The 230,686-nt window shown below is 29.4% G+C and carries 175 protein-coding genes, 10 tRNA genes, 15 rRNA genes, 1 other RNA gene, 3 pseudogenes and 2 riboswitches (2 of these 206 only partly in view); of the genes and pseudogenes, 39 read left to right on the top strand and 165 right to left on the bottom strand.

Features of this window, described 5'->3' with window-relative positions; all coding sequences use genetic code 11:
• The 3 genes from HH195_RS01275 to HH195_RS01265 form a co-directional block, all read right to left on the bottom strand.
• Positions 1 to 291: the beginning of a 2-keto-3-deoxygluconate permease gene (locus HH195_RS01275; RefSeq protein WP_112365215.1), read on the bottom strand. Its footprint begins 666 nt before the window's first position; 291 of the gene's 957 nt are visible here — the first part of the coding sequence; its start codon is at positions 289 to 291; its stop codon lies beyond the left edge, outside the window.
• 255 nt (positions 292 to 546) lie between these two features.
• The gene (locus HH195_RS01270; RefSeq protein WP_196371290.1) at positions 547 to 1,788 is read right to left on the bottom strand and encodes an NAD(P)-dependent malic enzyme; all 1,242 of its coding nucleotides are present in this window, start codon (positions 1,786 to 1,788) and stop codon (positions 547 to 549) included.
• Positions 1,789 to 1,979: 191 nt separating this feature from the next.
• Entirely contained in the window at positions 1,980 to 2,846 is an 867-nt protein-coding gene (locus HH195_RS01265) for a LysR family transcriptional regulator (RefSeq protein ID WP_196371289.1), read from the bottom strand.
• 386 nt (positions 2,847 to 3,232) lie between these two features.
• Here HH195_RS01265 and HH195_RS01260 point away from each other — a divergent pair, with 386 nt between their 5' ends.
• Positions 3,233 to 4,456, top strand: a complete 1,224-nt coding sequence (locus HH195_RS01260; protein ID WP_196371288.1) for a multidrug effflux MFS transporter — start codon at positions 3,233 to 3,235, stop codon at positions 4,454 to 4,456.
• 243 nt (positions 4,457 to 4,699) lie between these two features.
• Here the strand turns inward: HH195_RS01260 and trxA are convergent, their stop codons facing one another.
• The 6 genes from trxA to larA form a co-directional block, all read right to left on the bottom strand.
• Positions 4,700 to 5,011, bottom strand: a complete 312-nt coding sequence (gene trxA, locus HH195_RS01255) for a thioredoxin (protein WP_055259734.1) — start codon at positions 5,009 to 5,011, stop codon at positions 4,700 to 4,702.
• A gap of 195 nt (positions 5,012 to 5,206) precedes the next feature.
• Positions 5,207 to 5,563 carry a winged helix-turn-helix transcriptional regulator gene (locus HH195_RS01250; protein ID WP_058992335.1) on the bottom strand — a complete coding sequence of 119 codons (357 nt, stop codon included), beginning with the start codon at positions 5,561 to 5,563 and terminating at the stop codon, positions 5,207 to 5,209.
• Positions 5,564 to 5,685: 122 nt separating this feature from the next.
• Complete coding sequence (locus HH195_RS01245) at positions 5,686 to 6,924, bottom strand: NAD(P)-dependent oxidoreductase (protein WP_196371287.1); 1,239 nt, start codon at positions 6,922 to 6,924, stop codon at positions 5,686 to 5,688.
• 163 nt (positions 6,925 to 7,087) lie between these two features.
• The gene (locus tag HH195_RS01240) at positions 7,088 to 7,513 is read right to left on the bottom strand and encodes a GtrA family protein (protein ID WP_055259740.1); all 426 of its coding nucleotides are present in this window, start codon (positions 7,511 to 7,513) and stop codon (positions 7,088 to 7,090) included.
• 9 nt (positions 7,514 to 7,522) lie between these two features.
• The gene (locus HH195_RS01235; protein ID WP_196371286.1) at positions 7,523 to 7,954 is read right to left on the bottom strand and encodes a GtrA family protein; all 432 of its coding nucleotides are present in this window, start codon (positions 7,952 to 7,954) and stop codon (positions 7,523 to 7,525) included.
• Between the two features lie 258 nt (positions 7,955 to 8,212).
• Positions 8,213 to 9,487: a nickel-dependent lactate racemase gene (gene larA / locus HH195_RS01230; RefSeq protein ID WP_196371285.1), complete on the bottom strand. Its 1,275-nt coding sequence runs from the start codon at positions 9,485 to 9,487 to the stop codon at positions 8,213 to 8,215.
• A gap of 712 nt (positions 9,488 to 10,199) precedes the next feature.
• Here larA and HH195_RS01225 point away from each other — a divergent pair.
• The 3 genes from HH195_RS01225 to HH195_RS01215 are packed head-to-tail and all read left to right on the top strand — an operon-like array spanning position 10,200 to position 13,594.
• Positions 10,200 to 10,988 (top strand): electron transfer flavoprotein subunit beta/FixA family protein, encoded by a 789-nt coding sequence (locus tag HH195_RS01225; protein ID WP_055259746.1) that lies wholly within the window; start codon positions 10,200 to 10,202, stop codon positions 10,986 to 10,988.
• A gap of 14 nt (positions 10,989 to 11,002) precedes the next feature.
• Positions 11,003 to 12,190 (top strand): electron transfer flavoprotein subunit alpha/FixB family protein, encoded by a 1,188-nt coding sequence (locus tag HH195_RS01220; RefSeq protein ID WP_196371284.1) that lies wholly within the window; start codon positions 11,003 to 11,005, stop codon positions 12,188 to 12,190.
• A gap of 3 nt (positions 12,191 to 12,193) precedes the next feature.
• The gene (locus HH195_RS01215; RefSeq protein ID WP_196371283.1) at positions 12,194 to 13,594 is read left to right on the top strand and encodes an FAD-binding oxidoreductase; all 1,401 of its coding nucleotides are present in this window, start codon (positions 12,194 to 12,196) and stop codon (positions 13,592 to 13,594) included.
• 131 nt (positions 13,595 to 13,725) lie between these two features.
• Here HH195_RS01215 and HH195_RS01210 read toward each other — a convergent pair whose 3' ends face one another.
• Both HH195_RS01210 and HH195_RS01205 read right to left on the bottom strand, forming a co-directional pair.
• Positions 13,726 to 14,670: a PH domain-containing protein gene (locus tag HH195_RS01210; RefSeq protein ID WP_196371282.1), complete on the bottom strand. Its 945-nt coding sequence runs from the start codon at positions 14,668 to 14,670 to the stop codon at positions 13,726 to 13,728.
• Between the two features lie 103 nt (positions 14,671 to 14,773).
• Positions 14,774 to 16,759: a sigma-54-dependent transcriptional regulator gene (locus HH195_RS01205; protein WP_196371281.1), complete on the bottom strand. Its 1,986-nt coding sequence runs from the start codon at positions 16,757 to 16,759 to the stop codon at positions 14,774 to 14,776.
• A gap of 388 nt (positions 16,760 to 17,147) precedes the next feature.
• On the opposite strand from HH195_RS01205, the gene HH195_RS01200 reads away from it, so the two are divergent.
• Together HH195_RS01200 and HH195_RS01195 are read left to right on the top strand one after the other, a co-directional pair.
• Positions 17,148 to 19,517: a glycogen/starch/alpha-glucan phosphorylase gene (locus tag HH195_RS01200; protein WP_196371869.1), complete on the top strand. Its 2,370-nt coding sequence runs from the start codon at positions 17,148 to 17,150 to the stop codon at positions 19,515 to 19,517.
• Between the two features lie 428 nt (positions 19,518 to 19,945).
• A complete protein-coding gene (locus HH195_RS01195; protein ID WP_196371280.1) occupies positions 19,946 to 20,419 on the top strand; it encodes a hypothetical protein in 474 nt (157 codons plus the stop codon).
• A gap of 162 nt (positions 20,420 to 20,581) precedes the next feature.
• Here HH195_RS01195 and HH195_RS01190 read toward each other — a convergent pair whose 3' ends face one another.
• Together HH195_RS01190 and cooS are read right to left on the bottom strand one after the other, a co-directional pair.
• The gene (locus HH195_RS01190; protein WP_196371279.1) at positions 20,582 to 21,766 is read right to left on the bottom strand and encodes a hypothetical protein; all 1,185 of its coding nucleotides are present in this window, start codon (positions 21,764 to 21,766) and stop codon (positions 20,582 to 20,584) included.
• 225 nt (positions 21,767 to 21,991) lie between these two features.
• Positions 21,992 to 24,019, bottom strand: coding sequence for an anaerobic carbon-monoxide dehydrogenase catalytic subunit (gene cooS, locus HH195_RS01185; RefSeq protein WP_196371278.1), 2,028 nt, complete (start codon positions 24,017 to 24,019; stop codon positions 21,992 to 21,994).
• 605 nt (positions 24,020 to 24,624) lie between these two features.
• On the opposite strand from cooS, the gene mgtA reads away from it, so the two are divergent.
• Entirely contained in the window at positions 24,625 to 27,270 is a 2,646-nt protein-coding gene (mgtA, locus tag HH195_RS01180; protein ID WP_196371277.1) for a magnesium-translocating P-type ATPase, read from the top strand.
• Positions 27,271 to 27,568: 298 nt separating this feature from the next.
• Here mgtA and HH195_RS01175 read toward each other — a convergent pair whose 3' ends face one another.
• Positions 27,569 to 27,985, bottom strand: a complete 417-nt coding sequence (locus tag HH195_RS01175; RefSeq protein WP_196371276.1) for a hypothetical protein — start codon at positions 27,983 to 27,985, stop codon at positions 27,569 to 27,571.
• Positions 27,986 to 28,034: 49 nt separating this feature from the next.
• A complete protein-coding gene (locus tag HH195_RS01170; RefSeq protein WP_196371275.1) occupies positions 28,035 to 28,727 on the bottom strand; it encodes a hypothetical protein in 693 nt (230 codons plus the stop codon).
• Between the two features lie 274 nt (positions 28,728 to 29,001).
• Between HH195_RS01170 and HH195_RS01165 the strand changes: the two genes are divergently transcribed.
• The gene (locus tag HH195_RS01165) at positions 29,002 to 30,369 is read left to right on the top strand and encodes an APC family permease (protein WP_055259766.1); all 1,368 of its coding nucleotides are present in this window, start codon (positions 29,002 to 29,004) and stop codon (positions 30,367 to 30,369) included.
• A gap of 64 nt (positions 30,370 to 30,433) precedes the next feature.
• Here HH195_RS01165 and HH195_RS01160 read toward each other — a convergent pair whose 3' ends face one another.
• From HH195_RS01160 to HH195_RS01100, 13 genes are all read right to left on the bottom strand, one after another.
• The gene (locus tag HH195_RS01160; RefSeq protein ID WP_196371274.1) at positions 30,434 to 31,018 is read right to left on the bottom strand and encodes a DsbA family oxidoreductase; all 585 of its coding nucleotides are present in this window, start codon (positions 31,016 to 31,018) and stop codon (positions 30,434 to 30,436) included.
• 241 nt (positions 31,019 to 31,259) lie between these two features.
• Complete coding sequence (locus HH195_RS01155; RefSeq protein ID WP_196371273.1) at positions 31,260 to 31,970, bottom strand: LrgB family protein; 711 nt, start codon at positions 31,968 to 31,970, stop codon at positions 31,260 to 31,262.
• 77 nt (positions 31,971 to 32,047) lie between these two features.
• Positions 32,048 to 32,434: a CidA/LrgA family protein gene (locus tag HH195_RS01150; protein WP_055259772.1), complete on the bottom strand. Its 387-nt coding sequence runs from the start codon at positions 32,432 to 32,434 to the stop codon at positions 32,048 to 32,050.
• Between the two features lie 212 nt (positions 32,435 to 32,646).
• Positions 32,647 to 33,324: a FadR/GntR family transcriptional regulator gene (locus HH195_RS01145; protein ID WP_055259774.1), complete on the bottom strand. Its 678-nt coding sequence runs from the start codon at positions 33,322 to 33,324 to the stop codon at positions 32,647 to 32,649.
• 218 nt (positions 33,325 to 33,542) lie between these two features.
• The gene (locus HH195_RS01140; RefSeq protein WP_196371272.1) at positions 33,543 to 34,700 is read right to left on the bottom strand and encodes an iron-containing alcohol dehydrogenase; all 1,158 of its coding nucleotides are present in this window, start codon (positions 34,698 to 34,700) and stop codon (positions 33,543 to 33,545) included.
• 192 nt (positions 34,701 to 34,892) lie between these two features.
• On the bottom strand, positions 34,893 to 36,101 hold the full coding sequence (locus tag HH195_RS01135) for an ammonium transporter (protein WP_196371271.1): 1,209 nt from the start codon (positions 36,099 to 36,101) through the stop codon (positions 34,893 to 34,895).
• 264 nt (positions 36,102 to 36,365) lie between these two features.
• Positions 36,366 to 37,211, bottom strand: coding sequence for an urease accessory protein UreD (locus HH195_RS01130; RefSeq protein ID WP_196371270.1), 846 nt, complete (start codon positions 37,209 to 37,211; stop codon positions 36,366 to 36,368).
• A gap of 3 nt (positions 37,212 to 37,214) precedes the next feature.
• Positions 37,215 to 37,826, bottom strand: coding sequence for an urease accessory protein UreG (gene ureG / locus HH195_RS01125; RefSeq protein WP_196371269.1), 612 nt, complete (start codon positions 37,824 to 37,826; stop codon positions 37,215 to 37,217).
• A gap of 30 nt (positions 37,827 to 37,856) precedes the next feature.
• A complete protein-coding gene (locus tag HH195_RS01120; protein WP_196371268.1) occupies positions 37,857 to 38,576 on the bottom strand; it encodes an urease accessory protein UreF in 720 nt (239 codons plus the stop codon).
• Positions 38,551 to 39,003: an urease accessory protein UreE gene (locus HH195_RS01115; RefSeq protein ID WP_196371267.1), complete on the bottom strand. Its 453-nt coding sequence runs from the start codon at positions 39,001 to 39,003 to the stop codon at positions 38,551 to 38,553. Before HH195_RS01115 ends, HH195_RS01120 begins: the two co-directional genes overlap by 26 nt.
• Positions 39,004 to 39,073: 70 nt before the next feature.
• On the bottom strand, positions 39,074 to 40,807 hold the full coding sequence (ureC, locus tag HH195_RS01110) for an urease subunit alpha (RefSeq protein WP_196371266.1): 1,734 nt from the start codon (positions 40,805 to 40,807) through the stop codon (positions 39,074 to 39,076).
• A complete protein-coding gene (locus tag HH195_RS01105) occupies positions 40,807 to 41,130 on the bottom strand; it encodes an urease subunit beta (protein WP_196371265.1) in 324 nt (107 codons plus the stop codon). The genes ureC and HH195_RS01105 overlap by 1 nt, the downstream gene beginning before the upstream one ends.
• Positions 41,131 to 41,147: 17 nt before the next feature.
• Complete coding sequence (locus HH195_RS01100; RefSeq protein WP_055259792.1) at positions 41,148 to 41,450, bottom strand: urease subunit gamma; 303 nt, start codon at positions 41,448 to 41,450, stop codon at positions 41,148 to 41,150.
• A gap of 219 nt (positions 41,451 to 41,669) precedes the next feature.
• On the opposite strand from HH195_RS01100, the gene HH195_RS01095 reads away from it, so the two are divergent.
• Complete coding sequence (locus HH195_RS01095) at positions 41,670 to 42,185, top strand: AmiS/UreI family transporter (protein WP_055259794.1); 516 nt, start codon at positions 41,670 to 41,672, stop codon at positions 42,183 to 42,185.
• Between the two features lie 33 nt (positions 42,186 to 42,218).
• On the opposite strand, the gene HH195_RS01090 is transcribed toward HH195_RS01095, so the two are convergent.
• From HH195_RS01090 to ribD, 5 genes are all read right to left on the bottom strand, one after another.
• The gene (locus tag HH195_RS01090; RefSeq protein ID WP_055259796.1) at positions 42,219 to 43,634 is read right to left on the bottom strand and encodes a radical SAM/SPASM domain-containing protein; all 1,416 of its coding nucleotides are present in this window, start codon (positions 43,632 to 43,634) and stop codon (positions 42,219 to 42,221) included.
• Between the two features lie 1,035 nt (positions 43,635 to 44,669).
• A complete protein-coding gene (gene ribH, locus HH195_RS01085) occupies positions 44,670 to 45,134 on the bottom strand; it encodes a 6,7-dimethyl-8-ribityllumazine synthase (RefSeq protein WP_055259798.1) in 465 nt (154 codons plus the stop codon).
• Between the two features lie 67 nt (positions 45,135 to 45,201).
• Positions 45,202 to 46,401 carry a bifunctional 3,4-dihydroxy-2-butanone-4-phosphate synthase/GTP cyclohydrolase II gene (locus HH195_RS01080; protein ID WP_196371264.1) on the bottom strand — a complete coding sequence of 400 codons (1,200 nt, stop codon included), beginning with the start codon at positions 46,399 to 46,401 and terminating at the stop codon, positions 45,202 to 45,204.
• A 59-nt stretch (positions 46,402 to 46,460) separates the two neighbouring features.
• Positions 46,461 to 47,108, bottom strand: a complete 648-nt coding sequence (locus HH195_RS01075) for a riboflavin synthase (protein ID WP_196371263.1) — start codon at positions 47,106 to 47,108, stop codon at positions 46,461 to 46,463.
• 88 nt (positions 47,109 to 47,196) lie between these two features.
• Positions 47,197 to 48,282 (bottom strand): bifunctional diaminohydroxyphosphoribosylaminopyrimidine deaminase/5-amino-6-(5-phosphoribosylamino)uracil reductase RibD, encoded by a 1,086-nt coding sequence (gene ribD, locus HH195_RS01070; RefSeq protein ID WP_196371262.1) that lies wholly within the window; start codon positions 48,280 to 48,282, stop codon positions 47,197 to 47,199.
• Positions 48,283 to 48,555: 273 nt separating this feature from the next.
• Positions 48,556 to 48,672, bottom strand: a riboswitch (FMN riboswitch).
• A 225-nt stretch (positions 48,673 to 48,897) separates the two neighbouring features.
• Here ribD and HH195_RS01065 point away from each other — a divergent pair.
• A complete protein-coding gene (locus HH195_RS01065) occupies positions 48,898 to 49,332 on the top strand; it encodes a zinc ribbon domain-containing protein (protein ID WP_196371261.1) in 435 nt (144 codons plus the stop codon).
• Positions 49,333 to 49,420: 88 nt separating this feature from the next.
• Here the strand turns inward: HH195_RS01065 and HH195_RS01060 are convergent, their stop codons facing one another.
• Positions 49,421 to 57,613: a glycoside hydrolase family 94 protein gene (locus tag HH195_RS01060; RefSeq protein WP_196371260.1), complete on the bottom strand. Its 8,193-nt coding sequence runs from the start codon at positions 57,611 to 57,613 to the stop codon at positions 49,421 to 49,423.
• 251 nt (positions 57,614 to 57,864) lie between these two features.
• Here HH195_RS01060 and HH195_RS01055 point away from each other — a divergent pair, with 251 nt between their 5' ends.
• From HH195_RS01055 to HH195_RS01040, 4 genes are all read left to right on the top strand, one after another.
• Entirely contained in the window at positions 57,865 to 58,407 is a 543-nt protein-coding gene (locus HH195_RS01055) for a chromate transporter (RefSeq protein WP_196371259.1), read from the top strand.
• 172 nt (positions 58,408 to 58,579) lie between these two features.
• Complete coding sequence (locus tag HH195_RS01050; RefSeq protein WP_196371258.1) at positions 58,580 to 59,806, top strand: ROK family transcriptional regulator; 1,227 nt, start codon at positions 58,580 to 58,582, stop codon at positions 59,804 to 59,806.
• Between the two features lie 82 nt (positions 59,807 to 59,888).
• Positions 59,889 to 60,443, top strand: a complete 555-nt coding sequence (locus HH195_RS01045) for a chromate transporter (RefSeq protein ID WP_196371257.1) — start codon at positions 59,889 to 59,891, stop codon at positions 60,441 to 60,443.
• On the top strand, positions 60,443 to 60,997 hold the full coding sequence (locus HH195_RS01040) for a chromate transporter (protein WP_055259816.1): 555 nt from the start codon (positions 60,443 to 60,445) through the stop codon (positions 60,995 to 60,997). The genes HH195_RS01045 and HH195_RS01040 overlap by 1 nt, the downstream gene beginning before the upstream one ends.
• 98 nt (positions 60,998 to 61,095) lie before the next feature.
• Here the strand turns inward: HH195_RS01040 and HH195_RS01035 are convergent, their stop codons facing one another.
• From HH195_RS01035 to HH195_RS01025, 3 genes are all read right to left on the bottom strand, one after another.
• The gene (locus HH195_RS01035) at positions 61,096 to 61,782 is read right to left on the bottom strand and encodes an MgtC/SapB family protein (RefSeq protein ID WP_196371256.1); all 687 of its coding nucleotides are present in this window, start codon (positions 61,780 to 61,782) and stop codon (positions 61,096 to 61,098) included.
• 417 nt (positions 61,783 to 62,199) lie between these two features.
• Positions 62,200 to 64,080 carry a molecular chaperone HtpG gene (gene htpG, locus HH195_RS01030; RefSeq protein ID WP_058992300.1) on the bottom strand — a complete coding sequence of 627 codons (1,881 nt, stop codon included), beginning with the start codon at positions 64,078 to 64,080 and terminating at the stop codon, positions 62,200 to 62,202.
• 140 nt (positions 64,081 to 64,220) lie between these two features.
• Entirely contained in the window at positions 64,221 to 65,081 is an 861-nt protein-coding gene (locus tag HH195_RS01025; protein ID WP_196371255.1) for an AraC family transcriptional regulator, read from the bottom strand.
• A gap of 338 nt (positions 65,082 to 65,419) precedes the next feature.
• Here HH195_RS01025 and HH195_RS01020 point away from each other — a divergent pair, with 338 nt between their 5' ends.
• The 3 genes from HH195_RS01020 to feoB all read left to right on the top strand — a co-directional run bounded on the left by HH195_RS01020 (position 65,420) and on the right by feoB (position 70,184).
• The gene (locus HH195_RS01020; RefSeq protein WP_196371254.1) at positions 65,420 to 67,609 is read left to right on the top strand and encodes an alpha-galactosidase; all 2,190 of its coding nucleotides are present in this window, start codon (positions 65,420 to 65,422) and stop codon (positions 67,607 to 67,609) included.
• Between the two features lie 358 nt (positions 67,610 to 67,967).
• Positions 67,968 to 68,186, top strand: a complete 219-nt coding sequence (locus tag HH195_RS01015) for a FeoA family protein (protein WP_055259826.1) — start codon at positions 67,968 to 67,970, stop codon at positions 68,184 to 68,186.
• Positions 68,187 to 68,249: 63 nt separating this feature from the next.
• Positions 68,250 to 70,184, top strand: a complete 1,935-nt coding sequence (gene feoB / locus HH195_RS01010; protein WP_082663307.1) for a ferrous iron transport protein B — start codon at positions 68,250 to 68,252, stop codon at positions 70,182 to 70,184.
• A 163-nt stretch (positions 70,185 to 70,347) separates the two neighbouring features.
• Here the strand turns inward: feoB and HH195_RS01005 are convergent, their stop codons facing one another.
• The 14 genes from HH195_RS01005 to HH195_RS00940 form a co-directional block, all read right to left on the bottom strand.
• Positions 70,348 to 70,890, bottom strand: a complete 543-nt coding sequence (locus HH195_RS01005) for a DNA-3-methyladenine glycosylase (RefSeq protein WP_055259828.1) — start codon at positions 70,888 to 70,890, stop codon at positions 70,348 to 70,350.
• A gap of 188 nt (positions 70,891 to 71,078) precedes the next feature.
• Positions 71,079 to 72,701, bottom strand: a complete 1,623-nt coding sequence (locus HH195_RS01000; RefSeq protein WP_196371253.1) for an alpha/beta hydrolase — start codon at positions 72,699 to 72,701, stop codon at positions 71,079 to 71,081.
• Positions 72,702 to 72,742: 41 nt separating this feature from the next.
• A complete protein-coding gene (locus HH195_RS00995; RefSeq protein WP_058992295.1) occupies positions 72,743 to 73,129 on the bottom strand; it encodes a DUF1284 domain-containing protein in 387 nt (128 codons plus the stop codon).
• An 18-nt stretch (positions 73,130 to 73,147) separates the two neighbouring features.
• Positions 73,148 to 73,936: a pseudouridine synthase gene (locus HH195_RS00990; protein ID WP_196371252.1), complete on the bottom strand. Its 789-nt coding sequence runs from the start codon at positions 73,934 to 73,936 to the stop codon at positions 73,148 to 73,150.
• Between the two features lie 125 nt (positions 73,937 to 74,061).
• Positions 74,062 to 74,751 (bottom strand): hypothetical protein, encoded by a 690-nt coding sequence (locus tag HH195_RS00985; RefSeq protein WP_196371251.1) that lies wholly within the window; start codon positions 74,749 to 74,751, stop codon positions 74,062 to 74,064.
• Positions 74,752 to 74,754: 3 nt separating this feature from the next.
• Positions 74,755 to 76,278, bottom strand: a complete 1,524-nt coding sequence (locus HH195_RS00980) for a DUF1538 domain-containing protein (RefSeq protein WP_196371250.1) — start codon at positions 76,276 to 76,278, stop codon at positions 74,755 to 74,757.
• Positions 76,279 to 76,545: 267 nt separating this feature from the next.
• Positions 76,546 to 77,946, bottom strand: a complete 1,401-nt coding sequence (locus HH195_RS00975) for an NAD(P)/FAD-dependent oxidoreductase (protein ID WP_196371249.1) — start codon at positions 77,944 to 77,946, stop codon at positions 76,546 to 76,548.
• Positions 77,947 to 78,037: 91 nt separating this feature from the next.
• Positions 78,038 to 78,137: riboswitch (purine riboswitch) on the bottom strand.
• A 373-nt stretch (positions 78,138 to 78,510) separates the two neighbouring features.
• Positions 78,511 to 78,792 carry an alpha-helical endospore appendage domain-containing protein gene (locus HH195_RS00970; protein ID WP_196371248.1) on the bottom strand — a complete coding sequence of 94 codons (282 nt, stop codon included), beginning with the start codon at positions 78,790 to 78,792 and terminating at the stop codon, positions 78,511 to 78,513.
• A gap of 15 nt (positions 78,793 to 78,807) precedes the next feature.
• Entirely contained in the window at positions 78,808 to 79,125 is a 318-nt protein-coding gene (locus tag HH195_RS00965) for an alpha-helical endospore appendage domain-containing protein (protein ID WP_196371247.1), read from the bottom strand.
• 167 nt (positions 79,126 to 79,292) lie between these two features.
• Positions 79,293 to 80,747 (bottom strand): MFS transporter, encoded by a 1,455-nt coding sequence (locus HH195_RS00960; RefSeq protein ID WP_196371246.1) that lies wholly within the window; start codon positions 80,745 to 80,747, stop codon positions 79,293 to 79,295.
• A gap of 307 nt (positions 80,748 to 81,054) precedes the next feature.
• Positions 81,055 to 82,101: a mannonate dehydratase gene (gene uxuA / locus HH195_RS00955; protein WP_196371245.1), complete on the bottom strand. Its 1,047-nt coding sequence runs from the start codon at positions 82,099 to 82,101 to the stop codon at positions 81,055 to 81,057.
• A gap of 40 nt (positions 82,102 to 82,141) precedes the next feature.
• Entirely contained in the window at positions 82,142 to 82,993 is an 852-nt protein-coding gene (locus HH195_RS00950; protein WP_196371244.1) for an SDR family oxidoreductase, read from the bottom strand.
• 59 nt (positions 82,994 to 83,052) lie between these two features.
• Positions 83,053 to 84,777 carry a glycoside hydrolase family 3 protein gene (locus HH195_RS00945; RefSeq protein WP_196371243.1) on the bottom strand — a complete coding sequence of 575 codons (1,725 nt, stop codon included), beginning with the start codon at positions 84,775 to 84,777 and terminating at the stop codon, positions 83,053 to 83,055.
• Between the two features lie 23 nt (positions 84,778 to 84,800).
• Entirely contained in the window at positions 84,801 to 85,658 is an 858-nt protein-coding gene (locus HH195_RS00940; RefSeq protein ID WP_196371242.1) for an HAD family hydrolase, read from the bottom strand.
• A 252-nt stretch (positions 85,659 to 85,910) separates the two neighbouring features.
• Here HH195_RS00940 and HH195_RS00935 point away from each other — a divergent pair, with 252 nt between their 5' ends.
• Positions 85,911 to 88,208 carry a glycoside hydrolase family 2 protein gene (locus HH195_RS00935; RefSeq protein ID WP_196371241.1) on the top strand — a complete coding sequence of 766 codons (2,298 nt, stop codon included), beginning with the start codon at positions 85,911 to 85,913 and terminating at the stop codon, positions 88,206 to 88,208.
• 166 nt (positions 88,209 to 88,374) lie between these two features.
• On the opposite strand, the gene HH195_RS00930 is transcribed toward HH195_RS00935, so the two are convergent.
• From HH195_RS00930 to HH195_RS00840, 19 genes and pseudogenes are all read right to left on the bottom strand, one after another.
• Entirely contained in the window at positions 88,375 to 89,367 is a 993-nt protein-coding gene (locus HH195_RS00930) for a helix-turn-helix domain-containing protein (RefSeq protein WP_196371240.1), read from the bottom strand.
• Positions 89,368 to 89,381: 14 nt separating this feature from the next.
• A complete protein-coding gene (locus tag HH195_RS00925; protein WP_196371239.1) occupies positions 89,382 to 90,197 on the bottom strand; it encodes an oxidoreductase in 816 nt (271 codons plus the stop codon).
• A 236-nt stretch (positions 90,198 to 90,433) separates the two neighbouring features.
• Entirely contained in the window at positions 90,434 to 91,804 is a 1,371-nt protein-coding gene (gene rlmD, locus HH195_RS00920) for a 23S rRNA (uracil(1939)-C(5))-methyltransferase RlmD (protein WP_196371238.1), read from the bottom strand.
• Between the two features lie 29 nt (positions 91,805 to 91,833).
• A complete protein-coding gene (locus tag HH195_RS00915; RefSeq protein WP_196371237.1) occupies positions 91,834 to 92,721 on the bottom strand; it encodes a GGDEF domain-containing protein in 888 nt (295 codons plus the stop codon).
• Positions 92,722 to 93,307: 586 nt separating this feature from the next.
• Complete coding sequence (pyk, locus tag HH195_RS00910; RefSeq protein ID WP_196371236.1) at positions 93,308 to 94,726, bottom strand: pyruvate kinase; 1,419 nt, start codon at positions 94,724 to 94,726, stop codon at positions 93,308 to 93,310.
• Between the two features lie 91 nt (positions 94,727 to 94,817).
• Positions 94,818 to 95,777 (bottom strand): 6-phosphofructokinase, encoded by a 960-nt coding sequence (gene pfkA, locus HH195_RS00905; RefSeq protein ID WP_055259866.1) that lies wholly within the window; start codon positions 95,775 to 95,777, stop codon positions 94,818 to 94,820.
• A 468-nt stretch (positions 95,778 to 96,245) separates the two neighbouring features.
• Positions 96,246 to 98,591 (bottom strand): annotated as a pseudogene (gene dnaE, locus HH195_RS00900) (DNA polymerase III subunit alpha); the annotation flags it as partial.
• 286 nt (positions 98,592 to 98,877) lie between these two features.
• Positions 98,878 to 100,104, bottom strand: a pseudogene (dnaE, locus tag HH195_RS00895) (DNA polymerase III subunit alpha); the annotation flags it as partial.
• A 177-nt stretch (positions 100,105 to 100,281) separates the two neighbouring features.
• Complete coding sequence (gene whiA, locus HH195_RS00890) at positions 100,282 to 101,232, bottom strand: DNA-binding protein WhiA (protein ID WP_196371234.1); 951 nt, start codon at positions 101,230 to 101,232, stop codon at positions 100,282 to 100,284.
• 13 nt (positions 101,233 to 101,245) lie between these two features.
• Positions 101,246 to 102,574, bottom strand: coding sequence for a gluconeogenesis factor YvcK family protein (locus HH195_RS00885; protein ID WP_196371233.1), 1,329 nt, complete (start codon positions 102,572 to 102,574; stop codon positions 101,246 to 101,248).
• Entirely contained in the window at positions 102,571 to 103,455 is an 885-nt protein-coding gene (gene rapZ / locus HH195_RS00880) for an RNase adapter RapZ (RefSeq protein WP_196371232.1), read from the bottom strand. The genes HH195_RS00885 and rapZ overlap by 4 nt, the downstream gene beginning before the upstream one ends.
• A 367-nt stretch (positions 103,456 to 103,822) precedes the next feature.
• Positions 103,823 to 104,737, bottom strand: a complete 915-nt coding sequence (gene murB, locus HH195_RS00875; protein ID WP_196371231.1) for a UDP-N-acetylmuramate dehydrogenase — start codon at positions 104,735 to 104,737, stop codon at positions 103,823 to 103,825.
• A gap of 230 nt (positions 104,738 to 104,967) precedes the next feature.
• On the bottom strand, positions 104,968 to 106,872 hold the full coding sequence (gene uvrC, locus HH195_RS00870; RefSeq protein WP_196371230.1) for an excinuclease ABC subunit UvrC: 1,905 nt from the start codon (positions 106,870 to 106,872) through the stop codon (positions 104,968 to 104,970).
• Positions 106,873 to 106,888: 16 nt separating this feature from the next.
• Positions 106,889 to 108,322: a peptidoglycan D,D-transpeptidase FtsI family protein gene (locus HH195_RS00865; protein WP_243278521.1), complete on the bottom strand. Its 1,434-nt coding sequence runs from the start codon at positions 108,320 to 108,322 to the stop codon at positions 106,889 to 106,891.
• A 220-nt stretch (positions 108,323 to 108,542) separates the two neighbouring features.
• Positions 108,543 to 108,740, bottom strand: coding sequence for a hypothetical protein (locus HH195_RS00860; RefSeq protein WP_196371229.1), 198 nt, complete (start codon positions 108,738 to 108,740; stop codon positions 108,543 to 108,545).
• A 418-nt stretch (positions 108,741 to 109,158) separates the two neighbouring features.
• Positions 109,159 to 110,874 carry a penicillin-binding transpeptidase domain-containing protein gene (locus HH195_RS00855; RefSeq protein ID WP_196371228.1) on the bottom strand — a complete coding sequence of 572 codons (1,716 nt, stop codon included), beginning with the start codon at positions 110,872 to 110,874 and terminating at the stop codon, positions 109,159 to 109,161.
• A complete protein-coding gene (locus tag HH195_RS00850) occupies positions 110,874 to 112,103 on the bottom strand; it encodes an FtsW/RodA/SpoVE family cell cycle protein (protein ID WP_196371227.1) in 1,230 nt (409 codons plus the stop codon). The genes HH195_RS00855 and HH195_RS00850 overlap by 1 nt, the downstream gene beginning before the upstream one ends.
• Positions 112,104 to 112,116: 13 nt before the next feature.
• The gene (locus HH195_RS00845) at positions 112,117 to 112,638 is read right to left on the bottom strand and encodes an FHA domain-containing protein (RefSeq protein WP_196371226.1); all 522 of its coding nucleotides are present in this window, start codon (positions 112,636 to 112,638) and stop codon (positions 112,117 to 112,119) included.
• Between the two features lie 661 nt (positions 112,639 to 113,299).
• Positions 113,300 to 114,049, bottom strand: coding sequence for a hypothetical protein (locus HH195_RS00840; RefSeq protein ID WP_196371225.1), 750 nt, complete (start codon positions 114,047 to 114,049; stop codon positions 113,300 to 113,302).
• Between the two features lie 251 nt (positions 114,050 to 114,300).
• Between HH195_RS00840 and HH195_RS00835 the strand changes: the two genes are divergently transcribed.
• Positions 114,301 to 115,236, top strand: a complete 936-nt coding sequence (locus HH195_RS00835; protein ID WP_196371224.1) for a DUF368 domain-containing protein — start codon at positions 114,301 to 114,303, stop codon at positions 115,234 to 115,236.
• Positions 115,237 to 115,364: 128 nt separating this feature from the next.
• Positions 115,365 to 115,544 carry a hypothetical protein gene (locus HH195_RS00830; RefSeq protein ID WP_055259891.1) on the top strand — a complete coding sequence of 60 codons (180 nt, stop codon included), beginning with the start codon at positions 115,365 to 115,367 and terminating at the stop codon, positions 115,542 to 115,544.
• A 53-nt stretch (positions 115,545 to 115,597) separates the two neighbouring features.
• Here HH195_RS00830 and HH195_RS00825 read toward each other — a convergent pair whose 3' ends face one another.
• The gene (locus tag HH195_RS00825; RefSeq protein WP_196371223.1) at positions 115,598 to 117,142 is read right to left on the bottom strand and encodes a PAS domain-containing sensor histidine kinase; all 1,545 of its coding nucleotides are present in this window, start codon (positions 117,140 to 117,142) and stop codon (positions 115,598 to 115,600) included.
• A 172-nt stretch (positions 117,143 to 117,314) separates the two neighbouring features.
• On the opposite strand from HH195_RS00825, the gene HH195_RS00820 reads away from it, so the two are divergent.
• The gene (locus HH195_RS00820; protein ID WP_196371222.1) at positions 117,315 to 118,130 is read left to right on the top strand and encodes a ZIP family metal transporter; all 816 of its coding nucleotides are present in this window, start codon (positions 117,315 to 117,317) and stop codon (positions 118,128 to 118,130) included.
• Positions 118,131 to 118,249: 119 nt separating this feature from the next.
• On the opposite strand, the gene uvrA is transcribed toward HH195_RS00820, so the two are convergent.
• The gene (gene uvrA / locus HH195_RS00815) at positions 118,250 to 121,078 is read right to left on the bottom strand and encodes an excinuclease ABC subunit UvrA (RefSeq protein ID WP_196371221.1); all 2,829 of its coding nucleotides are present in this window, start codon (positions 121,076 to 121,078) and stop codon (positions 118,250 to 118,252) included.
• 218 nt (positions 121,079 to 121,296) lie between these two features.
• Here uvrA and HH195_RS00810 point away from each other — a divergent pair, with 218 nt between their 5' ends.
• Both HH195_RS00810 and HH195_RS00805 read left to right on the top strand, forming a co-directional pair.
• Positions 121,297 to 121,812, top strand: coding sequence for a transcription repressor NadR (locus tag HH195_RS00810; protein WP_196371220.1), 516 nt, complete (start codon positions 121,297 to 121,299; stop codon positions 121,810 to 121,812).
• A 134-nt stretch (positions 121,813 to 121,946) separates the two neighbouring features.
• Complete coding sequence (locus HH195_RS00805) at positions 121,947 to 122,519, top strand: hypothetical protein (RefSeq protein ID WP_243278520.1); 573 nt, start codon at positions 121,947 to 121,949, stop codon at positions 122,517 to 122,519.
• A gap of 55 nt (positions 122,520 to 122,574) precedes the next feature.
• Here HH195_RS00805 and uvrB read toward each other — a convergent pair whose 3' ends face one another.
• The 12 genes from uvrB to HH195_RS00745 all read right to left on the bottom strand — a co-directional run bounded on the left by uvrB (position 122,575) and on the right by HH195_RS00745 (position 133,581).
• The gene (gene uvrB, locus HH195_RS00800) at positions 122,575 to 124,539 is read right to left on the bottom strand and encodes an excinuclease ABC subunit UvrB (protein ID WP_055259901.1); all 1,965 of its coding nucleotides are present in this window, start codon (positions 124,537 to 124,539) and stop codon (positions 122,575 to 122,577) included.
• Between the two features lie 224 nt (positions 124,540 to 124,763).
• On the bottom strand, positions 124,764 to 126,014 hold the full coding sequence (locus HH195_RS00795; protein ID WP_196371219.1) for a PDZ domain-containing protein: 1,251 nt from the start codon (positions 126,012 to 126,014) through the stop codon (positions 124,764 to 124,766).
• Positions 126,015 to 126,037: 23 nt separating this feature from the next.
• Positions 126,038 to 127,252 (bottom strand): S41 family peptidase, encoded by a 1,215-nt coding sequence (locus HH195_RS00790; RefSeq protein ID WP_243278519.1) that lies wholly within the window; start codon positions 127,250 to 127,252, stop codon positions 126,038 to 126,040.
• A gap of 201 nt (positions 127,253 to 127,453) precedes the next feature.
• Positions 127,454 to 128,395 (bottom strand): permease-like cell division protein FtsX, encoded by a 942-nt coding sequence (gene ftsX / locus HH195_RS00785; RefSeq protein WP_196371218.1) that lies wholly within the window; start codon positions 128,393 to 128,395, stop codon positions 127,454 to 127,456.
• Positions 128,385 to 129,071: a cell division ATP-binding protein FtsE gene (gene ftsE, locus HH195_RS00780; protein ID WP_196371217.1), complete on the bottom strand. Its 687-nt coding sequence runs from the start codon at positions 129,069 to 129,071 to the stop codon at positions 128,385 to 128,387. The genes ftsX and ftsE overlap by 11 nt, the downstream gene beginning before the upstream one ends.
• Positions 129,072 to 129,257: 186 nt before the next feature.
• Entirely contained in the window at positions 129,258 to 130,199 is a 942-nt protein-coding gene (locus tag HH195_RS00775; RefSeq protein ID WP_196371216.1) for a transketolase family protein, read from the bottom strand.
• Positions 130,199 to 131,020: a transketolase gene (locus HH195_RS00770; protein ID WP_196371215.1), complete on the bottom strand. Its 822-nt coding sequence runs from the start codon at positions 131,018 to 131,020 to the stop codon at positions 130,199 to 130,201. The genes HH195_RS00775 and HH195_RS00770 overlap by 1 nt, the downstream gene beginning before the upstream one ends.
• Positions 131,021 to 131,336: 316 nt before the next feature.
• Positions 131,337 to 131,693, bottom strand: coding sequence for a type II toxin-antitoxin system PemK/MazF family toxin (locus HH195_RS00765; protein WP_055260228.1), 357 nt, complete (start codon positions 131,691 to 131,693; stop codon positions 131,337 to 131,339).
• A 6-nt stretch (positions 131,694 to 131,699) separates the two neighbouring features.
• A complete protein-coding gene (locus HH195_RS00760) occupies positions 131,700 to 131,930 on the bottom strand; it encodes a hypothetical protein (protein WP_055260227.1) in 231 nt (76 codons plus the stop codon).
• 167 nt (positions 131,931 to 132,097) lie between these two features.
• Positions 132,098 to 132,691: a germination lipoprotein GerS-related protein gene (locus tag HH195_RS00755; protein WP_055260226.1), complete on the bottom strand. Its 594-nt coding sequence runs from the start codon at positions 132,689 to 132,691 to the stop codon at positions 132,098 to 132,100.
• Positions 132,692 to 132,828: 137 nt separating this feature from the next.
• Positions 132,829 to 133,218, bottom strand: coding sequence for a holo-ACP synthase (acpS, locus tag HH195_RS00750; RefSeq protein WP_196371214.1), 390 nt, complete (start codon positions 133,216 to 133,218; stop codon positions 132,829 to 132,831).
• Positions 133,219 to 133,278: 60 nt separating this feature from the next.
• Positions 133,279 to 133,581, bottom strand: coding sequence for a DUF6514 family protein (locus tag HH195_RS00745; RefSeq protein ID WP_055260224.1), 303 nt, complete (start codon positions 133,579 to 133,581; stop codon positions 133,279 to 133,281).
• 685 nt (positions 133,582 to 134,266) lie between these two features.
• Here HH195_RS00745 and galE point away from each other — a divergent pair.
• Positions 134,267 to 135,253: a UDP-glucose 4-epimerase GalE gene (gene galE, locus HH195_RS00740; protein ID WP_196371213.1), complete on the top strand. Its 987-nt coding sequence runs from the start codon at positions 134,267 to 134,269 to the stop codon at positions 135,251 to 135,253.
• Positions 135,254 to 135,372: 119 nt separating this feature from the next.
• Here the strand turns inward: galE and HH195_RS00735 are convergent, their stop codons facing one another.
• Together HH195_RS00735 and HH195_RS00730 are read right to left on the bottom strand one after the other, a co-directional pair.
• Positions 135,373 to 136,212: a YihY/virulence factor BrkB family protein gene (locus HH195_RS00735; protein WP_196371212.1), complete on the bottom strand. Its 840-nt coding sequence runs from the start codon at positions 136,210 to 136,212 to the stop codon at positions 135,373 to 135,375.
• A gap of 187 nt (positions 136,213 to 136,399) precedes the next feature.
• Positions 136,400 to 136,972 carry a DUF1836 domain-containing protein gene (locus HH195_RS00730; protein ID WP_196371865.1) on the bottom strand — a complete coding sequence of 191 codons (573 nt, stop codon included), beginning with the start codon at positions 136,970 to 136,972 and terminating at the stop codon, positions 136,400 to 136,402.
• 580 nt (positions 136,973 to 137,552) lie between these two features.
• On the opposite strand from HH195_RS00730, the gene HH195_RS00725 reads away from it, so the two are divergent.
• On the top strand, positions 137,553 to 137,792 hold the full coding sequence (locus HH195_RS00725) for an AbrB/MazE/SpoVT family DNA-binding domain-containing protein (RefSeq protein WP_055260221.1): 240 nt from the start codon (positions 137,553 to 137,555) through the stop codon (positions 137,790 to 137,792).
• 89 nt (positions 137,793 to 137,881) lie between these two features.
• Here the strand turns inward: HH195_RS00725 and rsmI are convergent, their stop codons facing one another.
• The 3 genes from rsmI to HH195_RS00710 form a co-directional block, all read right to left on the bottom strand.
• On the bottom strand, positions 137,882 to 138,724 hold the full coding sequence (gene rsmI, locus HH195_RS00720; protein WP_055260220.1) for a 16S rRNA (cytidine(1402)-2'-O)-methyltransferase: 843 nt from the start codon (positions 138,722 to 138,724) through the stop codon (positions 137,882 to 137,884).
• A gap of 9 nt (positions 138,725 to 138,733) precedes the next feature.
• Positions 138,734 to 139,486, bottom strand: coding sequence for a tRNA1(Val) (adenine(37)-N6)-methyltransferase (locus HH195_RS00715; RefSeq protein WP_196371211.1), 753 nt, complete (start codon positions 139,484 to 139,486; stop codon positions 138,734 to 138,736).
• A gap of 159 nt (positions 139,487 to 139,645) precedes the next feature.
• Positions 139,646 to 140,974, bottom strand: coding sequence for a C40 family peptidase (locus HH195_RS00710; RefSeq protein WP_196371210.1), 1,329 nt, complete (start codon positions 140,972 to 140,974; stop codon positions 139,646 to 139,648).
• Between the two features lie 171 nt (positions 140,975 to 141,145).
• Between HH195_RS00710 and HH195_RS00705 the strand changes: the two genes are divergently transcribed.
• Positions 141,146 to 141,221, top strand: a tRNA-Pro gene (locus HH195_RS00705).
• A 34-nt stretch (positions 141,222 to 141,255) separates the two neighbouring features.
• Here the strand turns inward: HH195_RS00705 and HH195_RS00700 are convergent.
• Positions 141,256 to 141,981, bottom strand: a complete 726-nt coding sequence (locus tag HH195_RS00700; RefSeq protein ID WP_196371209.1) for a glucosaminidase domain-containing protein — start codon at positions 141,979 to 141,981, stop codon at positions 141,256 to 141,258.
• 110 nt (positions 141,982 to 142,091) lie between these two features.
• On the opposite strand from HH195_RS00700, the gene HH195_RS00695 reads away from it, so the two are divergent.
• On the top strand, positions 142,092 to 142,763 hold the full coding sequence (locus HH195_RS00695; RefSeq protein ID WP_196371208.1) for an HAD family hydrolase: 672 nt from the start codon (positions 142,092 to 142,094) through the stop codon (positions 142,761 to 142,763).
• Positions 142,764 to 142,864: 101 nt separating this feature from the next.
• Here HH195_RS00695 and HH195_RS00690 read toward each other — a convergent pair whose 3' ends face one another.
• The 14 genes from HH195_RS00690 to HH195_RS00640 all read right to left on the bottom strand — a co-directional run bounded on the left by HH195_RS00690 (position 142,865) and on the right by HH195_RS00640 (position 155,516).
• Positions 142,865 to 144,298 carry a glycosyltransferase gene (locus tag HH195_RS00690; RefSeq protein WP_243278518.1) on the bottom strand — a complete coding sequence of 478 codons (1,434 nt, stop codon included), beginning with the start codon at positions 144,296 to 144,298 and terminating at the stop codon, positions 142,865 to 142,867.
• 1 nt (position 144,299) lies between these two features.
• Positions 144,300 to 144,701 carry a Wzt carbohydrate-binding domain-containing protein gene (locus HH195_RS12500; protein WP_243278517.1) on the bottom strand — a complete coding sequence of 134 codons (402 nt, stop codon included), beginning with the start codon at positions 144,699 to 144,701 and terminating at the stop codon, positions 144,300 to 144,302.
• Between the two features lie 139 nt (positions 144,702 to 144,840).
• Entirely contained in the window at positions 144,841 to 145,251 is a 411-nt protein-coding gene (locus HH195_RS12495) for an ABC transporter ATP-binding protein (protein ID WP_243278516.1), read from the bottom strand.
• A 13-nt stretch (positions 145,252 to 145,264) separates the two neighbouring features.
• Positions 145,265 to 145,486: a hypothetical protein gene (locus tag HH195_RS12490; RefSeq protein ID WP_243278515.1), complete on the bottom strand. Its 222-nt coding sequence runs from the start codon at positions 145,484 to 145,486 to the stop codon at positions 145,265 to 145,267.
• A gap of 70 nt (positions 145,487 to 145,556) precedes the next feature.
• The gene (locus HH195_RS12485) at positions 145,557 to 146,318 is read right to left on the bottom strand and encodes a glycosyltransferase family protein (protein ID WP_243278514.1); all 762 of its coding nucleotides are present in this window, start codon (positions 146,316 to 146,318) and stop codon (positions 145,557 to 145,559) included.
• A gap of 193 nt (positions 146,319 to 146,511) precedes the next feature.
• Positions 146,512 to 147,636 (bottom strand): glycosyltransferase, encoded by a 1,125-nt coding sequence (locus HH195_RS00675; protein ID WP_196371207.1) that lies wholly within the window; start codon positions 147,634 to 147,636, stop codon positions 146,512 to 146,514.
• 172 nt (positions 147,637 to 147,808) lie between these two features.
• Positions 147,809 to 148,699 (bottom strand): ABC transporter ATP-binding protein, encoded by an 891-nt coding sequence (locus tag HH195_RS00670; protein ID WP_196371206.1) that lies wholly within the window; start codon positions 148,697 to 148,699, stop codon positions 147,809 to 147,811.
• A gap of 28 nt (positions 148,700 to 148,727) precedes the next feature.
• Positions 148,728 to 149,135 (bottom strand): ABC transporter permease, encoded by a 408-nt coding sequence (locus tag HH195_RS12480; protein WP_371811662.1) that lies wholly within the window; start codon positions 149,133 to 149,135, stop codon positions 148,728 to 148,730.
• Positions 149,136 to 149,224: 89 nt separating this feature from the next.
• Positions 149,225 to 149,377 carry a hypothetical protein gene (locus HH195_RS12475; RefSeq protein WP_243278512.1) on the bottom strand — a complete coding sequence of 51 codons (153 nt, stop codon included), beginning with the start codon at positions 149,375 to 149,377 and terminating at the stop codon, positions 149,225 to 149,227.
• Between the two features lie 344 nt (positions 149,378 to 149,721).
• Complete coding sequence (locus HH195_RS00660; RefSeq protein ID WP_196371205.1) at positions 149,722 to 150,468, bottom strand: peptidylprolyl isomerase; 747 nt, start codon at positions 150,466 to 150,468, stop codon at positions 149,722 to 149,724.
• Between the two features lie 169 nt (positions 150,469 to 150,637).
• Positions 150,638 to 150,713: transfer RNA gene (locus HH195_RS00655), tRNA-Phe, on the bottom strand.
• A gap of 6 nt (positions 150,714 to 150,719) precedes the next feature.
• A 5S ribosomal RNA gene (gene rrf / locus HH195_RS00650) occupies positions 150,720 to 150,837 on the bottom strand.
• A 67-nt stretch (positions 150,838 to 150,904) separates the two neighbouring features.
• Positions 150,905 to 153,808, bottom strand: a 23S ribosomal RNA gene (locus HH195_RS00645).
• Between the two features lie 198 nt (positions 153,809 to 154,006).
• Positions 154,007 to 155,516 (bottom strand): 16S ribosomal RNA (locus HH195_RS00640).
• Together the 16S, 23S and 5S rRNA genes with 1 tRNA gene alongside form the textbook arrangement of a ribosomal RNA operon.
• 445 nt (positions 155,517 to 155,961) lie before the next feature.
• Here HH195_RS00640 and HH195_RS00635 point away from each other — a divergent pair.
• Positions 155,962 to 156,645, top strand: coding sequence for a uracil-DNA glycosylase (locus HH195_RS00635; protein WP_196371204.1), 684 nt, complete (start codon positions 155,962 to 155,964; stop codon positions 156,643 to 156,645).
• 50 nt (positions 156,646 to 156,695) lie between these two features.
• On the opposite strand, the gene HH195_RS00630 is transcribed toward HH195_RS00635, so the two are convergent.
• A complete protein-coding gene (locus tag HH195_RS00630; protein WP_196371203.1) occupies positions 156,696 to 157,823 on the bottom strand; it encodes a mechanosensitive ion channel family protein in 1,128 nt (375 codons plus the stop codon).
• Between the two features lie 173 nt (positions 157,824 to 157,996).
• Between HH195_RS00630 and HH195_RS00625 the strand changes: the two genes are divergently transcribed.
• The 3 genes from HH195_RS00625 to HH195_RS00615 all read left to right on the top strand — a co-directional run bounded on the left by HH195_RS00625 (position 157,997) and on the right by HH195_RS00615 (position 162,137).
• Positions 157,997 to 158,446 (top strand): hypothetical protein, encoded by a 450-nt coding sequence (locus tag HH195_RS00625; protein ID WP_055260263.1) that lies wholly within the window; start codon positions 157,997 to 157,999, stop codon positions 158,444 to 158,446.
• A gap of 195 nt (positions 158,447 to 158,641) precedes the next feature.
• Entirely contained in the window at positions 158,642 to 160,270 is a 1,629-nt protein-coding gene (locus HH195_RS00620) for an N-acetylmuramoyl-L-alanine amidase (RefSeq protein WP_196371202.1), read from the top strand.
• Between the two features lie 187 nt (positions 160,271 to 160,457).
• On the top strand, positions 160,458 to 162,137 hold the full coding sequence (locus HH195_RS00615) for an AIPR family protein (protein WP_196371201.1): 1,680 nt from the start codon (positions 160,458 to 160,460) through the stop codon (positions 162,135 to 162,137).
• 146 nt (positions 162,138 to 162,283) lie between these two features.
• Here the strand turns inward: HH195_RS00615 and abc-f are convergent, their stop codons facing one another.
• From abc-f to HH195_RS00510, 21 genes and pseudogenes are all read right to left on the bottom strand, one after another.
• On the bottom strand, positions 162,284 to 163,840 hold the full coding sequence (gene abc-f, locus HH195_RS00610) for a ribosomal protection-like ABC-F family protein (RefSeq protein ID WP_196371200.1): 1,557 nt from the start codon (positions 163,838 to 163,840) through the stop codon (positions 162,284 to 162,286).
• Between the two features lie 450 nt (positions 163,841 to 164,290).
• Positions 164,291 to 164,761, bottom strand: a pseudogene (locus tag HH195_RS00605) (CinA family protein); the annotation flags it as partial.
• 114 nt (positions 164,762 to 164,875) lie between these two features.
• Positions 164,876 to 165,826, bottom strand: coding sequence for an ROK family protein (locus HH195_RS00600; RefSeq protein WP_196371198.1), 951 nt, complete (start codon positions 165,824 to 165,826; stop codon positions 164,876 to 164,878).
• A gap of 80 nt (positions 165,827 to 165,906) precedes the next feature.
• Positions 165,907 to 166,143 carry a hypothetical protein gene (locus HH195_RS00595; protein ID WP_196371197.1) on the bottom strand — a complete coding sequence of 79 codons (237 nt, stop codon included), beginning with the start codon at positions 166,141 to 166,143 and terminating at the stop codon, positions 165,907 to 165,909.
• A 159-nt stretch (positions 166,144 to 166,302) separates the two neighbouring features.
• Positions 166,303 to 168,321: an elongation factor G gene (gene fusA / locus HH195_RS00590; protein WP_196371196.1), complete on the bottom strand. Its 2,019-nt coding sequence runs from the start codon at positions 168,319 to 168,321 to the stop codon at positions 166,303 to 166,305.
• Positions 168,322 to 168,513: 192 nt separating this feature from the next.
• Positions 168,514 to 168,588: transfer RNA gene (locus HH195_RS00585), tRNA-Asn, on the bottom strand.
• Between the two features lie 6 nt (positions 168,589 to 168,594).
• A 5S ribosomal RNA gene (rrf, locus tag HH195_RS00580) occupies positions 168,595 to 168,712 on the bottom strand.
• Between the two features lie 102 nt (positions 168,713 to 168,814).
• Positions 168,815 to 171,718, bottom strand: a 23S ribosomal RNA gene (locus tag HH195_RS00575).
• Positions 171,719 to 171,916: 198 nt separating this feature from the next.
• Positions 171,917 to 173,426: ribosomal RNA gene (locus tag HH195_RS00570) — 16S ribosomal RNA — on the bottom strand.
• A 312-nt stretch (positions 173,427 to 173,738) separates the two neighbouring features.
• Positions 173,739 to 175,283 (bottom strand): AbgT family transporter, encoded by a 1,545-nt coding sequence (locus tag HH195_RS00565; RefSeq protein ID WP_196371195.1) that lies wholly within the window; start codon positions 175,281 to 175,283, stop codon positions 173,739 to 173,741.
• A gap of 388 nt (positions 175,284 to 175,671) precedes the next feature.
• Positions 175,672 to 176,778 (bottom strand): glucose-1-phosphate adenylyltransferase subunit GlgD, encoded by a 1,107-nt coding sequence (gene glgD / locus HH195_RS00560; RefSeq protein ID WP_196371194.1) that lies wholly within the window; start codon positions 176,776 to 176,778, stop codon positions 175,672 to 175,674.
• A gap of 27 nt (positions 176,779 to 176,805) precedes the next feature.
• Positions 176,806 to 177,945 (bottom strand): glucose-1-phosphate adenylyltransferase, encoded by a 1,140-nt coding sequence (locus HH195_RS00555; RefSeq protein WP_055260272.1) that lies wholly within the window; start codon positions 177,943 to 177,945, stop codon positions 176,806 to 176,808.
• 270 nt (positions 177,946 to 178,215) lie between these two features.
• Positions 178,216 to 178,656 carry a hypothetical protein gene (locus tag HH195_RS00550; RefSeq protein WP_243278511.1) on the bottom strand — a complete coding sequence of 147 codons (441 nt, stop codon included), beginning with the start codon at positions 178,654 to 178,656 and terminating at the stop codon, positions 178,216 to 178,218.
• A 120-nt stretch (positions 178,657 to 178,776) separates the two neighbouring features.
• Complete coding sequence (glgA, locus tag HH195_RS00545) at positions 178,777 to 180,213, bottom strand: glycogen synthase GlgA (RefSeq protein WP_196371193.1); 1,437 nt, start codon at positions 180,211 to 180,213, stop codon at positions 178,777 to 178,779.
• A gap of 21 nt (positions 180,214 to 180,234) precedes the next feature.
• Positions 180,235 to 182,337 carry a 1,4-alpha-glucan branching protein GlgB gene (glgB, locus tag HH195_RS00540; RefSeq protein WP_196371863.1) on the bottom strand — a complete coding sequence of 701 codons (2,103 nt, stop codon included), beginning with the start codon at positions 182,335 to 182,337 and terminating at the stop codon, positions 180,235 to 180,237.
• Between the two features lie 281 nt (positions 182,338 to 182,618).
• The gene (locus tag HH195_RS00535; protein ID WP_196371192.1) at positions 182,619 to 182,774 is read right to left on the bottom strand and encodes a hypothetical protein; all 156 of its coding nucleotides are present in this window, start codon (positions 182,772 to 182,774) and stop codon (positions 182,619 to 182,621) included.
• 161 nt (positions 182,775 to 182,935) lie between these two features.
• Positions 182,936 to 183,011 (bottom strand) — tRNA-Ala (locus HH195_RS00530).
• Positions 183,012 to 183,016: 5 nt separating this feature from the next.
• Positions 183,017 to 183,093: transfer RNA gene (locus HH195_RS00525), tRNA-Ile, on the bottom strand.
• 4 nt (positions 183,094 to 183,097) lie between these two features.
• Positions 183,098 to 183,215 (bottom strand): 5S ribosomal RNA (rrf, locus tag HH195_RS00520).
• A gap of 102 nt (positions 183,216 to 183,317) precedes the next feature.
• Positions 183,318 to 186,221: ribosomal RNA gene (locus HH195_RS00515) — 23S ribosomal RNA — on the bottom strand.
• A 198-nt stretch (positions 186,222 to 186,419) separates the two neighbouring features.
• A 16S ribosomal RNA gene (locus HH195_RS00510) occupies positions 186,420 to 187,929 on the bottom strand.
• A gap of 387 nt (positions 187,930 to 188,316) precedes the next feature.
• On the opposite strand from HH195_RS00510, the gene HH195_RS00505 reads away from it, so the two are divergent.
• Positions 188,317 to 189,054 (top strand): signal peptidase II, encoded by a 738-nt coding sequence (locus tag HH195_RS00505; protein ID WP_196371191.1) that lies wholly within the window; start codon positions 188,317 to 188,319, stop codon positions 189,052 to 189,054.
• 58 nt (positions 189,055 to 189,112) lie between these two features.
• Here the strand turns inward: HH195_RS00505 and HH195_RS00500 are convergent.
• The 4 genes from HH195_RS00500 to HH195_RS00485 form a co-directional block, all read right to left on the bottom strand.
• A tRNA-Lys gene (locus HH195_RS00500) sits at positions 189,113 to 189,188 on the bottom strand.
• Positions 189,189 to 189,194: 6 nt separating this feature from the next.
• Positions 189,195 to 189,312 (bottom strand): 5S ribosomal RNA (gene rrf, locus HH195_RS00495).
• A 67-nt stretch (positions 189,313 to 189,379) separates the two neighbouring features.
• A 23S ribosomal RNA gene (locus tag HH195_RS00490) occupies positions 189,380 to 192,283 on the bottom strand.
• Between the two features lie 198 nt (positions 192,284 to 192,481).
• A 16S ribosomal RNA gene (locus HH195_RS00485) occupies positions 192,482 to 193,991 on the bottom strand.
• Positions 193,992 to 194,420: 429 nt separating this feature from the next.
• Between HH195_RS00485 and HH195_RS00480 the strand changes: the two genes are divergently transcribed.
• Positions 194,421 to 194,903, top strand: coding sequence for a PTS sugar transporter subunit IIA (locus HH195_RS00480; RefSeq protein ID WP_196371190.1), 483 nt, complete (start codon positions 194,421 to 194,423; stop codon positions 194,901 to 194,903).
• Between the two features lie 102 nt (positions 194,904 to 195,005).
• On the opposite strand, the gene HH195_RS00475 is transcribed toward HH195_RS00480, so the two are convergent.
• The 7 genes from HH195_RS00475 to HH195_RS00445 all read right to left on the bottom strand — a co-directional run bounded on the left by HH195_RS00475 (position 195,006) and on the right by HH195_RS00445 (position 202,985).
• Positions 195,006 to 195,081, bottom strand: a tRNA-Lys gene (locus HH195_RS00475).
• Between the two features lie 6 nt (positions 195,082 to 195,087).
• Positions 195,088 to 195,205 (bottom strand): 5S ribosomal RNA (gene rrf, locus HH195_RS00470).
• 67 nt (positions 195,206 to 195,272) lie between these two features.
• Positions 195,273 to 198,176, bottom strand: a 23S ribosomal RNA gene (locus HH195_RS00465).
• 198 nt (positions 198,177 to 198,374) lie between these two features.
• Positions 198,375 to 199,884 (bottom strand): 16S ribosomal RNA (locus HH195_RS00460).
• Between the two features lie 624 nt (positions 199,885 to 200,508).
• Positions 200,509 to 201,459 carry a biotin synthase BioB gene (gene bioB, locus HH195_RS00455; RefSeq protein ID WP_196371189.1) on the bottom strand — a complete coding sequence of 317 codons (951 nt, stop codon included), beginning with the start codon at positions 201,457 to 201,459 and terminating at the stop codon, positions 200,509 to 200,511.
• Positions 201,460 to 201,476: 17 nt separating this feature from the next.
• Positions 201,477 to 202,046: a biotin transporter BioY gene (locus HH195_RS00450; protein WP_196371188.1), complete on the bottom strand. Its 570-nt coding sequence runs from the start codon at positions 202,044 to 202,046 to the stop codon at positions 201,477 to 201,479.
• 177 nt (positions 202,047 to 202,223) lie between these two features.
• Positions 202,224 to 202,985, bottom strand: coding sequence for a tRNA threonylcarbamoyladenosine dehydratase (locus HH195_RS00445; RefSeq protein WP_196371187.1), 762 nt, complete (start codon positions 202,983 to 202,985; stop codon positions 202,224 to 202,226).
• A gap of 163 nt (positions 202,986 to 203,148) precedes the next feature.
• On the opposite strand from HH195_RS00445, the gene HH195_RS00440 reads away from it, so the two are divergent.
• Together HH195_RS00440 and HH195_RS00435 are read left to right on the top strand one after the other, a co-directional pair.
• Positions 203,149 to 203,985, top strand: coding sequence for a CPBP family intramembrane glutamic endopeptidase (locus tag HH195_RS00440; protein WP_196371186.1), 837 nt, complete (start codon positions 203,149 to 203,151; stop codon positions 203,983 to 203,985).
• A 110-nt stretch (positions 203,986 to 204,095) separates the two neighbouring features.
• Entirely contained in the window at positions 204,096 to 204,791 is a 696-nt protein-coding gene (locus HH195_RS00435; RefSeq protein WP_055260082.1) for a 5'-methylthioadenosine/adenosylhomocysteine nucleosidase, read from the top strand.
• 80 nt (positions 204,792 to 204,871) lie between these two features.
• On the opposite strand, the gene HH195_RS00430 is transcribed toward HH195_RS00435, so the two are convergent.
• The 10 genes from HH195_RS00430 to dnaX all read right to left on the bottom strand — a co-directional run bounded on the left by HH195_RS00430 (position 204,872) and on the right by dnaX (position 213,582).
• Positions 204,872 to 206,113 (bottom strand): DUF1015 domain-containing protein, encoded by a 1,242-nt coding sequence (locus HH195_RS00430; RefSeq protein WP_196371185.1) that lies wholly within the window; start codon positions 206,111 to 206,113, stop codon positions 204,872 to 204,874.
• Between the two features lie 26 nt (positions 206,114 to 206,139).
• The gene (locus HH195_RS00425; RefSeq protein ID WP_196371184.1) at positions 206,140 to 207,042 is read right to left on the bottom strand and encodes an NAD(P)-dependent oxidoreductase; all 903 of its coding nucleotides are present in this window, start codon (positions 207,040 to 207,042) and stop codon (positions 206,140 to 206,142) included.
• Between the two features lie 42 nt (positions 207,043 to 207,084).
• Entirely contained in the window at positions 207,085 to 208,161 is a 1,077-nt protein-coding gene (locus HH195_RS00420) for a pyridoxal-phosphate-dependent aminotransferase family protein (RefSeq protein WP_196371183.1), read from the bottom strand.
• Between the two features lie 114 nt (positions 208,162 to 208,275).
• Positions 208,276 to 208,455, bottom strand: a complete 180-nt coding sequence (locus HH195_RS00415; protein ID WP_055260086.1) for a hypothetical protein — start codon at positions 208,453 to 208,455, stop codon at positions 208,276 to 208,278.
• Between the two features lie 72 nt (positions 208,456 to 208,527).
• Complete coding sequence (locus HH195_RS00410; protein ID WP_196371182.1) at positions 208,528 to 208,710, bottom strand: hypothetical protein; 183 nt, start codon at positions 208,708 to 208,710, stop codon at positions 208,528 to 208,530.
• A 153-nt stretch (positions 208,711 to 208,863) separates the two neighbouring features.
• Positions 208,864 to 210,216: a hypothetical protein gene (locus HH195_RS00405; protein WP_196371181.1), complete on the bottom strand. Its 1,353-nt coding sequence runs from the start codon at positions 210,214 to 210,216 to the stop codon at positions 208,864 to 208,866.
• A gap of 188 nt (positions 210,217 to 210,404) precedes the next feature.
• Complete coding sequence (locus HH195_RS00400; protein ID WP_196371180.1) at positions 210,405 to 210,683, bottom strand: pro-sigmaK processing inhibitor BofA family protein; 279 nt, start codon at positions 210,681 to 210,683, stop codon at positions 210,405 to 210,407.
• A gap of 115 nt (positions 210,684 to 210,798) precedes the next feature.
• Complete coding sequence (gene recR / locus HH195_RS00395) at positions 210,799 to 211,395, bottom strand: recombination mediator RecR (protein ID WP_055260090.1); 597 nt, start codon at positions 211,393 to 211,395, stop codon at positions 210,799 to 210,801.
• Between the two features lie 77 nt (positions 211,396 to 211,472).
• Entirely contained in the window at positions 211,473 to 211,808 is a 336-nt protein-coding gene (locus HH195_RS00390; RefSeq protein ID WP_055260091.1) for a YbaB/EbfC family nucleoid-associated protein, read from the bottom strand.
• 124 nt (positions 211,809 to 211,932) lie between these two features.
• The gene (gene dnaX / locus HH195_RS00385; protein ID WP_196371179.1) at positions 211,933 to 213,582 is read right to left on the bottom strand and encodes a DNA polymerase III subunit gamma/tau; all 1,650 of its coding nucleotides are present in this window, start codon (positions 213,580 to 213,582) and stop codon (positions 211,933 to 211,935) included.
• 111 nt (positions 213,583 to 213,693) lie between these two features.
• Here dnaX and HH195_RS00380 point away from each other — a divergent pair, with 111 nt between their 5' ends.
• The gene (locus tag HH195_RS00380) at positions 213,694 to 214,179 is read left to right on the top strand and encodes a dihydrofolate reductase (protein WP_055260093.1); all 486 of its coding nucleotides are present in this window, start codon (positions 213,694 to 213,696) and stop codon (positions 214,177 to 214,179) included.
• A gap of 21 nt (positions 214,180 to 214,200) precedes the next feature.
• On the opposite strand, the gene wsfD is transcribed toward HH195_RS00380, so the two are convergent.
• The 4 genes from wsfD to HH195_RS00360 form a co-directional block, all read right to left on the bottom strand.
• Entirely contained in the window at positions 214,201 to 215,724 is a 1,524-nt protein-coding gene (wsfD, locus tag HH195_RS00375; RefSeq protein ID WP_196371178.1) for a glycan biosynthesis hexose transferase WsfD, read from the bottom strand.
• Positions 215,725 to 215,746: 22 nt separating this feature from the next.
• Positions 215,747 to 216,688: a glycosyltransferase family 2 protein gene (locus HH195_RS00370; RefSeq protein ID WP_235804593.1), complete on the bottom strand. Its 942-nt coding sequence runs from the start codon at positions 216,686 to 216,688 to the stop codon at positions 215,747 to 215,749.
• A gap of 216 nt (positions 216,689 to 216,904) precedes the next feature.
• An RNA gene (gene ffs, locus HH195_RS00365) (signal recognition particle sRNA large type) lies at positions 216,905 to 217,168 on the bottom strand.
• A gap of 3 nt (positions 217,169 to 217,171) precedes the next feature.
• Positions 217,172 to 217,261, bottom strand: a tRNA-Ser gene (locus HH195_RS00360).
• A gap of 283 nt (positions 217,262 to 217,544) precedes the next feature.
• Between HH195_RS00360 and HH195_RS00355 the strand changes: the two genes are divergently transcribed.
• The gene (locus HH195_RS00355; RefSeq protein ID WP_156304291.1) at positions 217,545 to 217,706 is read left to right on the top strand and encodes a hypothetical protein; all 162 of its coding nucleotides are present in this window, start codon (positions 217,545 to 217,547) and stop codon (positions 217,704 to 217,706) included.
• 90 nt (positions 217,707 to 217,796) lie between these two features.
• Here the strand turns inward: HH195_RS00355 and HH195_RS00350 are convergent, their stop codons facing one another.
• From HH195_RS00350 to HH195_RS00320, 7 genes are all read right to left on the bottom strand, one after another.
• Positions 217,797 to 218,390, bottom strand: a complete 594-nt coding sequence (locus tag HH195_RS00350; protein ID WP_058993965.1) for a GTP-binding protein — start codon at positions 218,388 to 218,390, stop codon at positions 217,797 to 217,799.
• A 264-nt stretch (positions 218,391 to 218,654) separates the two neighbouring features.
• Positions 218,655 to 219,116 carry a hypothetical protein gene (locus HH195_RS00345; protein WP_195926362.1) on the bottom strand — a complete coding sequence of 154 codons (462 nt, stop codon included), beginning with the start codon at positions 219,114 to 219,116 and terminating at the stop codon, positions 218,655 to 218,657.
• A 48-nt stretch (positions 219,117 to 219,164) separates the two neighbouring features.
• Positions 219,165 to 219,599, bottom strand: coding sequence for a nucleoside deaminase (locus tag HH195_RS00340; RefSeq protein ID WP_082412358.1), 435 nt, complete (start codon positions 219,597 to 219,599; stop codon positions 219,165 to 219,167).
• A 20-nt stretch (positions 219,600 to 219,619) separates the two neighbouring features.
• Positions 219,620 to 220,864, bottom strand: coding sequence for a hemolysin family protein (locus HH195_RS00335; RefSeq protein ID WP_256437744.1), 1,245 nt, complete (start codon positions 220,862 to 220,864; stop codon positions 219,620 to 219,622).
• 139 nt (positions 220,865 to 221,003) lie between these two features.
• Positions 221,004 to 221,078: transfer RNA gene (locus tag HH195_RS00330), tRNA-Arg, on the bottom strand.
• Between the two features lie 95 nt (positions 221,079 to 221,173).
• A complete protein-coding gene (locus HH195_RS00325) occupies positions 221,174 to 221,740 on the bottom strand; it encodes a TetR/AcrR family transcriptional regulator (protein WP_055260098.1) in 567 nt (188 codons plus the stop codon).
• Between the two features lie 72 nt (positions 221,741 to 221,812).
• The gene (locus HH195_RS00320; RefSeq protein WP_196371177.1) at positions 221,813 to 222,949 is read right to left on the bottom strand and encodes a Card1-like endonuclease domain-containing protein; all 1,137 of its coding nucleotides are present in this window, start codon (positions 222,947 to 222,949) and stop codon (positions 221,813 to 221,815) included.
• Between the two features lie 108 nt (positions 222,950 to 223,057).
• Here HH195_RS00320 and HH195_RS00315 point away from each other — a divergent pair, with 108 nt between their 5' ends.
• Complete coding sequence (locus HH195_RS00315) at positions 223,058 to 223,567, top strand: hypothetical protein (RefSeq protein WP_196371176.1); 510 nt, start codon at positions 223,058 to 223,060, stop codon at positions 223,565 to 223,567.
• A 29-nt stretch (positions 223,568 to 223,596) separates the two neighbouring features.
• Here the strand turns inward: HH195_RS00315 and rsiV are convergent, their stop codons facing one another.
• The 4 genes from rsiV to pepT all read right to left on the bottom strand — a co-directional run bounded on the left by rsiV (position 223,597) and on the right by pepT (position 226,856).
• Entirely contained in the window at positions 223,597 to 224,430 is an 834-nt protein-coding gene (rsiV, locus tag HH195_RS00310) for an anti-sigma-V factor RsiV (protein WP_196371175.1), read from the bottom strand.
• Between the two features lie 10 nt (positions 224,431 to 224,440).
• Complete coding sequence (gene sigV, locus HH195_RS00305) at positions 224,441 to 224,944, bottom strand: RNA polymerase sigma factor SigV (RefSeq protein WP_058993957.1); 504 nt, start codon at positions 224,942 to 224,944, stop codon at positions 224,441 to 224,443.
• 345 nt (positions 224,945 to 225,289) lie between these two features.
• Positions 225,290 to 225,366, bottom strand: a tRNA-Arg gene (locus HH195_RS00300).
• 269 nt (positions 225,367 to 225,635) lie between these two features.
• Positions 225,636 to 226,856: a peptidase T gene (gene pepT / locus HH195_RS00295; protein WP_196371174.1), complete on the bottom strand. Its 1,221-nt coding sequence runs from the start codon at positions 226,854 to 226,856 to the stop codon at positions 225,636 to 225,638.
• Positions 226,857 to 227,013: 157 nt separating this feature from the next.
• Here pepT and HH195_RS00290 point away from each other — a divergent pair, with 157 nt between their 5' ends.
• Positions 227,014 to 228,174: a L,D-transpeptidase gene (locus HH195_RS00290; RefSeq protein WP_055260104.1), complete on the top strand. Its 1,161-nt coding sequence runs from the start codon at positions 227,014 to 227,016 to the stop codon at positions 228,172 to 228,174.
• Positions 228,175 to 228,256: 82 nt separating this feature from the next.
• Here HH195_RS00290 and HH195_RS00285 read toward each other — a convergent pair whose 3' ends face one another.
• The 3 genes in view from HH195_RS00285 to HH195_RS00275 are tightly spaced (at most 19 nt apart) and all read right to left on the bottom strand, a layout consistent with a single transcriptional unit that may run on beyond the window.
• Complete coding sequence (locus HH195_RS00285) at positions 228,257 to 229,264, bottom strand: electron transfer flavoprotein subunit alpha/FixB family protein (protein ID WP_195926376.1); 1,008 nt, start codon at positions 229,262 to 229,264, stop codon at positions 228,257 to 228,259.
• A 19-nt stretch (positions 229,265 to 229,283) separates the two neighbouring features.
• Positions 229,284 to 230,063: an electron transfer flavoprotein subunit beta/FixA family protein gene (locus HH195_RS00280; protein WP_196371173.1), complete on the bottom strand. Its 780-nt coding sequence runs from the start codon at positions 230,061 to 230,063 to the stop codon at positions 229,284 to 229,286.
• 19 nt (positions 230,064 to 230,082) lie between these two features.
• Positions 230,083 to 230,686 carry the 3' portion of an acyl-CoA dehydrogenase gene (locus HH195_RS00275; protein ID WP_055260107.1) on the bottom strand. 536 nt of this gene lie beyond the right edge of the window, so the window shows 604 of its 1,140 coding nt (coding positions 537-1,140); its start codon lies off the right edge, out of view — the gene reads right to left on this strand; the stop codon is at positions 230,083 to 230,085.

The following is a 230,686-nucleotide window of genomic DNA, read 5'->3' as shown; positions in this document are numbered from 1 at the left end:
GAAATATCCAACTACTAAAGTTATTATAAGACCTACAAAAAATTTACTTAATAAAGATACAGCTCCTTTAGCTAACGGACGTCTAGCTTGATTATAACGTATTTGAGAACCCATTATAAATAAGAATAAAGCAATTAAAGGCATTGCACTATCTTTAAATAAAGAAGTTGTAAATCCTCCAATATTTAATGATTGAGGAATAAAAGTATTTACTATAGCACCTAAAATCAAAGGAACAACCATCATTCCTCCTGGTACCTTTTTCATTGTTCTTAATATAGGAACATTCATTTTTTTCCTCCTTGTTATTATGTATAGTATTTTTATAAGCTCATATTTAAATTTACAAGTCTATATTACATTGGTCTAACCACTTTGTAAAATATAAATATACTATGTATTTATAGTTATTTTATATAAAAAAAAGCCATATCATACGGCTATAAAGTAATAATTTTAACTTATTTTTTACTTTATAACCTAAGATATAGCTTTAGTAGTTGAATATTAATTTTTTAATAATTTATAATGAAATATTCTATTATATTATTTTGTACCTAAAAGTTCTCTTGTATGTTCTGCAACCATTTCTGGAGTCATATCACTTCTTCTTGCAACTCCTGTATCTATTGCAGCTTTTGCTACAAATGATGCAACTATTGGTGATATTCTACGATCTGTTGCAGCTGGAATTACATAATCTGGAGTTAATTCTGATTCTGGAATTAATTCAGCTATTCCATAAGCTGCAGCTATTTTCATTTCTTCATTTATATCAGTTGCTCTAACATCTAAAGCTCCTCTAAATATTCCTGGGAAAGCTAAAAGATTGTTAACTTGGTTTGGATAATCTGAACGACCTGTTCCTGCAACTAATGCACCACCAGCTTTAGCTTCATCTGGGAATATTTCTGGTACTGGGTTTGCCATAGCAAATACTATAGAATCTTTAGCCATAGTTGATACCATTTCTTTTGTTAATACTCCAGGTGCTGATACTCCTATAAATGCATCTGCTCCTTTTACTGCATCTGCTAATGTACCTGTTAAATGTTCTCTATTTGTTACTTTAGCAATTTCTTTTTGAGCATCATTCATCCATTCTTGGCTTTCTTCTATTATTCCCATACGATCTACCATTGTTACATGCTTAGCTCCTGCTCTCATAAGTAATTTAGCTATTGATATTCCAGCAGATCCTGCTCCATTTATAACAAATTTAGCATCTGCTATATTTCTCTTAGTTACTTTTAAAGAGTTTATTATTGCTGCTAAAACAACTATAGCAGTACCATGTTGGTCATCATGGAATACTGGTATATTCATTTCTTCTTTTAATCTTCTTTCTATTTCAAAGCATTCAGGTGCTTTTATATCTTCTAAATTTATTCCACCAAAACTTGGTTCCATTAATTTTACTGTGTTTATTATTTCATCAACATTTTTACTGTTTAAGCATATTGGGAAAGCATCAACTCCTGCAAAAGTTTTGAATAAAACTGCTTTACCCTCCATAACAGGAAGTCCAGCACCTGCTCCTATATCTCCAAGTCCAAGTACTGCAGTTCCATTTGTTACAACTGCTACTATATTTCCTTTTGATGTATATTCATATATATCATCATAATTTTCTTTTATCTTTAAACAAGGTTCCGCAACTCCTGGTGTATAAGCTAAAGATAAATCTTCTTTAGTATTTACTGGCACTTTAGATATTACTTCTAATTTACCTTGATTATCCCTATGTAATTTTAATGCCTTTTCTTTTACTGATAAATTTTCACTCATTTTTAAAGCCTCCTATATTTTAAAAATTTTAATTTATCTTTTTATCTATTACTGTTCCTTAAAACCATCTTATCACTCTTTGGAATAGTATGTAAAATATAAAAAAATTATATACTAATAGATTTTATATATCAATAAATATCCTTCCCATAAATACAGTAAATATATTTAATATTTAAAATATTTCAATTCTATAGGCTTTTTACAAAATCTATAAACTGTCTTTGACTTTTAGTTACATATTTATTTTTATTCCATGCTATTGCAATACTTACTTTGATAGGATTTTTCAGAGAACGACAAGTTATATCTTTATTTCTTGTAGCTATAGTATCTAACAAAAAGCTTACTCCTATTCCATTTGAGATAAGAGTACAGATACTTTCTATCTGAGTAGATTGATATATTATATTAGGCTCAAAATTATGATGTTTACATTCATTTAAGATTCTTTTTCTTATATAATTTCCCTCTTTTAACAAAAGAAATCTCTCATCTTTAAGGATTTCAAAAGGTATTGTTTTTTGTTTAGCTAACGAATGTTCTTTAGGTAGGCATAAAAGAATTTCCCGTGCATTAATTGGAGTTGTTTCAATGCAATCATTTTTATGAGATTGTATTATAAGTGCTAAATCTATTTCTCCAGCTTCTAAAAGTTCAACAGTTTGCAACGAGCCAACTTCAACTATTTCGAGTTCTACATTAGAATTTTCATTGTAATATTGAGAAAATATTTTAGGAAGCATATGAAAACCTATAAGAGGAGGTATAGAAACTTTTATAATCTCCTTTTTTGATTTTTTAAAATCGTACATTTCTTTTTCAACATTAGTAACCCTATTTATTATTTCATTGGCTCTTTTATAAAATACTTCACCCTCTTTTGTTAAGTTTATATTTTTTTGCTTTCTTTCTAGAAGAATAACACCTAAACTATCCTCTAATTTTTTTATCGCTATAGTTATCGATGGCTGAGCTACATGAAGCTTATCAGCTGCCTTAGTAAAACTTTTTAAGTTAGTCACAGCAATAAAATATTCTAACTGTCTTAATTCCATTGTTGTTTCCCCCTTTAATATTATTTTCATTTATATTCTAAGATTTAATAAAAACTCATCCATTTCAACATAAAACCTAAATTATTTTATCATAAAATTTCTTTATAAATTTTATATTTTAATCTTTTTTCTATATTATAATATTATAAATTTGTATAGTAAAAGATAATACTATAAAAATTTTTAATAATTCAACTTATTTTTTATAAATAATTAATTATTAAATATTGTTATAATATTCTATTGCAAAATTTAAATATTTAATTAATAATATATATGTTCACTTATAAACACTATATTATTTTTTAGTCATGCAATTAATATTAATTTTACATTTATAATCATATATTGTAATTTTAAAATAAAATAAATGAAAGGATAAATTTATGGAATTAAATGAAAACAACAAACCAAATCAAAAATATTTGGGAACCTTAGGATTTGTAATTTTTATAGGCTTTTTAAGCGCTTTCGTTCCACTATCTACTGATTTATATTTGCCAGCTTTGCCCAAAATGGTAAATACATTTCATACTAGCGAAGCAATTTTAAATTTAACAATAACATTTTTCTTTATATTTTATGCACTGGGTATGCTTTTTTGGGGGCCTTTAAGTGATAAATTTGGAAGAAAAAAAATATTAACAATAGGAATGATTATTTATTGTGTGGGTAGTCTTTTATGTGCCAACGCTAACAATATACCTCTTCTTATTTGCTTTAGAGTAATACAGGCAATAGGTAGTGGTTCTGCTGTATCTGTTGCAACAGCTATGATGAAAGATGTTTATACTGGTAAAAAACTAGTTTCAATGCTTGCAATTGTTCAATCAATAGCTATGACATCTCCTGTTGTTTCTCCAGTAATAGGTGCTTTCATACTTGCCTTTACATCATGGAAAGGTATATTTTGGATACTTACAATAGTAAGTTTTATATCTATAATAGGCTCCTTACTTTTACAAGAAACATTAAAAAATTATAATACAGGAAGTCTATTAAAAGTTTTAGATAATATTAGAGTTGTAGCTAAAAATCCTGGCTTTGCAGTTTTACTATTCACTTTTGCAATAACTACACTACCTTTAATGGCATACATAACAACTTCATCTTACATATATATTGATGGATTTAAGTTATCTGACCAAGTATATAGCTATTTCTATGCTTGTACAGCAATATTTCTAATTATAGGTCCAATGGCTTACGTTCGTCTTGCTAAACATTTCACTAGCAAAAAAATTATACTATTTGATTTTGTTGTCATTATTTTAAGTGGTATTGCACTAATTCTAATAGGCCCAAGTTCTCCTATTGCATTTGCTTTATGCCTTATACCTGCAATGGCTTGCGGAAATATGCTAAGACCACCTAGCACTCATCTTATATTAGCTCAACAAGATACTAATATAGGTTCTGCTTCATCATTAATAAGTTTTGGCAACACTATTATGGGATGTATTGGTATGATAATTATAACCTTTAATGTAGGAAATAAAATCGTAGCTATTGGTTTCTTATATACACTAATCGCACTAATAGCTCTAGTATTTTGGATTATATTTAATAAAAAACCATTTATCGTGCAAGTCCAAGAACATAATCATTAATAATAAAAAATAGATTCTATCTCAATTTAGCTAGAATCTATTTTTTATATTATTAATTTTAAAATTTATTATAATGAACCTTTATAAAATCCATATCTTTCTCCTCATAAGCTGCTCTTTCCTGTCCTTTATATCCAATTGAGTTAATATAATCAATATTTATTTTAGTAAATGTTACATAAAAAATGGTCGTCTAAAGGAGTTTCCACTTTAAACAACCATTTTTCTTTAGTATACTATCAGTTATATTAAATCTGAAAGTTCACTTAATAAAGCTTCTTTTGGTCTAAATCCTACTAAAGTTTTAACGACCTTCCCATCCTTGAACACCTTAAGAGTTGGAACATTTACAACTTGGAATCTTGAAGCTATTTCAGAACTCTCATCTATATCAACCTTTACAAATTTAGCTTTTCCATTTAATTCAACTGATAACTCCTCAAATACTGGAGTTAACATTTTACAAGGGCCACACCATGTTGCAAAAAAGTCTACAACAACTACTCCTTCTGCTACCTCTTTATCAAAATCGTTACTATTTAATATTTTTGCCATTTTAAATCCTCCTAAAATTTAATAAAATTATTTAAAATAAAACTTCGCTTTATTAGTTTATGATTAAATTTAATTTATATCCTAAATAATTAATTTATTTAATTTGCTTTTTACGTAATTACTATACTATTTTTATTGATTTTAAACAATTAGTAACTTCTTAGTAACCTCTCACACTTTACTTAAAAATAAAATCTATTTATTACATTTCATAATATCTTTTCCCCATTCTATCATCATTGCAATTATAGGAACAAGTTCTTTACCTTTTTCACTTAAATAATAAAAAGATTCCACAGAATTTCCACTTTTACATCTTTCATTTATAACTATCTCATAACTTATAAGCATTTCTAATTGTTGTGATAAAACTTTTTTACTACATCCTTTTAATAGTCTTTGAAGTTCTCCAAATCTTTTTTTATCATTTTTAATATTCCATATTATTTTTCCAACCCACTTTTTCCCCAATACAGTTCCTAAAACTTGTATCGGGCAATCTATATCATAATACAAATTATCATTAAATTTTCTATCATCTACTTCATTCATTATTATTAAAAGTGAGATAATTTATAATAACTCACCAATATTTCACCCCATTCATTAAAATTAATAAAAAAGTCATGAGTTAAATAAAATTTATCCTCACGACCTCTCTTAAAATATAAATACTATATTAAATCTTCACAAAATTTATCCATAGTTTCAGCAACTACTTTTGCATGTGCAACAGCAGCAACTACTGTTTTTGCACCTGTAACAACATCCCCTGACGCAAAAACTCCTTTTTTGGTAGTATGACCTAATTCATCTACAACAATAAGTCCATACCTATCAATATTTAATCCTTTAGTACTTGATACTATATTATCCTTAGGTGATTGACTTACAGCTATTATAACTGAATCACATTCAAATATACTCTCAGTTCCTTCTAAATTTCTAGTGCTTACTCTTCCACTTTCAGTTACTATTCTTTCAGTTTCTATATATTTAACACCTTCATCTAATATTTCAAGCGGTGCTTTAAATAGTTCAAATCTTACTCCGTCTTCTTTAGCTTCATTTATTTCAAGCCTTGTAGCTGGCATATCTTCAAAGCCTTTTCTATAAAGAACCGTTACTTCTTTTGCACCATTTCTTTTAGCTGTTCTTGCAGCATCCATAGCAACATTTCCAGCACCTATTATACAAACTTTGTCTCCAAGCCTATAAACACTAGGGTCTTTTAAGTAATTTATTGCATAATTAACATGACCTAAACTTTCACCCTTTACCCCTAAAGCTTTTGGATTCCAAACTCCTGTACCGACAAATATTGCTTTATATCCATCTTCTCTAAGTTTATCTAAAGTTAAAACTGGCCCTATTAAAGTATTAGGTCTTATTTTAACATTTAAACTTATAAGTTCTTTTTCTAATCTATCCAATACGCCCTTAGAAAGCCTAAATTCCGGAATTCCATATCTTAAAACTCCACCCATTTTACTATGCGACTCAAATATAGTAACCTTATATCCCTTTCTAGCTAAAATAAGAGCTATAGTTATTCCAGCTGGTCCAGAACCTATAATTGCTACCCTAGTATCTAATCTAGCCTGTTGATTTAAGCTAACTTCTTCTAAAAATTTATTTGAAATATACTCTTCTATTTTATTAAATTCGACTGAATTTCCCTTTATTCCTCTTACACAATCCTTTTGACATTGATTTTCTACTGGACAAACAATTGAACATATAGCACTTAAAGGATTATTATTGAATAAAATTTCTCCAGCCTCTTTTATTTTATCTTCTTTAAATAATTTTATAATTTCAGGTATTGGTGTATTTATAGGACAACCTTTTTGACATCTTGCATTTTTACATTGTAGACATCTGTTAGCCTCATCATTTAAAAATTCATTCATTTCTAGTCCCCTCCACTAAATCATATCATATAAACGTCATAATTAATGATATTATAAGTTAATTTTTAAATTATATCAACTACGCTATTAATTATTTAAATACATTAATAATATTCACTAATTAAATACATTAAACTCTATATTTACATTATTTTCTTAGAGGTTATTTAGCTTGAGGCTTTTTATTTCTAAACACAATAAATTTATAAAAAGCAAAATTAAATAATTGAACAGAAGTGCCTAATAGAAATTTTACTATGTATACATTTATTCCTATAATATTATTAAGAAGATATACACCTCCCATAGATACTAATGTACAAATAGCATCACTTATAAGAAAATGTATAAATTCTATTACTAATTCTTGTCTTGATGATTTAGTTTTTTTAAATGTCCATACTTTATTTACAATAAAATTATTAAAACCTCCTGCCGTAATAGATGCCCCTTGAGCAATTATAGTATTTACATGAAACACATTAATTAAAATAATAAATATTATAAAATCAACTATAAAGTTAGCAATTCCAACCATATTGAATTTTATAAACTCTATATATTTGTGTATCTCTTTCTTTAAATCCATATTAATCTCCTATTTGACAGTACCATATTCTGATTTATCATATTTAAAAACAATAAATTTATAAACTATATAATTAAATATTTGCAAAAATAATGTTACCATAACTTTAGATATGTAAACATTTATGCCTATAATAGAGTTTAACAAATTTAATCCAATTAATGATACAGTTAAAGATATTCCATTAGTTAAAATAAATTTTCCAAATTGATTTATAAAACTTTCTGTTGTCTTATGCTCTTTAAAAGTCCAAAACTTATTCATAAAAAAGCTATTTAACACACCACAACCATATGATATTGTTTGAGCAACCAAATCATTTAAACAAAAAACATTAATAAAAATAATAAATACAAAAAAATCAACTAAAGTATTAGCAACCCCCACTATAGCAAATTTTATAATTGATTTATTTTCTCTTATTCTTTTTAATAACCCCATATTTTTCTCCCATATTATAGATTTTTATAAAATATTTTTAAAATTAAATATATATACCCATTTATATACCTAAATATATTAATTATTTTTACACACTTAAATCTTTAATCTTTACAAAATAAAACACTCTATATATAAAAATAACATAGAGTGTCTAATTATAATATCTATTTTATATTTATTACAAATGTTAATAGTTACATTTTTATAACAAATTAAAAATTTTTTAATATTTAATATTTTATTCACAATTTATATTTATCTAACTATAACTGATACTCCATCTGGAATAACAACTACTTTTGAATTTTTTCCTTTTATTTCATAAGCTTTTTCTAAAGCTTCATTAAATGTGTAAGCATGATTCATATGCATATTCTTTATCATTTCTGGATCACACATATCACTTACAATAAATACTGTATATTTATCTAAAATTCTTGATAGTATTTGGAATTCCCATTGATCTGGAACAGTTTCATTTCTTGGTACTTTTGCTATTCTTTCTAAAAGTTCTCTAGGAGTTTTTACTCCAGCTACATTGTCATAAAAAGATTGACCACCATGCCCATCATTACAAGCTGCAATCATTATTATAACTCCACCTTCTTTACAAGTAGCTTCTGCTGCTGTCATTCCTTTTACCGCTTGATATATATTTTGGTCTAAAGGATAACCTCCATTTGTTACAACTGCTATATCAGATAATTTTTTATCAACCTTTGCAATATCTAAAACAAATTCACAACCTGTTAAATGAGCTTCAGCACTATCACCTGCAAAAGCATTTATAATATTTTTTTCACCATCTATTACAACATTTAATATAAAAGCTAATTTTGCTTTCTGTGCAGCATATAACATATCTTTATGTACTGGATTATTTTTAAGAATTCCTGTTCTTGCATTTGGACTTGCAATAAATTCACTACAATGGTTTGCCATTATAGTTTTTGCTGATGCAATTCCAGGAAGCACACTTTTTCTACCACCTGAAAATCCTGCAAAGAAATGAGATTCAATAAATCCTTCTGCTATTAAAAGTTCAGCCTCTATTGCAAGTTTATTTAATATAAGGTCACCACCAGATGGAAGTGTTCCCACATGAACTAAACTAGAATCATCTGTTGATACATGATTTATTATTGTTTCACTCTCTACTATTTCACGACCAAATTTATTTATCATTTCTTCTCTTGTTGTTGGTCTATGAAATCCTGTAGCTATAAGAATTTTTATATCTATATTAGGATTTGCTTTTCTTATTCTTCTTAAAATTATAGGAAGCGTTATCTTACTAGGTACAGGTCTTGTATGGTCACTTGTTATTATTACCATATTATTCTTATCTTTAACTAATTCTTCTAAAGATTTACTACCTATAGGATTATCTAAAGCTCTTTCAACTATTTCCTCTTGGCTCATGTCTACTTTATATGTATCTGCTTTAGATCTTAAAACACCTACTAAATTTTTATCATTAATTTCAATATCTATCATACTTTTGTGATAAGGAACTTTTATTTTACTCATATCTAGCTACCCTCTCTCTTAATAAATTTAATGATTATTTTAAAAACCATTAATATATCTTATTATTGGTATGACCAAAATTGGTAAGACCTTTATTAGTATACTATTATTTCTATGCTTATTCAATATAAATTAATAATATATAGTAATAAAAATTAAATATATTTTGTTATTTTTTTAACTATTAAATTGCAATTATTAAATATTTTCCCCTAATAAAAAAAATTAATATTTTTTTATATAAAATTTTTTAATGTATTTTTATTTATAAATAAAAATTTTTAATGTATTTTTATGCTAGAAATAAATTCTATTTTATGGCTTTTTATCCCTAAAAATATAGATTTTTTTAACATCAACAAGTTATTTTTTTATTCTGAATTTTTAATTAATAAGCAATTCAAATGGCATTTTTCCTATTAGTTATTTTTTTAACTATTGTTGAAATTAATAAAAAATAGTCTTAAAATTAAGTCAGTTATTGGTCATACCAATATCGAATGTGCCCGTTTTAATACTTTTATTGATGTATATTTAAAAGTATATTGACTTTAAAAACTGTCGCTACATCTAAAAAAACACAAATAAGATATTTGTACATTTTGTTTAATTAATATCTTTTATTATATAGCAATATCTGTTTAAAACAAAAAAATTGTTATAGCTGTATATAAAGTTTAGCTAAAAAATATATCACGAAAGGAAGATAAATATGAATATTTTAGTTTGTATTAAACAAGTTCCAGGAACATCAAAAGTTGAAGTTGATCCTGTTACAGGAGTTTTAAAAAGAGATAGTGCAGATACTAAAATGAATCCTTACGATTTATTTGCTCTTGAAACTGCTCTTAGAATCAGAGAAGAAGTTGGAGGTACAATAAAGGTTATAAGCATGGGACCTCCACAAGCCATGGATGTTATAAAAGAAGCATTTTCCATGGGAGCTGATGATGGTGCTCTAGTTTCAGACAGAAAATTTGGTGGTGCTGATGTTTTAGCAACTAGCTATACTATATCACAAGGTGTTAGAAAGATGGGTGATTTTGATTTAATTCTTTGTGGTAAACAAACAACAGATGGAGATACTGCACAAGTTGGTCCAGAAATGGCTGAATATTTAGGTATACCACATATAGCAAATGTTATTGATATAATAAATGTTAAAGAAAATAGCATGCAATTAAAAATGGATATGCCAAATACTGTTGAAATTGCAGAAGTTAAATTCCCTTGTCTTTTAACAGTAGAAAAAGATATATTTGTTCCAAGATTACCATCTTACAAGAAAAAAGTCGCTAGTAAAGATAAAGAAATAAGAATTATTTCTTTCAACGACCTTGAAGATAAAAATGAAAAAAAATATGGATTAAATGGTTCTCCAACTCAAGTTGAAAGAATTTTCCCTCCTGAAGTAAATAATGATAGACAAATGTGGACAGGCAATACTAATGATTTAGCTGATAAAATATCATCTAAATTAAAGGAATTAAAATTTATTTAAGGGGTGAATAAGATATGGGTAAGCTTAAAGTAAATCAAGATAAAATCACAAACATAGATGAAGTTATAAAAATATGTCCTTTTGGAGCAATGGAAAATAATAACGGAAAATTAGAAATAAATGCAGCATGTAAAATGTGTAAAATGTGCGTTAGAAAAGGAAACGGTGCTGTTGAATTTATTGAAGAAGAAGTTGTAAAAATAGATAAATCATTATGGAACGGTATATCAGTATATGTTGACCATGTTGATGGAAATATACATCCCGTAACTTTTGAACTTATAGGTAAAGCTAGAGAACTTGCTAAAAAAGTTAACCAAAAAGTTTATGCTGTTTTTGTAGGATACAATATAAGTGATAAAGCTAAAGAACTTTTACATTACGGAGTTGATGAAGTATTTATCTATGATTACAAACAATTAGAAAGTTTTAGAATAGAACCTTATACAGCAGCTTGTGAAGATTTCATAAATAAAAATAAACCAGCTGTTTTACTTGTTGGCGCTACAACAATTGGTAGATCTTTAGCTCCTAGAATTGCTGCTAGATTTAGAACTGGTTTAACTGCTGATTGTACAATTTTAGATATTAAAGAAAATACTGATTTAGTACAAATAAGACCTGCCTTTGGTGGAAATATTATGGCTCAAATAGTAACTCCAAATTCAAGACCTCAACTTGCAACTGTAAGATATAAAGTTATGAACGCTCCTGAAAGAACTGAAGAAGAAACAGGTAAGTTAAACTTTGCTCAAATAGATGAATCTAAATTATCTTCAAAAATTGATGTTCTAAAAATTCAAAAGAAAATAAAAGAAAAAAATATAGAAGATGCTGATGTAATAGTTGTTGCTGGTCGTGGTGTAAAAAATGAAAAAGATATGGCAATGATAGAATCTTTAGCAAATCTTTTAGGTGGAGAAGTTGCTGTAACTAGACCACTTATTGAAAATGGATGGGCTGATGCTAAAAGACAAGTTGGATTAAGTGGTAGAACAGTAAAACCAAAACTTATAATAACTTGTGGTGTTTCAGGTGCAGTTCAATTTACAGCAGGAATGAATAATTCAGATTATATATTCTCAATAGACATGGATGAAAAAGCACCTATATTTAAAGTTGCAAATTACGGCATAGTTGGTGATTTATATGATATAATTCCTCAATTAATAGAAAATATAAAAGCAACTAAGGAGGCATAAGAAATGAACTACAAAACTATTGATAATAAAGATATTGAATGTTTAAAAAGTATTGTTTCAAATGATGAAGAGAGATTTTTAATAAATGAAAATATAAGTGAAGAATATAGCCATGATGAACTTGCTGGAATTAAAAAGATGCCAGATGTAGTTTTAAAAGTTAAAAGCGCAGAAGAAGTTTCACAAATAATGAAATATGCTTATGAAAACTCAATTCCTGTTACTCCAAGAGGTTCTGGTACTGGTCTTGTTGGTGCTGCTGTTCCTGTTTTAGGTGGTATAGTAATTGATATGACTCTTATGAATAATATTTTAGAATTAGATGAAGAAAACCTTACTTTAACAGTAGAACCTGGTGTTTTACTTATGGAAATTGCTAAATATGTTGAAGATAATGGGTTATTCTACCCACCAGATCCAGGTGAAAAAACAGCTACAATAGGTGGTAATATTAGCACAAACGCAGGTGGTATGAGAGCTGTTAAATATGGAGTTACAAGAGATTATGTTCGTGGTTTAGAAGTTGTTCTTCCTAATGGAGAAATTGTAAACTTCGGTGGTAAAGTTGTTAAAAATAGTTCTGGATATTCTTTAAAGGACTTAATTGTTGGTTCTGAAGGTACTTTAGGAATAGTAACAAAAGCTACATTAAAACTTTTACCTCTTCCAGATAAATCTTTAAGCTTACTTGTACCATTTCCAAATCTTCATATGGCAATAGAAACTGTACCTCAAATAATAAAGGCTAAAGTTATACCTACTGCTGTTGAATTTATGGAAAAGGAAGTAATATTAGCTTCTGAACAATACTTAGGAAAGAAATTCCCAGACCACGCTTCTGGTTCTTACCTTTTGTTAACATTTGATGGTAGAAGTAAAAAAGAAATCGAACTTACATATGACCATGTTGCAAAAATTTGTTTAGAATGTGGTGCTTTAGATGTTTTAATATCTGATACTGAAGAAAGACAAACATCTATATGGCAAGCTAGAGGTTCATTCCTAGAAGCTATAAAAGGTTCTACTACTGATATGGATGAAGTTGATGTAGTTGTTCCTAGAAATAAAATTGCTGAATTCGTTGAATTCACTAATGAACTTGAAAAAACAATTGGAATCAGAATAAGAAGTTTTGGACATGCAGGTGACGGTAACTTACATGTATATATTCTAAAAGATGAATTAGATGATGCTGCATGGAAACAAAAATTAAACGCAGCTATGGATGAAATGTATAAAAAATCCAATGAATTATCAGGAAAAGTATCTGGTGAACATGGTATAGGTTATGCTAAAATGGGTTACCTTGAAAAATCTATATCTAAAGAAACTTTAGATTTAATGAAAGGTATAAAACTAGCATTTGACCCTAAAGATATTTTAAACCCTAAAAAATTATTTTAATGCTTATTAAACAAACTAAAACTGTATACTAAAATCAATAAATAGCCTAATGATATATTTAATCACATAAAATAAGAGTTATAACATTTAATGTTATAACTCTTATATTTTTTCTAAACATACGCTCATTTTTAGGTCTTATAAATATTATTACGCCTTGAGCCCACGCTATTATATAACCATTGTGTAGAACTTAACTTTTGATAATTTATATAAACAGGTAAATAACCGTTAGTTAATATTTTAACTACTGGTTCATTTATATCCTCAACATAAAGCTTAGCTCTTCCAACTCCTTCAATATAATAAATCCCAAAATAGCTATTTCCTGATTTTACACCATCTAAATTCATTTCTACTTTAGGTATCTTATCTAAATATTCAACAGTCGTCATTTCTTTATAAGGCAACAATTCACCATAAGTTCCATTTATAACTACATTTTCATTTTCTAGCACAAGATTAAGTGTTGTAGTATTATTTAAAGAAATAGATATATACGCTACTGAGCTTACACAAGCAATAATAGCTACGATTATAGCTATACCTATGCATTTTCCAATTATATTTCCCCAGTTTATATTGATTCCCTTTCCATTTCTCTTTGCAACTAAGAAAGATGAATCTTTAGGTTTAAAGTAAAATATTCCAAAAATATAATCAGAATCATCTACTGTTAGACTTTCTCCACTTTTCCTGTCTACAAAAGTAGGGTTGTTATAGATTAATTTTTCCCAACCTTCTCTATGTTTTAAAGCTTTTAATTTAGTATTTATTATGTAATGGACAAATATTATAATAATCCCATCTATAATAATTGTTAATATTATCATAAGAGGAATATATCCTTCTCTAACTGATATATTTACAACCATAATAATTGAATTTATGATTGCCCAAAAAATAACAAGGTAAGCCCTAAACAGTTTTTTATATTCCCTTAATGCAATTGGGACTTCTTGAATTTTAGGAAATTTTACTCCTAATAATACATTATTATCATCTAAGTTGCATATTTCAAAACCTATAAACAACATAACAAACGGTATGATAAATGAAACTACTCTTAATAACATTTTATATCCCCCCTTTCTTAAACTGTTAATTCTTTTTATTTAAATTATTATACAACAATTTTTAAATCAAATAAATAACAGTATATAGAGAGCATATAATATCTTATCCTATATAATAATTAACTCTTTTTACACTTGAGTAAACATCCTCTAAAGAATAACCAAGCATAGCTTTCCTTGTAGCCTCTAAAACGTGTAATGTTGATACTAAAGATATAATTTTAACCTGTGTGTGAAATTCATTCTCTATTATTTCTCCAAATGTCACTAACGAACCCATATCAACCAATATTAAGTAACCTTGTTTAGATGGGTTTTCTTTTATAATATTTTTTAGCTCATTTAAAATATATGATGGCTTAATGTCAATTGGTGAATCCAGAGCTATGGTATAATTTTGTCCTAAAAGTCTATTAGTAACATCAACAATTGATGATGCTGTGCTATCACCATGTGCTATAACAATTACCTTAACTTTATCATTTTGTTTATATTTTAATTGCCCATCTTCTATAATAAATATACATAAATATCCAACCTCACCTAAAGGAATTTCTTTTTTTAAATATTTCTCTATACGAGCTTTAATTTCGACAGCTATATCATATTCTTTTTTATACTTTGTTTCTAAATTTAAAACATTAGTATTTACCATAATTTTATCATTTTTGACTCTATGGATTAAATTGTTTATATGCAAAGCCATAGCTATACACATATTAGGTTTTAACTTCTCTTCTAATTTGCTATTTATATAATGGATTAAATGCTTTATAAACTCCAATACATCCTCATCTATAAAGTTCTCTAACATTTTACTATTATCATATTCTGAAACACCTTCTATATCTTTTCTAAAATGAGTTATAACTTCTTTGTCTACTAAATAATCCATATTTATATCTACAACATCTTCAGCCTTTAGTCTATCAACTTTATATTTTATATTTTCATATATATGATTATCTTTATATTTTTCTATTATCACTTCTTCTAAACTAGAAATTTTTATATAATCTATATCTTCCCCTATTAATCTATTCCACAAAACTCTATGATTTTTTTCCTTATAAAGTCCCTCTTTTATGTAAGTTGGAGTATTTTTTATTTCTACTCTTATATCCTTTTGTGAATGTGTTAAATACTCTGAATAAGCCCTAGCACAAATAAGCTGTATATCACTTTTAAGTTGACCGATATTGTTAGGGCAATCATAAGATAACAAAGCTCTCATAGCATTTACTGATATAAATATATCTTTCTTTATTTTAATACTTTCTGCTTTAAAAAAAGATTTAATCAGATAAAACCTCTCCTCTAAGGTTCTTTGTTTCAAAGCTGGTATTGTAATGGTCATTGGTATCCTTCTGGTAAATGTTTTCAACAGAGTTGAATCTGGATTTTCTGTGGTAGCTGATATAATAAGTGCATTAGACTGTCTATTTTCATGATCTCCAACTCGCCTAAAAAGCCCTGTATCTAAAAATGTAAATAACGCCTCTTGTCCCTCTGGTGGAAGCCTATGTATTTCATCTAAAAACAATATGCCATTATTAGCTTTCTCTATAAGACCTATCTTATCTATTTCAGCACCTGTATACGCTCCTTTTTTAACTCCAAATAGTTGTGACGTTAACAATTGAGGATTATTGCTATAATCAGCGCAATTAAATGTTATAAAAGGAGAATCTATATTTTTAACTTGCATTTCAATTGCATACTCATGCATTAAATAAGCAAACATTGACTTTCCAACACCTGTCTCTCCAAGTATTAAACAATTCATTCCATTTGGCGGATATAAAATTGAAGCCTTCGCATGTTCTATTGCATCTTTTAAACTTATATTATTATTAGCTAACTTATCTAAGTTAGTTTTATTCTTTAAAGAACTTAATGATTCGTTAATATAAAATAAAACTGGTCTACCATTTGATTTAGATACTTTACCTTCCTTACAAAGAGTATTTAAAACATGGCTTACATTAGCTCTACTTATATTTAACATAGATGCTAATGTATTTGCATCTATCCCCTTATTTATGGGCAAATCCAACAAAGTTTTATAAATTAAGTCTACCCTCTTCATCTAAACTCTCCTATTAAAAATTATTTAATCTAATATTTTAAACATAAAATATTATTAATAGTTTTATTTTCTAAATTACTATTATTTTTTATAAAACTATCATTTAAAATCTTTAAATATTTAACAGTAAATCTTTATTTCAATGATAGCACATTTTTATCTTTTTTTCTATAAACTAGTTCATTGCTATATAACCCAATAATAAAAAGTAATTATTTTTAAATTATTTAATAATTAATTTAATTTAAATAATTTTTATATAATCAAATAAATAATAATTGTAAATTAAAGGAAATTGATATAAAATATATTAAGAGATATTTACCTTTAACTATTAATAAATATAACTCCTTAAAATTACATGAAAGGTGTGAATATTATGAACACATTGAATAAAGAAAATATAAAATCTGGTATAATAAAATATTTAAAAATCAAGTATCGTAGAACATTAGATACAGCTAAAGATTTTGAACTTTTTAATGCCTTATCATTAACTTTATTAGAACACATTATTGATGAGTGGGATAACACAGATGAAACATACAAAAATACTAAAAACGCCTATTACTTTTCAGCTGAATTTTTAATGGGCAGAGCTCTTGGAAATAATCTTATAAATCTTGGAATCTATAATGATATCAAAGAAATTTTTGATGAACTAGGATTAAATCTAAATGCAGTAGAAGAAATCGAGGAAGATGCAGGGCTTGGAAATGGTGGTTTAGGAAGGCTTGCTGCATGTTTTATGGATTCTGGCGCAACTCTTGAAATCCCATTAACTGGATATGGAATAAGATATAGTAATGGTCTTTTCAAGCAAGAATTTAAAGACGGTTACCAAAATGAAAAGGCAGATAGTTGGCTAAAATACGGTGATCCTTGGAGTATAAGACGAGATGATGAATCCACCATAGTAGAGTTTGCTGATATGACAGTTAAAGCTGTTCCTTATGACACTCCTATAATAGGATATAAAAGCAAAAATATAAACACACTAAGATTGTGGAAATGTGAGCCATTAGAGGAATTTAATTTTGATCTTTATAATTCACAACAATATTCAGAAGCTTTAGATTTAAAAAATCGAGCAGATAATATCTCAAGAGTACTATATCCAAATGATACAGGAAGGTCTGGTAAAATATTAAGACTTAGACAACAATACTTATTAGTTAGTGCTTCTTTAAAAGATATAATTAGAAAATATAAAGAACAACACAGTGCTATTACTGAAGAATTTTCAAACTTTAATGTAATACAATTAAACGACACCCATCCTGTGCTTGGAATTCCAGAACTTATAAGAATTCTAGTAGATGAAGAGAAATTAGAATTTGATGTAGCATTAAATATTTGCAAAAAAACATTTGCTTATACAAATCATACTATTTTAGCAGAAGCTCTTGAGAAATGGGATGCTGAACTATTTAGATGTCTTTTCCCTAGAATACTTGAAATAATAAATATAATTAACTCCATATTTATAAGCGAGTTAAAATCTAAAGGATATAACGATCACCAAATAAATGAATTTTCAATAGTAAATAATTTTAATGGGCAAGTTAGAATGGCAAATTTAGCTATTAGTGTTGGATTTGCAGTAAATGGTGTTGCTAAGCTTCACACAGACATCTTAAAAAATTCAGAATTAAATAACTGGTACAAATTATATCCTGAAAAATTTCAAAATAAAACAAATGGTATTACTCCAAGACGTTGGCTTAGATTGTGCAATAAAGAATTATCTAATTTTATAACAGAACTTTTAGGAAACGAGGACTGGGTTAAAGATTTAAATAAACTAAGTGAATTAAAAAAATTTGCTGATAATAATGAGGTTTTAGAAAAATTCTTACAAATCAAACTTACAAAAAAGAAACAACTAGCACAGTTTATAAAAGAAAATGAAGGGATAGAGATAGACCCTAATTCTTTATTCGATATTCAAGTAAAAAGACTTCATGAATATAAACGACAATTTTTAAACTCACTTTACATTTTAGACCTTTATTTTAGATTAAAAGAAAATCCTAATCTTGATATTCCAAAATGTACGTTTATATTTGGAGCTAAAGCATTCCCTGGATATAGAAGAGCTAAATCAATAGTTAAATTTACAAATGATATTGCTAATTTAATAAATAATGACCAAAGTATAAATGGAAAAATTAAAGTTGTATTTGTTAAAAATTATAGCGTATCTTATGCTGAAAAATTATGCCCAGCAGCTGATATTTCAAAACAAATTTCAACTGCTGGAAAAGAAGCATCAGGAACTGGTAATATGAAATTTATGCTAAACGGAGCTCCAACCTTTGGAACTTTAGATGGTGCTAATATTGAAATAGTTAATGAAAGTGGAGAAGAAAATAACTTTATTTTTGGTTTAAAAGTAAATGATATCGAAAATTTAAGACATTGCTATAATCCATGGGATTACTTTAATAATAATCCAGATTTAAGACGAGTAATTAACACATTAGTTGATGGGACATTTAAAGATAATTTAAATAATGATTATAGAGATTTATTTAATTCTCTTATGAATGAAGGAGATCAATATTTTGTATTAGCTGATTTTAGAAGCCTTAAAGATACGGAGGATAAAGTATTTGAAGCTTATAAAGACAGGCTTGCATGGGCTAAAAAATGTTTCTTAAATGTTTGTAATGCTGGAAATTTTTCAAGTGATAGAACAATCCAACAATATTGTAATGAAATATGGCACATTAACAAATGTAAAAATACAAAATAAATTTAAAAATATTAATATAATTTGATAAAATGCCTAAGGTTTTTCTTTAGGCGTTTTTCACTTGATTATTACATAATATTGCATAAAACACAACTTAGTGATATAATTAACAAGTGATAAATATAATTATTTTATGAAACATAAATATAATGTTAAAGCTTACAAATATAAAATAATTGATATTTTTGAATCAAATTTTTTTTGATAAAAAGAGTTACAATTTTTAAAAGATTGTAGCTCTTTTTAATTTTTACTTTTATTTAATATTTTTAAATGTTAAATTTTATTTAACATTTAAAAATATTAACATTTAACCTTTGACAATTAGTTTTTTTTTTATATAATGGTATTAACAAACATTTTTTAGATAAATTTGTTTTAAAAATATTTTTTTCTAAAATATACTTTTTAAGATGGGGGTAATTTACATGAAAGAAAAAATGGTAAGGCTATCACAATTAAATTTAAGTGGTTTATTAGAAAGTTCTATAAAATCAGTAGAAAATGATTTCAAGGAAAAATATTTAAATGAAAATGAAAGTCTTAGTGATTATGGTTTTAATAGAAATGATATAATCAACTCATATATAGAATTATTTACTAATGAAAATAAAGATATATTTATCCCATTTGCTTATAAAAAAATTGGTTTTGGCGACGATATTTATTTATTAGACGGAAATAAAATATTTAATAATAATAACTCTGCTGATATTGGCGATTTAAAATTAAGCTACACATCAGATATTGGATTTTTATTAAGTTATACTGATGATGATTGTGTAATTATTAAAGTTGGCTATGCCATAGATAATCAAACTTCTGGGTTTAAAGCAAAAGAAAATACAGGTGTATTAAAGCCAAAAATGCAATGTTATTTAAATAGATTTCTTTGTGCATAAACTTTAATTTTACTTAACTTTGAATTCCAATAAATTTAAATTAATTGATATATTATAAAATATTACACTTTACTAATGATTAAATATTAGTTTAAGATTGCTAGTTAGTGAAGATAAATTATACTAAAAATGGTTAGAAAGATTTTTCTAACCATTTTGTTTTTAACAAATCTCTTTACTTCCTTCTGTAATTATATTTTTCACTAAATCTATCGCTAATTTAATAATAATCAAAAGAAATACAATAGCCATTATTACTTTAGGAAACATCAAATAATCAAATAAATAATTTATGTAACAAAAAAATGATATTGAAATTATCCCAAGAGGTATATACCATTTTCTCCTATCTATAAAGAAATAAATTATTCCTAAAATTCCTGCTATATATATATATCTTTCATGCATAGAAGGTAAAAAGTAATTGCAAATTAATATTGAAAGTATCGATATTTGTAAAATTATTTTATTATTTATTGCAAACTTATAACTTAAAATAAACATTGTAAGCATTGCAAAAATAAATATAGTAAATATTATTCCAGCTGTTGAAAACACTTTATAATAGTTAGGAACAAAAGTATATATATTGGTAAGGTTCATAGTCAATTCTTTGTATTGCCCAACCTGTGTCATATATTGTGTTATTAATGTTTCAATAGGTCTTCCTAGCAAAAGAGCTGGTATATTTACAACAAGCACCGTTATAGGTATAATAAAAAAGTTTAATATAGACATATCTTCACCTTTTAAATATAAAATTATATATAAAGGTAAAATAAATATTGTTTGAAGCTTAAATGAAAAAGCAATGCCTAAAAATATAAATGTCTTAGTATACTTTTTATCAAATAAGAATAATAATGAAGCCAATACAAAGGTCGCATAAATCATATCGCATTGTCCCCAAGCTGAACTATTTAATATAACTGTAGGACTAAATAATATTGTTGCATATGTACAAAGACTTAAAAGTTTTTTATATTTTTCATTTTTGCAAAATTTATATACTATACGAGCTCCTACAAACGCGCCAATAAAATCAAATATTATTGAAACAATTTTTATAGTGTATAAACTGTTAATTGGAATGTAAGTTAAAATCCCTAATATTAGCATATATGGTGCTGTATAATTTCCTATATGATCTTTTATGGCAAATATCCCACCATTCGCCTTTAATGTATTAAACCACCCTTCTAAAAAATATTTATAATCTCCACTTACAACATTAAAAAACATACATCTAATAAAAATAGCTAAAATAGAAATTATTATTATAAACAATTCATATTTATACTTTTGTATATATTTTTTTATATAAAAATCTACTTTATTACTTCTCATGACTGTTAAAAGATAGCTTTATCTTTTAATTCCCTCCTCTTTATAATGCTAAAAACTATTATACAGCACTTTTGTATAATTATTAAGACATACAATTACATTTTAAATTTTACTTTTTATTTATCTGCTAATTTTAGATGAAAGTAAAAAAACAGGAAGATCTTATTAAAAATTCTTCCTGTCTATCTATTTAACAATTATAAGGAATATCCTATTTATTCAATATTATTTATCCCAACCTAACGCTTTTCTCTTGTTCTTCATATTTTCTATTATTTTATCAGCTAATTTAAGTGGGTCTACCTCAACATTCATAGTTGAACCTAAAGTTTTACTTGAATCTAAAATATAATTCATTACATTTTGTGAACCATGAGCTGGTGGATATACACAATGGTATGTGTTAATTCCCATAAGTCTAAAGCAATATGAAGCTCCCAATCCTTTTTCATTTGCCCATTCTGGACTTGACATTGCATAAGGCATATCTTTCATTTCTAATCCAAGTTCACCAGCAACTCCTGCAAATATTTCAGTTGATCTTGTGTTATCAACACATTCTCCAACATGCCATATTGGTGGAAGGTCATCTCCTAAAATACTTCTTAATCCTTCTCCTGCTAATTCTTGAGCTTTAACAGCACACATTCCTGTTTTTAATAATGGGAATGATGCACAACCATTTGTTAATATAAGGATATTATTTTCAAGCAATTTTGTAGCAACATCAACAACTGCTCTTTCATAAACAACTCTTGGATTACAGCATCCAACTAGGTTAACTATACCTAACACTTTACCACTTTTAACTGCATCAGCAAGTGGTTTCATGCTTCCGCCATATCTCTCTTTTACATATTCAGAAGTAAATCCGACCTCTGCCTCAACTTCATATTGTGGTATATGAACTGGTACATCACGTCTTTCTGCATAACTTTCAATAGCTCTTGTCATTATTTTCTTAGCTAAGTTTTCTGTTTCACCTATATTTGAATGATAATGGTCATAAGCATAATGCTCTGCCCCTGGAAGTCTTGCAGAATCACTTGTTGTAATTACTGTAGTTTTAAAACATCTAGCAACATCCATAATTCCTGGGAATACATCTTGTACATCAGCAATCCAACAATCTAATGCTCCAGTACCAAGTACAAGTTCAGCTCCAACTGAATTAGATAGTGGAACTACATCACCATATCTATACATTGATGAAAGGCCTGTACAACAAATTCCATAGAATTTAATTCCTTTAGCTCCTTTTGATTTAGCTAAATTTATAAATTCTTCGCTTCTACCTTGTTTTATGATTTCGCTAACAAGAACTGGTAAATGTCCATGAACAGCTATATTTACATAGCCCTCTTCTAATGCACCAATATTAGTTCTTGAAGTTTGTCTTTTTGGTAATCCAAATAAAGCATCAGTTGCAATAGCTGGAGCTACAACTCCTGAATATAAGAATGTAAGACCACATCTTGCAAATTGTTGCATAATGTTTTTCCAATCTCCATCTGTTGCTTCAGTTGATCTATGTAATGCTTCAAAAACTTCATGATAAGCCGAAATAGGTAGTATGTCCATTTCTTTCCACTTTTCTTGTCTTTCTAATGGAGCAAAACCTTTTATTGTTTGATATTCATCTGGAAGAGATCTTGACATATCAGCAAGTAAAACATCAGAAACAGCCATAGCTAATTCCTTAACTGACATTTTTTCATAATCTTTTATTCCTAATTTAGGAGCACTTTCTCTTAATATATTTTCTCCTAATATAGGTAAATCTAACTTTCCTTCTGCTGCAAATCTTAACGCAAGTATAACTTCTCTACCGTGAGAACCATGAGCCCCTACACCACCTGCCATAGTCCTTAATATATTTCTAGCAACGATAAGGTCAGCATCAGCACCACAAACTCCCTTTGGACTTTTAGCAGTTATTTTACAAGGCCCCATTGTGCATATACGACAACATACTCCTGCTATACCAAAACTACATTGTGGTTTTTGTTGATCAAATCTATCAAAAGGAGTATCTATTCCTAATTTCTCCATATGTAATAACATTTCTCTTACTGCTGGATCAGCTGCCTTTTCTATTACATCTTTCTTTGATGCGAATGTTTTTTTATACTCAGCAACAGCTTTCATATAATCATATCCATCTGCTCCATGTTCATGACCATGGGCATTAACAGTTTTAAGTTCTTTTGCTTCTTGATTATGTAATTTGTTTATTACTTCTCTTGTATCCATATTAAAAATCCTCCTTTGTTTGTCAAATATTTGTCAAACTATTTAGCAGTTAATTATTAACTTTACTATAATTATACTACTATTCGACTTTTTTTCAAACATTTTTTTAATTTTTTCTCTATTTTTTTTTAGTTTTTTTATATTATTTAATTATTATTATTATTCCGTTTTAAATATTACTTATTATTGATTTTATGTTTTTTTTATACTTTTTTATTGTTATTTTTATAATAATTGCTAAAATAAATTAATCTTATATATATATCATAATATTTTTTTCTCTTTTTTATATGATATTTCTTCTTTTTACTAGTTTTTTTGTTAATAATTTAATTAAATAATAAAGAAATCTATGTAAAAGGTTTAAATTTTTATTGAATTGAGAATATTTATATAGTATAATCCTAATTGATAATTTATTTTCAACAGATAATCAATTATCATTTCTTGTATAAGTTATTCATTACTTTATTATATAAAAGGAGGTTATATACTAATAAAATGCATCGCTATTTGTTAGCGTTATCAAAATAATCAAACAAATAAAGTAAAATCTAATTTGATTTTTAAAATTATTTGTACCGTAATTATTAAGGAGATTAAAAATGAGCGATAAAAAAAGAAAAAAAGCTCAAAAATTAGATCAAGAGAATTTCAAACGTATTAGTTCAAAAATACATGAAAATAGTACACTTTCCAATGAAGAATTATTTAAAAAATTCAATACATCTCTTGATGGTTTGAGTGAGGCACAAATTAAGAAAAACATATCCACTTACGGAGATAATAGCACTGATCCAAATAAAGAAAAACCAATAATAGTTCAATTTTGCAAAGCTTTCATAAATCCATTTGTATTTGTATTAGTTATAATTGCTATTATAAGTTATCTTACAAATGTTGTGTTTGTAGCTCCAGGAACTCAAAGTTGGTCTCAAATCAACATTATACTTGTATTAATAGTAGTAGGTGGAGTAATTCAATTTTCTCAAGAGTATAGATCGGGAAAATCTGCAAAAGCTTTGGCAAGTTACATAAAAAATACATGTCTAGTAAAAAGAAATGATAAAAATTTCGAACAAATTGATACCAGAAAATTAGCAGTTGGAGATATAGTTAAGCTAAGAACTGGGGATATCGTTCCTGCTGATTTAAAAATTTTAGAGTGCAAGGATCTTATGATTAGTCAATCAGCTTTGACTGGAGAATCCGAACCTGTGCAAAAATTTACTATAAACAATTCTGATAGCTCAGAAATTGGAGATTATACAAACGTTTGCCTTCTAGGAACTAGTGTTGTAAGTGGAACAGCTATTGCTGTTGTTATCGGCACAGGTCAAAATACATATTTTGGTGCTATGCAATCTTCATTACAAGAGGCAGACCCTGAAACAGAATTTGATAAAAGTGTTAGAAAAGTTTCTAAAATGCTTTTAATATTTATGGCTGTAATGGTTCCTCTAGTTCTTGTTATAGACTGGTATCAAACAGGTAGTTTCTTTGATGCATTAACTTTTGCTGCATCACTGGCTGTTGGTTTAACCCCTGAAATGTTACCTGCTATTGTATCTGAAAACCTTACTAAAGGTGCTTTAAAAATGGCTAAACGTAAAACAGTTGTAAAAAAAATTGGTGCAATTCAAAACTTTGGATCTATCGAAATACTTTGTACAGATAAAACTGGAACATTAACAGATGATCATATAAGAGTTGAAGAATGTATTGATATAACTGGTAGCACTTCTAATGAAGTCCTTAAATATGCTTACTTAAATAGTGCAAAACAAAATGGATTACAAAACGTAATTGACTTTGCCATAATAGAACGTGCTAAAGAATTAAACCTTGCTAAAGAATTAGATAACAATTTTAAGAAACATGATGATTTAGCTTTTGATTTTAATAGACGTAGAATGTCTGTTTTAATTGAAGAAAATAACGAGCCTTTATTAATAACAAAAGGTGCTTTTGAAGAAATGTTACATATTTCTAAATACATAGAGATGAATGGTGAATTATTAGAAATAGATTCTAAAATTATTTCTAATTTAAAGAAAAAAGTAAATAAATTAAACCTTGAAGGTATGAGAGTTATAGCTCTTGCTAAAAAACAACTTTCTAAAACTTCTGCAGCCTTAGAAGATGAATCTGAAATGACTTTAATAGGATTTTTAGGATTTTTAGATCCACCAAAAGAAACAACTAAAGCCGCATTAGATGCACTTGAATACTATGGTGTTGATGTAAAAATTCTAACTGGAGACAATGAACTAGTTACTAAAAAAGTTTGTGAACAAGTAGGATTTAAGATAACTGGAATTTTACTTGGTTCTGAAGTTTCTAAGATGTCTGATAATGAATTAAGAGCTGAAGCATTAAAGGCTAATGTTTTTGCTAAATTAAATCCTCTTCAAAAAGCAAGAATTGTTAGAGTATTGAAAGGTGCTAACAAAGTTGTTGGTTTTATGGGAGATGGTATAAACGATTCTATTGCATTAAAAGAATCTGATGTTGGTATTTCAGTTGATACTGCTGTTGAAATTGCTAAAGAAAGTGCTGATGTTATTCTTTTAGAAAAAGATCTTATGGTACTTCAAGAAGGTATTATTGAGGGTAGAAAAGTTTTTGCTAATACTACAAAATATTTAAAAATTACCGCAAGTAACAACTATGGTAACTCTATAAGTGTTCTTATGGCAGGTATATTCTTACCATTTGTTCCAATGCTACCTATTGAATTATTAGTACAAAACTTAGTTTACGATATTACTCAAGTATTTATCGCTTGGGATAATGTTGATCCAGAACTTATTGCTAAACCAAGAAAATGGAATGCTAAAGAAATGTCAAAAATGCTTATAGTATTTGGACCTTCTAACTCAATATTTGATATTATCTGTTTTATTACCATGTGGTTTTACTTTGGTTGTACAACAGATGCTCAATCTGCTTTATTCCAAACTGGTTGGTTTATTGAAGGGGTATCAAACTCTGTGTTCGTTCTATTTGCATTAAGAACAGAAAAAATACCTTTCTTACAAAGCAATCCGTCAAAATTATTTAGTGTGTCAATACTAGCCTCTTTGGCGGTTGGTTGGATACTACCATATACCCCCATCGGTCAAGCTATGGGTATGGTGTATATAACACCTTGGTACTTATTATATATCTTTGGATTAATGATAGTATTATGTTTATTAGTTCAAGCGTTAAAGAAACTTTATATAAAAAGATTTGGCGCTCTCCTATAATGAATGGGGGTGAATTAGATGAGTACACTAAGCATTATTGGATTCATTGCTGGATTTATAGCTTATTTAGTTCTTCCAGCTATTGTTCTAATCAAAAAAGATCTTTAAAATTTAATAACTACAAAACATATTTATTATGTATTAAAGTATTTAAATTAATGAAAATAATCTACGAGAAAATTTTACTCGTAGATTATTTTTATATTTACAATCAATATTAATTTTTTCAATTAACACAAAAAGTTATCCACAATATCTTGTGGATATTGTGGATAACTTATACTATATATAGATTGATTTATTCAACAGTTGCTTCTTTTTCTTCCACAACTTCATCAGATTCAACCTCTTCGCTTAAATCAGCCGCCTCTTCAAGTTGTGCACCTTTTGCTTCTTCTATTGATTGTCTCAATTTTTCTTCTTCTAATATAACTTCTTCTTTTAATTTTAATATTTCATCCCTTTTAGCTTCAAGTTCAGCCTCAAGTTCTAATTGTTTTTGATTTAATTCTTCTATTTTATTATTAATTATATTTATTTTTTCTTTACTTTCTTCACTGTATTCTTCTATTGATATTTCTGAATCATTTTTTAAAGAATCATCTTCACAACAGCTTTTTAAATTTTTTGCAGATCTTATCCCTGCTATAGTTGCTACAACACCTGCTGCAGCTGCTGTTCCTGCTATCATTGCCATTAACTTTTTATCTTTCATAATAACTTCCCCTTTACTTCTCAAAATTTCATTATTAATTTAAACTCTACTATTCTTTAAATATTATGCTCTTTGATTCTCCGCTTGAATCGACAAAAATCAATTCAACTTTAACAACATCTAGAACATTTATAGTTGTATCCTTATTATTAATCTTTATAAAATATTTTCCAGACTGTAATATTGGTTTAGACAAGCCATAAGCATGTCTACCCACAGCATCTATCAAATACTCATCATAATACTTAAATTTAGAAATAAGTACCCTATCATCTTTATCATAACATTTTATTATTATGTTACTTCTTTCAGACAAACTGATATTCAATACCTTATTTAAATTAAATTCTGCTAAAATCTCCTCAGCCCCTATACCTTGAACATTTACATTACTAACAAAATCAGCACAATCCCCATTATCTGACTTCCTTCTACTTTTCTCCTTAGTAATTTTACAATTATCTGTATCATTATTAAATGATTTAATTTTAAATTCATTAGAACTCAACTTGATATTTCTTCCATTTGAAGTACCAACAGCTTCAGTCATTACTGGAGTTGTAAATGTACATGTTCTTACAGTTAACGCTATCGCATTTGTTATTATTGACCATATTTTCTTTCCCACATGACTCATCTCCCTTTTAGTTGGCAATACAAATGGTCGTCCCACTTCAAGCATTTTTTGTTTATTTCTAACTATAAATACAGTATAACAATACTTTTGAAAAATTTCTATCATTTTCGTAAGACATATTTTTTAATTTATACATTTAATTACATATTTTTAAATGAAAATTAGACTTTCATTTAAAAAAAATTTAACTATATTAAAATTATTTATAAAAAAAGCAAAATCAAATCGTATTTAGGCGTAAATTGTAATAAATTATTTAATTTTAGAAATAAATTTAGTAAATCGTTAGGATAATTTCATTTTAATTATTAATTTAATTGAATAAAACATATTTTAGTGCTAATATTGTTTTGAATAATAAAAAAGGGGGTTTTGTCTTTTGAATCTTTTTAGAAAGCAAAATACAAATGATATTTTAAATGAAAACAAAGCTCATAAAGAACGTACTCTTGGAGTTTTTGATTTGACTCTTATGAGCATAGGTGCTGTTATAGGAACTGGCGTTATGGTTTTAACTGGCGTTGTTGCTGCAACAGAAGCTGGTCCTGGAGTATCTCTTTCCTTTATAATTTCAGGTATCGCTTGTATTTTCATTGTACTTTGTTATGCTGAGTTTTCATCGACTTTGCCAAGTTCGGGTGGATCTTATACTTATGTTTACGCCTCTATGGGCGAATTTTTAGCTTATATAGTAGGTTTATGTATAGTCTTAGGTTATACATTGTCAGTAGCAACCGTTGGGGCTGGTTGGTCTGCTTATTTCACTAACATATTATCGGCACTTGGTATAAATTTACCTACATATTTAACTACTATTCCTGCAAACGGTGGTATTGTAAACTTACCAGGAATACTGGTAATATTATTTATAATGTTCATATTATCTATTGGAACTAAAGAAAGTAAAAAATTTAATAATTTAATGGTATTAATAAAACTTGGAGTTATATTTCTTTTTATAATTGTAGGTGTTTTTTATATTAATACTGATAATTGGAACACTTTCCTTCCTTTTGGATTCACTGGTGTTTTTTCTGGTGCTTCATCAGTATTCTTTGCTTATACTGGTTTTGATACTACTGCCTCTGCTGCTGAAGAAACTAAAAATCCTCAAAAAACTATACCAATAGCATTAATATTATCTTTAGTTATTTCTACTATAATATATATCATAGTAGCCTTAATTTTAACTGGTATGTCTTCTTACTCAAAACTTGATACTGGCGATGCTTTAGCTTATGCCCTAAATAGTGTTGGAAGAACTAAAATAGCAGCTATTTTATCAGTAGGTGCTGTCATCGGAACTATGGCAGTTATATTTGGTCAAACTTATGGTTCATCACGTGTCTTGCTGTCAGTTGGAAGAGATGGTTTACTTCCTTCTAAATTTGCTAAAACAAATTCTAAAAACATTCCTCTAGTATCAATATGGTCTATTGGAATCGTGGCCGCTATCTTAGCTGGTTTTATTAATTTAGGATCTTTAGCTAATTTTTCAAACATGGCTTTACTAATTGCTTATTTCATAGTATCTATATCAGTTATAGTATTTAGAAAGGTTAGACCTGATTTAAAAAGAGGATTTAGAACACCATTAGTTCCTTTAATCCCTATACTTGCAGCTCTTAGTTGTGGATTTTTAATCTTTAATTTACCTTATAAGATTTGGATATATTTCGCAATATTCATCGTATTTGCTGCAATTCTTTATTTTACATATTCATATAAACACTCTAAAATAAAGTAAAAAGCCATATTATTAACCACAAAATATTATAAAATATTTTGTGGTTTTAATCTTAATTATATAGCTATTTAAGTCGTTCAATTTCTTCTTCTATTATACTATCAAAAAATTCTCTTCTCTTATATCCTACAACTTTAGTATGCCCTATTATTATTGTTGGTACAGCATTTATTCCTTCTTCTTTGCCTCTTTTTATAGCTTTTTCATGTTGTTCCTTATATTTTCTAGCTTCTAATACTGATTTTATATCATCTGAATCTATTCCTATCTCACTTCCCACCTCAGATAATACATCAATACGGTTAATATCTTTACCCTTTTCAAAAAATGCTTCGTAAACTTTACTATTAAATTCCTTTCCCTTGCCGTTTTCATCTGCAAAATAATAAGCTTCTGAAGCAAACTTACTCTTTGGTCTATGTATATCCGGTATTTTTGCTTTATGCCCAAAATTTTTAGCTGTATTTTCTAATATATTGCTCCAAAAATTTTTTCTAAATAAATCATTTTCTAATTTTACTTCAGGAATCTCAAATGGTATATATTCAACACTTACATCTTTATTTTTTATAGCAGCATTAAAAGAAAATGTTGTTAAAAAACAAAAAGGGCAAATATAATCCAAATAAACCTTAATGTTAAGCCCCATCTCAACTCTCCTTTAACAAAATAAAAATATATGAACATTATATGAACATCTGTATAATTATATATTACTACAAAATTCGACATTTTGATACCTTTAAATAAACTATATTTCTCAATCATCACGAATTCTATTCAAATATCTTAATATTTCAGTAAAATAATAGAAAAAACTAAGAATTCTATGTTATTCTTAGTTTTTTATCATCTATTTTATTAAATTTTACCCATTGTCACTAAAATTACTAACTTAACTTAAATATTTTTAATACTAACATGTAGATTGGAGTTGATAAAATAACTGTTATGATTCCCGCAAGTCCTATTGATAATGAACTCATAGCACCTTGAATTTCTCCCATTTCAAAAGCTGTTGCTGTTCCTAATGAATGTGATGCTGTTCCAAAAGCTATTCCCATAGCTACTGGATGTTTTATCTTAAACAATTTAAATATAGTAGGACCAACTATTGCTCCTGTAATTCCTGTTATTATTACACATACTACTGTAATTGAAGTTATTCCTCCTAAATTACTTGAGATAGCATAACTTATAGGTGTTGTAACTGATTTTGGAATCAATGATGCAATAAGTTTTGCATTAAATCCGAAAAGATAACATAAAACTGAAACAAAGCTCATAGATACTAAACATCCACACAATAAGCCAAGTATAACAGACCATAAATACTTTTTCAAAAGTTTTATTTGTTTATAAAGTGGTACTGCAAGAACTACTGTTGCTGGTTCTAACATATCATTTATGAATTTTGCACTTGAATTATATGTATTATAACTTATATGACCAAAAACTAAAACTAGTATAACAAAAATGATTCCTATAAGAAGAGGATTAAATGCAACTATTTTAGTTTTCTTAAATATAAATATTCCTATTTCATAACCTAATATACTTATTAATATTCCAAACAATCCGTTATTAATTAAAGCTTGCATATGTATCGACCTCCTTATTTCCTTATTTTTTTATAACTTTTTTCATATACTAAAATCTATTACTCCATAATGATTAATTATTTGTTGCTTACATTTACATTATTTTCATTTTTATCTTTGCTCATTTTCTTTATGAAGAATTGAACTAATATAGCTGTTACACTCATTACCACTAAAGTAGATACTATAGCAATAATCACTAATTGAATACCATCTAATTTTAATATTCCAAGAGCAGTTATAAGTGCTACCCCAGCTGGTAAGAAAAAGAATGCTAAATGATCTAATAAGAAATTTGATACTGTTTCTATTTGTTCTACCTTAACGACATTTGTCATAAGAAGCGCTAAAAGAAGTAGCATTCCGATAATATTTCCTGGTATTGATAACTTAAATGTACTAGATATAAATTCCCCTACAAAATAAATAACTAAAATTATTAAACATTCTCTAAGTAATTTCATAAACCCACTTCCTATTGATATATTTAATTATTCCAAATTGGTATGACCAATAACATAACATATTGTACAACATTTATTTGTATTTGGCTAGTGTTTTATTTAAATTTCTTTTATATAAATGATAAATTTACTTAAAATTCATTATTTTTAATAATAAAAAAACTATAAAGTCTTTATTAAGTTAAGACTTTATAGTTTTTTTAGTGATATATTTATATTTCTATAATTTCTCTATGCCTTTGCATAGCTTCATATGCTCTTTTTTTACTTTTATTTTTCATTGCATCAACTAACTCTTTGTGTATCTCCAAAAGCTTTTTGCTATTTTGTGCATCCTTTCTAGCTAACTCACTTCTAGTTCCCTTTATACTTTCATCAATAAGCTCTGATATTACCGCTAATATACTAGATATTACTCTATTTTTAGATGCATTATCAATTATATAATGGAGTTGTCTATCTATTTCAACATTTTTTTCTTCATCTGATGTTTTACTCATCTCATCTATTAATTCTTCTAACTTTTTTATATCTTTTTCATCTATTCTCTCAGCTGCTAAAACAGCTGCCTGACTTTCTAATATAAACCTAAACTCATTTATCTCCGTAAAATCATTTTGCTCTAATAAAAACATTACTGATAATGGTTGTATCAAAGATTCCTCAAATGTTTCTTTTATATAATTTCCAGCACCTTGCCTACTTTCAATAAGCCCAATAACATCTAAAGCTCTTATAGCTTCTCTAACAGATGCTCTACTAACCCCCAAATCTTCTGCAATCTCTCTCTCTGGTCTTAATTTTTCACCCTTTTTAATTTCACCATTTTTTATTTTTTTCTTTATAGCCTCTATTACTACCTCGTAGGCCCTATTTGTTTTGTTTTCCATACATATAAATCTAAAATTTAGATTTTTCCTCCTTTCTTCCTAAAACATAATTAATACTTTTCTACATCTATGATTATATTTTATCAAACTTTTATTGCAATTTTAATATTTTACCACTATACTACAACAAAATCAAAATAAAAAACTGTATTAAAACTAAATTATGTTTTAATACAGTTTATTTAAATTATTATTATTTCTATATTAAATTTAGATATTTATATAGCACCTTCTAATATTTTTCTGCTTACATCTAAAGTTATTTTTCCAGTTTCTGATAATGCTATTCTGCCATGATCTTTTAAGGCTTTAACTAAATGTTCAATTTCATCAAATTGTATACCATAATCAGATAGATGAGTTTTTATTCCTAATCCCTCAAAAAACTCTCTAGTTTTTTCAATAGCTAAATCTATTTTTTCATCATCACTACTGCTTGATATATTCCAAATTCTCTCTGCATATTGAACTAATTTATCATGTTTATCTTTTCTTGTTACATTCCAAAGAGATGGCAATACAATTGCAAGTGTTTTAGCATGATCTACTTCAAACATAGCTGTTATTTCATGACCAATCCTATGAGTACTCCAGTCAACAGGAACTCCAGCTCCTATAAGACCATTTAATCCCATAGTCGCACACCAAACAAGATTCGCTCTCGCATTATAATCTGTAGGATTTTCAACTGTAATTTTTCCAATTTCTATTAACGTTTTCAATATTCCTTCTGATGTTCTGTCTTGAAATCTTCCATCTACAGGATATGTCATATATTGTTCGCACACATGTACAAATGTATCAACAATCCCATTTGCAACTTGGGATTTTGGAAGAGAAAAAGTAAGTGTTGGATCTAATATTGAAAATTTAGGAAAAACTAAATCATTATAAAATGACCATTTTCCATAATTAAATGTAATAACTCCACCCCTATTCATTTCTGAACCTGTTGCTGGCAAAGTTACAACCATTCCTATAGATATAGCTTTTTTTATCGCTGAAGTTTCTTTTCCAAATAATATATCTGAAGCTTCAATTCCTTCATAACATGCAGCAAGAGCTATAAATTTAGTTCCATCCATTACAGAGCCCCCACCAACTGCCAAAAGAAAGTCTATCTTTTCTCTTTTAACTATTTCTACAGCTTTCATCAATGTTTCATACTTAGGATTTGGCTCTATCCCACCAAATTCAAAAATTTTTCTATTCCTTAAACCATTCATAACTTTTTCTAATGTTCCAAATTTCTTTACACTACCACCACCGTAAAGAATCAACACTTTAGCATCTTTTTTTATAAGATTATCTAATTCATTTAATCTATCTCTTCCAAAAACTATCTTAGTTGGATTATAAAAATCAAAATTTAACATTTTATTTCACCTCTATCGTACAAAAATATTATGTAATTCATTTTAACATTATCTATAATTAAATATTTCACTTAATTATATCAATTTATTCGCTAATGAACAACTTTCACTATCAAACGATATATTTACTTTACAACCTGTCCCAATCATTTAATAAAAATTAGTATAGGCCGTAAGCCTATACTAATCTCTTTATTCTTCTACTGAAAATTTTTCATGTAAAAGATTCTTATCTAAACCTTCTTTTTGAACTTCTGGACTCACCCTTATAGTTCCAGTCATATCGCATATTTTTAATATTACAAATGTCAGTATAAATGAATATGCTGCTACAATAACAACTCCATAAAGTTGAACTATGAATTGATTAAAACTTGCACTAATTCCATTAACCGCACTAACTGCAAATAATCCTATTAAAAGAGTGCCTATAAATCCACCCATGCCATGCACTCCCCAAACATCTAAAGCATCATCTAATTTTAATGATTTTGCTAAATGAACAAATATAAAACAGGCCACAGCTGCTATAATACCAATAAATACTGATCCTTGTGGTGTTACATAACCTGAACATGGTGTTATTGTTGCAAGACCAGCAACAGCTCCTGTTATAAATTCTACTATCGAGAAATGCTTTTCTTTAATATAACTTATTATAACCCAAACTATAGATGCAAATCCCGCAGCTATTCCAGTATTTGTGAAAGCTAAAGCAGCAGTTTCCCCTCCTGCTAAAGCTCCTCCTGAATTAAATCCAAACCATCCAAATAACAAAATGGCTCCACCAATTAGTACAAGCGCTATATTTCCAGGACCTTTGTGAGGTCTAACAGCTCTTTTTCCTAAGAATAATATTGCTGCTAAAGCTCCAAAACCTGCTGTCGTATGTATTACGGTTCCTCCAGCATAATCTACAAATCCCCATTTTGCTAAAAAACCGCCTCCCCATACCCAATGTGCTACTGGGAAGTAAATAACTATCATCCAAAGAACTAAAAATTTTATCCATCCAACTATATTCATTCTATTAGCAAAAGCCCCTGTCATAAGAGGCGCTGTTATAATAGCAAACATCAATTGATACATAAAATACATTAAAAATGGTATTCTAGAACCATAAATAGGATTTACTGTAAAATCCACTCCTTTTAACATAAAATATTGCGATATATCACCTATAAATCCTCCAATATCTCTTCCAAAAACTAATGAAAATCCACCTAAGGTCCACATAACAGTTACTACTCCTATAGCAATGAATGAGTACATCATCATTGTTAATGAATTTCTTTTTTCTACGAGACCTCCATAAAAAAAGGCTAAACCTGGTGTCATCAAAAATACAAGAACTGTAGTCACTACCATAAAAGCTACGTCTCCATTGTTTATTGTAGGCATTTTAATCTCTCCTTTTCTACAACTAATTATTAAAATTTTATTTTATTATAATTATCATTAGTAAGAGTCAAAAAAATTGTTCACATAATTAAACATTAAAATACTATGCAATATATAGTATTTCCTAAAATATAAAATAAATGTATTTATTTATAGAAAGCACTTGTATCTCCTAAAAATAATAATATCCTCTATGCCTTACTAAAATTATCTAAAAAATAAAGACGTAAAATTTACGTCCTTATTTTTTAACTCTTATAAAGATTAAAGCTTTCTAATTATAAAATCCTCAGATTTTAATACATTATTTCTTATATAATTATGACAAAACAGTATTATCTTTTCTATTTCTTGAGTTAAATTACCCATTATTCTAACTATGAATCCATTAACTTCTATTGAAGATATTCCTACATTTACATCTAAATTAAATCCATTAATTTTATCCCTTAATTTTTCAATAATTTTTTCATCTATATTGTTATTTATAATAATTAACGTTGCAAAATTTTTATACCCTTCCATAAAACCTAAAGCCTCTACATTATCTTCTTTAGGATTTATTATCATATTATCAGATAAAACAAGATTATCATCTACATATATATCAGTTTTCAACCTAGCCCTTCTATATTGAAATCTTTTTTTATCTGGCGACCATCCAGAAGTTATTCCATCTGTATATATTAAAGTCGAACTTTTAGTCATATATATTTTATTTTCCTGTTTATATTTTGCATCTTTATAAAGAATTACAGGATCGTTTATATACTCTAATATACTGTTTTCATGAAGCCTTATTATTGTTTCCTGTAAAGATTCAATATCATTTTCACATTTATAAACTTTATTAGCAGCTTGAGTTGTTAGCACCGCTCTCGTATCTTTTTTTAGCTCTACTAATATATTATAGTATTCACCTTCAACAACTCCTCCTCCTAACTGCATTAAAAAATATGTAGGAATTTGTTCTGAACCTATATTAATCTTGGGAGACAATTTAAAAACTCCTGTAAAATATTTTTTAGAAGCTGTTGTTTTATCATTTAATCTTTCTAAGACTAAATCTATAACTCCCGCTTTCCTTTTTGTATTTATTGCGTTTTTCATAACCTAAGAAATCCCCTCTAAAAGGCAATTTTTCTTAATCCAACTTAATACTTCTAAAACTCCAGAATCATTTTTAAGATTCGTAAATATAAAATCTTTCTGCCCTCTAAATGCTAAAGTATCTTCTCTCATAACATCTAAATTTGCTCCAACATAAGGGGCTAAATCAATTTTATTTATAATAAATAAATCACTTTTTATCATTCCTTGACCTGCTTTTCTTGGAATTTTTTCACCTTGAGCGACATCTATTATATATATTGAAAAGTCAACTAAATCTGGACTAAATGTAGCAGCTAAATTATCTCCTCCGCTTTCTAAAAACAATATATCTAAATCTTTAAACCTAGATTTCATCTCGTCTATTGCTGCAAAATTCATCGATGCATCTTCTCTAATTGCCGTATGAGGACATCCTCCTGTTTCAACTCCCATGATTCTATCTTCTGACAAAACGGAATTTTTAACCATAAACTTTGCATCTTCCTTAGTATAAATATCATTTGTTATAACCGCACAACTATAATCATTATTTATCATTCTTGTCAATCTTTCTATAAGAAGGGTTTTTCCACTCCCAACTGGACCACCAACCCCTATTATTACTGGTTTCATCCCTAAACCTCCCTTAAATATTTATGAATTTTAAGACATAAAAAGTCTAAAGGTTAACGTTTCATGATTTATTTGTGATAATTCGATTCCAGGTATACTTACTCCAAAATAATCATATTCTGTCCTATTTATAATTTCATATAATTCCTCTAAAATTTCTATAAATTTCATTAAAAGAATTTGCCCATCTTTTTGACCAAGTGGAATAGTTCTCACTGCATTTTGAATAAGAGTTGATATTGTACTGTATATATAATATATAATTGCCTCTTTCACAGTAAAATTTAAACTATACATAAGCATTCCAAAAACTATTGATGGATGACCAAAAGCTTTTTTATTTTTTATATCATGTTCATAGACTCTTATTTCTTCACAATTATAAAGTTCTAAAAACATTTTTATCATTCTACTTGCAACAAGTTTATTTCCATTTCTGCTCTCTTTTGCTATGGTTTGAACAGTTATTTTTCTATCTAAATCTAAAATACCTTTAAAATCTTTTTTATCTAACAACTCATATAGCATTTTTATACACATTCCATCTGAATATATAAATTGTTTTGTTAAATAAGTAGTTAGCCATTTTGCAAAAGTATCTGTATTATGTACTCTATCATCTCTTAAATAAGTTTCCATTCCATAAGAATGATTAAAAGAACCTATGGGAAAATTTGAATCGCACAATTGTATTATCCTTAAAACTTCCAATATATGTGTATCTTTAGTGTCTATGTTCAAACTCAACATGTCTAAACGCCTTTTCTAATACTCTATTTTCTCTAGAGTAATTTATGTTATCGTGTTTTAATTTATCTTCAACTAAATTATCATACTCTACAATCATAGTATCATTTTCAAACTGTGCTGGTAGATGTCTATTCCCAAGGGCGTGAGCTATTTTTCCCATTTCATTTATAGATGTTGGTTTTATTACTAAAATATCATTACTTTCATATTGAACTATAACCAAATTATGACCATCATTTAATAAAATATCCCCATTATTCAAAGTTTTCCCTTTATCTAAAGATATTCCATATTCGTGACCATGATCCGACTTAACCCTTATTATTCTTTTTAATAAATCATCGCTTTTTAGAATAATTTTTTCTACATGATAATTATTTATATTTTCTATATCTTTTATATTTCCTAATACCCTTTCAAAAACCATTTTATTCTCCAATCTTAATTATTTTAATTATGCTTATCACACATAATGTGATAAGCATAAAATATTTATATTAGAATAAGAAATATCTTTGAGTGAGTGGTAAACATTTTGCTGGCTCACAAGTTATAAGTTCTCCATCAACTTTAACATCATAAGTTTGAGGATCTACTTCTAATGACTTTGGTATTACATCATTCAATTTCATATCTCTCTTAGTTAAGTTTCTTATATTTTTAACAGGCAATACCATATTATCTAAATTTAATTTCTCTTTTATGCCATTTTCAATAGATGCTTGAGAAACAAATGTTGCACAAGTAGTAGTTTTAGCTTTTCCATAAGCTCCAAACATATATCTTAAAAGCACTGGTTCACAAGTTGGAATTGATGCATTAGCTTCTCCCATAACAGCTAAGCTAACCATTCCTCCTTTAATTATCATCTTTGGTTTAGCACCAAAAAATGCTGGTTCCCAAAGAACTAAATCAGCCATTTTACCTTTTTCAACTGAACCTACATATTCATTTATTCCATGTGCTATAGCTGGATTTATTGTATACTTTGCAACATATCTTTTAACTCTGTTATTATCATTTTGTTCCGTATCATTACATCCACAAGAACATTTCAATGGTCCTCTTTGAACTTTCATTTTTGAAGCTGTTTGCCATGTTCTAGTTATAACCTCACCAATTCTCCCCATAGCCATTGTATCTGAACTCATAATACTAAATATCCCCAAATCATGTAATATATCTTCCGCTGCTATTGTTTGCTTTCTAATTCTTGAATCAGCAAAAGCTACATCCTCTGGAACCTTAGCATCTAAATGATGACAAACCATAAGCATATCTAAATGTTCTGCTATAGTATTTACTGTATATGGTTTTGTTGGGTTTGTTGATGCTGGTAATACATTTACTTGACCAGACATTTTTAATATATCAGGCGCATGACCACCACCTGCACCCTCTGTATGATATGTATGAATTGTTCTTCCGCTAATTGCTTCTATTGTATGTTCAACGAAGCCACCTTCATTTAATGTATCTGTATGAATTGCAACTTGAACATCATATTTATCAGCTGCTTGAAGCGAATACTCTATTGCAGATTTAGTTGCACCCCAGTCTTCATGAATTTTAAGACCACAAGCACCAGCTTCTATTTGCTCAGCATTAACCTCTATATTAGCTCCACTTCCCTTTCCTAAAAAGCCCATGTTTATTGGAAGCCCTTCAGCTGATTCTATCATTTTCTCAATATTCCATGCACCAGGTGATGCAGTTGTAGCATTAGTTCCATCATTAGGACCAGTTCCTCCACCTATAATTGTAGTTATTCCACCATGAAGGGCTGTTTCAACTAAATCCGGACTTATATAATGAACATGAGTGTCTATTCCACCAGCTGTTAAAATAAGCCCCTCACCAGCTAATGCCTCTGTACTAACACCAACTATAAAATCAACATTATCCATTCCATGAGGATTTCCACCTTTACCAATAGCAGCTATTTTACCATCTTTTATACCAATATCTGCTTTATATATTCCTGTATAATCAACAACGGTAACACCTGTTATTATAAGATCGACAACTAATGGATTCTTTCTAGTCTCAATAGAGTTTTGACCCATTCCATCTCTTAAAGATTTACCTCCTCCAAATTTGCATTCATCTCCATAGCTAGTTAAATCTTTTTCTATTTCTATAAAAAGATCTGTGTCTCCAAGTCTTATCTTATCACCTACAGTAGGACCGAATAATTGTGAATAACGTTTTCTATCTATTTCAAAACTCATTAATTTCTTCCTCCCTTATCTAAGAATCCATCAACTTTATTATTTAAACCATAAACTCTTCTAGTTCCACCAATATCTATAAGCTTAACTATTTTATCATCCCCTGGCTCAAATCTAACAGCAGTTCCTGCAGGTATATCTAATCTTTTTCCGTATGCTTTTTGTCTATCAAAATCTAATTGATCATTAACTTCATAAAAATGAAAATGCGAACCAACTTGAATTGGTCTATCACCATCATTAACAACTCTAAGTTCTATTGCTTCTTTCCCTTCATTATATTTAATTGACTCTTTTGCTAATATGTATTCTCCTGGTATCATTGTACTCTAACCTCCTTTTATTGAATCGGATCATGAACTGTCACAAGTTTTGTTCCATCTGGAAATGTACATTCAACTTGAACAGTGTGAACCATCTCTGGTACCCCTTCCATAACTTGATCTCTCTTTAATATATTTCTACATTCATCCATTAATTGTTCTACCATTTTTCCCTCTCTAGCACCTTCCATTATTTCATCTGTAATGATAGCAACAGACTCTGGATAATTAAGTTTTAATCCTTTTTCAAGCCTTTTTCTTGCAACCTGTGCAGCAACAAAAACCATAAGTTTTTCTTGCTCTCTCATTGTTAATCTCATTTTTACTCCTCCTTCTTATACTATTATTTTATAGATTATATGACATAATTTTATTTTCCTAAATAAAAGTTAACTCTATAAACTATCCCCTATTAATATTTCCATTTTATTGATTATATATGTATTTATTCTTAAAAATTTTTAATTTTGAGTATTATTATTCTTCTTTAAACACAAAATAACTAAAATAATTTTTTTATTTAAAAGGAGGATTTTAAAATGTTAGGAGTAGTTCTTTTATATGTTGGTATTGTACTTATAAGTAATGGTATCGCTAGACTTAGTAAAATTGACCCCCGCTCTCAATCAATCATGAATTTATTTACAGGAGGTTTATCAGTAATAGCAAATATAATAACTATTGTATTTGGAGAATTTTTAACATCTAGAAGTGATTTTTACGCCGCTGCTACTGGACTATTGTTTGGTTTTACCTATCTTTATATAGCACTTAACGGTATCTTTAAGTTAGATCAAAGATTATATGGTTGGTATTCTCTATTTGTTGCAATTAACTCAATTCCAGCTGGACTTATTAGCTTTTTCTCTGGCGGATTTTTTAATATAAGCATGGCTATAATTTGGTGGTTGTGGGGTCTTTTATGGCTTACTGGTTGGATAGAAACAGTCTTAAAGATAAATTTAGGGAAATCAGTTGGCTATTTATCAGTCTTTGAAGGGATTGTAACGGCTTGGATACCAGGATTTTTAATGTTAGCAGGATTATGGGGTTAATAAAAAAGAGATGCATACTGCATCTCTTTTTTATTATTTATCTAATTTTCCGTTTAATTTCTTACTATGACCTGTTGAGAATTGCATATTTCCTTTTTCATGGAATACTTCTTTCCATTCTTTATCAGCATATGGTGTGAATTCTTTAGCTATTTGATTTAAAGTAGCTTTAAATTCTGGATCATTTATCATTGCATCTGCACCTTCATCATCAGGTTTAGCTCCTGCTTCTTTTACTATTTGTCTAATGAATCCTGGGTTATCTATCATTGAACAAGGTTTTAACATGTTCTTGTTGTATGGTTGTTTTTCTCTCATTATTCTGAAGAATGGATCTCTTAAAACATCTATTAATGGCTTACCAATAGCATTTTGTGTTGAGAAATGTGAGAATATACATGGTTCAACATTTCCTTTTGAGTTTATATGGAAGTAATATTTACCTGCTATACAACCTCCAACATATGGTGCGTCATTAAAGAAGTCTAATGTAAAGTAAGGTTTAGTTTTTCTGATTTCTCTAACTCTCTTACCTAAGTATAATCTTTGTTCTGGGCTAAGCATTAAACTAAAGTCTGGTTTTGCGTCTCCAACTGGCATGAATATAAAGTACCAGCACATTTTTGAACCTTTGCTTATCATTAAGTCAGTAAATTCATCACTTGTTACTGATTCTATGTTTTGACTTGTAGCAGCTGTAGAAACTCCGAATAATACTCCTCTTTCGTTAAGTAAATCCATAGCATGCATTACTTTTTGGTAAACTCCTTTACCTCTTCTTCCGTCTGTAGCTTCTTCACTACCTTCAACAGAAAGCATTGGTATTACGTTACCTGCTTTTGCTAATCTATCAGCAGTTTCTTCATCTATTAATGTTCCATTTGTAAATGGTGTAAACATTACATCGTTATATTTTTCATATAAATCTAACATATATTTGTTAAAGAATGGTTCTCCACCTAAAACAACTATCCAGTGAATTCCTAAATCTCTAGCTTCACCAATTAATCTATCAACTTCTTCTGGTGACATATCGTCTTTTTTGCTGAAACTTGCAGCATAACATCCAGTACAATGTATGTTACATCTCATTGATGGACTTATAAGCATTATAAATGGAATTTTAACATTTTCTTCTTCCATATATTTTTCTCTTTTGCTTGCTGAAAGCCAAACACCATTAACAAAGAAGTTAGTAAAGAATTTCTTTAACGCTTTCTTGTTTGTAGTTTTAAGAATTCCTTGTATAAATTCTTTTACTGCTGGGTTTTCATTATAGTATTGACATACGTTGTCAATTTGTTTCTTTTGATCTTCATCTTTTACAAATTTCTTTATTGCTGCGAATATTTTATCAACATTCTTTTCAGGGTCTTTATCAATTATTTGCAAAACAGTATTTATTACAGCTGTTGCAGCTAATTTTTCTGCTTTTTCTTTAATGTTCATAGCTTTCCCTTCCTTACTTATATAATTTATTTTTATTTGCTACAATTAAATTTAAAACATAAACATAATTTAAATCCGTCAACAAACCACAATCAAATAATTATAAATCATGTTTATGAATTAAGAGCGGTATAACTATTTATAATTTCTATTTTTTATGTACTTTATAATTATTATTATAGTTATGACTATTAATATATAATTATTCCATATAATTATATATTTTCATAATGCCTAAATTATTATTCATATTTTTAAATAAAAACATTTTTTCTTTTATTATCCATATATAAAACCTAATTATTTATTATTAATTCCAATTTAATAACAAAATCTGTTTTTAATAATTGTAAGCAACTGTTAACATATGTACTTAATATTTTTTAAACTTATTATTTACGCTAACTTATTTATAATAATACTTTATTATCATAAACACAAGACGCAAATAATACATTTAAATTTGTCTTTGTTTATAATTATATATTATTTTTTTTATCATATCAACTTGTTTTTACATAATTCGACTTATTTTTTTGAATTTTTTAATATAAACTTTTATTTAATAAACTTTTTTACATATATATCATTTATTTTTACCACTTATATCCTCATGTCTATTATAACAATTGTTTAAATCAAACACCTTTATTCATCTAAATTATAAAAAACATTTAATAAGATATATATATTCTATTAAAAATTCTTTTTTTTTTCAATAAACTTATATACTACTAAACAAATAGTATTTATAAAAAAATCTATTATTATTTAATAGATTAAGCTTAAAATTTCTATTTATTTATTAATGTTTATCTAAATTACACCAAAAAAATATTTATTTATGAAAAATTTTCTTGAATTTTGTTCCAATAACAGTTTCTAATTATATAATAATATAAAAAAATATTCAATAATTACTTAATTAGCTAAAAATGTTGTTTTATAATTTTTAATATCTAGATTTTTTATAAATATACATATGTTAAGGTTATTTTAATATTATTAAAACAACCTTAATCATTATATATTTTATTATTTAAAATTTTTTATTAAATTAGCCATTTCTATTGCTGATACTGCTGCATCATACCCCTTATTTCCACTTTTTGTTCCCGCTCTTTCTATTGCTTGTTCTATACTATTAGTTGTAAGCACACCAAATATTACAGGCATTTGAGTATCAAGTGAAATATTGGCAATTCCTTTTGATACTTCTGCACAAACATAATCAAAATGTGGTGTTGAACCTTTTATAACAGCTCCTAAGCAAATAACTGCATCATATTTATTACTCATTACCATCTTCTTTGCAATTAGAGGTATTTCAAAAGCTCCCGGTACATAAGCACAATCTATATTTTCATCCAAAACCCCATGTCTTTTTAATCCATCCAAAGCACCATCTACAAGTTTAGATACTATAAACTCATTAAACCTAGACGCCACAATACCTATTTTAAAACCATCTGCAATTAAATTTCCTTCTATTAAATTCATTTTTATTCCTCCTCAAAACTATGCTATATATTTTTTTAATGCTATAAACAATTCATTTCTATATAAATTAATAGTGTAATATATGTCCCATTTTTTCTTTTTTTGTTTTCAAATAAAATTCATTAATTTCGTTATAATTCATTTCAATGGGAACTCTTTCAACTATTTTTATGTCATATTTTGATAATCCTGAAATCTTTTCAGGATTATTAGTCATAAGCCTCACCTTATTAACTCCTAAATCCTTAAGTATTTCTGCTGCTATATCATAATTTCTCATATCAGGTGGAAAACCTAATGCTATATTCGCTTCCACTGTGTCCATTCCTTTATCTTGAAGTTCATAAGCCCTTAACTTATTTATTAACCCAATTCCTCTTCCTTCTTGCCTCATATATAGAAGAACTCCTCTTCCTTCTTTTGCTATTTGTTTCATAGCAGCAGCATATTGTTCCCCACAATCACATCTTTTAGAACCTAAAGCATCTCCAGTTAAACACTCTGAATGCACTCTTGTTAAAACTGCTTCATCTCCCTTAATATCACCTTTTACTAAAGCTACATGATGTTCTCCATTTAACTTATTTACAAATCCAAATATCCTAAAATCTCCATACTTTGTTGGCATTTTAGTTTCTACAACTCTCTCAATAAAAGCTTCCTTTTTTCTCCTATATTCAACTAAATCTGCTATCGTAATTACTTTTAAGTTATGCTTTTCTCCAAATTTTAAAAGCTCATCAGTTCTTGCCATTGTTCCATCATCACTCATTATTTCACATATAACTCCAACTCCCTTAAATCCAGCTAATTTAGCTAAATCAGTTGCAGCCTCTGTATGACCACTTCTATTTAAAACACCACCCTCTCTAGCTATTAATGGAAATACATGTCCTGGTCTTCTAAAATCATCATTCTTTGACTTTTCATCTAAAACTTTTTTTATTGTATAAGCTCTTTCAAATGCAGATATTCCAGTCTGTGTATCAACATGATCAATAGATACTGTAAATGCAGTTTCATGGTTATCTGTATTATTTAAAACCATTGCATTAAATTCTAATTTTTTTGCTATACCCTCTTCAATAGGCATACATATAAGTCCTCTTCCGAATTTAGCCATAAAATTTATAGAATCTGAAGTTACTTTTTCAGCAGCCATTAACAAATCTCCCTCATTCTCCCTATCTTCATCATCTATTACAATAATCATTTTGCCTTCTTTTATATCTAAAATTGCTTCATCAATACTGCTAAATCTATTCATAATATTTCCTCCTAAATAATCTAACTAATTTTAATAATTTATAACTTAACTTTGCATATTTATAAAAATCCATTTTCTAATAAAAAATTTTTATCAATATCCTTTATTTCAGTTTTTTTATTAATATCAAGTAATTTTTCTACATATTTTGCTATTAAATCACACTCTAAGTTCACAAAAGATCCAATACCTTTTTTTAGAAGTATTGTTTCTTCTTCTGTATGTGGAATTATTGATACTTTAAAAATTTCATTATCTATATATGCAACTGTAAGACTAACTCCATCTACTGTTATTGATCCTTTAAAAATTATATATTTTAACAAATTAAAATCAGCACTTATGCTAATCCATACAGCATTGCCCTCCCTCTCAAAAGAAATTATTTTTCCAACTCCATCAATATGCCCGCTTACTATATGACCTCCCAATCTGCTATTAAAAGTTAACGCTCTTTCTAAATTAACCTCACTATCTATACTTAAATTTCCTAAATTACTCCTTTTTAAAGTTTCTGGCATCACATCTGCTTTAAAGCCATTCTCCAAAATTTTCACTACTGTTAAGCACACTCCATTTACCGCTATACTATCCCCTATTTTCGTTTTTTCCAACACTTTAGAACATTCTATATATAAACTTGATGATATATTTCCACTGTCTATACTTTGAACTTTCCCTATTTCCTCAACTATCCCAGTAAACATAAAATACCTCCTTATTAAATCTGCCATAAAACTAATTTTTAAATTTAGTTACTCAACTTTTCTTTCAGCTAAACAATTAAATCTCTCTTTATTTGAAATACCCTTCAATAAATATATCTTCATCTAAAACATCAACCCTTAAATTTTTAAGATTAAATGCTTCATTCAATTTATCAATTCCAACGCCTTCAACTGGAGTTTTAGCTAATTTTCCCCCGATTATTTTAGGTGCTATATATACCTGAACTTTATCAATAATTTTTTCATTAAGTGCTGAAAAATTTAATGTTCCTCCACCCTCTAATAAAATACTATCTATATTCATAGCACCTAATTTATTCATTAAATCATTAAGATTCACTCTTCTCTCTTTTTTATCAACAATTAAAACTTTAGCTCCCAAACTCTGAATATATTCTACCTTTTCCTTATTTGCAGAACATGTAGTTGCTATTATTGTTTTATCTCTATACTCATCAACTAAAACATTAGATTTTAGAGGGATTCTAAGTGTACTATCTACAATAATTCTTATAGGATTTTTACCATTTTCCATTCTACAAGTTAATTTTGGATTATCTTTTATCACAGTATCCACCCCAACCATTATTGCCGAAACCATATTCCTAGTTTTATGAACATGACTTCTTGACTCCTTCCCAGTTATCCATTTTGATTCACCATATTTCGTGCATATTTTTCCATCCAATGACATTGCACATTTCATAATGACAAAAGGCTTTTTACTTGTTATATACTTCATAAAAATTTCATTTACTCTTTTACACTCCTCTTCCAAAACTCCTACACTAACCTCGATGCCTGCATCTATTAGCTTTCTTACTCCATTTCCCGAAACCAAGGGATTAGGATCTAAAGTGCCTATTACAACCCTCTTTATTTTTTTTTCTATAATTTTTTCTACACAAGGTGGTGTTTTACCATAATGAGAGCAAGGTTCTAAAGTTACATACATAGTAGCTCCCTCCACATCTTCCATAGCATTTTTAAATGCATCTATTTCAGCATGATCTCCTCCATAACATTTATGAAAACCACTCGCCACTATTCTTTCATTTTTTACAATAATAGATCCTACCATTGGATTTGGATTAACTTTTCCTATTCCTTTTTTAGCATTTTCTAATGCTAAACTCATATAAAAGTTGTCCACATTAAGCACCTCCTAACTAAAAAAATAAAAGCCCTAAAGAAAAATCTTTAGGGCTCAAAATTATCATTTCTATAAATTTGATTGCATTTAAAAATATATAAATAAAATCCAAATTTCATGTTATATAAACATTCTATTCAAAAGATTTTAAAGCATAAATATGAATTTTAATACACTATAATTTATATTTAAAAATTAAAAAGCTCTGAAATAATATTATTTCAGAGCATAAATACAAATCAAACACACGCATCATCTAAACTAATGCTTTTTCATTTTCTTCTTTCATCCAGACTTTACTGTCGGCTTTGGAATCTCACCAAATCTGCCTTAATTAGGCTCGCGGGCTTTACCGCCGGTAGGGAATTTCACCCTGCCCTGAAGACTTTTTATTAATTTTTATGTTTTTATTTTAACATATTCACATTTAAAAATAAATAACATTCATTAAAATTTAATATAAATATTTTTAATTTACTAATATTTATATATGTATGAGTTCATAAAAATATTAATAAACTTTAATATTTATTTAAAAATTCTTTTTTTATTCTCCTGTGAAATATTTTCCTAATATAATATAATATATATTAAATGAGATTAGGAGGAATTTTAATGAAAATTTTTTACGGTTCATATGGTTTTGATATACTATCTATCTTTTTGATGATATTAAGTTGTATATTAAGTCTTTTTAACATCACCTCTATTATAGGTTTAGCTATTTTTATTTTTGCCATATATAGAGCTTTTTCAAAAAAAACATATAAAAGAATAACTGAACTTAATAGATTCACTTTTATTGTTAACAATATATTATCTAAGTTTAATAAAAAACTCCCAGATACTCTTCCTAGATTAACTTTTAATAATATTCCTTCATTTTTTAATCAAATAAAATATGAAGTACAATATAAAATAACTAATTTCAAAAAATACAAAATTGTTAAATGCCCAAAATGCAAACAAAAATTAAGACTTCCTCGTGGAAAAGGTGCTATAATTGTTACTTGCAAATCTTGTTCACATAAATTTAACCTAAGAACTTAATGTCATTTTAATATTTTTTAATGATTGTTGATTTTAGATAAGCTAAACTATTTTTTTACTTTACTAAAATCAACATATTTTTTTATTCTTAAACTTTTCTATAAACCTCTATATTTGCTACACCTAAATTTCTTGGTATTAAATCACCTTTTATTTCTTCTCCATTTATAAGTATTTTATTTTCATCAAATTTCACCACTTTTATTTTATAATTTTCTTTTTCATTATTTATTTCTAATTCAAAATCTCCCAATGAATCTAACACTAGAGGATTTATTTTATATCCTTCATTTTTATAAGTCTTAAATCCTAAAAGCCATTCAAGTCCAACTTTATACATCCAACCTGCTGTTCCAGTATACCAACTCCATCCCCCACGTCCTCCATGAGGTTCTCTCATATAAACGTCAGCTGCCATAACATATGGCTCTAGTTTATATTTCTCACAGTCATCTTTGTTCTTTGTATGATTTATTGGATTTATCATATTAAAATATTTTAATGCTTTCTCACCCATCCCAAGTTTTGCAAAAGCTAAAACGACCCAAGTTGCAGCATGTGTATATTGCCCTCCATTTTCTCTAACTCCAGCTACATATCCTTTAATATAACCTGGCTCCTCTTTTTTAGACTTTTCAAATGGTGGAGATAGCAATTTTATTATATTTAAATTATCATCAATTAAATATTTTTCAACAAAACTCATAGCCTTTTTAGCCCTTTCTAAATCTCCAGCATGAGATATTACTGACCAACTTTGTGCTAATGAATCTATTTTACAATCAATATTTTCCTTTGAACCAAGTGGAGTTCCATCATCAAAGTAAGCCCTTCTATACCAACTACCGTCCCAAGCATTTTTCTCTAAATGTTCCCTTATAAACTCTTTCATTTTTAAATATTTTTCTTTATGCTCAACATCATTCATATAAGTACAAATATCATCAAATCTTGAAAGTATATCATATATAAACCAACCAAGCCAAACACTTTCACCTTTTCCTTCATTGCCAACAGTACTCATACCATCGTTCCAATCTCCACTCCCCATAAGAGGAATATTGTGAATTCCAAATTTTAATGATTTTTCTATAGCTTTTATACAATGTTCATATATGCTTCCCATTTTTGATGATTGATTAACTATTGTATATCTTTCATCTTCACCAGATTTTAAAGGTTCATCTTCTAAATAAGGAGATACTTCATTTAAAATCGTATAATCTCCAGTAAAGTTTATATATTCGGCAGTAACATATGGAAGCCACAAAAGGTCATCTGAAAATCTAGTTCTTATACCACTATTTATTATAGGATGCCACCAATGCTGAACATCCCCTTCTATATACTGTCTTGACGCACTTTTTAAAATTTGCTCTTTAGTTATATTAGGCTTTATAAGACCGATAGACATAGAATCTTGAAGTTGATCTCTAAATCCATAGGCTCCTCCTGATTGATAAAAAGCTGTTCTCGCCATATATCTACAACTATAATTTTGATATAAAAGCCACCCATTTAATAAATAATCCATAGATTTATTTGATGTTTTAACCTGTATAGCACCTAAAAATTTTTTCCAATAAGCTTTAATATCCTCTAAAGCTTCATCCACATTGTTCATGTTAGAATATTTATTTATTTTATTTTCTATATCCTCTAAAACCTCTTCTTCACCTAAAAGTACTACAAGCTCTTTTCTCTCTCCTGCATTAAGTTTTATTTTACTTTGGATCACTAAACAAGAATCTAAAACACTTCCGAAAACTCCCTTTAAATTTTTTTCTCTTAATGCTTTAGGGGCTTTTAATCCTTTGTCAAATCCTAAGAAATCACTCCTATCACAAGTAAAGTTCAAACTATCTCCACCTAATATAGTTGCATAAGCTTTTAACTTTCCAAAGTATTCAGAATATCTATTTTCTCCAAATATATAATTGTCTTTTTTATAAGTTGTAATATATTTTTTAGTATTAAAGTTTAACACGCCTAAAACAAGCTGTGCATAGAAAAATACCGATATTTCTCTGTCTCTATTTGATGTATTTTCTAAAACTATCTTTTCAATTTTAACTTTTTCATCTTTTGGACAAAACAAAGTCATCTCAGATTTTATTTCCAAAGCTTTATGATTAAATATTGAATATCCAAACCCATGTCTTATTAAATATTCACCATTATCTCGAACTGGTTCTGGTGATATTGAGAAATATTTTCCGGATTCATCATCTCTAATATATAATGCCTCTCCTAAAGTATCTTTTATATAATCATTACTCCAAGGCGTTATTTTATTTTCTCTGCTATTTTCACACCATGTATGACTAGAACCACTTTCTGAAACATTAAATCCAAAATTATTGTTTGCTATTACATTTATCCATGGAGCAGGAGTATTTTTGTTATTATCTAAATATATAACATAACTTGAATCCTTCTTATCAAATCCGCCATATCCATTAAAAAAATCTAGTTCTGATGTTATATCATATATTTTTTCTTCTGTCATATTTTCATTTAAATCATTTATGTTTTCAGGGAAATCATACTTCATATCCTCTACAATATCATCTGATGTTATTTGTGTTAATATAGTTTCTCTTTCTTTATTTATATAAAAAGACGCTATTCCTAATAAAAAGTCGTGAATATCTTCTCCCATAGTTGATTTATTATAAAGAAATACTCCACCTTGTTTATTTATTACATCTTCTAAATATAGATTATTTATACTATTTAGTATTTCTTTTTGAAGAGGTTGATCATAACTTATTTTTTCATTATTATAAATTATTAAATCTGTTTTTAATCCTTTGCTTCTCCAATACTTATGCATTTTAATCATAGCTATTGCAAGATTCATCTCCTCATTATTTTGAATATCTACCATAGCTATTTTTAAATCTCCAGATATTCCATAAGCCCATAAATCTTTTTGAAATTTATTTATATTTTTTATATATTTCTCATAACTTTTCATATTATAATTTAAAAACAACATATATGATGCTAGTACTTGATATATATTAGCCTGTTCTGAACTTATATTAAAAGACTTTAATTCAATCTGCATAGATTTATTGTACATATTAAACGAACTCTCTAGCCTCGAAACCTCACTATATTCCTTAACAAGTTTTATTACATCTTCCTTCGACGAAGCTACACCAGTTATAAAATAAATCTGCTTTTTAACATCTTTAAGTAAGCTAATATTTGTTCGTATACTTAATATAGGATCTAATACTGTTCCCAATGTGTTAGACAATGATTTATTACTTTCAAAAACACTAGGACAATCCAAATCTTTATTTCTTCCTATAAAATTTAATCTAGCAGTTTCATAACTTACATCGAATAAATCACTTCCTATTAATTTATGAAATATATAAGAAACTTTATCATTTTTAGTCCTTGGTTTTCTTTTTCCAATTAAAACTTTATGTTCTTTATCATATTCTGTTTCTATAAAAAGATTTGAAAATCCAGGGTGAGCAGTATCTGCATCAAAAGTCGTTAAAACAACTTCCATATAACTTGTTATTTCTAAAGTTTTATCAATCTCTCCAATATTTTTTAACGTTACTTTTCTTATATCTAAATCATCCTCTGGAGCTACTACAACCTCCATTGAAGTTTCAACATCTTTATATTTACTGTTAAATAAAGCCTTATCAACAGAAAAACTAACATCATAGTTTTCTTTATTTTTCCTACAAGGTTCATAAGTTGTGCTCCAATAACTATTATCTTTTAAATCCCTTATATAAATAAAAAATCCACTATTATCTAAAGTGTTATCACCTTTCCATCTATATAAAAGTTCTTCATTTTTTTTAGAATAACCACTTCCAGTCAAAGTTAACATAGTTGAAAATGTTCCATTTGAAAGCAATAAAACCTCTGGATTTTTTCTTAAAATATTTTTATATACTCTTGGTACTAGTTCCTTGATATTGATATTTTTCTTATCTTCAATTTGTTCTAAATTTCTTTCAAAAGTTATAAAACTAGGGATTTTTTCCTTTAAAATAACTTCAGTTGCTTTAATTGAAGGAATACTATGAAATATTTTTTGTATGTTATTATCATTTAAAACATTGTCTAAAGCTAATAAAGACATTCCCAAGTGATGAACCATATAACATCTAACATTCCTGCCTTTTCTCTTTATATTAGTTATCCTATCTTTATTACTTTTAGAAATTATATTATCATCTAATATTTTATTTATCCTGTTTGGTGTAAAATCTATGGCTTCTATAAATCCATACTTACCTAGTGCACCATATTTTTCTAATAATCTTAAATTTTTAATTGACTCTGTTGGGGTCATTGTGAGTGTCATTATGCTTGAATAAGGGGATACTACAAGTTCATTTTCTAACCCTCTTTTCAATCCAATCCCTGGGACACCAAAAGCTCTATATTGATAATTCTCTGATGCATCAAACTCATAAAAAGCTGATTCTGATATTCCCCAAGGTACCCTTTTCTTTTTACCAAATGCAATTTGAGCCTTTATAACAGATTTATAAGTCAAATCTAAAAGAGTTCCTGAATAATTTTTCATTATTAAATTTGGCATAAAATATTCAAACATAGTTCCACTCCATGAAACTAAACTCTTTCCCCTAAATGCATTTGTCATAGCTCTTCCAAGCTTAAACCAATGGCTATAATCAACTTCATTTCTTGATATTGCTAAAAATGATGCTATTCTAGATTCCGAAGCTAAAAGATCATAATGAGATTCTCCTAATGAATTATTTTCCAAATTATAACCTATTGAAAAAAGCTCTCTATCTTTATCATATAATATTTTAAAATTCATTTTATTGCATATTTCATCTATATCATTTATTAATTTCTTTACCCGAACTTCTATATCTTTTATATCTATTGGATTTTCTAAACAGTTCAATTTATAGGTAATCTCATTCTCTAATTTTTCTATCCAATAAACATTTTCTTCTCCTTTACAATACTCTCTTTTATTTTTAATATTTTGCAATTCTTCATTTAATACATTTATAAAGTCAGTTTCATTTAAAAGAACTTTATTTATGTTTAGTTCTTCTCCCAAAATAGAATAAGTATCTTTAATAGCAAAGATTTGTTTTTTTGTGAATATAGTATTTTTTTTATAATCATTAAGCACCTCTTTTACAATTAAAAGACAAGCCAATAAATTTCCACTATCAACTGTTGAGATATATCTAGGATATAGTGGTTTTCTTGTTTTTGTATCATACCAATTTAAAAAATGCCCATTATATGTTTCTAATAACAACATACTACTTATTATTTTTTCTATTCTAGATAACGCATCTTCAAAAACTATATATCCTAAATCTAATGCTACTACATTTGATATAAGCCCCATTCCAATATTAGTTGGTGACGTTCTATAAGCTATTCCTTTAAAAGGCAATTCTTGATAATTATCTGGAGCTAAATAATTGTTTTCTTCATTTATAAAATCATCATAATATGCCCAAATTCTTCTACTTAATTGTCTTAAATATTTTTTGTCATTCTCTTCTAAATCAACTTTATCACAAACTATTTTTTTACTAATATTCCATGCTATAAGTGGAGCTAAAATCCAAAGAATTGATAGAGCATAAGTTATTAAAAATATTGCTAATCCTCCTTTAAAAGCAATAATCATAAAAATTATTCCACATACAGTTGAAAACCACATCTTTGAATAATAATAATTTAATGTACCTTTTACAGCTTTATCTGCTTCATCAGATGTTTCCCATTCTAACATATGCTTTTTAGATATAAAGACTCTATATAAAGTTTTTATTATTGCACAAACCATAGTATATGCTTGATACGGAATAAAACTTATAATTAAAAGCACTTGCTTAAAACTTTTAATTGTTCCTATTAACTTATTTTTAGGGGTTACAACAAAGTCAGTTATATTAAATAGTAAAGGAATCATAACTGCTAAGAATAGTATAAAAATTAATTCAATTTTAAAATCTAAAAAATATAAAATAACCCCATATCCAAACAAAATCCACGGTGCAATTATACTTCTCCTTAAATTATCAAATATTTTCCATTTTGATAAATGAGAAATATCGATGTTAAAAAGCCAAGGTATAAGCTGCCAATCTCCTCTTACCCATCTTTTTAATCTTTTTATACTACCTATATACGTTGTTGGATAATCATCTATAAATTCACTATTAGTTACAAGAGCACATTTAGCATAACATCCCTCTAACAAATCATGACTTAAAACCTTATTATTAGGTATATTTTTCTCTACAACCTCATAAAAAACATCAATATCTATAATACCTTTTCCTGTAAATATTCCTTCCGCAAAAAGGTCTTCGTAGGTATCAGAATAAGCTATGGAATACCCATCAACTCCTCCTTCTCCACCAAAAATCTTTGCAAATTTACTAGCATTAGCACTTTCTAGAGATATTGACACTTTAGGCTGCATAATTCCATATCCTCTCTCAACCCTACCATTTTTAATAATAGCTTTATTTAACGGATGAACCATTGCACCTATTAATTTTTTTATATTATTTCTAGGAACAAAAGTATCTGTATCTAAGGTTATTATATATCTTGCATCTCTTAAGTTTTCAATTGAAGTGCTTATAAGATTGAATGTATGATTTTTATCTTTCTTTAAAAGATTAATAAACTCTACTATTTTTCCTCTCTTTCTTTCTCTTCCCATAAATATATTTTCTTTAGGGTTGTAAGTTCTTTTTCTATTTAAAAAGAAAAACTTACATTCTTCTTCAAAATTATATTTCTTATTCAAATTCTCTATATTTTTTAGAGCAAAAATGTTTAATATGCTATCCTCATCTCTATTTTCCGTAACAGAATCCTTAAAATCTGCAAGTATAGCAAAATAAACATTACTAACTTTATTAGCTAAATATATAATCTCTAATTTTTCTACTAAATTTAAAATATCATTTTTAGAAGATATAATAGTAGGGATTATAACTATAGTTTTATTATTATTTTCTAAATCATTTATATACATCTTAGGCACGTGTCTTATATCCACATGTTTACACACATATCTATTTATTATTGATACTATTATTTCACTGCAAGGTATTAAAAGAATTATTGCCGCTACTAAATATTTATATATCTCAAAAGATTCTCCTAAAAGATAAATTATAAATAAAACTATAAAATCTATTAAAAGTGTTCCAAAAATATTTATACTTAAAAATTTTGAATATGAATAAATATTTTTAAGATTAAGTTTTAATTCTTCCCCCAATTCTTCAATACCATTATCTACCAAATAATACCCCACATGCTTTTTATATTCACAATTGATAACATTATTTCTCCTTGATAAATCAATTGCTTTTGTTGCAATATCAATTTCATTTATCCCATATTTCTTAGATATTTTCTCTATTTTATGACGGTAATAATCTTTAGATTTAAAATCCATTTTTTCATATGCCAAAGCTGGGTCTTGCATAAGTATTTTCTCAACCATTGAAGTATTTTGAAAAAAATTTCTCCAATTTATACTGTCTATTTGTCGAAATGATATTATAGATGCTCCAATTTCCTCTTCTAATGATGCCTCTAAAAAATTAATATTTTCTCCGTTTTCTTTATGTTTAAATTCTTCTCTTATTATTTCATTTATTTCATTATTTTGAGTTAAATTATATTTTATAGCATTATTTAATGACTGCAAAAATATAAATGATTTATTTTTTATTTGTTCTTTTAAATCATTTAATTTGTTATAATTTTCATCTAATAATTCTAAAGTACGAGCTAAATCTTCCCCTTCTTTTTTATCTTTTTGCATATCTTTTAAACTATCAGTAAACTTTGATAAATTTATTATTAAGCTTGCTCTAAGCATTAAAGGAAATGCCCATAGTTCACCCATTGTTAACATTTCATTCTCATTTTTTATAAAATTTATACAATCTATTTCTGTAATTTTTCCTCTATGACTTTTAACCATTTTCATAGCTAAATTAAATATTCTAGGAGAAACTTTTTTATCAATATCTTCTAAAATCAAATTATTAAAATATTGAATAGGCATATTGAGTTTAACAACTTTATACTCTTTTTCAATAAGATAAATATTATCAAGAAGCCATTGCCCACCCCCTATAATTTCTTCTTTTTCATTAGATAATTTTTTTATGTAGCTATGAGTATCTTTTATTTTAATTAAACTATCTTTTAATTCTTTTAAAATATTTTTTCTACTAGACACTAAATTACTTTTACTCACTACTGTTCTCCTTTACAAAATTCTTCCTTAAAATAGTTTTTACCAAAAAACAAAAAATAATACTAATATTCATTAATTTTTAAAAATTTAAACATATTTATGTACATTTTTTGAAATAATAAAATTTATTTAATGTAAACAAATCCATATCTTGACCAATTTAATTATTAATTTTATAATCAACTTAAATCCAAATTGGATTTAAGTTTGTTTAAATAAATAAAAAATAATTTTGAAAGGGTGACTATATATTGAAAAAATTATTTCATCTATTTTGGGTATATTTAAAGATATCTTCCACAACTCATGGAGGTGGCTATGCTATGATTGGAATAACAGAAAGGGAATTAGTTGAAAATGAAAAATTAATTTCTGATGAAGAATTCATGGAAATTATAAGTATGTGCCAAGCATTTCCTGGACCTATTGCAATTACATCCACTGCCTTTGTAGGATATAAATTATATGGTCTAACAGGTGCCATTGCAGCTCTTTTGGGTATTTTATTGCCATCTGCCATAGTAATTTTTATAATATCATCTTTACTTGTCGAATATCATACAAACCCCTATGTAGAAGCTGCCATAAGTGGTATAGATGCCGTTGTACCAATGCTTATACTACTTGCTATTGTAAAATTTGGTACAAAGTTCAAAAAAAATGCTCATAATATAATACTTGCTATTATAGCTATCATAGCTTTAGAATTTTTCAATCTAAATCCAGCTATATTAATTGTTATCTATGCAGTTTATGGTTTAATTGTTTTTAAATTTTTATATAAAGAAAAATAAACCTTATTAAAGTTTTTTACAATTTATTTTAATAACCTTAATATTAATATTTTACATAGTTAATCTTTAAATATAAACATTTACAAAACTTGACTTAACAATTTGTTAATAATATAATTTTCTTGAGTCCAAATTGGATTTAAGTTTTTAATGTTTTAAGGAGATGCATATTTTGTTTAGCTTAGATAACTTAAACCAAAAAGAAAAGCAAATTTATAAAGCAATAATCACATCTAATAACAAATTAAAGAAAGATATAATGACTGAACTTAATTTGCCTAAAACCACAGCAAATAGATTATTGCAATCTTTAATAAATAAAAATCTTATAAAAGAAATTGGTACTGATAAATCAACAGGTGGCAGACCACCTATTATTTATGGTAGTAAAGAAGATAGTTTTTATATAATAGGCATGGATTTAGCTAGAAGTTATTCAGAAGTAATTATACTAAATAGTTCTCTAAAAATAATTTTTAATCATAAAATTACAATGACAGAAACTTCGACTCCTGAATCTGTAATTAATTATCTATCATCTAAAATTAAAGATGCTTTAAATCAATTACATATCAATGGAGATAAAATACTAGGAATGGGTATTGGAACTGTTGGACCTGTAAATATTAAAACTGGTATTTTAGGAAATGTGACTAACTTTAAAAACAATTCTTGGAGTGGAGCCGATATAAAATCATTAGTATCTAAACACTTTTCATTTCCTCTATTTATAGGAAATGGGGCTAACATGGCAGCATTAGGAGAATTTCACTTTAACTATAATCCATTAGTTCAAAAAGTTGCTTATGTAAACTTAGGGCTTGGAATTAGATATGGCTTAGTCGTTAGTGGAAAAATAATAAAAAATCCTAATAGCAAAGAAGATGCATTCGGTCATATGACAATTAAATATGACGGTGATTCTTGTCCTTGTGGAAACAATGGTTGTCTTGAGCTTTACGCAACTATTGGCGGCATACAAAAAATATATAAAAAATATTCAAACAAAGATATTTCTTTAGATTTAATAGTTCAAAATATAAAAGATGAATTTAAGTATACAAAAGCTGACTTAAGCAATACTAAATTTATTGAACACATGATTAACTATTCAGAAAAAACAAATAATTTTTCTTTTAAGGCATTAAATGAAGGAATTAGAATATTATCCTTAGGACTAAATAATTTTTCTAATCTAATAAATGCAGATAGGATAGTTATAAATGGTCCCTTAATTCAATTAGATTGTTTAATTTACAATTTGCTTTGTTATCATTTAAAAAATATACATAATAATGGCTCAGTAGATTCGATATATACCACTGAAGGATATTTTAAAGAAAATATAATTTCAACTGGTGCGGCTTTTACTATGCTACTTAACAAACTGCAATTATAATTCATTTTACAATAAATTATTCTTATTCCTTAAAATAATTTAAAACAAATTATTATAAATTTAAAAGAAAGAGTGATTACATATGAAAAAATATTTACACCTCTTTTGGACATATTTAAAAATCTCTGCTACAACACACGGTGGAGGATATGCCATGGTTGGGATAATGGAAAGAGAACTTGTTGAAACACAAAAAATGATGTCTGGTGAAGATTATATGGAAACTGTAGGTATTTGCCAAACATTTCCTGGGCCATTAGCTATAACATCTTCAGGTTTTATTGGTTATAGATTAGCAGGAATTGGCGGAGCTATTTCTTGCCTTCTAGGAGTTTTATTACCCTCTTTTGTTATAATTTTTATAATTTCTACTATATTACTAACATTTGACCAAAACCCATATGTTAAGGCTGCCATAACTGGTATAGATGGAGTAGTTCCTATGCTTATCTTACTAGCAGTTGTTAAATTTGCTGCAAAACTTAAAAAAAATGTGCATAACATTATAGTTGCAATTATTGTACTTATTGCTTTAGAAGTATTTAATGTGAATCCAGCAGTTGTAATAATAGCAGCAGCAATTTACGGTTTATTTGTATTTAGATTCTTATTCAGAGATAAAGGAGGAGCTAAATAATGATATTAATTCAATTATATGTAGTATTTTTAGCGGTTGGAACATTAGCTTTTGGTGGAGGATACGCAATGCTTCCATTTATAAAAAGTCTTTTGGTAAACAATATGCATTGGATAACAGCAGCTCAATTTACAAGCTATATAGGTATATGCCAAATAGCTCCTGGCCCTGTTTCAGTTAACCTTACATATTTTGTTGGATTTAAATTAGCAGGAGTTCCAGGTGGAATATTAGCCATGATTGGACTATGTACTACACCATTTATTTTAGTATCAATTGCCTTTAAAGCCTTCTCTAAATTTAAAGATTCTGTTGTTTGGAATGCTTGTTTAAAAGGAATGAAACCAGCGTTAATCGCATTACTTTTAAGTGCTTTAGTTATGGTTTGTAAAACAGCTTACATAGGAAAAACATTCAATGGAGAATGGCATGAAATTGTAATTACAGTGATTTCAGGTATTCTTCTATTCTCTAAAAAGGTTCATCCAATCTTTATAATTATTTTAGCGGCAGTCCTTGGAATAGTATTTCAATTTGTACCTTTATTTAATTAAACTTGAAAATACAAAAAGGTTTGTATTCTTTAAAACTACACATAGTTTTATTTAATACAAACCTTTTTTATTATTTCAAATATAAATTAAAATATTTTTTAATAATTTTCAACATTTACACATACAACGCCACTTAAATCTTTAATTTCATTTACTAACTCCATGATTTTTACATTATTCTTACATCTAAACTTAGAACTTATATGATATATATTTATCTCATCTAAAGCCTCTTTTTCAATTTTATAACTTAAAATATAATTAGAATTCTTCCCAAGTATATCCATTATTTCATTTTTAGGCTTAGATTGAACCTTAATATTCATCTCAATAACTTTATGAGAACTTAATTTAAATATTCTTTGAAAAAACTCAAGTCCTACCAAAACTGCAATTGTTCCTAAAATAGCTATCATGTAAAGACCAGAACCTGATGCAAGACCTATTGCTGCTACAACCCATATACCGGCTGCTGTTGTCAAACCTCTTACTATTTTTCTTTCAATTATTATAGTTCCTGCACCTAAAAAACCTATTCCACTTACAACTTGTGCTGCAATTCTACTTGGGTCTAAAGAAATATTATTATACCTTAAAACATCTGCAAATCCATATTGAGATACTATCATTATAAGAGCGCTACCAACTCCAACTAAAAAATGAGTTCTAAGCCCAGCCTCTTTTGAACGAAGCTCTCTTTCAAGACCAATAGCTCCCGCTAAAATTCCAGCTAGAACAATTCTAAGTACTATATCATGAATATTATAAGTAGGTACTGCATTCATATATCTTCCCCCTTTGTAATAATAATTAAATATGTATACGATTGTAAAATTATATGATTACAATATAAAAGCTAAAGCCTTTACAAATTAGGCCTTATTTTATCACATTATTCAATTTAAATAAACAATAAACCTAAAATTAATTAAATAAATTTTTATATCATTTATTTAATTTAATAATATAAAAACATTAGTACAATATATAAAAAAATATAGAAATAATTTATAAAATTAAAACCATTTTACTAGGTATTTTTTATAATAACTTAAATTAAAACCCAATCTAAATTTTTAGAATTATAAATTGTATTTCTCTAATATTATATTAATCTTTATTAAAAACATATTCCTCCTATGATAAAATAACTAAAAACCTCCTCATAAAATAAACATTTATGAAGAGGTTTTTTATTAAAATTATTTCATAAGCTTACTAATATTATTTGTAAATTCAACTGGATCTTCTATTGCTAATCCTTCTATAAGAAGTGCCTCATTATATAAAAGATTTGTATATAAATTAAACTTTTCTTTATCATTTTCATAAGCATTCTTTAATGCCTTAAACACATCATGATTTGTGTTAATTTCCAAGACTTTTTCAGCCTTCACACCTTCATTATTAGGCATAGCACTCAAAATCTTTTCCATCTCAATTGTTACTTCTCCCTCTGCTGATAAGCAAACTGGATGATTTTTTAATATCTTTGATGCTTTAACTGCTTTAACTCTATTTGATAAAGTTTCTCTCATAGCATCTAAAATATTTCCTGTTTCTTTAGTTTCCTCTTCTGATAATTCTTTTTTATCCTCAGGTTCAATTCCTAAATCTCCACTAGACACTGACTTAAACTCTTTCTCTTTATAAGAGTTCAACATTTTTATAGCAAATTCATCAACATCTTCTTTAAAATATAAAATTTCATATCCTTTATCTAATAAAAGCTCTGTTTGAGGAAGTTTTTCTATTCTATCTATCGAACTTCCAACTGCATAATAGATATATTTTTGATTTTCTTGCATTCTTTCTAAATATTCATCTAAAGTTACTAGTTTCTTTTCTTTTGAAGAATAGAACATTAATAAATCTTCTAAAACATCTCTATTAGCTCCAAATTCACTATATACGCCATATTTTAATTGTCTTCCAAAAGAATTATAGAATTTTTCATATTTTTCTCTATTATTCTTTAACATACTTTTTAATTCATTTTTTATCTTAGTTTTAATATTTTTAGCAATAAGTCTTAATTGTCTATCATGTTGAAGAATCTCTCTTGATATATTAAGAGATAAATCCTCTGAATCCACAACCCCTTTTACAAATCCAAAATAGTCTGGAAGAAGGTCTGCACATCTGTTCATTATTAAAACACCATTTGAATACAACTCTAAACCTTTTTCATATTCTTTAGAATAAAAATCATACGGTGCTCTCTCTGGAATAAATAAAATTGAATTATAACTTACTGCCCCATCAACACTTATATGAAGATGACTAAGTGGTGTGTCGAAACCGTAATGTTTTTCTAAATAGAAATTATTATAATCCTCATCCTTAAGTTGAGTTTTATTTTTCTTCCATAGAGGAACCATACTATTTATAGTTTCTATTTCCTTATATTCTTCATATTCATTTTCACTACCTTCTTTAGGCTTGCTCTTAGTTAATTCCATTTTAATTGGATATCTTATAAAATCTGAATACTTTTTAATAAGAGATTGTATATTATATTCATCTAAATATTTATCAAAATTCTCATCATCATTATTTTCTTTTACTTTTAGTATTATTTCAGTTCCAACTGTTTCCTTATTAGTTTTTTCAATAGTGTATCCATCAGCACCTTCTGATTCCCATTTATAAGCTTCACCACTATTTAATGCCCTACTTATAACAGTAACCTTATCAGCGACTAAAAATGCTGAATAAAAACCGACACCAAATTGCCCAATTATTCCATGCTCATCATCTAATTCATTTTCCTTTTTAAATTTTAATGAACCACTTTGAGCAATAACCCCTAAATTATTCTCAAGGTCATCTTCAGTCATTCCAATACCTGTGTCTTCTATTTTTAAAATTCTATTTTCTTTATCTATGTGTATGTTTATAAAGTAGTTATCTTTATTAAAACTTATTGATTTATCAGTTAATGCTTTATAATAAATCTTATCTATAGCATCACTCGAGTTTGAAATAAGCTCTCTTAAAAATATATCTCTATTTGTATAGATAGAATGAATCATAAGGTCTAACATTCTTTTAGATTCTGATTTAAACTGTTTCTTTTCCAAAATAATCTCTCCTTTATAACATATTACATATGTTTTATTTATTAGCACTTAATCAATTCGAGTGCTAATCATAATTTTTATATAACACATTTCATTATTTATGTCAATACTAGAATTTATTACCTAGCTTTATAAAATGCCTATAATTCCATATTTATTTTTTCTCTGTATGCTTTAGGACTTACACCATTTATTTTTTTAAACATTTTAGAAAAATTTAATGGATCCCTATATCCTACTGATCTCGCTATATCACTTATAGATAATTTATCATTATTAAGTAAAACATATGCCTTTTCCATTCTATAGTTTAATAAAAATTCCTGAGGCGATATATTTAAACTTTTCTTAAAAACAGTAAAAAGATAACTTCTATTTACTCCAATAAAATTAGCTATATCGGTAATTTTAATGTCCTCTATATAATTATGCTCTATATATTCTATGGCTTTTTTTATATAAATATCAGTTTGCTTTTCCACTTTCTCTTTTTGATACTCTGTATTTCCAACCAATTCAGCCAAAAATAAATACAATAATCCCTCTCTTTTAAGTTCATCTTCAAAATTTATATTTTTTAATTTTAATATTTCATCAATATATAATTTTAAAGCATTAGGTTTTTTTACATAATTAAATATCAAATTTTCTCTATTTAAATCTGCATTTTCTAAATAACTTTTAGCCTTAAGCCCATTAAAACCAATCCATATATACGTCCAAGGATTAGTTTTATCTGCTTCATAATATGTTAATGTATCTGGGCATATTAAAAACCCTTGGTTTTGTGTCAAATTATATTTTTTATTTTCTACTATATAACATCCTTTTCCCTTTAATATAAAATGTATTAAATAATGATTTCTAACTGCAGGTCCAAAACTATGCTCTGGTAAACATTCCTCAATGCCACATTGACATAAAAACAAATCTGATTGTTCTTCATTTTTATATTCTAAATACTTAAAATAATTATCTTCAGAATATTTAACAGGTGCCATAATAAATTCCTCCATGCAATACACTATATGTTATATTATTTTATATCAATTTACATTTCAATTCTAGTATAAATTAATATTTAATGTAATTTTTACCTAATTGGATTTAAATATTAAAATATTATTTGTAAAACTTAATTACTATTCCCAATACTCTATATTCTAAAACCTATATATAACATTTTTACATATAACATCTAACATATGTATATTTAAATCTACCTAGTATATATGTATAATTAATACTATAAAAACAAATTTATCAAATATATAATCTAATATTAAATTACGGGTTTGTGTAAACAAATACAAAAAATTATTTTTAAGGAGACATCACTATGGGAATAAGTTTTAATCAAAATAAAAAAATGTTTCATATATCATCAAACAAAACAAGTTATATCATAAAAATTTTAGATACTAATCATTTAATTAGCCTTTATTGGGGTAAAAAACTAAATTCTGATAATGTTGAATACGTTTTTAGAACTAGAGATTTTGGAAGTTTTTTAACTAATACAGACAATATCAATGGATTTATGATAGAATCTACAAGCTTAGAATATCCAAGCTTTGGTGCAACTGATCTTAGATCGCCAGCTATTGAATTTCAATTCAAAGATGGTACAAGCGCAACTGACCTAAGATACAAATGCCATAATATATATAAAGGAAAAAACAAGCTTGATAACCTACCTGCCACGTATATTGAAAATGATACAGAAGCTGAAACCCTTGAAATAACACTTATCGATTCTTTAAAAAATGTGGAAGTTATTCTATCTTATAGTGTTTTTGAAGAATTTAATGCAATAACAAGAAGCGTTAAAGTTAAAAATTTAAGCAAAGAACCTGTTAATATTGAAAGAATTTTAAGTACAAATTTTGATTTTAAAGATGCTAAATTTGATTTCATTCAACTATCAGGAGCTTGGGCAAGAGAAAGAGATTTTGTACGCACACCTTTAAGACGAGGCAGTCAAAGTATTGAAAGTAGACGTGGTGCTAGTAGTCACGCTCAAAATCCTTTTATAGCATTAGCAAGACCAGACACTAATGAACATACTGGAGATATTTTTGGTTTTAGCCTTGTTTATAGTGGAAACTTCTTGGCTAATATCGAAGTTGATATGTATGAAAATTCAAGAGTTCAAATAGGTATTAATCCTTTTGATTTTAAATGGCTTTTAGAAAGTGGAGAAGAATTTCAAGCACCCGAAGTTGTAATGGCTTATTCTCACGAAGGAATTACAGGAATGTCCCACATCTATCATAATCTTTATGGCAAAAGACTTTGCAGGGGAAAATATAGAGATAAAACAAGACCTATTCTTATAAACAACTGGGAAGCTACTTATTTTGATTTTGATGATAAAAAAATTGAAGCAATAGCAAAAGAGGCTTCATCATTAGGAATTGAATTGTTTGTTTTAGACGACGGTTGGTTTGGAAAAAGAAATGATGATAAAAGTTCCTTAGGCGACTGGTTTGTTAATGAAGAAAAATTAAACGGTGGGCTTAATAACTTAGCTAATAAAATAAATAATATGGGAATGAAATTTGGTTTATGGTTTGAACCTGAAATGGTCTCCCCTATAAGTAAATTATATGAAAAACATCCTAACTGGTGCATTCATATAGATGGTAGAACAAAATCTACTGCTAGAAATCAACTTATTTTAGACCTTGGAAGAAATGATGTTAAGGAATATATAATAGAAACAGTTAGTAATGTTTTAAAAAGCGCCAATATAGAGTATGTAAAATGGGATATGAATAGAAACATGAGTGAAGTAGCTTCATCAGTTTTAGACCCTGCAAGACAAAGGGAAACTTCTCACAGATATATTTTAGGTCTTTATGAAATTTTAGAAGAAATAACTAATAGATTTCCTAACATTTTATTTGAAAGTTGCTCAGGCGGTGGTGGAAGATTTGATGCTGGAATGCTTTATTATATGCCACAAGTTTGGACAAGCGATGATACTGATGCTATAGAAAGACTTAAAATTCAATATGGAACATCTATTGTCTATCCAAATGTTACAATGGGTTGCCATGTTTCTGCTGTTCCAAATCATCAAGCTCACAGAATAACCCCTTTAAAAACAAGAGGAGCTGTAGCTATGTCAGGAAATTTTGGATACGAATTAGATATAACTAAATTATCTAATGAGGAAAAAGAAATCATGAAAGAACAAATAAATTTTTATAAAGAAGTTAGAGATACTATTCAATTTGGTAAACTTTATAGACTTTCTAATCCTTTTGAAGATAATGATGTAGCTTGGATGTATGTATCTGATGACAAAAAAGAGATTATTGTAACTTTAGTTAGACAATATGCTACGGTAAATAGAGGCTTCACTAATTTAAAACTAAAAGGATTAGACAAAAATTCTTCCTATGAAGTTGTCGGAGAAAATTTAACATTAGGAGGAGATATATTGATGAATTTAGGACTTAATATTCCTATGTTTGAGGGAGATTTTGCTTCAAAAGTATGGAGGTTAATTAAAAAAGACTAATTCACATATATGTTAATATAAATAATACGTCTATCAAAAGTAAAAAATTTAAAGATTGTTAATAAAATTTTATGATATTAGATAAAGAAGATTTTTTATGATGCAAAATCAACTCTTTGTCTAATATCATTTTTATTTTCAAATGTTAGAATTGTATTAAATAATAAAAACAATAACTTATAATATAAATTTTGTTCACAAAATATTAATTAAATGTTAATTAAATATTAATACTTTTATTACATATTATGGCATTTAATTATTGTAATACGCTACCAATAGTGCTAAACTTATTATATACTTATTGATAATGATTTTCATTTATTTAAAGAGAAGAACTTATATAGGGGGAAAAAGAATGTTTTTAGACGAATTAAAATGTGGTGACTCTGCTGAAATAGTAGAATTAAACGGTGATGAAAAATTATGCAAAAGATTAACTGCATTAGGTTTCATCAAGGGATCTACCTTAAAATTAAAAAGAAAAGTATTATTCGGTGAAACTTTAATAATAAATATAAGAGGCTTTGATATAGCTTTAAGAAAAAGTGATATTAAAGGAATAGTATTAAAATAAATATTAAATCAATGATAATTTTAAATAAAACTAAAAAGAAAATTACCTAGGGAGGATTTATTAATGAAAACAATCGCTTTGATTGGTAATCCTAATGTAGGTAAAACCACTTTATTTAATGCTCTTACCGGTTCTAAACAAAAGGTTGGTAACTGGGCAGGTGTTACTGTTGACAAGAAAGAGGCTTTTTTGGAAAATACAAAAATAGTGGACTTACCTGGGATTTATGCTATGGATACATTCTCTAACGAAGAAAAAGTATCTAAACATTTTTTACAAAATGAACAAGTTGACCTTATTTTAAATATAGTTGATGCTTCTAACATTGAAAGAAACCTATATTTAACAATGCAACTTAAACAATTTAACAAACCAATAGTTCTTTTAGTAAATATGATAGATGTTGCTGAAAAGAAAAATATATTTTTAAATTTCAATGCTCTTGAAAAACAATTTAAAGTAAAAGTTATACCAATATCAGCTTCTAAACGCAAAGGTTTGGACGTTGTACAAGATTTTATCAAAAATACAAATGATTTTTCTAAATATCTAGACAACTCGGTTTATGAATTTAAAAATGAGAATGAAGTATATAAATTCATAGATACTAACCTTAAGTCTAGCTATAAAAAGAATGGTAGTAACCTTTCTTTAACAGATAAAATTGATAATATAGCTTTAAACCCATGGCTATCTTATCCAATATTTTTTGCTATAATAGTTCTAATATTCTTGTTTACCTTTGCTTGGGTTGGACAACCATTGGCAGACAAGTTAACAGATTTTCTAACAGGTTCTATTCCTGACTATCTAACTAGCACCATACTTGCTAATGCATCTCCATGGTTTAGTTCATTAGTAGTAGATGGAATAATTGGTGGTGTTGGTTCTATTATAGGATTCTTACCACTTATAGTATCTTTATATTTCTGTATCTTCTTATTAGAAGAAAGTGGATACATGGCAAGAGTTGCCTTTTTAATGGACGGAATAATGAAAAAAATGGGGCTTTCAGGTAAAGCATTTATTACAATGATGCTTGGATTTGGTTGTTCAGTTCCTGCTATAGGTTCTGCAAGAACATTAGAAAGTGAAAAAGATAGAAAACTTGCTGGTCTTTTAGCACCTTTAATGTCTTGTAACGCTAAGTTACCTATTTACGCATTATTTGTATCTGTATTCTTTAGAGGTCATGAAGCCTTAGCTATATCCTCAATATATATACTTGGTGTAGTTATTGCATTTATAGTTGGAACTTTATTCTCTAAAACAGTATTTAAAAAAGATACTGAACCTTTTGTGGTTGAACTTCCAGAATACAAAATTCCAACAGTTACATCTATGGTAAAACAAATTTGGAGCAAAACTAAAGGATTTTTAGTAAAAGCCGGAACTATAATTTTTGCTATGAGTGTTCTAATATGGTTCTTACAAAGCTTTAATGCTCATGGATTTACCACTAATATAGATACTAGCTTTTTAAAATCTATTGGAGATATATTCATTCCATTCTTTGCACCATTAGGTTTTGGAAACTGGCAAGCTTCTGTATCATTACTAACAGGATTAATGGCAAAAGAAACAGTTCTATCAACAATGCAAGTAATTTATCCTGGAGAACTTCATTTAGTACTTCCAGCATACTTTACTACTATATCAGCTTATGCCTTCTTAATATTTGTTTTATTATATACACCTTGTATAAGCGCATTAGGTATGTTAAAGAAAGAATTTGGAGGCAAATTCACTATTATGGCAGCATGCTTCCAAATAGGCCTAGCTTGGATTGTTTCATTATTATTTTATAATGTTGCTATGCTTACAACAAATGGAGGGGTTAAAATGGAATATATAATAACAGCTATAATAATTTTATTTGTTGCTTTTATAATATTTAAAAATTTAAGAAAATCAGCTAAAGGGGAATGTCATTGCTCTGGTTGTACTTCACAATGCGGAAAAAGACAATCTCCATCAAAAGTAAAAACCTTAAAATAATATATAAAAAAGAAGTTATAATATTTTATAACTTCTTTTTTTATGCATCTTTTTATCAAATTTTTAAACAAAAACATAAAAAATTAAATAAAAGTATTGGGAGTCATACTAAAATAAGATTGGTGACTCCCTTTAAAATTATTTACTATATATGTACTAAACTTTATACATATTGATGTTTATTTTGAGAATTATTCACAATAAATCTCCATTGGATATTTTTATATTCTTCCGTTGCATAGTTTATTCCAACTCTTGGTGTCGCATCATAATTTGGAATATATCCATCATCCTCAATCCATAATAATTCCGACGACACTAAATCTTCACCATTTAATGTTTTGTCTATTTTTAGAGCTTTTGTGAGTCTACCTGGTCCTATTAAACCTTCCACTCCTCTTATTAAAACTGCTTCAGGAAACCCTTCAACTCCTGTTACTATATTTAACATATAATGTATTCCATAACACAAATATATATATGCTACTCCACCATTTCTATACATTATCTTAGTTCTCTCAGTCTTTCCTTTATGGGCATGACATGCAGTATCTTGCTCGCCATAATAAGCCTCTGTTTCTGTTATACGTATTTTTTTTATTTCGCCATCAACTCTTCTGCAAAGCAGTTTTCCTAAAAGTTTTGGAGCCAAATTTACAGCTGAATCATTATAAAAATCTTCATTTAACTTTTTGGGTTTACTCATATCTTTTATCACCATCCACAAAATTACTTTAAACCACGCTACTTATATATTATAACATTTTCTTAACTTGATGATAAAAGTTTATTTTTTCTAATTACAATTTATTTATTTATTAAAAAATATTAACTTTTAATACCACTTTATTAAAATTTATCTATTTTAAAAAAATTCTCATTTTCATTTATATTTTAAGATAATCTTATATTATTTATCATAACTGAACCACTATCCTTTTGATTAAATATTAAAGTTACCTTAGCTATATTCTTTAAATTAACCCCACTAAATACCTCTAAAGGAATTCTAATATCACTTAAAACTGTATAACTTGACCAAGAATACACTATCTTATCTTCAAATTTACCATATACATTATCACCCTCTACATAATTTAAACTTTGACTTTCATCGCCCAAAACAATTTGAGATTTATTACCAAATTTATCTTCTAATCTAATTATAAAAGATTGACTTTGGTTTTTTAAATTTAAATTATCTGATGGATCTATTGCTAGATTTAAAATTAAACTATCATACTTTTTAAAATTAATATTATTTATAGGAATTTCAAATACCCCTAATCTATCTTCCCACTTTATATTTATTAATTTCTTGCAATCAAAGCCTTCAATATTTTGAAGAGGAAGATTAAATCCATCTATCTCATTTTCTCTACTTTGCAAAGCTTGTTTTAAAACATTAACTTCTACTTTTTCATAAACCATATCATGAATATTTTCATAATCTAAAATTACTTGCTGTTTTTTTCTCCAAAATTGAATTTTCACCTCTAAACCATACATATATGCAGGCTCAAAACTACTATAATCATTAAAAGATACAATCTTATTTTTATAAAAAACACTATCTAAAAAATCTCTTGAAAAATTTTTTAAAAAAGTTTCTTGATCTACCCTACCTATCTGATTTTTTATCTTCTCTTTATCATTTAAATAGTTAGAATCATTTTTTATAAGCATAGAATTAAACCAATTATGATTAGAATTTTTAAGGAAAAGTAAATTAACATCACTTGTCCTATTTTTATTTAAAGTTATAGAATCGAACAATGAAAAACCATCTAAAGTATCAACATCACCATCAAGTTCTGGAACTATTATTGATATTGGTATATCTGGATATTCCCTATCTAATTCATCTGGAAGAGTTGGTGCTACACTTATTACTCCCTTTACATTATCATTTTCTAAAGCTATATCAATCGCAGTTTTTCCCCCTCTTGAATGTCCTATAAGAAATATATTATCTAAATCAAGCATTCTTGTTAAATCAACACTAAACCCGTCTAATATTCCGTTATTAGCATCCTCAAAAGCTTTAATAAAACTAGGAAACATATTTCTAACCTTTTTATTATCATCTTCATTTCCAAAATTTGAATTATAAGCTCCCTGTATATCTAAAGTAAAAGTAGCATATCCACAACTCGCTAAATAATCCACTAAATACTTAAAACCTTTATCAAATCTAGTATCATTACTGGTATTATTGTATCTTCCATGAATTATTAAAACTACTGGATATCTCCCCTCTTTACTAGGTATAGATACAAGCCCCCTAACATTATAGTAAACAGTATTTCCCAACTCTGTAATAAAACTTTTTTCCCCTAAATCAAAATCAGCTTCTATTATATCCATAGTAGCCGATTTTTTAATTTCTATACTATTTATTTCTTTTTCGGTAGTATAAACTGTGCTAGTTTCTGCAACTTTCTTTTCCTCTTCAGCACATCCAAATAAGTTAATAGAAAAAATTGCTATTACAAAATAATAAAAAAATTTCCCCATCACTAAAACACTCTCTTTCACCTTTAAAACACTAAATAATATTAATGCTTTTTTAATATTATTTTTTTACACATTCCATACTCATACCATTCACACTCCTTACAAATATCTGCTAATATATCACTTGTTATTTTTCTTTGCACAAGATTTATAACATCTTTATACACATAAAATTCTTCCTTTAAGTTAAAATACTTTAATACTTTTTCATCCATAGTTTTAACCTTAACTTCGCTACTACAAACTTGTCCTTTGTTATGTGGACAAGCTACGCACAAATCATCCAATACACATTCTATCTTAATCTTAAAACCTTGTTTATTTTTTAAAATTTCTATATTTTTATCCATATTTTTTATAAATTCTGCACTATACCCTCTACCCTCATACGATTGAGTGCATAACAAATGATGCGGTCTTAATATCATATTTTACTCTCCCTCTTACTAATAATTATGATTATCTAATAACATATTTATTTCATCCACAGTCAAATTCCTATATTCACCACTCTTTAAAGATTGGTCTAATTTTAAATCACCAATTGCTACCCTTTTAAGATAAACTACATAACAGCCTACTGCTTTAAGCATTCTCTTTACTTGATGTTTTTTCCCCTCCGAAATTGTAAGATATCCAGAAACTATTTTGGGATTATAATTTTTACAATCTACATCAATTAAACTTTTAATATAAATTTCTTCTTTAAAATCTAAATATCTTCCCTCTTTATATATCTCTATTTTAGCTGGTTTAGTTAATATTTCATTTTGTTGTAAAAAAACTCCTTCTTCTAAAGATTTTTTATCACTTTCATTTAAAGAACCTAAAGCCCAAAAAAAATAAGTTTTATTAATATGCTTACTTGGATGCATTAAAAGATGCTCAAACTCCCCATCATTAGTAAATAAAAGCAATCCTTCCGTATCCTTATCAAGCCTTCCTACATGAAAAATCCCACTTGCCTCATCATTAAAATAATCAAAAACAGTTTTATTTTTCTTGTCCCTAGTTGCAGTTATACATCCACTTGGTTTATTAAACATGTAATAAACTTTTTCTTTATATTTAACCTCCGTATTATCATAAAGTATTATATCAATGCCTTCTTTAATTTCTAACGCTGGCTGTATCGAAATTTCTCCATTTACCATAACTAATCCCTGTTTTATATATTCTCTAACATTTTTTCTTCTTCCAATGCCAGCCTCAGCTAAATATTTATCTAATCTCATATCCATCTCCTCACTACAATTCATATATATTTTAAAAATTATTAATTTTATTATACAAAAATCTGTTAAAATTAATATAAAAAAATCCATTCACAATAATTTAGAATGGATTTTTTATCTAAAATTTAAATAACTCCTACCACATCATCTACTGGTAATGATAAGCAAATTCCTCTAGCCTCTGTCTTTAATCCAACTTTTTCGTTTATCATTTTCATTATTTCATATCTATTTTTATTTTCTGCTAAAATTAATACAAATTCCTTTTCAGGTTCTATAGTTATTCCAAGAAATTTTGATACTTCGTTTGTATCTAAACTACGACAATGAATTACTGTCCCTCCCGTAGCACCTGCTTTTTTAGCAAACTCCATTGTTTGCTCTGAAAAACCATAATTAACTATTGCCACTATTACACCAAATTCTTTAGTTGTAGACATATTATCACTATCCTTTTTATTTTCTTTATTCCAACAATCATTAGTTGGCAGAAACACTTCTTTTGATATTATTACACCTGCGCTTGATATAGGAACACTAAACGCAATACCATTTCCACGATTAATTAAATTAATACTATTATTTAAACTTTCTAATATTAATTTACTCTTACAACTTGGTATTATGCTTAAAATTATATCTTTCTCGTTCTTATTTAATCCTAGATAATCTAAAATTTCTGAGCTTGCTGTTCCCTTTCCTAAACAAATAAGGTTAATTACCACATTATGCTTTCTATAAATACCAACTACTTTTTCACCCATACCACGCTCGACAATACTAACTAATAATTTAATCTTTCTTATATCACCCACAGATTATTTCTCCTCATCATAATTAATAATTTCATACTCCTCTTTAGACACATTCCTATCAATAATTTTCTTAGATTTCTTTATTTTGATATTATAAATTAAACCTAAGATTTGTATGGATATTAAAGGAGTCATAGCTACCATTGCTATTATGCCAAACGCATCTGTTAATATATTTCCCCCTATGGCATCACAAGCTCCCATAGCAATTGGTAATAAAAATGTCGCAGTCATAGGCCCAGATGCTACTCCTCCTGAATCAAAAGCTATTGCAGTAAACATCTCTGGAACAAAAAATGATAATATTATAGCAATACTATATCCTGGTACTATTAAGTACCATATAGAAATTCCAGTTAATACTCTAAACATAGCTAATCCTAAAGAAATGGCTACCCCAATTGACAAACTTCTTTGCATCATTTTTCTTGAAATAGCACCTTCTGAAATATCTTCAACTTGTTTATTTAATAAATATACTGCAGGTTCTGCCATAACAATAAAATATCCAATAATCATTCCCAAAGGTACCAATATCCAATTATATGATAACAATGCAATATTTTTTCCTACATATATACCAACAGGCATAAACCCTACATTAACCCCAGTAATAAAAAGAACTAATCCTAAATAAGTGTATAATATACCTATAGTAATTTTAATTAGACCTTTCTTACTAATTTTAAAAGCAAAAATTTGAAATATTAAAAACAATAATAAAATAGGTAATAAAGCACCAGCAACTTCTAAAGAGTAACTAGGCAAACTACCCTTTAACAAATTATATATATCAAATAAATTATCCACATTTTGAATTGTATTTATAGAATAAGCTTCTTGAGAGAAATCATAAAAATTACCTGTAAATAAAACTGCAATAATTGGCCCTATTGAACAAAGAGCTACTAAACCAAAACTATTTTCCTCAACAGATTTATCACCACATACAGAAGCTATTCCTATTCCTAAGGCTATAATAAAAGGCACAGTAATTGGTCCAGTTGTTACCCCTCCTGAATCAAAAGCCACAGGTAAAAAATCTTTTTCTATAAAAAACATCAAAATAAATATAGCAATATAAAAAAAAGTTAATATATAATTTAACTTAACTTTAAAAAGTATTCTCAATACTGCTATAACAAGAAATATTCCTACACCCAAAGCTACTGCTAATATTATTATCATATTAGGTATATTGGGTACCTGTTGCGCTAATACTTGCAAGTCAGGCTCTGCTAATGTAATTATTACTCCAATAAAAAAACACGAAACAATAACTAATATTAAATTTTTAGATTTAGTTAAATATGCACCTATCTTTTCTCCCATAAGCATCATAGACATATCAGCACCTAAAGTAAATAATCCCATTCCTAATATAAGCATAAAAGTTCCTGTCAAAAATAACTTAATAGTACCTGAAGACATTGGTATTATAGTAAAATTTAATAATAAAACTATTAATGTTATTGGAAGTACAGAAAAAACAGCTTCTCTAACCTTACATAATAATTCTCTATTCAACAAATCACCCCCTATTTTTATCTTTACTCTATAATTACTATATAAAATATCTTTTTATTACATTTATAATTAATACGCTTAAATTTCAATTTATATACGCTATAAAAATAGCAATAGCTCTATTTAAATTACTTAAAACTCAATATATCTATATATAGAAAAAATTCATAAAAAAGACGTTGATTTTCTCAACGTCTTTTTTATGAATTTTATGTGAAATTAATTACAGCTAAAAATATAAACCATTTTTTAACTACAAACTAATATTTAAACTAACTTTCTACCCATCAAAACCCCCATAACGGAAGCCATCATAAGTCCTCTAGTCCATCCACTAGAATCACCCAAACAATATAAACCATCTATGTTTGTTATAAAATCTTTTGTCATCTTTACTCTATTACTATAAAATTTAAGTTCCGGTGAATAAAGCAATGTTTCATCTCCTGCAAACCCAGGAACTACATGGTCTACAGCTTGAATAAAGTTTATTATATTAATCATAGCCCTATATGGCATAGCTGCTGTAATGTCACCAGCTATTGCATCTGGTAATGACGGTTTTACATTTGACCTTGTAAGTTCTTTTTGCCATGTTCTCTTTCCACTTAAAATATCTCCATATCTTTGCACTAAAATATGTCCATTTCCAAGCATATTTGTAAGCTCCCCAACTTTTTTAGCATATTCAATCGGTTGATTGAAAGGTTCTGTAAAATTGTGAGAACACAAAATTGCAAGATTAGTATTATTTGATTTTAACTCTTTATATGAGTGTCCATTTACAACCGCTAAATCATTATCATAATTTTCTTGACTAACAAATCCACCTGGATTTTGACAAAAAGTTCTTACTTTATTTTTAAAAGGTTGTGGATATCCAATTAATTTTGATTCATATAAAACATTATTTACATCTTCCATTATCTCATTTCTAACCTCTACGCGAACCCCTATATCAACAGTTCCAGGTTGATGCACTATATTATGCTCCTCACATAGTTTTTCAAGCCAATCAGCACCTTTTCTTCCAGTCGCAACAACTATATGTTTTCCAACTAAAGTTTTTAAATCATCATGTTTTGCAGCGCTTTCAATAATTGCACCTATACATTTCCCACTTTCTATAACAACATCTTTACAAGCATATCCAAAATATATATCTACACCATTTTGAATAAGATATTTCTCTATACTATAATAAATTTCCTGAGCTTTTTCAGTCCCTAAATGACGAATAGGACAATCTACTAACTTTAATCCAGCCTGTATTGCTCTTTTCCTAATATCTTTTACCTTTTCCTCCTGACCAATACCTTCAACTTTAGAATCTGCACCAAATTCTAAGTATATAGAATCAGTATACTCTATAATTTCTTGAGCAAAATCCTCACCAATTAACTCTGGTAAATCTCCACCAACTTCATAACTTAAAGATAATTTACCATCTGAAAAAGCCCCAGCTCCTGAAAAACCAGTAGTTATATGACAATATGGTTTACAATTCATACAGACTTTTGTTTTAGTTTTAGGACAACTTCTTTTTTCAACAGGTCTTCCTTTCTCAACAATAGCAATCTTTTTTTTACTTCCATTTCTTATCATCTCTAAAGCTGTAAATATTCCAGCTGGTCCTGCACCTATAATAACAACATCATAATTATTCATACCTATCCCTCCAAATCTTTAACCAATTTATTTATTAATTCTTATAAATTTATAAATAAAAAACTACCATAAATATTAGATTTATAGACCATAGAACTTAATGGTTACTTATAAATCAACTATTTACGGTAGTGGGTAGAAACGCTCAACCTAAATTATGAGCTTATATAAGCGATATAACTTTTATTTTATTTAATCATCATCTAAATTTAATTGAAAATAGACAATAATACGAACAATATATAAATTTTTTTAATTATGCAAATTCATATTAATAGCTATTATTAATCATTTACAATATTAATATTATATTATTTTTTAATTTTTTGCAACTATTTTATTAATTAAAATAACGAACAATATTTATTAAATTTTATTTTTAATTAATATTTTTATCTATATTTTTTTATTTTATACCTTTTTTCTCTTCATGAAATTATAAAAGAACTAGAAGTATATAACTTTCTAGTTCTCTTAATTATCGTTACTTTAATTTTTCACATACTTTATTAAATGTTTAATGTATCATTATAAAACCTAATTTAAATCTGTTTTTGAGAGTTATTAGCAATGTCGCTCTTGTATTTTACTAGCTTCCTCTAGCTTAAATTGTAATAGCATTTGCATTTTTATAATGTTTACCAATGTATCTTTTACAGATTCATTAACACTAATTAAATCATCTGCACAATCTGCAAGCTCTAATGCTTTTTGGATTTTTTCACCTTCTGCATTTATTATATGTGCAAGTCCTGTTTCCTCTAAAGCTATTGATTCAATTATATCTGATATAGCTTGATTCTTATCTACAGAATTTTGTGGTTTTTCAATTTTAGGTGCTGACATATAAAATTCCTCCTACTATTCTTTATCTGTTTGATTTTGAACTACTTGTCTTTTTGAATCATTTCCATCTATTTTACTTGCTTGTTCTAACTTAAATTGTAATAACATCTGCATTTTTATAATATTCACGATAGTATCTTTTACAGATTTATTGACATTAATTAAATCATCTGTACTATCTGCAATTTCTAATGCTCTTTGAATCTTTTCACCCTCTGCATTTATTATATGCGCAAGTCCTGTTTCTTCTAAAGCTATTGATTCGATTATATCTGCTACAGCTTGTTCCTTATCTATGGCATTTTTAGGTTTTTCAATTTTAGGTGCTGACATATAAAACACTCCTTACTTTTACCTGTACTATAACAAGTTTTTTATTTTCATTTCATTAGTTATAATATTAAGATTTCAAATTTTTGTTACTGAAATAATTAAAAACATTTATTTTTTAATTAATATAAAAGAGAGTTATATAAAATTTTATATAACTCTCACTAAATTTAGTTTATATCCACCGCTGCCTCTAATTTTGTCCTAATTATTTCTTCTTGAACTTCTTTCATTTTCCTATCATCTAATGGATAAAATTTCATTGCTATTAAACCAATTATCCATCCAAGCATTGGCATTCCTATAAATAATGCTGCAGTTACTGCAAACATCCCTTTTATATTAGGATCTGTAGCTTGTGGCATTGCAGATGTATATCCTAAATATGCAACTGTAAATCCTATTATAGTTGTAGCAAAAGATGATACCAACTTATCTATAAAGGAAAATAAAGTTGCCATCATACCTGGCACATACTTTCCTGTTAAATAAGTTTCATAATCTGCACAGTCAGCTATCATAGGAACTACTATTCCACTTGCTAAAGATGAAGCCCCATATCCTAAACTATATACAACTATCCAAAGTATAGTCATTAATCCAATGCTATCTAAAGATATTTTTGTAGGGTCTCCAATAAATAATATTAAAAATAATCCTGTATACATTGCCATAGCCGCCTTAGTAAATTTTATTAAAGCTTTTTTAGAACCAAATTTACTCGCATATTTTGTTCCCAACATTATTATTATAAATGTTGGAAGAGCAGTTATCATTGACATTTTTCCATATAAAGCATAGTTACCCATTACTATTCCATATAGCATTACCATAACAGTTGTATTTCCTGATGTTTGACTTGCTAGTTTATTTGTAGCAGCAGCTACTGTAAGCATTTGTAGCCCTCTATTACCTTTTAAAATTGTCAAATAATCCTTAAATTTAACTTTAGGTGCTTTTTTATTACCAAAAAACTCCTCCCTATCCTTGCTCCATATACCAATTATAGCTAATAATGTGAAACAACCAGCTATTATGACATAAGTTAATGAAAACTCTTGCATAGCTTCCAATGTAAATCCACCATATTTAGGTGATAAATATGCTGAAGCGTATTGAGCAGATAAAGAAAATAAGAATAAATTATAAATTCCATCAAATCTTGCAAACAAAGGTCTTTGAGCAGGATCATTAGTTAGACATGATTGCCCAGCCTTTGTGCATGCTGTTTGAAATGTATATCCAATTATATATAAAGCATATAACCCTATAAATCCTATAAGCCTCATACTTTCAGGCATTAAATATAAACAATTATACAAAATTAGTATACTTACAGCCATTATTGTATATCCAATAATAATCATAGGTCTAAACTTACCAAACTTAGTATTAGTCTTATCTATTACAAAACCTATAATTGGATCTGTGATAGCATCAAACATACGCATTGATGTTAATAATGATGATACAAGAACAACTGCAAGCCCAACAACCCCTGTCGCATAATACGATACATAAGTCATTAAAAACATTATCACATTGGTAGCAGTATTATTAAGTGCATAAAAACCTATTTGCCATGTTTTAGCGTTATTATACTTAATATTTTTATCTAAATTCATATTTTCACCCCATATTTTTAAATTCTTTGTGTCAGTATTAATAATTCTTAATCATGTTATATTTATTAATAAATCAAGCAACGAATCTTTAAATTCCATTTATGTGCTTTATTAAACACCTTCTGAACCTATATGATTAAAAACGTTTTCAAGATTGGCACATTTATCAAATATGTTGTGTATTTTAATTTATATTTAACTGCATATATTAATTCATTTATTTATTAATCACACAATTCAATCTTTTATAATGGATATAATTGCATATAAACATAATTATTTATATACAATTATATTCCTAAATTTCTTATTTTCCCTTATTTATGGCTTCTTTTAAGCCATTTAAATATACAGCACCTAACGCTCTATCATATAAACCATATCCAGGTCTTCCTGTTTCACCCCAAATCATTCTTCCATGGTCTGGTCTATATGGTCCATCAAAGCCATAATCACAATATGCCTTCATTATTTCATAAAAATCTAATGAACCTACATCTGACAGATGGGCAACTTCATTAAAACTACTATCCCCAGTAATTAATACATTTCTAAGATGAGCAAAATGTATTCTATTTCTTTCGCCACCAAAATATTTTATCATTTTTACTATATCATTAGTTTTTGTACATCCCAATGAACCTGTACAAAGTGTCAATCCATTATATTTACTATCATATAAATTTAAAAATCTCTCTAAATTTTCAAAATTAGTTATTATTCTTGGAAGACCAAATATTCCCCAAGGTGGATCATCTGGATGTATTGCCATATTTACTTCCTCTTCCTCTGCAACAGGCATTATTCCCTTTATGAAGTACTCTAAATTTTCCCAAAGCTTTTCTTCATCTATATTTTTATATTTGTCAAGTAATGCACCAAGTCCACCTTCACCATATGAAGTATCCCATCCTGGAAGTTCTAATTCTCCTAGTTTAGGATCCATTTTAGCAATATCTTTTTCATCATATATTAAACATGTTGAACCATCTGCTAATCTGTATTCCAAATCTGAACGAGTCCAATCAAATACTGGCATAAAATTATAGCAAATTGTTTTTATTCCCGCCTTACTTAAATTTCTTATTGTTTCATTATAATTTGCTATATATCTATCCCTTGTAGGAAGTCCAAGCTTTATATCTTCATGAACTGGAACACTCTCTATAACTGAAAGCTCTAAACCAGCATCTTCAACCTCCTTCTTAAGTTCTAGTATTCTATCAAGTGGCCATACTTCCCCTACTGGTATATCGTATATGGCACTCACTATGCCCTTCATTCCTGGTATTTGGCGAATATAATCTATTTTAACTGGATCATCTTTGCCATACCATCTAAAAGTCATATACATAATCTCACCCCTTATTTTAAACTTATTTATATTACATCACTTAAACACCAGAATATGCAGAAAATGCTCCATCCACAGGAATAACTACACCATTTACAAAACCTGAAGCTTCCTCACTTATTAAATATAATAATGTACCTAATAATTCTTCAGGTTTACCAAACCTATCCATTGGTGTGCTTCTTAATATTTTTTCTGTTCTTTCAGTTGGCGTTCCGTCTTCATTAAATAACAATTTTTCATTTTGAGCTGTTACAAAAAATCCTGGAGCTATTGCATTAACTCTTATCCCTACCTTAGACATATGAACTGCAAGCCATTTAGTAAAATTACTTACCGCAGCTTTAGCCCCTGAATATGCAGGTATTTTCGTAAGAGGAGTAAATGCATTCATAGAGGAAATATTAATAATTGATGCACCTTTTTTATTTATCATATCCTTTGCAAATTCTTGGCTTGGAAGAAGTGTTCCTAAATAATTTAAATTAAATACAAACTCAACTCCCTTTTCATCTAAATCAAAAAATGTTGTTAATTCATCATTTTCCAAATCCTCTAGCCTCAAATATTCATTACTTGTTGTTCCTTTCGGATGATTTCCACCAGCACCATTTATTAATATATCACAGCTACCAAATTCCTTTAATATTATTTCATGAGCATGTCTTAAACTTTCTTTATCTAAAACATTGGCGTCTATTCCAATGGCAATACCTCCATTTTTTCGAACCTCCTCAGCTTTTTTATCACAACATTCCTGTCCTAAAGAAAGTATTGCTACTTTTGCACCACACTCTGCTAATGCATCTACCATAGTGCCACAAAGCACCCCTGCTCCACCTGTTACTACACAAACTTTATCTTTTAAATCGATATTAAATGGTAATTTCATAAAAATCTCTCCTAAACTTAATTAAATATGCTCTACGTTCAATACTTTTATAACCTATATTAAAATCTTGTATCCCACGCACCACAAAATGCATCAACAGGACTTACACCTTTAAACTCTGATTTTCCCATTATTTTTTCTATTACTAAATCTAAACTAACATCATTGCCATTATAAGCATTTATATAAGTTGGTACCATTGGTACATCTATTAAATGGAATGGATTGTTCACAGATACACAAACGGTTGGCAATTCTGTTACATACCAAGGAATATCAGGTCCCATTGGCATACTCCAAGTTATACGCCTTACATTACTTTGGGAAAATCCCGCAACATTTACAAACAACATTACTGCATCATATTTATTAACAAATTCCTTTATAGGAGTCATAGCTAATAATTGTTTACCATTTAGCCCACCTTGTGGATTAAATGTATCTACTTCAAAGCCTACACCTTCTAATTTGCCTTTTACTCTTGATTCTAAAGAGCCTTCATTTGCCATAGATACTGCTGCTGCACTACCTGTTTGGTCTATTGTATAAAGCATTATCCTTTTATGAGTTTTTGGTGTTATTGGCAATTGATTTTTAGTATTTTTAACTAATGTTATAGCCTTGTCTGCTATATCCCTAGCAACTTCTAAATGTTCATTACAGCCAATTGCTGATAATCCATCTTTATTTGGAACTAAATTTGCTTCTTCTTTCTTTTTGTGTAATTTTAACATTGCTTTAAATGCTAAAACACGAGTAACAGCCTCATCTAAACGTTCATAAGTTAAAGTTCCATTTTCTAATCCTTTTTTAAGGGCATTTATATCCTCATCTTTATCTCTATAATAAAGTATCATATCACATCCAGCTGCTAATGCAGTTGGTATCATCTCTTCTCTTCTAATTGCTGAAGTTAATCCAACCATATGAGTAGCATCAGTTATTATAAGACCATTAAACCCTAATTCTTGACGAAGTAAATCCTGTAATAATTCTGGAGCTATAGTAGCTGGCATTATTTCATTATCTTTTATTCCAGGTCTTAACTTTCTAGAATATTCAGGAAGTCTTATATGACCTATCATAACAGCCTCAACTCCTGCATCTATCATTCCTTTATATACCTTTCCAAAATTTTTATCCCATTCTTTACAACTCATTGTATTATTAGTTGTAACTATATGTTGGTCTCTTTCATCTAAACCATCACCTGGGAAATGCTTCATACAACTTGCAAGTCCAGCATCTTTTGCCCCTTGCAAATATTCCTTTGACATTTCAAGAACTGCATCTGCTTCACTTGAGAAACAACGGTTAGATACAACACAGTTTCTCCAATTTTTATTTATATCAACTATTGGTGCAAAAGTCCAATTACAACCGATTGCAGCTGCCTCTTTACATCCATAATATCCTAATTTATAAGCATTTTCTTTATTTTGAGTAGCACCTATTGTTACATGATATCCAAAATGCGTTCCACCTTTAACTCCACCATCTCCACCAGCTTCTATATTAGCTGCTATTAATGCTGGTATTTTACTAGTTTCTTGTATAATTTTATTTTGTTCATATAATTGCTCTGGCGACATATTATTATATCTAAATCCACCAATTCCATATTTGTTTATACGTTCCTTTATTTCATCATTAGTATTATTCCAAAGCATATCAACAAATACTTGTCCTATTTTTTCATCTAATGACAAATTGCCTAACGTATCTTTCACCCATTTTATATCTTCATCAGTTAAATTAAATGGTTTTGCCTTTAAATCTATCATTTTTCTATTTCCCCCTCAAAATTTTACTTATCTCCAGATAAGTTTTCTTTAAACTCCTTTATCACCTTTTCTTCATATTTCCCCTTATAAGCATTACTAATAAATAATTCTAAAGTTTCATTAATAAATCTATTCCAAGATTGATTTTCCTTTTTAACCAATATTGGATAATATAAAATATTATTTAACTTTGCAGAATCTAAATCACCAACTGCATCCCCCACCATTAACACATTATTTCTATCATAACCTTTTTCAACAAGTTTACTTATACAATATGCCTTTGAACCTATATTTTGAGTTAAGACTATATCAACATTATCTAAAAGTCCATGCTTTTTCCATTCTTCTAAAACAGCTTGTTCATTTGCTGATGACACTATTGCTACATCTGCAAATTTTTTAGCCTCTTTTATCCCAGTATATACACCATCAAATGGAAGTTTTTCCTCATCTTTCAATTCATTAATTGAAGCATTAACAGCTCTTGACCAATCTAAGGCTTTTTTTAAACAAGTAATATTTTGTTTTTGTATCTTTATTTGCCTTTCTAAAGACTCATTTGAAAGTTCTTTAGTGGTATGAGTCCAATCAATAAATTCATTTAATCCTTCAACAGGTATATATCTCTCATTTATTTCCTCAAGAGCCAAAGCTAAACCTTTGAATCTATTTATCCCCCTAGTTAACGTATAAAGATTTACCTCATTCCATCTCTTTAATATAGAACTTTTCCATTTTTCTAAATTCCACTGATTTATCATACACGGACCAAAACATTTGATATGCTTAATATCCATAGTATCCATAGCACATCCATCTGAATCTATACAGATAAGAAAATCCTTTTTCTTTTTAAATTTTTCTAAGCTATTCATCATTCTTTTACTCCTTTTAATAATTAAATTAATTTAGAGCTTTTTTGTAAACCTTTTACCTTATACTTGTATACTAACATATTAATATTAGTATTTCAATGCTTTTTCAAATTTTTTGTAATTTTATTTTTTATAATATTAATTTTTTATTATATAAAATAAATTAAATAATTTAAATTAATTATTTTGTTGTAATTTTCTAAAAAGTGGTATATTATATTTATAATACTAGAATACAAGTTAAGGGGGAATATTATGAGAAAAATTTTAAATATAAATGATAATTGGAATTTTCTTAAAAATAATACTAATGAATTATTTTTAAGAAAATTTAATAATAGCTTTGGAGAAAACGTAAACATACCTCATACATGGAATGATATTGATGGTGCTTCTGGTAATGAATACTTTAGAGGTGTTTGTTGGTATACAAAAAATATTTATATAAACAAAAAATTTCAAAATAAAAAGATATTTTTAGAATTTAACGGAGTTAATAGTATTTGTAATGTTTATGTTAATGAAAAGCATCTAGGTGAGCATAAAGGTGGTTATTCAACCTTTAGATATGATATAACCGATTTAATAGAATTCGATTCAACAAATTTTATTGCAGTTAAAGTTGATAATTCTCATGTAGAAGAAGTGTATCCTTTAATGGCTGATTTTACTTTCTATGGTGGTATTTATAGAGATGTAAATTTATTAATCGTTGACCCAATTCATTTTGATTTAATGGATAATGGCTCTAAAGGTGTCTTTGTATATCAAGATAAAATTACTAATGATATTGCAAACCTAACCATAAAAACCAACATAATTTCTGAAGTAACTGAAAAACAACCTATAAGAATTGTTGCCAATCTTTTAGACACTAATGGACAAGTTGTTAAATATACTGCTAAAGATATTTTAATAGAAAAAAGTAGTGAAATTAAAATGCCATTGAGCATTGAAAATCCTATTCTTTGGAACGGTACTCAAAACCCTTATCTATATACTATGAAAATAACTATAGAAAAGCATAATGATATTTTAGATGAACTTAATATTCCTATTGGACTTAGATATTTTGAATTTAATCCTAACAAAGGCTTCTTTTTAAATGGAAATCATATAAAGCTTAAAGGGGTATCTAGACATCAAGACAAAAAAGATTTGGGTTGGGCTTTATCTAAGGAAGATCATGCACTTGATATGGCTTTAATAAAGGAAGTTGGAGCCAATTCTATAAGACTTGCTCACTATCAACATGACCAATATTTTTATGACCTTTGTGACAAAAAAGGTATGATTGTTTGGGCTGAAATACCATTTATATCTGTAGCATCTAGTACAGATCATACCGGTGAAAATGCAAAATCTCAAATGATTGAATTAATACGACAAAACTTTAATCATCCATCAATTATTATGTGGGGAGTTGAAAACGAAATACAAATAGGTGAAGATTTGCCTTATGTACGAGATATTGTAAAAAATTTAAATAAGATTACTCACAAAGAAGATCCAACACGTTTAACAACCCAAGCACTTGTTTCTATGGTTCCTGATACTGATGAATATAACGGATATACAGATATAGTTGCATACAATAAATATTTTGGATGGTATAATGGAAAAACTGAGGATTTTGCAACATGGCTAGATAACTATCACGAACTTAATCCAAACAGATGTATTGGACTTTCTGAATATGGTTTTGAGGGCATCATTACTTATCATAGTGATAATCCAAAAATTAGAGATTATACTGAAGAATATCATTCTTTATCCCATGAAACACTAATAAAAATATTTAATGAAAGAGAGTTTTTATGGGGTTCTTATGTTTGGAATTTCTTTGATTTTGGCTCTGCAATAAGAGATGAAGGTGGCATTAAAGGACGAAATAATAAAGGTCTTGTGACTTTTGATAGAAAAATAAAAAAAGATGCTTTCTTTGCTTACAAAGCAGCTTGGTCTGACGAGCCTTTTGTGCATATAACAAGTAAGAGATTTATAGATAGAGCTACTGATTCTATTAATATTAAGGTTTATTCTAACTGTGATGCTGTAACTTTATTTGTAGATAATGAAAAATTTGCTACTCTTAATTCTAAACATAATTTTATATTTGAAAATATAAAATTATCACACACACAAACAAATATAAGAGCCATAGGCACTAAAAACGATAAAGAATTTACAGATTATGCTTTCTTTAATAAAGTAAATGAGGCAAATGTAATGTATGAATGTCCAAACAAAAATGGTGGGTTTGCTGCTAATTGGTTTGATGAAGATTTAGCTAATCAATTTACAGACATAGAAATAACTGCATTAGACATACCTGATGATGTATTTTCTAGTGCCACTAGAATTTGTGATATATTAGAAAATGAAAAAGCTAGTATTATTTTAAATAAATATTTTTCTAAATTATTGGCTAGTCCAATGATTGGAATGATAAAAACATCAAGTATTGATGATTTATTTAAAATGCTTGATGAAAGTATTGATAAAAAACTTATGTTTATGTTAAATAAAGAACTATCCAAAATAAAAAAATAATATAATTTTTTATTTATATACAATCAATAAATTTTTAAATATTTACAAATCCCAATTTTCATATAATACACCACAAAAATTTAAGTATATATTATTAAAAATAAAGAGTATATTATTAGTTAATATACTCTTTATTAATAAACTTTTTTAATTTTAATTAATTATGTTATTTTCTTTGTAATAAAAATTCATTTTTATATTGCGTAACACTTTTTCCTGTCCAAACTGAAAATGCTCTAAAAAAAGAATTTAAATCCTGATATCCTAACAAATATGCAATATCTTCAGATGAAAATTGTGTATTTTTAATATAATTTTTAGCAAGTAATTCTCTTGTATGATTTAACTGTTTCTGAAAAGTTGTATCCTCTTGCTTAAGTTTTCTCTGTAATGTACGCTTACTTACAGCAAGTGCATTAGCTACGTCATCAATTGTAGATTTTCCAGCTGGAAGAAGTTCCACCAAAATACTTCTTACTCTTGTAGAAAAGCTATCATCTATATCCATTTCATTTAATCTTTTTCTTAATTCTGGCTCAAAAAAATTCCACATAGATTCATTCCTTGTAATGAAAGGAATTTCTGCATCATGCTTAGAAAAAGCAATTGAATTTACTTCACTTTTCTCCGCTTTAATTCCTAAAAATTTTTCATACTCTGGATTAGAAAAAAACTGTTTGACCATAACTTTTTGTGGTATAATTTTTCTTTTTGTTGCTTTCCTAATTAAATTTACTAATAGAACCATTTCAATTCCCACAATAATTTCAGGTAATTCTATGTTTTCTTCTCCATAAATATTTACTTTTATGTAATTAGCATCTTCTATAATCTCAAAAACAATTGCTCCTACTAAAGCTTTATATTTTGCGATTCTCTTAACACATTCCTTAGCATTAGCACTACAATAAGCAGCAAAAATAGATGGTGTTATACTCTCTATATTTTCAGCTGTTGCAAGGTATATTGGTAATTTTCTATTAGAAACAAGATCATCAATAGCTTTCATAAATCTATAATATTCTTCACACGTTATAGAAGGATTCACTCTTGCAAATAAATCCAATGGAAGATTTGACCTTTTTAATACTTCATTCATAGGAATTCTATATTTATCTAGTAAAATAGCATAGTTTTTATCTAAAGGAAAATGTTTCATAAAATCAATATCTCCTAACTTAAATTTGTAATTACCCAATCAAACACTCTATCTCCAAAGATTTTTTGAATCAATACCATAGGCTTAGCCATAAAACCAATTAAATAACGTGTACGCGGTCTTCTTTTTACAATAGCCTTTTTAACAGTTCTCGCAACTACTTCTGGTTCTGTTAACATATTCCCAGAATAATTTTTAATCATACTGTTAGCCACATTATTTGCATTTGTTTCATATACACTACCTTTAGCTGCATCTTTCAAATTATTCGCTGCAATAACTCCCCAATCAGTCTTAATTCCACCTGGTTCCACTACTACAACATCAATCCCAAATGGAGCAACTTCCATTCTAAGACAGTCTGAAAAACCTTCAACTGCAAATTTAGTTGCATGGTACCATCCTCCAAATCTTGTCCATATTTTTCCTCCCATTGAAGAAATATTAATAATTCTTCCACAATGATTTTCCCTCATTCCTGGTAGCACAAGCTGAATCAATCTAGCCATACCAAATAAGTTAACATCAAATTGCCTCTTAGCCTCTTCCATAGAAACATTTTCTATAGGACCATAAGAACCATATCCTGCATTATTAATCAATACATCTATACGTCCAGATTCTTGCAAAATTGTCTGCACACAATCTACCATGGATTTTTCGTTAGTTAAATCCAAAAAAACTGGTATAATTCCCATTTCTCTCAAATCATCCATTTTATCTATACGCCTAGCAGCTGCATATACAGTAAATCCTGTTTTCTTAAGTTCCTGTGCTATCTTTGTTCCAATACCGCTAGATGCTCCTGTTACTAAAACTACTTTCTTCATAACGCCACCCCCAAGATTTCTTTATGACGTTATTATACATTTCTTAAACTTTTATTTTAACATCTTATCACGCCGTTTTTAATGCAATTCATTCCATAGCTTATCTATATACAATTACACACTTAGTTATTTAATACTAGATAATTCTAAAATTTAAATATACTCTATAATAAATAAAAAAATTCGAGAAATAAAATGGCTAATTAAAATTTCATTTCTCGTATATTATATATTTATTATTTTATCTTTGATATTAATGCAACATTTTCAATATGTGCTGTTTGAGGGAACATATCAACTGGTTGAACTTCTATTGCCTTATATCCATTTTCATCTAATATCTTTAAATCTCTAGCTAATGTACTTGGATCACAACTTACATAAACTATTCTTTTCGGTGCTACTTTACTTATAGCATTTAAAAGACTTATATCGCAGCCTTTTCTTGGTGGATCAACAACTATAACATCAGCTTTAATCCCCTTATTTATAAGATCTGGAATTATTTCTTCTGATTTTCCAACAAAGAACTTAGCATTAGAAATATTATTCTCTTTAGCATTTACATTAGCATTATCTATTGCTTGGGGAATTATTTCCACACCATAAACCTTTTTAGCTTTTTTAGATAAAAAGAGAGTTATTGTTCCAGTACCACAATACGCATCAAAAACAGTTTCATTTCCTGTAAGATTAGCATATTCTAAGGCCTTTGAATATAATACCTCTGTTTGCATAGGATTTACCTGAAAAAATGATAATGGTGAAATATTAAATTTAAATTCCCCTATATAATCAGATATAGTGTCATTTCCCCAAAGTGTTATAAGCTTATCTCCCAATATAACATTTGTATTCTTAGAATTTACATTTTGTATTATACTTTTTACTTCAGGTATACTGTTAGTAATAACTTTAATAAACTCATTTTTATAAGGTAATTCTTGCTTATTAGTTACTAAAACTACCATAACCTCACCAGTTTTAAAACCACGCCTTATCATTAAATGTCTTATCACGCCAGAACTTTTATACTCACCATCTACATTACATGGAGATATATTAAATTTCTTTATCCATTCCCTAGTTAATTTAACTATTTTATTTGCAATATCATCTTGAATGAAACACTCTTCCATATCTATTATTTCATGACTTCTGGACACAAAAAAACCTATCCTTAACTGACCATTAAACATTCCTATTGGTAGTTGAACTTTATTTCTATACATTAAAGGTTTTGTCATACCCAATGGATATTTAACTATTTCCTTATCCAATTTAGCGATTCTTTCTATACACTCTCTAACTCTTCCCCATTTAAAATCTAATTGCCCTTTGTAGGATATATGTTGAATTTTACATCCTCCACATCTTTTATATATAGAACAAATTGGTTCAACCCTATTTATTGAAGGTTCTATAATCTCCATTAATTTTCCATAAGCAAAATTTTTATTAACCTTAATTATTTTAACTCTAACTACTTCACCACTTAACGCACCTTCTATAAATATTGGATAACTTTCATTTATTTTAGCAATACCTTCACCCTCATATCCTTGTGAAATTACTTGCACAACATATTCTTTATTTTTTTCCACCATATTTTATATCACCTTTGTTAATTTATATTTTATTTATAAGAAAAAGATTTTTCATCTAAAATACACATATTTCTTCCCATGCTTTTAGCTTTATATAAATTCTTATCTACTTTTTCTAATAATTGCTGTTTATTATTTATTTTATCAGACATGGATGTAACACCTATGCTTACAGTAACATTTATAGTAACATCTTTATACCTAAAATGAGTATTTTCTATAGCTAACCTTATTCTTTCCGCCAATAAAAATGCACTAGCATTATTTGTATCATTCAAAACTATAATAAATTCTTCTCCACCATATCTAGCTATCCAATCAGTAGAAGATCTTATATTTTTTTTAATTATGTTAACAACTCTTTTTAAAACATAATCACCTGCCAAATGACCATATTTATCATTTATATCTTTAAAAAAATCTATATCCATCATCATTATTGATAAATCTTTTTTATTTTTTTTTGCTTTAGTCATTTCTATAGGCAATTTTTCAGTTATATATCTTCTATTAAAACATTCAGTTAAACCATCTAAGGCAACTAACATGTTCATTCTATCCACTTCTTCTTTCATTTGCTCATTTGTCATTTTAGTTATTTCTTCTAAAACATCAGATTTTGTAATATCCTTTACAGTTTCCAAAATATATTTTCGATTTTTATATTTAATAACTTTAGCCATAACCAAATAAATATTTTCATCACTACACTCAATTTTTACAAATGACTTATCATCATAATTATAGGCTCTTGCACCAATACAATTTTTACATAAACCTTTATTATTCCACATTTTATAACATTTAATACCGTTATTATTTTTGCATTCTTGATCTACTATATTATTACTTATAGGGTCTACAATTCTAACAAAATCAAATAATGATTTTATATGTGAATCTATATTTTCAACCATTATACCCACTCTCCCCTATACTATAACTCATTTAATATGATTAAATCTATGTATTTTAACAATGTATTCTCATCTTGAATTTGAATACTAATTAATCTTATATTAGATTTACATCTTAATCAATGATATAAATTTTTATTTTTAAAAAACATTACTATATATAAATTATATTTAAATTTATATATATTTTAAATATAATTCATATAAATTTCTTATGAAATTTTTACAAAAAAAAAGCACCTAATGGTTAGAAACATTAAATGCTTTATATAGAATCAGTTGCCAAATATATCTTATTTATTATTGTTACATAAGTATAATATATTATTCATTATATTTCACTAAAAAACACAAATTAATTTGTAAATTTTTTGTGAACATATAATTTTTATCATATTTTTTACCTTTTTTTATAAATAAAAAAATATTTTATTTATTTATATTAAATTTTTATCCAAAATAAATTAAAAGCCTTTTAAAATATTTTATTATATAAAATTAAAAATCTTATTTAAACTATACTAAATATAAAAAAGTACGTTGAAATTTTCAACGTACTTTTATGCTTAAAATAATTTAATAATAATTATTTTACTTCTGAAACTTTTAAAACATTTGTGCTTCCTGCTTTATCAGCTGGTATACCTGCTGCTATAACTACAGTTTCTCCTGCATTAACAAATCCAGCTTCTTTAGCATAGTTAACTGAATCTTCCATTATTTCTTTATGAGAGTTCATGCTCTTAACTACTACTGGATATACTCCAAAGCTTAATGTTAGTTTTCTAGCAACTTTTTCACATGGAGTTACAGCAACTACTGGGCATTGTGGTCTACTTTGAGATATTCTTCTAGCAGTTGCTCCTGTTTGAGTCACTGATATTATTGCAGAAGCATTTAATTCATTAGCAGCATTACATGCAGCTCTTGAAATTACTCCTGAAATAGCTGGTATATGATTTTTAGCTTTTGATTCAGCTAATTCATAGTTTAATAATTTTTCAGATTCTGTAGCTATTGTAGCCATAGCTTGAACTGCTTCTACTGGCCAGCTTCCGTTTGCTGATTCACCACTTAACATAATTGCATCTGTTCCATCTAATATAGCATTAGTTACGTCTGAAACCTCTGCTCTTGTTGGTCTTGGGTTTCTCATCATAGAATCTAACATTTGAGTAGCTGTTATAACTGGCTTACCTGCTTCATTACATTTTCTGATCATTAATTTTTGAGCAGCTGGAACTTCTTGCATTGGTATTTCAACACCTAAATCTCCTCTAGCTACCATTATTCCATCAGATGCTTCTAATATTTCATCTAAATTATCTAAACCTTCTTGGTTTTCTATTTTAGAGAATATTTGAATATGTTCTCCACCATTTTCTACCAAAACTTTTCTGATATGTTCAACATCAGAAGCTTTTCTTATAAATGAAGCTGCAACTAAATCAACTTCTTCTTGACAACCAAATATTAAATCAGCTTCATCTTTTGCAGTTAATGCTGGTAATTGTATAGAAACGCCTGGTACGTTAACTCCTTTATGAGTTCCAACTAATCCAGTATTTTTAACAACACATTTAATAGCATTTCCTTCTACTGATTTAACTTCTAATCCAACTAAACCATCATCTATTAATATAGTATTTCCAGGTTTAACATCATTAGATAATCCTGCATAAGTTACTGAACATTTAGTTGTATCTCCAACTACGTCTCCACCAGCAAATATAGTAAAATCGCTTCCTGCTGTTAATTCAACCTTGTTTGGTTCAAATTTTCCAGTTCTTATTTCTGGTCCTTTTGTATCTAACATTATAGCTATTTGTTTATTATATTTTTCTCTTAATTTTTTAACTAATGCTATTCTTCCACCGTGTTCTTCATGATCACCGTGAGAGAAGTTATGTCTTGAAACATTTAATCCTGCTTCTATTAATTTTGATAATACTTCTTCATTTTCACTTGCTGGTCCAAGAGTACAAACTATTTTTGTTTTTCTCATCTAACAACACTCCCTCGTTTTAAATTAACCCTAAATTTTTTTATATATTATAAATCACAAACTTAAAAAGTTTATAACCTTAATAACTTAATTATTTATTTATAGAATTAGCTGTATTATATAACTTTTCATCAAAGCTTCTTGGAATTGCTAAAGCTTCATCTATATCCATATCAAATATTTCATTTGCTTTTATTCCTATAACTCTAGAAGTTTTTCCTTCTAATAAAACTTCTACAGCCTTAGCTCCCATTCTTGATGCTAAAACAGTATCCATAGCTGATGGTGAACCACCTCTTTGAATATGTCCTAAAATAGTAGCTCTTGTTTCTATTCCTGTTGTAGCTTCTATTTCTTTAGCTAAATCTTCAGCTCCTCCAACTCCTTCTGCAAGGATTATTATATTGTGAAGCTTACCATTAACTTTTCCTTCTAATATTGTTTTTATTAATTCTTCTTTATCAAAAGGTAATTCTGGAACAATTATTGCTTCTGCTCCACCTGCTATTCCAGCAAATAAAGCTAAATCTCCACAATTTCTTCCCATAACCTCTATAACAGATACCCTTTCATGAGAAGAAGAAGTATCTCTTAATTTACCTATATCTTCTACAATGGTATTTAATGCTGTATCAAATCCTATTGTATAATCTGTGTATGGTAAATCATTGTCAATAGTTCCTGGTAGTCCAACTGTCTTAACTCCTAATTTTGATAGAAGCTTAGCTCCCATAAAAGAACCATCTCCTCCACAAACAACTAAAGCATCAACTCCATAAGCCTTTAATATTCCTGCAGCTTTTTCTCTTACTTCTTCTTGTTTGAATTCTACGCATCTTGCAGTTCTTAAAATTGTACCACCTTTATTTATTATATCTGAAACGGATTTTCTATCCATTTTAAATAACTCACCGTTTACAAGTCCTGCATAACCTCTTTGCACACCCATAACTTCTATTCCATGGTGTAAAGCAGTTCTAACTACTGCTCTTACAGCAGCATTCATTCCTGGTGCATCTCCACCGCTTGTCAATACAGCTATTTTCTTCATAGTATACCTCCTAAACTAGACCGGGTCTTTAAAAGTCCCTCTGGTATTAAAATTGCCCATATTTATTTAAATAACAATACAATTGCTATTTTTTTAAATTTTCTCACATTTAAATCACTACAATAATAATTTTACTTAAAATATAAGTTATTTTCAACCTTTTTATGTAGAATAGCATAAAAAAACATCGAGTATTTTTATGTATACCTTACCATCAATCTATATTTTTTTAATATACTAGTGAAAAAATAATTTCATCTTAAAAACATATTTTAATCTTACATAAATATTTAAAATTTTTTATTAATATAAAAAGCTATATATTTTCCTTTTTACAGGAAAATATATGCTATAAATTTCATTACATCTTTTTATATTAATAAACTTCAAATACAAATAAGCATTTCATTGTTTATTATTTACACTTTACAAATATTTAAACATACTTTTATATAATAAATTAATTTTTTATTCTTCTAAAACTTTTATATTTTCTTCTCCAAATTTTTCTCTCAAAACACTTAAAACATCATTATTTAAATCTACCCAAACATCCCTATTGGTTAAAAATTTTCTTTTTTCTCTATCTGCGTATAAGTATATTGGCGTTTTCCCAGTATAATCTTTTACTATAAATTTTAATAATTTATTTATTTCTTTTGCCTTTTGAATATCTTGAACTCTAATATAAACCTTAGAGCTATCTATTTTTTCTAAAATATTTATACTTTCACAAATAATTTTAACATCTTCATCTGGTTTTAATGAAACTCTTCCCTTAACCAATACCATTTCGTCTTCATTAACTAAAGCTGTATATTTTTCTAAAGTTTTTGGAAATACTATTACCTCTATCGTACCTGATAGATCTTCCACTTTCATAAATGCCATTAAAGTATTGTTCCTTGTGACTTTTCTAGATGCAAAAGACACAATTCCACCAATTATTACTCTATCTCCATCCTTTATATTTTCCCCACTATCCAAATTTGAATCAATGGAGTTTTCTTCTTTTAACTTTTTTTCTTCATCTAATATTTTTCTTATCGTTATAGATGTCTGCATTTTTAAAGTTTTTTCATATTCATCTAAAGGATGACCACTTATGTAAAGCCCTGTCATTTCTTTTTCCATAGCTAATAAGTGATTTTTGTCAAACTCATTTATATCTGGATAAGAAACTTTAAGTTGTAAAAAATTACTCTCTACATCATCTCCAAATAATGATATTTGACCATCAATATTTTTCTTTTTTTCATTTGCTGCACTATCAGCTATCTTTTCATAAACAGCTAAAAGTCTAGATCTATAAATTTTAAAACAATCAAAAGCTCCCGATTTTATTAAACTTTCTATACCCCTTTTATTTATTGCACCTACATCTAACTTATTACAAAAATCTGTTAATGATTTAAACTCTCCTTTATTTTTCCTTGCTTTAACTATACTATCTACAACATTTACTCCAACATTTTTTATTGCAGCTAATCCAAACCTTATAGTATCGCCTTTAACTGTAAACTTTGAATAACTTTCGTTTATATCTGGTGGTAATATTTGAATTCCTAAATTCTCAGCACTTCTTATATATTCAGATACTTTTTCACTATTATTCATAAATGAGTTAAGCATTGCTGCTAAATACTCTGTTGGATAGTATCTCATTAAATATGCTGTTTGAAATCCTATTACTGCATAGGCTGCCGCATGTGATTTATTAAACGCATAACTAGCAAAATCTATCATATTGTCGAATATTTTATTCGCAACTTTTTCACTTATTCCATTTCTCACACAACCTGGAACCTCTATTTCACCTTTTTCATTTTGAATTCCATAAATAAAATTTTTTCTTTCTTCTTCCATTACCTTGTGTTTCTTCTTCGACATAGCTCTTCTAACTAAATCACTTCTACCCATGGAATATCCAGCTAATTTTCTAACTATTTCCATAACTTGTTCTTGATATACCATTACTCCATAAGTAACATTTAATATTTCTTCCATTTCTGGAGTTTCATATTTTACACTATCTATATTTCTTTTACCCTTTATATATCTTGGAATTTCAGCCATCGGTCCTGGTCTGTAAAGAGAGATTCCCGCAATTATATCTTCAAAACAATCGGGCTGAAGTTCTTTCATAAAAGAAATCATACCAGCTGATTCTAATTGAAATACTCCAGCTGTTTGCCCTTTACTTATCATCTCATAAATTTCCTTATCATTAAAATCCAGATTATTTAAATCTATATCTACTCCCCTATTTTCTTTTATCATCTTAACAGCATCACTCATAACTGTTAATGTCCTAAGACCTAAAAAGTCCATTTTTAAAAGTCCAAGTTCTTCTAAAGTAGTCATATCAAATTGAGTTACAATTGATTCATCATTCCTTTGAAGTGGTACATACTCAACTAAAGGTCTAGATGCTATAACAACGCCTGCTGCATGAGTTGCAGAATGTCTTGGAAGTCCTTCTAATCTTCTACTTATATCAACAAGTTCCTTAACTCTATTATCTGAATTATAAATATCTTTAAACTCTGGATTTGACTCTAAAGCTTTATCTATTGTCATACCAAGAGCCGTCGGAATCATTTTTGCAACTCTATCTACTTCTGCATAAGAATAATCCATAGCCCTTCCAACATCTCTTATGCACATCTTAGCTGCCATTGTCCCAAAAGTTATTATTTGGGATACATTATCTTTTCCATACTTCTTAACTACATAATCTATAACTTCTTGCCTACGTTCATAACAAAAATCTGAATCCACATCAGGCATACTTACTCTCTCTGGGTTTAAGAACATTTGTATTATCCACAGACTCTTTATTCTGTGCTCTGGAGGTTTCCCTCATTTTCATTAAATGGTTTATTCCATTCCAGTTTGGACTATATCATCTTACTGAATTTAATATATCATTCAATAAGTTGGGCACTCTTGGAAAGATTTATTGATTAGCTACTCATCTTTCTAGTCTCTGAACCTTTCTAGTACTTTACGCTATTCCTAGACTTGGCTGCTGATTAACATATTTTTTTAAACTTAGTCTTCCAGCAATTCACCCAATTTAACGAGCGCATCTTAGCTCACGCTCAAACAACAACCCATATTTCATAGGATCTATTTTAGTTATATCTAATGTATATGATACTATTGATCCAGCCGCACTCCCACGACCTGCACCTGTTGGTATTCCATTATCTACTGCATATTTTATGAAGTCCCAAACAATTAAAAAATAATCAACATACCCCATTTGTTTTATAATTTCTGTTTCATAAAGAAGCCTATCAACTAATACTTTTGCATCTTCGTTTGTCTTTGAAAATTCTACTACATCCTTATAATTAAAATTATCCTTAATTTCTTTAAAAACATCATATCTTTTTACTAAACCTTTAAAACAATTTTTTAAAAGATATTCATAGGGATCATTTTCTCCTTCTGGAAGTTGATATTTAGGCAATTTAGATACATGAAACTCATAATCATAATTACATTCATTAGCTATTTTTATAGTATTTTCTAAGGCTTTGGGAATATAATCAAACATATCCCACATTTCATCAGGTGATTTTAAATAAAACTGGTCAGACGGATATCTTCTTCTATTTTCATCATTAACTGTTTTTCCCGTTTGAATGCACATAAGTATATCATGAGCCTTTGAGTCTTCCTGATAAATATAGTGAACATCATTAGTAGCTATAAGCGGAATGTCTAATTCCTTCGCTAGCTTAATATTTTCTTCATTAACTTTCCTTTGTTGCCTCATCCCATGATTTTGAAGTTCTAAATAAAATCCATCTTTAAAAATTTCTTTATAAAACAAAGCTGCTTCTGTAGCTTTATTTATATTATTTTCTAAAATAGCTTTTTGAACTTCTCCTCCAAGACATGCACTTAATGCTATTAAACCTTCAGAATGAGCCTTTAAAAACTCTCTGTCCACCCTTGGCTTATAATAAAATCCCTCTATAGAAGCTACAGAAACTATCTTCATTAAATTTTCATAACCTTTTTGATTTTTTACTAATAAGACTAAATGATATGTTTTATTATCACTATCAACAGATTTTATTTTCATAGATTTAGGAACCACATATACTTCACATCCTAAAATCGGCTTTATTCCCTGTTCTTTTGCTTCCTTATAAAAGTCTGCACATCCATACATAACTCCATGATCAGTTATTGCTATACTTTCCATACCAAGTTCTTTTGCCCTTGAAATTATCTGCTTTATTTTACCTGATCCATCAAGCAAACTATACCCTGTATGTAGATGCAAATGACAAAATTTTTTATCAGACATATTTTTCACTTCCTTTCTAAAATACATCTTGATTTCATTAATATTTTAACACTTTATGAGTCTTAACAACACATCTTAAATACTACACTAAAATCCATTAATCTTATAGTCTTTATTATTTATAAATCTTTAGAAAAAAATAAGATTCTAAACCAAAATTTAGAATCTTTTAGTATGTTAAAAATTATTTTCTCTCAACTCTTCAGCTATTTTCTCTATTTTTCTAAGCCTATGATTCACACCAGACTTTCCTACCTTAGGTTCTAACATTTCCCCTAGCTCCTTTAACGATTCATCAGGAAACTTTAATCTAAGTTCTGCAATTTCTCTAAGATTTTTAGGAAGTCTTGCAAGACCTATCTCTCTTTCTATAAGCTTTATACTTTCAACTTGCCTTACAGCAGCATTTACAGTCTTACTAAGATTAGCAGTTTCACAATTAACTAATCTATTGACATTATTTCTCATTTCTTTGATTATTCTTATATTTTCAATCTCTAAAAGAGCAGTATGTGCACCTATTATATTTAAAAGATCAACTATCTGTTCTCCTTCTTTAATATAAATTATATAACTATTTTTTCTTTGAATTACCTTTGAATTAAGACCAAAACTATTTATAATTTTACATAAATCCTCAGAATATTCTTGAGAGTGAGTTACAAACTCTAGATGATAATTTTTTTCTGGATTACTTATACTTCCTCCACCTATAAAAGCTCCTCTAATATAGTATTTTTTCTTAGTCTCAGTATCTACTAAACTGTCATCAATAGTATAATCTAAAGACATTATTCCATCTATTTCTCTTAAAATTCCTGTTGTCTTTAATAGTTCCTTTACTCCCATATCTTCAGTAATTACAACCATATATATATTATTCTTTTTTAAAGAATTACTTTTTTTCACCATAAGCTTTGAGTGAATTGAAAAGTAATCTTTTAAAAGTGTAAACATAAGTCTTGCTGCCGCTGGATTTTCTGTTGTTATTTTAAAGCTTATTTGTCTACCACTAAAAGCTAAAGTTCCACTTACCTTCATTATAGCTGATATTTGAGCAAGAGCCTCCTCTTTTGACATATCTACATATCTACAAATCTCTCCTTTGACTTTTGCTGAAAACGACATAATACTATCCTTTCTAGTTATCTCGAGTTTTTATTTTTTTGCATAAATATATATACTCTAAAATTTTATTTCTATCATAGAGCATTTTCCTTTCCATAACCGTTTCTATTATTATTTTAGCCAACTTTTTCGCATTATGCCTAACATAAGTTTTTTGTGTTTCCGTTAAATCATCTTTTACTACATCTACACCTAACTTTTCTAGTTCTTCTATATCCAGATTAACTATATCAGACCCTTCTGCATAATATTTATCCTTTAAATCAGGATGAATACTCTCCTCATTAGCTATCACACAATCAATAATATCCCTACCACAATGGTCAAAAATCACTTTAATGTGATCTGAAACTGAAAACTTTTGGGTTTCTCCAGGCTGAGTCATAATATTACATATATATAACTTAAGAGCCTTGCTCTTTTTTATGCTTCTAGTAATATCTTTTACCAATAGATTAGGCAAAATACTCGTATATAAACTTCCTGGTCCAAGCACAATCGCATCTGCATCTTCAATAGCTGAAATGGCATCATCTAAAGCTTTTGCATCTTCCGGAAATATTTTAAGTTTTTTTATTCTACTATCCTGTTCAATAACCTCTTCACCAATTATCGATTCCCCTCTGACTTTATTTCCATTCTCAAGTTCCGCTTCTAAAACCATATCTTCTAATGTAACTGGTAAAACTTTTCCTTTCACAGCAAGAACTGAACTCATCTTTTGAACAGCATCTTCAAAATTATCTGAGATTCCATCCATAGCAGCTAAGAATAAATTACCAAAATTTTGATTTTTAAGTCTTCCGTCTTTAAACCTGTACTGTAAAAGTTCTTCCATTAAAGGTTCTGTTCTTGCTAAAGCTAATATACAATTTCTTATATCTCCAGGTGGTAGAATGCCAAGGTCTTCTCTTAAAACTCCAGATCCACCACCATCATCACCTACCGTAACTATTGCAGTTATATTTGAAGTATAGTTTTTAAGCCCTCTAAGCATAGTTGATAATCCAGTTCCCCCACCAATTACAACTATCTTGGGTCCCTTTAATAAAATAACATCATCATCTATAAGTTCCTCTAAATCTTCATCTATATTTATATCAATGTATCCTCTTTTAGCTAGGACAACAATGCATTTTATAACCTCTTCAACAGATTTATATATGAAAATAGATGATAATACAATAAAAACTATAATCAAAACTATATCAGTACTATTTTCATCTAATCTACTTAAAACAGTTTTTGTTATTAATATTATTAAAACTAAAATTGATATTACTGATGCTATAATATATCCTTTTACTCTTTTTCCTAATTTGAAAGACTTTAGAGGAATCATAATTTTTTAGCTCCTCTATTTATATCCTCATTTATATCTCTATGCTCTATTCCAACAGTATAATCTGATGCTTTTAATTCTTCATAAATTTCATTTGCTATAGCAACTGACCTATGTCTTCCACCAGTACATCCAATTGATACAATTAATTGTCTTTTCCCTTCTTTTATATAATTAGGTATTAAGAAATATAGCATGTCTTTAAGTTTAATTACAAACTCTTGAGCTTCTTTTTGTTCAAAAACATAATTTTTAACCTGTTCATCTAATCCTGAGTAAGGCTTTAACTCCGGTATATAAAAAGGGTTAGGTATAAATCTTACATCGAAAACTAAATCTGAATCAGTTGGTATTCCGTACTTAAATCCAAACGATAATATAGTTAATGTTAAACTTCTATCACGCCCTTTCCCATCTCCATATAATAAATTTATCTTTTCTCTTAAATCTCTAATTGCATATTTAGATGTATCTATTATATTATCGGCTCTATCTTTTATTTCCCTAAGCCTCATCCTTTCCTCATTTATACCAGTTAAAACTCTTCCATCTGGTGAAAGTGGGTGGCTTCTTCTACTTTCCTTAAATCTTTTAACTAACATTTCATCTGAAGCATCTAAAAATAATATTTCATATTTAAAATTTTCTTTTTTTAAATACTCTAAGCTTTCAAATAAATCGTCAAAAAATATTCCACCTCTAATATCTATAACTAAAGCTACCTTATTTATCTTCCCTTGACTTTGAGTACATGCCTCTGCAAACTTTGATATTAATTTGGGTGGCAAATTATCAACGCAAAAATATCCCAAATCTTCCAAACTTCTTGTAGCTTCGGTTTTTCCTGCTCCTGAAAGTCCTGTTACTATTACAAACCTCATAGAAATCCTCCTCAAAACTTTTATATTAAAAATTATATCATAAACTGACCAATACTACTCATAAGCACTAGAGTAATTATTGATAAAAAGATGTCTACTATGATATTTTAGTATAACACTAAAACCAAAGGATTTCTTTATAAAAAAATAAAAAATATTTGCTTTAATATGTATAAAATATTGAATTTTTGCAAATAATTAAAATACATTATACAATAAGTTCCCCCAAAAATACTATTGTATATTAAAGAGTGGTCCCCCCACTCTTTCCTTTTGCAAACACCTTATACAATATTCATTTAAATAAAATATTATTTAAATACTAAAAAGACCTAAAGAAATATACTTCAGGTCTTTTATTTTTTCATTAATCTCTACCGATTATTCTTACTTCTGTTTTAAGATCCACATCAAACTTTTCTTTAACTACTTTTTGCACATGCGCTATAACATCTAAAATATCTTTAGCAGTAGCTTGTCCATGATTTATAACAAAGCCTGAATGCTTCTTGGATACTGATGCACCACCAATTGAAAATCCTTTAAGACCAGCGTCTTCAATTAATTTGGCTGCAAAATGTCCCTCAGGTCTTTTAAATGTACTGCCTGCTGAAGGATATTCAAGAGGTTGTCTTTCTTCTCTTCGTCTTGTTAAATCATTAATCCTAAACTCTATCTTATCATGCACTCCCTTTTGCAAAGTTAAAGTAACACTTATCACAGCATAGTGTTCTTTCATTATTAACGAACTTCTATAACCAAGAGCCAATTTTTCTCTATTTAAAGTAACAAGATTACCTAATGTATCTATGGCTTCTACTTCCTTAATAACTTCAGCAATTTCTCCATTATAAGCTCCAGCGTTCATGCAAGCAGCTCCACCAATACTTCCAGGTATTCCACACGAAAACTCAATACCAACTAAATCTTCAGCAAGTGCAGCTTTGCATACATCTTTTAACAAAGCTCCGCTATATGCTGTTAATTCATTTCCATTCACAGTTATTTTATTTAATTTGCAAAATTTAATAACTACCCCTTCAACTCCACCATCTTTAACTAAAAGATTAGAACCGTTGCCTAATAAGAAATATGGTACATTGTGTTCTCTACATAAGTTAATAGTTTTTATTACCTGCTCTTTAGTATTAGGTGTAACTAAAATATCAGCAGGGCCTCCAACCTTAAAATAGATGTGTTCACTCATAGGAGCATCTATAAGTACATCTTCCTCATTATAAAACTCATAAAGTAACTTACTAAAATTGATGTATTTATTCATTATAAACTCCAAACTCCTCAAAATTAATATTATTCCTACCAAATATTTTATAAAATAAATATCCTACTATTTAATCATAAAATAATAAAAATGATAAATTATTCATTATTATATAAAGCCTACAATTACCTATATATCTAGCACTTAAATCTTGCATCTAAAGGATAAAAATACTAATAATTTTTATAGATAAAAGTTTCCTATTATTTAATATACTATAAAATATCCATCTATGGTATATTTTTTTCTTCCTTATTAACAATATTTTTACTTGAAGAATTAGAAAAATAATCTAATATGCTTTGTGCAGCAGCCTTATCTATGCTAGGAGTATCCAACAATTCACTCATAGAAGCCTTTTTTATATTCTCTATATTTCCAAACTTTATGAGTAAATTTCTTCTCCTTTTTTCTCCGATTCTAGGAATATCATTTAATAATGAATATAAAGAGTTATTATCTCTTAAACTTCTATGATAAGTTATAGCAAACCTGTGAACCTCATCTTGAATTCTAGTTATAAGCCTCATAATACTAGAATTTTTACTTATAATTATCTCTTTATTATTATATATAATTCCACGAGTATTGTGCTTATTATCTTTTACAAGACCACAAACTGGTATATTTATATTAAGTTTTTTTAGTATATCTAAGGCTATATTTACTTGCCCTTTTCCTCCATCCATCATTATTAAATCTGGAAAAATACTAAACTTCCCATTAGAATATTCAACTTGCCCCTTTTGAATCATTTTTATTTCTTCTAATCCATGGACAAATCTTCTTTGTAATATTTCTTCCATACTTTTATAATCATTTGGACCATCAATTGTTTTTATTTTAAATCTTCTATAATCAGAATTTTTAGCCTTTCCATTTTCAAAGACTACCATACTTCCTACCGAATCCACTCCTTGCATATTAGAGATATCATACGCTTCTATTCTCTCTGGTATACTATCTAACTCTAATTTTTCTACTATACTTTCTAATGCTTCTATATTTTCCTTTTTATCTTTAATCATTTTATCCTTAAATTGTGTTAAAGTTATCTTAGCATTATTCCATACCATATCTAACATCTCTTTTTTAAGTCCTTTTTTAGGTATTTTTATATTTACCTTTTTACCTTTTTTTTGTGTTAAATATGCTTCTAAAAGCTGTAAATCATTAATTTTAGATACATATACTTCTTTTGGTATCTTGGCTGTTCCACCATAGAATCTTGTTATAAATTCCGATATTATGTCTTCCCTTGGTGAATCATCAGTATTTTCTATCATGAAGTGTTCACGCCCTGTAACCTTTCCATTCCTTACAAAAAACACTTGAACACAGCTATCTTTTTCATCTGAATAAACATCTATAAAATCTTCTTCTCCATAATTTAAAATAAACATTTTTTGTTTACTTACAATACTTTCTATTGCTAGTATCTTATCTCTTAGCTTTGCCGCATTTTCAAAATCTAAATCATCTGAAAATTTAACCATATCTTTTTTTAATGAACTTAAAATCGATAAATTTTTTCCACTTAATATTCCTATTATGTCATCAATTATTTGTTTATAATCATTTTTTGTTATGTAAGCACTACAAGGTGCCTTGCATAAATTTAAGTGATAATTTAAGCAAGGTTTTGTAGTTTCTCCACCCTCTTTTATAACTTTTTTGCAAGTTCTTAAGGGGAAGTTTTTCTTTATAAGATCCATAACTTCATGCACCGAAGCACTACTTGTATATGGGCCAAAATATTTATTTCCATCTTTAACGAAATTTCTAGTCATATAAACTCTTGGGAAATCTTCATTAGTAGTTATTTTTATAAATGGATAAAATTTATCATCTTTTAGAGCAATATTATACTTAGGATTATATTTCTTTATTAAATTACCCTCTAAAATTAAAGCTTCCATTTCTGAATCTGTAACTATATATTCAAATTCAGAAATATTTTTAACCATAGCTTTAACCTTAACTGAATGATTTTTAGAGTTTTGAAAATACTGTCTTACCCTATTTTTAAGAATTTTAGCCTTTCCAACATATATTACCTCACCTAATGAATTTTTCATTATATAAACTCCAGGTTTATCTGGCAATATTTTAAGCTGATGTTCAAAATTAAACATAGCTATCATCCTCCTATTATTGTCCTGAATATGCTTTAATTACAGATGCTGCTATTTTAGCTGACGCTCCATCAACATTTCCAGCTCCTTCTACAACTACCGCTACTGCTAAATCTCCAGCATAACCCATCCACCATGAGTTTGGTTCTCCACTACCTGTTTGTGCTGTTCCAGTTTTAGCTCCTACATTATTTATACCACTAAAATATGACCAAGTTCCACTTTGAACCCTTTGTGAAACAACATATGCCATAGCATTTTTAATAACAGAATCATCACTTGCAGATAAAACTTGTCTATACTGTTGTACTTTAGTTTCATCTACAACATTGCCTTCACTATCAACAATTTTGCTTACCAAATAAGGTCTCATCATAATACCATCATTAGCAACTGTTGCTGCAACTAATGCCATTTGTGTTGGAGTTGCTTGTACTGACCCTTGACCTATACCACTTTGAGCTATATTCCCAAGTTCATATGATGAAAGTGTTGGGAAGCTACTTTGTTTTAAAGAAAATCCAACAGTTGGAATATCCTCATTAAATCCAAAACTTTCTGCTGTTGCCTTAAGTTTTGCATTTCCAAGTTCTTCCGCTATAATTCCACCAAAAACAACATTACTTGATACAGAAAGAGCTTTATTTATACCAATTTTACCATATGCTACTCCGTTTTCATTTGGAAGAGTATAATCTCCAATTGTTACTTTACCAGTATCATCAAATGTTCTATATGCCAAACCTGATATATTTTCAAGACCAGATGCAAGTGTTATTACTTTAAATGTTGAGCCTGGAGCATAAAGCCATTGAGTTGCTCTATCACTTAAAAATGGAGTAACTCCCGATTGTGTAGCTTTAGCCATAGCACTTGCTAAATCATTAGGATCAAAAGATGGATAAGATACACTTGCAAGTATTGCTCCTGTTTTAGCATTTATAGCAACTACAGCTCCTGCAGTATAGTGACTTAAGCCTTCATAAGCTACCTTTTGCAAATTAGTATCTAAAGTTGTATAAACACTATTACCTACCTTTGGAGTACTTCTTTCTTTAAAACTTTTAACTATATTAAAATATCTAAGAATTCCTTTCCCACTTTGATAAGTCGTCAATTGATTATTATAAGTTTTTTCTAATCCAGTTTTTCCATAAGCACTACTACAATACCCAACTACATTAGCATAAATATCTCCATAAGGATAACTAATAGTTTGATCTAATGTACTTGTTTTTTTGCTTATAGTTAATGCATTACCTTGACTATCATATATAGTACCTCTTAAAATCGTATTCTGACTAGCTGCACCTCTTGTATTACTATCCATAGCAGCTATCTTAGGTCCACATACCACAGTAAAATAAACTATATAAGATATAAGAGCGAGCAATATAACTAGATAAACTATCATAATTTTTCGTGTACTTTTTTCTGTATCATTTTTCAAATGTCATTTCCCCCTTTAAGTCCTATAGTTATCCCCAAATAGAAACTAATTTTTGTTTTAATTTTATTAAGCACATTTAGAAAAATTATAGAGCCTAATGATATTATTAAAGACCTATTTTAAATATTTGTAAATATGTTATGATAATTTTTCTTAAATTGTTTAAATTTTGATATGTTTTTGCATAAATATAGTAAATATATTTATATTTTTTTATTGTTTATTTTGTTAAATGTATTATATAATTACTCTTCATCTTAGCTATTTCAGGCCCATAAACCAATGCAAAATATATTATATATATTATAAGGGCTGTAAGCATTGTTAAGTATATGGTCATTATTAGTCTTACATCTCTCTTATTTCTCCTAGTTATTACATTAACTGATCTTTTTCTTTTTCTTATGTTTCTTTTCAAATACAAACTCCTCTCTTAATAGAATATTTAATATAATTAAACATTCTATTACTATGTTATCATATCTTCTTATCATATATGCTTCAATTACATTATAAAAATTTTAACTTTTTATTAAATATTCTATAATAAATCAATTAAATTTTAATTAATAATTTATATATATTTGCATAAACCTTTATTTTATATTTAAGTAACTTAATTTTATCATTTATATGTTTTATTTAATCTTATTTTTTATTTTTATTGACTTTAAATTAAAGAAAATAAAAGAAGTAATAAGAGTATAAATTCACTCCTATCACTTCTTTTATTTTAAGCATATTATTAAATACTATAACTATATCTTTTAAATTTAAAGCGAAATCCTATTTAAAAAATTATTACAATAATTTATCTAATATACTACATTTAGATTTTATGATGTTGGTATAACATTATCATTTGCTGAAGATGTGTTCATAGTGTTAGCTGTCTTTGAACCATTAGTTGGGTCTGATGTAACTGTTAATTTACCACTTACCATATCTCCTGAACCTTCATTGGTTGTATTATCAACATCATCTGGTATAATACCTAATTGTTTTAGGTATGTATTCATTACAGCTCCAGCTATATGACCTGCTATCGCATCTTCTGGACTAGTATCTTGAACAACAACAGCAACGGCTATTGTATCTCCAGAATATCCAGCAAACCATGAGTCAACAGAATCACCGTTCGCACCTGTTTGTGCTGCACCAGTTTTAGCTCCTGCATCTGGAATATGATCAAACTCTGGCCACTCATTCCAATCTCCTATATATGGAGGACCATCGCTTGGATCAACCCTTTGTTTAACAACAAATGCCATTGCTTCCTGATCTCTCTTAGCAATATCTTCTGACATAACTGTTCTATAAGGCTCTACTGATGTTTGTTCAACAGTTTTACCATCACTTGCAACAACTTTGCTTACTAAATAAGGTCTCATCATAACACCATTATTAGCTATTGTTCCCGCTATCAATGCCATTTCTGTTGGGGTTGCAAGGTCTTGAGCTTGCCCCATACCACTCATTGCTATATCAGCTTCTTGGTTTTCTGAATATGTAGGGAATTGACTTTGTGCTAAACTAAATCCAACCGTCGGAATATTTTCATTGAATCCAAAAGCTTCAGCAGTTGCTTTAAGTTTTGCATTTCCTAGTTCTACTGCTATTATTCCACCAAATACAACATTACTTGATACTGATAATGCTCCATTTAATGTAAGAGTTCCCCAATTTGTTGAACCTTCATCAGTCAATTTATAATCTCCTAGTTGTATATACCCTGGATCATTAAATGTTTGATTTCCAAGTCCTGGAATATTTTCAAGTCCAGATGTCATAGTTACCATTTTAAAAGTTGAACCTGGAGCAAGCAATCCCTGAGTTGCTCTATCAAAAAATAAACCATCACCAGTTTCTTCGTCTTTTTTCATAGATGTATTTAAATTATTAGGATCAAAATCAGGATAAGATACGCTTGCAAGCACTGCCCCTGTTTTAGGATCAATTGCTACAACCGCTCCTGCTTTATATTGGCTTAATTCCTTATATGCAACTTCTTGAAGTTGAGCATCTATGGTTGTATAAACATTATCTCCATATTCTTTTTTAGCTCTGTCTTTAAATAACTTAAATATATTAAAATCATCCCATATGCTAGTATCACTAGTATATGTTGAAAGATCCTTATTATATGTAGACTCAAGTCCTGATGTACCATAAATTGTACTTACGTAACCTACTACTGCTGATGTAGCTCTACCAAAAGGATAATAAATACTTTGTTCGGTTCCATCAACCTTAGTTTCTGCTAAAGCTTGCCCAAAAGTATCATAGATATTACCTCTTACTACTTTATGTTCAGTGGCAAGCTTAGCTGTATTATTAGTCTTATTATATATTGTAGGGTCTTTTATAACACCAAAATAGGCTATATATGATATAAGCCCTATTAAAAGAATAAAGAAAATTATCATTATTCTTTTAATATTACTTGGCGATTTTTCTTGTGAATTAAGTGTCTTTTTTTCGTTTTTTCTTTTATCTTTTTTCTTTTCTTTAGTATCTGCTTTATTTAAATCTTTATTTTCTTTATCATTCACTATCTATTGCCCTCCTCTGAAACTTTTTGAAGTATTCCTAGAGCAAATAATATTGTTAGCATAGATGTTCCACCATAGCTTACCATTGGAAGAGTTATTCCTGTTAATGGTATTACAGCAAATACACCACCCACTATAATTAAAACTTGTGCAACTATCATTGTACTAAATCCTATTGCTGCTAATTGAGAGAACCTATCTTTAGCATAAAGTGCACTTCTTATTCCTCTATAAAATAATAAGAAATATAAAATCATTAATCCTACAGCAAATATCATACCAAACTGTTCAGCTATTATAGTATATATAAAATCTGTAGATGCCTCTGGTACTAAAGACGGATATCCATTTCCAAGACCTGTTCCAAACAATCCTCCAGTAGACATTGTATAAAACCCTTGAACTATTTGATAACCAGAACTAGCTGCATATTTCCATACATTAGGTCCGACTACCTCAAATCTTTGTCTAACATATCCTAAACTAAAATAACCGATTGTTCCACCAAATACAAGTCCCACTAAACATATTAATACATATTTTCCATTTGAAGTTGCCAAATATAATATTGTTAATGAAACTATAAAGAACATAAGTGCCATACCTAAGTCATGTTGTAAAAACATTAAAACTATAGAATACCCAACAACTAAAATCGGCTTCATTAATCCTTTTACATCATCTATAAATTTGTCTTTTTTCTTATATGTTACAAGAACAGAGGATAGGTATAAAATTAAGAACAATTTACCAAACTCGGCAGGTTGAAAACTAAAACTTCCAATATATACCCAGTTTTTAGCACCGTTTATCTCTTTACCTATAATAAGAGACATAACCATAAATATTAATGTTCCTATTAAATATATTCTTTTATATTTAGCAAATGTTTTTAAATCAGGTAAAGCTAAAGTTATAATAAGATACATAACTAATCCTACACAAAACCATGTTAACTGCTTTTGAGCTAAACTTGAATTAATTACATAAAGTATACCAGTACTTACTGTAATAAAAACATCTATAAACATAAGTATGTATTTATCCCCATTAGGTTTAAATTTTCTTAAGATAATATAAGGTACTACTATTGCTACTATAAGAACTCCACCCATAGCTAGTGCAGTTGTAGATACCGGATCTGCTATTAAAGCCAAATTTATAAATATACCAGCACATAAAATGCATATGAGCAACATTATCTTTACTTCATATTTAACAGTATTCATTTTATCACCTCTATTATCCTATAACCTTAAAGGCTGTACTTCCAAATCTTATGATATCATTGACATTTAATCTAATATTACCTTCAATTTTATTTTCATTTACATAAGTTCCGTTAGTACTTTGTAAATCCTCTAAATAATATTCTCTATTCTTTAAGTATATTTTTGCATGATATGAGGAGACAAATCTGTCATTAAGAACTACAGTATTATTTTCTTTTCTACCTAAAGTAATCGCAGTAGCCATAGGAATAACTGAACCAACTTTTAATTTAGCCTCATCCATAGAAGTTAAAACTTCTAGTCCCCTTATACTTGAACCACTTGCTTTTTTAGTACTATCATTGGTCTTTTGAGTAGTATTTTTTTGAGTAGTATTTTTTTGAGTAGTATTTTTTTGAATAGTATTCGTAGTTTTTCTTTTCCCCCCCTTGATATCTTTATACATGATTCTTAATGCATAAAGAATTATAGAGTATAAAACTATTATGAAAATTACTCCAAAAAATAAACCAGCTAATTGATCAAAATCCATCATTTCACCTCTACATTAGTTTTATAGTTTATTTTAGTCTGTCGCTCCATTATGCACGTATATACCATGCACATAGTAATCATTATACAATAAAATAAATTATTTTCATATCAAATTCATATTAAAATTTACCTGTTTTCATATTTAAGCAATTAAATTATAGTAATAATTTATATTCATTTAATAAATTGCTTAAAATATTTTTGCAGTTTGTATAAATGCCATTTATTATAATAATAAATATATTTATTATTATAAAATAAAAGAATTATTATTAAAATATTCCAATTTATTTATATTGTATAATGTTTGTAAATACATTACCTCCCAACTTAAATTAAAAATATTAATAAAGCTATTACCATTTAACATTAATTTTATTTTATACAATGTAGATTAAATTTATATTAATCCATCATATAAAAACTATTATAATTAATGTTATAAAGGTCAATCATGAAAATTATACCTCTAATTCTTTACGAAATAATGTCATAATGCATAAGATTTCATTTATATTTTGCAATTATCATTTCATTTTATCTTTTAAAGTTTCTTATTAAACTAATTTATTAAAATTCAAAATAATTTAAATTACTAAAATAAAAGTATCATAAATACGTTATGATATTTATGATACTTAAAGAAATTTAAAATTGTATTATTTATTCATATTTTCTTCTTTTTTATCCTTATTCTTTTTAAATAAAGACCAACCTTTTTTCTTTTGTTTATTTCCATCTTGAGCTTTTTTATCTTCTTTCTTTTCTTCTTTCTTTTCTTCTTTTTTATCTTCCTTTTTATTTTCTTTTTTATCTTCTTTTTTATTATTTTCTACATTCGGCTTTTTATCTTGATTTACTTTATTTGAATCTTTATTTTCTTCTAGTGGCTTTTTACTTTGTTCCTTATTTTCTGTTAAATTTTTATTTTCATTTATTTTATCAGAATTCTTATTTTCTATTGATTTTTTATCTTCTTTTGTTGAATCTGAACTCTTATTTTCTATTGGTTTTTCGTCTTTCTTATTCTTATCTAAATCTTTATTTTCTGTTTGATTTTTATCTTCTTTTAATCCTTTATCATTTGTCGCTTTATTATTTTCATTAGATTTATTAGGTTCTTTATTTTCTATTGGCTTTTTATTTTCATTAGATTTATTTTCTATTGGCTTATTTTTTTCATTTGATTCTTTACCATCAGTAGACTTTTTACTTGGATTTTCTATTTTTGTTTCTGGTTTATTATTTTGTGTATTTCCGCCCTTTTGTTCCTCACCATTTTCAATTTCTAAAGTTTCTCTTGTTTGTATATTAGGTGTAGCATTTACCGTATAATTAGTTGCAAAAACGGGAGCATTTAATGCAATTGTCATAAGAGCTGTTAGTGACAGTATTTTTCCCTTTTTCATGCATTTTCGTCATAAAAATATATCTTTATGACGTTTCACCTCTCTTTCGTAATATATTGTTTTTGTAAATTAAACCATAGACTTTACTCACATTTGTACCTAATTATGTTGAGCTTATTTATTTAAATTTATACACATTATTATATTGAAACATTTTATTATTCTAAAGAAAAATTAACCATATTTTAATGACATTTCATAAAAAACAGTTTATTATAATATATGTTAATATAGTAAAAAGGAGTGTATATATGATAATACTTAACTTTATTAGGGGTATTTTTATGGCAATGGCAGATAGTGTTCCTGGTGTATCTGGTGGCACTATCGCATTTATACTCGGTTTTTATGATGAATTTATTTCATCACTAGATACTATTACTTCAAAAAATAGAAGCAAAAAAGAAAGAAAGAAAGCTTTATCATTTCTAATTAAAATAGGATTAGGCTGGATATTTGGTTTTATATTATCTGTTATATTTATATCTGCAATCTTTGAAAGCCAAATATACAAAATCAGTTCATTATTTGTTGGTTTTATAATATTTTCATTACCATTAATAATTATTGAAGAAAGAAAATCAATAATAGGTAAATATAAAAATATTCTTTGGACTGTTTTAGGATTAGCATTAGTTGTTTTAATAACTTACTTCAATCCAGTATCTTCTAATACAACCAATTCTATATCTTTTGCTAATCCTAATTTAATACTATATATTTATGTACTAATATGTGGAATAATTGCTATATCAGCTATGATTTTACCTGGAATTTCAGGTTCAACATTGTTACTTATTTTTGGATTATATGTTCCTATAATATCTTCTATAAAAGAAATTTTGCACTTTAATTTTTCTTATTTTCCAATAGTTTTTGTTTTTGCAATAGGAGTTATTATTGGAATTTTATCCATTATAAAATTAATAAAAAAATTATTAATTACTAAAAGATCTCAATTAATTTATTTCATATTAGGGCTTATGTTAGGTTCTATTTATGCAGTATTTATGGGACCTACAACATTAGAAATTCCTAAACCTGCAATGACTTTTAATACATTTAACATTATTTTCTTTTTAATAGGTGGTGGAATTATATTACTTCTTCAAAAAACTAAAACCACATTTAAAAAAAATTCTATGAAAAAAACAAAAATTAAATGTGAGACATCTAAGGTTAATTAATGAAATAATTTTATCGTTTTACTTTTATTTCTTGTAATATTTTAAAATGTTTATATCCATAATAAGAATGTAAGTTAAAGATTTTTAAATTCTTAACCTATAATCTTAAAATAAAAGGAGAAAGTAAAATGCAAGAAAAAAAAGCTCAAGATTATATTAACGAAGTAAAAACTACCTTAACATCAGCTGAATCATGCTTACAACAAGCATGTAATAAAGCAGAAAAAACTCAAAATAAAGAAAAAATAGAAAATGCTTTACATTCTATTAAAACAGCTTGTGATTGCTTAAATCAATATAGAGACTAAAATCACACATTAAAATAAAAGCATTAAAAGAGATATTATCTCTTTTAATGCTTTTATATATTTTGTTTTAAATATATATCTGAAAACTCTACTCTTGTGCCCTTAATATAATTTTGTAAATCAGTATGATTTATTAACATAGCATCTTCATAAATTATATTAGGTAAATTTATGGTAAATTGAGTCCATTTATTTACTTCACTTTCAACTTCTATACTACCACCATGAAGTTCAATTAATGATTTTGACAATGATAAACCGATACCACTTCCTTCGCTTATTTTAGTTAATCTATAATTTGCTTGTCCAAATTTTTCAAATATTCTTTCTAATTTATTTTCTGCTATACCTATTCCAGTATTTCTAACTATTATTTTTATAAAATCATTAGACTCTTTTATAAATACGTTAATCTCACCATTTTCATTATTAAATTTAATAGCATTTGATATGATATTTAACATGACCTTTTCAATTTTATTTAAATCAAAAGATATAATTTTTTCTTCCATTTCAGTATCAAAAATCATATTTATATTATTTTTTTTGCCAAATTCAACAGTTGAATCGAAAATATCCTCAATAAATTTTACTATGTCATAAGTTTGAGGATTAAAATCTAATGTCCCTGTATCTAACTTTGTACAATCTATCAAATTATTTACTAATCTTAATAATCTTAAAGCATTTTTATTTATATCTTGAATATAACCATGATACTTTCTATTTTCACATTTATAACACTTTCCAATAGTTTGATTTATCATTTGAAGTGCACTAAATATAACATTTAAAGGTGTCATGAATTCATGCGATAAATTAGCAAAAAATTCAGTCCTCAATCTTTCAAATTCCAGATCCAATTTTTTTCTAGTTGTTATATCCCTAGTTAAACATAATAATCCATCAATATTATCATTTTTATCAGTAAAAGGTATCTTTATTGTTTCTAGATATTTAACCTTTCCTTTTTTATCTATTATTTTATTATAATATGCTTTTTCTTCTTTACATAACATTACTTCTTCATCTTGATTCATACATTCACAAGGATTAATATCCATATCTGTTTCTATTTCATTTTCTTTTTTACCTATTATATTTTCTATTTTTGTATTATAAGATTTTGCAAATGCCTCATTACAATAAGTAATTACACCATTGGCATCTTTATATGCTATATTATCTGGGATTTTTTTATTTATTATTTCTATAAGCTTTTCTTGCTTACGACATTTTTTTTCACATCTACATAAAAGACTTAATTCACTAGTGAACCAAATACAAATTTTATTATTTTCTAATTTATTAATACTTATATTATAATATTTATCTATACTGGGTATATATAAATCCAAGCTACATTCTGTATTATCTTCTAACTTTAATATAGCTTTTTCTATTGATTTAAAACTACTTAATCCTAAATTTTGTAAAAAACTATTATTTTTTAAACTAAGCAATTCTATCATCTTTATATTTAAATATTCTATTTCTAAATCTAGAATTTGACCACATTTACATACTAAACCTCCCAATAAACAAGGAATAGGACTTTTATTAATCATATCCAAATATATTTTATCCATATTATTCATAATTTTAATCCCCTATTGCACCTCTTTAGTTAATTTTAATACTTATATTTTAACACATTTTTATTTTTTTGGAATATTATATCACAAAATAATTTCTAAACTATATATTTTTTATCATTTTATACATATTTGTAATAATATAAATTAACAACTCTACATTTTGGAGGATATAATGAATTCTTTTTTAGAACTCAATCCAGTACTTCAAGGACTTCTTGCAACTATTTTTACATGGGCAATTACAGCATTAGGAGCATCATTGGTCTTTTTCTTTAAAAAGGTAAATAAAAAATTTTTAAATTCTATGTTAGGTTTTAGTGCAGGTGTTATGATTGCTGCAAGTTTTTGGTCTTTACTTATGCCGTCTATTGAACTGTGCCAAGAACTTTCAGTTAATAAATTTATTATTCCATCCATAGGATTTCTTCTTGGAGGAATTTTTATAATCTTTGCTGATAAATTTATGGACAAGTTTTCTTATGGAAAAATACTAGGATATGATAGCAATAAATTATCTAGCGAAAGTAAGTATAAAAAAAGCATTCTTTTAGTTATAGCAGTTACACTTCACAATATACCTGAAGGTTTAGCTGTTGGGGTTGCATTTGGTGGTGTTGCAGCAGGAATCCCTGGAACTAGCATAGTAGCAGCCATAACTCTAGCATTTGGAATAGGACTTCAAAATTTCCCTGAAGGCGCTGCTGTTTCACTCCCTCTTAGAAAAGAAGGTTTATCTGTTAAAAGAAGTTTCTTTTATGGACAACTCTCAGGATTAGTTGAACCAATTGCAGGAGTTTTTGGTGCTTTAGCCGCTTTAACTGCAAGATCAGTTTTACCAATACTTTTAGCATTTTCAGCAGGCGCTATGATTTCTGTCGTAGGTTCAGAACTTTTACCTGAATCATGCATAGAAAACAAAACCTTAACTACTATCGGATTAATTTTGGGATTTATTGTTATGATGATTTTAGATGTAGCTCTTGGATAAATATAAAATTTAATTATTATAATAAGTTTACAAAAACTCATTAAACTTAAGATACACTTATTAATTAAAGCAATATATCATAAATTTTTATGATATATTGCTTTATTTTAATGCATAATTTATTCTAAATATTTACTTAAATATTTTCCTGTATATGAATTTTTAATCTTACATATTTCCTCAGGCGTTCCACAGCCAACTATCTTTCCGCCTTTATCTCCACCTTCAGGTCCTAAATCAATTAAATAATCAGCACATTTTATCATATCTAAATTATGTTCAATTACAACAACCGTATTCCCTCCATCAACTAATCTTTGAAGAATTTTTATAAGTCTTCTTACATCATGAATATGAAGACCTGTTGTTGGCTCATCTAAAATATACATAGTCTTACCTGTACTTCTCTTTGAAAGTTCATACGCAAGTTTTATTCTTTGAGCTTCTCCTCCTGAAAGCTGAGTAGATGGTTGTCCAAGCCTTATATACCCAAGACCCACATCATAAAGAGTTTGAAGTTTATTTTTTATTCTTGGTATATTTTCAAAAAATTCTAAAGCATCTTCTACTGTCATATTCAAAATATCATCAATATTTTTACCTTTATATTTAACTTCTAACGTTTCTCTGTTGTATCTTTTTCCCTTACAAACCTCACATGGCACATAAACATCAGATAAAAATTGCATTTCTATTTTTATTATTCCATCACCACTACACGCCTCACATCTTCCTCCTTTAACATTAAAAGAAAATCTTCCTGGCTTATATCCTCTCATTTTAGCTTCTTGAGTTTGAGAAAATAATTCTCTTATTATATCAAATGTTCCTGTATAAGTAGCAGGATTACTTCTTGGGGTTCTACCTATTGGACTTTGGTCAATATCTATTATTTTATCTATATTCTCATATCCTAAAATCTCTTTGTGATTTCCTGGAATATATTTAGATTTATTTATTATTTTATTAAGACCTTTATACAAAATTTCATTTGTTAATGTACTTTTTCCAGAACCAGATACTCCTGTTATCATTGTTAAAGTCCCCAAAGGCACTTTGACATTAACATTTTTTAAATTATTTTCTCTTGCACCTTTTATAGTAATAAAATTTCCATTTCCTTTTCTTCTTTCCTTCGGAACTTCTATTTTTTCTTGTCCAGTTAAATATTTTCCTGTTAATGAATTTTTATCTTTTAAAATTTCATCATATGTTCCTGCAAAAGTAACTTCCCCACCATGTTCTCCAGCACCAGGACCAATATCTACTATATAATCAGCCTCTCTTATAGTATCCTCATCATGCTCAACAACAATTAAAGTATTTCCTACATCTCTTAATTTTTTCAAGGTTGCTATAAGTCTATCATTATCTCTCTGATGAAGCCCTATTGATGGTTCATCCAAAATATACAAAACACCCATAAGTTGAGAACCAATTTGAGTTGCAAGTCTTATTCTTTGCGCCTCACCACCTGATAATGTTCCCGCATTTCTAGCTAAATCTAAATAATCTAATCCAACATTTATTAAAAAACCTAATCTCTCTTTTATTTCTTTTATTATCTGACCACTTATTATTGTATCTTTCTCTGAAAACTCTAAAGAATTTATAAAATCAAGTTCTTCTCCAATAGACATCTTAGTAAATTCAGTTATATTTTTGCCACCAATAGTTACTGCTAACGCCTCTGATTTTAGTCTAGCGCCTTTACATTTAGGGCATGGATTATCACTCATATATCTTTCTACTTCTGTCTTTATAAGATCAGAATTTGTTTCCATATATCTTCTCTTTAAACTATTTATTTCACCTTCAAAGGAATGATTATAAACAGATTCTACTCCATCTTTTATGTAAGTTACAGCAATTTTATCTCCATTTAATCCATACATAAGAACATGTTGAACTTCCTTGGATAAATCTTTATACTTTGTATCTAAGCTAAAATTATATTTATTCATTAATGCGGTTAAAACTGCATAAGTCCAAGAATCTTTTTTAAGCCTAGCATCTCCCCAAGTGGATATAGCTCCTTCTCTTATTGATAAATCTTTATTTGGAACAACTAAGTTTTCATCTATTTCTAATAAAGTCCCAAGTCCATCACAATAATCACATTTTCCAAAAGGTGAATTAAATGAAAATAACCTTGGTTCTAACTCATCTATACTTATACCACAATCAGGACAAGCGAAATTTTCACTAAACAACTTATCCTCTTCCTTATCAATTAAATTTATAATAACCAATCCATCAGCTAACTTTAAAGCCATTTCAATTGAATCAGCTAATCTAGTTTCTATCCCATCTTTAACTATTAATCTATCTATAACAGCTTCTATATTATGTTTCTTATTTTTTTCAAGTTTCACATCTTCTTCTGTTAAATCATAAATAATGCCATCAACTCTAGCCCTAACATATCCTTGCCTTTTTATATTTTCTAATACTTTTTCGTGAGTTCCTTTTCTGCCCCTTATTATTGGACTTAAAATTTGAATTTTTTCTCTATGAGATAAAGACATAACAGAATCTACTATTTGGTCTACAGATTGTTTTGATATTTCTTTTCCACACTTAGGGCAATGAGGAATTCCAACCCTAGCATATAAAAGTCTTAAATAATCATAAATTTCAGTTACAGTTCCGACAGTAGAACGTGGATTTTTTGATGTTGTCTTTTGGTCTATTGATATAGCCGGTGATAGCCCTTCAATACTCTCAACATTTGGCTTATCCATTTGACCTAAAAACTGCCTTGCATAGGATGATAAAGACTCTACATACCTTCTTTGCCCTTCTGCATAAATAGTATCAAAAGCTAAAGAAGACTTACCTGATCCTGAAAGTCCAGTAAATACTATTAATTTATCCCTAGGTATTTTTAAATCTATATCTTTTAAATTATTAACTTTAGCTCCTTTTACAACAATTACATCTTTCATTTGTTACTCCTTATCTATATTAAAAAGTTTGTTTTTAACTAATTTATATTAAAAATTTTTTAAATTATATTAAATTTAATATGCAAACATAAGTTCGATTACTAATTATTTTATGCTTGTTAGCTTATCATGTCAAATTCAAAATAAATTAAAATAATATTTTTATATATAGTATAATTAATTTAAATAATTATTATTAAAATTTTAAGGAGAAAAATATGAACGCTAACGAAAGACGTAAAAAAATTTTATTAATGATAAAAGAATCAAAAAAACCACTTAGTGGTTCTTATATAGCAAAAGAATTAAATGTAAGTCGCCAACTTATAGTTGGAGATGTTGCACTTTTAAGAGCTTCTGGCTCTAATATAATTTCAACAGCTAGGGGCTACATTATAAATAATTGTAAAGAAAATAATAAATTTTTATTAAAAACTATAGCTTGCAGACATACTAAAGAAAATATGGAAGATGAATTAAATATCATAATAGATGAAGGTGCAACTGTTATTAACGTAATAATAGAGCATCCAGTTTACGGACAACTAACAGGAGATTTACATTTATCCTCTAGACGTCATATTCTAGATTTTATAAAAAAATTAAAATCTAAAGATTCTCCTATGTTATCCAAACTCACACAAGGAATACATCTTCATACTATAAAATGCGAAAACGAAGAAATTTATAATAATATCCTAAATTCACTTAGAAAAAAAGGATACTTACTATAAAACAATTAATAATTACTACTCCTAATTCCATCTATGTTTAGTATAAAAATAATATTTACAATATATTAATTGATATTTTTGTAATAATTATGTAAAATTATAATTATATGATTATTAATTTATAAGCAAAAGGGGTGGTAATTATTAGTTCAAAAAAACATATTTACTTAGTATTTTCAAAAACAGGCACGTTATTTTCAAGAGTTATAAATTTTGGACTTAGCCACAAATATGCCCATGTATCTCTTAGTTTTGATTCTAGTTTAAATGTTATGTATTCCTTCGGTAGAATTAATCCTGATAATCCTTTTATAGCTGGATTAATTAAAGAAAATATAAATGGTGGAATTTTCACTAAATTTCCTTATAGCGAATGCATGATATATAAAGTTAAAGTTTCTGAAACTCAACTTAAAACATTAAAAAAAGAATTGAATATATTCATGGAAGAACAAAAAAAATATCGATATAACTTTTTAGGAGTTTTTACTGCTTATTGGGATAAACCTCGTGAAAAAGACTATTATTATTTTTGCTCACAATTTGTTTCAGAACTTCTTATAAAAAGTTCTATTTACAAAAGTAATAAACCTCCTGCATTAATAAGCCCTAAAGATTTATTAGATATTAATAATAAAGAGATAATTTATGAAGGACTAGTTTGTAACTATTCTAAATCTATTTCAAATGCTTTAATAGCTTATTAGATGAAGCATAAAAATTAAAAGAATAAGCTATATTAAATTAGCCTATTCTTTATTGTTATACATCTTTTTTAAGTTCTTTTATAATGTCCCTAAGTTCTGCAGCTCTTTCAAATTGAAGATTTTTAGCCGCTTCCTTCATTTCTTTTTCATATTCTTTAATAAGTTTATTCTTATCTAAAACTTTTTCCTTTTTATTAAATTTGCTTGGCTTAACCTCTTCTAATTCAACAGCTTCTATAACTTTTCTTACTTCCTTTTTTATTGTTTTAGGCACTATATTATGCTCTTTATTATAATTTTTCTGAATCTCACGTCTTCTTTCAGTTTCCTTTATTGCTCTATCCATAGAATTAGTTATTGTATCTGCATACATTATAACTTTACTCTCCGCATTTCTAGCAGCTCTACCTATTGTTTGTATTAATGATGTTTCAGACCTTAAAAATCCTTCCTTATCAGCATCTAAAATCGCTACCAATGCAACTTCTGGAATATCTAATCCTTCTCTTAAAAGATTTATTCCAACCAAAACATCATACTTGCCAAGCCTTAAATCCTTTATTATTTTCATTCTTTCTATGGTATCTACATCTGAGTGCATATAGACAGCCTTTATATTTAATTCCTTTAAATATTTTGTTAAATCCTCAGCCATTTTCTTAGTTAATGTAGTTATCAAAATTCTAAAACCTTTTTTAATAGTTTCATTAATTTCCCCATATAAATCATCAATTTGTCCATTTGTTGGTTTTATTATTATTTCAGGATCTAAAAGCCCTGTTGGTCTTATTATTTGCTCTGCAATGTTTTTAGAATGTTCCAATTCATATTTTCCTGGAGTTGCACTTACAAAAACAACTTGATTTATTTTCTTTTCAAATTCTTCAAATTTTAAAGGTCTATTATCAAATGCACAAGGAAGCCTAAATCCATATTCAACCAAACTTTCTTTTCTAGACCTATCTCCTGCATACATGGCTTTCACCTGTGGAATAGTTACATGACTTTCATCAATAAACATTAAAAAATCCTTTGGAAAAAAGTCTATTAAAGTTTGTGGTGGAGTCCCTGGAGCTCTATTATCTAAAATTCTTGAATAATTTTCTATACCCTGACAATACCCCATTTCTCTTATCATTTCTATATCGAAATTTGTTCTTTGCTTAAGTCTTTGAGCCTCTAAAATTCTATCCTGTTCATTTAATTCTTGAAGCCTTTTTTCAAGCTCTTCTTCTATAACTTTTATAGCTTTTTCTTGCGTTTCTTGAGTTGTAGCAAAGTGAGATGTCGGTGTTATACTAACATGATTTCTATTCCCTATAATTTTTCCTGTTAAAACATCAAATTCTCTTATTCTCTCTATCTCATCTCCAAAAAATTCTACCCTTATTCCTTTAGATGATGAATATGATGGAATTATATCTAGATTATCTCCTCTAACTCTAAAAGTTCCTCTTGAAAAATCAATATCATTTCTTTCATATTGAAGTTCTATAAGTCTTTTAACAACTTCATCTCTATCTTTAACCATTCCAGGTCTTAAAGAAATAGTAAGTTTTTTATATTCTTCTGGATTACCAAGACCATAAATACAAGAAACAGATGCCACAATTATAACATCTCGTCTCTCTAAAAGAGCCGATGTTGCTGAGTGACGAAGTTTATCTATTTCATCATTTATTGATGCATCTTTTTCTATAAAAGTATCAGTATGAGGAACATATGCCTCTGGTTGATAATAATCATAATATGATACAAAATATTCAACTATATTATCAGGAAAAAATTCTTTAAATTCTGAGCATAGCTGAGCTGCTAAAGTTTTATTATGAGCTAGTATAAGAGTTGGTCTTTTTTCTCTCTCTATTATATTAGCCATAGTAAATGTTTTTCCAGACCCTGTAACACCCAAAAGAGTTTGTCCCCAATCCATTCTATTTATTGAATTTACTAAACTTTCAATTGCTTGAGGTTGATCACCATTTGGTTTAAATTTTGAACTTATTTTAAATTCACCCATATTTTAATCTTTAGTAGCCTTTTCTACTAAACAATCCACATCCTTTCCTTTCTTTTATTTTAACTTATATTATTACTCCAATAATTTTTAAAATTAAACTTATTCTAAAAAACCCCTTATTTTATACTAACACTAATTATGAAACTGAAAAATAAAAAATCATATTAAAGATTAAATAATTTAAAATAATCATCTTTCTTCAATACAATTAATCAAATTAATATTTAAACATTTTTTCTAATTTCTGATAATTTCAATAATTTATCTATATTATATTTTTTTCTTATATTTACAGGAACTAAAATCACTCCAAACCTCATAGACTTACTCTTACTACTTATAATGTATTCTTTAACTTCACCCTTTATATTTTTAATCTTCAATGTAGTATTTATATAGTTATCCCTTATAGATTTAAGTATTTCTTTCTCACTAAAAGGTTTCAAGCCATTTAACTCTATTATTTTATCCCCACTTCTTACGCCTTCTCTAAAAGCTCTAGATTTTGGAACAACATCTAAAATACAAATTCCTTCTTCATCTGAAACAAAAAGTGGTTTAGAATTTTTTTCAATATGCTTTTCTATGTATTTTATAATTATATAAATAATCGACATTAGTATTACAGACAATACTTCAAACATTACATTATATCTACTAAAGAAAGATATTAAAAATAATATTCCACCATATACAACCATTATACCTCCAGAAATTAAAGTTTTTTGCACCTTATTTTTAGTAAAGGTAACAGCCTCATATCCTATAACAGCATAAAATGGTAAAATAGCTAATGCTGTCATGGTAGTTATGGGAATTAAATCCCTTCCTATTATCGAAGAATATATATTAGAAAAATCAATATTTTGCAATGTAAAATCATTCACAGAATTAAATATAATGAAAAATGCTACAGGTAAACTCCAACATCTTTTAAAAATAAATCCTCCCAAAATTTTATCATTTTTATTAGTAAAAACAGGAATATAACCTTTTCTTCCATCAATCATTATAAGTATTCCTTGAACTATAGAAATAATACTAATTAATATTATAATATTAGGTATATTTAACTGCATTTTAATAACTCGTCCAACATTAAACCTTGAACAAATTAAACTTATCAAACTTAAAACAGTAGCTACATATGGAAAACTAAAAATTTTAGGTTTATAAATTATTACTACTATTGATATTAAAAACAGCATTGCAATACCTGAATTTTCTTCGAAACTTACACCAAAAGTAGTTAAAATTAAACTAGCTATACTTCCTGCAATTATTCCTATGACTATTTGAGAAATTGTTAATTCTAGAGGAGAATTTATTTTCTCCCCTAATACCATTGTTTGTATAAAATTTATTTTCTTATTTTTTATATAAAATACTCCAGAAATCACCAAAAGTAACAAAAGCAAGACTGGATTTACCCAAACATAAGATATAGCTTTTATAGTTGCTAGCACTACATTCAAAATAGCACCTCCTTAAGCTTACTTTAATTAAGTTTTTCTTTCATAATGTCTATGGCTTTTATAAGTTGTGTATCACTATCTTTACTATATTGTGTCTCTGTTGAATCTTTTAAATACTCTACTTCTACATGTGGCTTAATACCTATTGAGTGTATATTTTCCCCATTTGGAGTATAATATTTAGAAATTGTAACTTTAAGAGCTGTATTATCTGATTTATCATCTAAAACAACTTGAACAACACCTTTTCCAAAAGATGTTTCTCCAACTAAAGTTCCAAGATTATAATCACGTATAGCACCTGACACAACTTCAGAAGCTGATGCAGTTCCACCATTAATTAAAACAACTAATGGCATACCCTGCGCAATTCCACCTGTTGAAATATTTTCTTCTACTTTTCCATTTTTATCAACTGTTGAAACAATAACCTTTCCCTTTTCAATAAATTGAGATGCAACAGTTACACATTCTTTCATAAGACCACCTGGATTTCCTCTTAAATCTAAAATTAATCCTTTAATATTGGATTCTTTAAGTTTAGTTAGACTTTCAATAAATTTTTCTGAAACCCCAGAATCAAAAGATGATATACTTATATACCCTATATTATCTTGTAAAATATCATCTGTAACACTTATTGTTTCTATAACATCCCTTTGAACCTGAACGTCAAAATCGCCCTTATTTTCTCTATAAATACCTATAGTTAATAATTCTTTTTCAGTTCCTTTTATCATTGATAATGCTGTTTCTAAACTTTCTCCATTAACCTCAACTCCATTAACACTTGTTATAATATCCCCAGACATAATTCCAGATTTTTGTGCTGGAGAATTATCGATTGGAGCTATTACAGTTATTTTATTATCTTTAACACCTACTTGAATCCCTATTCCCATATAATTCCCTTCACTTTGCTCCTTAAAAGTAGCATATTCACTTTCATTCATAAAATAAGTATATGGATCTTCCAATGAAGATACCATACCCTTTATTGCACCTTCTGCTAAGATACTATCATCTATTTCTCCATCATACCACTTATAAAGAGCTTCTCTTATTTCAAAAAGTTTTTCAAATTCAGTCACATCAGATATTGACGCATAACCTGCATAACCTGGAAGTATTCCTTTAGAAGTTAAAACATTTCCAATATATATAGAGCCACTTACAGTAGCTGTTAATCCCATAACTAAACCTATATTTTTTATATTCTTTTTATTTTTTCTAATCACAATTTCACCCTTTCAAAAAAAAGCTTAAAATACATTGTAAAAATTATGTATTTTAAGCTTAATATAAGTAGATAAATGCTATCTAAATTAATCATTTATACAAATATTTTAATCATATGAATCAGTTTATTTTACACTTATTAATATAACCATTTTAGTAAATAATATACTAATTATATAAGTAACCGATATTTTTATATTTTAAACATGTAAAAATTTTCTCAAAGCAATTATACTTCCAAAAATACCTATTAACATACCAGAAACTATAAATTCCCATGACATTGTAGTCAAAACATAACTTGGGCTTAAGAATGTCATTAAAACAATATTTTGAACTAATAATTCATATACCGCTTTATATGCAAAATATAAAATTATTGTAGCAAATACTCCACCAGCTAATCCTATAACCATTCCTTCTATTATAAATGGCCATCTAATAAACCAATCTGTTGCACCAACAAATTTCATAATTCCAATTTCTTTTCTTCTTGAAAATACAGTTATTTTTATTGTATTCATTATCAAAAATAAAGATATTCCAATAAGAACTATAAATAATACTATACCTACCCATCTTACAGTTCTAGATACTGAGTCTATAGTATTTATTAAATTTTGATCATTTCCAACACTCTCAACACCAGCTAAATATTGTGTTTCACCAGTTGCTAAACTTTCTGCACTCGTATTATCCTCTGTAACGCTCATAGCTTTAACTACCGCATCAGCAACATTAGGATCACTTAATTTAACAGTAAATGATGCTGGAAGAGGATTATTCTCATCAGTATAACCAGCTAAAATCTTTTCATTTCCCTCTATTTGTTTCTTAAACTGTGCTAAAGCTTCATTTTTACTTACATAAATTACTCCTGTAACACCTTCAATATTTTTAAGTATATTTTCTATGTTCTGCTGTTGTGTTGCATCTATGTTATCATTTAAAAAAACTTTTACTTCAACTTTAGACTGAACAGTATTAAGTTCCATATTAACATTTAAAGCTGTAAGCATAAAAGCTCCAAAAACAAGTAAAGTAGTTAAAACTGTTGCCACGGAAGCTATGCTTATTGTCTTGTTCCTATTTAGACTCTTGAAGGCATCGGATATGAAATGTTTAAGCGTACTAATTCTCATACTCGTATCCTCCTTTTTCCTCATCTCTAACAACTTGTCCCTTCTCAATTGCTATTACTCTCTTTTGCATATCATCAACTATTTCTTTTGCATGAGTTGCCATTACAACAGTTGTTCCACTTTTATTTATATCTTCAATTAAAGTCATAATTTCTTTTGCTGTTTCTGGATCTAAGTTTCCAGTTGGTTCATCTGCTATTAAAACAAGTGGCTTATTTACAATTGCTCTTGCAATAGAAACCCTTTGTTGTTCTCCCCCTGATAATTGATTTGGAAACATCTTTTGTTTATTAGATAAACCCACAAGAGATAATGCCATAGGTACTTGTTTTTTTATTTCACTCGGTGCTGCTTCTAGTACTCTCATTGCAAAAGCTACATTTTCATAAACATTAAGTGATGGTATAAGTCTAAAATCCTGAAATACCATACCTATTTTTCGTCTATGGAAAGGAACTTTTTTTCTTTTTATCTTTGATAATTCTATTCCGTCTACTATTATCTGTCCTTCTGATGGTTCAATTTCTTTTAGTAACATCTTAACAAAGGTTGATTTTCCAGCACCGCTTGGACCAACTAAAAAAACAAAATCACCAGCGTCAATTTTAATATTAACGTTAGATAATGCTTTTACATTGTTATCATACACCTTACTAACATTCTTAAATTCAATCATATAGACACTCCTTAGTTATTTTTCTCAACAATTGAATATTTATGTAATTGTTGAAATTTTAATATATTTTTAAAAAATATATTACATTATACCATAGAAAGTATCTAAATTCCACTTAAATAAAAAAGCTTTATTAGCAGTCTTGCTACCAATAAAGCTTTTAACTATTCCATTATTTGATATATTCTATTTTAAACTAACAGCTCTTTTACAAGCAGAAACAATATTTTCAGAAGTTAAACCATAAGCTTTTAGAAGTTCATCCGGTTTACCACTTTCACCAAACTTATCATTAACACCAATTCTTACAACTGAAACAGGTCTTTCTTCACACACAACCTCAGATACTGCAGAACCTAATCCTCCTATTATACTGTGCTCCTCAACTGTAACTATTGCACCAGTTTCTCTAGCAGCTTTTAGTATAATTTCTTTATCTATAGGTTTTAAAGTGTGTATGTTTATAACTCTAGCATTTATACCTTCTTTAGCTAACATTTCTTTAGCCTCTAAAGCAACATCTACCATTATCCCTGTTGCAACTATTGTTACATCATTACCACCTGCAAGTTCAACACCTTTTCCAATTTCAAAACTATATCCATCTCTATCATTTATAACATTTACTGCCGCTCTTCCAAGTCTTACATAACAAGGCCCGTTATATTTTGCAACAGCTCTTATTACAGCTTCAGTTTCAATTGCATCTGATGGACATATAACTGTCATGTTTGGTATACTTCTCATTAAAGATAAATCTTCAATAGCTTGATGAGATGCACCATCTTCTCCTACTGTAAGTCCTGCATGAGTTGCACATACCTTTACATTTAAATTAGGATAACATATAGAGTTTCTTATTTGTTCAAAAGCTCTTCCTGCTGCAAACATAGCAAAAGTACTAACAAAAGGAATCTTTCCACAAGTTGAAAGTCCTGCTGCAACTCCCATCATATTTCCTTCTGCAATTCCCATATTGAAAAATCTATCCTCTGCTACCTTTTTAAAATCCGCTGTTTTTGTAGACTTTGAAAGATCTGCGTCTAATACTACTATATTTTCAACTTCTTCAGCTAATTTTGCTAAAGTTTTTCCGTAAGCTTCTCTTGTTGCTATTTTATTTGCCATTACTCTTGTCCTCCTAACTCTTTAAGTGCCTTTGCACATTGTTCTTTACTTGGAGCAGTTCCATGCCATGCTGCTTCATTTTCCATAAATGAAACACCTTTTCCTTTTATAGTATTTGCAATTATACAAGTTGGCATATTTTTAGTATTTCTTGCTTTTTCTATAGCATCTATTATTTCTTCATAGTTATGTCCATCTATTATAAGAACATTCCATCCAAAAGCCTCAAATTTTTTATCTATCGGTCTTGGATTCATTACATTTGTAACATCTCCATCTATTTGCAACCCATTTGAGTCTATGAATATTGTTAAATTATCTAATTTATAATGAGCTGCTGCCATTGCTGCTTCCCACACTTGTCCTTCTTCAAGCTCTCCATCTCCTAAAACTGCAAATGTTCTATAAGATTTATTATCAAGCTTTCCTGCTAATGCCATTCCAACTGCTGCTGATATCCCTTGACCTAATGAACCTGTTGACATATCTATCCCTGGTAAATCATTCATGTTTGGATGTCCTTGAAGCTTTGAACCTATTTTTCTTAAAGTTTTTAATTCTTTAGCATCAAAAAATCCCTTTCTTGCTAAAGCACTGTATAGAGCTGGTGCTGCATGCCCTTTTGATAAAACAAATCTATCTCTATTTTCATCCTTTGGATTTTTAACATCTATATTCATTTCCTTAAAATATAATGTTGCCATTATATCTGCTATTGATAATGATCCACCTGGATGTCCTGATGCTGATTCTGTCAACATCTCTACAATATCTTTTCTTATTACTCTTGATATCTCTTTTAAACTTTCTATACTATTCATGTGCTCCTCCTACAATTTATTAAAAACTTTTATTTTCGTCTTTCAAATTACTTCTTAATTTTAGTTTTTGATTATATGATTAATATTATAAATATTTATTTTAATTATTCAACTTAACTTTTATTTATATATTGTATTTAAATTAATTTATTACGATAAAACTCATATTTCTACACTATTACTCCAATAATGTATAATATATATCATAAATTCATTAAATAGTATAACATATTTATTAAATATTTGACACATTAAATCATTAAAAAATATAAAAAAAGCTGTTTAATAAAATTAAACAGCTTACTTGTCCACTTTTTTACCAATTTAATGATAAGCTTATCATCATTGCTTTATTAACCTTTTTCATGTCTTCGTCAGTCATATGTCCTATTTTTTCTTTTAATCTTCTTTTATCTAAAGTTCTAACTTGTTCTAACAAAACAACAGAATCCCTATTTAGTCCATATTCTTCTGATGAAATCTCAACATGTGTTGGTAATTTAGCTTTATTTATTTGTGAAGTAATAGCAGCTACTATAACAGTAGGGCTATACTTATTTCCTATATCATTTTGTATTACTATTACAGGTCTTATTCCGCCTTGCTCCGAGCCTACAACTGGGCTTAAATCGGCATAAAATATGTCCCCTCTTTTTACATTCAACTTAGTCATTTTTTATCACACTCCGCAAAGCCATCTCTCATATTCTAATTCATCATAAAATTCTGCAGTTACTGCTTCTTCAGCATAACTTAAATTGATAGAAGCCATTTCCTTATAGCCTCTTTTCATCCATTCAAATAAATCATTATTTTCTGATTTACTACATGATATTAACTTATAGTTAATAAATCCACTATTTGGTTGTATTTTTTTTAAATTTTTTTTAAATTCCTTTGATTTTGACATGACTTCTGTTCTCCTTAAATGCAAAAAAGAGTTAAATATGTATTCATTATATTGCAATATATATCATGTTGTCAAAGGGTTCTTCTATAGTTTTTTTATTTTTTTGCATTTGTTTTTATTTTTTTGCATTTTATCTTGCCAAATCACTTTTCATTATTAAATCAAACTTAATTTCCTTTTATAAATTCACTATAACCTATATTAAGCTTTTCAGCATTATTTTTATCATATATTATAGCTTTAAATGGCTTTTTATTTTTTATATCAATATATAATTTTTCCTTATAAAAATTTTGATTTCCACTTAAAAGTAGGTAATCAATAACAAGATACTCTATATTTTCTATAGTTTCATAAGAATAAGTAACATTATTTTCCTCATTTAAAAATCTAGATAAATAATTAATAAACATGAATTGATAAAAATTATCAAAATCTTCTGATACTGAGTAATTTTTATTTTCGTCTATATATTTCATATATATCTTACCATCTTTAAATATTTCCATCCTGTTTTCTAATGTTATTTTAGTTTCATTATCTCCATTAAACTCAATTAATCCCTCTTCTTTAAATTCTGCCCTTGAATTTTTCACAATATATGTAACCTTTGTGGAATAAGAATCAATATTTGATAACTTGTCTAAAATATTCTCTGGTCTATTTAATTCCACATTCTGCTTATAAATTAGAACCCCACAAACACCCATCATGCCAATAGCTAATAGTATACATAATAAAATATTTTTTTTCTTTTTCATTATTTCCTCCGAAATTCAAATATTATATTACATACTATTAAACTTAACTAAATTTTATTCTATGATACTATACTTTTCTTTTTCTTCTTATGTATAACATTTTTTTATCTCAATATTATTACAACCATGTCAAAAGATTAACCTAAATTTTCGAATACAGCATAAGCAACAGCATTGCTTTTACTATGAGAAATACTGAGATGAATTTTATATGCTTGTCTATCCCCTAAAATATATTCTATATTTTTCTTTATTTTATTTTCTATATTGACTAAGGGTTTACCAACCTCATCTCTTAGCACTTCTATATCTAAAAAAGAAATACCTCTAAATCCTGTCCCTAAAGCTTTGCTTATTGCTTCTTTTGCTGCGAAATTTCCAGCTATTACTTCAATATTCATTTTTCTATTCTGAAAATATTCTATTTCTTTATTTGTAAAAATTTTTTCCAAAAACTTATTTTGCTTTTTAATAGCTTTCTCTATTCTATCTATCTCTATTATATCTACTCCTATACCTAAAATCATTTTTCCTCCATGGTACTTTATAAGGTATATATTTAGACTACTAAAAATTATATTTAAATCCTATTTAAATTCACTCACATATTCATCCACTTTCTCTCCAATTATATCAACTAAATGAATTGGAGATACCTCATTTTTATATAAAATAGAAAGAAGTTCCCTAACTTTTTCTAAATAGTAAGATATTTTTTCTATTGAATTTCTTTCAATATTTATTAAAACATCATTATTAAAGTCTTTTCTTTCAATTTCAATTCCATAAGTATTTACTTCATTATATTTAGTTTCAATAATCCTATATTGATAGTCATGTCTTAAATTATCGTAATTTCTAACAATATTCAAATTCTGAACAATTTTCATAAATATCCCCCTTAAACAAAAACACTAACTCAGTAATATAATATTAGCACTTATACAGGAAAAAGTATGTCAAATCATGCAATGTAAATTTATTATCTAAAAGTTAATTAACGACATTTAATTAACATTTTTATTCTTTTTTGTATTTAATTAACTTTTAAATTGTACTATTTCGACTAATTTTTATGTAAGCAAAAAAATGATTACTTTTTTTGTAAATTAAATTTATAGCATTTTTTATTTTCTTATTAAATTATTAAAAAAATAATAAAATGTAAAATTAATCCATATAAAAATTTACAATTTGTTAACATTTAATCTTTAAGCTATGTTTTGTTTGTAAATAAATAGGTTTCTAATAATCTTAAATTAACATCTATTATCTATTATATTTAATTCTTTACCTGAATCTAATATATACTTTTCTATTTTTAATTTTTATATCTTCTTGCTACCAATTTCCTACATATATTATGATAACATTTTTTTTCTTATATTTATATGCTATTGCTTCACTTATAATTCTTTCTTTTACAATATTAATTCAATTCTTGCATATATATTTTCCTAATTTTTTTAACTATATATTATTATCAGAATGATATTTTTTTCTATTTTCTATTCACTCTAGTAAAAATTTTAGTTATAATATAAGTATAAATATTTTATTCTAGGAGGTAATTAAATGGCTATATTAGTATGTGGTGGTGCTGGTTATATAGGAAGCCATATGGTGGCTGAACTACTTGCACAAAATAAAGAAGTAATAATCCTTGATAATTTTGAAAAAGGTCATGAAGACGCTATTTTAGGAGGTAAAATTTATAAAGGTGATTTAAGAGATAAAAATATTCTTGATAAAATTTTTACTGAAAATCATGTAGAAGCTATTATCGATTTCGCTGCTTATTCATTGGTTGGCGAAAGTATGGTAGAACCTCTAAAATATTTTAATAATAATGTTTCAGGTACCATAAGTTTACTAGAAGCAATGAAGAAATATGGAGTAAAATATATAGTATTTTCCTCTACTGCTGCAACTTATGGTGAACCTGAAAACACACCTATTCTAGAAAATGATAAAACTATTCCTACTAATGCATATGGCGAATCTAAGTTATTAGTTGAAAAGATACTTAAATGGTGCGATACATGCTATGGAATTAAATTTACTGTTTTAAGATACTTTAATGCTGCTGGAGCACATATAAATGGAAAAATAGGAGAGGATCACTCACCAGAAACACATCTTATCCCTCTAATACTCCAAGTAGCTTTAAATAAGAGGGATGAAATAATGATATTTGGAGATGACTACAAAACTAAAGATGGTACCTGTGTAAGAGATTATATCCATGTATCTGATTTAGCATCAGCACATCTTTTAGCTTTAAACAGATTAATTGATGGTGGAGAAAGTAGAATTTATAATCTTGGTAATGGTACTGGATTTACAGTAAAAGAAGTTATAGAAGTAGCTCGAAAGGTTACTAATCATCCTATTCCAGCTAAAATAGCTCCAAGAAGAGCAGGAGACCCTGCCATTCTTATAGCTTCATCAGATAAAGCTATATCTGAATTAAATTGGAAACCTAAATTCAACTCATTAGAAACTATAATTGAAACTGCTTGGAAATGGCATAGTTCACATATTGACGGTTATTCAAAATAATCGTGACTTATTTATAATATAAATTTCTTTACATTTATTATATAATAAAGGATAAGCTTATATAATACTTTAAAACTATATTAAATCAAGCTTATTCTTTATTCTGCTTTCTAAGTGTATTATTTATTTTTCTTTTTTTTATACTCTATTATATAAGCATTTAACTCTCCACCGACTAATAATGTCAATGAACTTATAAACAACCAAATCATAATAGCAAATACAGCTGACAATCCACCGTAAATTCTAGCATAATTATTGAAATTATTTACATAAAAGGTAAATATCAATGATGTTACAATCCACCCTATAGTTGTAAAAATTGCTCCCGGCATTACCTCTTTCCATCCTAATCTTTTGCAAGGAGTAACATTATACAAAAACAAAAATATTATAAACATTACTATAAGAATTATACTATAACGCCCTGCATACCAAAATATGTTTATTAAAAACTGATGATGCAATTTTAAAATTATAAATTTTTCTATTACTCCTCCAAAAACAAATAATAGTAAAGTCATAGCTATTGTCCACGCTAATAATAATGTATATACTATAGATAAAAATTTTCTTAATATGTAACTTCTAGTTTCTTGAACATCATAGGACATATTAAGCCCTTTAATTACTGCTCCAAACCCCGAAGATGATACCCATATAGCAAGTATAATACTTCCCCACATTACATCAGATCTTTGAGTATCTATAATTGTTCCTATTGTAGTTTTTATTAATTCAAACGATGTTTTTGGCATTATTGTTGATAAAAACATAAGTAAATCATCACTACTAATTCTACTTTTTCCTATCAAAGTTATTAAAAATATTAAAAAAGGTATAAATGCTAACATCAAGAAATATGCAAGTTGTGCTCCATTACCTATTATGTCATCTTTAAATATTTTTTTAATAAGTCCTATTATGAAAGAGACTTTTTTTTCTTTTTCATTCCTCATTTAACACACCTACTATATTTTATTATTCCCTAAAAATCATAATAATATAAATGATATTATGCTAGTATGAAAATACAGATATTCTTACTATACCATATAATTTATTAATTATTCTACAAAAATATAGCAAGTCATACTACTAATTATATAACTTGCTTCACATATATTTTTTATATTTATTGTTTTTTTATTCATGTGTAGAATAATAATCTTCTACTATTTTTTGCACTAAACTTTTTATAACACTACCTCGTGCAATTAACGTCATAACAATTAAAAAAGTTCTAATAGCTTCTGCATCTTTTTCATTTTGTATTTTATTTGTTCCCTTTATCAATTCTTCTAACTTTTTTTCATCTAGTAAAGGAACTGATAAAAAATCCTTTACACTTTTTTCTTGAATTTCACAAAATCCTTGATAAGCATCCTCCCATGATAATATATCATCAGTTCTATCATTTATATTATTAAAAGCCAGTTTAAAAACCTTTTTTATTTCCTCTGTTGTTAATAAAGGTCTCATATAGCTTAAAAGAGCTAATTGTGCTAAATGCATTTTAGTATAGCCTCTTTTTTTTCCATCCTCAGGTTTTGAAATAACTTCACTTTTTATATAATTTTGAACTATATTGTTAGTGTATTTATCATCTGGAAATTTATCATTTAAATAATCTATAACTTGAGATAAAAAAAGATCATATTTAGGCAAATCATCATAAGCTACCATATTACATTTTGAAATATCTTCAATAATATTCATTATGTAATCATTATTCAAATCACTACAACTCAAAATCGCACCTCATTCCTAGTATTTTACTTATTTATATTATATAGTATTTTAAATTACATTACAAGTTATCATTTGCTTCTTTATATATTAGTTTAAATCATAATTTTATAAACAAAACTTATATTATAAGTTAAAATTATTTTTCTATCTTTTCCGACTAATTTTGCATTTTAAATACTCTTTTTACCATTAGTTTTATATAATTCTTTATATTTTCAAAAATAATTTTTGCATATATTTTAAAATTATTTTTTATATATTTTTTGATTTATTTTCATTAAATTAAATAAATATCTAATTTTTTATAATTTTAAGTTTATAAAATGTTAGTAAAAAAATTTTTTATTGTATTTTTTTTATAATTTTATTATTATATATAAGTTTTGGGTATTGACTTTTCAAAATAATGGTAGTATATTGAATATATAAATTAATTTAAAAAAATTTTTATAATTTTATTTTCAAAAAAAGTATTGACTTATTATGACAACTTTGTTATTATCATATTATATTTTGTCGAAAGATGTAGACATGAGGAGGAACAAACATGAAATCAACAGGTGTAGTAAGAAGAGTAGATGAATTAGGAAGAATAGTTATTCCAATAGAATTAAGAAGAACTTTAGACATAGCTGAAAAAGATGCTTTAGAAATATATGTTGACGGTGAACAAATAATTTTAAAGAAATATGAACCAGCTTGTATATTCTGTGGAGATGCTAGAGATGTTGTTAATTACAAAGGTAAAAACATCTGCCAACATTGTTTAGATGAATTAAAAAAATAATCTAAATTAACATTTACATATTTAATCAGTTTATTTACCCATAAAAAAGACACTTCATAGGGGAAAGAAGTGTCTTTTTTATGTTTTTATTATTTTATCTCTATCGAATGTTTATAGACTTCTGACTTAGGCAATTCTCTATCTTTAGACACTTGCTTTATAGCATCTTTTTTAGACATTCCTTGATTTATAAAATAAATTATATGATCTTTTATACTCATATCTTCCCATTTAGCTACATTTTCATTTCTTATTTCTTCTAAAGATTTTCCTTGTAAAACTAAAACGAACTCTCCTTTTGGTATGTTATCATTAAAATAACATATAGCCTCTTCTAAGCTACCTCTATATATTTCTTCATGTAATTTGGTCAATTCTCTACAAACAGCAATATTTCTATTTCCAAAGTTTTCTTTTAAAAATGTTAAAGTGTCTATTACCCTATATGGAGATTCATAAAATATAATTGTTTCCCTTCTATCCTTTAAACTTTCTACAAATTCTTTTTTTTCCTTATTTTCTCTTGGTAAAAAGCCTCTAAATATAAATGCACTTGTATCTAAGCCCGAATAAATAATAGCAGTTGTAAATGCAGTTGCTCCTGGTAAAACTTCTACATCTATTCCATTTTCAATACATTTTTTTAATACAATACTCCCAGGATCTGATATTCCTGGTGTTCCTGCATCGCTAATTACTGCTATATTCTCTCCATTTCTCACCCTATCTATAAGTTCTTCACTTTTTCCCTGCTCATTATGTTTATGATAACTTATAAGTGACTTTTTTATATTAAAATGATTTAATAATTTTAAACTTTGCCTTGTATCTTCAGCAGCAATTAAATCAACTGATTTTAAAACTTCTAAAGCTCTTAAAGTTATATCTCCTAAATTTCCAATTGGAGTTGGAACTAAATATATTTTTCCCATAATTCCTCCTTATATTCTGCCATATATCTCATTTATTTCTTTACTAAAACTCCCATCATCATTATACACATAAATAGGTGGTTCCCATTTTAGGTATGCTCCTCCATCTCTTTGTCCCTCAACTAAGAGTATATTAGCTGGCTTTTTAGTATTTGGATGTACCATTTGAACTCTTTTAGGCTCAATTTTATACTTTCTCATAATACAAAATATATCTGCTAATCGCTCTGGTCTATGTACCATATAAAGCCTTCCATTATCTTTTAAAACAATTCTACATGCCTCTATAACATTATCTAAATTGCACATAACCTCATGTCTTGCTATTGCATATTTATCATTAGGGTTTACTATACCTGATTTTTCAAGTTTATATGGTGGATTTACTGTTACTACATCAAATCTTCCTATGGATTTTAATAGTTCTTTATCCTTTAAATCACCATGTAAAAACTCCATAGTATCATTAAATCCATTTATTTTAATACTTCTATTTGCCATTTCAACAAATTCATTTTGAATCTCTAAACCTACAATTTTCTCTGGTTCTTTTTTACCCTTTATTATAAATGGAACTATTCCTGTACCTGTGCACAAATCCATTACTTTATGCTTTTTTTTTACATTTGCAAAGTTAGCTAAAAGTACAGCATCTATTCCAAACCTAAAACCTTCTCTTTTCTGAATAATACATATATCCTTCAACTGTAAGTCATCTAAAGTTTCTCCATCTTTAACCAATGATAAATCTAAATCTCTCATAATAAAATTTCACCATTTAAACAGAATTTAAAATTTATTAACTTCTATTTCTTTCTTAAAATTTTTTAATACTAAATCTATTATATAGTAATTAATATAAATCCACCACATTAAAAAAGTATGAAATATAATCTCTATATTTCATACTTGTAAATTAAATCAATTAATTATTCTTCTTGCCGTTACATAATCATATATATCTCCAACTATAACACCAACTCCCGGTCTTGATGCATGAATCATCTTCCCATTTCCAACATATATTCCTACATGTTGAGGAGTTTGTACACTTCCCCTTGTAAAAATCAAATCACCAGGTTGTAGATTTTCTCTATCAACATGTATTCCTTGATTAACTTGAGTATATGTTGTTCTACTTAAAGAATAACCAAATTTATTAAAAACGTACTGAGTAAATCCAGAACAATCAAATGAATTTGGACCCGTTGCTCCATACACATATGCTGCTCCTATAAATTCATATGCATACGATACAATAGATGATGCATCATTATTTAAAGAAATGCTTTCATTAATAGTGCTACGAGTTTGTACATCATCATTATTTATCTCTACATCAGAATCCTTACTACTTTCATTACTATTATCAATATCTGTATTATTACTAAATTCAATAACTTTAACTTCTAACTCTTTTTCTTTATTAAATATTATACTCTTAGCTTTTTGTATTCCATTATTAATATCCTCTACAACACTCTTTGTTTTGATTTGATTTTTTAAACCATTTAAAGATGTTATTAAATTATTTAATTCATCAATTGATTTATCATCATTTATATTATTTAAAAAATCACTAACTAAATCACTTTCTAAAACTTCAATATATCCCATCACACTATTTTTCTTTTGATTCATTTCATCTATTACCAACTGCTGTTCTTCTTTTTTCATATTAAGTTCTTGTATTTTTTCTGTATTTTCTTTATTTATATCATTCAAACTTTTCTTTTTTTCATCTAATTCTAATATATTATCATTTAATTCCTGCTTTGCATTATTTAAATTGTCTATTAATTCTCTATCAAGCAAAAATATCTTACTTACCACATTAATATTTTGTAATAGAGTTCCAAAATCATCAGATGATAATAATATTGCTATATAATTATTATAAAAACTACTCTTATAAGTAGCCCTTAATCTCTCTCCTAAAACTTCCTGTTGCTCTTTTATTGAAAATGTAATATGCGAAATATTTTCATCAACACGCATTATTTCATCTTCCAGTTTTTTAATTTCTTCATTGTTCTTTTCTATTTCAAAAAATATAGGCCCTATTTCATCAGTTAAAGTATCTATTTTTTCCTCTAATTCTCTTATAGTATTTTCTATTTCATTGTACTCATTTAAACTTTGTTTTATCGCCTCTGTTTTTTCTTCAGTTACAGGAGTTGCATAAACATTTATACTTACACTAAAAGCAGATATAAATGCAAGCATTGAAGAAATTATTTTTTTTTTCATTTTAATTTGCCCTCATCATTCATATAACGAGAACGCATCTCTCCCTTCTTGTTCACTATATTAAGTTTCATTATAACATATTTTACAAATAAAACCAATTAAATAAAGTACAAACAATTTAATAAGCAATATTGACAAAACTTAAAATTTAATATAAAATAAATATGTTCTCGGGGTGTGGCGCAGATGGGAGCGCGCGTGGTTTGGGACCATGAGGTCGCAGGTTCGATCCCTGTCACCCCGACCAAAAAAGGATTGTAAAAATTACAATCCTTTTTTTATTATTTTATTTCATTATCTAAAATAGTTTTTAAACTATCTATTAACCTATTATACTTATCCTTTAAAAGTTTATTTTCACACCTAAGTATCTCAACATCACTTAAATTATCAACCCTTTTAACATCTTTACTTGAGCTACTATATATATTTTTTAATTCATCTAAAATTCTATTTGAATACTCTTTTTTAGTTGTCCATTTATCTTGCAAATCTTGTATATTAGAACATATTCCATATAAATAATAAAAATGCCTAGTATCTTTACTATTATCTTTAGGATAACCTTCTGCTCCAAAATAAAGTGCTAAGTGATCTAAATGCGCTTCAATCCCCTCTTGCCAAGAAACAAATTTAGTATATTCTTCGTTCAGAACACCGTTATCATCATATTTAAATTCTTTTACCCCATAAGGATTATTGAAAAATTCTTTCAAATCATCATCAAAATTCCCAAAATTAGTTTCTATAGCTGCTTGAACATATGCTATTACAGGATTAATACCCCCACATGTTTTATATAAATCATTATATATATTCCAAAGATTTAAAAACAATTCTGTTGCATTATTTCTTTTTGCCCATTCTTTTATTTCCTCTTCATTGAAATTTTCATCTTTATCATTTATTAAAATTTTTAGCTTATCATTAATATTAAAACTATAATTGACTTTTTTTTCATCTAACACATTTTCCACATTGCTATTTGAATCTAATAAATCTTTCATAATAAACCTCTAATTTTATGTTTTTAATAATTATATTCCTATCTTTTAACCTTTATTCTATATAATTGATAAATTCTATGTTAAACTAACCTAAAGGAGCGTGATTTATTGTGATAGAAAATGCTAAAGCAGCAATATTCGATTTAGATGGTACACTAGTTGATTCTATGTGGCTTTGGGATAAAATTGACACTACATATTTAAATAGCCTAGGAATAGACAAGCCTTCAGATTTGAAAAAAGAAATAACCCACCTTAGTTTTGATAAAACAGCCGAATATTTTAAAAAAAGATTCAATATTCCCAATTCCATTGAGTCAATACTAAAAACTTGGTACAACATGTCCTATAATGAATACACAAATAATATAAAGTTAAAACCAGGTGCTAGAGAATTTTTAAAGTATCTTTCTAATAAAGGTGTAAAAATCGGACTTGCAACTAGCAATTCTATGGTTTTAGTTGAAGCTTGTTTAAAATCTAATAACATATTTAATTTATTTGATAAAATCACTCTTACATCTGAAGTTTCTAGAGACAAAAGCTTTCCCGACGTATATCTTTTAGCAGCAGAAAAACTAAATATTTCTCCTAAAGACTGCATAGTTTTTGAAGATATACTCCCTGCAATTCATGGAGCTAAATCAGCTGGTATGAAAGTTATTGCAGTTAATGATGAGCCCTACACCCCTTTAGGTGACAAAGCTAAAATCATAAAAGAAGCCGATATTTACATTAATGACTATAATACATTACTTAATGAAATAAAAGTTACCATATAAAAATAAAGCTATATACTTAGCATAAAAATTATAATTTAGATAAGCCATGAAAATCTAAGCTTAATAAAGTTATAATATTACTAAGATATAGCTTTTATTTATTAATTAAAATTTTTTAATGCCATTTTTATTTGTTTTGCCCTATGTTTCCATGTGTTATCTGCTGCTTCTTTTTTTAATATTTTTTTATACTGTTCATCATGCACTAACACCTTAACAGCATAATCTACTTTATCTATAAAATCATCATCATTATATGCAATTTGACAAGACTCATACGATTTACATTCGTTTATATCTGTAGTGACTATTGGCTTTTCTAATGCCATATATTCAAATATTTTTACAGGTGATGTTGCATCAGTTATATCATTTTTTATAAAAGGCACCATACATACATCAAAAAATGCTGAATATGTTATCAAATCTATATAATTTATTATACCTAAATAAGATACATTAGTTAATTTATCTAATCCACTTCTGTCATAACTTCTATCATAATTTATCCCTATTAATACAACTTCATAATCCGGTCTTTTAATTGCTAATTTTTTAATCTTTTCATAATCAAACCATTTAGCCAAAGCTCCGTAGTAACCTATTATAGGCTTACCCTTGTCCACTATTTGTTTCATCCTTTTTGCTATACTAAATCCTGTTTTGCTAAAGTCCTCCAAATTCACTCCATTTGGAACTAGTATGCTTTTTTCTGACGATCCTCTAATACTTTCTGATGTCTTTTTAAGATCTTTAGCAGTAGATACAACTAACACATTTTCAACATCCTTTAAAAGTTTTTTATGATCTTCTATCATTTGAGTACTTACAGTTACTCCACTTATCTCTGAAGAAATTTCATCTACAAAATCATATATAACTTTAAAACCTCTATCCATATAATATTTTTTTATTTTTTCATAAGATACATCATAAAGACACGTAGCATAGACATGTACAAATTTAGGCTTATCAACTTCATTTATCACATCAAAAAAAGCTTGGTTTAGACTATCCATATCTAAATTTACCAAATAAAGATTTTCTTTTATCTGTTTTATAGAAAATACTTCCCTATCTTGATTAGGATCTGTTCTATATATATATAATATCCTTTCATTACTCATAGCTTCCGCTAAATGTTGAGGTCTTTGTTTTAAATCAATATTCCAACCAAAAGAGGCATAAAACACAACTATTGCATCATATTCTTCTTGAAACATACTTATAAAAGCTTTTCTAAAAGCTTTATATTGAGTATTATATACTATTGAATTAAATGCACTCTCTATTATTTTATTAACATTCTTATATCTTTCATATATTTCTCCATTTAATACCTGATAATTAAATTCCTCTTCATCATCGATATCAAAACCTTCATACATAATATTACTTACTTCTGGATACGCATTTAATATAGATTCAGTTAACTCTATTTTTTCTTCATCTTCCAAATTATCATATCCATACTCAATAGCATTACTTACAATATCACTAGGGACTTTATGCTTTAATTTTTTTAATCCAAACACCTTATACCCTCCATTCTTCTTTTAAAAATACAAAACCACTACTTTTTCTTTCACTATTAATAGTAAAACTCATAGCATTTTCTATGCTTTCTAAAGAAATCAAATTTTGACTTTCAGAAAATATTATATTAATATAATAAACTCCACCTTTTAACATTAAGTTCTTAAATGTTAGTTTAATATTATTCTCACCTAAACTCCAAGGTATCAAAAAATCATCTACATTGCTATTTATAGAACATATAAACTGATCCATATGCCTAAACTCACAAGGCTTTGTATAAGCTCTTTTCATCTCAACTGTAATCCCAGGGGTGCTTATATCTTCATCTAAAACTTCATATTTTATATTAAATGTTATCGAATCATTATATTGATAAACATTCTTTTTTTCGCATATCAATACATCACTAAGTTTTACAAAACAATTTTTAGATTCAGCACCATTATCTAATTCTAAAATATTTTTATAATATTTTTCAACAACTTCTATAGCAAAACCTATTTCTTTAATTTCTCCTTTTTCAAGCCAGATAGCCTTTTCACATGTCTACAAAATTTATTATGTCATCTTTTATTGTATTAATTTCTTCTTTCCCTATCCCCATTATACTAGCATTTAAATATATATTTTCTATTCCAGTAAGTTCATTATTAAATCCCGTGCCAAGTTCTAAAATAAATGCTACCTTTCCTTTTATAAATAACTCTCCCGAAGTTTTAAAACATACACCAGTTAATATTTTAAGTAATGTAGATTTATCAGATCCATTACTTCCTATTATACCTAATATTTCTCCTTCATTAACATCAAATGAAATATTATTTAAAGCTATAAATTCCTTTTGAGTATTTTTATTAAATGCATTTATTATTTGTCCCAACCTATTTTTTTCAGAGTTATAAATTTTATATTTTTTAGAAATATTTTTAACTCTTATAGCATAACTCATTTTATTCCTCCACTTATGAATTTAATATGAAATTCTTCATACTAATAGCTCTTTGCTTCCATGTATTATTATTTTTTTCATTTTCTATTAAAGATATATACTCATAATTGTCTTCTAACAAAATAGCTCTCTTTATATTTGCCATAAATTCATCATGATTTTCACTTATTAAGGGAGATTTATATTTTCTACACTCTTGCAAATTAGTCGTAACTATCGGCTTCCCTAAATCCATATATTCAAATAATTTAACAGGTAATGTGGATTTAGTTATATTATTTATAATAAACAGTATTATGGAAATATTAAAAAAATTTAGAATAATGAGGAAGATTATTGTATTCAACAGTTCTTACATAATAAACATTAGGCAAATTAAGTATTCCACTATTTACGATAGATTTATCATAATCTACACCTATAAGCAAAATATTAATATCTTTAAATCTATTAGAAATATTTATTATAAATCCATAATAAAACCATTTAGCTAAAGCCCCAAAATACCCTATTATCTTTTTATTAGAATTGACTACATTTTTTATTTGCTCAAGTATATAATTTAAATTTACATTAGAAAAATGCCCTAATTCCACACCATTTTCTATAAGAGCTAACCTTTTTTGCCCCCTTATCTGTTTAGCATCATTGTATAATTTATCAGCAGTAGTTATGACATAAATGTTTTTACTGTCTTCTAACATACGCATATGACTGTCTTTTATATCATCTGTTAATTTAAATCCAGCAATATCATCTGATAATTCATCAATAAACTCATATATAATCTTAAATCCTCTATCTAAAAATTTTTTAACATATTTATCATATTCCATAAAAGCTGTACAATAAATTTGAACAAATGCTTCAATACGACTTTCTTTAACCATATCTAATAATTCTTCTTGAACCCAATAAATGTCAGTATTTATAAGGTATAAATTGTGCTTTATCTCTTTATATACCTTTACATCTTTATCTATACAAGAAGATGCCTTATAAAAATATAATATATTTTCATTTGATAAATTTATAGCCATATGTTGTGGTCTTTGAAACATTTTCATATTAAAGCCAAAATAATTATCAAAAATAATTACAGCATCATACTGTTTATTGAAAATTATTTTTTTAAATCACTAAAAAACTTTGACTTAAGACCATTAATTTTTCTATACTTAATTTTTATTATAAAAAACCTTATAATTGGTCTTAAAACATTCTTAATTTTCCTCTTAATATTCACAAAATCACCTAAAATTAAATTTTACTTATTTTTACTAAATTATAGAAAGCTTCAGCTTTTTTCTCCCATATATTTTTTAATGCTTCGTTTTTTAAATATGTATAATATTCATCATCTTTACTCATTTTCAACGCATAATCTAACTTTTCTATGAATTCATTATAATTTTTAGCAATTAATATTGATTTATATTTTTGACATTCCCTAAGATTAGTTGTTACTATCGGAACATTTAATGCCATATATTCAAAAAGTTTTATTGGATTTGTAGACTCTATAATATCATTCAATAAAAATGGTATAATCGCTACATTAAAACATTGTCCGTACAAAGGCAATTCTTTATAATCAACAACCCCTAAATAATGGACATTTTTTATATCCTCCACTTTACTTTTCCTAAATTCATTATCATATAAAAAACCTATTAAAACTATATTATAATCAGGTTTCCTTTTTGCTATCTCCCTTATAAGATTATAATCAACCCATCTAGCCAAAGTTCCAAAATACCCTATTATAGGCTTTTTATCATTAACAATATCTTTAATTTTTTCAGGTACTATATCCATATGAGTTTGCCAATGCTCATAATCTACCCCATTACTTATCATTGCTACTTTATGTATATCTCTTATACTTTTAACATAATTCATTAATTTATCAGCTGTTACTATAATGAAATTTTGTTTATTTTTTATAATATTCTTATGTCTTGTGTATACAAAATTCTGTACATCCCCAGATATTTCTGGCGATATTTCATCAATATATTCATAAACAAGCTTGAATCCATTATTCAAATATCTTTCCTTTATGTATTCTTCATCTAAATATATATCTGTTGAATATAACAGTAAAAACTTTTCAGTATTAGTCTTGCTTAACACATCAATCAAAACATTTTGAAAAATATAATTAGACATATCCACCAAATACAATTTTTCTTTTATCTTTTTTACGCCATTTATATTAAAATCAAACTGCTCAGATGATCTATAAAAGTACAAAAATCCCTTTTTAGACAATTCAATTGCCATATGTTGAGGTCTTTGAAACAATGGTATATTCCAACCAACTCTCGAATCAAAAATAATTATAGAGTGATATTTTTCATAACTTAATATACTATTTATCATTTCATAATATTTATTGTATATTCTTTTATATTTGAATATATTTATTTTTTTTAATATAAAATTAAATTTATAACATTTCAATAATTGTATACTCTTTTTTATTAATAGTTTAAACCTCACTTAATTTCTCCCTTTTATTTAAATATACTATCTTATTAAATATAAATGATAACTATTGCTCCCATTCATGCTCTAAAACAATAAAACCTTCTCCCCTATATTTATCATTTATAGTAAAATTATAAGCTTTTATCTTTTTATATATTTCTTCATTATTACACAAGAAAACTACATCTATATAATAAATCCCAGATACTAAATTTAGATTCTTTAAATTGAAATATATTGTATTTTTTCCTGACGAAAATGGTATATTTTTATGCGAGTCAATACTGTTAAAGTCACAAACAAATTGGCTATATTCTTTCCCAGCATTAATTTCTATTTTTCTTATTTCTATAACCATATATACATTTTGGTATATACTATTTTTCACTAGATAAGTAATTTTAAATTCTAAATTTTTTAAATAATCAATTTCATTTGAAATTTTATTCATTTTAAAATCTTCAATAATATCATTTCTAAACTCTTTATATGACAGATGATTTTTATTTCCAAAATTCATATTAAAATACTTCTCAACTACCATAACAGGATTTCCCTCTTCCACAACTTTACCTTCATCTATCCATATAACCCTATTACAAAATTTTTTTACCGTAGCCAATGAATGAGAAACATATAAAATAGTTTTACCTTGTTTTTTAAATTTCTCAAATTTCTCCATACATTTAACTTGAAATTTAATGTCACCTACTGATAAAATTTCATCTACTATTAAAATATCAGGATTTATAATCTTTAAAAGTGTTGACTTTCCAGTACCATTTTTTCCTATTATCCCAATAATTTCTCCTTTGTTTATATTAAATGAAACATTAGATAATGCATGAAATTTTTTTATTTTATATCTTTTATTTACTAATAACTTCAATTTTTCCTTATTTGTATTATATATTTTATATTCCTTTGTAATATTTAATGCATTTATAACTTCCATTAATTTTCAACCTCATAATACATAAATTTTACTCATATAGATTATAGAACATCATCAAACTCTGGTCTAAATCTAGAAAATTCTTTAGAAGAAAAACAAACAAATATAACGTAATTATCCAAAAATATATAGCATACCTTAATGTACTAACATTGGTTCCTAAAAAAGCATCTCTAAATAATTCTAGCAAGTAATATAATGGATTAATTTTTAAAATTAAATTTAACCAAGGCATACTTTGGGCAATAGGTAATTCACCACTTTGCCACATAATTGGACATGTCCATAATAAAAATTGCATTATTACTCCTATAGCGTGTAATATATCAATTGACATAACAACCCATGTTGCTAATAATCTAAGTAATGCTGACAAAAATATCATAGTAATTATAATTGCGTAAATGAGCTTAAAGTAATTTATAATATTCAACATTCCATTAATCCCCAAAATTATAAATGTTATACAATGCAAAATTAAAAAAGTATAAAAACTTATAAACACCCTCACGTTAGGTAATATTTCTACAGGGAATTTAATTTTTTTACTAAAAAAGATTTACTTCTTATAGAACTAGCCCCGAAAACTATTACATCAGATATAAATATCCATGGAATATATGCTGAAACAAGCCATATTAAATAAGGAACCTGTATATCTCCTGTTATATTCCTCATACCTGAAGAAAATACAAAACACCGCTATCATAACCAATTGTTTTATTATTACCCATATTATTCCTAATCTTGAATTTACAAACTCTTGAACAAATTCTTTTTTTGACAAATCTAAAATAGTAAACCAATTATAAAAAATGCTTTTTTCAATATAAAACCAATTTTTCAATTAATTCATCTCCTTAGTCCCCTCTCATCTACATATTGTTTTCATTTTTTACTTAAATATACATAAATTAAATATATTATCTAAATAAAATCTATTTTTTATTTCTTTAAATACACAAAATTGGGATATTAATTAAATATTAATATCCCAATTTTGTGTATTTACTTTTTTTATATTATAAGATTTCTACAGTATATTTATTCTTTAATTCCTTTATTAAGTCTAAATACTTTTGTTCTTGTCTTTGACCTAATAATTGTTTTAAAGCTTCGTCTTTAACTTCTTCAAAACCTTTTATTGAATCTTCTTTTTTATCAACAACTTTAATTAAATGATATCCAAATTGAGTTTTAACAGGTTCACTAACTTCTCCGATTGGTAAAACAAATGCAACTTCTTCAAACTCAGGTACCATCATTCCTTTTGAAAATGATCCTAAATTTCCACCTTGCTCTTTAGATGGACAAGAAGAATATTTAGCAGCTGCTTCTTCAAAAGTTAATTCATTTAAAGCTATTTTTTCCTTAATTTCTTTTGCAAGTTCTTCTGAATCAATTAAAATATGTTTTGCAGTTACATTAGCTGGTTCTTTAAAAGCTTCTTGATTTTCATTATAGTATTTTAAAACTTCTTCATCTAAAACAGTAACCTCATCTAAAGTTTTCTTCATAACAATTTGAGCTAATAATTCCTTAGCTATTTTATTAACTTGCTCTACATACTCAGCTGAAGTATCCATGCCTTTTTCTTTTCCTAGCTCATACATTAATTCAAAAGCAATTGCTTGTTCTAATATATTTCTTCTTCCTTGTTCATTGTCAATCATTGCTTGTTGTTGAGCTGGGTATCTTGAAATAACTTCTGATATATATTCAGAAGTTATTTCTCTTCCCGCTACTCTTGCTAAAACCTTATTATCCATGTTAAAATTCATCCTTTCTTATTATCTTTAACTATAATTTATTTAAATATGAATCTATTATCTATTTTATCAAAGAAATAGTAGTAATTTAAATAACTAATATCTTTAATAAATAAATTATACCATTATTTTATATAAAATGAAAAAGCCTAGCTAATGCTAAGCTTTTTGGTGGCTCGAACTGGAATCGAACCAGTGACACGAGGATTTTCAGTCCTCTGCTCTACCGACTGAGCTATCGAGCCATATAAACCTGGCAACCACTTACTCTCCCACACAGTCTCCCATGCAGTACCATCAGCCTCTAAAAGCTTAACCTTCGTGTTCGGAATGGAAACGGGTGTTACCTTAAAGAGCATTATCACCAGATAATCATGTTATTTATATGAAAGATATATTCTCTCAAAATTACACTAAGTATTAAGATAAAGTTAATTAGGTCAAGCCCTCGACCTATTAGTATCAGTCAGCTAAATATGTTACCATACTTACACCTCTGACCTATCAACCTTGTGTTCTTCAAGGGGTCTTACTAGCTTATGCTATGGGAAATCTCATCTTGAGGTGGGCTTCACGCTTAGATGCTTTCAGCGTTTATCCCTTCCCGACTTAGCTACCCAGCTGTGCTCCTGGCGGAACAACTGGTACACCAGAGGTCAGTCCATCCCGGTCCTCTCGTACTAAGGACAGCTCCTCTCAAATTTCCTACGCCCGCGACGGATAGGGACCGAACTGTCTCACGACGTTCTGAACCCAGCTCGCGTGCCGCTTTAATGGGCGAACAGCCCAACCCTTGGGACCTACTTCAGCCCCAGGATGCGACGAGCCGACATCGAGGTGCCAAACCTCCCCGTCGATGTGGACTCTTGGGGGAGATCAGCCTGTTATCCCCGAGGTAGCTTTTATCCGTTGAGCGATGGCCCTCCCACGAGGTACCACCGGATCACTAAGCCCGACTTTCGTCCCTGCTCCACTTGTGGGTGTCGCAGTCAGGCTCCCTTCTGCCTTTGCACTCTTCGAACGATTTCCGACCGTTCTGAGGGAACCTTTGGGCGCCTCCGTTACTTTTTAGGAGGCGACCGCCCCAGTCAAACTGCCCACCTAACAATGTCCTGTGACCAGATTCATGGCCGCCAGTTAGAACTTCAGTACTATCAGGGTGGTATCCCAACGTCGACTCCACTAAGGCTGACGCCCTAGTCTCTCAGTCTCCCACCTATCCTGTACAGACAATACCGAAATTCAATGCTAAGCTACAGTAAAGCTCTACGGGGTCTTTCCGTCCAATCGCGGGTAACCAGCATCTTCACTGGTACTACAACTTCGCCGGATTTGCAGTTGAGACAGTGCTCAAGTCATTACGCCATTCGTGCGGGTCAGAACTTACCTGACAAGGAATTTCGCTACCTTAGGACCGTTATAGTTACGGCCGCCGTTTACTGGGGCTTAAGTTCACACCTTCGCTTACGCTAAGTGTTCCCCTTAACCTTCCAGCACCGGGCAGGCGTCAGCCCCTATACATCAGCTTACGCTTTAGCAGAGACCTGTGTTTTTGCTAAACAGTTGCTTGAGCCTATTCTCTGCGGCCTACTCTCATAGGCATCCCTTATTGCTAACTTACGGGATCAATTTGCCGAGTTCCTTAACTGCAATTCTTCCGCCGGCCTTAGGATTCTCTCCTCACCTACCTGTGTCGGTTTGCGGTACGGGCACTACTTCTCTCTCTAGACGCTTTTCTTGGCAGCGTGGAATCATGTACTTCGGTTCCGTAGAACCTTCCCCATAACATCTCATCATTATTACAACGGATTTGCCTATTGTAACTGACTAAATGCTTAGACTAGCATCCAATAGCTAGCACACACTATCCTCCTGCGTCACGCCATCGATAATAACGATGGTAGTGGTACTGGAATATCAACCAGTTGTCCATCACCTACGCCTTTCGGCCTCGGCTTAGGTCCCGACTAACCCTCAGCGGACGAGCCTTCCTGAGGAAACCTTAGGTATTCGGCCTGTAGGATTCTCACCTACATCTCGCTACTAATGCCAACATTCTCACTCGTAATCAGTCCACCACTCCTTACGGTATGACTTCAGCCCGATTACGACGCTCCTCTACCGCTTGAATAAATTCAAGCCCGTAGCTTCGGTGGTAAGTTTTAGCCCCGAACATCTTCGGCGCAGGATCTCTCGACTAGTGAGCTATTACGCACTCTTTTAATGAGTGGCTGCTTCTAAGCCAACATCCTAGTTGTCTTAGAAATCCCACATCCTTTTCCACTTAACTTACACTTTGGGACCTTAGCTGACGATCTGGGCTGTTTCCCTTTTGACCACGGATCTTATCATTCGTAGTCTGACTGCCGAACTTATAGTATATGGCATTCGGAGTTTGATAAGGTTCGGTAAGCACTATGCCCCCTAGCCCATTCAGTGCTCTACCTCCATTACTCATATTCGACGCTAGCCCTAAAGCTATTTCGAGGAGAACCAGCTATCTCCGAGTTCGATTGGAATTTCTCCGCTATCCACAGCTCATCCCATGCTTTTTCAACAGCAACGTGGTTCGGTCCTCCACGAGGTTTTACCCTCGCTTCAACCTGGCCATGGATAGGTCACCCGGTTTCGGGTCTACGACATGCAACTAGTTGCCCTATTAAGACTTGGTTTCCCTTCGGCTCCGTACCTTAAGTACTTAACCTTGCTACATATCGTAACTCGTTGGCTCGTTCTACAAAAAGCACATCATCGCACACATAAGGTGCTTTGATCGGTTGTAGACATATGGTTTCAGGTTCTATTTCACTCCCCTCCCGGGGTTCTTTTCACCTTTCCCTCACGGTACTGCTTCACTATCGGTCATCAGGTAGTATTTAGCCTTGGGAGGTGGTCCTCCCTGCTTCCCACAAGGTTTCACGTGTCTCGTGGTACTCTGGATTAGAACTTGATTACTCTAACTTTCACTTACAGGACTATTACCTTCTACGGTAGAGCTTTCCAGATCTCTTCAATTAGTTATAGTTTCTCGTTATGTTCTATCCACAACCCCGGAAACAAGTTTCCGGTTTGGGCTCTTTCCCTTTCGCTCGCCGCTACTTAGAAAATCGATTTTTCTTTCTCTTCCTCTAGGTACTTAGATGTTTCAGTTCCCTAGGTTTACCCTCGTTAACCTATTTATTCAGTTAACGATACATGGGGTTTCCCATGTGAGTTTCCTCATTCGGAAATCTTTGGATCTCAGACTATGTGCGTCTACCCAAAGCTTATCGCAGCTTATCACGTCCTTCGTCGGCTCCTGATGCCAAGGCATTCACCATACGCCCTTTGTAGCTTGACCTTTGTTTCTATCTTTTAGATAGTTGCAATCAATTTTACAAAGAATAGTAAATTTAATTGGCTTTACTCTATTTATTAATACTTATGCGTAATTTTCAAAGAACATAATTTTGAAAGAACTTAGTCTTTCAAAATTAAACAGATATTTAAGAAGCATTCTTTATTATCATCTTAGTTTTCCTAAGATGTTCTTCCTTAGAAAGGAGGTGATCCAGCCGCAGGTTCTCCTACGGCTACCTTGTTACGACTTCACCCCAATCGCTGACCCTACCTTCGGCCGCTGCCTCCTTACGGTTAGCTTACGGACTTCGGGTATTGCCAACTCTCATGGTGTGACGGGCGGTGTGTACAAGACCCGGGAACGTATTCACCGCGACATTCTGATTCGCGATTACTAGCAACTCCAGCTTCATGTAGGCGAGTTTCAGCCTACAATCCGAACTGAGACAAGTTTTTGAGTTTTGCTCCACTTCACAGTATTGCTTCTCTTTGTACTTGCCATTGTAGCACGTGTGTAGCCCTAGACATAAGGGGCATGATGATTTGACGTCATCCCCACCTTCCTCCCGGTTAACCCGGGCAGTCTCGCTAGAGTGGTCAACTTAATGGTACCAACTAACAATAAGGGTTGCGCTCGTTGCGGGACTTAACCCAACATCTCACGACACGAGCTGACGACAACCATGCACCACCTGTGTTCCTGTTCCCGAAGGAACTTCCCACATTACTGGTAATTCAGGACATGTCAAGTCTAGGTAAGGTTCTTCGCGTTGCTTCGAATTAAACCACATGCTCCGCTGCTTGTGCGGGTCCCCGTCAATTCCTTTGAGTTTTAATCTTGCGACCGTACTCCCCAGGCGGAATACTTAATGCGTTAGCGGCGGCACAGAGGCTTGGGGCCCCTACACCTAGTATTCATCGTTTACGGCGTGGACTACCAGGGTATCTAATCCTGTTTGCTCCCCACGCTTTCGAGCCTCAGCGTCAGTTACAGTCCAGAGAATCGCCTTCGCCACTGGTGTTCTTCCTAATCTCTACGCATTTCACCGCTACACTAGGAATTCCATTCTCCTCTCCTGCACTCTAGATATCCAGTTTGGAATGCAGCTCCCAAGTTAAGCTCGGGTATTTCACATCCCACTTAAATATCCGCCTACGCTCCCTTTACGCCCAGTAAATCCGGATAACGCTTGCCACCTACGTATTACCGCGGCTGCTGGCACGTAGTTAGCCGTGGCTTCCTCCTTAGGTACCGTCATTATCGTCCCTAAAGACAGAGCTTTACAATCCGAAGACCTTCATCACTCACGCGGCGTTGCTGCATCAGGGTTTCCCCCATTGTGCAATATTCCCCACTGCTGCCTCCCGTAGGAGTCTGGACCGTGTCTCAGTTCCAATGTGGCCGATCACCCTCTCAGGTCGGCTACGCATCGTCGCCTTGGTGAGCCGTTACCTCACCAACTAGCTAATGCGCCGCGGGCCCATCTCATAGCGGATTGCTCCTTTGATTGTTAAAAGATGCCTTTCAACAATATTATGCGGTATTAATCTTCCTTTCGGAAGGCTATTCCCCTCTATGAGGCAGGTTGCCCACGTGTTACTCACCCGTCCGCCGCTAGAAAAGCTCCGAAGAACTTTTCTCGCTCGACTTGCATGTGTTAAGCACGCCGCCAGCGTTCATCCTGAGCCAGGATCAAACTCTCAAATTAAAATATACTAATTTCTTAGTTTTTATTTGAGTTTAATCTACTCATATTACTTATAAAAGAATTGCTGGTTTACTTAAATTATCTGTTTAATTTTCAAAGACCATTGTTTTTCTTTTTTCTTTATCGCCCTCAAGCGACTTCTTTATCTTATCACTTTACTTAATCTTTGTCAATAACTTTTTTTATTTTTTAAGTTATTTTCTCTCGCTACTGTTTACCTTAGCGACGGATTTTATTTTATCACATAATTTAATATATACAAAAAAATAATATATTTATTTTAATAATTATTTCTATATTACTTCCATTTCCTTTATTTATATATTTTTTTCTATTATTGATACGCTAGGATATGTTTATAAATGTTTTATTATGTAAATAGATATATTTCTCATATTTTATTATAATAAATATATCTATTTACATAATAAAAAGGAGATAACTTATGGGCTCAATATTGAAAAATGATTGGAATGATATCCTAAAGGATGAATTCAAAAAAGATTATTATCTTAAATTAAGACAATTTCTTATAAATGAATATAAAACTAAAACCATATACCCAAATATGTATGATATTTTTAATGCATTACACTATACACCTTATAATCAAGTTAAAGTAGTTATTTTAGGGCAAGATCCATACCATGGCCCTAATCAAGCTCATGGACTTAGTTTTTCAGTTAAACCAAAAGTTAAAACACCACCATCATTACAAAATATATTTAAAGAGCTTAACAATGATTTAGGTTGTTTTATACCTAATAATGGCTTCTTAGAAAATTGGGCAACTCAAGGAGTGCTACTATTAAATACTGTTTTAACTGTAAGAGCTAATTGCCCTAATTCTCATAAAGGTATTGGTTGGGAAATATTTACTGATAAAATAATACAATCTCTTAATGATAGAAATGAACCCATTGTTTTTATTTTATGGGGAAGCAATGCACAAAAAAAAGAATCTTTTATAACTAATCCTAAGCATTTTATAATAAAATCAGTACATCCTAGCCCCCTTTCCGCTCATAGAGGATTTTTTGGCTCTAAACCATTTTCTAAGACAAATAAATTTCTAAAATCCATAAACCAATCTCCAATACATTGGCAAATACCAAATATTAATTATTAATAAAGTAAAAGCACTCTTTGAATTTATTATCAAGAGTGCTTTGCTACTTTTTATTTTTCTCTTTCCTCTTCAGTTACATTTCCTATATCTTCAATCTTATCAACCATATTAACACCTAATATATTTTCCTGAAATCTATTAAAATTTATAAAAAATAATTTTACTTTTTCTTCTCTTAATATACTCAAAATATTTATGTTTACAATTTGCTTTAATTTCTCATATTCTTCATATCCCATCATTTCAGTATAAAAATATACAAAAATCCCAAAACCATAGTTAGACAATTCATTAAAACTTACTATTATCATTTCTTTTTTTATTTTATCATTACTTCTTAAAAATTTTTCTATTCTTTGTACACATATATTTATTTTATCTATTGATGTACTATAATCTAATGTAAATTTAAAATGTATACGTCTTTTATCTCTTTGACTCCAATTTATAATATTACTATTAGCCAATTTTGAATTAGGAACTGTAACTATTGCCTCCGCAAATGTTCTTATTTTAGTACTTCTAAATGTTATTTCTTCTATAACTCCTTCAATATCAGATGTTTGAACCCAATCCCCTATAGAAAATGGCTTATCCAAAACTATTACCATGCCTCCAAATAAATTAGAAAATGTATCTTGAGCTGCTAATGCAAATGCTATTCCACTTATTCCAAGACCTGTTATAAAACCAGTAAACCCAAATTCATTTGCTATAATAACTACTGCAAAGATTACTATTACTATTCTTATTATTATAGATACAAAAGGAAATACTATTCCATTAGAATCATTTTTATTATGTATACTTTTATGTAAAATAGAATTTTCTAAAGTTAAATTGTAAAAAAAATAACACATGGCTATAACACCAGCTAACTTTATTAATCTACTTGTAGATATTATATTTAAATTTAAGTTGTCAAATTCTATAATTCTTAATGCTTGATACACTCCATAAAATAATATAAATAATTTTAATGGTTTTTGACTAGCCTTTACTAAACTATCATCTATATGTGTATTACTTTTAGATACAATATATGTGAATATCTTATATATTTTAGATATTAAAAGTTTATTCAATATAATTACAAAAACTATAATACCTAATGCAATTATTATATTATAAATAGAAACACTACACATAGCACAACAAAAATCTTCTATTCGCTTCATAAATAATCACCTAAGAATTTCTTAATTCTAGTATTAACTTTAGTATACAATCTTATAACCGCCCTCTAATTTTTATAATAAAAAAATAGTAAACTTTTATACTTTAAAGTAATTTATAAACATTAATAAAAATATACTATTAATAAGTATTAATTATTTAAGGATTAGCAAACATGAAATTTTTAGTCGTATTCGTAATATTACTCTGCTTAGGTAGTACTGGATTTATGTTTATATATTTTGATTCAAAAATCAAGAAATATAAAAGAAATATTCTCACACTTAATAATCAAATACATAAAATTAAAGCACCCCATAAACAATCTGAAATTCAAAATACAAATTTAAGAGAGATATCTATATACTACAAAACTTCTGAATTTGAGTATGCAGTAACTCAACCTTATACAAATGTCTATCTTGCACCAATTAATAATTCACTTATAGTAAATAGACTGAAAGATGCTTTTAAAGTCAAAATACTAGATGAATGCGAAATAAATAAAGAAACTTGGTATTTTGTTGAATTAGGTCTTAATAGTGGATTGAATAATAAAGGATGGATAAAAAAATCTAGATTTTCTATATTTATAAACAGAGAAATTAACTTACCCAATAAGTAGCTACACAATTTAATTGTAGCTACTTATTTAATTTCATACAAAATATTAGTATCTTTATTTTAGTTGTATTTCGTATTATTTTTAACAGATTGTTTACTTATTTTCCCTGTGAAATCCTTATCGTTATTTGTATTTTTTATATTTTTATTGTATTATTTACTTATATTGTTAAATATTAAGGGGGATTTTAAAATTATGTGTAAAAAAAAGATCCACAAAATTTTTATGTCATTACTATTTAATACTTTAATTTTTAGTTCGGTTATTGGATTTAAAGCTTACGGACAAAATTTAGAGACTGAATTTAATGATATTTTAAATGAATACAAAAATGAAAATATAATTGTAGAAAATGGTTTGTCTTTATCTGTTAATGATACACTTAACCTTTCTCAATATCCAAATTGGAATATATCAGATGATTCCATTGCAAACATTAGCGATGATGGTATATTAACTGCTAAAAATGATGGTACAACTTATATAAGCCAGAAAATAGGTGATACCGTTTATATAGCCGAAATTAGCGTTACTAACGATTTAGACTTAATCTCGTCCTATAGAGCTTCAAAAGATTCTTCATTAGATAGGACATATTATAAAGTTTTTTTAGATCCAGGTCATGGTGGTTCTGATCCTGGAGCTATTGCTAATGGTATTTATGAGGATGAACTCAACTTAACAATTGCAAAGAAAGTTCAAAATTTACTTGAAAATCAAGGAATTGAAGTAGAAATGAGTAGAACCTCTGATATTTTCTTAACTCTAATGCAAAGAGCTGAACTTGCAAACGATTATAATGGAGATATTTTTATATCTATTCATAACAATGCGTTTTCATCATCTTCTGCTTATGGCATAGAAACCTATTATACCGCAAGTAAATCTGCAAGCAAAAATTTAGCCACTCCTATTCAAAATTCTATGGTTTCTGAAACAGGTGGATACAATAGAGGAGTTAAGACTGCTGATTACGTTGTAACAAAAAATACAACAATGCCAGCTTCATTAGTTGAGGGAGGTTTCTTAACAAATCCATCTGAAGCAGCTAAACTAAAAACAGATGATTATCAAAATAAACTTGCTAAAGGTATTGCAGATGGAATAGTTAAATATTTAAAAACTAATGTTAAATTAGGAACATCTAATAACAATGTAGTTAACTCTACTACACAAAATAAAATTGGTACAGTTACTGCTAGCTCATCTTTAAACATTAGAAGTGGTGCTGGTACAAACTATTCTATTATTGGTTCTTTGCCTTCTAAAGCTTCTGTTCAAATTTTAGAAACTTTAAATGGATGGTACAAAATTAAATATAATAACTTAACTGGTTATGTTTCCAGTCAATATGTTTCTGTAAACACAAGTTCTGATGCTTCATCAAACTCACCAAGTACACAAAATAAAGTTGGTACAGTTACTGCTAGCTCATCTTTAAACATTAGAAGTGGTGCTGGTACAAACTATTCTATTATTGGTTCTTTGCCTTCTAAAGCTTCTGTTCAAATTTTAGAAACTTTAAATGGATGGTACAAAATTAAATATAATAACTTAACTGGTTATGTTTCTAGTCAATATATTTCTGTAAACACAGGTTCCGATACTTCATCAAGCTCAGCAAGTACACAAAATAAAGTTGGTACAGTTACTGCTAACCCATCTTTAAACATTAGAAGTGGTGCTGGTACGAACTATTCTATTATTGGTTCTTTGCCTTCTAAAGCTTCTGTTCAAATTTTAGAAACTTTAAATGGATGGTATAAGATTAAATTTAATAATACAACTGGATATGTTTCTAATCAATATATACAAGTTCAATAATAGATAGATTGAAATCTAAAAAGAAGTTAGTATGTGTAAGCTAACTTCTTTAATGTTTTTATATTATTTTCTAAATACATAAATACAATAGTAGATTAGATAAAATATTTATTACAAACCATTTTAACACTTGCATAATAATTAACAATAAATAAATTAATTTAATTAATCAATAAGGAGTATGAGAATGGAACAAGATTATTTTAAATTTCACATTAATAACTTAAAAAATAATTTTCCTGCTTTTTCAGAACTTAAAGACTACCATATTTTTTCTTTGTTATGTATAAAATATTTTTTCTTTAGTGATGCAGGAATGCCTTTTGATCAAGATATAGTTCTTGAATATTTAACTGATGGTCCCAATGATGGTGGTATTGATGCAATATTTAATGATTCTACAAGTGAAGGTAATGATGTAATAATAGTTCAAAGCAAATACTATGAACATTCAGAACTGTCAGCACAAGATATTGCTGGTGAATTATATAAAATTAATGAAACCATTAAATTACTTCAAAGTAATAAAGTATCTGGATTTATTGAAAAAAATATGAAAACATATTTTACCAAATACGATTTAGAACTGAATTTCAGAACTGAAGTCGAATCTCAAATTGAATTATGTAATAACGGTAAACTTTTTGTTGATCGTGATAAACTAGTGTTGGATAAAGAAAATAATTATTTACAATACGAAGATTCTATAATTGTTAATATATCAGCTCAATCCTTGCAAGAACTTCAAAATAGGAGAAGGAATGGATTATTAGGTATGAATTTAAGATATTACGTTAGACAAAAAGCCGTAGACTCAGGAATCGAAAGAACTATCTCTAAAGAGCCACAAAACTTCTGGTATAAAAATAACGGTATACTAATAGTCTGTGAGAATTATAAATTAAATGGAATAGAAATTGAATTATTTGATTTTTCAATAATAAATGGTGGACAGACAACTAACAGAATAGGGAAATTAGATATTGATAAAGATTTCTATTTACAATGTAAAGTTGTAAAAGCCAAAGGAAAATCAAGAAATGATAAAGATATATTTATCAATAATATTGCAGAATCAACAAATTCTCAAAAACCTATAAAAAAAGCTGATTTAAAAGCAAATACGCCTGACCAATTACGCTTAAAAGAACGCCTACATAGAAAACATGTTTACTATATTACTAAGAAAGGCGACAAAACACCCAAACAATATACTGAGCCTTACCAAACAGCTACATTGGAGCAAGTTGGAAAGTTAGGTTTATCAGCTATTTTACAAATGCCAGGTTCAGCAAGAAGTAATTCTCAAAGAATGTATAATGATGATTACTATTACTCCATTTTTGGATTAGACGCACCAGAAGGTGTTATAGCGGATCTTCTTAAAATAGCATATTATTATGATCAATTTGTTAAAACTGATATAAAAGATAAAGGATATGACGAAAGAACTGTTCTTCCTATGATAAAAAATGGACGAACATTCCAGTACGCATGTATCACTTTATTATGTAAAATTAATTATGGTGTATTTTCATATGATATTATTGCAAGTTTATTAAATAATACAGATGAGTTAAAAACAGCATTAAGACAAATGGGTGATATGGATTGTATTATTAAAAATCATATTGAAAATGAATCAAAAATTTTCTTTGAAATTTTTAGTGAAATAGGTGAAGAAGTTTTAGGATATTGTTTTGACAATGCACTTGATAAAGCCGAAAGTGAACAAAAAACTTTAGCTCCGTCAGATTATTTAAAAAGTGATTTAAATTACTATAAAGATATAATAAAAAGATTATGGTCAAGATTTAAAAAAAGCTCCAATTTAAGAAATAATATTAACAAATTATGTAATAAATAATATATTATTTTTCTTTATAAAATATATATCTGTATATTTTATCTCTTCATTTTTCTAAACTTTTAATAATACAATAGCTAGATTTGTATAATTCAAAATCTAGCTATTTATTTTTTATATGATTATTAATTTAAATTAACTAAATCTTATATTATTTTCGTTGTCCAATTTTCACAATTCCATATATCAGTTACTACATCTTTATAAAACTCTGGTTCATGGCATACTAAAAGAATACTTCCTTTATATTCTTTTAATGCTCTCTTTAATTCTTCCTTAGCTTCAACATCCAAATGGTTTGTAGGCTCGTCTAGGATTAGTATATTTGTTTCTTTGTTTATAAGTTTACATAATCTAACCTTAGCTTGCTCCCCACCACTTAATACGCAAACTGTACTTTCTATGTGTTTATTTGTTAAACCACATTTAGCTAAAGCACTTCTTACTTCATATTGAGTGTATCCAGGGAATTCTTCCCAAATCTCATTTATAACACTATTATAATTTGCTTCTTTTATCTCTTGTTCAAAGTATCCCAATTGTTGATACTCTCCTGTTTCAACTTCTCCACTTAATGGCTTTATTATCCCTAACAAGCTCTTTAAAAGAGTTGATTTTCCAAGCCCATTTGCTCCAACCAAGGCTATTTTTTGACCTCTTTCCATAAGTAAATTTAGCGGTTTACTTAAAGGTTCATCATATCCTATAACTAAATCTCTAGTTTCAAATATAAGCTTACCTGAAGTTCTTCCTTGTTTAAAATTAAACTCTGGTTTTGGTTTTTCTGCAGCAAGTTCTATTCTTTCCATTTTATCTAATTTTTTTTGTCTTGATCTTGCCATCCCTGTTGTAGCAACTCTAGCTTTATTTCTTGCAACAAAATCTTCAAGTTTTGCAATTTCTTGTTGTTGCCTTTCATAAGCTGCCTCTAACTGTCTTTTATTAGCCTCATAAATTCTCATGAAGTTTTCATAATCTCCAGTGTATCTTGTTAATAATCTATTTTCAACATGATATATAACATTAACAACACTATTTAAGAAAGGAATATCATGAGATATAAGTATAAAAGCATTTTCATAGCTTTGAAGATATGATTTTAACCAAGCTATATGTTCTTCATCTAAATAGTTAGTAGGCTCGTCAAGAAGTAAAATATCCGGAACCTCCAAAAGAAGTTTGGCTAATAATACCTTTGTTCTTTGCCCCCCACTCAAATCTGAAACATCCCTATCAAGCCCTACATCTTTAAGACCAAGACCAGCTGCAACCTCTTCTATTTTCACATCAATTATATAAAATCCACTATTATCTAAAGCATCCTGTATATTAGCTGTTCTTTCTAATGCTTTGTTCATTTCTTCTTCATTCATATTCCCCATATTTTCATATAGTTGATTCATTTCAAGTTCCATATCAAATAAATATTTGAATGCTTCTCTTAAAATATCTTTTATTGATTTACCCTTTTCAAGTTGAGTATGTTGATCCATATAACCAACTCTAACTCGATTACTCCACTCTATTTTACCTTCATCAGGCATTAACTTCCCCGTTATTATATTCATAAAGGTAGATTTCCCCTCACCATTAGCCCCTATGAGACCAACATGTTCACCTTTTAATAATCTAAAGGAAACATCCTCAAATATAGCTCTATCTCCAAATCCATGGCTCATATTTTTAACAGTTAATATACTCATATTTTACTCCTTTATAAAATTTAACTAGTCTATTTTAATAAAAATAATACTCCACCTAAATATATTATTATAGCTAAAACACATATCCCCAATAAATTTTTCAAAACTGTTGCTTTAACTTGCATGCTAACACCGTCCTCTAAGCTATTATATATTTAAAAAATATCAATGACTATAATATCATAAATAATTAACAAAACCAATTTAATTAAATATTTTTTATAATATCATGTATAATATTATCCTACTTTGGTAACAATTATTAATGAGGCAATAAGCTTCAATCTTATAATAGCCTCTCCCCCATTTTATTTATATAGGTAGTTGTTTCAATTAAATAACTACCTCCCCTTATAAACTTACATTTCTTAAATTTTGATTCTTGTATTATTTTCTTATATATTAAATTAATTAAGTTCTATATTTTACCGATAAATACTCAATTACATATTACTTTATATATTCTAATAAAAACTCTAATGCACTATTTACAGCTTGTAACCTTATTTGTTGCCTATCACCTTTAAAATTAAATTTTTTATAAAATACTTCTCCATTTATACAAAGCCCCATATACACAAGCCCAACTGGCTTTTCATATGTTCCACCACCAGGTCCTGCTATGCCAGTTGTGGAAATTCCAATTTTAGTATTTGCTAATTTACATATTCCTCTCGCCATTTCCTCTGCAGTCTCCTTACTTACAGCACCAAAAGCATCTAAAGTATCTTTGCTGACACCTATTCTTTTCATTTTAGCTTCATTGGAATAAGTTATAACTCCTTCCATAAAAACAGAAGAAATTCCACTATAGTTTATAAGAGTTCCTGCCAATAACCCTCCTGTACAAGATTCAGCTGTTGCTATTGTTAATCCCTTACTAATCAATGTCTCTCCAATTATATTCTCTATTTTTTTTTCCATACAATCCTCCAAATTTCATAATATATATTATTATATCTCTATTTTAAACATTTATAAAATTCAGATAAAAAAAGGGTTAGCTTTTTGCTAACCCTTCTGCATTGTCTATAATTATTTACTTTCTAATAAAGCTAATGCAACAGCTCCAACAACTCCGGCATCTGTTCCTAATCCAGCTTCAACTATTTTACAATGTTTAGCCATTGACTTAAAGCATCTTTGATTTACAACTTCTTGCACTTTATCAAATACAACTTGACCTGCCTTTGATACTCCACCACCTATAACAACCATATCTGGGTCAAAAATTGCTATAGCATTAGCTACTCCAATTCCCAAATAATTTAAAGCTAAATCTCTTATTTCAGTAGCCACTTTATCTCCAGCAGCTGATTCTACAAATACTTCATAAGAAGTTACTGTGTCATATTTTTTTAGTGATGTTTCAACATTTGTTAATACAGCTTCTCTAGCTCTTCTTGCTATGGCAGTACCTGAAGAAACCGCTTCTAAACATCCCACATTACCACAATTACATCTCATTCCTGTTTCTGAAGCAACTGTTGAATGACCTATTTCTAATGCATTTGATGTACTTCCTCTATATATCTTGCCATTTAAAATAGCCCCTCCACCAACTCCGGTGCTAACAGTAAAAAATATCATGTTTTCAGTACCTTTTCCCGCACCAAACATAAATTCACCTATTGTCGCAACATTAGCATCATTATCTAAGTAAACAGGTACATTAAATTTTTCCTTTAAAGGTCTAACTAAGTTAAAGTTTTTAAATGGAAGATTTGGTGTTGTTATTATTATACCTTCCTTAGCATCTAATGGTCCTGGAGAACCAATTCCAATAGCTTTTACTTCATTTATAGTTATTTTTCCGTCAACTACAACAGCTTCAACTGATTCTATTATCCTATCTAATACAGGTGCCTCACCTTCAAATGCATCAGTTGGTACAGTATATTTTGCAACTATATTTCCCTCTAAATCTGATAATGCAGAACTTATTTTTGTTCCTCCTAAGTCTATTCCAATTACGTAATTTTTCACTTTTAGTCCTCCCCAACAATAAAAAATTATATTATGTATATTTATATATTATACCATAATTATTTTACGTTTACATTATCTTATGAAATTTTATATGCATTTATATTATAAATTCCTTTACCATTATACCCTTCATTATGTATTTTAAATTTATTATCATTTAAAATAGTATAGATCATATCAATATTATTTTTATTAATTCCGTTTATTGAAATAGCAAATGAATCTTTATCATTTATAATCTCCATATAATCACATATTGTTTCATAATAAGATGCATTTATATATCCATTTATATCCATTTTATAATTACACATAAATATCACCCTAACTTAACTTAATATAACATTAATATTTACTTTAATTAATATTTTATACTCATTACAAAATATATTACAATTAATTTAAAATTTATACAAATAAAAATAAGATATATTAAAACAATATTTAATTTTAATATATCTCATTCTTATATTCTATAAATTATTACTTTTAATTATTTTATTTAACTCATTACTTGGAACTTCAGCATATCTTTTAAATTTCATATTAAAACTACCTCTCGCTTGAGTTATAGACCTTAAATCAGTAGCATATTTAAAAGACTCAACCTGAGGAATTTCAGCAGTTATAACTTGCATATTTTCTTTACGCTCGATTCCTAATACTCTCCCTCTTTTTTTATTTATATCACCTATAACTTCTCCCATATATTCATCAGGAATCCTTACAACGAACTCCATTATAGGCTCTAAAAGAACTGGATTAGCTTGCTCTAATCCCTTTTTATAAGCTATTGATGTAGCTATTTTAAAAGCCATTTCTGATGAATCAACAGAATGATAAGAGCCATCATAAAGTGTTGCCTTAAGTCCTATTACAGGATATCTAGCTAAAACACCATGTTTTGCACACTCTTTCAATCCTTTTTCTACAGCTGGTATAAAATTCTTAGGAACAGTTCCCCCTACAACAGCATCAATAAATTCCAACTCTTCAACTCCATCTAATCTTGGTTCAAATTTTATCTTTACATCACCATATTGTCCATGTCCACCAGATTGCTTCTTATGCTTTCCTTGTACATCCGCTTTTCCTTTTATAGTTTCTCTATAAGCTACCTTAGGTAACCTTAAAAATACGTCTACACCAAATTTGCTCTTTAATTTACTTGCCAAAACTTCTAAATGGGTCTCCCCCATTCCTTCTATTAATATTTCAGCATTCTCCACATCCCTAACTATTTTAAAAGTATTATCCTCTTCTAAAAGTTTATATAATCCTGATGAAATTTTATCTTCATCACCTTTAGTTTTTGGAATTATAGCCATTTTTATTACAGGCTCTGGGAATTTTATGCTTGAGCATAAAATCCTATTATTAACATCACAAATAATATCTCCAGTCGAAATACTTTGCAATTTTGCTATTGCGCCTATATCTCCTTTTTTAATATTATAAGCTGGCAATTGATTTTTACCATTTATATAGTATAAATTGCTTATTTTCTCTATACTACCATTAGAACAATTAAGTATATCCGTAGATGTATTCAATTCCCCAGTAATAACTTTAAATATTGATAACTTTCCCATAAATGGATCAATTATTGTCTTAAACACTCTAGCTGAAAATTTTTCTTCTTTACAAGTCTTTTTAAGATTATTTCTCATCTCAACAATAGGATTAGGTGACGGAAAAATCTTATTAATACATTGAATTAATAAATTTATACCTAAACATTTAGTTGAACTCCCACACATGACAGGAATTATCTCTCCAGAGATTATTCCATTTCTTAAACCTAAATATATTTCTTCATTCGACAAAGTTCCTACCTCTAAATATTTATTTAGCAAATTTTCATCACTTTCTGCAACTAATTCCATAATATTTTCTTTGTATTTAATTATTTTATTCAAAGTTTCACTATCAATGCCATACACAGAGTTATTATCTTCTAATATATTTAGAACATCAGTAAAATTTTCTTCTACTCCAAGTGGATAATTAATAGGAACAATATTATTACCAAATTGATTTCTTAGTTGTTTTAAAATTTTATCATAATTTGAATTTTCTCTATCTAATTTATTTATAAAAAAAGCCCTTGGAATGTTCTTTTTTACACAATAGTCCCAAGCCATTTCTGTTCCAACTTGTATTCCATTTACACCACATACTACAATTAAAGATACATCAGAAACTGATATTCCCTTTATTGTCTCCCCAATAAAATCAAAATATCCTGGAGTATCTAATAAGTTTATTTTATTTTTTTCTAATTCTATTTTTAATATTGAAGTATTAATTGACATTTTTCTTTTTTTTTCTTCTAAATCAAAATCACTAGTTGTACTTCCTTCATCAACTTTTCCTAATCTATCAATTGAGTTAGATGAATATAATAAAGATTCAACTAAAGAAGTTTTCCCTACTCCACTATGTCCAACAAGTGCAACATTCCTTAAATCATTAATACCATATTCTTTCATAAATTATATTTTCAGAAAATGTTTTCAAACATTTTCGATTTTACCACCTTTCACTTTCTATTAGTAAAATATATTCTACGATTAATTAAAATATTAATTTATGATAAGTTTCTTGGAATAAATTATTTAAAAAAATAAAAAGAATGTTATCAAAACAGACATAATCTACTTTGATAACATTCTTTTAAAAAATGGCTCCTCCGAGAGGGCTCGAACCTCCAACCTATCGGTTAACAGCCGAGTGCTCCACCATTGAGCTACAGAGGAACATAAACCTGGCAACCACTTACTCTCCCACACAGTCTCCCATGCAGTACCATCAGCCTCTAAAAGCTTAACCTTCGTGTTCGGAATGGAAACAGGTGTTACCTTAAAGAGCATTATCACCAGATAATTTGTAATATCAATTACATTTTTATTATATAACAAATTAATTACCTTGTCAACACTTTTTTGTTTTTTTAATTACACTAAGTATTAACATAAAGTTAATTAGGTCAAGCCCTCGACCTATTAGTATCAGTCAGCTAAATATGTTACCATACTTACACCTCTGACCTATCAACCTTGTGTTCTTCAAGGGGTCTTACTAGCTTATGCTATGGGAAATCTCATCTTGAGGTGGGCTTCACGCTTAGATGCTTTCAGCGTTTATCCCTTCCCGACTTAGCTACCCAGCTGTGCTCCTGGCGGAACAACTGGTACACCAGAGGTCAGTCCATCCCGGTCCTCTCGTACTAAGGACAGCTCCTCTCAAATTTCCTACGCCCGCGACGGATAGGGACCGAACTGTCTCACGACGTTCTGAACCCAGCTCGCGTGCCGCTTTAATGGGCGAACAGCCCAACCCTTGGGACCTACTTCAGCCCCAGGATGCGACGAGCCGACATCGAGGTGCCAAACCTCCCCGTCGATGTGGACTCTTGGGGGAGATCAGCCTGTTATCCCCGAGGTAGCTTTTATCCGTTGAGCGATGGCCCTCCCACGAGGTACCACCGGATCACTAAGCCCGACTTTCGTCCCTGCTCCACTTGTGGGTGTCGCAGTCAGGCTCCCTTCTGCCTTTGCACTCTTCGAACGATTTCCGACCGTTCTGAGGGAACCTTTGGGCGCCTCCGTTACTTTTTAGGAGGCGACCGCCCCAGTCAAACTGCCCACCTAACAATGTCCTGTGACCAGATTCATGGCCGCCAGTTAGAACTTCAGTACTATCAGGGTGGTATCCCAACGTCGACTCCACTAAGGCTGACGCCCTAGTCTCTCAGTCTCCCACCTATCCTGTACAGACAATACCGAAATTCAATGCTAAGCTACAGTAAAGCTCTACGGGGTCTTTCCGTCCAATCGCGGGTAACCAGCATCTTCACTGGTACTACAACTTCGCCGGATTTGCAGTTGAGACAGTGCTCAAGTCATTACGCCATTCGTGCGGGTCAGAACTTACCTGACAAGGAATTTCGCTACCTTAGGACCGTTATAGTTACGGCCGCCGTTTACTGGGGCTTAAGTTCACACCTTCGCTTACGCTAAGTGTTCCCCTTAACCTTCCAGCACCGGGCAGGCGTCAGCCCCTATACATCAGCTTACGCTTTAGCAGAGACCTGTGTTTTTGCTAAACAGTTGCTTGAGCCTATTCTCTGCGGCCTACTCTCGTAGGCATCCCTTATTGCTAACTTACGGGATCAATTTGCCGAGTTCCTTAACTGCAATTCTTCCGCCGGCCTTAGGATTCTCTCCTCACCTACCTGTGTCGGTTTGCGGTACGGGCACTACTTCTCTCTCTAGACGCTTTTCTTGGCAGCGTGGAATCATGTACTTCGGTTCCGTAGAACCTTCCCCATAACATCTCATCATTATTACAACGGATTTGCCTATTGTAACTGACTAAATGCTTAGACTAGCATCCAATAGCTAGCACACACTATCCTCCTGCGTCACGCCATCGATAATAACGATGGTAGTGGTACTGGAATATCAACCAGTTGTCCATCACCTACGCCTTTCGGCCTCGGCTTAGGTCCCGACTAACCCTCAGCGGACGAGCCTTCCTGAGGAAACCTTAGGTATTCGGCCTGTAGGATTCTCACCTACATCTCGCTACTAATGCCAACATTCTCACTCGTAATCAGTCCACCACTCCTTACGGTATGACTTCAGCCCGATTACGACGCTCCTCTACCGCTTGAATAAATTCAAGCCCGTAGCTTCGGTGGTAAGTTTTAGCCCCGAACATCTTCGGCGCAGGATCTCTCGACTAGTGAGCTATTACGCACTCTTTTAATGAGTGGCTGCTTCTAAGCCAACATCCTAGTTGTCTTAGAAATCCCACATCCTTTTCCACTTAACTTACACTTTGGGACCTTAGCTGACGATCTGGGCTGTTTCCCTTTTGACCACGGATCTTATCATTCGTAGTCTGACTGCCGAACTTATAGTATATGGCATTCGGAGTTTGATAAGGTTCGGTAAGCGCTATGCCCCCTAGCCCATTCAGTGCTCTACCTCCATTACTCATATTCGACGCTAGCCCTAAAGCTATTTCGAGGAGAACCAGCTATCTCCGAGTTCGATTGGAATTTCTCCGCTATCCACAGCTCATCCCATGCTTTTTCAACAGCAACGTGGTTCGGTCCTCCACGAGGTTTTACCCTCGCTTCAACCTGGCCATGGATAGGTCACCCGGTTTCGGGTCTACGACATGCAACTAGTTGCCCTATTAAGACTTGGTTTCCCTTCGGCTCCGTACCTTAAGTACTTAACCTTGCTACATATCGTAACTCGTTGGCTCGTTCTACAAAAAGCACATCATCGCACACATAAGGTGCTTTGATCGGTTGTAGACATATGGTTTCAGGTTCTATTTCACTCCCCTCCCGGGGTTCTTTTCACCTTTCCCTCACGGTACTGCTTCACTATCGGTCATCAGGTAGTATTTAGCCTTGGGAGGTGGTCCTCCCTGCTTCCCACAAGGTTTCACGTGTCTCGTGGTACTCTGGATTAGAACTTGATTACTCTAACTTTCACTTACAGGACTATTACCTTCTACGGTAGAGCTTTCCAGCTCTCTTCAATTAGTTATAGTTTCTCGTTATGTTCTATCCACAACCCCGGAAACAAGTTTCCGGTTTGGGCTCTTTCCCTTTCGCTCGCCGCTACTTAGAAAATCGATTTTTCTTTCTCTTCCTCTAGGTACTTAGATGTTTCAGTTCCCTAGGTTTACCCTCGTTAACCTATTTATTCAGTTAACGATACATGGGGTTTCCCATGTGAGTTTCCTCATTCGGAAATCTTTGGATCTCAGACTATGTGCGTCTACCCAAAGCTTATCGCAGCTTATCACGTCCTTCATCGGCTCCTGATGCCAAGGCATTCACCATACGCCCTTTGTAGCTTGACCTTTGTTTCTATCTTTTAGATAGTTGCAATCAATTTTACAAAGAATAGTAAATTTAATTGGCTTTACTCTATTTATTAATACTTATGTGTAATTTTCAAAGAACATAATTTTGAAAGAACTTAGTCTTTCAAAATTAAACAGATATTTAAGAAGCATTCTTTATTATCATCTTAGTTTTCCTAAGATGTTCTTCCTTAGAAAGGAGGTGATCCAGCCGCAGGTTCTCCTACGGCTACCTTGTTACGACTTCACCCCAATCGCTGACCCTACCTTCGGCCGCTGCCTCCTTACGGTTAGCTTACGGACTTCGGGTATTGCCAACTCTCATGGTGTGACGGGCGGTGTGTACAAGACCCGGGAACGTATTCACCGCGACATTCTGATTCGCGATTACTAGCAACTCCAGCTTCATGTAGGCGAGTTTCAGCCTACAATCCGAACTGAGACAAGTTTTTGAGTTTTGCTCCACTTCACAGTATTGCTTCTCTTTGTACCTGCCATTGTAGCACGTGTGTAGCCCTAGACATAAGGGGCATGATGATTTGACGTCATCCCCACCTTCCTCCCGGTTAACCCGGGCAGTCTCGCTAGAGTGGTCAACTTAATGGTACCAACTAACAATAAGGGTTGCGCTCGTTGCGGGACTTAACCCAACATCTCACGACACGAGCTGACGACAACCATGCACCACCTGTGTTCCTGTTCCCGAAGGAACTTCCCACATTACTGGTAATTCAGGACATGTCAAGTCTAGGTAAGGTTCTTCGCGTTGCTTCGAATTAAACCACATGCTCCGCTGCTTGTGCGGGTCCCCGTCAATTCCTTTGAGTTTTAATCTTGCGACCGTACTCCCCAGGCGGAATACTTAATGCGTTAGCGGCGGCACAGAGGCTTGGGGCCCCTACACCTAGTATTCATCGTTTACGGCGTGGACTACCAGGGTATCTAATCCTGTTTGCTCCCCACGCTTTCGAGCCTCAGCGTCAGTTACAGTCCAGAGAATCGCCTTCGCCACTGGTGTTCTTCCTAATCTCTACGCATTTCACCGCTACACTAGGAATTCCATTCTCCTCTCCTGCACTCTAGATATCCAGTTTGGAATGCAGCTCCCAAGTTAAGCTCGGGTATTTCACATCCCACTTAAATATCCGCCTACGCTCCCTTTACGCCCAGTAAATCCGGATAACGCTTGCCACCTACGTATTACCGCGGCTGCTGGCACGTAGTTAGCCGTGGCTTCCTCCTTAGGTACCGTCATTATCGTCCCTAAAGACAGAGCTTTACAATCCGAAGACCTTCATCACTCACGCGGCGTTGCTGCATCAGGGTTTCCCCCATTGTGCAATATTCCCCACTGCTGCCTCCCGTAGGAGTCTGGACCGTGTCTCAGTTCCAATGTGGCCGATCACCATCTCAGGTCGGCTACGCATCGTCGCCTTGGTGAGCTGTTACCTCACCAACTAGCTAATGCGCCGCGGGCCCATCCCATAGCGGATTGCTCCTTTGATTGTTAAAAGATGCCTTTCAACAATATTATGCGGTATTAATCTTCCTTTCGGAAGGCTATCCCCCTCTATGAGGCAGGTTGCCCACGTGTTACTCACCCGTCCGCCGCTAGAAAAGCTCCGAAGAACTTTTCTCGCTCGACTTGCATGTGTTAAGCACGCCGCCAGCGTTCATCCTGAGCCAGGATCAAACTCTCAAATTAAAATATACTAATTTCTTAGTTTTTATTTGAGTTTAATCTACTCATATTACTTATAAAAGAATTGCTGGTTTACTTAAATTATCTGTTTAATTTTCAAAGACCATTATTTTTCTTTTTTCTTTGTCGCTCTCAAGCGACTTCTTTATCTTATCACTTTACTTAATCTTTGTCAACAACTTTTAATAATAATTTTTTATTTTTTTATTATTATTTCTTTAAGTTATTTTTTAATTTGTAATTTTCATTTAATTAATCAAAAACACATAAAATAACCTCATCAAAAATATTTTTTTGATGAGGCTGCTATATATTTTATGCTATACCAAATGGAAGATTAAACATAATCCAAATTATTAAAAGTACTGACCATCCTATTAACAATGCCATAGAATATGGTATCATGGTTGAAATCATTGTTCCAACTCCAGACTCCTTATCATATTTTTCTGCAAAAGATACAATAAGGGCAAAATATGTCATAAGTGGTGATATTATGTTTGTTGTTGAATCACCAATTCTATAAGCCATTTGAGTTATCTCAGGACTAATTGACATTTGCATAAGCATTGGTACAAATATTGGTGCCATTATTGCCCACTTAGCAGAGGCTGATCCCATGAATAAATTTATAAATGCAGTAACAAGCACAAAACCTATTAATAATGGTATACCCCTAATTCCGGTAGCTTGCAAGAAATTAGCACCTTTAACCGCAATCACAGTACCTAAATTAGTTTTGGCAAAATAAGCTACAAATTGAGATGCAAAAAATACTAATACTAAATACCCTCCCATTGTAGACATTGTCTTCGACATTTGTGCCACTATATCCTTATCATTTCTTATAGTTCCAGCACCAATACCATAGCCCACACCTGCTAAGAAAAACAATAATGCTATGGTAACCACTATACTATCCATAAATGGAGATTTTAAAAGTGCCCCTGTCTCTGCATTTCTAAGAGGAGCATTTGCCGGTATTGTTAAAAAAACTATAAATATAATTCCTACCAAAAGAAATATCCCAGCAAATCTAAGACCTCTTTTTTCTCTTTTATTTAATGGGTTTAATGCATCCTCTTCGAATCCATCTATTCTACCTTTATATTCTCCAAGCCTAGGTTCAACAATTTTTTCTGTTATTACTGTTCCTATAATTGTTATTAGTATCGTAGATGCTATAAGAAAAAACCAGTTAGATGTTACTGATACATTTGCTGTTGGATTAATCATTTTAGCACCCTCTGTAGTCATACCAGATAACAAAGCATCTGTAGACCCTGGAAATAAATTAGCACTAAATCCTCCTGAAACACCAGCAAAAGCCGCTGCGATACCGGCTAATGGATGTCTTCCGAAACTTAAAAATACTACTGCTCCTAAAGGAATTAATATAACGTATCCTGCATCTGATGCAATACTTGACATTACACCAGCAAATACGACTACAACAGTTATTAAACTTTTAGGAGTATTAAGAACTATTTTTCTCAAAGCAGTCCCTATAAGACCTGTTCCTTCAGCTACACCAACACCTAACATAGCAACTAAAACTGTTCCTAACGCAGCAAAACCAGTAAAATTAGTAATTAGCGATGTGAAAATATACCTAATCCCCTCAGCTGTTAATAGGCTTTGTACACTAACTGTCATATCCTTTATTGTATTACCATCTGATCTATCCATTCCAGTATAAGTCACTTGAACACCCATTTTAGCTAATATATGAGATAAAATTACTATTCCAACACAAAGAATTATGAAAATCGTTGCCGGATGTGGCAATTTGTTTCCTACTTTTTCAATTGCATTCAAAAAACTAAATTTTTTTTTCTTTTTTTCTTTTACAATCGCCATTAACTTTCCCCCTTCACCTGTATTTAACATTTTTCTCATTAAATTATAAATATAGGTTTATTATACCATTATTTATCAAAAAATCAATATATTATTATCTTATCAAATAAATTTATTTTTATTTCTATTATTATTAAATTTTTTTTATTTTTTTAACGATATAATTGATAATTCATTAATTACCATAAACTTTACATACTATACCTATCATTAGTTTAATATGTAATTTTTATGTCTTCCCATAAATAAAAAGGTCTAATTCAAAATTAGACCTTTTTAATAAATTCTAATATTATTAAACATACTTATATAATTCTAAACAATCTATCATAATTACATACATAATTTTTATCTAAATTAGAATATTTTAATATTTCTAAATACCTATTTATAAAAGTGAAGATTTTTTTATAACTACAGGATACATTTTTAATCCTATTACTTTTTCATCTTTCCTTATCACAGAGGCTTTATCAGCTATCACTTTGTCAATTTTAGCATCATTTCCTATAACTGTTTCTTGCATTATTACACAATTTTTAACCACAGCTCCAGGTGCCACATATACCCTTCTTCCTATTATACAATTCTCAACTGTTCCCTCTATATAGGATCCGTTTGCAATTACTGAATTTTTAACTATACTTTTTTCAGCATAGTGAGTTGGAGACTCATCTTTAGATTTTGTATATATAGGTCTGTCTCCTAAAAATAATTCCGTATATACTTCAGGAATAAGAATATCCATATTAGTTTTATAATAAGATCTTAAAGAATTTACACAGCTTAAATATCCATCAAATTTATAAGAACCAACCTTTAAATTCTCTAAGTTTGAACTTATATAACTTTTAACCTTTTTATAAACTCCCTGCCTTATGCATTCATAAATCATTTCTATTAATAAATCAGTTCTCAATACATACATTTCCATTGATATGTTAAGATTAGGCTCTCTACCTATATTTTTACCTATACCTTTGACCATACCATTTTCTAATATATTTAAAACATCACATTCTATAAAATCAGAATTTCCATCTGCAATATTTTTATATACTATTGTTATATCATTATCTTGTTCTCTATGATATTTTATTAATTTTTTATAATCTATATTACATATCATATATGATGGTGCTATTACAACATACTCTTTTCTGCTTTTTGTCAAAAACTCTATGTTATCTGCAAAATTATATATATCATCATATTGTGGATTCTTATCCCCAAAGTTAAAAACTCTTAACCCGTGCTTTTTCCTGTGAAGATCCCAAGGTCTTCCATTAGTTAAATGATCTACTAATGAACGTGATTTATTTTTTGTAAATATTCCTATAGAATCCATGCCCGCATTAGTCATATTTGATAATACAAAATCTATTATTCTATATCTAGCAGCTAACGGAACAGATGCTAATGGTCTATTTTTAACTAACTCACTCATTCTGCTTTCATTTTCATCTAAATTTATTATTCCTATACAATTGTTCATCTCTCTAAATTCCCCCTACCATTAATGTTATTTGATTACTTCTTCTATATTCTCATTAGATGCTATAACTGAAATACTGTCTCCATTTCCAACATTACAATTACTTAAAATGTGAACTTCACTACCAATTATAGCTTTATCTATAACTGAATTTTCTTCAATTATGGTATTAGGCATTATAACAGAATTTCTTATTACTGTATTTTCTCCTACATGAACACCTTGAAATAAAACTGAATTCTCAACTATTCCATTAACAATACATCCTTCAACTATTAAAGAATTTTTAATTTTAGCTTCTGGTCCTATATATTGTGCTGGTCTAACAGGATTAGCTGAATATATCTTCCACTCATCATCATGAAGACTTAACTCATTTTCATCTTTTAACAAATCCATATTAGCTTCCCAAAGACTCTCTATAGTTCCTACATCCTTCCAATATCCTTTGAACGGATAAGCTACTAATTTTCTTCCCTCTTCAAGCATTTTAGGAATTATATTTTTTCCAAAATCATTAGAAGATAATTCATCTAATTCATCCTCTTCTAAAGCTCGTTTCAAAACTTTCCAATTAAATATATATATTCCCATGGATGCATTTGTACTTTTGGGATTTTCTGGTTTCTCTTCAAACTCATATATTGATAAATCATCATTGGTATTCATTATTCCAAATCTACTAGCTTCTTTTAATGGCACATCTATTACAGCAATTGTCGCATCAGCTTGTTTTTCTTTATGAAAATCTAGCATTTTATCATAATCCATCTTATATATATGGTCTCCTGATAATATAAGAACATATTCAGGATCATGCATCTCTATAAATGCAACATTTTGATAAATAGCATTTGCTGTACCTTTATACCAATCTCCACCTTTTTCTTTCTGGTACGGTGGCAATATTCTAACTCCACCATTTCTTCTATCTAAATCCCAAGTATCACCAATCCCTATATGAGAATTTAGTTCCAATGGTTTATACTGAGTTAACACCCCCACAGTGTATATCCCAGAATTTGAACAGTTACTTAATGGGAAATCTATTATCTTATATTTTCCACCAAAAGGAACTGCTGGTTTTGCTAAATCTTTAGTTAATACGCCTAATCTAGAGCCTTGTCCTCCAGCTAGAATCATTGCTACAATCTCTTTTTTTGTCATGTAATGTATCTCCCCTCAAAATTCTTCCTTTAACCATATAAATGTCAAACTTTTCATTTATAACTATATTATAACATATTTTACTTTATATTATTATTTTTTAGATAATTTTTTTTATACTAATAATCCTTAAAATTCTACACTTTACAATCATATTTCTATATTTTTTTTAATATTTATGTAAATTTGATTAACATTTAAAAAAAATAAATACTATCTTAAATTGCAGATATAATTGCTTATATATCACACAGTTTAAGATAGTACTATTTAATTAGATAGAAATTTTGTCACATATGCTAATGATTGCTCCAAAATATCTTGTCCACTTTCCAATCCATTAATTTTTTCTTCTAAATTCTTTAAATTTTCATTAAGTCTATACAAATTATACTTCATATCATTCAATATTTTAACTTCGTAAGACACTTGCACTCCATCATCATCTATATAAACTTTTTCAGGAGGATTTCCACATTTAATGCATTTAAAAAATATATTTTCTCCTTCCGTGTCTTTAAATACTTTAAAAGTTTCATTGCTACATGAAGAACAATTGGATAGTATTGTGAAAATTTGCTTACTTCTTGATATCTCCCAAGTTTTATTACATTTAATGCACGTTAATTGCAACTTTTCTTCATTATCTCTTATATAAAAACAGTTGCTATCACATCCATCTTCTCTACATACTATTGTAGTTATCATCATTACACTACTGCAAAATTTTTAATTCTACAGCATCCTCCCCTCATTAAATTAATAATATTTTGAAAACTTTTATTAATTATTTAAAATTTCAAATGCCCATTTCATTTTTTAATTAATAAATTATCCCCAAATAATTTCTTCATATAAATTTTTATATTCATTTGCTGATTTGTGCCAACTATTATTTGAATTAATCGCTTGACTAATTATTGAGTTCCATGCATTTTTATCATTATAATAAAAATCCAATGCATAATTCATAATAAGTGATAAATCTTCTGCTTTATACTCTCTAAAACTAAATCCATTTCCAATTCCACTTATTTTATTATATGGTATAACTGTATCTTTTAGCCCACCAGTTTCTCTAACTATAGGAACTGTTCCATATCTTAAGGCTATAAGTTGTCCAAGACCACAAGGTTCAAACATTGATGGCATTAAAAACATGTCAGATCCTGCATAAATTCTATGAGCTAAAGCATTATCAAATGTTACATTGGCTGAAACTTTATCTCTGTATTTATCTTGTAAATATCTAAAATAATTTTCATACCTTTCTTCTCCAGTTCCTAATATAACCAATTGAGCTCCTCTTTCTAAAATTTGCTCAATAGAATTTATTATAAGATCAATCCCTTTTTGGTTAGTTAATCTCGAAACAATTGATATAACAGGTACATTATCATTAATAGGTAGTCCTAGAGAATATTGAAGATCCTTTTTATTTTCAGATTTATCATGTAAATTATATATGCCATATTTCTTACAAATATGAATATCTTCTGCTGGATTATATTCATTATAATCAATCCCATTTACTATACCTACTAAATCATTAGCTCTATATACTAGTAATCCCTCTAAATTTTCGCCATATTCTTTCGTTTTTATTTCTTCTGCATACGTCCTACTTACAGTTGAAATTTTATCTGAAAAATTTATTCCTCCTTTCATATAACTAACAGCCCCATTCAATTCTAGACTCATATTTTCATAAAGGTTATAGTCATAACCGAACAGTTCTGGAAGTACGCTTGGACTAAAATTACCTTGAAATAGTAAATTGTGAATGGAATAGACCGTTTTTATATTTGAATAAAAGCTATTTCTTAAATACTCTACCCTTAACATAACTGGTAACATTCCAGTTTGCCAATCATTACAATGAATAATATCAGGACACCAATTATGCTCTCCAATAAAATTTAAAATTGCTCTACTAAAAAAAGCAAATTTTTCTCCATCATCCAAGTGCCCATACATTTCATCCCTATTAAAATAATAATCATTACCTATAAAATAATAGATAACATTATCATAGGTATACTCAAAAACATCGCAATGTTGATTTCTCCATCCCACACGAACATTAAATGACCTTATATACACCATATCGTTAAAAAAATCTTGTCTTATATTTTTATATCTTGGTATTATGACCCTTGCATCAATATCTAAATTTCTTAATTCTTTAGGCAATGCACCCATAACATCTCCAAGTCCGCCACTTTTTATAAATGGATGTGCTTCTGATGCCGCAAATAAAACTCTCATAACAAAGCTCCTTTTATATATCTAATTTTCTTCTTTAAATTTATTATCTATAATTTTAACTTCATTTTCATCTAAACTAGTTAGTTCACTTTTACTAGTCAATGTTTCAGCTAAAATTTTTTCATCCTCAATTAACTCAGCACATTTTTTTATTACCAACACAGCCATAGGTGGTACTTTTAATAGCACTTTATATGGTTTCTCATTCCATGATTCATTTATAGATTTAAATTCTTCTTTCATTATTTGATCTGAACCTCCATAAGCAAGATTATCACTATTGAACACTTCCTTATAGATTCCTTTCTCATTAACTCCAACTCCAAAATCATAATATACAACTGGAGTAAAATTACAAATAAATATTAAAGTATCTTCTTTTTCTTTGCCTTTTCTCATAAATGTCAATATACTTTTTTCAGAATTATTAGCATCTATCCATTCAAATCCATCAACATCATAATCACATTCCCACAAAGCTTTGTTTTCCAGATAAAACTTATTTAAATCCTTAAAATAATTATGAATTTTATGATGTATATCATATTTTTCTATCACTTGCCATTGCAATTGTTGATTTTCTTGCCATTCAACAAATTGACCAAATTCACTTCCCATAAACAATAATTTTTTACCAGGATGTCCCATCATAAATGCTGAATATAACCTTAAACCAGCATACTTATTCCAATTATCTCCTGGCATTTTACCTATTAAAGAACCTTTTCCATGAACAACCTCATCATGAGAAATAGGTAATATAAACTTTTCTGAATAGTTATATACCATAGAAAAATTTAATTGATTATGATGATATTTCCTATATATAGGGTCTTTTTCTATATATCTTAAAGTATCATTCATCCACCCCATATTCCATTTAAAATCAAAAGCTAATCCCCCATCTTCAATTGATGCAGTAATTCCTTCCCAAGACGTTGACTCCTCAGCAATGGTTATCACACCCGGAAAATTGCTTTTTACCGTTTTATTAAAGTTCTTTAAAAAATCTATAGCTTCTAAATTTCCATTTTTCCCATATATATTAGGTTCCCACTCTCCATAATTTCTTCCATAATCTAAATAAAGCATATTAGATACAGCATCTACCCTTAATCCATCTACATGAAATTCATCTATCCAATAGCATGCATTAGATATTAAAAAACTTTTTACCTCTGGCCTTCCTAAATCAAAATTATTGGTTCCCCAACCCTTATTTTCTGATTTCCAACTTGCTCCATATTCATAGGTTGCAGTACCATCAAAATAAGCTAATCCATGTTCATCTTTGCAAAAGTGACCAGGTACCCAATCAAAAATTACCCCTATATCCTCTTTATGAAGATTATTAATTAAATTTTTTAATCCTTTAGCATCACCATACCTACTAGTAGGTGAATAATATCCTGTAATTTGATATCCCCAAGATTTATCTAATGGGTGTTCATTTACTGGCATAATTTCAACGTGAGTATAACCCATATCCTTAATATATTCAGGTAATATTTTGCTCAATTCATCGTAAGTTAAAAATTCCTTGTCATTTCTTTTCCATGAACCTAAATGCAGCTCATAAATATTCATAGGAGTTTCAAAATGATTTATTTTCCCCCTCCTATTCAACCACTTTTTATCTCCCCATCTATATTTAGATTCTTTAACCAGTATAGATGCTGTATCTGGACGCAATTCAGATTTAAATGCATAGGGATCTGCTTTTAAAACAGTCCATGTTTCATCTTCATTAGTAACAGCAAATTTATACTTCATACCTTCTTTTAAATCAGGTACAAATATACTCCATAAACCACTTTCATTTTGTCTTATCATCTCATATTCTTCTTTTTTTTCCCAATTAGAAAAATCTCCAACAACTATAACTTTACTGGCAGTTGGAGCCCATGTGGTAAACCTAAATCCCTTTTTTCTATTTTCTGTAACATAATGTGCCCCCATAAACTTATAACAACTCATATGGGTTCCCTCTTTAAAAAGATACTCATCTAAATCTGTTACAAAATTTTTAAAATTAACCGATTCATTACTAATAATATGTTTGTAATCATTAACTAACTTTTCTTTTATACACTTTTTGTCTGTTTTTTTATTTTTTAATTTCATTTTATCCTCATTAAAACTAACACTAATTTCATTTTTACAATTGATTAAATCATCATCCAACTCTACAATATTATTATTTTCAAATTGTGTTTTTTTCATATAAACCCCCATTTCTTACAACCATAAATTAGTTATTAAAGTATTTAGTTTAAAAAAATTATAGCATTATTTTAATTTAAAGTAAATATTTGCAATATTAATCAAAATAAAATACTTTTATTAATAAAAAATAGATAAAGCCTTAAAGGCTTTATCTATAACAGTTTGCATAAAAAAATTATTTACATGACTTGAATACTATCTAACTCTATAATTTGTTGTTCAATCAAATGTATTAATCTATCAACTTCTTTTGTGTCTTTATTAGCTAATACAAATCTTCTTTTCTTTAGTTTTAACTCTACTAATTCGTCTCGTAGCTCTTCTAACCCCACCATAACAAATACACTTCCTATCATAATATCTCTTTATGCATTTTATACCATTAAATAATCTTTATAATATACTTTTATTATACGTTAATTTCAACATAATTTACACACATATTTTATAATTTATTGCATAAAAAAAGAACTACTTAAATTAAAGTAGTTCTTTTTGGTGGAGGTAAAGAGATTCGAACTCTTGACCCCCTGCGTGCAAGGCAGGTGCTCTCCCAACTGAGCTATACCCCCAAATATGGTGGACCTTCAGGGACTCGAACCCCGGACCTACCGGTTATGAGCCGGTTGCTCTAACCAACTGAGCTAAAGATCCATAAACCTGGCAACCACTTACTCTCCCACACAGTCTCCCATGCAGTACCATCAGCCTCTAAAAGCTTAACCTTCGTGTTCGGAATGGAAACGGGTGTTACCTTAAAGAGCATTATCACCAGATAATTTGTAATATCAATTACATTTTTATTGTATAACAAATTAATTACCTTGTCAACACTTTTTTGTTTTTTTAATTACACTAAGTATTAACATAAAGTTAATTAGGTCAAGCCCTCGACCTATTAGTATCAGTCAGCTAAATATGTTACCATACTTACACCTCTGACCTATCAACCTTGTGTTCTTCAAGGGGTCTTACTAGCTTATGCTATGGGAAATCTCATCTTGAGGTGGGCTTCACGCTTAGATGCTTTCAGCGTTTATCCCTTCCCGACTTAGCTACCCAGCTGTGCTCCTGGCGGAACAACTGGTACACCAGAGGTCAGTCCATCCCGGTCCTCTCGTACTAAGGACAGCTCCTCTCAAATTTCCTACGCCCGCGACGGATAGGGACCGAACTGTCTCACGACGTTCTGAACCCAGCTCGCGTGCCGCTTTAATGGGCGAACAGCCCAACCCTTGGGACCTACTTCAGCCCCAGGATGCGACGAGCCGACATCGAGGTGCCAAACCTCCCCGTCGATGTGGACTCTTGGGGGAGATCAGCCTGTTATCCCCGAGGTAGCTTTTATCCGTTGAGCGATGGCCCTCCCACGAGGTACCACCGGATCACTAAGCCCGACTTTCGTCCCTGCTCCACTTGTGGGTGTCGCAGTCAGGCTCCCTTCTGCCTTTGCACTCTTCGAACGATTTCCGACCGTTCTGAGGGAACCTTTGGGCGCCTCCGTTACTTTTTAGGAGGCGACCGCCCCAGTCAAACTGCCCACCTAACAATGTCCTGTGACCAGATTCATGGCCGCCAGTTAGAACTTCAGTACTATCAGGGTGGTATCCCAACGTCGACTCCACTAAGGCTGACGCCCTAGTCTCTCAGTCTCCCACCTATCCTGTACAGACAATACCGAAATTCAATGCTAAGCTACAGTAAAGCTCTACGGGGTCTTTCCGTCCAATCGCGGGTAACCAGCATCTTCACTGGTACTACAACTTCGCCGGATTTGCAGTTGAGACAGTGCTCAAGTCATTACGCCATTCGTGCGGGTCAGAACTTACCTGACAAGGAATTTCGCTACCTTAGGACCGTTATAGTTACGGCCGCCGTTTACTGGGGCTTAAGTTCACACCTTCGCTTACGCTAAGTGTTCCCCTTAACCTTCCAGCACCGGGCAGGCGTCAGCCCCTATACATCAGCTTACGCTTTAGCAGAGACCTGTGTTTTTGCTAAACAGTTGCTTGAGCCTATTCTCTGCGGCCTACTCTCGTAGGCATCCCTTATTGCTAACTTACGGGATCAATTTGCCGAGTTCCTTAACTGCAATTCTTCCGCCGGCCTTAGGATTCTCTCCTCACCTACCTGTGTCGGTTTGCGGTACGGGCACTACTTCTCTCTCTAGACGCTTTTCTTGGCAGCGTGGAATCATGTACTTCGGTTCCGTAGAACCTTCCCCATAACATCTCATCATTATTACAACGGATTTGCCTATTGTAACTGACTAAATGCTTAGACTAGCATCCAATAGCTAGCACACACTATCCTCCTGCGTCACGCCATCGATAATAACGATGGTAGTGGTACTGGAATATCAACCAGTTGTCCATCACCTACGCCTTTCGGCCTCGGCTTAGGTCCCGACTAACCCTCAGCGGACGAGCCTTCCTGAGGAAACCTTAGGTATTCGGCCTGTAGGATTCTCACCTACATCTCGCTACTAATGCCAACATTCTCACTCGTAATCAGTCCACCACTCCTTACGGTATGACTTCAGCCCGATTACGACGCTCCTCTACCGCTTGAATAAATTCAAGCCCGTAGCTTCGGTGGTAAGTTTTAGCCCCGAACATCTTCGGCGCAGGATCTCTCGACTAGTGAGCTATTACGCACTCTTTTAATGAGTGGCTGCTTCTAAGCCAACATCCTAGTTGTCTTAGAAATCCCACATCCTTTTCCACTTAACTTACACTTTGGGACCTTAGCTGACGATCTGGGCTGTTTCCCTTTTGACCACGGATCTTATCATTCGTAGTCTGACTGCCGAACTTATAGTATATGGCATTCGGAGTTTGATAAGGTTCGGTAAGCGCTATGCCCCCTAGCCCATTCAGTGCTCTACCTCCATTACTCATATTCGACGCTAGCCCTAAAGCTATTTCGAGGAGAACCAGCTATCTCCGAGTTCGATTGGAATTTCTCCGCTATCCACAGCTCATCCCATGCTTTTTCAACAGCAACGTGGTTCGGTCCTCCACGAGGTTTTACCCTCGCTTCAACCTGGCCATGGATAGGTCACCCGGTTTCGGGTCTACGACATGCAACTAGTTGCCCTATTAAGACTTGGTTTCCCTTCGGCTCCGTACCTTAAGTACTTAACCTTGCTACATATCGTAACTCGTTGGCTCGTTCTACAAAAAGCACATCATCGCACACATAAGGTGCTTTGATCGGTTGTAGACATATGGTTTCAGGTTCTATTTCACTCCCCTCCCGGGGTTCTTTTCACCTTTCCCTCACGGTACTGCTTCACTATCGGTCATCAGGTAGTATTTAGCCTTGGGAGGTGGTCCTCCCTGCTTCCCACAAGGTTTCACGTGTCTCGTGGTACTCTGGATTAGAACTTGATTACTCTAACTTTCACTTACAGGACTATTACCTTCTACGGTAGAGCTTTCCAGCTCTCTTCAATTAGTTATAGTTTCTCGTTATGTTCTATCCACAACCCCGGAAACAAGTTTCCGGTTTGGGCTCTTTCCCTTTCGCTCGCCGCTACTTAGAAAATCGATTTTTCTTTCTCTTCCTCTAGGTACTTAGATGTTTCAGTTCCCTAGGTTTACCCTCGTTAACCTATTTATTCAGTTAACGATACATGGGGTTTCCCATGTGAGTTTCCTCATTCGGAAATCTTTGGATCTCAGACTATGTGCGTCTACCCAAAGCTTATCGCAGCTTATCACGTCCTTCATCGGCTCCTGATGCCAAGGCATTCACCATACGCCCTTTGTAGCTTGACCTTTGTTTCTATCTTTTAGATAGTTGCAATCAATTTTACAAAGAATAGTAAATTTAATTGGCTTTACTCTATTTATTAATACTTATGTGTAATTTTCAAAGAACATAATTTTGAAAGAACTTAGTCTTTCAAAATTAAACAGATATTTAAGAAGCATTCTTTATTATCATCTTAGTTTTCCTAAGATGTTCTTCCTTAGAAAGGAGGTGATCCAGCCGCAGGTTCTCCTACGGCTACCTTGTTACGACTTCACCCCAATCGCTGACCCTACCTTCGGCCGCTGCCTCCTTACGGTTAGCTTACGGACTTCGGGTATTGCCAACTCTCATGGTGTGACGGGCGGTGTGTACAAGACCCGGGAACGTATTCACCGCGACATTCTGATTCGCGATTACTAGCAACTCCAGCTTCATGTAGGCGAGTTTCAGCCTACAATCCGAACTGAGACAAGTTTTTGAGTTTTGCTCCACTTCACAGTATTGCTTCTCTTTGTACTTGCCATTGTAGCACGTGTGTAGCCCTAGACATAAGGGGCATGATGATTTGACGTCATCCCCACCTTCCTCCCGGTTAACCCGGGCAGTCTCGCTAGAGTGGTCAACTTAATGGTACCAACTAACAATAAGGGTTGCGCTCGTTGCGGGACTTAACCCAACATCTCACGACACGAGCTGACGACAACCATGCACCACCTGTGTTCCTGTTCCCGAAGGAACTTCCCACATTACTGGTAATTCAGGACATGTCAAGTCTAGGTAAGGTTCTTCGCGTTGCTTCGAATTAAACCACATGCTCCGCTGCTTGTGCGGGTCCCCGTCAATTCCTTTGAGTTTTAATCTTGCGACCGTACTCCCCAGGCGGAATACTTAATGCGTTAGCGGCGGCACAGAGGCTTGGGGCCCCTACACCTAGTATTCATCGTTTACGGCGTGGACTACCAGGGTATCTAATCCTGTTTGCTCCCCACGCTTTCGAGCCTCAGCGTCAGTTACAGTCCAGAGAATCGCCTTCGCCACTGGTGTTCTTCCTAATCTCTACGCATTTCACCGCTACACTAGGAATTCCATTCTCCTCTCCTGCACTCTAGATATCCAGTTTGGAATGCAGCTCCCAAGTTAAGCTCGGGTATTTCACATCCCACTTAAATATCCGCCTACGCTCCCTTTACGCCCAGTAAATCCGGATAACGCTTGCCACCTACGTATTACCGCGGCTGCTGGCACGTAGTTAGCCGTGGCTTCCTCCTTAGGTACCGTCATTATCGTCCCTAAAGACAGAGCTTTACAATCCGAAGACCTTCATCACTCACGCGGCGTTGCTGCATCAGGGTTTCCCCCATTGTGCAATATTCCCCACTGCTGCCTCCCGTAGGAGTCTGGACCGTGTCTCAGTTCCAATGTGGCCGATCACCCTCTCAGGTCGGCTACGCATCGTCGCCTTGGTGAGCCGTTACCTCACCAACTAGCTAATGCGCCGCGGGCCCATCTCATAGCGGATTGCTCCTTTGATTGTTAAAAGATGCCTTTCAACAATATTATGCGGTATTAATCTTCCTTTCGGAAGGCTATTCCCCTCTATGAGGCAGGTTGCCCACGTGTTACTCACCCGTCCGCCGCTAGAAAAGCTCCGAAGAACTTTTCTCGCTCGACTTGCATGTGTTAAGCACGCCGCCAGCGTTCATCCTGAGCCAGGATCAAACTCTCAAATTAAAATATACTAATTTCTTAGTTTTTATTTGAGTTTAATCTACTCATATTACTTATAAAAGAATTGCTGGTTTACTTAAATTATCTGTTTAATTTTCAAAGACCATTCTTTTTCTTTTTTCTTTGTCGCCCTCAAGCGACTTCTTTATCTTATCACTTTACTTAATCTTTGTCAATAACTTTTTTTATTTTTTTAATCAAATAAATATTAATACAATTTTTTTATTTTAATTCTTATTTTTTGGCTTTATTTAAAAATACTTTTAAATATTTATACAATCATTAATAATTCCCATAAAAAATAATTTTCACTAAATTATTTTAAAATTTACTTAACATACCTAATTACATATAATAAAATATATACATAAATTTTTATGGAGGTAAAATATGAAAAAAACAAATTATATGTTAATTATAGTATTGCCTTTAATGTGGTTACTATACTGTCTATTTGAATTTTTTAGTGGAAAAATATATTTATCTACTCTTATTTTTTTAACTATATTTCCATCATTAATTTTATTTATAATTAGTTTCTTATTGTTTAAGATTTCCAAATATTTTGAACATGGCTTATCTAAAAAATCTTTATTTTTTTTATCTCTAATTTTATTTATAATTGACCAAAGTGCAAAAATAATTATAAGAATTTTTTTCTTCAAAAAAAGCTTTTATATAATTCCTAATTTGTTATCTTTTAATCCAATTATAAATACCAAAGGTTCCTGGCTGAATGTGAGATTTAATATTAATATTAATTTCATTATGTTAATATTAATAAATTTTATTGCATTATTTTTATTTTATGAAATTTATAAATATTATAATAACTACTATAAAAAAAATTTTTTTGTTGATTTATGTTACATCTTTATCATAGCAGGATCTGCATGTTCTCTAATAGATAAAATTTTTTATGGAGGAAGCCTAGATTTTATTGGAATAAGTAACTTATTTATAGCTGATTTTAAAGATATTTATATAAATATGGCTATTTTTTTATTTATCACAATAACTTTTAATGAAAATAATAATAAAATTAAAGATTCAAGTATGCAAACAAAAAAAATTTCTCGCTTTATTATCGATGATATTAAAATAAATATTCTAAAAAAAAATAACTAATGTTACTATATTACACTAAATAATATAAAAATAAACCTCTATATAAAATATAGAGGTTTGGTGGCTCACCGGGGAATCGAACCCCGAACACCATGATTAAAAGTCATGTGCTCTACCGACTGAGCTAGTGAACCATATAAACCTGGCAACCACTTACTCTCCCACACAGTCTCCCATGCAGTACCATCAGCCTCTAAAAGCTTAACCTTCGTGTTCGGAATGGAAACGGGTGTTACCTTAAAGAGCATTATCACCAGATAATCATGTTATTTATATGAAAGATATATTCTCTCAAAATTACACTAAGCATTAACATAAAGTTAATTAGGTCAAGCCCTCGACCTATTAGTATCAGTCAGCTAAATATGTTACCATACTTACACCTCTGACCTATCAACCTTGTGTTCTTCAAGGGGTCTTACTAGCTTATGCTATGGGAAATCTCATCTTGAGGTGGGCTTCACGCTTAGATGCTTTCAGCGTTTATCCCTTCCCGACTTAGCTACCCAGCTGTGCTCCTGGCGGAACAACTGGTACACCAGAGGTCAGTCCATCCCGGTCCTCTCGTACTAAGGACAGCTCCTCTCAAATTTCCTACGCCCGCGACGGATAGGGACCGAACTGTCTCACGACGTTCTGAACCCAGCTCGCGTGCCGCTTTAATGGGCGAACAGCCCAACCCTTGGGACCTACTTCAGCCCCAGGATGCGACGAGCCGACATCGAGGTGCCAAACCTCCCCGTCGATGTGGACTCTTGGGGGAGATCAGCCTGTTATCCCCGAGGTAGCTTTTATCCGTTGAGCGATGGCCCTCCCACGAGGTACCACCGGATCACTAAGCCCGACTTTCGTCCCTGCTCCACTTGTGGGTGTCGCAGTCAGGCTCCCTTCTGCCTTTGCACTCTTCGAACGATTTCCGACCGTTCTGAGGGAACCTTTGGGCGCCTCCGTTACTTTTTAGGAGGCGACCGCCCCAGTCAAACTGCCCACCTAACAATGTCCTGTGACCAGATTCATGGCCGCCAGTTAGAACTTCAGTACTATCAGGGTGGTATCCCAACGTCGACTCCACTAAGGCTGACGCCCTAGTCTCTCAGTCTCCCACCTATCCTGTACAGACAATACCGAAATTCAATGCTAAGCTACAGTAAAGCTCTACGGGGTCTTTCCGTCCAATCGCGGGTAACCAGCATCTTCACTGGTACTACAACTTCGCCGGATTTGCAGTTGAGACAGTGCTCAAGTCATTACGCCATTCGTGCGGGTCAGAACTTACCTGACAAGGAATTTCGCTACCTTAGGACCGTTATAGTTACGGCCGCCGTTTACTGGGGCTTAAGTTCACACCTTCGCTTACGCTAAGTGTTCCCCTTAACCTTCCAGCACCGGGCAGGCGTCAGCCCCTATACATCAGCTTACGCTTTAGCAGAGACCTGTGTTTTTGCTAAACAGTTGCTTGAGCCTATTCTCTGCGGCCTACTCTCGTAGGCATCCCTTATTGCTAACTTACGGGATCAATTTGCCGAGTTCCTTAACTGCAATTCTTCCGCCGGCCTTAGGATTCTCTCCTCACCTACCTGTGTCGGTTTGCGGTACGGGCACTACTTCTCTCTCTAGACGCTTTTCTTGGCAGCGTGGAATCATGTACTTCGGTTCCGTAGAACCTTCCCCATAACATCTCATCATTATTACAACGGATTTGCCTATTGTAACTGACTAAATGCTTAGACTAGCATCCAATAGCTAGCACACACTATCCTCCTGCGTCACGCCATCGATAATAACGATGGTAGTGGTACTGGAATATCAACCAGTTGTCCATCACCTACGCCTTTCGGCCTCGGCTTAGGTCCCGACTAACCCTCAGCGGACGAGCCTTCCTGAGGAAACCTTAGGTATTCGGCCTGTAGGATTCTCACCTACATCTCGCTACTAATGCCAACATTCTCACTCGTAATCAGTCCACCACTCCTTACGGTATGACTTCAGCCCGATTACGACGCTCCTCTACCGCTTGAATAAATTCAAGCCCGTAGCTTCGGTGGTAAGTTTTAGCCCCGAACATCTTCGGCGCAGGATCTCTCGACTAGTGAGCTATTACGCACTCTTTTAATGAGTGGCTGCTTCTAAGCCAACATCCTAGTTGTCTTAGAAATCCCACATCCTTTTCCACTTAACTTACACTTTGGGACCTTAGCTGACGATCTGGGCTGTTTCCCTTTTGACCACGGATCTTATCATTCGTAGTCTGACTGCCGAACTTATAGTATATGGCATTCGGAGTTTGATAAGGTTCGGTAAGCGCTATGCCCCCTAGCCCATTCAGTGCTCTACCTCCATTACTCATATTCGACGCTAGCCCTAAAGCTATTTCGAGGAGAACCAGCTATCTCCGAGTTCGATTGGAATTTCTCCGCTATCCACAGCTCATCCCATGCTTTTTCAACAGCAACGTGGTTCGGTCCTCCACGAGGTTTTACCCTCGCTTCAACCTGGCCATGGATAGGTCACCCGGTTTCGGGTCTACGACATGCAACTAGTTGCCCTATTAAGACTTGGTTTCCCTTCGGCTCCGTACCTTAAGTACTTAACCTTGCTACATATCGTAACTCGTTGGCTCGTTCTACAAAAAGCACATCATCGCACACATAAGGTGCTTTGATCGGTTGTAGACATATGGTTTCAGGTTCTATTTCACTCCCCTCCCGGGGTTCTTTTCACCTTTCCCTCACGGTACTGCTTCACTATCGGTCATCAGGTAGTATTTAGCCTTGGGAGGTGGTCCTCCCTGCTTCCCACAAGGTTTCACGTGTCTCGTGGTACTCTGGATTAGAACTTGATTACTCTAACTTTCACTTACAGGACTATTACCTTCTACGGTAGAGCTTTCCAGCTCTCTTCAATTAGTTATAGTTTCTCGTTATGTTCTATCCACAACCCCGGAAACAAGTTTCCGGTTTGGGCTCTTTCCCTTTCGCTCGCCGCTACTTAGAAAATCGATTTTTCTTTCTCTTCCTCTAGGTACTTAGATGTTTCAGTTCCCTAGGTTTACCCTCGTTAACCTATTTATTCAGTTAACGATACATGGGGTTTCCCATGTGAGTTTCCTCATTCGGAAATCTTTGGATCTCAGACTATGTGCGTCTACCCAAAGCTTATCGCAGCTTATCACGTCCTTCGTCGGCTCCTGATGCCAAGGCATTCACCATACGCCCTTTGTAGCTTGACCTTTGTTTCTATCTTTTAGATAGTTGCAATCAATTTTACAAAGAATAGTAAATTTAATTGGCTTTACTCTATTTATTAATACTTATGTGTAATTTTCAAAGAACATAATTTTGAAAGAACTTAGTCTTTCAAAATTAAACAGATATTTAAGAAGCATTCTTTATTATCATCTTAGTTTTCCTAAGATGTTCTTCCTTAGAAAGGAGGTGATCCAGCCGCAGGTTCTCCTACGGCTACCTTGTTACGACTTCACCCCAATCGCTGACCCTACCTTCGGCCGCTGCCTCCTTACGGTTAGCTTACGGACTTCGGGTATTGCCAACTCTCATGGTGTGACGGGCGGTGTGTACAAGACCCGGGAACGTATTCACCGCGACATTCTGATTCGCGATTACTAGCAACTCCAGCTTCATGTAGGCGAGTTTCAGCCTACAATCCGAACTGAGACAAGTTTTTGAGTTTTGCTCCACTTCACAGTATTGCTTCTCTTTGTACCTGCCATTGTAGCACGTGTGTAGCCCTAGACATAAGGGGCATGATGATTTGACGTCATCCCCACCTTCCTCCCGGTTAACCCGGGCAGTCTCGCTAGAGTGGTCAACTTAATGGTACCAACTAACAATAAGGGTTGCGCTCGTTGCGGGACTTAACCCAACATCTCACGACACGAGCTGACGACAACCATGCACCACCTGTGTTCCTGTTCCCGAAGGAACTTCCCACATTACTGGTAATTCAGGACATGTCAAGTCTAGGTAAGGTTCTTCGCGTTGCTTCGAATTAAACCACATGCTCCGCTGCTTGTGCGGGTCCCCGTCAATTCCTTTGAGTTTTAATCTTGCGACCGTACTCCCCAGGCGGAATACTTAATGCGTTAGCGGCGGCACAGAGGCTTGGGGCCCCTACACCTAGTATTCATCGTTTACGGCGTGGACTACCAGGGTATCTAATCCTGTTTGCTCCCCACGCTTTCGAGCCTCAGCGTCAGTTACAGTCCAGAGAATCGCCTTCGCCACTGGTGTTCTTCCTAATCTCTACGCATTTCACCGCTACACTAGGAATTCCATTCTCCTCTCCTGCACTCTAGATATCCAGTTTGGAATGCAGCTCCCAAGTTAAGCTCGGGTATTTCACATCCCACTTAAATATCCGCCTACGCTCCCTTTACGCCCAGTAAATCCGGATAACGCTTGCCACCTACGTATTACCGCGGCTGCTGGCACGTAGTTAGCCGTGGCTTCCTCCTTAGGTACCGTCATTATCGTCCCTAAAGACAGAGCTTTACAATCCGAAGACCTTCATCACTCACGCGGCGTTGCTGCATCAGGGTTTCCCCCATTGTGCAATATTCCCCACTGCTGCCTCCCGTAGGAGTTTGGACCGTGTCTCAGTTCCAATGTGGCCGATCACCCTCTCAGGTCGGCTACGCATCGTCGCCTTGGTGAGCCGTTACCTCACCAACTAGCTAATGCGCCGCGGGCCCATCTCATAGCGGATTGCTCCTTTGATTGTTAAAAGATGCCTTTCAACAATATTATGCGGTATTAATCTTCCTTTCGGAAGGCTATCCCCCCCTATGAGGCAGGTTGCCCACGTGTTACTCACCCGTCCGCCGCTAGAAAAGCTCCGAAGAACTTTTCTCGCTCGACTTGCATGTGTTAAGCACGCCGCCAGCGTTCATCCTGAGCCAGGATCAAACTCTCAAATTAAAATATACTAATTTCTTAGTTTTTATTTGAGTTTAATCTACTCATATTACTTATAAAAGAATTGCTGGTTTACTTAAATTATCTGTTTAATTTTCAAAGACCATTCTTTTTCTTTTTTCTTTGTCGCCCTCAATCGACTTCTTTATCTTATCACTTTACTTAATCTTTGTCAACAACTTTTTAAATATTTTTATTATTTTCTTAAGAATAAATACTCTTATATTATGATTTAAATTTTATTCTACAAAATTATAAAAAGTTATTTATTGACATAACAAATTTTTTATTATATATTATCTTTAAATCATTATATTTCAAAATATTATTATAATTAGTTATAAAAGGAATTTTGATAATATTTGTATACACTTTTAATTTAATAGGAAAGGATGGTGAATTCTTAATTTTTTATAAAATTAAGATATATGTATGTTTGGATTATTTAAAAAAGATTTTCAATTAATAGCACCAGTGAGTGGAACAACAATGAACCTTTCAGAAGTTCCCGATGAAGTATTCGCAGGAAAAATGGCAGGAGATGGATTAGCAATAAATCCTACAGATGATGTGTTTGTTGCACCAGCTGATGGGGAATTAAATCTAATTTTTAAAACAAACCATGCATTCGCTCTAACATTAAGTAATGGTGTCGAATTATTAGTTCATATAGGAGTTGATACTGTTTCTCTAAATGGTGAAGGTTTTGAAAGGCTTATAGAGCCTGGAGTTAAAGTTAAGGCCGGAACTCCTATAATTAAAATAAATAAAGATTTTATACTAAGCAAAGGTTTCTCTCTTGCAACACCTCTATTAATAACTAATGTTGATGATTCTATAAAAGAGTTTAAAAATCTAATCGGAAAAACCGTTACAGGTGGACAGGATGTTGTGTTAACTTATAAAATTAAATAAATTAGTAAATAATAAAGAAATTCTTAAGATTTTTTCTTAAGAATTTTTCTTACATCACTAAATAATATAAAAATAAACCTCTATATATAGAATATAGAGGTTTGGTGGCTCACCGGGGAATCGAACCCCGGACACCATGATTAAAAGTCATGTGCTCTACCGACTGAGCTAGTGAACCATATAAACCTGGCAACCACTTACTCTCCCACACAGTCTCCCATGCAGTACCATCAGCCTCTAAAAGCTTAACCTTCGTGTTCGGAATGGAAACGGGTGTTACCTTAAAGAGCATTATCACCAGATAATCATGTTATTTATATGAAAGATATATTCTCTCAAAATTACACTAAGCATTAACATAAAGTTAATTAGGTCAAGCCCTCGACCTATTAGTATCAGTCAGCTAAATATGTTACCATACTTACACCTCTGACCTATCAACCTTGTGTTCTTCAAGGGGTCTTACTAGCTTATGCTATGGGAAATCTCATCTTGAGGTGGGCTTCACGCTTAGATGCTTTCAGCGTTTATCCCTTCCCGACTTAGCTACCCAGCTGTGCTCCTGGCGGAACAACTGGTACACCAGAGGTCAGTCCATCCCGGTCCTCTCGTACTAAGGACAGCTCCTCTCAAATTTCCTACGCCCGCGACGGATAGGGACCGAACTGTCTCACGACGTTCTGAACCCAGCTCGCGTGCCGCTTTAATGGGCGAACAGCCCAACCCTTGGGACCTACTTCAGCCCCAGGATGCGACGAGCCGACATCGAGGTGCCAAACCTCCCCGTCGATGTGGACTCTTGGGGGAGATCAGCCTGTTATCCCCGAGGTAGCTTTTATCCGTTGAGCGATGGCCCTCCCACGAGGTACCACCGGATCACTAAGCCCGACTTTCGTCCCTGCTCCACTTGTGGGTGTCGCAGTCAGGCTCCCTTCTGCCTTTGCACTCTTCGAACGATTTCCGACCGTTCTGAGGGAACCTTTGGGCGCCTCCGTTACTTTTTAGGAGGCGACCGCCCCAGTCAAACTGCCCACCTAACAATGTCCTGTGACCAGATTCATGGCCGCCAGTTAGAACTTCAGTACTATCAGGGTGGTATCCCAACGTCGACTCCACTAAGGCTGACGCCCTAGTCTCTCAGTCTCCCACCTATCCTGTACAGACAATACCGAAATTCAATGCTAAGCTACAGTAAAGCTCTACGGGGTCTTTCCGTCCAATCGCGGGTAACCAGCATCTTCACTGGTACTACAACTTCGCCGGATTTGCAGTTGAGACAGTGCTCAAGTCATTACGCCATTCGTGCGGGTCAGAACTTACCTGACAAGGAATTTCGCTACCTTAGGACCGTTATAGTTACGGCCGCCGTTTACTGGGGCTTAAGTTCACACCTTCGCTTACGCTAAGTGTTCCCCTTAACCTTCCAGCACCGGGCAGGCGTCAGCCCCTATACATCAGCTTACGCTTTAGCAGAGACCTGTGTTTTTGCTAAACAGTTGCTTGAGCCTATTCTCTGCGGCCTACTCTCATAGGCATCCCTTATTGCTAACTTACGGGATCAATTTGCCGAGTTCCTTAACTGCAATTCTTCCGCCGGCCTTAGGATTCTCTCCTCACCTACCTGTGTCGGTTTGCGGTACGGGCACTACTTCTCTCTCTAGACGCTTTTCTTGGCAGCGTGGAATCATGTACTTCGGTTCCGTAGAACCTTCCCCATAACATCTCATTATTATTACAACGGATTTGCCTATTGTAACTGACTAAATGCTTAGACTAGCATCCAATAGCTAGCACACACTATCCTCCTGCGTCACGCCATCGATAATAACGATGGTAGTGGTACTGGAATATCAACCAGTTGTCCATCACCTACGCCTTTCGGCCTCGGCTTAGGTCCCGACTAACCCTCAGCGGACGAGCCTTCCTGAGGAAACCTTAGGTATTCGGCCTGTAGGATTCTCACCTACATCTCGCTACTAATGCCAACATTCTCACTCGTAATCAGTCCACCACTCCTTACGGTATGACTTCAGCCCGATTACGACGCTCCTCTACCGCTTGAATAAATTCAAGCCCGTAGCTTCGGTGGTAAGTTTTAGCCCCGAACATCTTCGGCGCAGGATCTCTCGACTAGTGAGCTATTACGCACTCTTTTAATGAGTGGCTGCTTCTAAGCCAACATCCTAGTTGTCTTAGAAATCCCACATCCTTTTCCACTTAACTTACACTTTGGGACCTTAGCTGACGATCTGGGCTGTTTCCCTTTTGACCACGGATCTTATCATTCGTAGTCTGACTGCCGAACTTATAGTATATGGCATTCGGAGTTTGATAAGGTTCGGTAAGCACTATGCCCCCTAGCCCATTCAGTGCTCTACCTCCATTACTCATATTCGACGCTAGCCCTAAAGCTATTTCGAGGAGAACCAGCTATCTCCGAGTTCGATTGGAATTTCTCCGCTATCCACAGCTCATCCCATGCTTTTTCAACAGCAACGTGGTTCGGTCCTCCACGAGGTTTTACCCTCGCTTCAACCTGGCCATGGATAGGTCACCCGGTTTCGGGTCTACGACATGCAACTAGTTGCCCTATTAAGACTTGGTTTCCCTTCGGCTCCGTACCTTAAGTACTTAACCTTGCTACATATCGTAACTCGTTGGCTCGTTCTACAAAAAGCACATCATCGCACACATAAGGTGCTTTGATCGGTTGTAGACATATGGTTTCAGGTTCTATTTCACTCCCCTCCCGGGGTTCTTTTCACCTTTCCCTCACGGTACTGCTTCACTATCGGTCATCAGGTAGTATTTAGCCTTGGGAGGTGGTCCTCCCTGCTTCCCACAAGGTTTCACGTGTCTCGTGGTACTCTGGATTAGAACTTGATTACTCTAACTTTCACTTACAGGACTATTACCTTCTACGGTAGAGCTTTCCAGCTCTCTTCAATTAGTTATAGTTTCTCGTTATGTTCTATCCACAACCCCGGAAACAAGTTTCCGGTTTGGGCTCTTTCCCTTTCGCTCGCCGCTACTTAGAAAATCGATTTTTCTTTCTCTTCCTCTAGGTACTTAGATGTTTCAGTTCCCTAGGTTTACCCTCGTTAACCTATTTATTCAGTTAACGATACATGGGGTTTCCCATGTGAGTTTCCTCATTCGGAAATCTTTGGATCTCAGACTATGTGCGTCTACCCAAAGCTTATCGCAGCTTATCACGTCCTTCATCGGCTCCTGATGCCAAGGCATTCACCATACGCCCTTTGTAGCTTGACCTTTGTTTCTATCTTTTAGATAGTTGCAATCAATTTTACAAAGAATAGTAAATTTAATTGGCTTTACTCTATTTATTAATACTTATGTGTAATTTTCAAAGAACATAATTTTGAAAGAACTTAGTCTTTCAAAATTAAACAGATATTTAAGAAGCATTCTTTATTATCATCTTAGTTTTCCTAAGATGTTCTTCCTTAGAAAGGAGGTGATCCAGCCGCAGGTTCTCCTACGGCTACCTTGTTACGACTTCACCCCAATCGCTGACCCTACCTTCGGCCGCTGCCTCCTTACGGTTAGCTTACGGACTTCGGGTATTGCCAACTCTCATGGTGTGACGGGCGGTGTGTACAAGACCCGGGAACGTATTCACCGCGACATTCTGATTCGCGATTACTAGCAACTCCAGCTTCATGTAGGCGAGTTTCAGCCTACAATCCGAACTGAGACAAGTTTTTGAGTTTTGCTCCACTTCACAGTATTGCTTCTCTTTGTACTTGCCATTGTAGCACGTGTGTAGCCCTAGACATAAGGGGCATGATGATTTGACGTCATCCCCACCTTCCTCCCGGTTAACCCGGGCAGTCTCGCTAGAGTGGTCAACTTAATGGTACCAACTAACAATAAGGGTTGCGCTCGTTGCGGGACTTAACCCAACATCTCACGACACGAGCTGACGACAACCATGCACCACCTGTGTTCCTGTTCCCGAAGGAACTTCCCACATTACTGGTAATTCAGGACATGTCAAGTCTAGGTAAGGTTCTTCGCGTTGCTTCGAATTAAACCACATGCTCCGCTGCTTGTGCGGGTCCCCGTCAATTCCTTTGAGTTTTAATCTTGCGACCGTACTCCCCAGGCGGAATACTTAATGCGTTAGCGGCGGCACAGAGGCTTGGGGCCCCTACACCTAGTATTCATCGTTTACGGCGTGGACTACCAGGGTATCTAATCCTGTTTGCTCCCCACGCTTTCGAGCCTCAGCGTCAGTTACAGTCCAGAGAATCGCCTTCGCCACTGGTGTTCTTCCTAATCTCTACGCATTTCACCGCTACACTAGGAATTCCATTCTCCTCTCCTGCACTCTAGATATCCAGTTTGGAATGCAGCTCCCAAGTTAAGCTCGGGTATTTCACATCCCACTTAAATATCCGCCTACGCTCCCTTTACGCCCAGTAAATCCGGATAACGCTTGCCACCTACGTATTACCGCGGCTGCTGGCACGTAGTTAGCCGTGGCTTCCTCCTTAGGTACCGTCATTATCGTCCCTAAAGACAGAGCTTTACAATCCGAAGACCTTCATCACTCACGCGGCGTTGCTGCATCAGGGTTTCCCCCATTGTGCAATATTCCCCACTGCTGCCTCCCGTAGGAGTCTGGACCGTGTCTCAGTTCCAATGTGGCCGATCACCCTCTCAGGTCGGCTACGCATCGTCGCCTTGGTGAGCCGTTACCTCACCAACTAGCTAATGCGCCGCGGGCCCATCTCATAGCGGATTGCTCCTTTGATTATTAAAAGATGCCTTTCAACAATATTATGCGGTATTAATCTTCCTTTCGGAAGGCTATTCCCCTCTATGAGGCAGGTTGCCCACGTGTTACTCACCCGTCCGCCGCTAGAAAAACTCCGAAGAACTTTTCTCGCTCGACTTGCATGTGTTAAGCACGCCGCCAGCGTTCATCCTGAGCCAGGATCAAACTCTCAAATTAAAATATACTAATTTCTTAGTTATTATTTGAGTTTAATCTACTCATATTACTTATAAAAGAATTGCTGGTTTACTTAAATTATCTGTTTAATTTTCAAAGACCATTGTTTTTCTTTTTTCTTTGCCGCCCTCAAGCGACTTTCTTAGTTTAACATTTGATTAAACATTTGTCAACAAGTTTTTTAATTTTTTATTTTCAAACTTCATTAATTAAATAATCCTTGCGACAGGTGTTATCTTACCATATAAAACTCATTTAAAGTTTTTATTACTTACCTCATTATCTAAAATTATTTTACTTTTACTAAGTAATATTTCTATTTTCTCTATATTTTATTCATCGACACGCCAGGTATAGTATATTTTATTTTTTATAATATTAACTATAATACAATACTATAAAATATCACCTAGATAAAAACTTTCTTTATTCCATCTTTATTTTTAGATATCTAAATATAATTATTAATTTTATATCACATTAAAAATAATATTTTAAAACAACGTATTTCTAAATTTTTATTATAAAAAAATAGAGACTATGAATTAATACAGTCTCTATTAAAAATAATAAATATTTTTTCTCCCATATACTATATAAAATTATTAATATTTTATATAGTAATCACTTTAAATTTAACCCTAAATCTTTTATTAACTTTTTATCATCTTTTATCTTGTTTCCACATGTCGTTAATAAGTTTCCTGTAATCGTTGCGTTAGCCCCTCCCCTAAATGCTCTTTCTCCAAATCTTTTAAGATAATTCCTGCCTGCTGCAAGTCTTATTTGCGCTTTAGGGTTTACTAATCTAAATATAGCTATAGTTTTTAATATTTCCTCTTCAGTTAAACTATCCACATTTTCTAATGGCGTTCCTTTAATAGGCATAAGAACATTTATAGGAATTGATACAACTCCTAATTCTCTAAGTTCTATAGCCATGTCTACTCTATCCTCTCTTGTTTCTCCCATTCCTATTATTCCACCTGAACATATTTCAAGCCCAACTTCTTTTGCGCATTCTATTGTTTTTATTCTTTCCTCATAAGTATGCGTTGAACATATATCGCCATAATAATTTTTTGATGTTTCAACATTGTGATGATATCTTCTTACTCCACTTTCTCTTAACGCTTCTAAAGCTTTTTTATCTATAATTCCATGTGAAGCACATAAATTTATAAAAGTATCTTTATTTAATTTTTTATAATAATCTAATACCCTGACAAACTCTTCTCCATTTAATCCTCTTCCTGAGGTCACAATTGAAAATCTATTTACTCCCTCATTTTGATTTTCTAAAACACTATCTAATATGGTTTCATAATCTACTAAGCCATATTCACTTATCCCTGTATCAAAATAAACTGACTGAGCACAGTATTTGCAATGTTCTGAACACTTTCCACTTTTGCCATTTATTATAGAACATAAATCCACAGTATCTCCTACAAATATTTCTCTTATTTCATCAGCTATTTTTAATAATTCATCTAAATTTTTATCATAAAGTTTTAGTGCTTCATTCTTACTTATTTTATATCCACTTATAATATCTTGTTTTAACTTCTTCATTAGTTTAACAAACTCCTTTAATCCAAAATACCATTAATTATTCCTGATTTATTAAGTTTCCTAATTATATTAGGAGCTATTATACTTATTATTACACTTAAAAATATATCTCCTGGTAAAAATGGAACAGTTCCAACTAATATAGATTGTCCAATTGTCATTGTTGCTCCTAAATATAAATTTTCAATAAACATAAGATATATAACACCAAAAGCATATATAACAATTAATCCTATTGTAACTGATATAAATACACTTACAAAATTTATTTTTTTAATTTTATACATTATTAATCCTATTATATATGCACCTACTATAAACCCTATCAAGTATCCAAAAGTAGGCTCAAATATGTATTGTGGTCCCCCACCTTTTGTAAACACCGGTATACCTATCAATCCTATGCCTACATATACAAGTTGTGCTATCATCCCATTTTTTTTCCCTAAAATTATCGCTCCCATAGCACAAAATAAATATTGTAATGTAAAAGGAACATATGGCAATGGAATTCTTATAAACGCTCCTATTGCAGTAAGGGCCGCAAAAAAAGATATTAATACTAGTTCTTTAGTTGTGATCTTCATTTATTTTCCTCCTAATTGTTTATTTTTATAATTAAATTATTTAATTTTAAAACCTTTCTTTAATTATATTATTATCTCCTTATTTACAACCCTCATTTTTATTTATTTACTTATTTTTAACATTTAAATAAAAATTTTGTTATTTTTTAATACTATAATCCTATAAAATTTCTATGTTTATAGATATTCTTTTATTAAATCTTTCACTACTTCCGATGCAATTATCATTCCCGCAACTGGTGGTACAAATGATATACTTCCTGGAATTTGTCTTTTAGCAGTACATTTTTTTGTTCCTCCTGTACATACACAACCTGTTTTACAAGTTACAACATCATCTTCTTTAGGTTTTCTCGGAATTTCCTCTGAGTAAACAACTTTTAGTTTTTTAACACCTCTTTTTTTAAGCTCATATCTCATAACCTTAGCAAGTGGACAAACCTTTGTTTTATATATATCAGATACTTTAAATTCAGATGGATTTAACTTATTTCCTGTCCCCATAGAACTTATTAAATTTATTCCTTTTTTTTCACAGTATACAGCTAATGCTATTTTAGATGAAACTGTATCTATCGCATCTACCACATAGTCTACATCATTTGGTATTATCTTTTCTAAATCTTCTGGTTTTACAAATATTTGCTTAGTTTCAACTTTGCAATTTTTATTTATTGATAATATTCTCTCCTTCATAACATCAACCTTATTTTTACTTATAGTTTCATAAGTCGCATGTATTTGTCTATTTAAATTAGTTAAACATACTGTATCATCATCTACTAATATCAAATTTGAAACACCACTTCTTACTAATGCTTCTACCGTAAAACTACCTACACCACCAATACCAAAAATCATTACTTTACTTTTCTTTAATTTATTTAACGCCTCTTCTCCTATTAAAAGCTCAGTCCTAGATAATGAATGTTGTGCCATATAGAATTTTCTCCTTTTCTTAAAACAAATTAAAATTTACATATAATTATAACACTTACTTTTTATTTATAAACTATAAAATAAAATTTTAATATGTATATCATACATTACATTAATTTTAAATAAACATATTAAAGAAAATAATTAATTTATTGAGGATTTTATGAATTTTTTTTCAAAATTAAATATTTACAAAAGAATGAATAATGGCGAAATAAACATATGTAAACTTTCTATCATAGGAATTATTATTATTGCTTTATTTAATGATTATATATCTGCTACACTAAACATAATTGTAATTAGAGCATTATTAATTCTTAATTTACCAATTAAGATATTACAATTAGGAATTATACGATTTATACTTGAATTTCTTTGTACCACAGTATCTTTACTGCTAATATGTTTTATTTTAGTCAAAATAAATAGATATTCTAAAAAATCTTATAGAGATTTATCTAAACCTATAAAACTTAAACATGGATATTATTATGCTGGATTGCTAATAATAGGTCTTAGAATTTTTTTTGAAGGCTCTTTAAGCCACATAACGAAACTAATTCCTATGCCAGAAAATATCTCAAAAGCCTTTGAAACTATGAGTTTAGACCCTATATATTTATTATTAACTGTTTGTGTTTTCGCTCCATTTATAGAAGAATTCATATATAGAGGATTATTTTTAAATGGACTTTTAAAGAAATATTCGCCTAAGGTTGCTATAATCTTATCAGCATTAATATTTGCAATTGCTCATAGAAACATCCCTCAAGGAGTGAATGCATTTTTTCTTGGACTTTTTCTTGCAACAGTATATTATAAAACTCATTCTATTTATATATGTATATTCATGCATTTTATAAATAACTTTTGCGCTCAGTTTATTGCCTTACTATCTTTGGGCACAATCTCAATAATAGTTCAATCGATTATTTATGTAATTATAGGGCTATACTTAATGTATAAAGGGTTAAAAGGATTAAATGTTATAATTTAATTTAAAATAACTTTTTAAAATTTTATAAAAAGCTGTTAGTAAAATCTCTTTTGCTATATAATAAGCAGTAGAGATTTTATTATATACATAATTTTAAGGAGGATTTATTGATGACATTAGGTATCATAAGTGCAATGAGTGAAGAGCTTGAAATACTTTTACAAGACATGAAGATAGATAGCAAAGAAACAAAAGCTAATATGATTTTCCACAAAGGAATGGTTTGGAATACCGAAGCTGTTGCTGTAGTTTGTGGTATAGGTAAAGTTAATGCTGCTGTTTGTGCTCAAATTCTTATAAGCGAATATAAAGTTGATAAGGTAATAAATGTTGGAGTTGCAGGTGGAGTTGGCAAAGAAATCTATCCTGGTGACGTAGTTATTGGTGATAATTTAGTACAATATGATATGGATACAACTGCATTTGGTGATCCAATTGGGCAAATTCCTAGATTAGATACATTTGATTTTAAATGTGATGAATCATTGGTTGCTTTAGCTAAAGAAGCTTGCAAAGAAAATGGAAATATTAAAAGCTTTGTTGGTAGGATAGTTACAGGAGATCAGTTCGTTGCAGACCCTGCAAAAGTTAAATGGTTTGATGAGGAATTTAAAGCTTTAGCATGTGAAATGGAAGGCGGTAGTATCGCTCAAGTTTGCTATCTTAATAAAATACCATTTGTTGTCATAAGATCAATTTCTGATAACGCTAATAATGGTGCTCATATGGATTTTGCCGAATTTACTGCTATAGGAGTTAAAAACTCAACTTCTATATTAAAATCTATGGTTTTAAAAATGAACTAATCCTATAGAATTTATTTAATGTTGATATTAGATATCCTAATATCAACATTTTTACTTAAATTCTGTTTTTAATATAGTATCTATTCTAAACTATGAATAAAGAGCCCACTCCTTAGTTTTGGCTCAAACCAAGTTGACTTAGGTGGCATAATAAAACCGTTATCTGCAATTTCCATTATTTCATCTATTGAGGTTGGATACATTGAAAAAGCTACATCAAAATCCTTACTTACTTTTATTTCAAGTGCTTTAAGCCCTTTTATTCCGCCTACAAACTCTATTCTCTCATCTTCCCTAGGATCCTTAATATTTAATATTGGACCCAAAATATTATTTTGAAGAATTGACACATCTAAACTATTGACTATATCTAAATCTTTTAATACATCGTCCTTAACTTTTAGTCTATACCAAAACTTATTTAAATACATGCCAAATTCACCTTTTTCTTTTGGTTTATATTGAGTACCTAACGGCAACTTATTTATATGAAAATTTTCTTGTACCTTCCTAATAAATTCATCATAACTATACCCATTTAAATCTTTTATAACCCTATTGTAAGCTAATATATTTAATTGATTATGAGGAAAGGCTATTCCTAAAAAATAATTAAATTCTTCATCCCCTTTAAAATTTTTATTTTCATTTCTTCTTTTTAATCCCACTTCTACTGCAGATGCTGCTCTATGATGACCATCTGCTATATATAAACTTTTTATATTATAAAATACATTTATAATATTTCGTATAATATTTTCATCATCTATTTTAAAACACTCATGTTTTATTCCATCATCAGATATAAAACTATAAATATTTTCCCTCTGTATACATGCGTTAATTATAGAATCTAACTCGCTATTATCTTTATATGTTAAAAAAATTGGACCAGTATTTGCATTACAAGTATTTACATGATTTATTCTATCTATTTCTTTTTTCTTTGTTGTATATTCATGTTTTTTTATATTATTATTTAAATAATCATCAATTGAAAAACATGCAACTATTCCAGTTTGAGTCTTTCCATTCATTGTTTCGCTATAAATATATATACAAGATTTTTTATCCTTGATTAAAATTCCAGAGTCTATCATATTATCTAAATTCTCTTTAGCTCTTTTGTATACTTTATCACTGTATACATCTATATTATCATCTAAATCTATTTCCGCTTTATCTACATGAATAAAAGAGTATTTATTTTTTCCTTTTTCTACAGCCTCTTCATAAGTTACAACATCATAAGGAAGTTCTGCTACATATTTTGCTAGTTTTTCTTTAGGTCTTATAGCATTAAATGCTTTAATCTTAACCATCTTTAACTTCTCTCCTTAAAACATTTTTATATATCAAATTTTTCTTTTATTATACATATTATTTCTTCACCTATTTTATCTTGAGCTTCTTTAGTTGATGCAGCTACATGTGGACTTAAACTAACATTTTTGCAACTCAATAATTTTTTATTTTTAATAGGTTCACTAGAAAAAACATCAAGACCCGCTCCTAAAATTTCTTTATTTTCTAAAGCATATAGAAGAGCTTGCTCATCTACAACATTCCCCCTTGAGCAATTAATTAGAAATGAATCATTCCTCATGATTTTAAATTCATCTTTTCCAATTATAACCTTATTCCCCGATACATTAATGGATAGAAATTTAGAATTTTTTAAAACATATTTAAAATCTTTAAATTCACCATATGCCTTGTCTATTTCCCCCAATATATCATAATAAATTACATTCATACCTAAAGCCTTTGCTTTTAATGCTAACTCTTTTCCTATTCTACCCATACCAATTATCCCAAGAGTTTTATTTAAAAGTTCTATTCCTAAATATTGTTTTTTATTCCAAGCTCCTTCCCTCATAGTTACATTAGATTGATTTAAAAATTTAGCTAAGCAAAATATATGAGCTAAAACCATTTCAGCCACTGATACTGAGCTTGCATAAGGTGTATTATAAACCTCTATACCTTTTAACCTAGCATAGTCTATATCAATATTATCTATTCCTACTCCACCTCTTATGATTAACTTTAGTTTTTTCCCTTCAACAGCTTTATCAATAATGTCTTTTCTCACTTCTGTAGCCGATCTAACTATGATAACATCAAAGTTTTTTATCTCTTTTTTTAAAGATTCATTATCATAATGAAAATCTAACACATCAACTCCTAAATCTTCTAACTGCTTTTTACAATTAAAATCTAATCCGTCATTAGCCAACACCTTAATCATAAACTCACTCCTTGAAAATCTTTTTAATCACATATTTTTAATCTAATTTAATTTTAAAATGTCATTAATATTCTCAAGTAAATCATTCAAACTTTCTATTGTACAATCGGCCATATGAGCTATCCTAAACGTCTTATCTTTTAAAATCCCATATCCATTTGATATTTGAAATCCTCTTTTACCTAATTCGTTATTTAAATAGGAAAAATCTATATTTCTAACATTTTTTATAGTTGTCACAGTATTAGATAAATATTTTTTATCAGCAAAAAGTTCAAAATATTTATCTGCCCATTCCTGTGTTATCTTAGCCATAACTTTATGTCTTCCAAATCTATTCTCTATACCCTCTTCATTAACAATATAATTTAATTGATAATCTAAAGCATACATATGAGATATTGATGGAGTTGATGGGTATTGATAATTTTTATCCTTAATATATTTATATAAAGACAATAAATCAAAATATTTTCCCCTATAAGTAACTTTTTCAGCCCTCTTTATTGCTTTAGTAGAAAATGTACAAACAGACATACCAGGCGGAAGTCCTATACACTTTTGAGAAGAAGTTATTAATATATCAATCCCTAATTTATCAACTTCTATTTTACTACCTACCGCTGAGCTTACAGCATCAACACAAAAAATTATATCAGGATATTTACCTATAACCTCAGCTATTTCCTCAATTGGATTCATCACACCTGTTGATGTTTCATTATGGGTTATTGTTATTAAATCATATTCCCCAGTTTCTAATACCCTTTCTATTTCTTCTTTTGTAAACGTTTCTCCCCATTGTTTCTCAAACTTATCAGCCACAATATTATTACTTATAGCCATCTCATACCATCTATCTCCAAAAGCACCTATGGAAAATACCGCTGCTTTTTTCAAGGTACAGCTCCTAATAGCACCCTCCATAAGACCACTGCCTGAACTTGTTGATAAAAGTATTTGTTCATTTGTATAAAATATTTTTTTGAAATTATTAATAATATTTTCTTGAAGCTGAGATGCATCCTTTCCTCTATGTCCTATTAGCGGTAATGCCATTTGGCTTAAAACTTCTTGTCTAACCTCTACTGGTCCTGGTATAAATAACTTCTTATGCATATAATATCTCCTTAAATTTTATTTTATAATTATATGCTTTTAATCTTTTTTCTATTATTTTTCAAATAAAAATAAACCTTAAATTTATCACAATTTAAGGTTTATAAATTATATTTACTTACTATTTTCTAGATTGTTTTTAAACTCATTTTCACACTGTCCTCTTTTTGAGCTTAAACAATTATTACAACTTTTAGTAGAAATTTTACTAGATACAACCCCATTTATAACTGATGGAAACACAAAATCACTACACTCTTGTACTATTCCTACAAACTGTTGCTCTTTATCCATAAAATACACCTCTTTTAAGTAAATAATAAAAGTAGATACATTTTATTGTTTACCTAAAATAAGAATTATATTCTATTGCTCATTATCATCTTCCCAAATTAAAACAGATTCAGTTTCTCTACAATATTTTACACATATACATTGTCCTAAATTTCTTGGACATATCCTACATAAACAATTTTTTTCTGTACTATCACACTTATTATTTTTAAAATCTATGCAATATTTACAGTTTAATGCCGTTCCTACGCTCATTAAAACTTCTCCTCTCATATTTAAAATTTTATACTTTTAACAATATAAATATTAAATTTATTCTACTACATAGAAAACATTAGTCAATGTGATAAATTCATACGTTATATTTTTTAATAAATATTGTTTGTCTAAATTTTTAATCATTGAGATTTAATTTTTGATTACATTATCACTATTCAAAAACTCTATTAAATTTTTATCATCTTTATCTATCTCATTGTTGATTTCTTTAACTTTAATACCATTTAAATCATTCTTATACTCTTTTACACTATCATCTTCATTCAGTGGGTATTCTTCCATCTCATTAAATGAAAAATTTTTTATCATTTCACAATCTAATAATTCATTCTCTAAATTTAATGATTTAAATATTTGAGTCTTTTGTAGACTCTCTTTATAAATATTTTCATTTAATTTATTATGAACATTTTTTAAAATATCATCTTTCTTTAAATTTTTATTATCTTTAACTAATTTTTTATTTTTTAAATTTTGTTTATTTAAATATAATGTATTTAATTTCATGTATATTATTCCAGCAAAAACAACTTGAATTAAATTAATAATAAGCATTCCTACATCATAAGTTAAAACATTGAAACTTATTAACAATGTAAATCCTATTAAAAATACTATATAACTCATAGCTATTGCGCCACATATAAAAAACATTTTTTTCAATATAGAATTTATATAAAACTTCTTAATATTATCTTTATTCAACATATCGCAAAAATTTTTAAAAACGTATTTTAATAACAAAGTTACTACACACATTGAAAAAATTATTCCAATATTAGCTGATAAACTTCTATTGTATACATCATAAAAAGCATAAAAAGGCATTATTATAGGATTGTATACAGCATAAATCATATTTAAAATATTTTGAATCCATAAAATTTTTTCACTTATAAATAAACTTCCTGCTCCAAGCACTACACTTACAGTACCCAAAATCACACAATAAACAAAAGTCCCATTTACAAAATCCTTAATTGATACATAATTTATAACAACTAGTAAATATAAGATGCAAGTAACTAAAATCACATAAAATGAAAACAATAAAACATTATTAAATCCTATATTAAACATTGAAACTAAAGTTTTTCTAAAGATAAAATATAAAATAAATTTTATAAATAAATTTATTAAAATAGATATACTAATTATTGTGCTTAAAAATTTTAATTCCTTATCTAAAATGCTATTGCTTTTCATTCTAGCTTTTACATAGTTTTTTAATACTTGTTGTTTATCTTTCAAAACAGTATGCACTAAAATACACAGTGTAATATATAGGATTGATATATCAAAAATTGACATTGAAAAACCTCTTTTTAATATATCAATTTTACTAAGATTTAAAGTATCACCACATAACATGACAATTAAATTTAAATTTCCTATAAGTATAAAAATTATAATCGTTAATATACCTGAATATAATATTGTTTTGTTATTCAAATTTTTCTTTCCGTCAATTATGTTATCCATAAAAATCTCCTAAATTAAATAAAATTAAGTATATTTATTTATAGTATTTTTTAAATATATTTATGATTAAATTCTATCAATTTAGTAACACTTTTACAATACAACCATATATTATTATTAGATATATTTACTCCTCCCAATATAATATAAAAAACAGGTAGCAAAATATTTGCTACCTGTTCTTTGTATTATCTTATAAAATTTTGGAATACAACAAGAAATATTATACCCGGAATACCAAAAATTCCTACAATAATAGCTGTAAGTAAATTGATATTAACACTTATACCTACGTATGCTCCAAAGAAATTTACAATCATTAAAAGTATTACACCTAAAACACTATTTATCATTAACCCTACTATTTTTTTTATAGAACTAAATATTAATTTTAGAACTATTATTCCCAATATCAATCCTATAAGTACCATTATAATATTTTGAAGTGTTAATGAATGTATATTCATATTAAATACTGAAGCTATCTATTTGTGATAAAATAGCAACAGCGCACCCCCTTTTTACTATTTTTTTTAGATAACATTATATCATTATATAAATATATTCTAAATTAATTTTTTGTTAAATCTCTTTCCTTCCTTCTAATGCTTTAGATAAAGTCACCTCATCTGCATACTCTAAATCTCCACCAACTGGTATTCCCGCAGCAATTCTAGTTACCTTAACATCTAATGGCTTTAATATTTTCGATATATACATAGCAGTAGCTTCTCCTTCTATATTAGGATTAGTAGCAACTATAACTTCCTTTATATTTCCATTCATCCTAGACACCAATTCTCTCAACCTAATATCTTGAGGTCCTCTTCCTTGCATAGGCGATATATTTCCATGAAGTACATGATATACACCATTATAATCCTTAACTTTTTCCATTGTCATTATATCTTTAGGTTGTTCTACTACACATATTTGAGTTTTATCTCTACTTGGGTTACCACATATCGCACAAGGATCTGAATCTGTAAAGTTTCCGCATACTGAACAATATTTTATAGTTCCTCTTGCCTTAACTAATGCATTTGAAAATTCCTCAACCTCATCTTTTGGCAAATTTAATACATGAAGCGTTAATCTTTGAGCAGTTTTCTTACCTATTCCTGGTAGTTTAGCAAACTCTTCTATAAGTTTTTCTATAGCAACTGGATAAAAATCCATAATAACCCTCCTAAGTAATTGATAAAACTCCGTTGACTATTCAACAGAGTTTTATCACATTAAATTATTTTTTTATCTTAGAATAATCCTGGCATATTCATTCCACCAGTTAATTTACCCATTTTTTCTGATGTTTCTTGTTCTGCTTTACTTAACGCCATTCTTACAGCAGTTATTACTAAATCTTCTAACATTTCAACATCATCTGGATCAACTATTTCTGGTTTTATTTTTAAGCTTAAAAGTTCTTTTTTACCATTAACTTGTGCTACAACAAGATCTCCATTTGCATTTCCTTCAAATACTGTATTTGAAATTTCTTCTTGCATTTCTGCCATTTGCTTTTGAAGCATTTGTGCTTGTTTCATTAAGTTATTCATGTTTCCCATTCCTGGGAATCCACCTCTTGCCATAAATATATCCTCCTTTTAATTAAGTCTCTAATTATTATATAGTATTTTATTCTTCTTTTCTATATAATAACCTTTTATTATTAATATGAGTCTTTATATTTTTTTAGTAGCTATATCTCAAAAGCTACTCATCTAATATCTCTAAACCACTACCTAATTTATTTAGAAGCTCTTGCTCTAAAGTTATAGATTCTTCATCAGCATCTTGCTTATCTATAACACATCTAAATTTAACTGTTTCCTTAAAAACTTCTGATAAAACATCTTCTACTAACACCCTATATTCAGATTTTTCTAACCTATCTTTATTAAACTTAAATTGTTCTTCATATTCTATTGTAATTATTCCATTTTTACAAGCTATAGGTTTACCAGTCCTAAGAGTTGCAAATAAAATCATTGCCCTTCTTGATTTTAAATGCTCCAAAACATCATTCCAAGCCTTCTTAACATCATCTATTTCTAAAGTTGATTCAGAATTTACGTCTAAAAGTGTAGTTGAATCTTTTTCTTCATTAACAATTTTACTTATATCATTTATATTATTATCTGGTACTACATTAACACTGGACTCTTCTATACTTGAGCTATTTTTATCATGTACAGCTTTAATCTTTATATTACCACTTTTTAATATTTCTTCTAATTTATTTATTCTATTTAATAAAACTTCCTTTGAAGTATCGTATTCTATTTTGCACATTTTAATTATAGCAAGCTCTAAATCAATTCTAGATTGCTTGCTTAAAGCTAAACTATCTTCACCTTCTTGCAAAATTTTAATACATCTCATTATTTCTTCTACTCTAATTCTTAAACTTTGCTCTTTAAGTCTTTCTATATTTTCTTCAGATGTATCTAAAACATCTTCTGGATTATGAGTTATTTTTATCATTAAAAGATTTCTAAAATGATTCATCAAATCCTTAATAAATATGCCCACATCTTTACCAGACATTACAATTTCTTCAATTGTAAGCATGGCTTTTTCTATATTTCTTTCAATAATAGCATCTATTAGTCTAAATAGATTATCATTTGTTACAAGACCTAGTATTTTAAGTAAACTATTATAATCAACCTTTTCATTCCCCATAGATATTGCTTGTTCTAATATACTAAGGGAGTCCCTCATCGCACCATCTGACACCCTAGCTATTAAATTTAAACTTCTATCATCTGCAAATATACCTTTTTCTACGGTAATTTTTCTAAGTCTAGATACTATTTGTTCTTTATTTATTCTTTTAAAGTCAAACCTTTGACATCTTGAAAGTATAGTTATGGGTAATCTTTGCGGATCTGTAGTTGCTAAAATAAAAACAACGTTTTTAGGTGGTTCTTCTAAAGTTTTTAAAAACGCATTAACAGCACCCATAGATAGCATATGAACCTCATCCATTATGTAAACTTTAAAATTAGCTTCTTGGGGTGGATACTTTACATCTTCTATAATTTCTCTTATCTTATCAACACCATTGTTAGATGCCGCATCAAGTTCTACTACATCAATAGCTAATCCATCATTTATCTTTAAGCACATTTCACATTCATTACAAGGTTCCCCATTTTTAGGTTTTAAACAGTTTAACGCCTTTGCAAATACCTTTGCTGTAGATGTTTTTCCTGTACCTCGAGTTCCACAAAAAAGATATGCATGAGATGTTCTTTTATTTATTATTTCATTTTTTAAAGTAATAGTTATATGTTCCTGACCAATAATATCTTCAAAATTTTTAGGTCTCCATTCTCTATATAAAGCTTTATATGACAAAAAATTCACCTCTCTAAGCTTAATTAATTTCTTAAACTCTTAATCTAAATTCTAAAATTAATTATATATGATAAAATTAAATAAACAAAATTAAATTTAAGGAGATATACTATGTTTTCTATAATAGTTGCCCATAGCAAAAATTATGTTATTGGAAATAACAACTCTTTAATTTGGAATCTTCCAACAGACTTACAAAGATTTAAATCACTTACTACTGGCAAAACAATTATTATGGGAAGAAAAACCTTTGAATCCCTAAAAAATCCTCTACCAAATAGGTTTCATATAGTTTTAACAAAAAATCCCAATAAATTTAAGAATCAAGAAAATGTTATATTTACTAATAATTTAGATGAAATTATTAGTAAATATAAAGATTGTAAAAATGAAATTTTCATAATAGGTGGAGAAGAAATTTATAGAATATTTTTAAATTACACATCTAAAATATATTTAACAAAAATACTTAAAGATTTCAAAGGTGATGCGCACTTTCCTAAAGTAGATTATTCATTGTTTAAAAAAGACTTTGAAAGTGAAGTCTTTTTAGAAAATAATATCCATTTTATTTTTAAAGATTTCTCTTTAAAATAACTTTAAAGATGAGTAAGGAAATTAATCCTTACTCATCTTTGTCTTTTTCTTTAAGAATATCAAATTAAATATTTTACTTACAATCCAATAGATAGCTATAACTATCAAAATATCGAATATAAAATTAAATAAATATAATTGTTTTGATGTATCACATCTTCCATTTCCAACAAAAGGCATTGGGAATTGCAAAATAGCTATAAGCATTAAATACCATAAAAATTGTATTTTATTTTTTATATAGTAACTTTTTTTATTTTTAATATATTCAAAAACAGATATTATAAAAATTAATGCAAATGAACCAACTATAAACAATAAATTTTTAGGTAAATAAGTTTTCAAATCTGACCAATAAGTAAATCTATTAAATTTTCCTATAGGTTCCTTACTATAAGAATAACTGTATTTTCCTAAATTATTTGATGTATTCAAAGCCATTGTCGCTGTATATTCCATACCCTTCATTAAACTTGAAAAATGTGTTAAATAATATATTGCAAGCTTTGAATTGCTCATTTTACTATAAAAAACTTCATCCATATACTCTGTGTGAGGTATAAATCCATCCTTATAATCATCTATAGCTTGATATGAATTCGTTCCAGAATTCACTTCCATTTTCGGATTTAAACCTAAATCTATTAATGCTTGCTCTTTTTGCTCTTTACTACTAGCATTCTCTAAAACCCCTGTAAACACGGAATTATAATGAGTATCATCACCTATGTCTACGTGTCTAAGATTTATTCCTATAGGATAAGCCACTATAAGAATGAATGCTATTATTAAAACTATAAATTTTTTCTTACCAACTATCTTCCTATTATTCCATATGATTTTTCCTAAAATAAACATTATAACAGGAAGTGCAGATAATACCTGCATTTTAGAACCTATAAATAACCATGCACTTATATATACAAAAATTATGTTTATAAAAACATGTTTATCATTTTTCATAACATGCTTTTTATATATGTAATGTAAATATGATGCTATTAATAACATTAAAGTTGTTATCATCATAGGTTCACCATAAAGTGAATTAAAAAACACTAAATAATTACCATCTAAAAATACAAATAATCCTAATATAGCAAGGACTGTAAATTTAAATTTACTCTTTATATTAAAGTTTTTTAATATTATTACCATAGAAACGATATATATAACAGCATATAAAATAGCTAGGTAGTTAGATTTAAATATATCACTTCCAAATAACTGACAAATTAAATTAATAAATGTTATAAAATACCCCATACTAGTAGATATGATTGTAAGTCCTATATTATATAATGTATACGGCATTATTAAATAATCTGATGTTGTATACTTATAGTATCCTATATGATTTAATATGTAATTATCATAATGTGTTCTAGTTAGTCTACAAACGTCCATTACTCTTTGAAAATCACCTTGGTCAGCTACCCCTGGATAGGGGTACGTAAACAGCACATAATAAGTTATGCCAATTGCAACTAAACAAAATAATACTAGTATAACCCTCTTATATTTCTTATTCTCATCCATATTCATAACCTTTCCCCAAAATTATATACTACTTATTATCAAAATTTATTTTTTCTTTAACTAAATATAAAGGCCTATTTTTACTTTCATCGTAAATTCTTGCTATATACTCGCCAATAACACCTAAAGATAATAGTTGAACCCCACTAAAGAAAAGTATGACACACATAGTTGATGCCCATCCCATACTAGTATCGCTCATAATCTTTGTTATTATTGTATAAATTATAAGTAGTATTGATATACCTATTGTACCAATACCAAATATAGCAGTAAGCTTAAGCGGTTTAGTTGAAAAACTTACAATTCCATCAGTTGCAAATTTTATCATCTTCCTCAATGGATATTTTGTTTCTCCAGCAAATCTATCATCCCTATTATATTCTAAAGGCACTTGATCAAATCCAATCCAACTTACCATTCCTCTTATAAATCTATTTTGTTCTGGCATTTCCTTAAACGCTTCAACAACGATTCTATCCATTAACCTAAAATCTCCGGTATCTTTAGGTATCTCTATACTAGCCATATACGATAACACCCTATAAAAATATTTCGCTGTAAGAAGCTTAAATTTACTTTCACCACTCCTTATTTTTCTTTTTCCATAAATAACTTGATGACCTTCTTCCCATTTACTTATCATCTCCGGTATGATTTCTGGTGGATCTTGCAAATCAGCATCTATTATTACTATCGCATCACCGTTACAATTAAAAAGTCCTGCTGTTACAGCTGCTTGATGACCAAAATTTCTCGAAAAATCTATTATCTTAACACATTTATCCCCTTTGGCTATACTTTTTAAAATCGCTAATGTTCTATCCTTACTTCCATCATTAACAAAAATTATTTCATGATCCATAGACTCTATACCATTAACAACATTTTTTATTCTATGATAACATTCATAAGCTACTAGTTCCTCATAATACATGGGAACTATTATACTTAAAAGCTTTTTTTCCACTTATATCACCTCATAAATGCGATTTAAAACTACAAAATTATATGATCTTAAATATAGCTAAAATATTATATTTAATTGCAATTATATAAAATAATTATAAAACAAAAACCAGGTAGTTAGCACCAACTCGATGTTAAATTACCTGGTTTCTTTATGCATAACTCCCAATGAACTATTTATTAATATCATTGTTTGTTCAATAAATCAATATTTGAGTTGTGCACCCTACTCTGGCAATAATCTATGGCCGTTACCTATGTAGTTAACTCAAATTAGACTTATCCACGGCACATGAAAGTGACTGCTTATCGCTGCTTCCTTCCGGACCTGACGAGGTTCACAGGGTTCCATCGCGTGGGGCCTAACTCTCAACATCACTTGCATAGGTCGACACCACAAATTAAGACCTCGGTAGGGAATTCAATCCTGCTGTAGCGGATTGCAGGTTACAGGGCACCGCTAACTCCCCATCTAGCACAACCTTGGCGGAGAGAGCGGGATTCGAACCCGCGGTAGAGTTGCCCCTACACACGCTTTCCAGGCGTGCTCCTTCGACCACTCAGACATCTCTCCATACTTCGTATTATATTTTTATTTTTGCATTAAATTAAATATTTTATTATTAATTTTAATTAAAAATTTGCATCTAAAATTCAAATCAATTACTTTTTCATTTTATCATATTAGTTTTGATAGTTCAATATAAACATTTAATTTAATAAGTAAAATGTAAAAAATAATATATTTTTTTCAAATATTACAAAACTAATTTTTATATAAAATATTTACAAAATATGTAAATATTTTATATAATTATAGTATAATAACTTTTTAATTTCATAGAGGGGATATTTTTATGGAGAATTCTATAACTAAAACTAAAAAAAAACAGTCTAAAAGTGCTGTATTTTCGATAAGAATAAAAAGTAGTCAAAAAGAATTACTTAGTAAAAACCCTTGGATAAAAAGAGAGCTAGAAGATTATATAAGAACACATTTAGATGGTTTTTCAAGCTAAACTCTTCTTTAATATACTTTATCAACAAAATTAAAAATAAAAGATGGACTATATACAATTATTTTTTGCAACTAGTCCTCCTTTTATTATTTATCCTAACAACCTATTAACTAATCCATTATCTAATATATTTTCCATATCATTTTTACTTCTATTCACTATTATATGTCCATGTAAATTTAAAGTTTCTATCGTTACAATATGTTCATCAACTAATTTTTCACTTATCTTATTACATTTATTAAGTATTATAAGGTTACTTACTTGTAAACTTGGTAATATTGCCGTAGACATATTTTTAAGTAATATATTTAAAGTAGTGACATCAATTACATTAGTTATATTTCCTATTCTTAAATAAGGCTTTAGTTCCCTGCTATTTAACACTTCTAATAAATTATTTATATCTTTACCTACACTACATTCTATAATTATTCTATCTGGATCATAAAACCTTAATAATCTTAATATTCTCTCCACATTCATTTCATAATTTATAGAAAAATCTTTAATTGTTATCCGTTTTTTATTTATGAAACCTAAATCAAAAATTTCCTTTCCATTCTCACACTGTATCACAATAATTTCTTCTCTATAATTTTTTTTATTCAATATAGATTTTATTAAACTACTTTTCCCTGCATCTAAAAAACCTGTTATTAAATCAACTGTACACTTAGCCACACCGATTCCCCCATGTAATATTAATTTAAATTTACACTCATATATCTCTAATTTTTAATAAAAACAGATTATTTTATATTTTATCCCAAGCATGATATATCTTAAAATTACATATTATATAGTAAATTTATATTCTTTAAATTAAATTTTATTACACAAAAAAAGCCTTATTAAATACAATAAGGCTACAAATTTTACTTCTATTTTTAAAATCTATAAAATAAATTATTTATGTTTCTAATATGTTTAAGTTTTATTCTTATTTTAAGCTATTACCAATGTTTTTATCTCAGATTTATTAGATAAAAACTCTTTTTTTATGCATTCAAAAGCTTTTTTATATCCATGTTTTCCATATTGATAAATTAACATCAGATTTAAACTAGTTCCAAACCAAATTCTGCAAAATGTATTATCTAACACTAATTTTTCATAACTATTTCCCTTTATAATTATGTTTTCTTCATCTTGCATCAATTTTGAAAACTGATTGACTAATTCCATTAAAATTTTTTTAGCTTCTTCAGGTCTTTCTTCAATTATATTTAAAAAATAATATGACCACACCTGTAATAAATTTTCATCTATCGATATTCCACAAACCTTATTCCCTATGGTTTTTTTTAAAAAATTATACAAATAGGTAGCTACTTTTTGAGAATTATCATTAAACTTTTTTTCATAAAAATTAATATCATAGCCTACCATCATTTCAATTTTATCCATAAATTATCCCCCTTTTATAATTATATCACAAAAGAGGGATTTAAAGGATTATTTTAATCTTTTACTTTTAAAGAAATTAATTAAAATATCACTACATCTTTTATCATGATACCACACTAAATCAACAAAATAAGGAAGATTAGCATTTTGAAGTATATTTATTATAGAGCCACCAGCACCAGTTGTATCATCTAAAGTTCCTATATGGACCCTAGATATTCTACTTTGAAGTATCGCACCCGCACACATAGGACATGGTTCTAGGGTAACATATAATTCGCAACCCGAAAGTCTCCAGTTATCAAGCTTTTTACACGCCTCATTTATTGCTAATATTTCAGCATGAGCTAATGGATTTTTTAAATTCTCTTTAAGGTTATGAGCTGTTGCTATCACTTGTCCATCTTTAACTATAACAGCCCCTACAGGAACTTCCCCTAAATTTTTTGCTTTTTTAGCTTCCTCTAAGGCTAAATCCATCAAAATACTATTCCCCCTAAATTTTAGATATATATTCTAACCTTTATTATCCTATTCTTTTTAATATCTTCTACTATAAACTTTATATTTTCATTAACTATCTCTTCGTTTGTTTTAGGTATTCTTCCTAATATCCCAATAATATATCCTCCTAAAGAATCAAACTCCTCAGATTCAATTTCTATACCTATTTCTTCACTTAAATGAGTAAGCTTTATACTTCCTTCAGCAAGATATTCATTATCTTTTATCTTCCAAATTTCATTCTCATGATGATCATATTCATCTTCTATTTCTCCAACTAACTCCTCAATTAAGTCTTCTATAGTCACAATTCCAGCTGTTCCACCATATTCATCTAAAACAACAGCTATATGATTTCTAGTCTTTCTCATTTCATTTAGAAGTTCAGTTATTTTTTTAAACTCAAAAGTATAGAAAGGTTCTCTTATAAACTTATTAATATCAAAATCTTCTTCTGAATCACCAAGCAAGACCAAATCTTTAACATTTAGTATTCCAACAACATCATCAATATTTTTATCAAAAACAGGAAATCTAGAAAACTTATCTTCCCTTAGTGTAGCCAATATATCTTCATAGTTAGAATCTTTATTTAATCCTACAATGTCTAATCTTTGAATCATTATATCTTTAACTTGAAGATCCCCAAATTCAAAAACATTGTAAATTAATTCTTTTTCTTCTTCCTCTAAGACACCTTCCTCTTCTCCTACAACTACCATAGTTTTAAACTCTTCTTCAGTTATAAAAGGTTCTGTTTTATTAACGCTTCCGCCTAAAATTTTTATAAAAGCATTCGATATCTTATTACAAACCCATATAATTGGTCCACATACCTTCACTATTATAGTTATAGTTTTTGCTACTTTAAGAGCTATTTTTTCACTGTTTTGTTGTGCTAAATTTTTAGGTATTATCTCTCCAAATAAAAGAACTAACATAGTCATAATAACAGTTGATATAACTACTGCATTAGAACCAAAAAAACTTGCCGCTATAGCACTTGCTAAGGACGCTGAACCTATGTTAACTACATTGTTAGCTAAAAGTACTGCACCTAAAAATTTATCTGGATTCTCAATTAACTTTTCAACTAATTTAGCCCCCTTAACTTCTTCCTCTACCATGTGTCTAATTCTAATTTTACTTAATGACAGCAATGCTGTTTCTGAAGCCGAAAAAAAACCTGATAATATAAGCATTATTATAAGTATTATAATCTGAAACGTATCAGACTCTCCCAAGAAAACCACTCCCTATTTCTTTTTATTATAGTTTATCTAATCATATATATTTCTAATACCTAATTTATTAAAGGCAACATTAGAAATTGACTATTTACTTGTAAAAAAAAACCCCATATAAATATGGAGTTTTATTACATGGTATCCCCAGTAGGAATCGAACCTACATCTATCCCTTAGGAGGGGATTGTTCTATCCATTTAACTATGAGGACTTACTATGTATTAATTATAATTTTATAGCCTTTAGAATATTATGTCAATACATTATTAAATTATATTTAATAATAAAGTCATTAATATTAAATAATCATATTAATATTCCATTTAAATATATATCTGTAAACTCTTCTATAACTTCATCAATATGTGCATCATCATTATCTAAAAGCTCACGTATTGCAGTAGACATTAAACTACCATAAAAAATATGAGCCATTAAACTTGTATTTCCTTCTTTTATTTCGCCTTTTTCTTGAGCTTCATCTAATATTAACTTTATTCTATTAATATATGAATTAACTCTCTCTCTCAATTCTAATTGTCTTTTTTCAGTTCCCCAAAGCTGACTTAATATTATACTAAAAAAATCTCTTCGCTCAGATAAAAGTCTTAATTGAGTTGAGCATATACATTTTAATTTATCAACAGAGTTTAAATCTGAATCAACAACCTTCTTAAGATTATTTTCCCATCTCTCAACTCCTCTTCGTATTACAAATTTAAATATATCCTCTTTATTTTTAAAGTTATAATACAAGGTGCCTTTTGCAACCCCCGCAACAGCTGCTATTTCATCCACAGTTGCACCAGCATATCCATTAGTTGAAAATACTTTTATAGCAGCAAAAAATATAGCATCTTTAGTATTACTCATAATTAAATTAATCCTCCAAATTCTTTTTATATTCTAATAATATATCATTTACCTTTGTTAAACAATATAAAGTTATTGTTTACATATTATATTTTGTAAATCATTTTTAAATTTATTTCTATTACCATTATATACTACAATACTAATTCCCATTTCTTTTGCTCTATTAATAACTATACTTTTAGATGGTTCCATGGTCGCCACTAAAATTTTTTTTACATTTGCTCCACCTAATTGATTAGCATATATATTTAATTCATTTAATGCAACTTCATCATATTTTTTTGAATCTTTACAAGATATGCATATTAAAACAGAATCTTTAACTGCAACTACATCCAATTCATTTTTAACATTTTCCTTTTCTTTGCTCCAAAAAAATACTACACCACTCTTTACGTCATCAATATTTTTTATTTCTTTTATTATAAGTTTTGTAAAAATTTCAAACCAAGTACCACTTTTAAAAATAAAACCTTTTATATATTGATTTAAAAATTTAATTTCTATACAATCACCTTTATTCGTATACATTATTTGATTATTTATCTCTAAAAAATGTATACACTTATTTATTAGAATTATCTCATCATTGTTTAAACAAGTCGTATTTATCTCTAGCATTTCAGGATTAAAAGGATTATGAATAAATAAATTAGAATCAGTAAGTCTTACTCTATATTTCTCCCAAGTTTCTAAATTATTAGCAATTATAAATGTCATTTTATTTATAATCTCTTCATTAAACGAATTTTCAGAATCTATTGCAATAGAACCTCCTATACTTTTTATAATTTCTTCTACATTTAGGTCATAAATATTTTCTTTTTTTATAGTTATATCATCCAAAGACATATTAATTATTTGCTTATTTTTTATATCTAAAAATTTGCAACAAATATTATTTTTTAACGATAATGTATAAAATATTAATACATCTAAAACATTTTCTGATGTTAAATTAAATAAAGCATTGTTTTTTTTATATTTTAAAATTAAATTTTCTAATTCATCAATGCTCTTATTATCTATATTTTCTTTTAAAAAAGTACATGGTAAATTGGTGTAATAATCTTCTATAGATTTTAAAATATCTAAGTCTTTATTTCTATATAAAAATAAAGCACTTTTAGGCTTATATTGATGAGTCAATAGAATTGAAGAATCATTATGGCAACTTATAAGATTTATAATTAATTCAAATTCCATAAAAATAAATACCTAACTTTCTTTTTTATGTTATTTTTCCCTTGCAATTTATTTATATTCATTTAATAAATAAGTTATAATTAAATAAATTATAAAGGAGGATAAATAATGAAAAAACTATATATTATTATAAGTATTTTAATAGCAATAATAATTATTATTGTAATTGGTATTTTTATAGCACTTAGGTCAAATCCTACTCTTTCATACCTACAAAATACCAATGAAACTATTATACAAGCTACTGATGCTTTAACTAATATGCAAAAAAATATATCTATAAATTCCAAAAATGACCTTATCTATAATCAGGGCGAAGCTTATGAATATGGTAAACAATTTAAAAATATTTGGAATAATTATGATAAAAACAATAAAAATACCTCGAACATAAAAGACTATTATACTAAAACTAAAATAATAGAAACTCAAGAAAAACTTGCATATAATTTTCTAACAAATGGGGTAACACTATATTTAAACGGTAGCGCTAACAACGAAGCAACTGGAATATCTTATATAGAAAAAGCTTATTCAATAATAAACACATTAAATAAAGATACTATTCCAAATACGACAAATGATTTTAAAGAAAAAATAAATAAAATACAAACTTAGTATTCCCAAGTTTGTATTTTTAAATTTACTTATTTTATACTATTGATTACACTATTTGGTATAGTAAATTCTACTACCCCCATATATCCTGGAGCTACTTCATACTCATCAAAAGATATAACTATTTCACCATTATTGTTTATATAAAAGTTTTGATTTTTATCTATTTTTTCAAAATCACTATTATCAATATTTTCATCATCTATAAAATATAATTTATTTTTATCATTTTTCATTTGTTCTCTCATTTGTTCTTTTATATTAGAAGAAATAACATCCACATAATTTGTACCTTCAAACAATCCTTCTAATGTTAATACACATTGCTTTTCTTTATCTATAGTGTAATATTTTACTGTATTATATCCTGAAGCTTCTACCTCTGATGTTTCTACCTTTATAGTAAGATACTTATCATTGTCAGTTATAATCTTAAAGTTCGAATTTATACTTATTTTTCCATTGCTATCAATTATTTTATTATAAAGTGCCTTTCCATCTTCAATAAATTGATTATTCATAGAAAGTTGCAAATCATTGTTTTTCAACCCTTGTACATTAGGTACATTAATGTCTGCATTTTTATTTCCATCATTTACAGTATAATTTTGAAAATTAATGACCTTAACTATTCCACCTACTACTGGTATACTTTCTAAATTCTCTGCAAATACTTGATTCGTGTTTATTCCTAAAGTTAACGCCATCGCAGCTGCTGTGGTTCCAATTCCTAATCTCTTCATTATCATCATATTTTTATTTAATTTTTTTTCTCTTTCAAAGTTCCTTATAGTTTCATTTACTACTTGATCTAATCTATTTGGTATTCTTATATCTTCATATTTTTCTTTCATATTTTTCATAATTTACCTCCTAAAATTGCATTTGTATATTTAATTTCTTAATAGCAGAATATAATCTTGTTTTTATGGTATTAATATTTTCATCTAATACTTCTGCAATTTCCTCAATTTTCATATCTTCAAAGTATCTAAGTATTACCACAGTTTTATATTTTTCTGGAAGCTTATCCAATGCATCCTCTAAATCAAAATCCTTGTATATATCATTTGAACTAATATTGTTAAAATAAACATCATCATCAACATAAACATATTTTTTATTATCTCTTATAAAATCTATGGAACATCTTAAAAGTATTCTATAAAACCAGCCTTTAAAATTTTCTATTTCACCTATAGAATCAATAGATTTTAATCCTTTATATATAGCATCTTGAACTATATCTAATGCATCATTTTCATTTTTAACGTAGCTATATGCAATCCTATAAAAAGTTTCTTTATTTTCAATAATATAGGCTTTAAACTCATTCTCTAAATTTTTCTTTTTAGCTTTAAATTTAAAAACATTCATAACTACTAACTATACCCCCTCACATATTAATCTTTTGAATTATCATATATAAAATCAATTTTATCTTGTATCCTTTACTCTATTTAATTCTTACATTTATAAGACGATTTATTATAATAAAAAGTTTTAAAATTTTATATTTTTTATATTAGTAAATTAAAGAAATCTTTAAATATTAACTATACTAATAAGACGCTAAAAACTTATAAAAAGTTTTTATTTTTTATAAAAAAAATAAGAGCAATATATTTAATAATTGCTCTTATAGTTATGTATAAAATACTTTTTTATTTTAAATGCAAAAAAGTCTAATCTTCAATAATGAAAATTAGACTTTTAAAATATTGGTGCGGCGGAGAGGATTCGAACCCCCGACCAATCGGTTCGTAGCCGACTACTCTATCCAGCTGAGCTACCACCGCATATCAATATTATAATATCATAATTATTAAAATAAATCAATAAATACTGAGTTTTTAACAAAAAAAGTTAATTACATATATAGATAAAATATATTGTAAAACAACATTGTTCTACTTAAATTAAAACTATTTTATTCCTAATAAAAATATTTAAAATCAACATTGTCTAAAACAATATTGATTTTAAATAAAAATACAAAATATCTATTTAATATAATATTACTTTTTACACCTAAAATAAAATTATTTTAATAAAACATTATTTTTAGTTATAGATTATTATTCTCTTTTACTATATTTAAAATTACATCTACTGCTTTCATCATAGACTCTACAGGTATATATTCATATTTTCCATGAAAATTTTCTCCTCCTGTAAATATATTAGGAGTTGGAAGACCCATAAAAGATAATCTTGCTCCATCTGTGCCACCTCTTATAGGTTTCACAAGTGGAGTTACATTAGCACTTTCCATAGCTTTTTTAGCCATATCAACAATATACATTACAGGTTCAACCTTTTCTTTCATGTTTTTATAGCTATCTTTTATTTCAACGGTTACACGATTTTCTCCATATTTTTTGTTTAATTTTTTTTCTATTTCTACAAATCTTTCTTTTCTGCTTTCATAAGTATCTTCAAAGAAATCTCTAATTATAAATACTAATTTTGTTTCTTCAACTTCACCACTCATTGATATAAGATGTGAAAAGCCCTCATATTTTTCTGTTTTTTCAGGTACTTCATCTAAAGGAAGTTTGGAAATAAACTCATGCGCTAACATCATTGAATTAACCATCTTTCCTTTTGCATAACCAGGATGTACATTAGTTCCTTTTATTAAAACAGTAGCAGTTGCTGCATTAAAATTTTCATACTCTAATTCTCCAATATGTCCACCATCTAATGTATAAGCAAAATCTGCTCCAAAACCTTCTACATCAAAATGGTCAGCCCCTTCTCCAATCTCTTCATCTGGTGTAAATGCTATTTTTATATCACCATGCTTTATTTCTGGATGATTAATTAAATATTCTACCGCTGTCATAATTTCAGAAACCCCAGCTTTATCGTCAGCTCCTAAAAGCGTTGTTCCATCAGTTGTTATTAAAGTTTGACCTATATATCCTTTAAGTTCTGGCGAAAACTCCGGTGATAAAATAACACTATCATTTAAATTTATATCTTTTCCATCATAATTTTCCACTATTTTAGGGTTAACACATTTACCATCCATATCTGGAGCTGTATCCATATGTGCTATAAAACCTATTGTAGGAACCTTTTTATCTAAATTCCCCTCTAATGTAGCATAAATATATCCATCATTACTTATCTTAACATCTGATAATCCTAAATTTTTTAATTCACTAGCTAATACTTTTCCAAATTCTAATTGACCTTTAGTGCTTGGAGTAACCTTAGTTGTTTCATCAGATTTAGTATCTATTTTTATATATTCTAAAAATCTTTCCTCAACTTTTTTCATAAAAACACCACCTTAAATTCTTAAATTTAATTTGTCATTAATTGCATAAACTTATTATACATTACTAATGATTATTTTAAAACTAAACTTATTGTTTAAACAGTTATTTTTTTGGAAATAATTTAAAATAATTATTAATAAAAGGAGATTTGTTTTTATGAATAAAAATAAAAAAATAAAAACTTATATATTAATAAGTATAAATCTTACAATTTTATATTTACTAGTGTGTTTTTTATTTTATAAAAATAACTTAAATAAGTTTAAGGAATACATAAATTCTGAAAATTATATAGAAGCTAATAATATTTTAACTAATAAACATTTAAACTTAATAAATACTTTAAAATTAAAAAATACATGCAATGACATATTAAATGAACATTTAGATCAGTTAAACAATAATTATTTATCAAACAACATATCTCAAGAAAGTTTACTTTTAAAATTAACAACATTAGAAAATCTTAACTTAAACACAACTCAAACTACAACAATAAAAAAAAATCTTCCTTTAATTTCTTCATCAAACGAAGCATATTCAAAGGCAGTATCTTTATTTAATGATAAAAATTATGAAGAATCTTTAAATTCTTTTAATGAAATAAGTTCTTTTTATCCTAATTATAGTGAAATTTTAGATTATAAAAAACAATGTATAGATGTTTTAAAATCAGAAATTTTTAATAAAGTAAACAATCTAATAGAAAATAATGCGTTTTCTGAAGCTATAACCATCATAGAAGATTCTCTAAAAAAACTAGATTACAATATAGAACTGCTTAACAAATTAGAAGAAATAAAAAAACTTAGAATGAATTATCTAGAAGAATATAGTGAAGATAGCATAAACAGTAATGCAAATTCAGCCCAAGCAATGTCTTCCTTTTACAATAAATTAGACTCATCAACAATAAATACCTTCGATATAGATAGTAAAACAGATAAATTAGTCTTTGTTAACATCAGTGAACAAAAAACCTATATATACACGGGAAATTCAAATAATTGGCAATTAGAAAAGGAATTTGTTTGTTCTACTGGAATTGAAAATAAAGAAACACCAATTGGAATATTTGAAGTTCAAACTAGAGCACCTTGGTTTTTCGCATCTAAATATGGTCAAGGAGGTAAATATTATGTGCAATTTATGGGAAACTATTTATTTCATTCTATCCCATTTGCAGAAGACCAAGAAACTATTTTAGATGAAACATTAGGAGAACCAGCTTCACATGGTTGTATAAGACTTGATACCGAGGATGCTAAATGGCTATATGATAATGTTTTAGATGGAAGCAAAATAATAATCTATTAATTTTAAATTACTACAAATAAATTTTAAAAGGTATTATTAAGTTTTAATAATACCTTTTTTCCACTCAATCTATATACTTTAATTATTTTCCTTCTTTTATAGCATTAACTTCTGCTATCATTTGAGGAATAACTTTAACTATATCTCCAACTATTCCATAGTCCGCAATCTTCATAATAGGTGCTGACTCATCTTTATTTACAGCTATAATTAAATCTGAATCCTGCATACCAGCAACATGTTGTATTGCTCCTGATATACCACAAGCTATATATATATTAGGTCTTACTGTTTTACCAGTTTGTCCAACTTGATAAGCCTTATCTAACCATCCTTTATCTACTGCAGCTCTTGATGCTGCAACTACTCCGCCTAATGCTTCAGCAAGTTCATAAAGTAATTTGAAATTTTCTTGTGAACCCATTCCTCTTCCACCAGCTACTATAAAATTAGCTTCAGAAATATCAACTATTTCTTTATTTTCCTTAACAATTTCTAAAACTTTAGTTCTTATATCCTCAGAAGATAAATTAACTGGAATCTCTTCAACTCCGCCTTCTTTTTCCTCTTCTTCAAGCTTTTCAAAAACACCTGGTCTTACTGTTGCCATTTGTGGTCTATGATCAGGACAAACTATTGTAGCCATTAAATTTCCACCAAAAGCAGGTCTTGTGGCAAGTAAATTTCCATTTGTAATATCTACATCTAAAGAAGTACAGTCAGCTGTAAGTCCAGTTTCTAATCTTGCAGCAACTCTAGGTCCTAAATCTCTTCCTATAAACGTTGCTCCTATAAATAATATTCCTGGTTTCCTTTTATTTACTAAATCACAAATAACTTTAGTATATCCATCTGTTGTATAATGCTCTAACTCTTTATTGTCAACAACTAAAACTTCATCAGCACCATGATTTCTTAAACCTTTGCCCAAATCCTTTATTCCACTGCCCAGTAATAATGCTGTTAATTTAACACCTAACTTATCAGCAATTTTTCTTCCTTCTCCTAATAATTCTAGAGAAACTTTTTCTAAGTGACCTTCCCTTTGCTCTGCAAACACCCATACTCCATTGTAATCTGCTATATTCATTACTTTTCTCCTCCTAATCTTAGATGTAATGTTTTTCTTTTAATTTGCCAAATACATAACTTACTGCTTCCTGTGCTGGCTTATTAACTATTTCTCCAACCCCTTTAGCTTCTTTAGTCATTGATTTTTTAACCTTTGTTGGAGATCCTTTAAGTCCCAATTCTGCCTTATCAACATCTATATCATCAGCTGTCCATATAGTTACTTCTTTATCTACCTTTCCAAATATATTTCTAACATTCATATATCTTGGCTCATTTAATTCTTTTATAGCAGTCAAAAGAACTGGTTGCTTAACTTCTAATAATTCATATCCATTTTCTAAAGCTCTGTTTATTATTAAACTATCATCCTTTACTTCAATACCTTGAACATAAGTTACTTGTGGTATATTTAAATGCTCAGCTATTTCTGGACCAACTTGAGCTGTATCTCCATCAATCGCTTGTCTACCAGCAAATATTATGTCATAATTTAATTTTCTTATAGCTCCAGCTAAAGTTTTTGATGTTGCTAAAGTATCAGATCCTGCAAATGCTCTATCAGATATTAAAATGGCTTCATCCGCTCCCATACATAATGCTTCTCTTAAGGCATTTTGTGCTTGAAGAGGTCCCATACTAACTACTGTTATATGAGCTCCATGCCTATCTTTTATTTCAAGTGCTGCTTCTAAAGCATGCTTGTCTTCTGGATTTATAATTGATGGAACACCATCTCTTATAAGTGTTCCTGTTTTTGTATCTATTTTAACTGCTGTGGTGTCTGGTACTTGTTTTAAACAAACTACTATATTCATATCTAATGTCCTCCTTAAATTATCTTAAAAGACTTCCTGCAATAACCATTTTTTGAACTTCTGAAGTTCCTTCATATATTTCTGTTATCTTAGCATCTCTCATCATTCTTTCTACTGGATATTCTTTAGTATATCCATATCCACCAAATAATTGAACAGCCTTAGTTGTTACTTCCATAGCAACTTCAGCAGCAAATAATTTTGCTCTTGCAGCATCTACTGTATATGATTTTCCTGCATCTTTTAAACATGCAGCTTTATACACTAAAAACCTTGCTGCTTCTATTTTAGTGCTCATTTCAGCTACCATCCATTGTAAACCTTGGAATGCAGATAACGATCTTCCGAATTGTTTTCTTTCTTTTAAATAAGTTATCGCTTCATCTAAAGCACCTTCAGCTATTCCTAAAGCTTGTGCAGCTATTCCAATTCTACCGCCATCTAAAGTTTTCATAGCTACTTTAAATCCTTGACCTTCTTTTCCAATTAAATTTTCTTTTGGAACGACACAATTTTCAAATATAAGTTCAGTTGTTGATGAAGCTCTTATCCCCATTTTATTTTCAACTTTACCTATTGAAAATCCTGAAAAGCCTTTTTCAACTATAAATGCTGATATTCCT

It is taken from the genome of Candidatus Sarcina troglodytae, assembly GCF_015708635.1.
Lineage (GTDB): Bacteria > Bacillota > Clostridia > Clostridiales > Clostridiaceae > Sarcina > Sarcina ventriculi.
The sequence above is the reverse complement of the archived record's forward strand: the minus strand, read 5'-3'. Positions and strand labels throughout refer to the sequence as shown.

Bases quoted from the DNA above. Each gene is read 5' to 3' on its own strand.
- HH195_RS01270 (WP_196371290.1), bottom strand. From the start codon at position 1,788: ATGAGTGAAAATTTATCAGTAAAAGAAAAGGCATTAAAATTACATAGG.
- HH195_RS01265 (WP_196371289.1), bottom strand. From the start codon at position 2,846: ATGGAATTAAGACAGTTAGAATATTTTATTGCTGTGACTAACTTAAAA.
- HH195_RS01260 (WP_196371288.1), top strand. From the start codon at position 3,233: ATGGAATTAAATGAAAACAACAAACCAAATCAAAAATATTTGGGAACC.
- trxA (WP_055259734.1), bottom strand. From the start codon at position 5,011: ATGGCAAAAATATTAAATAGTAACGATTTTGATAAAGAGGTAGCAGAA.
- HH195_RS01250 (WP_058992335.1), bottom strand. From the start codon at position 5,563: ATGAATGAAGTAGATGATAGAAAATTTAATGATAATTTGTATTATGAT.
- HH195_RS01245 (WP_196371287.1), bottom strand. From the start codon at position 6,924: ATGAATGAATTTTTAAATGATGAGGCTAACAGATGTCTACAATGTAAA.
- HH195_RS01240 (WP_055259740.1), bottom strand. From the start codon at position 7,513: ATGGATTTAAAGAAAGAGATACACAAATATATAGAGTTTATAAAATTC.
- HH195_RS01235 (WP_196371286.1), bottom strand. From the start codon at position 7,954: ATGGGGTTATTAAAAAGAATAAGAGAAAATAAATCAATTATAAAATTT.
- larA (WP_196371285.1), bottom strand. From the start codon at position 9,487: ATGAGTAAAATAAAAGTTCCTTATCACAAAAGTATGATAGATATTGAA.
- HH195_RS01225 (WP_055259746.1), top strand. From the start codon at position 10,200: ATGAATATTTTAGTTTGTATTAAACAAGTTCCAGGAACATCAAAAGTT.
- HH195_RS01220 (WP_196371284.1), top strand. From the start codon at position 11,003: ATGGGTAAGCTTAAAGTAAATCAAGATAAAATCACAAACATAGATGAA.
- HH195_RS01215 (WP_196371283.1), top strand. From the start codon at position 12,194: ATGAACTACAAAACTATTGATAATAAAGATATTGAATGTTTAAAAAGT.
- HH195_RS01210 (WP_196371282.1), bottom strand. From the start codon at position 14,670: ATGTTATTAAGAGTAGTTTCATTTATCATACCGTTTGTTATGTTGTTT.
- HH195_RS01205 (WP_196371281.1), bottom strand. From the start codon at position 16,759: ATGAAGAGGGTAGACTTAATTTATAAAACTTTGTTGGATTTGCCCATA.
- HH195_RS01195 (WP_196371280.1), top strand. From the start codon at position 19,946: ATGAAAGAAAAAATGGTAAGGCTATCACAATTAAATTTAAGTGGTTTA.
- HH195_RS01190 (WP_196371279.1), bottom strand. From the start codon at position 21,766: ATGAGAAGTAATAAAGTAGATTTTTATATAAAAAAATATATACAAAAG.
- cooS (WP_196371278.1), bottom strand. From the start codon at position 24,019: ATGGATACAAGAGAAGTAATAAACAAATTACATAATCAAGAAGCAAAA.
- mgtA (WP_196371277.1), top strand. From the start codon at position 24,625: ATGAGCGATAAAAAAAGAAAAAAAGCTCAAAAATTAGATCAAGAGAAT.
- HH195_RS01175 (WP_196371276.1), bottom strand. From the start codon at position 27,985: ATGAAAGATAAAAAGTTAATGGCAATGATAGCAGGAACAGCAGCTGCA.
- HH195_RS01170 (WP_196371275.1), bottom strand. From the start codon at position 28,727: ATGATAGAAATTTTTCAAAAGTATTGTTATACTGTATTTATAGTTAGA.
- HH195_RS01160 (WP_196371274.1), bottom strand. From the start codon at position 31,018: ATGGGGCTTAACATTAAGGTTTATTTGGATTATATTTGCCCTTTTTGT.
- HH195_RS01155 (WP_196371273.1), bottom strand. From the start codon at position 31,970: ATGCAAGCTTTAATTAATAACGGATTGTTTGGAATATTAATAAGTATA.
- HH195_RS01150 (WP_055259772.1), bottom strand. From the start codon at position 32,434: ATGAAATTACTTAGAGAATGTTTAATAATTTTAGTTATTTATTTTGTA.
- HH195_RS01145 (WP_055259774.1), bottom strand. From the start codon at position 33,324: ATGGAAAACAAAACAAATAGGGCCTACGAGGTAGTAATAGAGGCTATA.
- HH195_RS01140 (WP_196371272.1), bottom strand. From the start codon at position 34,700: ATGTTAAATTTTGATTTTTATAATCCAACTAAGATAGTTTTTGGAAGA.
- HH195_RS01135 (WP_196371271.1), bottom strand. From the start codon at position 36,101: ATGCCTACAATAAACAATGGAGACGTAGCTTTTATGGTAGTGACTACA.
- HH195_RS01130 (WP_196371270.1), bottom strand. From the start codon at position 37,211: ATGAAAAACGCAATAAATACAAAAAGGAAAGCGGGAGTTATAGATTTA.
- ureG (WP_196371269.1), bottom strand. From the start codon at position 37,826: ATGAAACCAGTAATAATAGGGGTTGGTGGTCCAGTTGGGAGTGGAAAA.
- HH195_RS01120 (WP_196371268.1), bottom strand. From the start codon at position 38,576: ATGTTGAGTTTGAACATAGACACTAAAGATACACATATATTGGAAGTT.
- HH195_RS01115 (WP_196371267.1), bottom strand. From the start codon at position 39,003: ATGGTTTTTGAAAGGGTATTAGGAAATATAAAAGATATAGAAAATATA.
- ureC (WP_196371266.1), bottom strand. From the start codon at position 40,807: ATGAGTTTTGAAATAGATAGAAAACGTTATTCACAATTATTCGGTCCT.
- HH195_RS01105 (WP_196371265.1), bottom strand. From the start codon at position 41,130: ATGATACCAGGAGAATACATATTAGCAAAAGAGTCAATTAAATATAAT.
- HH195_RS01100 (WP_055259792.1), bottom strand. From the start codon at position 41,450: ATGAGATTAACAATGAGAGAGCAAGAAAAACTTATGGTTTTTGTTGCT.
- HH195_RS01095 (WP_055259794.1), top strand. From the start codon at position 41,670: ATGTTAGGAGTAGTTCTTTTATATGTTGGTATTGTACTTATAAGTAAT.
- HH195_RS01090 (WP_055259796.1), bottom strand. From the start codon at position 43,634: ATGAACATTAAAGAAAAAGCAGAAAAATTAGCTGCAACAGCTGTAATA.
- ribH (WP_055259798.1), bottom strand. From the start codon at position 45,134: ATGAATTTAATAGAAGGAAATTTAATTGCAGATGGTTTTAAAATAGGT.
- HH195_RS01080 (WP_196371264.1), bottom strand. From the start codon at position 46,401: ATGAATAGATTTAGCAGTATTGATGAAGCAATTTTAGATATAAAAGAA.
- HH195_RS01075 (WP_196371263.1), bottom strand. From the start codon at position 47,108: ATGTTTACTGGGATAGTTGAGGAAATAGGGAAAGTTCAAAGTATAGAC.
- HH195_RS01065 (WP_196371261.1), top strand. From the start codon at position 48,898: ATGAAAATTTTTTACGGTTCATATGGTTTTGATATACTATCTATCTTT.
- HH195_RS01045 (WP_196371257.1), top strand. From the start codon at position 59,889: ATGAAAAAATATTTACACCTCTTTTGGACATATTTAAAAATCTCTGCT.
- HH195_RS01040 (WP_055259816.1), top strand. From the start codon at position 60,443: ATGATATTAATTCAATTATATGTAGTATTTTTAGCGGTTGGAACATTA.
- HH195_RS01035 (WP_196371256.1), bottom strand. From the start codon at position 61,782: ATGAATGCAGTACCTACTTATAATATTCATGATATAGTACTTAGAATT.
- HH195_RS01025 (WP_196371255.1), bottom strand. From the start codon at position 65,081: ATGGCACCTGTTAAATATTCTGAAGATAATTATTTTAAGTATTTAGAA.
- HH195_RS01020 (WP_196371254.1), top strand. From the start codon at position 65,420: ATGGGAATAAGTTTTAATCAAAATAAAAAAATGTTTCATATATCATCA.
- HH195_RS01015 (WP_055259826.1), top strand. From the start codon at position 67,968: ATGTTTTTAGACGAATTAAAATGTGGTGACTCTGCTGAAATAGTAGAA.
- feoB (WP_082663307.1), top strand. From the start codon at position 68,250: ATGAAAACAATCGCTTTGATTGGTAATCCTAATGTAGGTAAAACCACT.
- HH195_RS01005 (WP_055259828.1), bottom strand. From the start codon at position 70,890: ATGAGTAAACCCAAAAAGTTAAATGAAGATTTTTATAATGATTCAGCT.
- HH195_RS01000 (WP_196371253.1), bottom strand. From the start codon at position 72,701: ATGGGGAAATTTTTTTATTATTTTGTAATAGCAATTTTTTCTATTAAC.
- HH195_RS00995 (WP_058992295.1), bottom strand. From the start codon at position 73,129: ATGATATTAAGACCGCATCATTTGTTATGCACTCAATCGTATGAGGGT.
- HH195_RS00990 (WP_196371252.1), bottom strand. From the start codon at position 73,936: ATGAGATTAGATAAATATTTAGCTGAGGCTGGCATTGGAAGAAGAAAA.
- HH195_RS00975 (WP_196371249.1), bottom strand. From the start codon at position 77,946: ATGAATAATTATGATGTTGTTATTATAGGTGCAGGACCAGCTGGAATA.
- HH195_RS00970 (WP_196371248.1), bottom strand. From the start codon at position 78,792: ATGTCAGCACCTAAAATTGAAAAACCACAAAATTCTGTAGATAAGAAT.
- HH195_RS00965 (WP_196371247.1), bottom strand. From the start codon at position 79,125: ATGTCAGCACCTAAAATTGAAAAACCTAAAAATGCCATAGATAAGGAA.
- HH195_RS00960 (WP_196371246.1), bottom strand. From the start codon at position 80,747: ATGAATTTAGATAAAAATATTAAGTATAATAACGCTAAAACATGGCAA.
- uxuA (WP_196371245.1), bottom strand. From the start codon at position 82,101: ATGTATATGACTTTTAGATGGTATGGCAAAGATGATCCAGTTAAAATA.
- HH195_RS00950 (WP_196371244.1), bottom strand. From the start codon at position 82,993: ATGAAATTACCATTTAATATCGATTTAAAAGATAAAGTTTGTGTAGTA.
- HH195_RS00945 (WP_196371243.1), bottom strand. From the start codon at position 84,777: ATGATAGATTTAAAGGCAAAACCATTTAATTTAACTGATGAAGATATA.
- HH195_RS00940 (WP_196371242.1), bottom strand. From the start codon at position 85,658: ATGATGAATAGCTTAGAAAAATTTAAAAAGAAAAAGGATTTTCTTATC.
- HH195_RS00935 (WP_196371241.1), top strand. From the start codon at position 85,911: ATGAGAAAAATTTTAAATATAAATGATAATTGGAATTTTCTTAAAAAT.
- HH195_RS00930 (WP_196371240.1), bottom strand. From the start codon at position 89,367: ATGAAACATTTTCCTTTAGATAAAAACTATGCTATTTTACTAGATAAA.
- HH195_RS00925 (WP_196371239.1), bottom strand. From the start codon at position 90,197: ATGAAGAAAGTAGTTTTAGTAACAGGAGCATCTAGCGGTATTGGAACA.
- rlmD (WP_196371238.1), bottom strand. From the start codon at position 91,804: ATGGTGGAAAAAAATAAAGAATATGTTGTGCAAGTAATTTCACAAGGA.
- HH195_RS00915 (WP_196371237.1), bottom strand. From the start codon at position 92,721: ATGGTTGAAAATATAGATTCACATATAAAATCATTATTTGATTTTGTT.
- pyk (WP_196371236.1), bottom strand. From the start codon at position 94,726: ATGAGAAAAACAAAAATAGTTTGTACTCTTGGACCAGCAAGTGAAAAT.
- pfkA (WP_055259866.1), bottom strand. From the start codon at position 95,777: ATGAAGAAAATAGCTGTATTGACAAGCGGTGGAGATGCACCAGGAATG.
- whiA (WP_196371234.1), bottom strand. From the start codon at position 101,232: ATGTCGTTTTCAGCAAAAGTCAAAGGAGAGATTTGTAGATATGTAGAT.
- HH195_RS00885 (WP_196371233.1), bottom strand. From the start codon at position 102,574: ATGATTCCTCTAAAGTCTTTCAAATTAGGAAAAAGAGTAAAAGGATAT.
- rapZ (WP_196371232.1), bottom strand. From the start codon at position 103,455: ATGAGGTTTGTAATAGTAACAGGACTTTCAGGAGCAGGAAAAACCGAA.
- murB (WP_196371231.1), bottom strand. From the start codon at position 104,737: ATGAATAAATACATCAATTTTAGTAAGTTACTTTATGAGTTTTATAAT.
- uvrC (WP_196371230.1), bottom strand. From the start codon at position 106,872: ATGTTTAATTTTGAACATCAGCTTAAAATATTGCCAGATAAACCTGGA.
- HH195_RS00850 (WP_196371227.1), bottom strand. From the start codon at position 112,103: ATGAATACTGTTAAATATGAAGTAAAGATAATGTTGCTCATATGCATT.
- HH195_RS00845 (WP_196371226.1), bottom strand. From the start codon at position 112,638: ATGGATTTTGATCAATTAGCTGGTTTATTTTTTGGAGTAATTTTCATA.
- HH195_RS00840 (WP_196371225.1), bottom strand. From the start codon at position 114,049: ATGAAAAAGGGAAAAATACTGTCACTAACAGCTCTTATGACAATTGCA.
- HH195_RS00835 (WP_196371224.1), top strand. From the start codon at position 114,301: ATGATAATACTTAACTTTATTAGGGGTATTTTTATGGCAATGGCAGAT.
- HH195_RS00830 (WP_055259891.1), top strand. From the start codon at position 115,365: ATGCAAGAAAAAAAAGCTCAAGATTATATTAACGAAGTAAAAACTACC.
- HH195_RS00825 (WP_196371223.1), bottom strand. From the start codon at position 117,142: ATGAATAATATGGATAAAATATATTTGGATATGATTAATAAAAGTCCT.
- HH195_RS00820 (WP_196371222.1), top strand. From the start codon at position 117,315: ATGAATTCTTTTTTAGAACTCAATCCAGTACTTCAAGGACTTCTTGCA.
- uvrA (WP_196371221.1), bottom strand. From the start codon at position 121,078: ATGAAAGATGTAATTGTTGTAAAAGGAGCTAAAGTTAATAATTTAAAA.
- HH195_RS00810 (WP_196371220.1), top strand. From the start codon at position 121,297: ATGAACGCTAACGAAAGACGTAAAAAAATTTTATTAATGATAAAAGAA.
- uvrB (WP_055259901.1), bottom strand. From the start codon at position 124,539: ATGGGTGAATTTAAAATAAGTTCAAAATTTAAACCAAATGGTGATCAA.
- ftsX (WP_196371218.1), bottom strand. From the start codon at position 128,395: ATGAGAATTAGTACGCTTAAACATTTCATATCCGATGCCTTCAAGAGT.
- ftsE (WP_196371217.1), bottom strand. From the start codon at position 129,071: ATGATTGAATTTAAGAATGTTAGTAAGGTGTATGATAACAATGTAAAA.
- HH195_RS00775 (WP_196371216.1), bottom strand. From the start codon at position 130,199: ATGGCAAATAAAATAGCAACAAGAGAAGCTTACGGAAAAACTTTAGCA.
- HH195_RS00770 (WP_196371215.1), bottom strand. From the start codon at position 131,020: ATGAATAGTATAGAAAGTTTAAAAGAGATATCAAGAGTAATAAGAAAA.
- HH195_RS00765 (WP_055260228.1), bottom strand. From the start codon at position 131,693: ATGACTAAGTTGAATGTAAAAAGAGGGGACATATTTTATGCCGATTTA.
- HH195_RS00760 (WP_055260227.1), bottom strand. From the start codon at position 131,930: ATGTCAAAATCAAAGGAATTTAAAAAAAATTTAAAAAAAATACAACCA.
- HH195_RS00755 (WP_055260226.1), bottom strand. From the start codon at position 132,691: ATGAAAAAGAAAAAAAATATTTTATTATGTATACTATTAGCTATTGGC.
- acpS (WP_196371214.1), bottom strand. From the start codon at position 133,218: ATGATTTTAGGTATAGGAGTAGATATAATAGAGATAGATAGAATAGAG.
- HH195_RS00745 (WP_055260224.1), bottom strand. From the start codon at position 133,581: ATGAAAATTGTTCAGAATTTGAATATTGTTAGAAATTACGATAATTTA.
- galE (WP_196371213.1), top strand. From the start codon at position 134,267: ATGGCTATATTAGTATGTGGTGGTGCTGGTTATATAGGAAGCCATATG.
- HH195_RS00735 (WP_196371212.1), bottom strand. From the start codon at position 136,212: ATGAGGAATGAAAAAGAAAAAAAAGTCTCTTTCATAATAGGACTTATT.
- HH195_RS00730 (WP_196371865.1), bottom strand. From the start codon at position 136,972: ATGAATATTATTGAAGATATTTCAAAATGTAATATGGTAGCTTATGAT.
- HH195_RS00725 (WP_055260221.1), top strand. From the start codon at position 137,553: ATGAAATCAACAGGTGTAGTAAGAAGAGTAGATGAATTAGGAAGAATA.
- rsmI (WP_055260220.1), bottom strand. From the start codon at position 138,724: ATGGGAAAAATATATTTAGTTCCAACTCCAATTGGAAATTTAGGAGAT.
- HH195_RS00715 (WP_196371211.1), bottom strand. From the start codon at position 139,486: ATGAGAGATTTAGATTTATCATTGGTTAAAGATGGAGAAACTTTAGAT.
- HH195_RS00710 (WP_196371210.1), bottom strand. From the start codon at position 140,974: ATGAAAAAAAAAATAATTTCTTCAATGCTTGCATTTATATCTGCTTTT.
- HH195_RS00700 (WP_196371209.1), bottom strand. From the start codon at position 141,981: ATGAAAGATTTATTAGATTCAAATAGCAATGTGGAAAATGTGTTAGAT.
- HH195_RS12495 (WP_243278516.1), bottom strand. From the start codon at position 145,251: ATGAGTTATGCTATAAGAGTTAAAAATATTTCTAAAAAATATAAAATT.
- HH195_RS12490 (WP_243278515.1), bottom strand. From the start codon at position 145,486: ATGGATTTAGGGAAGCCGATAGTTACGACTAATTTGCAAGAGTGTAGA.
- HH195_RS12485 (WP_243278514.1), bottom strand. From the start codon at position 146,318: ATGAAAATGTTTCAAAGACCACAACATATGGCTATAAATTTATCAAAT.
- HH195_RS00675 (WP_196371207.1), bottom strand. From the start codon at position 147,636: ATGATAAATAGTATATTAAGTTATGAAAAATATCACTCTATAATTATT.
- HH195_RS00670 (WP_196371206.1), bottom strand. From the start codon at position 148,699: ATGGAAGTTATAAATGCATTAAATATTACAAAGGAATATAAAATATAT.
- HH195_RS12480 (WP_371811662.1), bottom strand. From the start codon at position 149,135: ATGTTGAATATTATAAATTACTTTAAGCTCATTTACGCAATTATAATT.
- HH195_RS12475 (WP_243278512.1), bottom strand. From the start codon at position 149,377: ATGAGGAATATAACAGGAGATATACAGGTTCCTTATTTAATATGGCTT.
- HH195_RS00660 (WP_196371205.1), bottom strand. From the start codon at position 150,468: ATGGATAATAAGGTTTTAGCAAGAGTAGCGGGAAGAGAAATAACTTCT.
- HH195_RS00635 (WP_196371204.1), top strand. From the start codon at position 155,962: ATGGGCTCAATATTGAAAAATGATTGGAATGATATCCTAAAGGATGAA.
- HH195_RS00630 (WP_196371203.1), bottom strand. From the start codon at position 157,823: ATGAAGCGAATAGAAGATTTTTGTTGTGCTATGTGTAGTGTTTCTATT.
- HH195_RS00625 (WP_055260263.1), top strand. From the start codon at position 157,997: ATGAAATTTTTAGTCGTATTCGTAATATTACTCTGCTTAGGTAGTACT.
- HH195_RS00620 (WP_196371202.1), top strand. From the start codon at position 158,642: ATGTGTAAAAAAAAGATCCACAAAATTTTTATGTCATTACTATTTAAT.
- HH195_RS00615 (WP_196371201.1), top strand. From the start codon at position 160,458: ATGGAACAAGATTATTTTAAATTTCACATTAATAACTTAAAAAATAAT.
- abc-f (WP_196371200.1), bottom strand. From the start codon at position 163,840: ATGAGTATATTAACTGTTAAAAATATGAGCCATGGATTTGGAGATAGA.
- HH195_RS00595 (WP_196371197.1), bottom strand. From the start codon at position 166,143: ATGTGTAATTATAAAATGGATATAAATGGATATATAAATGCATCTTAT.
- fusA (WP_196371196.1), bottom strand. From the start codon at position 168,321: ATGAAAGAATATGGTATTAATGATTTAAGGAATGTTGCACTTGTTGGA.
- HH195_RS00565 (WP_196371195.1), bottom strand. From the start codon at position 175,283: ATGGCGATTGTAAAAGAAAAAAAGAAAAAAAAATTTAGTTTTTTGAAT.
- glgD (WP_196371194.1), bottom strand. From the start codon at position 176,778: ATGAACAATTGTATAGGAATAATAAATTTAGATGAAAATGAAAGCAGA.
- HH195_RS00555 (WP_055260272.1), bottom strand. From the start codon at position 177,945: ATGACAAAAAAAGAGATTGTAGCAATGATTCTAGCTGGAGGACAAGGC.
- HH195_RS00550 (WP_243278511.1), bottom strand. From the start codon at position 178,656: ATGATGATAACTACAATAGTATGTAGAGAAGATGGATGTGATAGCAAC.
- glgA (WP_196371193.1), bottom strand. From the start codon at position 180,213: ATGAGAGTTTTATTTGCGGCATCAGAAGCACATCCATTTATAAAAAGT.
- glgB (WP_196371863.1), bottom strand. From the start codon at position 182,337: ATGAAATTAAAAAATAAAAAAACAGACAAAAAGTGTATAAAAGAAAAG.
- HH195_RS00535 (WP_196371192.1), bottom strand. From the start codon at position 182,774: ATGGTGGGGTTAGAAGAGCTACGAGACGAATTAGTAGAGTTAAAACTA.
- HH195_RS00505 (WP_196371191.1), top strand. From the start codon at position 188,317: ATGAAAAAAACAAATTATATGTTAATTATAGTATTGCCTTTAATGTGG.
- HH195_RS00480 (WP_196371190.1), top strand. From the start codon at position 194,421: ATGTTTGGATTATTTAAAAAAGATTTTCAATTAATAGCACCAGTGAGT.
- bioB (WP_196371189.1), bottom strand. From the start codon at position 201,459: ATGAAGAAGTTAAAACAAGATATTATAAGTGGATATAAAATAAGTAAG.
- HH195_RS00450 (WP_196371188.1), bottom strand. From the start codon at position 202,046: ATGAAGATCACAACTAAAGAACTAGTATTAATATCTTTTTTTGCGGCC.
- HH195_RS00445 (WP_196371187.1), bottom strand. From the start codon at position 202,985: ATGGCACAACATTCATTATCTAGGACTGAGCTTTTAATAGGAGAAGAG.
- HH195_RS00440 (WP_196371186.1), top strand. From the start codon at position 203,149: ATGAATTTTTTTTCAAAATTAAATATTTACAAAAGAATGAATAATGGC.
- HH195_RS00435 (WP_055260082.1), top strand. From the start codon at position 204,096: ATGACATTAGGTATCATAAGTGCAATGAGTGAAGAGCTTGAAATACTT.
- HH195_RS00430 (WP_196371185.1), bottom strand. From the start codon at position 206,113: ATGGTTAAGATTAAAGCATTTAATGCTATAAGACCTAAAGAAAAACTA.
- HH195_RS00425 (WP_196371184.1), bottom strand. From the start codon at position 207,042: ATGATTAAGGTGTTGGCTAATGACGGATTAGATTTTAATTGTAAAAAG.
- HH195_RS00420 (WP_196371183.1), bottom strand. From the start codon at position 208,161: ATGCATAAGAAGTTATTTATACCAGGACCAGTAGAGGTTAGACAAGAA.
- HH195_RS00415 (WP_055260086.1), bottom strand. From the start codon at position 208,455: ATGGATAAAGAGCAACAGTTTGTAGGAATAGTACAAGAGTGTAGTGAT.
- HH195_RS00410 (WP_196371182.1), bottom strand. From the start codon at position 208,710: ATGAGCGTAGGAACGGCATTAAACTGTAAATATTGCATAGATTTTAAA.
- HH195_RS00405 (WP_196371181.1), bottom strand. From the start codon at position 210,216: ATGGATAACATAATTGACGGAAAGAAAAATTTGAATAACAAAACAATA.
- HH195_RS00400 (WP_196371180.1), bottom strand. From the start codon at position 210,683: ATGAATATACATTCATTAACACTTCAAAATATTATAATGGTACTTATA.
- recR (WP_055260090.1), bottom strand. From the start codon at position 211,395: ATGGATTTTTATCCAGTTGCTATAGAAAAACTTATAGAAGAGTTTGCT.
- HH195_RS00390 (WP_055260091.1), bottom strand. From the start codon at position 211,808: ATGGCAAGAGGTGGATTCCCAGGAATGGGAAACATGAATAACTTAATG.
- HH195_RS00380 (WP_055260093.1), top strand. From the start codon at position 213,694: ATGTTTTCTATAATAGTTGCCCATAGCAAAAATTATGTTATTGGAAAT.
- wsfD (WP_196371178.1), bottom strand. From the start codon at position 215,724: ATGAATATGGATGAGAATAAGAAATATAAGAGGGTTATACTAGTATTA.
- HH195_RS00355 (WP_156304291.1), top strand. From the start codon at position 217,545: ATGGAGAATTCTATAACTAAAACTAAAAAAAAACAGTCTAAAAGTGCT.
- HH195_RS00345 (WP_195926362.1), bottom strand. From the start codon at position 219,116: ATGGATAAAATTGAAATGATGGTAGGCTATGATATTAATTTTTATGAA.
- HH195_RS00325 (WP_055260098.1), bottom strand. From the start codon at position 221,740: ATGAGTAATACTAAAGATGCTATATTTTTTGCTGCTATAAAAGTATTT.
- HH195_RS00320 (WP_196371177.1), bottom strand. From the start codon at position 222,949: ATGGAATTTGAATTAATTATAAATCTTATAAGTTGCCATAATGATTCT.
- HH195_RS00315 (WP_196371176.1), top strand. From the start codon at position 223,058: ATGAAAAAACTATATATTATTATAAGTATTTTAATAGCAATAATAATT.
- rsiV (WP_196371175.1), bottom strand. From the start codon at position 224,430: ATGAAAAATATGAAAGAAAAATATGAAGATATAAGAATACCAAATAGA.
- sigV (WP_058993957.1), bottom strand. From the start codon at position 224,944: ATGAATGTTTTTAAATTTAAAGCTAAAAAGAAAAATTTAGAGAATGAG.
- pepT (WP_196371174.1), bottom strand. From the start codon at position 226,856: ATGAAAAAAGTTGAGGAAAGATTTTTAGAATATATAAAAATAGATACT.
- HH195_RS00290 (WP_055260104.1), top strand. From the start codon at position 227,014: ATGAATAAAAATAAAAAAATAAAAACTTATATATTAATAAGTATAAAT.
- HH195_RS00285 (WP_195926376.1), bottom strand. From the start codon at position 229,264: ATGAATATAGCAGATTACAATGGAGTATGGGTGTTTGCAGAGCAAAGG.
- HH195_RS00280 (WP_196371173.1), bottom strand. From the start codon at position 230,063: ATGAATATAGTAGTTTGTTTAAAACAAGTACCAGACACCACAGCAGTT.